The sequence below is a fragment of the Acinetobacter chinensis genome, from assembly GCF_002165375.2.
Taxonomy (GTDB): domain Bacteria; phylum Pseudomonadota; class Gammaproteobacteria; order Pseudomonadales; family Moraxellaceae; genus Acinetobacter; species Acinetobacter chinensis.
This window is the reverse complement of sequence record NZ_CP032134.1, coordinates 1-230,686: the sequence shown is the minus strand read 5'-3', so window position 1 is coordinate 230,686 and position 230,686 is coordinate 1. Positions and strand designations below refer to the sequence as shown.

General features: G+C 42.1%; 210 protein-coding genes, 6 tRNA genes, 6 rRNA genes and 4 pseudogenes. 94 read left to right on the top strand and 132 right to left on the bottom strand.

Translation table 11 applies throughout. The features are described 5' to 3' along the window. Positions 1-386: 386 nt before the first annotated feature. The 5 genes and pseudogenes from CDG60_RS01875 to CDG60_RS01855 form a co-directional block, all read right to left on the bottom strand. A complete protein-coding gene (locus CDG60_RS01875) occupies positions 387-833 on the bottom strand; it encodes a hypothetical protein (protein WP_087513549.1) in 447 nt (148 codons plus the stop codon). Positions 834-1,156: 323 nt separating this feature from the next. After that, positions 1,157-1,429 (bottom strand): annotated as a pseudogene (locus CDG60_RS01870) (PAAR domain-containing protein); the annotation flags it as partial. A 157-nt stretch (positions 1,430-1,586) separates the two neighbouring features. Beyond that, positions 1,587-2,906, bottom strand: coding sequence for a niacin transporter NiaP (gene niaP / locus CDG60_RS01865; protein WP_087513547.1), 1,320 nt, complete (start codon positions 2,904-2,906; stop codon positions 1,587-1,589). A gap of 168 nt (positions 2,907-3,074) precedes the next feature. Beyond that, a complete protein-coding gene (locus CDG60_RS01860) occupies positions 3,075-3,719 on the bottom strand; it encodes a trimeric intracellular cation channel family protein (protein WP_087513546.1) in 645 nt (214 codons plus the stop codon). 59 nt (positions 3,720-3,778) lie between these two features. After that, positions 3,779-4,258, bottom strand: coding sequence for a YchJ family protein (locus CDG60_RS01855; protein ID WP_087513609.1), 480 nt, complete (start codon positions 4,256-4,258; stop codon positions 3,779-3,781). Between the two features lie 134 nt (positions 4,259-4,392). On the opposite strand from CDG60_RS01855, the gene CDG60_RS01850 reads away from it, so the two are divergent. From CDG60_RS01850 to CDG60_RS01840, 3 genes are all read left to right on the top strand, one after another. Next, the gene (locus CDG60_RS01850; RefSeq protein WP_087513545.1) at positions 4,393-4,644 is read left to right on the top strand and encodes a hypothetical protein; all 252 of its coding nucleotides are present in this window, start codon (positions 4,393-4,395) and stop codon (positions 4,642-4,644) included. Between the two features lie 189 nt (positions 4,645-4,833). Beyond that, on the top strand, positions 4,834-5,217 hold the full coding sequence (locus CDG60_RS01845; protein WP_160116951.1) for a hypothetical protein: 384 nt from the start codon (positions 4,834-4,836) through the stop codon (positions 5,215-5,217). Between the two features lie 190 nt (positions 5,218-5,407). Next, a complete protein-coding gene (locus CDG60_RS01840; protein WP_087513543.1) occupies positions 5,408-5,947 on the top strand; it encodes a hypothetical protein in 540 nt (179 codons plus the stop codon). A gap of 183 nt (positions 5,948-6,130) precedes the next feature. On the opposite strand, the gene CDG60_RS01835 is transcribed toward CDG60_RS01840, so the two are convergent. Then, entirely contained in the window at positions 6,131-7,708 is a 1,578-nt protein-coding gene (locus CDG60_RS01835; RefSeq protein ID WP_087513542.1) for a TerC family protein, read from the bottom strand. A gap of 329 nt (positions 7,709-8,037) precedes the next feature. On the opposite strand from CDG60_RS01835, the gene CDG60_RS01830 reads away from it, so the two are divergent. After that, the gene (locus CDG60_RS01830) at positions 8,038-8,661 is read left to right on the top strand and encodes an LOG family protein (RefSeq protein WP_087513541.1); all 624 of its coding nucleotides are present in this window, start codon (positions 8,038-8,040) and stop codon (positions 8,659-8,661) included. An 81-nt stretch (positions 8,662-8,742) separates the two neighbouring features. On the opposite strand, the gene CDG60_RS01825 is transcribed toward CDG60_RS01830, so the two are convergent. Together CDG60_RS01825 and CDG60_RS01820 are read right to left on the bottom strand one after the other, a co-directional pair. Beyond that, positions 8,743-9,714, bottom strand: coding sequence for a hypothetical protein (locus CDG60_RS01825; RefSeq protein WP_087513540.1), 972 nt, complete (start codon positions 9,712-9,714; stop codon positions 8,743-8,745). Positions 9,715-9,876: 162 nt separating this feature from the next. Continuing rightward, positions 9,877-11,670, bottom strand: a complete 1,794-nt coding sequence (locus tag CDG60_RS01820) for a choice-of-anchor I family protein (protein ID WP_087513539.1) — start codon at positions 11,668-11,670, stop codon at positions 9,877-9,879. A 179-nt stretch (positions 11,671-11,849) separates the two neighbouring features. Between CDG60_RS01820 and CDG60_RS01815 the strand changes: the two genes are divergently transcribed. From CDG60_RS01815 to CDG60_RS01795, 5 genes are all read left to right on the top strand, one after another. Continuing rightward, positions 11,850-13,241, top strand: coding sequence for a multidrug transporter subunit MdtD (locus CDG60_RS01815; RefSeq protein ID WP_087513538.1), 1,392 nt, complete (start codon positions 11,850-11,852; stop codon positions 13,239-13,241). A gap of 77 nt (positions 13,242-13,318) precedes the next feature. After that, positions 13,319-14,101, top strand: coding sequence for a glycoside hydrolase family 25 protein (locus CDG60_RS01810; RefSeq protein ID WP_087513537.1), 783 nt, complete (start codon positions 13,319-13,321; stop codon positions 14,099-14,101). Positions 14,102-14,142: 41 nt separating this feature from the next. Continuing rightward, on the top strand, positions 14,143-15,159 hold the full coding sequence (locus CDG60_RS01805; protein WP_087513536.1) for an MBL fold metallo-hydrolase: 1,017 nt from the start codon (positions 14,143-14,145) through the stop codon (positions 15,157-15,159). Between the two features lie 72 nt (positions 15,160-15,231). Then, positions 15,232-16,287 (top strand): DNA polymerase IV, encoded by a 1,056-nt coding sequence (gene dinB, locus CDG60_RS01800; protein ID WP_087513535.1) that lies wholly within the window; start codon positions 15,232-15,234, stop codon positions 16,285-16,287. A gap of 460 nt (positions 16,288-16,747) precedes the next feature. After that, the gene (locus CDG60_RS01795) at positions 16,748-17,113 is read left to right on the top strand and encodes a RidA family protein (protein ID WP_087513534.1); all 366 of its coding nucleotides are present in this window, start codon (positions 16,748-16,750) and stop codon (positions 17,111-17,113) included. Between the two features lie 14 nt (positions 17,114-17,127). On the opposite strand, the gene CDG60_RS01790 is transcribed toward CDG60_RS01795, so the two are convergent. The 4 genes from CDG60_RS01790 to CDG60_RS01775 form a co-directional block, all read right to left on the bottom strand. After that, complete coding sequence (locus CDG60_RS01790; protein WP_087513608.1) at positions 17,128-17,664, bottom strand: DUF2726 domain-containing protein; 537 nt, start codon at positions 17,662-17,664, stop codon at positions 17,128-17,130. Positions 17,665-18,080: 416 nt separating this feature from the next. Beyond that, positions 18,081-20,495 (bottom strand): YgiQ family radical SAM protein, encoded by a 2,415-nt coding sequence (locus tag CDG60_RS01785; protein ID WP_087513533.1) that lies wholly within the window; start codon positions 20,493-20,495, stop codon positions 18,081-18,083. Between the two features lie 171 nt (positions 20,496-20,666). Beyond that, the gene (locus CDG60_RS01780; protein WP_087513532.1) at positions 20,667-21,317 is read right to left on the bottom strand and encodes a M48 family metallopeptidase; all 651 of its coding nucleotides are present in this window, start codon (positions 21,315-21,317) and stop codon (positions 20,667-20,669) included. 129 nt (positions 21,318-21,446) lie between these two features. Continuing rightward, positions 21,447-22,579 (bottom strand): IS3-like element ISAba14 family transposase gene (locus CDG60_RS01775; protein ID WP_223155595.1). Its coding sequence is split into 2 segments (ribosomal slippage): positions 21,447-22,327 and positions 22,327-22,579, totalling 1,134 coding nucleotides; the frame shifts between segments, so codons are not numbered across the junction. Between the two features lie 818 nt (positions 22,580-23,397). Here CDG60_RS01775 and CDG60_RS01765 point away from each other — a divergent pair. After that, positions 23,398-24,417 (top strand): alpha/beta hydrolase, encoded by a 1,020-nt coding sequence (locus CDG60_RS01765; protein ID WP_227542908.1) that lies wholly within the window; start codon positions 23,398-23,400, stop codon positions 24,415-24,417. On the opposite strand, the gene CDG60_RS01760 is transcribed toward CDG60_RS01765, so the two are convergent. The 3 genes and pseudogenes from CDG60_RS01760 to CDG60_RS01750 all read right to left on the bottom strand — a co-directional run. After that, on the bottom strand, positions 24,414-25,631 hold the full coding sequence (locus tag CDG60_RS01760) for an MFS transporter (protein WP_087514460.1): 1,218 nt from the start codon (positions 25,629-25,631) through the stop codon (positions 24,414-24,416). The genes CDG60_RS01765 and CDG60_RS01760 overlap by 4 nt on opposite strands. A 103-nt stretch (positions 25,632-25,734) precedes the next feature. Then, positions 25,735-26,985, bottom strand: coding sequence for an esterase-like activity of phytase family protein (locus tag CDG60_RS01755; protein ID WP_087514461.1), 1,251 nt, complete (start codon positions 26,983-26,985; stop codon positions 25,735-25,737). Between the two features lie 151 nt (positions 26,986-27,136). After that, positions 27,137-27,385: pseudogene (locus CDG60_RS01750) on the bottom strand (MerR family transcriptional regulator); the annotation flags it as partial. Between CDG60_RS01750 and CDG60_RS01745 the strand changes: the two are divergent. Continuing rightward, a pseudogene (locus CDG60_RS01745) lies at positions 27,363-27,677 on the top strand (flavodoxin family protein); the annotation flags it as partial. The pseudogenes CDG60_RS01750 and CDG60_RS01745 overlap by 23 nt on opposite strands. Positions 27,678-28,094: 417 nt before the next feature. On the opposite strand, the gene CDG60_RS01740 reads toward CDG60_RS01745, so the two are convergent. From CDG60_RS01740 to CDG60_RS01705, 7 genes are all read right to left on the bottom strand, one after another. Beyond that, positions 28,095-28,682 carry a DMP19 family protein gene (locus tag CDG60_RS01740; RefSeq protein WP_087514462.1) on the bottom strand — a complete coding sequence of 196 codons (588 nt, stop codon included), beginning with the start codon at positions 28,680-28,682 and terminating at the stop codon, positions 28,095-28,097. A gap of 121 nt (positions 28,683-28,803) precedes the next feature. Then, positions 28,804-28,918: ribosomal RNA gene (gene rrf / locus CDG60_RS01735) — 5S ribosomal RNA — on the bottom strand. A gap of 176 nt (positions 28,919-29,094) precedes the next feature. Further along, positions 29,095-31,988: ribosomal RNA gene (locus tag CDG60_RS01730) — 23S ribosomal RNA — on the bottom strand. Positions 31,989-32,371: 383 nt separating this feature from the next. Continuing rightward, positions 32,372-32,447, bottom strand: a tRNA-Ala gene (locus tag CDG60_RS01725). A 44-nt stretch (positions 32,448-32,491) separates the two neighbouring features. Beyond that, positions 32,492-32,568 (bottom strand) — tRNA-Ile (locus CDG60_RS01720). Positions 32,569-32,627: 59 nt separating this feature from the next. Further along, positions 32,628-34,164, bottom strand: a 16S ribosomal RNA gene (locus tag CDG60_RS01715). The 16S, 23S and 5S rRNA genes sit together here with 2 tRNA genes alongside, the layout of an rRNA operon. Positions 34,165-34,627: 463 nt before the next feature. Beyond that, complete coding sequence (locus tag CDG60_RS01705) at positions 34,628-35,224, bottom strand: TetR/AcrR family transcriptional regulator (protein ID WP_087514168.1); 597 nt, start codon at positions 35,222-35,224, stop codon at positions 34,628-34,630. An 86-nt stretch (positions 35,225-35,310) separates the two neighbouring features. Between CDG60_RS01705 and CDG60_RS01700 the strand changes: the two genes are divergently transcribed. After that, on the top strand, positions 35,311-36,522 hold the full coding sequence (locus CDG60_RS01700) for an oxygenase MpaB family protein (protein WP_087514169.1): 1,212 nt from the start codon (positions 35,311-35,313) through the stop codon (positions 36,520-36,522). Between the two features lie 122 nt (positions 36,523-36,644). On the opposite strand, the gene CDG60_RS18365 is transcribed toward CDG60_RS01700, so the two are convergent. The 4 genes from CDG60_RS18365 to def all read right to left on the bottom strand — a co-directional run bounded on the left by CDG60_RS18365 (position 36,645) and on the right by def (position 40,152). After that, positions 36,645-36,899 (bottom strand): hypothetical protein, encoded by a 255-nt coding sequence (locus CDG60_RS18365; RefSeq protein ID WP_087514170.1) that lies wholly within the window; start codon positions 36,897-36,899, stop codon positions 36,645-36,647. 29 nt (positions 36,900-36,928) lie between these two features. After that, complete coding sequence (locus CDG60_RS01690; protein ID WP_087514171.1) at positions 36,929-39,001, bottom strand: TonB-dependent copper receptor; 2,073 nt, start codon at positions 38,999-39,001, stop codon at positions 36,929-36,931. A 71-nt stretch (positions 39,002-39,072) separates the two neighbouring features. Beyond that, positions 39,073-39,531 (bottom strand): DUF2946 family protein, encoded by a 459-nt coding sequence (locus tag CDG60_RS01685; protein WP_087514172.1) that lies wholly within the window; start codon positions 39,529-39,531, stop codon positions 39,073-39,075. A 90-nt stretch (positions 39,532-39,621) separates the two neighbouring features. Next, positions 39,622-40,152, bottom strand: coding sequence for a peptide deformylase (def, locus tag CDG60_RS01680; RefSeq protein ID WP_087514173.1), 531 nt, complete (start codon positions 40,150-40,152; stop codon positions 39,622-39,624). A gap of 120 nt (positions 40,153-40,272) precedes the next feature. Between def and CDG60_RS01675 the strand changes: the two genes are divergently transcribed. Genes CDG60_RS01675 through tsaC form a run of 3 tightly spaced genes read left to right on the top strand, consistent with a single transcriptional unit; the run spans position 40,273 to position 43,189 of the window. Continuing rightward, a complete protein-coding gene (locus CDG60_RS01675; RefSeq protein ID WP_087514174.1) occupies positions 40,273-41,427 on the top strand; it encodes a LysM peptidoglycan-binding domain-containing protein in 1,155 nt (384 codons plus the stop codon). 19 nt (positions 41,428-41,446) lie between these two features. Beyond that, entirely contained in the window at positions 41,447-42,592 is a 1,146-nt protein-coding gene (dprA, locus tag CDG60_RS01670) for a DNA-processing protein DprA (protein WP_087514175.1), read from the top strand. A gap of 27 nt (positions 42,593-42,619) precedes the next feature. After that, the gene (tsaC, locus tag CDG60_RS01665; protein WP_087514176.1) at positions 42,620-43,189 is read left to right on the top strand and encodes an L-threonylcarbamoyladenylate synthase type 1 TsaC; all 570 of its coding nucleotides are present in this window, start codon (positions 42,620-42,622) and stop codon (positions 43,187-43,189) included. Between the two features lie 516 nt (positions 43,190-43,705). Here the strand turns inward: tsaC and CDG60_RS01660 are convergent. Beyond that, on the bottom strand, positions 43,706-44,590 hold the full coding sequence (locus CDG60_RS01660; RefSeq protein ID WP_087514177.1) for a DMT family transporter: 885 nt from the start codon (positions 44,588-44,590) through the stop codon (positions 43,706-43,708). 116 nt (positions 44,591-44,706) lie between these two features. Further along, entirely contained in the window at positions 44,707-45,354 is a 648-nt protein-coding gene (locus CDG60_RS01655) for a TetR/AcrR family transcriptional regulator (protein ID WP_087514178.1), read from the bottom strand. Positions 45,355-45,484: 130 nt separating this feature from the next. Here CDG60_RS01655 and CDG60_RS01650 point away from each other — a divergent pair, with 130 nt between their 5' ends. From CDG60_RS01650 to CDG60_RS01630, 5 genes are all read left to right on the top strand, one after another. Continuing rightward, positions 45,485-46,714: an MFS transporter gene (locus CDG60_RS01650; RefSeq protein ID WP_087514179.1), complete on the top strand. Its 1,230-nt coding sequence runs from the start codon at positions 45,485-45,487 to the stop codon at positions 46,712-46,714. 14 nt (positions 46,715-46,728) lie between these two features. Continuing rightward, positions 46,729-47,490 carry a helix-turn-helix transcriptional regulator gene (locus tag CDG60_RS01645; protein ID WP_087514180.1) on the top strand — a complete coding sequence of 254 codons (762 nt, stop codon included), beginning with the start codon at positions 46,729-46,731 and terminating at the stop codon, positions 47,488-47,490. Positions 47,491-47,632: 142 nt separating this feature from the next. Next, on the top strand, positions 47,633-48,178 hold the full coding sequence (locus CDG60_RS01640; RefSeq protein ID WP_087514181.1) for a glutathione peroxidase: 546 nt from the start codon (positions 47,633-47,635) through the stop codon (positions 48,176-48,178). A 173-nt stretch (positions 48,179-48,351) separates the two neighbouring features. Further along, complete coding sequence (locus CDG60_RS01635; protein WP_087514182.1) at positions 48,352-48,711, top strand: RcnB family protein; 360 nt, start codon at positions 48,352-48,354, stop codon at positions 48,709-48,711. 139 nt (positions 48,712-48,850) lie between these two features. Beyond that, complete coding sequence (locus CDG60_RS01630) at positions 48,851-49,438, top strand: PM1805 family lipoprotein (protein ID WP_087514183.1); 588 nt, start codon at positions 48,851-48,853, stop codon at positions 49,436-49,438. An 8-nt stretch (positions 49,439-49,446) separates the two neighbouring features. On the opposite strand, the gene CDG60_RS01625 is transcribed toward CDG60_RS01630, so the two are convergent. Both CDG60_RS01625 and CDG60_RS01620 read right to left on the bottom strand, forming a co-directional pair. Beyond that, positions 49,447-50,286, bottom strand: a complete 840-nt coding sequence (locus CDG60_RS01625; RefSeq protein WP_087514184.1) for an SDR family oxidoreductase — start codon at positions 50,284-50,286, stop codon at positions 49,447-49,449. 39 nt (positions 50,287-50,325) lie between these two features. Then, positions 50,326-51,813: a flavin-containing monooxygenase gene (locus tag CDG60_RS01620; protein WP_087514203.1), complete on the bottom strand. Its 1,488-nt coding sequence runs from the start codon at positions 51,811-51,813 to the stop codon at positions 50,326-50,328. A gap of 140 nt (positions 51,814-51,953) precedes the next feature. Here CDG60_RS01620 and CDG60_RS01615 point away from each other — a divergent pair, with 140 nt between their 5' ends. Both CDG60_RS01615 and CDG60_RS01610 read left to right on the top strand, forming a co-directional pair. Then, positions 51,954-52,583, top strand: a complete 630-nt coding sequence (locus tag CDG60_RS01615; RefSeq protein ID WP_087514185.1) for a TetR/AcrR family transcriptional regulator — start codon at positions 51,954-51,956, stop codon at positions 52,581-52,583. A gap of 145 nt (positions 52,584-52,728) precedes the next feature. Continuing rightward, on the top strand, positions 52,729-53,730 hold the full coding sequence (locus tag CDG60_RS01610; RefSeq protein ID WP_087514204.1) for a pirin family protein: 1,002 nt from the start codon (positions 52,729-52,731) through the stop codon (positions 53,728-53,730). Here the strand turns inward: CDG60_RS01610 and CDG60_RS01605 are convergent. Continuing rightward, positions 53,727-54,191, bottom strand: coding sequence for a hypothetical protein (locus tag CDG60_RS01605; protein WP_087514186.1), 465 nt, complete (start codon positions 54,189-54,191; stop codon positions 53,727-53,729). The two genes, CDG60_RS01610 and CDG60_RS01605, sit on opposite strands and share 4 nt — an antisense overlap. Positions 54,192-54,289: 98 nt before the next feature. On the opposite strand from CDG60_RS01605, the gene CDG60_RS01600 reads away from it, so the two are divergent. Further along, complete coding sequence (locus CDG60_RS01600) at positions 54,290-55,039, top strand: CatB-related O-acetyltransferase (protein WP_087514187.1); 750 nt, start codon at positions 54,290-54,292, stop codon at positions 55,037-55,039. A 10-nt stretch (positions 55,040-55,049) separates the two neighbouring features. On the opposite strand, the gene CDG60_RS01595 is transcribed toward CDG60_RS01600, so the two are convergent. From CDG60_RS01595 to CDG60_RS01545, 11 genes are all read right to left on the bottom strand, one after another. Beyond that, entirely contained in the window at positions 55,050-55,343 is a 294-nt protein-coding gene (locus CDG60_RS01595; RefSeq protein WP_087514188.1) for a hypothetical protein, read from the bottom strand. Positions 55,344-55,475: 132 nt separating this feature from the next. Next, the gene (locus CDG60_RS01590; protein ID WP_087514189.1) at positions 55,476-55,895 is read right to left on the bottom strand and encodes a F0F1 ATP synthase subunit epsilon; all 420 of its coding nucleotides are present in this window, start codon (positions 55,893-55,895) and stop codon (positions 55,476-55,478) included. Between the two features lie 27 nt (positions 55,896-55,922). Then, complete coding sequence (gene atpD, locus CDG60_RS01585) at positions 55,923-57,317, bottom strand: F0F1 ATP synthase subunit beta (RefSeq protein ID WP_004684425.1); 1,395 nt, start codon at positions 57,315-57,317, stop codon at positions 55,923-55,925. A gap of 26 nt (positions 57,318-57,343) precedes the next feature. Then, on the bottom strand, positions 57,344-58,213 hold the full coding sequence (atpG, locus tag CDG60_RS01580) for a F0F1 ATP synthase subunit gamma (RefSeq protein WP_087514190.1): 870 nt from the start codon (positions 58,211-58,213) through the stop codon (positions 57,344-57,346). An 89-nt stretch (positions 58,214-58,302) separates the two neighbouring features. Further along, positions 58,303-59,847 (bottom strand): F0F1 ATP synthase subunit alpha, encoded by a 1,545-nt coding sequence (gene atpA / locus CDG60_RS01575; RefSeq protein WP_087514191.1) that lies wholly within the window; start codon positions 59,845-59,847, stop codon positions 58,303-58,305. Positions 59,848-59,910: 63 nt separating this feature from the next. Beyond that, positions 59,911-60,447, bottom strand: a complete 537-nt coding sequence (locus CDG60_RS01570; protein ID WP_087514192.1) for a F0F1 ATP synthase subunit delta — start codon at positions 60,445-60,447, stop codon at positions 59,911-59,913. 12 nt (positions 60,448-60,459) lie between these two features. Further along, a complete protein-coding gene (locus CDG60_RS01565) occupies positions 60,460-60,930 on the bottom strand; it encodes a F0F1 ATP synthase subunit B (protein ID WP_086178663.1) in 471 nt (156 codons plus the stop codon). 38 nt (positions 60,931-60,968) lie between these two features. Then, positions 60,969-61,214, bottom strand: coding sequence for a F0F1 ATP synthase subunit C (atpE, locus tag CDG60_RS01560; RefSeq protein ID WP_016654735.1), 246 nt, complete (start codon positions 61,212-61,214; stop codon positions 60,969-60,971). A gap of 84 nt (positions 61,215-61,298) precedes the next feature. Next, complete coding sequence (gene atpB, locus CDG60_RS01555) at positions 61,299-62,174, bottom strand: F0F1 ATP synthase subunit A (RefSeq protein ID WP_087514193.1); 876 nt, start codon at positions 62,172-62,174, stop codon at positions 61,299-61,301. Between the two features lie 108 nt (positions 62,175-62,282). Next, entirely contained in the window at positions 62,283-62,675 is a 393-nt protein-coding gene (locus tag CDG60_RS01550; RefSeq protein ID WP_087514194.1) for an ATP synthase subunit I, read from the bottom strand. Positions 62,676-62,846: 171 nt separating this feature from the next. After that, entirely contained in the window at positions 62,847-63,686 is an 840-nt protein-coding gene (locus CDG60_RS01545) for a metal ABC transporter solute-binding protein, Zn/Mn family (protein ID WP_087514195.1), read from the bottom strand. Between the two features lie 141 nt (positions 63,687-63,827). On the opposite strand from CDG60_RS01545, the gene CDG60_RS01540 reads away from it, so the two are divergent. Genes CDG60_RS01540 through znuB form a run of 3 tightly spaced genes read left to right on the top strand, consistent with a single transcriptional unit; the run spans position 63,828 to position 65,893 of the window. Continuing rightward, positions 63,828-64,325 (top strand): transcriptional repressor, encoded by a 498-nt coding sequence (locus CDG60_RS01540; RefSeq protein WP_087514196.1) that lies wholly within the window; start codon positions 63,828-63,830, stop codon positions 64,323-64,325. After that, entirely contained in the window at positions 64,307-65,089 is a 783-nt protein-coding gene (znuC, locus tag CDG60_RS01535; protein ID WP_087514197.1) for a zinc ABC transporter ATP-binding protein ZnuC, read from the top strand. The genes CDG60_RS01540 and znuC overlap by 19 nt, the downstream gene beginning before the upstream one ends. Positions 65,090-65,092: 3 nt before the next feature. Continuing rightward, complete coding sequence (gene znuB, locus CDG60_RS01530) at positions 65,093-65,893, top strand: zinc ABC transporter permease subunit ZnuB (RefSeq protein WP_087514198.1); 801 nt, start codon at positions 65,093-65,095, stop codon at positions 65,891-65,893. A gap of 36 nt (positions 65,894-65,929) precedes the next feature. Here znuB and CDG60_RS01525 read toward each other — a convergent pair whose 3' ends face one another. Together CDG60_RS01525 and CDG60_RS01520 are read right to left on the bottom strand one after the other, a co-directional pair. Next, on the bottom strand, positions 65,930-66,700 hold the full coding sequence (locus CDG60_RS01525) for a sulfite exporter TauE/SafE family protein (RefSeq protein ID WP_087514199.1): 771 nt from the start codon (positions 66,698-66,700) through the stop codon (positions 65,930-65,932). Positions 66,701-66,790: 90 nt separating this feature from the next. After that, the gene (locus CDG60_RS01520; protein ID WP_087514200.1) at positions 66,791-67,411 is read right to left on the bottom strand and encodes a LysE family transporter; all 621 of its coding nucleotides are present in this window, start codon (positions 67,409-67,411) and stop codon (positions 66,791-66,793) included. A gap of 165 nt (positions 67,412-67,576) precedes the next feature. Here CDG60_RS01520 and CDG60_RS01515 point away from each other — a divergent pair, with 165 nt between their 5' ends. Further along, positions 67,577-68,494, top strand: coding sequence for a Dyp-type peroxidase (locus CDG60_RS01515; protein WP_087514201.1), 918 nt, complete (start codon positions 67,577-67,579; stop codon positions 68,492-68,494). A 76-nt stretch (positions 68,495-68,570) separates the two neighbouring features. Here CDG60_RS01515 and CDG60_RS01510 read toward each other — a convergent pair whose 3' ends face one another. From CDG60_RS01510 to CDG60_RS01480, 7 genes are all read right to left on the bottom strand, one after another. Beyond that, positions 68,571-69,218 carry a hypothetical protein gene (locus CDG60_RS01510; RefSeq protein ID WP_087514202.1) on the bottom strand — a complete coding sequence of 216 codons (648 nt, stop codon included), beginning with the start codon at positions 69,216-69,218 and terminating at the stop codon, positions 68,571-68,573. Between the two features lie 6 nt (positions 69,219-69,224). Beyond that, entirely contained in the window at positions 69,225-69,866 is a 642-nt protein-coding gene (locus tag CDG60_RS01505; RefSeq protein ID WP_227542906.1) for a hypothetical protein, read from the bottom strand. After that, the gene (locus CDG60_RS01500) at positions 69,859-70,884 is read right to left on the bottom strand and encodes an IS30-like element ISAba125 family transposase (RefSeq protein WP_005100823.1); all 1,026 of its coding nucleotides are present in this window, start codon (positions 70,882-70,884) and stop codon (positions 69,859-69,861) included. Before CDG60_RS01500 ends, CDG60_RS01505 begins: the two co-directional genes overlap by 8 nt. Positions 70,885-70,896: 12 nt before the next feature. Continuing rightward, a complete protein-coding gene (locus CDG60_RS01495; RefSeq protein WP_160116949.1) occupies positions 70,897-72,717 on the bottom strand; it encodes a hypothetical protein in 1,821 nt (606 codons plus the stop codon). Between the two features lie 4 nt (positions 72,718-72,721). Beyond that, a complete protein-coding gene (locus tag CDG60_RS01490) occupies positions 72,722-73,255 on the bottom strand; it encodes a hypothetical protein (RefSeq protein ID WP_087513006.1) in 534 nt (177 codons plus the stop codon). A gap of 2 nt (positions 73,256-73,257) precedes the next feature. Beyond that, complete coding sequence (locus tag CDG60_RS01485) at positions 73,258-76,632, bottom strand: type VI secretion system Vgr family protein (RefSeq protein WP_087513005.1); 3,375 nt, start codon at positions 76,630-76,632, stop codon at positions 73,258-73,260. A gap of 148 nt (positions 76,633-76,780) precedes the next feature. Then, positions 76,781-78,478, bottom strand: coding sequence for an NAD-dependent malic enzyme (locus CDG60_RS01480; RefSeq protein WP_087513011.1), 1,698 nt, complete (start codon positions 78,476-78,478; stop codon positions 76,781-76,783). 361 nt (positions 78,479-78,839) lie between these two features. On the opposite strand from CDG60_RS01480, the gene argS reads away from it, so the two are divergent. After that, positions 78,840-80,645: an arginine--tRNA ligase gene (gene argS, locus CDG60_RS01475; protein ID WP_087513004.1), complete on the top strand. Its 1,806-nt coding sequence runs from the start codon at positions 78,840-78,842 to the stop codon at positions 80,643-80,645. 27 nt (positions 80,646-80,672) lie between these two features. Beyond that, entirely contained in the window at positions 80,673-81,272 is a 600-nt protein-coding gene (locus CDG60_RS01470) for an SPOR domain-containing protein (protein ID WP_087513003.1), read from the top strand. An 89-nt stretch (positions 81,273-81,361) separates the two neighbouring features. Here CDG60_RS01470 and CDG60_RS01465 read toward each other — a convergent pair whose 3' ends face one another. Then, positions 81,362-82,261: a DMT family transporter gene (locus CDG60_RS01465; protein WP_087513002.1), complete on the bottom strand. Its 900-nt coding sequence runs from the start codon at positions 82,259-82,261 to the stop codon at positions 81,362-81,364. A gap of 170 nt (positions 82,262-82,431) precedes the next feature. On the opposite strand from CDG60_RS01465, the gene CDG60_RS01460 reads away from it, so the two are divergent. Next, on the top strand, positions 82,432-83,295 hold the full coding sequence (locus CDG60_RS01460) for a helix-turn-helix domain-containing protein (protein WP_087513001.1): 864 nt from the start codon (positions 82,432-82,434) through the stop codon (positions 83,293-83,295). On the opposite strand, the gene CDG60_RS01455 is transcribed toward CDG60_RS01460, so the two are convergent. From CDG60_RS01455 to CDG60_RS01410, 10 genes are all read right to left on the bottom strand, one after another. Next, positions 83,272-83,886, bottom strand: coding sequence for an alpha/beta fold hydrolase (locus CDG60_RS01455; RefSeq protein ID WP_087513000.1), 615 nt, complete (start codon positions 83,884-83,886; stop codon positions 83,272-83,274). The genes CDG60_RS01460 and CDG60_RS01455 overlap by 24 nt on opposite strands. Before the next feature lie 24 nt (positions 83,887-83,910). Next, positions 83,911-84,570 (bottom strand): glutathione S-transferase family protein, encoded by a 660-nt coding sequence (locus tag CDG60_RS01450; protein WP_087512999.1) that lies wholly within the window; start codon positions 84,568-84,570, stop codon positions 83,911-83,913. Positions 84,571-84,669: 99 nt separating this feature from the next. Continuing rightward, positions 84,670-85,068, bottom strand: a complete 399-nt coding sequence (locus tag CDG60_RS01445) for an OsmC family protein (protein ID WP_087512998.1) — start codon at positions 85,066-85,068, stop codon at positions 84,670-84,672. Positions 85,069-85,161: 93 nt separating this feature from the next. Continuing rightward, positions 85,162-86,109: a pirin family protein gene (locus CDG60_RS01440; protein ID WP_087512997.1), complete on the bottom strand. Its 948-nt coding sequence runs from the start codon at positions 86,107-86,109 to the stop codon at positions 85,162-85,164. 227 nt (positions 86,110-86,336) lie between these two features. Then, entirely contained in the window at positions 86,337-86,618 is a 282-nt protein-coding gene (locus tag CDG60_RS01435; protein WP_087512996.1) for a DUF2798 domain-containing protein, read from the bottom strand. Between the two features lie 32 nt (positions 86,619-86,650). Further along, positions 86,651-86,953 (bottom strand): DUF3861 domain-containing protein, encoded by a 303-nt coding sequence (locus CDG60_RS01430; protein WP_087512995.1) that lies wholly within the window; start codon positions 86,951-86,953, stop codon positions 86,651-86,653. A gap of 46 nt (positions 86,954-86,999) precedes the next feature. Next, the gene (locus tag CDG60_RS01425) at positions 87,000-87,491 is read right to left on the bottom strand and encodes a PadR family transcriptional regulator (RefSeq protein WP_087512994.1); all 492 of its coding nucleotides are present in this window, start codon (positions 87,489-87,491) and stop codon (positions 87,000-87,002) included. A 155-nt stretch (positions 87,492-87,646) separates the two neighbouring features. Beyond that, a complete protein-coding gene (locus tag CDG60_RS01420; RefSeq protein ID WP_087512993.1) occupies positions 87,647-88,579 on the bottom strand; it encodes a restriction endonuclease in 933 nt (310 codons plus the stop codon). A 311-nt stretch (positions 88,580-88,890) separates the two neighbouring features. Beyond that, entirely contained in the window at positions 88,891-90,459 is a 1,569-nt protein-coding gene (guaA, locus tag CDG60_RS01415) for a glutamine-hydrolyzing GMP synthase (RefSeq protein ID WP_087512992.1), read from the bottom strand. Positions 90,460-90,747: 288 nt separating this feature from the next. Further along, positions 90,748-91,167: a DoxX family protein gene (locus CDG60_RS01410; RefSeq protein WP_087512991.1), complete on the bottom strand. Its 420-nt coding sequence runs from the start codon at positions 91,165-91,167 to the stop codon at positions 90,748-90,750. 194 nt (positions 91,168-91,361) lie between these two features. On the opposite strand from CDG60_RS01410, the gene CDG60_RS01405 reads away from it, so the two are divergent. Continuing rightward, entirely contained in the window at positions 91,362-91,997 is a 636-nt protein-coding gene (locus CDG60_RS01405) for a DedA family protein (RefSeq protein WP_087512990.1), read from the top strand. A 12-nt stretch (positions 91,998-92,009) separates the two neighbouring features. Here the strand turns inward: CDG60_RS01405 and CDG60_RS01400 are convergent, their stop codons facing one another. The 5 genes from CDG60_RS01400 to CDG60_RS01380 form a co-directional block, all read right to left on the bottom strand. Further along, on the bottom strand, positions 92,010-92,600 hold the full coding sequence (locus tag CDG60_RS01400; protein WP_087512989.1) for a LysE family translocator: 591 nt from the start codon (positions 92,598-92,600) through the stop codon (positions 92,010-92,012). A 216-nt stretch (positions 92,601-92,816) separates the two neighbouring features. After that, on the bottom strand, positions 92,817-93,209 hold the full coding sequence (locus CDG60_RS01395) for a hypothetical protein (RefSeq protein ID WP_087512988.1): 393 nt from the start codon (positions 93,207-93,209) through the stop codon (positions 92,817-92,819). 15 nt (positions 93,210-93,224) lie between these two features. Further along, positions 93,225-94,061: a ParA family protein gene (locus CDG60_RS01390; protein ID WP_087512987.1), complete on the bottom strand. Its 837-nt coding sequence runs from the start codon at positions 94,059-94,061 to the stop codon at positions 93,225-93,227. An 85-nt stretch (positions 94,062-94,146) separates the two neighbouring features. Then, complete coding sequence (locus CDG60_RS01385) at positions 94,147-94,542, bottom strand: SirB2 family protein (protein WP_087512986.1); 396 nt, start codon at positions 94,540-94,542, stop codon at positions 94,147-94,149. A gap of 14 nt (positions 94,543-94,556) precedes the next feature. Further along, on the bottom strand, positions 94,557-94,868 hold the full coding sequence (locus CDG60_RS01380; RefSeq protein WP_087512985.1) for a BolA family protein: 312 nt from the start codon (positions 94,866-94,868) through the stop codon (positions 94,557-94,559). A 224-nt stretch (positions 94,869-95,092) separates the two neighbouring features. On the opposite strand from CDG60_RS01380, the gene CDG60_RS01375 reads away from it, so the two are divergent. The 17 genes from CDG60_RS01375 to CDG60_RS01300 all read left to right on the top strand — a co-directional run bounded on the left by CDG60_RS01375 (position 95,093) and on the right by CDG60_RS01300 (position 111,359). Then, positions 95,093-95,165, top strand: a tRNA-Gly gene (locus tag CDG60_RS01375). A 47-nt stretch (positions 95,166-95,212) separates the two neighbouring features. Continuing rightward, a tRNA-Gly gene (locus CDG60_RS01370) sits at positions 95,213-95,288 on the top strand. A gap of 390 nt (positions 95,289-95,678) precedes the next feature. After that, positions 95,679-96,800: a bifunctional 3,4-dihydroxy-2-butanone-4-phosphate synthase/GTP cyclohydrolase II gene (gene ribBA, locus CDG60_RS01365; RefSeq protein ID WP_087512984.1), complete on the top strand. Its 1,122-nt coding sequence runs from the start codon at positions 95,679-95,681 to the stop codon at positions 96,798-96,800. Positions 96,801-96,811: 11 nt separating this feature from the next. After that, entirely contained in the window at positions 96,812-97,282 is a 471-nt protein-coding gene (gene ribH / locus CDG60_RS01360) for a 6,7-dimethyl-8-ribityllumazine synthase (protein ID WP_087512983.1), read from the top strand. 3 nt (positions 97,283-97,285) lie between these two features. After that, on the top strand, positions 97,286-97,735 hold the full coding sequence (gene nusB, locus CDG60_RS01355) for a transcription antitermination factor NusB (protein ID WP_087512982.1): 450 nt from the start codon (positions 97,286-97,288) through the stop codon (positions 97,733-97,735). Between the two features lie 15 nt (positions 97,736-97,750). Continuing rightward, positions 97,751-98,668, top strand: coding sequence for a thiamine-phosphate kinase (gene thiL / locus CDG60_RS01350; RefSeq protein ID WP_087512981.1), 918 nt, complete (start codon positions 97,751-97,753; stop codon positions 98,666-98,668). Between the two features lie 22 nt (positions 98,669-98,690). Next, positions 98,691-99,167 (top strand): phosphatidylglycerophosphatase A family protein, encoded by a 477-nt coding sequence (locus CDG60_RS18335; protein WP_193853179.1) that lies wholly within the window; start codon positions 98,691-98,693, stop codon positions 99,165-99,167. 21 nt (positions 99,168-99,188) lie between these two features. Next, entirely contained in the window at positions 99,189-100,553 is a 1,365-nt protein-coding gene (gene glmU / locus CDG60_RS01345; RefSeq protein ID WP_193853163.1) for a bifunctional UDP-N-acetylglucosamine diphosphorylase/glucosamine-1-phosphate N-acetyltransferase GlmU, read from the top strand. A gap of 12 nt (positions 100,554-100,565) precedes the next feature. After that, positions 100,566-102,404, top strand: coding sequence for a glutamine--fructose-6-phosphate transaminase (isomerizing) (glmS, locus tag CDG60_RS01340; RefSeq protein ID WP_087512980.1), 1,839 nt, complete (start codon positions 100,566-100,568; stop codon positions 102,402-102,404). A 159-nt stretch (positions 102,405-102,563) separates the two neighbouring features. Further along, positions 102,564-103,385 (top strand): TnsA endonuclease N-terminal domain-containing protein, encoded by an 822-nt coding sequence (locus tag CDG60_RS01335; protein ID WP_087512979.1) that lies wholly within the window; start codon positions 102,564-102,566, stop codon positions 103,383-103,385. Further along, positions 103,369-105,441: a TnsB C-terminal domain-containing protein gene (locus CDG60_RS01330; RefSeq protein ID WP_087512978.1), complete on the top strand. Its 2,073-nt coding sequence runs from the start codon at positions 103,369-103,371 to the stop codon at positions 105,439-105,441. The genes CDG60_RS01335 and CDG60_RS01330 overlap by 17 nt, the downstream gene beginning before the upstream one ends. A gap of 6 nt (positions 105,442-105,447) precedes the next feature. After that, entirely contained in the window at positions 105,448-107,103 is a 1,656-nt protein-coding gene (locus CDG60_RS01325) for an AAA family ATPase (protein WP_087512977.1), read from the top strand. A gap of 399 nt (positions 107,104-107,502) precedes the next feature. Then, complete coding sequence (locus CDG60_RS01320; RefSeq protein WP_087512976.1) at positions 107,503-107,970, top strand: DUF2946 domain-containing protein; 468 nt, start codon at positions 107,503-107,505, stop codon at positions 107,968-107,970. Between the two features lie 152 nt (positions 107,971-108,122). Further along, entirely contained in the window at positions 108,123-109,556 is a 1,434-nt protein-coding gene (locus tag CDG60_RS01315) for a cytochrome ubiquinol oxidase subunit I (RefSeq protein WP_087513010.1), read from the top strand. Next, positions 109,553-110,557, top strand: a complete 1,005-nt coding sequence (cydB, locus tag CDG60_RS01310) for a cytochrome d ubiquinol oxidase subunit II (protein ID WP_087512975.1) — start codon at positions 109,553-109,555, stop codon at positions 110,555-110,557. Before CDG60_RS01315 ends, cydB begins: the two co-directional genes overlap by 4 nt. A gap of 143 nt (positions 110,558-110,700) precedes the next feature. Then, complete coding sequence (relB, locus tag CDG60_RS01305; protein ID WP_078192112.1) at positions 110,701-110,958, top strand: type II toxin-antitoxin system RelB family anti-toxin transcriptional regulator; 258 nt, start codon at positions 110,701-110,703, stop codon at positions 110,956-110,958. 92 nt (positions 110,959-111,050) lie between these two features. Further along, positions 111,051-111,359 (top strand): NifB/NifX family molybdenum-iron cluster-binding protein, encoded by a 309-nt coding sequence (locus CDG60_RS01300; protein ID WP_087512974.1) that lies wholly within the window; start codon positions 111,051-111,053, stop codon positions 111,357-111,359. A gap of 78 nt (positions 111,360-111,437) precedes the next feature. Here the strand turns inward: CDG60_RS01300 and CDG60_RS01295 are convergent, their stop codons facing one another. From CDG60_RS01295 to CDG60_RS01260, 8 genes are all read right to left on the bottom strand, one after another. Continuing rightward, entirely contained in the window at positions 111,438-112,184 is a 747-nt protein-coding gene (locus CDG60_RS01295; RefSeq protein WP_228212294.1) for an SDR family NAD(P)-dependent oxidoreductase, read from the bottom strand. A 62-nt stretch (positions 112,185-112,246) separates the two neighbouring features. Further along, positions 112,247-112,867: a methyltransferase domain-containing protein gene (locus CDG60_RS01290; protein WP_087512973.1), complete on the bottom strand. Its 621-nt coding sequence runs from the start codon at positions 112,865-112,867 to the stop codon at positions 112,247-112,249. Positions 112,868-112,891: 24 nt separating this feature from the next. After that, positions 112,892-113,227, bottom strand: a complete 336-nt coding sequence (locus CDG60_RS01285) for a carboxymuconolactone decarboxylase family protein (protein WP_004988488.1) — start codon at positions 113,225-113,227, stop codon at positions 112,892-112,894. A 55-nt stretch (positions 113,228-113,282) separates the two neighbouring features. Then, positions 113,283-113,678, bottom strand: coding sequence for a rhodanese-like domain-containing protein (locus tag CDG60_RS01280; RefSeq protein ID WP_004859470.1), 396 nt, complete (start codon positions 113,676-113,678; stop codon positions 113,283-113,285). Between the two features lie 100 nt (positions 113,679-113,778). Then, positions 113,779-114,561 carry a sulfite exporter TauE/SafE family protein gene (locus CDG60_RS01275; protein WP_087512972.1) on the bottom strand — a complete coding sequence of 261 codons (783 nt, stop codon included), beginning with the start codon at positions 114,559-114,561 and terminating at the stop codon, positions 113,779-113,781. A gap of 65 nt (positions 114,562-114,626) precedes the next feature. Continuing rightward, the gene (locus CDG60_RS01270) at positions 114,627-115,499 is read right to left on the bottom strand and encodes an MBL fold metallo-hydrolase (RefSeq protein WP_087512971.1); all 873 of its coding nucleotides are present in this window, start codon (positions 115,497-115,499) and stop codon (positions 114,627-114,629) included. A gap of 2 nt (positions 115,500-115,501) precedes the next feature. Next, positions 115,502-115,918: a YeeE/YedE family protein gene (locus CDG60_RS01265; protein WP_087512970.1), complete on the bottom strand. Its 417-nt coding sequence runs from the start codon at positions 115,916-115,918 to the stop codon at positions 115,502-115,504. After that, positions 115,919-116,335, bottom strand: a complete 417-nt coding sequence (locus tag CDG60_RS01260; protein WP_087512969.1) for a YeeE/YedE family protein — start codon at positions 116,333-116,335, stop codon at positions 115,919-115,921. A 111-nt stretch (positions 116,336-116,446) separates the two neighbouring features. Between CDG60_RS01260 and CDG60_RS01255 the strand changes: the two genes are divergently transcribed. Beyond that, the gene (locus CDG60_RS01255) at positions 116,447-116,773 is read left to right on the top strand and encodes an ArsR/SmtB family transcription factor (RefSeq protein WP_087512968.1); all 327 of its coding nucleotides are present in this window, start codon (positions 116,447-116,449) and stop codon (positions 116,771-116,773) included. Between the two features lie 92 nt (positions 116,774-116,865). Here CDG60_RS01255 and zigA read toward each other — a convergent pair whose 3' ends face one another. Genes zigA through CDG60_RS01240 form a run of 3 tightly spaced genes read right to left on the bottom strand, consistent with a single transcriptional unit; the run spans position 116,866 to position 119,261 of the window. Then, positions 116,866-118,098 carry a zinc metallochaperone GTPase ZigA gene (zigA, locus tag CDG60_RS01250; RefSeq protein ID WP_087512967.1) on the bottom strand — a complete coding sequence of 411 codons (1,233 nt, stop codon included), beginning with the start codon at positions 118,096-118,098 and terminating at the stop codon, positions 116,866-116,868. After that, positions 118,091-118,522, bottom strand: coding sequence for a Fur family transcriptional regulator (locus CDG60_RS01245; RefSeq protein ID WP_087512966.1), 432 nt, complete (start codon positions 118,520-118,522; stop codon positions 118,091-118,093). The genes zigA and CDG60_RS01245 overlap by 8 nt, the downstream gene beginning before the upstream one ends. Then, complete coding sequence (locus tag CDG60_RS01240; RefSeq protein WP_087512965.1) at positions 118,515-119,261, bottom strand: D-Ala-D-Ala carboxypeptidase family metallohydrolase; 747 nt, start codon at positions 119,259-119,261, stop codon at positions 118,515-118,517. The genes CDG60_RS01245 and CDG60_RS01240 overlap by 8 nt, the downstream gene beginning before the upstream one ends. 174 nt (positions 119,262-119,435) lie before the next feature. On the opposite strand from CDG60_RS01240, the gene cysS reads away from it, so the two are divergent. The 10 genes and pseudogenes from cysS (at position 119,436) to CDG60_RS01190 (ending at position 132,074) form a co-directional block, all read left to right on the top strand. Then, a complete protein-coding gene (gene cysS / locus CDG60_RS01235; RefSeq protein ID WP_078192123.1) occupies positions 119,436-120,869 on the top strand; it encodes a cysteine--tRNA ligase in 1,434 nt (477 codons plus the stop codon). 61 nt (positions 120,870-120,930) lie between these two features. After that, the gene (gene fur / locus CDG60_RS01230; RefSeq protein ID WP_087512964.1) at positions 120,931-121,347 is read left to right on the top strand and encodes a ferric iron uptake transcriptional regulator; all 417 of its coding nucleotides are present in this window, start codon (positions 120,931-120,933) and stop codon (positions 121,345-121,347) included. Positions 121,348-121,448: 101 nt separating this feature from the next. Continuing rightward, the gene (gene folE2 / locus CDG60_RS01225) at positions 121,449-122,354 is read left to right on the top strand and encodes a GTP cyclohydrolase FolE2 (RefSeq protein ID WP_087512963.1); all 906 of its coding nucleotides are present in this window, start codon (positions 121,449-121,451) and stop codon (positions 122,352-122,354) included. Next, the gene (gene hisI / locus CDG60_RS01220; RefSeq protein WP_078192126.1) at positions 122,348-122,764 is read left to right on the top strand and encodes a phosphoribosyl-AMP cyclohydrolase; all 417 of its coding nucleotides are present in this window, start codon (positions 122,348-122,350) and stop codon (positions 122,762-122,764) included. The genes folE2 and hisI overlap by 7 nt, the downstream gene beginning before the upstream one ends. Before the next feature lie 29 nt (positions 122,765-122,793). After that, complete coding sequence (locus CDG60_RS01215; protein WP_078192127.1) at positions 122,794-123,354, top strand: gamma carbonic anhydrase family protein; 561 nt, start codon at positions 122,794-122,796, stop codon at positions 123,352-123,354. Next, positions 123,344-124,699: a dihydroorotase gene (locus tag CDG60_RS01210; protein WP_087512962.1), complete on the top strand. Its 1,356-nt coding sequence runs from the start codon at positions 123,344-123,346 to the stop codon at positions 124,697-124,699. Before CDG60_RS01215 ends, CDG60_RS01210 begins: the two co-directional genes overlap by 11 nt. A gap of 36 nt (positions 124,700-124,735) precedes the next feature. Further along, positions 124,736-126,652 carry a threonine--tRNA ligase gene (thrS, locus tag CDG60_RS01205; protein WP_087512961.1) on the top strand — a complete coding sequence of 639 codons (1,917 nt, stop codon included), beginning with the start codon at positions 124,736-124,738 and terminating at the stop codon, positions 126,650-126,652. Positions 126,653-126,658: 6 nt separating this feature from the next. Beyond that, positions 126,659-128,482: pseudogene (mrdA, locus tag CDG60_RS01200) on the top strand (penicillin-binding protein 2); the annotation flags it as partial. A gap of 474 nt (positions 128,483-128,956) precedes the next feature. After that, positions 128,957-130,489, top strand: coding sequence for a TnsD family Tn7-like transposition protein (locus tag CDG60_RS01195; protein WP_160116947.1), 1,533 nt, complete (start codon positions 128,957-128,959; stop codon positions 130,487-130,489). Continuing rightward, a complete protein-coding gene (locus CDG60_RS01190; RefSeq protein WP_087512958.1) occupies positions 130,473-132,074 on the top strand; it encodes a Tn7-like element transposition protein TnsE in 1,602 nt (533 codons plus the stop codon). Before CDG60_RS01195 ends, CDG60_RS01190 begins: the two co-directional genes overlap by 17 nt. Before the next feature lie 61 nt (positions 132,075-132,135). Here the strand turns inward: CDG60_RS01190 and CDG60_RS01185 are convergent, their stop codons facing one another. Continuing rightward, positions 132,136-132,612 carry a hypothetical protein gene (locus CDG60_RS01185; RefSeq protein ID WP_038350079.1) on the bottom strand — a complete coding sequence of 159 codons (477 nt, stop codon included), beginning with the start codon at positions 132,610-132,612 and terminating at the stop codon, positions 132,136-132,138. A 188-nt stretch (positions 132,613-132,800) separates the two neighbouring features. Between CDG60_RS01185 and CDG60_RS01180 the strand changes: the two genes are divergently transcribed. The 6 genes from CDG60_RS01180 (at position 132,801) to CDG60_RS01155 (ending at position 138,931) form a co-directional block, all read left to right on the top strand. Further along, positions 132,801-134,336, top strand: a complete 1,536-nt coding sequence (locus CDG60_RS01180; RefSeq protein ID WP_087512957.1) for a phosphorylase family protein — start codon at positions 132,801-132,803, stop codon at positions 134,334-134,336. 19 nt (positions 134,337-134,355) lie between these two features. Next, positions 134,356-135,303, top strand: coding sequence for a CBASS oligonucleotide cyclase (locus tag CDG60_RS01175; RefSeq protein WP_087512956.1), 948 nt, complete (start codon positions 134,356-134,358; stop codon positions 135,301-135,303). 2 nt (positions 135,304-135,305) lie between these two features. Continuing rightward, complete coding sequence (locus CDG60_RS01170; RefSeq protein ID WP_087512955.1) at positions 135,306-135,803, top strand: HORMA-1 domain-containing protein; 498 nt, start codon at positions 135,306-135,308, stop codon at positions 135,801-135,803. Then, positions 135,800-136,696, top strand: a complete 897-nt coding sequence (locus CDG60_RS01165; RefSeq protein WP_087512954.1) for an AAA family ATPase — start codon at positions 135,800-135,802, stop codon at positions 136,694-136,696. Before CDG60_RS01170 ends, CDG60_RS01165 begins: the two co-directional genes overlap by 4 nt. A gap of 28 nt (positions 136,697-136,724) precedes the next feature. After that, on the top strand, positions 136,725-137,273 hold the full coding sequence (locus CDG60_RS01160) for a 3'-5' exonuclease (protein WP_264757129.1): 549 nt from the start codon (positions 136,725-136,727) through the stop codon (positions 137,271-137,273). Positions 137,274-137,560: 287 nt separating this feature from the next. Beyond that, on the top strand, positions 137,561-138,931 hold the full coding sequence (locus tag CDG60_RS01155; protein WP_087512952.1) for a phosphohexomutase domain-containing protein: 1,371 nt from the start codon (positions 137,561-137,563) through the stop codon (positions 138,929-138,931). Between the two features lie 66 nt (positions 138,932-138,997). On the opposite strand, the gene galE is transcribed toward CDG60_RS01155, so the two are convergent. The 17 genes from galE to tviB all read right to left on the bottom strand — a co-directional run bounded on the left by galE (position 138,998) and on the right by tviB (position 158,813). Then, the gene (gene galE / locus CDG60_RS01150; protein ID WP_087512951.1) at positions 138,998-140,020 is read right to left on the bottom strand and encodes a UDP-glucose 4-epimerase GalE; all 1,023 of its coding nucleotides are present in this window, start codon (positions 140,018-140,020) and stop codon (positions 138,998-139,000) included. Continuing rightward, positions 140,021-141,685 carry a glucose-6-phosphate isomerase gene (gene pgi / locus CDG60_RS01145; protein ID WP_087512950.1) on the bottom strand — a complete coding sequence of 555 codons (1,665 nt, stop codon included), beginning with the start codon at positions 141,683-141,685 and terminating at the stop codon, positions 140,021-140,023. Next, positions 141,685-142,941, bottom strand: coding sequence for a UDP binding domain-containing protein (locus CDG60_RS01140; protein WP_087512949.1), 1,257 nt, complete (start codon positions 142,939-142,941; stop codon positions 141,685-141,687). The genes pgi and CDG60_RS01140 overlap by 1 nt, the downstream gene beginning before the upstream one ends. 20 nt (positions 142,942-142,961) lie before the next feature. Beyond that, entirely contained in the window at positions 142,962-143,840 is an 879-nt protein-coding gene (gene galU, locus CDG60_RS01135; RefSeq protein ID WP_087512948.1) for a UTP--glucose-1-phosphate uridylyltransferase GalU, read from the bottom strand. A 30-nt stretch (positions 143,841-143,870) separates the two neighbouring features. After that, positions 143,871-145,745, bottom strand: a complete 1,875-nt coding sequence (locus CDG60_RS01130) for a polysaccharide biosynthesis protein (RefSeq protein WP_087512947.1) — start codon at positions 145,743-145,745, stop codon at positions 143,871-143,873. 139 nt (positions 145,746-145,884) lie between these two features. Further along, positions 145,885-147,054 (bottom strand): DegT/DnrJ/EryC1/StrS family aminotransferase, encoded by a 1,170-nt coding sequence (locus tag CDG60_RS01125; protein WP_087512946.1) that lies wholly within the window; start codon positions 147,052-147,054, stop codon positions 145,885-145,887. 34 nt (positions 147,055-147,088) lie between these two features. Further along, on the bottom strand, positions 147,089-147,742 hold the full coding sequence (locus tag CDG60_RS01120; RefSeq protein ID WP_087512945.1) for an acetyltransferase: 654 nt from the start codon (positions 147,740-147,742) through the stop codon (positions 147,089-147,091). Continuing rightward, complete coding sequence (locus tag CDG60_RS01115) at positions 147,732-148,346, bottom strand: sugar transferase (RefSeq protein WP_087512944.1); 615 nt, start codon at positions 148,344-148,346, stop codon at positions 147,732-147,734. The genes CDG60_RS01120 and CDG60_RS01115 overlap by 11 nt, the downstream gene beginning before the upstream one ends. A gap of 3 nt (positions 148,347-148,349) precedes the next feature. Next, positions 148,350-149,591, bottom strand: a complete 1,242-nt coding sequence (locus CDG60_RS01110) for a glycosyltransferase family 4 protein (RefSeq protein ID WP_087512943.1) — start codon at positions 149,589-149,591, stop codon at positions 148,350-148,352. Positions 149,592-149,749: 158 nt separating this feature from the next. Next, on the bottom strand, positions 149,750-150,877 hold the full coding sequence (locus CDG60_RS01105) for a glycosyltransferase family 4 protein (protein ID WP_087512942.1): 1,128 nt from the start codon (positions 150,875-150,877) through the stop codon (positions 149,750-149,752). A 91-nt stretch (positions 150,878-150,968) separates the two neighbouring features. Next, on the bottom strand, positions 150,969-152,135 hold the full coding sequence (locus CDG60_RS01100) for a glycosyltransferase (protein WP_087512941.1): 1,167 nt from the start codon (positions 152,133-152,135) through the stop codon (positions 150,969-150,971). A gap of 72 nt (positions 152,136-152,207) precedes the next feature. Further along, positions 152,208-153,527, bottom strand: a complete 1,320-nt coding sequence (locus CDG60_RS01095) for an O-antigen polymerase (protein WP_087512940.1) — start codon at positions 153,525-153,527, stop codon at positions 152,208-152,210. Between the two features lie 53 nt (positions 153,528-153,580). After that, the gene (locus tag CDG60_RS01090) at positions 153,581-154,852 is read right to left on the bottom strand and encodes a lipopolysaccharide biosynthesis protein (RefSeq protein WP_087512939.1); all 1,272 of its coding nucleotides are present in this window, start codon (positions 154,850-154,852) and stop codon (positions 153,581-153,583) included. A 3-nt stretch (positions 154,853-154,855) separates the two neighbouring features. Next, positions 154,856-155,938, bottom strand: a complete 1,083-nt coding sequence (locus CDG60_RS01085; protein WP_087512938.1) for a DegT/DnrJ/EryC1/StrS family aminotransferase — start codon at positions 155,936-155,938, stop codon at positions 154,856-154,858. Continuing rightward, positions 155,935-156,522 carry a UDP-2-acetamido-3-amino-2,3-dideoxy-D-glucuronate N-acetyltransferase gene (gene wbpD / locus CDG60_RS01080; RefSeq protein WP_087512937.1) on the bottom strand — a complete coding sequence of 196 codons (588 nt, stop codon included), beginning with the start codon at positions 156,520-156,522 and terminating at the stop codon, positions 155,935-155,937. Before wbpD ends, CDG60_RS01085 begins: the two co-directional genes overlap by 4 nt. A 16-nt stretch (positions 156,523-156,538) precedes the next feature. Further along, positions 156,539-157,483, bottom strand: coding sequence for a Gfo/Idh/MocA family protein (locus tag CDG60_RS01075; protein ID WP_087512936.1), 945 nt, complete (start codon positions 157,481-157,483; stop codon positions 156,539-156,541). Between the two features lie 31 nt (positions 157,484-157,514). Next, on the bottom strand, positions 157,515-158,813 hold the full coding sequence (tviB, locus tag CDG60_RS01070) for a Vi polysaccharide biosynthesis UDP-N-acetylglucosamine C-6 dehydrogenase TviB (RefSeq protein ID WP_087512935.1): 1,299 nt from the start codon (positions 158,811-158,813) through the stop codon (positions 157,515-157,517). A gap of 439 nt (positions 158,814-159,252) precedes the next feature. Here tviB and CDG60_RS01065 point away from each other — a divergent pair, with 439 nt between their 5' ends. Genes CDG60_RS01065 through CDG60_RS01055 form a run of 3 tightly spaced genes read left to right on the top strand, consistent with a single transcriptional unit; the run spans position 159,253 to position 162,994 of the window. Beyond that, a complete protein-coding gene (locus CDG60_RS01065) occupies positions 159,253-160,356 on the top strand; it encodes a polysaccharide biosynthesis/export family protein (RefSeq protein WP_087512934.1) in 1,104 nt (367 codons plus the stop codon). Further along, positions 160,356-160,784 (top strand): low molecular weight protein-tyrosine-phosphatase, encoded by a 429-nt coding sequence (locus CDG60_RS01060; protein ID WP_087512933.1) that lies wholly within the window; start codon positions 160,356-160,358, stop codon positions 160,782-160,784. The genes CDG60_RS01065 and CDG60_RS01060 overlap by 1 nt, the downstream gene beginning before the upstream one ends. Positions 160,785-160,801: 17 nt before the next feature. Next, a complete protein-coding gene (locus CDG60_RS01055) occupies positions 160,802-162,994 on the top strand; it encodes a polysaccharide biosynthesis tyrosine autokinase (RefSeq protein ID WP_087512932.1) in 2,193 nt (730 codons plus the stop codon). 57 nt (positions 162,995-163,051) lie between these two features. Here CDG60_RS01055 and CDG60_RS01050 read toward each other — a convergent pair whose 3' ends face one another. After that, positions 163,052-163,702, bottom strand: coding sequence for an START domain-containing protein (locus CDG60_RS01050; protein ID WP_087512931.1), 651 nt, complete (start codon positions 163,700-163,702; stop codon positions 163,052-163,054). A 54-nt stretch (positions 163,703-163,756) separates the two neighbouring features. Continuing rightward, positions 163,757-164,572, bottom strand: a complete 816-nt coding sequence (gene dapB / locus CDG60_RS01045) for a 4-hydroxy-tetrahydrodipicolinate reductase (RefSeq protein ID WP_087512930.1) — start codon at positions 164,570-164,572, stop codon at positions 163,757-163,759. A 260-nt stretch (positions 164,573-164,832) separates the two neighbouring features. Here dapB and CDG60_RS01040 point away from each other — a divergent pair, with 260 nt between their 5' ends. After that, the gene (locus CDG60_RS01040) at positions 164,833-165,066 is read left to right on the top strand and encodes a hypothetical protein (protein ID WP_087512929.1); all 234 of its coding nucleotides are present in this window, start codon (positions 164,833-164,835) and stop codon (positions 165,064-165,066) included. Between the two features lie 60 nt (positions 165,067-165,126). Here CDG60_RS01040 and dnaJ read toward each other — a convergent pair whose 3' ends face one another. From dnaJ to CDG60_RS01020, 4 genes are all read right to left on the bottom strand, one after another. Beyond that, positions 165,127-166,239 (bottom strand): molecular chaperone DnaJ, encoded by a 1,113-nt coding sequence (gene dnaJ, locus CDG60_RS01035; RefSeq protein ID WP_087512928.1) that lies wholly within the window; start codon positions 166,237-166,239, stop codon positions 165,127-165,129. A 105-nt stretch (positions 166,240-166,344) separates the two neighbouring features. After that, entirely contained in the window at positions 166,345-166,722 is a 378-nt protein-coding gene (locus tag CDG60_RS01030) for a hypothetical protein (protein WP_087512927.1), read from the bottom strand. A gap of 133 nt (positions 166,723-166,855) precedes the next feature. Next, positions 166,856-170,002 (bottom strand): efflux RND transporter permease subunit, encoded by a 3,147-nt coding sequence (locus tag CDG60_RS01025; RefSeq protein ID WP_087512926.1) that lies wholly within the window; start codon positions 170,000-170,002, stop codon positions 166,856-166,858. After that, a complete protein-coding gene (locus CDG60_RS01020) occupies positions 169,999-171,105 on the bottom strand; it encodes an efflux RND transporter periplasmic adaptor subunit (protein WP_087512925.1) in 1,107 nt (368 codons plus the stop codon). Before CDG60_RS01020 ends, CDG60_RS01025 begins: the two co-directional genes overlap by 4 nt. A gap of 150 nt (positions 171,106-171,255) precedes the next feature. Between CDG60_RS01020 and CDG60_RS01015 the strand changes: the two genes are divergently transcribed. Beyond that, positions 171,256-171,873, top strand: coding sequence for a TetR/AcrR family transcriptional regulator (locus tag CDG60_RS01015; RefSeq protein WP_087512924.1), 618 nt, complete (start codon positions 171,256-171,258; stop codon positions 171,871-171,873). Positions 171,874-171,963: 90 nt separating this feature from the next. Here CDG60_RS01015 and CDG60_RS01010 read toward each other — a convergent pair whose 3' ends face one another. Both CDG60_RS01010 and CDG60_RS01005 read right to left on the bottom strand, forming a co-directional pair. Beyond that, positions 171,964-173,103 carry a fatty acid desaturase family protein gene (locus CDG60_RS01010; RefSeq protein ID WP_087512923.1) on the bottom strand — a complete coding sequence of 380 codons (1,140 nt, stop codon included), beginning with the start codon at positions 173,101-173,103 and terminating at the stop codon, positions 171,964-171,966. Positions 173,104-173,239: 136 nt separating this feature from the next. Next, on the bottom strand, positions 173,240-174,262 hold the full coding sequence (locus tag CDG60_RS01005; RefSeq protein WP_087512922.1) for a ferredoxin reductase: 1,023 nt from the start codon (positions 174,260-174,262) through the stop codon (positions 173,240-173,242). Positions 174,263-174,437: 175 nt separating this feature from the next. Between CDG60_RS01005 and CDG60_RS01000 the strand changes: the two genes are divergently transcribed. After that, positions 174,438-175,085: a TetR family transcriptional regulator gene (locus CDG60_RS01000; protein WP_087512921.1), complete on the top strand. Its 648-nt coding sequence runs from the start codon at positions 174,438-174,440 to the stop codon at positions 175,083-175,085. Between the two features lie 64 nt (positions 175,086-175,149). On the opposite strand, the gene CDG60_RS00995 is transcribed toward CDG60_RS01000, so the two are convergent. Then, positions 175,150-175,767, bottom strand: coding sequence for a thiol:disulfide interchange protein DsbA/DsbL (locus tag CDG60_RS00995; protein WP_087512920.1), 618 nt, complete (start codon positions 175,765-175,767; stop codon positions 175,150-175,152). Positions 175,768-175,949: 182 nt separating this feature from the next. On the opposite strand from CDG60_RS00995, the gene ubiG reads away from it, so the two are divergent. The 14 genes from ubiG to CDG60_RS00930 all read left to right on the top strand — a co-directional run bounded on the left by ubiG (position 175,950) and on the right by CDG60_RS00930 (position 187,839). Continuing rightward, positions 175,950-176,666: a bifunctional 2-polyprenyl-6-hydroxyphenol methylase/3-demethylubiquinol 3-O-methyltransferase UbiG gene (gene ubiG, locus CDG60_RS00990; protein WP_087512919.1), complete on the top strand. Its 717-nt coding sequence runs from the start codon at positions 175,950-175,952 to the stop codon at positions 176,664-176,666. Continuing rightward, positions 176,663-177,349, top strand: a complete 687-nt coding sequence (locus CDG60_RS00985) for an HAD family hydrolase (protein ID WP_087512918.1) — start codon at positions 176,663-176,665, stop codon at positions 177,347-177,349. Before ubiG ends, CDG60_RS00985 begins: the two co-directional genes overlap by 4 nt. Before the next feature lie 43 nt (positions 177,350-177,392). Next, positions 177,393-178,139, top strand: coding sequence for a YciK family oxidoreductase (locus CDG60_RS00980; RefSeq protein WP_087512917.1), 747 nt, complete (start codon positions 177,393-177,395; stop codon positions 178,137-178,139). A 152-nt stretch (positions 178,140-178,291) separates the two neighbouring features. After that, positions 178,292-178,714 (top strand): hypothetical protein, encoded by a 423-nt coding sequence (locus tag CDG60_RS00975; RefSeq protein ID WP_087512916.1) that lies wholly within the window; start codon positions 178,292-178,294, stop codon positions 178,712-178,714. Between the two features lie 160 nt (positions 178,715-178,874). Further along, positions 178,875-179,030: a hypothetical protein gene (locus CDG60_RS18265; RefSeq protein WP_171405421.1), complete on the top strand. Its 156-nt coding sequence runs from the start codon at positions 178,875-178,877 to the stop codon at positions 179,028-179,030. 248 nt (positions 179,031-179,278) lie between these two features. After that, positions 179,279-179,668 (top strand): RcnB family protein, encoded by a 390-nt coding sequence (locus tag CDG60_RS00970; RefSeq protein WP_087512915.1) that lies wholly within the window; start codon positions 179,279-179,281, stop codon positions 179,666-179,668. Positions 179,669-179,885: 217 nt separating this feature from the next. Then, on the top strand, positions 179,886-180,245 hold the full coding sequence (locus CDG60_RS00965; RefSeq protein ID WP_087512914.1) for an RcnB family protein: 360 nt from the start codon (positions 179,886-179,888) through the stop codon (positions 180,243-180,245). 120 nt (positions 180,246-180,365) lie between these two features. Then, complete coding sequence (gene argA, locus CDG60_RS00960) at positions 180,366-181,718, top strand: amino-acid N-acetyltransferase (protein ID WP_087512913.1); 1,353 nt, start codon at positions 180,366-180,368, stop codon at positions 181,716-181,718. A gap of 327 nt (positions 181,719-182,045) precedes the next feature. Further along, positions 182,046-183,020 carry a sulfonate ABC transporter substrate-binding protein gene (locus CDG60_RS00955; RefSeq protein WP_087512912.1) on the top strand — a complete coding sequence of 325 codons (975 nt, stop codon included), beginning with the start codon at positions 182,046-182,048 and terminating at the stop codon, positions 183,018-183,020. Between the two features lie 93 nt (positions 183,021-183,113). Beyond that, complete coding sequence (locus CDG60_RS00950; protein WP_227542949.1) at positions 183,114-184,037, top strand: sulfonate ABC transporter substrate-binding protein; 924 nt, start codon at positions 183,114-183,116, stop codon at positions 184,035-184,037. Between the two features lie 30 nt (positions 184,038-184,067). Continuing rightward, positions 184,068-185,243 (top strand): FMNH2-dependent alkanesulfonate monooxygenase, encoded by a 1,176-nt coding sequence (gene ssuD, locus CDG60_RS00945; protein WP_087512910.1) that lies wholly within the window; start codon positions 184,068-184,070, stop codon positions 185,241-185,243. Beyond that, positions 185,240-186,049 carry an aliphatic sulfonate ABC transporter permease SsuC gene (gene ssuC / locus CDG60_RS00940; RefSeq protein WP_087512909.1) on the top strand — a complete coding sequence of 270 codons (810 nt, stop codon included), beginning with the start codon at positions 185,240-185,242 and terminating at the stop codon, positions 186,047-186,049. Before ssuD ends, ssuC begins: the two co-directional genes overlap by 4 nt. 9 nt (positions 186,050-186,058) lie before the next feature. Further along, positions 186,059-186,853 carry an ATP-binding cassette domain-containing protein gene (locus CDG60_RS00935; RefSeq protein WP_087512908.1) on the top strand — a complete coding sequence of 265 codons (795 nt, stop codon included), beginning with the start codon at positions 186,059-186,061 and terminating at the stop codon, positions 186,851-186,853. A gap of 365 nt (positions 186,854-187,218) precedes the next feature. Continuing rightward, positions 187,219-187,839: a TetR/AcrR family transcriptional regulator gene (locus CDG60_RS00930; protein WP_087513008.1), complete on the top strand. Its 621-nt coding sequence runs from the start codon at positions 187,219-187,221 to the stop codon at positions 187,837-187,839. Between the two features lie 55 nt (positions 187,840-187,894). Here CDG60_RS00930 and CDG60_RS00925 read toward each other — a convergent pair whose 3' ends face one another. Together CDG60_RS00925 and CDG60_RS00920 are read right to left on the bottom strand one after the other, a co-directional pair. Then, a complete protein-coding gene (locus CDG60_RS00925) occupies positions 187,895-188,458 on the bottom strand; it encodes a 5'-methylthioadenosine/S-adenosylhomocysteine nucleosidase family protein (protein WP_087512907.1) in 564 nt (187 codons plus the stop codon). Positions 188,459-188,546: 88 nt separating this feature from the next. Then, entirely contained in the window at positions 188,547-189,689 is a 1,143-nt protein-coding gene (locus tag CDG60_RS00920; protein WP_087512906.1) for a TDT family transporter, read from the bottom strand. 204 nt (positions 189,690-189,893) lie between these two features. Here CDG60_RS00920 and ribF point away from each other — a divergent pair, with 204 nt between their 5' ends. The 5 genes from ribF (at position 189,894) to CDG60_RS00895 (ending at position 195,490) form a co-directional block, all read left to right on the top strand. Beyond that, positions 189,894-190,895, top strand: a complete 1,002-nt coding sequence (gene ribF, locus CDG60_RS00915) for a riboflavin biosynthesis protein RibF (protein WP_087512905.1) — start codon at positions 189,894-189,896, stop codon at positions 190,893-190,895. Positions 190,896-190,956: 61 nt separating this feature from the next. Next, the gene (ileS, locus tag CDG60_RS00910) at positions 190,957-193,800 is read left to right on the top strand and encodes an isoleucine--tRNA ligase (protein ID WP_087512904.1); all 2,844 of its coding nucleotides are present in this window, start codon (positions 190,957-190,959) and stop codon (positions 193,798-193,800) included. After that, the gene (lspA, locus tag CDG60_RS00905) at positions 193,793-194,329 is read left to right on the top strand and encodes a signal peptidase II (protein ID WP_087512903.1); all 537 of its coding nucleotides are present in this window, start codon (positions 193,793-193,795) and stop codon (positions 194,327-194,329) included. The genes ileS and lspA overlap by 8 nt, the downstream gene beginning before the upstream one ends. Continuing rightward, positions 194,326-194,811: an FKBP-type peptidyl-prolyl cis-trans isomerase gene (locus CDG60_RS00900; RefSeq protein WP_087512902.1), complete on the top strand. Its 486-nt coding sequence runs from the start codon at positions 194,326-194,328 to the stop codon at positions 194,809-194,811. The genes lspA and CDG60_RS00900 overlap by 4 nt, the downstream gene beginning before the upstream one ends. Before the next feature lie 136 nt (positions 194,812-194,947). Then, complete coding sequence (locus tag CDG60_RS00895) at positions 194,948-195,490, top strand: NADPH-dependent FMN reductase (RefSeq protein ID WP_087512901.1); 543 nt, start codon at positions 194,948-194,950, stop codon at positions 195,488-195,490. A 231-nt stretch (positions 195,491-195,721) separates the two neighbouring features. Here the strand turns inward: CDG60_RS00895 and CDG60_RS00890 are convergent, their stop codons facing one another. The 10 genes from CDG60_RS00890 to CDG60_RS00840 form a co-directional block, all read right to left on the bottom strand. Then, a complete protein-coding gene (locus CDG60_RS00890) occupies positions 195,722-196,273 on the bottom strand; it encodes a DUF4256 domain-containing protein (RefSeq protein WP_087512900.1) in 552 nt (183 codons plus the stop codon). A gap of 267 nt (positions 196,274-196,540) precedes the next feature. After that, a complete protein-coding gene (locus CDG60_RS00885; protein WP_087512899.1) occupies positions 196,541-196,852 on the bottom strand; it encodes an ankyrin repeat domain-containing protein in 312 nt (103 codons plus the stop codon). Further along, positions 196,849-197,454 (bottom strand): hypothetical protein, encoded by a 606-nt coding sequence (locus CDG60_RS00880; RefSeq protein ID WP_087512898.1) that lies wholly within the window; start codon positions 197,452-197,454, stop codon positions 196,849-196,851. The genes CDG60_RS00885 and CDG60_RS00880 overlap by 4 nt, the downstream gene beginning before the upstream one ends. Before the next feature lie 83 nt (positions 197,455-197,537). After that, the gene (locus CDG60_RS00875) at positions 197,538-198,887 is read right to left on the bottom strand and encodes an aromatic acid/H+ symport family MFS transporter (protein ID WP_087512897.1); all 1,350 of its coding nucleotides are present in this window, start codon (positions 198,885-198,887) and stop codon (positions 197,538-197,540) included. Positions 198,888-199,294: 407 nt separating this feature from the next. Continuing rightward, a 5S ribosomal RNA gene (gene rrf / locus CDG60_RS00870) occupies positions 199,295-199,409 on the bottom strand. Between the two features lie 176 nt (positions 199,410-199,585). Then, positions 199,586-202,479: ribosomal RNA gene (locus tag CDG60_RS00865) — 23S ribosomal RNA — on the bottom strand. Between the two features lie 383 nt (positions 202,480-202,862). Then, positions 202,863-202,938: transfer RNA gene (locus tag CDG60_RS00860), tRNA-Ala, on the bottom strand. A gap of 44 nt (positions 202,939-202,982) precedes the next feature. Next, positions 202,983-203,059, bottom strand: a tRNA-Ile gene (locus tag CDG60_RS00855). 59 nt (positions 203,060-203,118) lie between these two features. Beyond that, positions 203,119-204,655: ribosomal RNA gene (locus CDG60_RS00850) — 16S ribosomal RNA — on the bottom strand. 508 nt (positions 204,656-205,163) lie between these two features. Further along, positions 205,164-207,056, bottom strand: a complete 1,893-nt coding sequence (locus tag CDG60_RS00840; RefSeq protein ID WP_087513948.1) for a 5'-nucleotidase C-terminal domain-containing protein — start codon at positions 207,054-207,056, stop codon at positions 205,164-205,166. 267 nt (positions 207,057-207,323) lie between these two features. On the opposite strand from CDG60_RS00840, the gene CDG60_RS00835 reads away from it, so the two are divergent. Beyond that, the gene (locus tag CDG60_RS00835) at positions 207,324-207,902 is read left to right on the top strand and encodes a YczE/YyaS/YitT family protein (protein WP_160116945.1); all 579 of its coding nucleotides are present in this window, start codon (positions 207,324-207,326) and stop codon (positions 207,900-207,902) included. A 422-nt stretch (positions 207,903-208,324) separates the two neighbouring features. Here CDG60_RS00835 and tauD read toward each other — a convergent pair whose 3' ends face one another. The 5 genes from tauD to tyrS all read right to left on the bottom strand — a co-directional run bounded on the left by tauD (position 208,325) and on the right by tyrS (position 213,683). Then, a complete protein-coding gene (tauD, locus tag CDG60_RS00830; protein ID WP_087513942.1) occupies positions 208,325-209,188 on the bottom strand; it encodes a taurine dioxygenase in 864 nt (287 codons plus the stop codon). A 103-nt stretch (positions 209,189-209,291) separates the two neighbouring features. Further along, on the bottom strand, positions 209,292-210,134 hold the full coding sequence (tauC, locus tag CDG60_RS00825) for a taurine ABC transporter permease TauC (protein WP_087513941.1): 843 nt from the start codon (positions 210,132-210,134) through the stop codon (positions 209,292-209,294). Between the two features lie 2 nt (positions 210,135-210,136). Continuing rightward, a complete protein-coding gene (gene tauB, locus CDG60_RS00820) occupies positions 210,137-210,943 on the bottom strand; it encodes a taurine ABC transporter ATP-binding subunit (RefSeq protein WP_087513940.1) in 807 nt (268 codons plus the stop codon). Positions 210,944-210,960: 17 nt separating this feature from the next. Continuing rightward, complete coding sequence (gene tauA / locus CDG60_RS00815) at positions 210,961-211,950, bottom strand: taurine ABC transporter substrate-binding protein (RefSeq protein WP_087513939.1); 990 nt, start codon at positions 211,948-211,950, stop codon at positions 210,961-210,963. 518 nt (positions 211,951-212,468) lie between these two features. After that, positions 212,469-213,683 carry a tyrosine--tRNA ligase gene (tyrS, locus tag CDG60_RS00810; protein ID WP_087513938.1) on the bottom strand — a complete coding sequence of 405 codons (1,215 nt, stop codon included), beginning with the start codon at positions 213,681-213,683 and terminating at the stop codon, positions 212,469-212,471. 80 nt (positions 213,684-213,763) lie between these two features. On the opposite strand from tyrS, the gene CDG60_RS00805 reads away from it, so the two are divergent. Further along, positions 213,764-214,891 carry an anhydro-N-acetylmuramic acid kinase gene (locus tag CDG60_RS00805; protein ID WP_087513937.1) on the top strand — a complete coding sequence of 376 codons (1,128 nt, stop codon included), beginning with the start codon at positions 213,764-213,766 and terminating at the stop codon, positions 214,889-214,891. Between the two features lie 132 nt (positions 214,892-215,023). Further along, positions 215,024-215,866, top strand: coding sequence for an alpha/beta fold hydrolase (locus CDG60_RS00800; RefSeq protein WP_087513936.1), 843 nt, complete (start codon positions 215,024-215,026; stop codon positions 215,864-215,866). A gap of 53 nt (positions 215,867-215,919) precedes the next feature. Here CDG60_RS00800 and erpA read toward each other — a convergent pair whose 3' ends face one another. The 5 genes from erpA to CDG60_RS00775 all read right to left on the bottom strand — a co-directional run bounded on the left by erpA (position 215,920) and on the right by CDG60_RS00775 (position 220,843). Next, positions 215,920-216,255: an iron-sulfur cluster insertion protein ErpA gene (gene erpA, locus CDG60_RS00795; RefSeq protein WP_087513935.1), complete on the bottom strand. Its 336-nt coding sequence runs from the start codon at positions 216,253-216,255 to the stop codon at positions 215,920-215,922. 121 nt (positions 216,256-216,376) lie between these two features. After that, entirely contained in the window at positions 216,377-217,384 is a 1,008-nt protein-coding gene (locus CDG60_RS00790; protein WP_087513934.1) for a putative solute-binding protein, read from the bottom strand. Positions 217,385-217,439: 55 nt separating this feature from the next. Further along, complete coding sequence (locus tag CDG60_RS00785; protein ID WP_087513933.1) at positions 217,440-218,435, bottom strand: putative solute-binding protein; 996 nt, start codon at positions 218,433-218,435, stop codon at positions 217,440-217,442. A gap of 134 nt (positions 218,436-218,569) precedes the next feature. Next, positions 218,570-219,580 carry a putative solute-binding protein gene (locus CDG60_RS00780; RefSeq protein ID WP_087513932.1) on the bottom strand — a complete coding sequence of 337 codons (1,011 nt, stop codon included), beginning with the start codon at positions 219,578-219,580 and terminating at the stop codon, positions 218,570-218,572. A 255-nt stretch (positions 219,581-219,835) separates the two neighbouring features. Beyond that, complete coding sequence (locus CDG60_RS00775) at positions 219,836-220,843, bottom strand: putative solute-binding protein (RefSeq protein ID WP_087513931.1); 1,008 nt, start codon at positions 220,841-220,843, stop codon at positions 219,836-219,838. Positions 220,844-221,079: 236 nt separating this feature from the next. Between CDG60_RS00775 and CDG60_RS00770 the strand changes: the two genes are divergently transcribed. Then, complete coding sequence (locus CDG60_RS00770) at positions 221,080-223,014, top strand: ATP-binding cassette domain-containing protein (protein WP_087513930.1); 1,935 nt, start codon at positions 221,080-221,082, stop codon at positions 223,012-223,014. Positions 223,015-223,872: 858 nt separating this feature from the next. Here the strand turns inward: CDG60_RS00770 and CDG60_RS00765 are convergent. The 5 genes from CDG60_RS00765 to dnaA form a co-directional block, all read right to left on the bottom strand. Further along, entirely contained in the window at positions 223,873-224,232 is a 360-nt protein-coding gene (locus CDG60_RS00765) for a hypothetical protein (RefSeq protein WP_087513929.1), read from the bottom strand. A gap of 187 nt (positions 224,233-224,419) precedes the next feature. Next, positions 224,420-226,888: a DNA topoisomerase (ATP-hydrolyzing) subunit B gene (gyrB, locus tag CDG60_RS00760; protein WP_087513928.1), complete on the bottom strand. Its 2,469-nt coding sequence runs from the start codon at positions 226,886-226,888 to the stop codon at positions 224,420-224,422. A 52-nt stretch (positions 226,889-226,940) separates the two neighbouring features. After that, positions 226,941-228,023 carry a DNA replication/repair protein RecF gene (gene recF / locus CDG60_RS00755; protein WP_087513927.1) on the bottom strand — a complete coding sequence of 361 codons (1,083 nt, stop codon included), beginning with the start codon at positions 228,021-228,023 and terminating at the stop codon, positions 226,941-226,943. A gap of 21 nt (positions 228,024-228,044) precedes the next feature. After that, positions 228,045-229,193: a DNA polymerase III subunit beta gene (dnaN, locus tag CDG60_RS00750; protein WP_087513926.1), complete on the bottom strand. Its 1,149-nt coding sequence runs from the start codon at positions 229,191-229,193 to the stop codon at positions 228,045-228,047. A 113-nt stretch (positions 229,194-229,306) separates the two neighbouring features. Continuing rightward, complete coding sequence (dnaA, locus tag CDG60_RS00745) at positions 229,307-230,686, bottom strand: chromosomal replication initiator protein DnaA (RefSeq protein ID WP_087513947.1); 1,380 nt, start codon at positions 230,684-230,686, stop codon at positions 229,307-229,309.

The window sequence follows — 230,686 nt, the reverse complement described above, 5'->3', positions numbered from 1 at the left end:
CAGATGTTCCTACTGCCGTAAAATTATCCATTTTTGATGAAATGAGCAACTGATAATTTTGATACCCGTCCAACGTGGTTTCAGATGCTACATCCGGACAGCAACAGATACGTTGATTCAGACATCATGGATGGCGATGTATTTAATATATAAGTCATGATTGGTATTTCAGCGTTTTGTTTATAAAAAACGTGATAAATACATCAATCCGCTTTTACAGAACCAGCCGTCCATTATTTTAGACAGGACACAGGGGCAACTCCTGAAGGAATAACTTAAATTCATGAAAAACCTTAACCTGAACAGGATACAGACGACTACTTTACAATACGGTAACGTAACAACCCTGAGTAAAAAAAGCTGATCAGATTTTTCTTTAATTCATTTTACTCCAATAAGTTACTTACAACTTTAACAACATTAGCTTTTTCGTCTCTGTCAAAAGTAATCATCTCTGAAGTAAGTGTATCCAGTCTTTTCTTTTTTAAGTTTATGGAATATGACGTCCTGATTTGATTTCCATTTAATGTAGAACCTGCAATCTCATTAATTGTTAATTTTCTGTTTTTTATAAAAAAACTAATGTCAGGTGAAATACTGGGAAAATACTTAAAAGAATAACAGCCATTCTTTTGAGTATCCGATAACCTCAGGATTAAATAATCTTCGTCTGGAATACTGAAATCTTCAGATTTACCTGAATCATCAGAAATTATCAGTTTATCAATATTCTGACACGCCTTTGAATCAGATAGTTTCTGTAATGGGATGGACGTACCTGCATGGCTTATACAGGAAACAAGTGTAGAAACCATTATAATAATTTTTTTCATTCTACTTCCTTAAGACTCACAGGATACATATTTTTAAGACCTGAGTTTTGATTGTATTTTGTCCATATCTGAGAACCAACTTTACTTTTACTTAAAACACCGGCTGAAGATGTTTGAAGACTAATATTTTTGATTATTGGATAAGTTATTTATAAAACAGTCCTTTAGTGAAAATATCTGATGAAAAAATTAATCTGAAATCTCCATGCTGATATTCTGTTGGCAGAAGCATTCTTTTTTTCTTCCATGCTTGCTACCAGACTATTGGTTAAATTCTGTTGAGAATTAACAGGCTTAAAATCAGAGAATGAATCACGTCAGCTGGAACCACCACTCTCTCCAACCACATGCACCTGTTTCGGTAAAATAGTTGCACCACAGCTGAGCTTATCGCCGACATAAGCAACGGCTTTACCATCAAAAATGACATGATCATGACTTTTGATAATCGTTGACCACTGACTGCACCGGGCACAGAAATAACCATCTCCTGCCACAAGAAATGGGATGCCCATCTGAGTTGCTTTCATTTGTGTTGCAGGAATAACCCCACCATGATCTGTCATGGAATGATGCACAGCAAAAGCCTTTGCCATATCTGAATCCTTATAATTTAAATTCTTTTATATTTTAAATATTTATTGTGTTTATTTTCTGTTCAGAAAATCCGGCAGGATTATATACCAGATCAGTTCTGCCAACATAGAAAAATAAATGCAGGCAGCGTGAAAGTAAGCACTGCCTGCATCAGTTTCAAAGCCCGATTTCTTCCAGGGTTCTTCCTTTTGTTTCTTCACCCAGTACCAGTATCACAGCTGCCACAGCCAGCAACACAGCGGTAAACATCATAAAGACTGCACTGAAACCATTGCTTGCAACCATCATATGGGTCACCACCAGTGGCGCTACGATGCCACCGATACGTCCGATTGCGGATGCCCAGCCAGAACCAAATGCACGGATATTGGTTGGGTACTGTTCTGGCGTATAGGTATAAAGCACACCCCATGCACCCAGGTTAAAGAAAGACATCAGGCAGCCCCAGAACATAATCATACTGACGGTCGCTGCCTGCCCAAAGAAGTAGGCAGACACCGCACACATGCCAATAAAGCCTGCCAGCGTTGCTTTTCGCCCCAGTTTTTCCACCAGCCACGCTGCAACCACATAACCTGGAAGCTGAGCCAGAATCATGCCCAGCACATATTCAAAAGACTGTACGATGGTATAGCCCTGTTTGACCAGCAGACTGGGTAACCAGGTGAAAATGCCATAATACGAAAAGACGATTCCGAACCAGATCAGCCACAGCATCAGGGTTCTTTTTGCAAATGGATCAGACCATAGCTGTGTAAAAGAAACTGTATTTTTTTCAGCGACGGGTTTGACTTCAATTGTTTCAATCACTTCCACGCCACACTGGCGTTCAAGCTTCTGCACCAGTGCATGTGCTTCCTCAATCCGCCCTTTATTGATGAGATACGGTACAGATTCTGGGACTTTTTTCAGAATCATGAAGACATAAATCGCAGGTAAGCCACCAATTAAAAAGGCAATATGCCAGCCATAATCTGGAATGACAAAATAAGAAATTAAAGCAGCCACCAGCCAGCCCAGTCCCCAGAAACTTTCCAGCAGCACAATAAAACGACCACGTACCTGTGCAGGGATATATTCACTGACCAGTGTCACAGCAACAGGCAGCTGTCCACCCAGCCCAAGTCCAACCACAAAACGGAAAACAAGTAACCAGGTCAGATTTGGAGCAAATGCACATAAGGCTGTTGCAATGCTGTAAGTCACCAGGGTAATGGCAAAAACCGTACGGCGACCAATTTTATCGGCAAGTCCGCCTGAAAACACCGCCCCAATAGCCATACCGACAAAACCAATCGACACCACCCAGCCTTTTTCCGCTGGCGTCATTTGCCACTCTTCTGCCATACGTGCCAGAATAAAGGAAATCAGCCCGGTGTCCATGGCATCGAACATCCAGCCCAGTCCAATGACCCACAGCAAGGTATAGTGAAATTTGCCTACAGGCAGGCGTTGTACTCGTGAGATTAAATCCATAACGATTCTCTGGCTTGAGGTGAAAGTGAGTCTTACTGCTTTCACAACAGGATTTTATTGTTCTGTTTATTCTTTTTAGAGGAATGAACCCACAGTTTAAACCCGCAGGTTCAGTTCATCATCTTTCAGATCTATTTTTTAACACAGCATAATTCTGCAGATACTGTATCAGGTTTCATCTTTGGAAGATGCAGACTGTTCATCATCATCTTTATAAATAAATTTCGGCATTTCAAGCCCAAAATAAATCGCAATACAGCGTAAAGAGAAACCAAAAACCAGCGTCGAAATAACGGTCAATTCCAGTGATAAACCAAAGTGGATACAGAACCAGTAAAAAATGACCGCAACAAAAGAAATAGAAGCATAAAGCTCACGGCGGAATACCAACGGAACATCATTACATAGAATATCCCGCAGAATACCACCGGATACACCCGTTAACACCCCTGCCACCGCACTGACAACAAAGCCATGTCCCATTTCCAGGGCAATCTGACAGCCAATAATGGTAAAGCCAATCAGACCTAAGGCATCCAGCAACAGGAAGATGGAATGTAAATGCTTCATCCATTTGGCAATAATGATCGTCACAAATGCGGCAACACAGGTCAGCACCAGATATTCAGGATGTTTCACCCAGGTCAGGGGATAATGCCCAAGCAGGACATCACGGACTGAACCGCCACCCAAAGCTGTTACACAGGCAATCAGCACCACACCAAACCAGTCCATACTACGCCGTCCGGCCGACAGCGCACCTGTCATGGCTTCTGCCGTAATTGCAATAATATAGATGACTAATAACAACATTGCCCTTCTTCCGCTGAGGGTTATCGATGCGCGTATTCTAAGTCAAAATGCATGAAAAGTTACAGATATTGCGCACAACACTGTTTAAATTTTTTAGCTGAACCACAAATACAGGGCTGTTTCATGGTAAGTGGCTGACCTGTGGTTGGATCAAGAAAATACCAGGTATCATCCTGCTTTACAAAATGTGAGACTTCATGATGAATCTGTACCTGTGAATCAGGACTGTTCTGTTCTGAATAATGTGCCTTGAACTCGACCTGAGCATGATTTTTACCCAGTTTTTCCTTCGTCTGCACAATTTCGAGCTTTAACCACTGGTTCGCTTGACTCCAGTCTGCAATGGCTTTGACATCCAGTGCCTGCTGTTGCCCCAGAGCAGTCGTCTGCACAATATAATCAGTTTCATGTTTTGCAAATGCACTGTAACGGGAGCGCATGAGCTGTTCAGATGTTTCAGCTTTTTTCTGACCTGCATGTAAAGGCTGGCAACACTCGCTGTAAAGTGGTGAACCACATGGGCAGGATAAATTTGACATGATAAAACCCTTCTGGAAACTCATGGAATTATAAGAACTTCTGATCATAAATGGCGTATTTAAATGAAGGATTCTTTTTAGCTGAAATTCCGCTATGATCTACTCATAAATTATTAAAATGAATCAGGTATTTTATGTCTGCTGGGGTGTGGGTACTTATTTATCTGGCGGTCAGCCTGATGTGTAAATGGATTCTTTCATGGGGTGGTGCAGACTGTATCAAAGGATGGAAAAGTATATTTTTCTTCAATGGTTCACCCGAAGAATGGAATACTGAACAACTCAGAGCAATGGCTTTATTTTTATGGATCGGTTTTACTGTCCTGTTTCTGATCGGTCTGATTTATCCTGAGTTCCGATGTTACCGACTGAAAAGCTGCTTATAAACTCCAAAACCTCAGGTTTGTTAACCACCAGCACTGTATTTCTGTTCTGATGTTAAATACAGAATTCAAAAAATACTTCAATATAAACAGGTTATGGAGTAAGAATATATTCACCCATATATCCTGACCATCGGTTCTTACACCGCAAAGTATCATTATTTCAACAAGCCAGCAGGGGTTTGAGTTGCTATGACAAAGATATCTGAACGTATACCCATGCTCAGCTTCTGGATTTCTGTCGGTATCAGTGTCATGAATATGATTGCCACTATAGCGGGCTTAAAATCAGCACTCAGCTGGTATACAGGCATGACCGTTTCTCCAGCTTTGACCATCCCCATTGCTTTAATCTCGATGGGGATTCTGGTAACCGTCTGGATAAATTCCCTGATGAGTAATTATGGCGGAATGCTGATCTACTGGATCAATCTGCTGATTGCTCCATTTGGTTATCAGGCTTTCGGTCTTCCCTTCTGGCTGGGCATAACTTTAGCCGCTGCACCCTTGCCATTTTATTTTGGTGTCATGTATTTTTCCTACTGGATTGATACACGTCAGAAAGAAAAAGCCTGATATTAAAATCATTTAAAATTTCAGACCCTTAAAGTTTCAATCATGATCACGGTTTGCCTGTCCATGACCATGTACCGCTTTAAAACATCCAGTATGACTTAAACCTAAGAGTCTGCCTCAGATATTTTACGCACACAAACTTGACAATACCAATTGTCAAAATTATCTTAATAAAAAGAGGAACTTTAAGATGCGTAAAAATAATGAAATCACCGCAGTTTCCCTGACGAAAATGAGCCACCAACAACTGCTCCATTTATTTAAAACACTGGATGCTCCATCAATCAATGAAATGCACGGTGAATATCGGGCCACCCTGTTAAAGCAACCTGGTTTTATTGCGACCTTGAGTGGCTATATCATCAATAATCCGATACTCAACTGGCAGACCAAATCGTTTCGCCCTGTCAGTGAAGATCAGGGACGCGGCTATAATACCTTTCTGCGCAAAAAGAAAATCATTCAAAAATTTCCCATGCAGACAGTGATCGCCAGCTCCAGATATGATGCAAAACCAGTCTATCAACTGATCTACAAAAGCTTTCATTCATTGTGTGCTGATATCAATATGGTGGATGAGGTCAGAAAAATTAATGAGCATTTATATTTAGGCATTGGAACATGGGGATTTTCAGAAAAGCAGCAGCATATTGCCTATCCATTTATGCTGGAAGGTCCCATTCATGCGTATAGAAAAGACATCGGGATCATGAGAACACCACTCAAATAATCCATCACGGAGCTATGTTTTAAATTTCAGTCTGACTCTGCGCTAAGATTAAGACTTCAGTGTTAATGCCTGAGTGTACAGAATAAATGAGCTGTCCCCAGATTTATCCATTCAATGGTCTGTGTGTTTTAAACCAATAAAAAAGCCAGTCTTTCGACCAGCTTTTCTGTATTTTATGAATTATCACTCATCATCGGACTGTTCCAGCGCCACGATATGGACTTTATCAATCTTATGTCCATCCATGGTCACCACTTCAAATATATAACCATCCGCAATCATTTTTTCACCATTCTGTGGCAAACGCCCCAGGTGAAACAGAATATAGCCTGACAGCGTCGAGTACTGCTCAGACTCATCCACAAGATCACGTCCAAGCAGCAGTGAAACATGACGGATGTCTGTAGAACCTTCCAGCATGAGCGAACCATCTTCCAGGCTTTCAGCAGCAGTGTCCATTTCATCTTCGTCGGGGAATTCACCAGCAATCGCTTCCAGTACATCAATCGGCGTTGCTATACCTTCGATGGAGCCGTACTCATTCAGCACGATTGCCATCTGCAAAGGTGCCTGACGCAACTGTTCCATGACCATCAGAACCTGAGCATTTTCATGCACAATCACAGGTTCACGCAGGTGTTTTTCAAAATCCAGCACACCTGTTTCAATGAACTCATTCATGACTTTATGCGTCAGTACAATGCCTGAAATATTGTCCAGTTCTCCACGTGCCACAATCAGTCTGGAATGCGTCATGCTGAGCAACTGCTCTTTCAATACCGCTTCGTCTTCATCCAGATCAACCCACTCCAGTTCTGGACGCGGTGTCATCACGGATTTGACCGGTCGTTCAGACAGTCCCAGGACACCCTGAACCATCACACTGTGATAAACGCTGTTTTCAGGATCGAATATTTCATCGGCCAGTGCCTGAGTTGCCAGCACATCATCTGCTTTATGGTTCTGTCCATCTGCCGATTTTCCGCCCAGCATTTTCAGAACAGCTGAAGCCGTCCGATAACGCAGGTCAGTCGTAGTCACTGTTTTTTCCTGGTTTTTACGCACCGTCTGGTTAAGGAACTCAATCAGGACAGAGAAACCAATGGCAGCATACAGATAGCCTTTCGGAATGTGGTAGCCAAAGCCTTCGACCAGCAAGGAGAAACCGATCATCATCAGGAAGCACAGACACAGAATGACAACGGTAGGATGTTTGTTGACAAAATCCATCAGTGGACGGGATGCCCACAGCATAATACCCACGGCGATAATCACCGCAATCATCATGACTGACAGCTCTTTGACCATACCCACAGCGGTAATCACACTGTCCAGCGAGAACACTGCATCGAGTACCACGATCTGCACAATGACCATCCAGAAGGTGGCATGCACGGGATTTTCTTCTTTAAGCTGAGCACCGCCTTCAAGCCGCTCTCGCAGCTCCATGGTGCCTTTGAACAGCAGGAAGACCCCACCGAACAACAGAATTAAATCCCGCCCTGAAAATGGATGATCAAAAATATGGAACAGTGGGTTGGTCAGTGTGACCACCCAGGCGATGGAAGCAAGCAGAATCAGCCGCATACCCAAAGCCAGCAACAGCCCGAGAATCCTGGCTTTACTGCGTTGTTCAGGTGGGAGTTTCTCTGCCAGAATGGCAATGAATACGAGGTTATCAATACCCAGTACAATTTCCAGTACGACCAGCGTCGCAAGCCCGACCCATGCAGCAGGATCAGACATCCACTCCAGGATCATGTGCGTATCTCCTGAATGATATGATCAGGCGCTGCCTGCATATTTTGCTGATAACTGAAAATGCCTGAGCAGGCTGGATAAATAATTATTAGTGAATAATTGATATGTTCGGAGCGATGACAACCACTACCCATGTCGGTTCATTTGTTGTGAAACAGATCATCAGTATAGGCAAGATCAGCGCGAAATTCATCTTTTTTATTTTCAGGCAAGATTTTACTCACAGCGAAAGTACGCAAATCTTCCTCTGTTCCCCCGACCCTGAACTGTCATATTTAAGACATAAACTAGAGCATCAAAGAATAAAGTGATAAGGTAAAAAAAATACCATGATCAGCAGTGTATTAAGAATGACAGAACAACTGAATAATCCATCTCCTGCAACAACACAGCCTCTCATTGCCCTGTACTGTGGCTCCCGCCCTGGTAATAACCCTGTTTACCGTGAAAAAGCCATCCGTCTGGCTCAAGGTATTGCAGATCATGGCTTTGGCATTGTCTATGGTGGTGCCAGTATTGGTCTGATGGGACAGGTCGCGGATACTGTAATTGAACACAATGGTGAAGTGGTCGGTGTGATTCCTGAATTTATGCTCGACTATGAAATTGCACATAACAAGCTGACCGAACTGCATATTGTTCAGAACATGCATGAACGTAAAGCAATGATGGCAGAACGTGCCAGTGCCTTTGTCGCTCTGCCTGGCGGATTTGGTACCTTTGAAGAAATCCTGGAAATTGCCACCTGGGGTCAGCTGAATCAGCACCAGAAACCCATGATGCTCTACAATGTCAACGGCTTCTACAATCACCTGATTGCGCAGCTGGATCATGCGGTACAGGAAGGCTTCATTCCCCCTCAGCACAGAGCTAAACTGATTGTCTGCGACCATGCGCATCAGATTTTCAATGCCATTAAAAATCTGGAATGTCCTAAAAAATTTGTGGTCTGACAGACCTGACATTAAAAAAGGGCAGATCTGCCCTTTTTTTGATTTATCCCTGAATTTATCAGACCGATGGCGTATTCGGCACTATCTGAATGACTCCACCCATGCATACAGCCACGGTAATGTCGTCGCCAGCAGAATACTCATCAATAAACCGATCAGCAGTTTAAAGGCATCTTTACTGACATTTCGTGAAGTACGGTGTTTACTGACACTGACCAGATGCATGGACATGGCAAATTCACGTCCCGCCAGCAGCCCCAGGAATACCCAGGTGGTACTCATTGGAATATTGCTCATTTCCTTGAAGACCAGCAGAATCAACGCATAAATGAAGTCAATAATCGTGGCTGAACGGACATCCTGCACCCCTGTTTTGGTATCAATGATATTCTGGATGGCTCCGCCACGCTGATAAAACACCACGCCCAGTAAAACGACAAAAACAGCAATGGCAAACAGCATGAACCAGAAAGGTACGGCACGTGGGACATAGACAAAAATATTCGCCAGATCCTGGATCAGCCACTGACTCCACAGAAAGCCAGTCGAAACCCACTGAATGCCGATCCAGGTGCTGGATGCTGGCTGATCACGGGTCTGACTGAAATAGATGGTCACTGTTTTAATGACAAAACGGTACACCAGTATGGCAACCACAAATGCCACGGCATAACCCAGCATGGACTTGGTCAGCATGGAGCTTAAACTGCTCGGAGAAAAAATGGTGAGCACTAAAAATGTGGTACTGACAGGAATACCGAACCGGGTCAGAAATAGCAGCAGTACGGGCGGCACAATATACAGCCAGGTCATGCCCTCTGCGGGAAACGGAATGGTTTCAAGCCGTCCGTAGGATGCATCACCTGTTCCTGAAACCCACCAGCCGTACATCAGAACCACGCTCAGAATTGTACTGGTGTACAGCCACAGCACCCACCACGGGCGGTGTGCATTGGACGAGATAAATGTCCCCAGAGTCTGAGGAACGTCATTCCCCACAATCGAATACGCTGCAAGACAGAACCCAACAATCATCAACAGTTCAATGCTCATCCCGCCATTCCCCGTATTTCAGACATAAAAAACGTTTTTCAACTTTAAAGTCTGCGAGGTTAAGCCACTTTTATCTATTTGCCTACCCTTTTTTGATTCGGGAACTGAAATGTAAAAAGGAGCAGACAGCTGCTCCTTTTTCTGAAACTGCGTGACTGAAATCTATTTCAGATTGATCTGGTACAGTGCGGTACTGCCACTGACTTCATTGCCGACAATCAGCATCGGCTTAGCATTAGGAGAGTCTTTAGCCGGAACAAAAACCAGTCCTTCCGGTCCCAGATCACCCTGTTTCAATGGATCCGCTGCTTTAAAATCACGGGTACTGAAATACTGAACAAAGGCAGGTTTCTGCGGATTGCTGATGTCATACACCATAATCCCGCTCTGACGTTCAAGCCCGATAAAGGCAAAGGTTTTTTTACCGATCGTCCCGACAGTCAGACCTTCAGGTTCTGGTCCTTTGTTGTCACTGCGGTCATCAAAAGCGGCTGCTTCATGATCACTGTTGAAGTAGTCAGGCACCAGTTCTGCAACCTTACGTTCAAACTCGCTGCCAGAATCCCATACCTGCTGTCCCTGCGTATTCCATATACTGAAAGAACGCGCTCCATAGGCATACAGTTTTTTATAGGTCAACAGACCATTGGCATCCAGTTTTGCAGAACCGTCAGCATGGGTTTCATAACCCATATTCCAGGCAATATTCAGACGTCCCAGCTGAGCATCATCACGGCATAAACCAGGATCCGTTGCCGTTGCACCGCAGTAGGCAAAAACAGCAGGGTCCAGTTTTGCACCTTTTACACCAACCGCAATCTGCTGTAAATGCGCAGGATAATCACCCTTTGTATTGAAACCTTTAACATTGAACAAATGCTTCATTCTGATGGCTTCAATGAAACCTTTAGTTGCATCTCCTGCAAGATAGGCATCTTCATCCGTGAACCATTCACGGCTGTCACCTTCGTTGGCGGTCACCAGATACGTTGCACCGTTGCTTTGATATTGCGCAATGCTGTCTGGCTGATACATCCCAACCAGTCCACTCCATGTCTGAATATTAATTTTCTTATCTTTATCGCTGACATCCAGCTCATTACCCGCCAGACCATGATCTTTATAGCCCAGTGCAAAAATATCCGTTACTTTCTGAGTGGTTAAATCAATTTTTGCCAGGGCATTATTTTCCTGTAGGGTTGCCCATGCAGTTTTGCCATCATCACTGATCGTGATGTATTCAGGTTCCAGATCCTGGGCAACGGTCGCTTTCGGCCCCGTGATACGGACACCGGACTGAATCAGTTCTGCTTTTTTACTGTTCCAGGCTTTAAAATCAGCAACAACGGCTGTCGGTTTCGTAATATCTGTGACATTGATAATACTGACTGAGCCTTCTGGATCTATGCTGTAGTCGTCATTAGGTTCAGCTTCATTGGCAACCACAACGGTTTTTCCATCAGGACTGAATGTCAGCATATCAGGCAAAGCCCCAACATCGACTTTGCTGATAAATTTAAGATCTTTAGCACTGTAAAATGCCACAATCCCGGTATCAGTTTTCACTTTTGCCTGAACAGCCAGTGCGACAATGCCATTTTTTACGGCAACCGAATTGACTTCTGAGTCTGCCAGTACATCACGTGCAGATAAGTCGCCAATATGTACAGGTGTTTCAGGTTTTGAAATATCAAGCACTTCCACCAGACCTTTTTTTGCATTGACCACAAATGCACGTTTTGTTGCCGCATCATAGGCAGGAATTTCAGCAGCACTTTCAGCAAATACACCCGTTTCATAACGTCCAAGCAGACTGAGTGAAATACTCTCAGGTGTGACTTCCTCAACGACCGGTGGTGTAATGGTGGCAGTATTGTTATTGCTCTCATCGCTGTCATTACATGCGCTTAAGCCCACCATCAGCATGGTGGCAAGCACCGTCATTTTTGCTTTCATTCTGTTTTTCCTGACAATTTTATAAATTATGAACAATTTATAAACATCTCATGTCATAGCCATGACGGTTTCATGTCAGTTCTGTTGCAGTTACAGCAGTATCTGATCTTAAAATTTTGCTACAGCATTCATCTGAGTGTTACTTTAAAATATTGATAAAACATGACCTTTTAACAGATATGAACACCACGCCCACACACCAGGCACTGCAACCTGAGTACCGACTGCTGGTTCTGCTTGTTTCTATTGGCTTTTTCATGCAGGCACTGGACACCACCATTGTCAATACTGCCATTCCTGCAATGGCAGCCAGCCTGAATGAAGACCCGTTACAGATGCACAGTGTTGTTGTGGCTTATGTTCTGTCTGTTGCAGCAAGCATTCCCCTCAGTGGCTGGCTGGCAGACCGCTTTGGTGTCCGGAACACCTATTTTGCATCCATTGTCATTTTTACTTTGGCATCATTAGGCTGTGCCTGGTCCAGCAGTCTGAATGAACTGCTGTTTTTCAGGGTCATACAGGGCATTGGTGGTGCGCTGCTGCTGCCTGTCGGTCGTCTCGCCATGCTGAAGCTGATTCCACGGACACAGTTCCTGTCTGCCATGAGCCTGATGAGCCTGGCAGGTCTGGTGGGTCCACTGATTGGACCGACACTTGGCGGATGGATGGTCGAGGTTGCCACCTGGCACTGGATCTTCCTGATCAATCTGCCTATGGGCATCCTCGGTTGTCTGATCACCTTTAAAGCCATGCCCAATGTCACTGAACCGACTGTTCCCCGTTTTGATTTCAGTGGTTTTCTGTTACTGCTGGTCGCCATGGTGGGGCTGTCACTGGGCATTGAAAACTTTGCCAGCACGCAGTATCCCCTCTGGGTCAGTGCCGCACTGTTCACCACAGGACTTTTGACCGCTGCACTGTATGCCTGGCATGCCCATACCCATCAGAATGCATTATTCCGCAGTAAACTGTTTAAAAATAAAATTTATGCGATTGGTATTTTAGGTAATTTCTTTGCCCGCTTTGGTGGCAATGCCATGCCGTTTCTGATGCCCCTGATGCTTCAGGTGGCTTTCGGATTTGAACCTTTTATTACCGGGTTAATGATGATACCCACCGTACTCGGCTCACTGGCATCCAAACCTGTCGTCCGCCCTCTGATTCAGTATTTTGGCTACCGTAAAGTCCTGCTGGTCAACACCTTGCTGGTCGGTGCCTGCATTGCCAGTTTTGCCCTGACCACGGCGGAAACTCCTGTATGGTTACGTGCGCTGCACTTCTTTATTTTTGGGGTGCTGAATTCACTGCAGTTTGTCTCCATGAACACCCTTACGCTAAAAGACCTGCCTCAGCAGGAGGCCAGCAGTGGCAACAGTTTCCTGTCCATGATCATGATGCTGTCCATGAGTATCGGAATTGCATTGGCAGGGACACTGATCAATATTTTCACGGCATATTTCGGCACTGAACAGATGACTACCGCTTTTCATGCAACGCTGATCTGCCTGGGCTGTATCAACCTGATCACTGTCATGATTTTCTGGCATATTCCCAAAGATACCGCTGTTTAAAATCGGCTTTCCTGAACGGTGTGGTCTGATAAACCGGTTCAGCGTATGATGAACAGCTCAGTGACGGAACGGTACATATGAAAAAAAAGGTCAACAGCCATAAAAAACATGCACTCTATGCGTCATGTATTGGTGCAGGTTTATGCTGTCTGGCGATTGTACTCTATGTTTTTGTTTTCTATCACAACCCTGCATCTGCACAGGAATATACTGTTAAAGGCTTTGATCTCTCACACCATCAGGGAGACATTCAATGGAAGAAAATTTCCCCGCAGCAATACCAATTTATTTACCTGAAAGCGACCGAAGGTGGCGACTTTAAAGACCGTAAATTTCAGGACAACTGGTTACAGGCCAGAGAAAATGGCTTTTTAGTCGGTGCTTATCATTTTTACCGTCTGTGTCGGGATGGTACTGTACAGGCACAGAACTTCATTGAAACCGTTCCCCGTAAGCCCGATGCCCTGCCACCGGTCATAGACCTCGAATATGACAGCAAATGTATCAACACCTATACCAGAGAGCAGTTGCTGCAGGAAATTCAGCTCATGCATGACCGACTGCATGCACACTATGGCAAACAGCCTGTTTTCTATATTTCAAAATCGTTTTACAACATTATCCTCGCAGGTGAATTTAAACAGACACCTTTATGGGTTCGTGAATATAACGGTCAACCTGACCTCAAAGGCAATCCCGCATGGACTTTCTGGCAGCATACCAGTCAGGGGAAAATAAACGGCATCAGCACCGATGTCGATCTCAATGTATTTTATGGTGATGAATACGAATGGCTGAGTTTTCTTGAAAAAAATGGGATCTACCCGATGAAAAGTCCGGTACAGCTTCCTGTAAAATAAAAACCGTACATAACAAAAATACTGTGTTGCATGGATGAACAATGAATCTGAAAAAAACCATTACCATCACGCTCAGCCTGCTGGTGTTCGGCCTGATTGCCATACTGACCTTTCTGCTGCAGCCATCCGGGCATGTACAGCAGTTCAAAGCATGGATGTATCAGCCCGACATCAAAACAGCTTCCAGAGCTCGATCATCTTCTGATCAGCTGACTGTCCGATTTTTTGGTGTATCGACACTGCTGTTTGATGATGGAAAAGATCAGCTGTTGATTGATGGATTTTTTACCCGCCCCTCTTTGTCACAGACACTGTTCAGACCTGTACGGAGTGATCCTGAACTGATTCAGCACATGATTAAAGACTATGATTTAAAACGCCTGAGTGCCGTCCTGATTTCACATTCACACTATGACCATGCACTGGATATTGCTGAACTGGGGACGCAGTTACCGGTCAGAATCGTCGGCTCGGAAAGCACCCTGAATATTGCCCGTGGTGCTCAGATTGCAGAGAATCAGTTGGTGTTGATTCAGCCCTTACACGCCATGCAGTTCGGAGATTTCCGTGTCACGGCGCTGCCTTCTCAGCATACCCCACCGACTGCGGTAAACAATGATCTGGGCGAAGTGATCAGCCACCCACTGCAACAGCCTGCCCGTTTTTCAGCGTTTAAGGAAGGTCACAGCTTTGATTATCTGATTGAGCATAAAGGAAAGAAAATACTGGTGAAAGCCAGTACAGGTATCATGCCCGATCAGCTGAAAAATATTAAAGTAGATACCCTGTTTTTAGGCATTGCTCAGCTCTCCAGGCAAAGTCCGGACTATCAGCAGCACTATCTGGAACAGACTATTGCCATGCTCAAACCTAAAGTAGTCATTCCTGTTCACTGGGATAACTTCTGGGAAGCACTGCCACTGAAGCAGCCTTTGGAGTTCCTGCCTTATGTGGCTGACAATACTTCAAAAAGCATGCAGACACTGATTGATTTTACTGAAAAACAGCATGCAAAAGCTGTCATCCTGACACAACCTGTCGCTTACCCTGTTCAGTAAATCCTGAAGGGGCATGAACTTCCCTGATAATCGGTTAGAATAATCACACAGCGTTAAAACACTGTGTGATTCATGAGAAAAATCATTCACATTGATATGGATGCATTCTTTGCATCTGTAGAGCTTCGGGAACGCCCCGACCTTCAGCATCTGCCTGTTGTGATTTCTTCACACCATCCACGGGCGGTGATTGCTGCGGCATCCTATCCTGCCCGTAAGTTCGGACTGCGTTCTGCCATGTCCATGTCACAGGCAAAAAAACTCTGTCCTCAAGTTGTGGTGATTGAACCTCATTTTGATAAATATCGTGCTGTTTCTCAGCAGATTCATGAAATTTTCCAGCAATATACTCCACTCATTGAACCCCTTTCGCTGGATGAAGCCTATCTGGATGTTACTGAAAATCTACAGAATATCCCCAGTGCCACAGAAGTTGCTCAGCGGATTCGTGCCGATATTTTCAAAATCACAGGGCTGACTGCATCAGCAGGTGTTGCACCCAACAAATTTCTTGCAAAAGTTGCTTCCGACTGGAACAAACCCAATGGCATCTGCATTATTAAACCCAGTCAGGTTCAGCATTTTATTCATGATCTGCCCCTGAAAAAAATTCCAGGTGTCGGCAAAGTCACTCAGGAAAAGCTGAAAAGCCTGAATCTGGAAACACTGGGTGACTTACAGCAGATAGAAGAAAATGTACTGATTCACCACTTTGGAAAATATGGCAAGCAACTCTTTTTATACGCTCAGGGGATAGATGAGCGTCCAGTGCAGGCTGAACGTCAGCGCCAGCAGATTTCCAAAGAAACCACCTTTGATGATGATCTGACTCTGATCCAGTGCGCTGTGTACTGGGAGGGTCTGATTGAACGTGTCTGGCAGAGTCTGGAAAAAAAGCAGATGCAGGCACGTGGCGTGACGGTCAAACTGAAACTGAAAAACTTCCAGGTTTTACAGCACAGTAAAAGTTTTAAACTGGCATTGAATTCACAGCAGGAAATGCAGGATGTCATTCATCAGTTACTGGATGAAATGCAGATTCCTGCCCATTTTCAGTTCCGCCTGGTCGGTGTTGGACTGTATCAACTGACTGAACAGCAGGATCAGCCTCAGCTTTGCCTATGGTAGTTTTCGGCATTTACCCCATAAAAGTCTATTTATTGATCAAAAGAACACAAAGACACCAAATTCTTCGCAAAGTGCTTAAAAAATAGCGTACTCTATTCCCCGCAATGCATTACCCATGCATTGACAGAGATGCTGAAAATCATCTTTACTTTCAGCATATTGTCCTGTGATTGGCGTGACGATCAAATCCGAAGATTGCAGGGCTCTCAGTAAAATAATAAACGGGTAAACCCTCAGTCCTGAATTTCACCTCATTCTGTCTTCATACAAAATCCATCAGAAATCCATTCGCCTGCATCCTGATATTTTGATTAAACTCCAGGTAATACGTTCATCTGTCCGCTCTGCACACTGGCGATAAAATAATAAAAACAGTGCACCAAAGCATAACAAACGGATTAGGCAGAATGCTTCTGATCACGTAAAATCAGACATTGTAAGTTTTATTTCAGGAACTCCCATGACTGTACAGCGTTTACATGTTGCGAAGCGTTTTTCAGAAATCGCTATTGCAGGCAATCTGGTTCACCTGGCTGGACAACTGGCTTCAGATCTCAGCCTGGATATTAAAGGACAGACCCAGCAGACACTGGACATCATTGATCAGTTTCTTGCAGATGCAGGAACCGATAAAAGCCACATTCTGTCTGTGACTATTTATTTAAAGGATATTGAGCAGGATTATGCAGCATTTAATGAGCTGTGGGATGCCTGGGTCGCTGACATTCAGGCTTTGCCCCGCACCTGTGTGGAAGCAAAAATGTACCTGCCTGATGTACTCGTGGAAATGACTGTTGTTGCAGTCCGTCCAGATCAGGAAGCCTGAGTGCTTCCTGTGTGTTAAACGATGACTCTGAGTTTACGGTCAACTTTTGGATAAAAATTGAATTTCTTCTGTTCTTCAGGCTGCTCAGTTCCGCTTAGACCATAATCCTGATTAAAATCCTGTCTGAGCTGTTGATATTCAGGCACATCGTCATAGCGGATCACCTGATAGCCTGCCATTCTGAGCAGATCATCCTCATACTGAACATCACGCATTTTTTTCAGTGCAGAAACATCGTCCACGGCAATCACGGAGACCACCTGAAGATTATCATCCACCACCACAAAATCAGCGATCATATGTCTGTATTTATCGCGTGTTCTTGGCAGTTTGGTGGTCAGTAAAGTATCAAAAGAAACATGCACAAGAATGGTGTATTTTTTCGGCATGATTTCCTGAAGACGGGTATAAGTCAGTTGTTGCTGTATATTAAAAAGAGCCCTTTGTTTCAGCACACTATCCTGCTGCTTATTACGGTTTGCGAGTCCTTTTACTGCCATAATCAGTACGATTCCCAGCAGCAAGACCCCCGTCAGTATGTAAATAGCCATTTCATAATCCTTTAAAAAATCCATATTCTTATAATCTTTTCGGTATCACACCGATGTTTTCCCCGATATACAGGCATTGTTCTTATAAGGGAGTCCTAACAAAAAACAGTCGTTTCAATTGACGAAATTATTATAAAAAGCCCAACAATCCTGTGCAAAATATACAGCTCAGAATGTCAATGTCACTGCTGCGTCAACTTCAGGTCAATAACATCAGTTTCAATTTATATTAAGCCTTATTCGGAATGCAATTAGATTTAAGCATAGTGTCGAACAATTCCGACGAATTGTAGGGTTTAAAATTCTCAAAATAAGACCGTGTGATTATTTTTTATTCAATTTCAACAACTTTATACCTGTCTGTTCTTTTTATGAAAAAAGGGCACCGCTGTGCCCTTTTTTATTTTCAGCCGTGTTTATGCACCAGATCTGGATTTTCCTTTAGGTTTTGAGCCACCCGATGACTTTTTACGGTCACCTGTTTCACGCGGTGGTAAACCTGTATGTTGTGTCAGAATCTGACCACGTTCAGGACGCTTTTTGGTATTCGACGGACGTGACTGAGCTTGTCCCGCTTTAGTACGATTGCCTTGCTCACCATTACGTTTTTGCGAATCACCATCTACCGTTGAGTTTTTCTTACGCGCAGATTGATATTGACCATCTGCACTGCCCGCAGGCTGATAAGTCGGAATCAGATGCTGTTTTGAGTTACCAATAAGATCCGCACGACCCATTTCTTTCAGGGTTTCACGCAACAAAGGCCAGTTGTTTGGATCATGATAACGCAGGAAGGCTTTATGAATACGACGACGCTTATCACCTTTCACGATGTCGACATTTTCAGTATAACGCGCCACTTTTGCCAGCGGGTTCTTACCTGTGTAATACATGGTCGTTGCCGTTGCCATTGGCGATGGATAGAAGGTCTGAACCTGATCGGCACGGAAACCATTCTTTTTCAGCCAGATCGCAAGGTTCATCATGTCGTATTCGGTCGTACCAGGATGCGCTGCGATAAAGTACGGAATTAAATACTGTTCTTTACCTGCTTCCTTACTGTAACGATCAAACATCTGTTTAAAGCGATCATAAGTCCCGATACCCGGTTTCATCATCTTCGACAATGGACCTTTTTCGGTATGTTCAGGGGCAATTTTTAAATAACCACCGACATGGTGCTGTACCAGTTCTTTGACATATTCAGGATTCAGTACCGCAAGGTCATAACGTAGACCTGAACCGATCAGAATCTTTTTAATACCTTTTAATGCACGTGCTTTACGATATAACTGAGTCAACGGCGCATGATCGGTATGCAAATTCTGGCACACACCTGGGAATACACAGGATGGTTTACGACAGTTCTTTTCAATCTCAGGATCTTTACACGCCAGACGGTACATATTTGCCGTTGGGCCACCCAAGTCCGAAATAATCCCTGTAAAGCCTGGTGCTGTATCACGGATTTTTTCCACTTCACGCAGAATCGATTCTTCCGAACGGTTCTGGATAATACGACCTTCATGCTCTGTAATCGAACAGAACGTACATCCGCCAAAACAACCACGCATGATATTCACAGAGAATTTAATCATGTCAAATGCAGGGAAACGTGCTTCACCATAAGCAGGATGTGGCAGACGTGCATAAGGCAGGTCAAACACATAATCCATTTCTTCAGTGGTCAATGGAATCGGTGGTGCATTCAACCACACATCACGCCCTGCATGGTTCTGCACCATTGCACGTGCATTACCAGGATTGGTTTCAAGATGAAGAATACGGTTCGCATGCGCATATAAAACAGGATCTTGCGATACCTCTTCAAAAGCAGGTAAACGAATGACCGCCAACTCACGTGGTGGCAATTTATGTTTAATCGCTTTCGATGCTGGTTGAAGCTGAACGATCTGGGTATTCTCATCCAGATTGTCACCTTCACGGACAATCGGATTGGCAACCAGTTCTTTCTGGAAATTTTGATACTGCGTTAAAGAATTGCCTTTACCTTGTTCAATTTCACAACCATCCAGATCTTCAGTCATCACATAGGGGTTGATAATGGGATCTACACGACCAATCGAATCAACATCATTCGATGCAATTTCAACGAAGTGTGCTTTTGAAGCACGGTTATTTTTATTAACAATAAAAGCTGTACCACGAACATCAGTGATTTCATGGATTTTTTGCCCTTTGGCAAGGCGATGCATCACTTCAACGATTGAGCGTTCACCATTTCCGTACATCAACAGATCGGCTTTAGAATCCATCAACACTGAACGGCGCACTTTGTCTGACCAGTAATCATAATGTGCAATACGGCGCAAAGATGCTTCAATCCCACCGAGTAATACAGGCACATCAGGGAATGCTTCACGACAACGTTGGCAATATACTGTTGCCGCACGGTCTGGGCGCTTATTTGGTTGATTATCTGGAGAATACGCATCATCAGAACGGATTTTACGGTCAGCCGTATAACGGTTGATCATCGAATCCATATTGCCCGCAGTGACACCCCATGCAATATTTGGCTTGCCTAAAACTTTGAATGCTTCAGCCGATGTCCAGTCTGGTTGCGCGATAATACCGACGCGGAAACCTTGCGCTTCCAAAGTACGACCGATGATGCCTGAACAGAATGACGGATGGTCAATATAAGCATCACCGCAGACTAAAATAAAGTCACAACTATCCCAACCGAGTAAATCCATTTCCTCGCGTGACATCGGCAAAAATGGCGCAGGTTCAAAACATGACGCCCAATATTTGTCGTAATCAAACAGTGCAATTGGCGCTGTCTGAGCAGTATAAGCTGTAGACATGGTTATTTATCTCGATTGGCAGATGGCGATCGGGAGAGATCTAAGATGAAAGCTGATCATTTTACCATGAATTCAATTCATCATGTCTGATTATAATTTATACAAAAAATAAAAAAAGAATATTCAATAAAAAAGCACCCTTTCAGGTGCTCATTTTTCATGGTTAAACTGCTATTTCACAATATTCTGTGTTGTCAGTGAAACGGAGGAATCCGCACCTGTGTTTTTAGCCTGGAGATATTTTTCCTGCATTACCGGTAAAAATTTACTGATATTCTCCATACGCTTGGTAAACAGTGTTTCACTCATCTGAGGAGAAACATTGTATTTTTTACGACGTTCTTCTTCCTGCTGATATTTTTTCCAAAAACTCAATGCTGCTTCTGGGTTATATCCCGCATTTGCCATGATTTCCAAACCCAGCACATCAGCTTCAGATTCCATGGTCCAGGCTTTAGGCACATAAGCGGTCTGAGAAGTGACTGTCGTTGCTACTGTAGCAAGCGCACCCAGACCAGCTGATGCCGACAGCATAGCAACATTACTTGCCACCATTAAGGATGCCTTTTCACGGTTATGATCACGTAAAGCATGTGCCATTTCATGCGCAACGACAAATGCCAGTTCATCTTCATTCAGACCCAGTCCCCAATACAGACCGGTATTGATCACGACTTTTCCACCCGGAAAACCATAAGCATTCAGCTCACCGTTCAGACTGGCATTAATTTCCCAGTTCCAGGCTTTGGAACCCGTTCTGAATGACTCAGCATGGGACTTCATGTTGTTTAACACTTTATCCAGTTTTGCATCAATAACCATAACCTGGCTATTTTTTGCTTTTTGTACGAACCGTTTATATGAACGTTCTGATTGAGCTTTCCATGCTTAGAGGTGGTCCCACTTGTTTGAACAACTAAAAGCGTATTTATAAGTGATATTCCGCTCTAGTTAAGCCACCTTGTTTTGTTGGGGTAGCTGATCATAGTAAAACTCATTTGGTGTCATTTTGTCTAGACTCGAATGAGGTCGTTTCAAATTATAAAACTCAAAATATGCACTTAATTGCTTTTTCGCATCTGTGACACTGCTATAAGCTTTGAGATACACCTCTTCATATTTAACGCTCCGCCATAATCGTTCAACCATCACATTATCTACCCATCGACCTTTACCATCCATACTGATTTGAATGCCATTTGATTTCAATACATCAATAAATGCATCACTGGTAAACTGGCTGCCTTGGTCTGTATTAAATATTTCAGGTCGACCATATTTTTCAATCGCTTCATTTAAAGCCGAAATACAAAAATCCACCTCCATACTAATCGATACCCTATGCGCAAGTACCTTGCGGCTATGCCAATCAATCACAGCACATAAATAAACAAAGCCTTTTGCCATAGGGATATACGTTATATCCGTAGACCACACTTGATTACTGCGCTGAATAGCCAACCCTTTGAGCAGATATGGATATTTACGGTGAGCTTGATTAGCCTGGCTTAAATTTGGTTTGCAATATAACGCCTGAATACCCATTTTCTTCATTAAAGTACGTGTATGACGTCGTCCTATATGATGTCCTTGACGATTCAACAAATCACGCATCATACGACTGCCTGCAAAAGGATATTGCATATGTAATTCATCAATACATCGCATCAGCTTCAGATCTGATGCACTCACAGGTTTTGGGCGATAGTAATAACAACCACGGGAGACTTTCAGCAGCTTAGCTTGCTTAGATACTGAAATCTGAAGTGAGTCGTCGATTAACTTTTGTGGTTGAAGCGGCCCAGTTTCTTCAACACACCTTCTAAAAAATCAATTTCTAATGCCTGCTCACCGATTTTTGCATGTAGTTTTTTTAGATCGATGGGTGGTTCTGTTGGAGCTTTTGATTGATCGAAAGCTTGCGAGGAAGCTGAGATCAATTGATTTTTCCAGTCAATAATTTGGTTTTGATGAACATCAAACTCAGCACTCAATTCAGCAAGTGTTTTTTCTGCTTTAATCGCAGCAAGTGCTACCTTAGCTTTAAAATCATTTGAATGATTTCTTCTTGGTCTACGTGCCATAAAATACTCCATATATTGATGTTTATAACATCATTTGAGGAGCAGAATATCACTTATAGGAGTTGTTCAAATTTACGGATCCATCTCTCTTTTTCAGGAATCACCATAAACTGCTTACGGTCTGCCCCAAAAGTTCCGGTTTTCGTTGTTGTCATACAACCAGAAAATAATAAACAGCCACATGCGATTATAAAAAATTTCATATTTTTCACAGTACACCTTGGCTATAAACTAAATTAACAAATTCATAATAAAAAGAAACAAAAATAAAAAGCAAATCCGTTTATCGGAAGTTTAAAAATCTCCTAATAATTCAATTTTTTATATAATAATCAATTACTTAAAATTTAAACACAAGTTAGATTCAATTCATAATATTTTATCTTTTGTTATATAAAATCAAAGTTATCTTTATAAAATATGCTTCATATCACATAAAAAATACACTGTGATCACTCATTAAACAAAGTTCTCAATTAATGCTGTTCACTCCCCTCTGTCAGAGCTTAATGATAAATACACCCTGTTCAATAAGCCCTGGATTTTTAATCATTTTCAATATTCAGCACAGCAACTCAACTGTTTCACTTGAGCATCACTCAATAAATATTGATCGTATTAAAGGTCCTTTCTCCCCTTATCCTTCACAACACACCATCCGTTCAGAAAGCTTCTATTTTAATAAATTGATATCATTAATTTTTTATTATCAATTATACAGTGTTGACCCTTAAATCCTGATCTTCATTATTTCAGTCATTCCAGATTCATATTTTGCGATTTAAATTAGATTAAATAATAAAACAGAGAAATACATCATGCTTATAAAACGTATGCTGATGGCATTTATGGTCTGTCTCAACACTTCAGGATGGGCTGCCGTTTCTAAAGAAAATTTCTATACAGAACAGAATGCCTGGAAAAACCTCCAGAAACGTATGCCTGCTTCATATCAACTGAATGAAAACAATGTTCCACAGGAATCTTTCTGGAGCTGGAAAGACTACAGAATTCATGTCGATGCTTATCTGAATCCAGAGGCAAAAGCTAAAATCATACTTCTGCATGGAGTCGGAACAAATGGTCGTCAGATGAGTCTAGTACTGGGGCATCCATTGGCTCAGGCAGGCTATGAAACGATGGCACTGGATTTACCTGGTTATGGTTTAAGTACCTATCCTTCCAAAAGTGCCATTCGCTATGAGGACTGGATACAGGTGGTCAGTGATTTTGTTGATGCTGAAGCCGAGAAGGACCAGCGCCCCATTTTCCTCTATGGTTTATCTGCTGGTGGTATGCTGACACTGCACGTTGCCATGCGGAATAAAAATATCAAAGGCATGATTGGCATGACCTTTCTGGATCAGCAGCAACTGAAAGTAAAAAAAGGAACCATGCGCTTCAGTGGATTCAGTCCGATCCTGCTCCCAGGTATGAAACTGGGTGCAACCCTGCCCGTCATTAACCGCACACCATTACCAATGTCGCTGGTCTCAAAAATGTCCAGACTGACCAATGATCCTGAAGCCTTAAACATCATGCTGAAGGATAAAACATCTGCGGGCAATGCCATGTCCATTGGTTTTCTGAGCAGTTATATGAATTACAAACCTGAAATGTCGATTGCTGCTTTTACACAATGTCCCGTTTTACTGACTCAGCCAGCCGAAGATCACTGGACTCCGCTTGAACTGAGCCAGCCTGTCATGGCACATCTGTCTGTGCCACATCAGATCGTGATGTTGCCACGTGGCGGGCATTATCCAGTGGAAAAAGAAGCTTTGGATCAGCTTCGTAACAGCAGTATTGCTTTTATTCAGCAATACACAACGCCTTAAGCAGTTGGATTTTTTAAATTCAGCAGTCTTAAACGGTATGCGATGAGAAATCCCACGCATAAAATTATACTGATCGTGATGGTCAGTCCCAGCCAGCCATATGCTTCCCAGACCAGTCCACTGCTGCTACCCAGGAAGCTGGAGCCCAGATAATAGCAAAATAAATATAACGATGAACCTACGGCACGGTATTGCAGTGACTGTACTGAAACCCAGCTGCTTGCGGTCGAATGCGCTGCAAAAAATGAAAATGTGAAAATCAGTAAGCCTGTTAAAATTGCCCATAAAGATGGAATCAGCATAATCCATAAGCCTGAAATCATACTGCCGAACATAGCCATCAGGACTTTCCCCCGACCAAAAGATCGACTCCACCCTGCTGCTTTAGGTGAACTGTAAATACCCGATAAATATGCAATGGATATCAACCCAATCCAGGTTTGTGACAGTGCAAATTCAGGTTCAAGCAGGTGATAACTCATATAGTTAAAGACCGTCACAAAACAGCCCATGAGAATGAAACCTTCAGCAAACAATAACCGAAGCTTATGATCTGCCAGATTTTTTTTAAAAGATTCAATGAAACGTTTGAACTGAATCGGGTAAGCGACAAAATGTTTAGATGCGGGCAAGGCTATATAAAAAATTACAGCAATACATAAGTTTAAAAGACCAATGATCATGGTCGCAGTCTGCCATGAAATATAATCCAGCAGTACCCCCGCAATCAGGCGTCCACTCATACCTCCAATAGCCGTGCCTGAAATATATAATCCCATGGCAAAACCGACATCTTTTCTGGCAATTTCCTCGCCAATATAAGTCATTGCCACTGAGGCAACGCCACTGACTGCAAGTCCCACCATCATTCGGGTGGCTAAGAAAAACTCCCAGTAAGGTAAAAAGGAACTGAGCAACAATAGACCTGAAGTGCCAAACAGTGAAATAACCATGATCTGTTTACGGCCATAGCGATCTGAAATCAAGCCGGCGAACAGCAGCCCCAGCGCCAGTGCAATGGTGGAAAAAGACAAAGGAAAACTACTGTGAGTGGGTGTGACATCAAAGAATTTTGCCAGAAAAGGCATCATTGGCTGTACACAGTACAAGGATGAAAATACCGCGAAACCTGCCAGGAACAAGGATAATAAAACAGCCTGAAATGATCGGCTTCCGTATTCAATATAAGCTGCTGTTTCGGCTGATTCAGACATAATGACTCCCTGTATCTGATCATTATACGCCTGTTTCTCACATCGTGAAAAAGATCAGCCAGTAAAACCCGCTGATCTTATCCTGTTTAGACTTCTATCAACTTCAGAACAATGCTTTGGGTAATTTAATCTGAATCATTTCATTATCATCGGCACGTTCAGCATTGCGTCCAGATGATCCTGGAAAATTATTGTCATTCAACACGGTTAAAGTGTGATTATTTTCAATAATGACGTCTTCAATTGTTTCAAACGGGAAGGCAAATATCTTTCCTGTACCAGTATCACCTTTACGTGGTGTTCCAGAAAGATGATGCGGATTGGCAATATTCATTAAGTCGACCAGATCTTCGCGCCTGACAACTGTTCCTGGCTCACCCAGTTCAACTTTAATCAGTTTTTTATAGCCATCCAGCCTGTTTTGTGTCGCATCGCGTTCGATAATAATACCTCTTTTATCATCAAACAGCTGGAAATCACCAATATTACTGGCTTTGGGATTCAACTGAAAATACCAGAATTTTCCTGTATAGGATTTTGTCTGTAAATCAAACTGAAATATCAGTAATTTTTTTTCAGTCTCATGCCCTTTTAAAGGTTTTTCCAGTAAAGGGTACAGATATAAGCCATTTTTACTCAGAGCCATACCTTCAAAGCCACCGCTTTGTTGCGTCAAAGGTTCTGTATAATTTATATCGGCTTTATTGAACTGATTCTGTGGTGAACGCAGTTCCGCACCCTTTTTAAATGGATCAGGCAATGGAAAAGGTGCATCCAACAACACACCATCTTTATCAAAATGCAGTAAATATGGACCAAATTCATCACCGATCCAATAGCTTCCATCATCTGTTCTCTGAATGGATTCAGGATCAAAGTCTGAACCGGTCAGCAACCTATCCACTGTATTCTGATTAAAAATGGTGAATGGAATTAATCCATTAGGATCACGTAACTGGATAAAGTCCATCACCTGAACTTTTGCTGAACCTGTTGATTCAGTACGAAAATCAGGCTTGATCTGATAGATACGTAATAAAAAATCAGATGAATTATCTTGCGTACCAAAACCATTGTCCGCCATCGCCATGTACGTCCCGTCACCATTTTTCAAAGCACCTGAAAAACCCTGGATCGGTTGACCTTTAAAGGGTGGGAAAATACCATTTGCCCCTTTCACTGCTGCACCTGAATTCGGTCCTGCAGCATAGGTTTCAACGTCAAGCTTAGCAAAAGAAACTAAAGTAGGCACTATAACCGATGATTCAGGCGAGAAATCATCCTCATTGTCATTACATGCTGTTAACCCCAAAGCACTACAACAAAATAGAGTCAATAAAGTTTTCCTGTTCATGGTCTTTATACATTTGATCAAAATTGATTCAAATATAAACAGTTTTTTATGACGCTTTTACTGCACCGGAATGAAGTCTTTATGGCGAAAAGATGACAATGCAACGCAACACGTTATGAACTGAATAAAAATAACGTGCATCGACTCAGTATTACTCAAGTTTAGTCGGTTGATATTCGCCCTCAATTGCTGCTTTTAAAAACTTTTGAAAGGTCGGACATTGCATATGATTTTCCGCAGGGCACACCGCAGCATGTCTCAGTCCCTCACTGATAAAATGTAAACGTCGGGTCATCTGTTCCAGTTGCTCAGCTTTCTGGTTTAACATTTCTCGATCTAATTCAGGCTGTCCCTCCTGGCTAAACATCTGCGTAATTTCAGTTAAGGAAAAACCTGCCGCAGGGTTTACCGTTTCCTCGTTACCTGCTGGGGATAAGCAATCGACCCTGATTTCGCTTTTCACCTTTTCAATGCAGCACGGTATGGTATGGGTCGGCAACCCTATTTTACCTGAGCAACATCAAGGTGTTCCATATACCCAAGCAGCCAATCGTCTCGGGTCATGGTCTGGTCTTATGGCACAAGCCGAACATGCCAGTCCGGCAGATGCTTTTGATGCTGGCGATATTAAAACCGCTCAGTTATTTGGACAAAACTTTGCATTTCGCTTAAATGCTTATCAAGGAACATGATCGAATAAAAGGAGCCAGTCTTTAATTTTCATATGTTTTTAATCTCGGGGATTACTACATTAAAAACATTGGGTGTTATCAATAGTTTCTTTTCTATGTGAATGTCAGCATGGATTGGCGAATATATCTAATGTGATCAATTCACTAAAATATAAATCATAAAAAGACAGGAAGTGGGTAATATAAGAGTTTACCTAACGAACCAATACGAAAAAATCCCGTCAGGATGATGGGGTTTTCTTTTATTTAGACAATAATTCCAAATCTATTCAACGCCCGCGTAACATTTTCGTTCGTATTCAAAAGGAATTTACCTTCTTTATCTTTCTCAATTATAAACGAAAGTTTTTCTGATTTTGCAATTACACCAACATCTAGTAATCCCATTATTTTGAAGAATTATTTATAATTCTGAATTCACTCAAATAGTTTAAACAATTTTTTTAATTGAGCAAATTGAAGTATTTTTTGATCAAGTTGATCTGGAAATTCCCAAAAACTCCTGTCTAATTGATCTAATTCGATATTTTCTACATCTCCTTTGCTATTTAATATGTCAAATCTTAACCCTCGATCACTTGGAACATCCAGACTACCAAATAATATTACTTTTGCACTTTCCAATAATTCTAAACTTTTAAAAGCTTTTAATTCATTTAAGGCTTGTAGTGTTTCAGCATAATAATTTCCTGAACTATTATGGAAATACTGATCAAATCCACCATTAAATACTTCTCCAATCAACACATTTATAACAAAATAGACTTGTTCTTCAAAAGCTAAGTTTCTTAAATCAGCTACACAAGATACCTTTTGTAATAAATTTACCCAATATCTATATTCTTCTGAGTCTCTATATTTTTTATCATCTTGATAACGTTTTTTAGATTCTTCTATTTGTTTCCTATAACCTTTTGCACAAGGTACACATAGACCTTTATTTTTTGTTGCTGTATCAATCAAAATCAAAGCATTACATTCTGAACAAGCTACTTTTCCTTCCATTTATAGCACCTTATATTTTTATATAAACTAATGTATATCTTTAATTATTTTAAATCTATTTAATTTTTCAACCAATAAAAAACACCCTCAATCAAATGATTGAGGGTGTTTAGGAATAATGAGCTGGCGATGACTTACTCTCACATGGGTAACCCCACACTACCATCAGCGCAAAGAGGTTTCACTTCTGAGTTCGGGAAGGGATCAGGTGGTTCACTCTTGCTATTGTCGCCAGCACAACTGTTTATGGATACTTGCTTTGGTCTTATTTAGATGCCAATGCTTTTTCCAAATGAGTTATTAACAGCTCTATCTGAGTTGGAACATTGTCATACTGTTGCGATTCTGAATCAAGTCATTCTGATGAATATCGAATCAACTGAGCTTTATACAACAACTGTTTGGGTGTTGTATAGTCAAGCCTCACGAGCAATTAGTACTGGTCAGCTTCACACGTCACCGTGCTTCCACATCCAGCCTATCAACGTCGTAGTCTTCAACGGCTCTTTAGAGGACATAAAGTCCTAGGGAAATCTTATCTTGAGGTAGGCTTCCCGCTTAGATGCTTTCAGCGGTTATCCCTTCCGAACATAGCTACCCGGCGATGCGACTGGCGTCACAACCGGTACACCAGAGGTTCGTCCACTCTGGTCCTCTCGTACTAGGAGCAGATCCTCTCAAATTTCCAGCGCCCACGGTAGATAGGGACCGAACTGTCTCACGACGTTCTAAACCCAGCTCGCGTACCTCTTTAAATGGCGAACAGCCATACCCTTGGGACCTGCTTCAGCCCCAGGATGAGATGAGCCGACATCGAGGTGCCAAACACCGCCGTCGATATGAACTCTTGGGCGGTATCAGCCTGTTATCCCCAGAGTACCTTTTATCCGTTGAGCGATGGCCCTTCCATACAGAACCACCGGATCACTAAGACCTACTTTCGTACCTGCTCGACTTGTGGGTCTCGCAGTTAAGCGCGCTTTTGCCTTTATACTCTACGCGTGATTTCCGACCACGCTGAGCGCACCTTCGTACTCCTCCGTTACTCTTTAGGAGGAGACCGCCCCAGTCAAACTACCCACCAGACATGGTCCTCGTCCCGGATAACGGGACAGAGTTAGAACCTCAATATTACCAGGGTGGTATTTCAAGGATGGCTCCATAGCAACTGGCGTCACTACTTCAAAGCCTCCCACCTATCCTACACAGGTAAGATCAAAGTTCAATGTCAAGCTGCAGTAAAGGTTCACGGGGTCTTTCCGTCTAGCCGCGGGTACACCGCATCTTCACGGCGAATTCGATTTCACTGAGCCTCTGCTGGAGACAGCGCCCCCATCATTATGCCATTCGTGCAGGTCGGAACTTACCCGACAAGGAATTTCGCTACCTTAGGACCGTTATAGTTACGGCCGCCGTTTACTGGGGCTTCGATCAAGAGCTTCGCTTACGCTAACCCCATCAATTAACCTTCCAGCACCGGGCAGGCATCACACCCTATACGTCCACTTTCGTGTTTGCAGAGTGCTATGTTTTTAATAAACAGTTGCAGGGGCCTGGTTTCTGTGGCTGCTGGCCGCTCATTCCGCAAGGGAAATCACCGCCGGCAGCGTACCTTCTCCCGAAGTTACGGTACCATTTTGCCTAGTTCCTTCAGCAGAGTTCTCTCAAGCGCTTTGGTCTACTCGACCTGACCACCTGTGTCGGTTTCGGGTACGATTCCTGTGTAACTGAAGCTTAGAGACTTTTCCTGGAAGTATGGTATCAGCCACTTCACTGTACAAGTACAGCTTGCTATCAGATCTCAGCATAGAGTACCCCGGATTTGCCTAAGATACATGCCTACATCCTTCCACCTGGACAACCAACGCCAGGCTGACTTAACCTTCTCCGTCCTCTCATCGCATTACACACAAGTACTGGAATATTAACCAGTTTCCCATCGACTACGCCTCTCGGCCTCGCCTTAGGGGTCGACTCACCCAGCCCCGATTAACGTTGGACTGGAACCCTTGGTCTTTCAGCGAACGGGTTTTTCACCCGTTTTGTCGTTACTCACGTCAGCATTCGCACTTCTGATACCTCCAGCAGACTTCTCAATCCACCTTCATCGGCTTACAGAACGCTCCCCTACCACTTGCAATAAATTGCAAATCCGCAGCTTCGGCATATAGTTTTAGCCCCGTTACATCTTCCGCGCAGGCCGACTCGACTAGTGAGCTATTACGCTTTCTTTAAAGGGTGGCTGCTTCTAAGCCAACCTCCTAGCTGTCTATGCCTTCCCACATCGTTTCCCACTTAACTATAATTTTGGGGCCTTAGCTGGCGGTCTGGATTGTTTTCCTCTTGACTACGGACGTTAGCACCCGCAGTCTGTCTCCCGGATAGTACTCATTGGTATTCGGAGTTTGCATCGGTTTGGTAAGTCGGGATGACCCCCTAGCCGAAACAGTGCTCTACCCCCAATGGTATTCGTCCGAGGCGCTACCTAAATAGCTTTCGGGGAGAACCAGCTATCACCGAGTTTGATTAGCCTTTCACCCCTATCCACAAGTCATCCCCTGGCTTTTCAACGACAGTGGGTTCGGTCCTCCAGTTAGTGTTACCCAACCTTCAACCTGCTCATGGATAGATCACCCGGTTTCGGGTCTATACCCAGCAACTGAACGCCCTATTAAGACTCGGTTTCCCTACGGCTCCCCTATACGGTTAACCTTGCTACTGAATATAAGTCGCTGACCCATTATACAAAAGGTACGCAGTCACCGAACAAGTCGGCTCCCACTGCTTGTATGCATGCGGTTTCAGGATCTGTTTCACTCCCCTCACAGGGGTTCTTTTCGCCTTTCCCTCACGGTACTGGTTCACTATCGGTCAGTCAGGAGTATTTAGCCTTGGAGGATGGTCCCCCCATATTCAGACAAGGTTTCACGTGCCTCGCCCTACTCGACATCATCATATAAGCCCTTTCGCGTACAGGACTATCACCTACTATGGTTGCACTTCCCAGAGCATTCCACTAAAGCTTATATGACTTAATGGGCTGTTCCCCGTTCGCTCGCCGCTACTGAGGGAATCTCAATTGATTTCTTTTCCTAAGGGTACTGAGATGTTTCACTTCCCCTCGTTCGCCTCGTAACACTATGTATTCATGTTACGATACCTGCCTTATAGCAGGTGGGTTTCCCCATTCAGAAATCTCCGGATCAAAGGATATTTGCCGCCTCCCCGGAGCTTATCGCAGGCTATTACGTCTTTCATCGCCTCTGACTGCCAAGGCATCCACCACATGCACTTAATTACTTGACTATACAACCCCAAACAGTCGTTCATCCCTACAAGTAGGATGAGCAACAGATCGCGACGATTTCTCATCACTCTCATACAGTTGGCGTCTGTGAAATTAATCACTGTACAGCTTCAATTAGATTCATATACCAAAACGCTTGATTCAGTTTAATCGCTAGTTTCTCATTTCCTTCATTTTCACATCACAGTAATAAATTACTGTCAGTGTTAATGTCGGTCATGAGTATGAACAATTTATTTCAACTCAAATATATGCTGTTAATGATTAACTACCGCCTCGTCAGCAGGTAGCAAACTGTGATAAATCACAGAACTTAATAAACTGAGATCAGATGATCGTCATATTCACTAAATTCTATAATTCAGAACTTCACTTAATGTGATGGTGGAGACTAGGAGAGTCGAACTCCTGACCTCCTGCGTGCAAAGCAGGCGCTCTACCAACTAAGCTAAGTCCCCAGTTAAGATCCCGATATATCTGTTTCTGTGCTGATTCGTCAGAATGGTGGGTCTGACAAGACTTGAACTTGTGACCCCACGCTTATCAAGCGTGTGCTCTAACCAACTGAGCTACAGACCCTCAGATACATCAATGAAGAACAACTTGTTGTGGATTCTTACCAATCGTCAATCTTTCGTTAAGGAGGTGATCCAGCCGCAGGTTCCCCTACGGCTACCTTGTTACGACTTCACCCCAGTCGTCGGCCACACCGTGGTAAGCGTCCTCCTTACGGTTAGACTACCTACTTCTGGTGCAACAAACTCCCATGGTGTGACGGGCGGTGTGTACAAGGCCCGGGAACGTATTCACCGCGGCATTCTGATCCGCGATTACTAGCGATTCCGACTTCATGGAGTCGAGTTGCAGACTCCAATCCGGACTACGATCGGCTTTTTGAGATTAGCATCCTATCGCTAGGTAGCAACCCTTTGTACCGACCATTGTAGCACGTGTGTAGCCCTGGTCGTAAGGGCCATGATGACTTGACGTCGTCCCCGCCTTCCTCCAGTTTGTCACTGGCAGTATCCTTAAAGTTCCCACCCGAAGTGCTGGCAAATAAGGAAAAGGGTTGCGCTCGTTGCGGGACTTAACCCAACATCTCACGACACGAGCTGACGACAGCCATGCAGCACCTGTATGTAAGTTCCCGAAGGCACCAATCCATCTCTGGAAAGTTCTTACTATGTCAAGACCAGGTAAGGTTCTTCGCGTTGCATCGAATTAAACCACATGCTCCACCGCTTGTGCGGGCCCCCGTCAATTCATTTGAGTTTTAGTCTTGCGACCGTACTCCCCAGGCGGTCTACTTATCGCGTTAGCTGCGCCACTAAAGCCTCAAAGGCCCCAACGGCTAGTAGACATCGTTTACGGCATGGACTACCAGGGTATCTAATCCTGTTTGCTCCCCATGCTTTCGTACCTCAGCGTCAGTATTAGGCCAGATGGCTGCCTTCGCCATCGGTATTCCTCCAGATCTCTACGCATTTCACCGCTACACCTGGAATTCTACCATCCTCTCCCATACTCTAGCTTCCCAGTATCGAATGCAATTCCTAAGTTAAGCTCAGGGATTTCACATCCGACTTAAAAAGCCGCCTACGTACGCTTTACGCCCAGTAAATCCGATTAACGCTCGCACCCTCTGTATTACCGCGGCTGCTGGCACAGAGTTAGCCGGTGCTTATTCTGCGAGTAACGTCCACTATCTCCAGGTATTAACCAGAGTAGCCTCCTCCTCGCTTAAAGTGCTTTACAACCAAAAGGCCTTCTTCACACACGCGGCATGGCTGGATCAGGGTTCCCCCCATTGTCCAATATTCCCCACTGCTGCCTCCCGTAGGAGTCTGGGCCGTGTCTCAGTCCCAGTGTGGCGGATCATCCTCTCAGACCCGCTACAGATCGTCGCCTTGGTAGGCCTTTACCCCACCAACTAGCTAATCCGACTTAGGCTCATCTATTAGCGCAAGGTCTAATGATCCCCTGCTTTCCCCCGTAGGGCGTATGCGGTATTAGCATTCCTTTCGGAATGTTGTCCCCCACTAATAGGCAGATTCCTAAGCATTACTCACCCGTCCGCCGCTAAGATCAGTAGCAAGCTACCTCTCTCCGCTCGACTTGCATGTGTTAAGCCTGCCGCCAGCGTTCAATCTGAGCCATGATCAAACTCTTCAGTTTAATACTTGCTAGCACCTTAAAGGGTGCCAATCTTGGCTCATCAATTTTCTGACAAATTCTCTCAAATAAACTTCGAGTAATTTAAACCATTCAATCAATGAAAATAATTTCGATCGATCAATCAGTAAAAATCCACACAAGTTGTTCTTCATATTCTCTTAATGATCTTCTCAATGCTTCGTCAGCATCAAGCTAGGTCGGCTATATTACTCTGAATCTCTTCAAAGTCAACATGTAATGTAAATTATTTTAAACTTTCTTTCTAAAACCCAACTTAACCATTCTATGCTAAGCTACTGTTTTATCAGAAGTTTTAATCTTCATCACCGCCGATGGATGTGCATTCTACAGTATTTCAGAGCAGACACAACCCTATTTTTAAAATATTTAAAACGGGTGTTTATATTTCAAACCACAAAATAACTAAACAACTGTTTTACAATGTATTTTTATTTAAAAATATTTAATCCTGACTTAAATACGCCAGAATCATTAATGTTAATTCTTTCTTAAGTTGTTGTTCTGAAATAAGAAAACTATTGTTTGAGACATATCTCATCATAGTGAAAAGTGTGCTGTTGATAATCACAAAGGATTTATTCTTTAAAGTTTCGAAGTTCCAGTGCTGAAAAAATCGGTTAAAAACATATAAACCAACCTCAAAAAAGTGTTTTTCCAGAATCTGAGCTGCTTCAGAGTTGTTATAACCATGCCAGTGTTTCAGGATTTCTATAAAGAAACCATCATCTGCTTTCATCATGTCAAATCCGAACTGAATACTAAGTGGAATGATTTCTTCAAGCTTCAGCTGCTCCTGAGCCGTTGCCAGCTGTTTCAGAGCCAGCCCAAGATTTTCACTTTTACGGCGCAGGAGTTCCTGAACGATTTCTTCTTTATTTTCGAAGTACTGATAAATAGAGCCAACACTGACACCTGATTTTTCAGCAATTTTGGGTGTGGTTACCTGTAACAACCCATGTTCTGCAATACAGAGCTGTGTTGCTTCAAGGATATTGTCCACGATCAGTCGTGCCCGCTTCTGTTGTGGCTGTTTTCTCATGGTTATGCCTGTTGTGATATGCGAATTGAATGCGAATAAATATTCATATTAAAGTCTGATCAAACAATAATCAGGAATTGATCACAATGCAAACATTAAACAGACCCAGCCGACTGGCTGCATTTGAAGACATCCCTCAGTTCAGTCTGAAATCAAAAATTTTAAGCTATATGGCTGATCAGGAAGTTTCTCCCAGTTTTGAAGAATATCAGGCATTGAACCGCGCTCTGCAAAGTGGTGATGATGCTATGGATACTGTCATGCAATGGGTCGTTCAGAATCCAAAAGAGCATCGGCAGTATTTTGAAACGGCGCTGTATAAGGGTTTGGATCAGTTACCTCATGAAATGCCGGTACTGACTGATTTTTTCAGAAAAGTTGAACAGAAACCGGAATGGTACGATCAGCAGAAAATTGATGATGCTCTCAGGTTTACTTACCGACTCGGGGTCAATAATGGTTTCATTCTGCGTGATCTGTCCCTGATGACAGGCTATATGTATCCAGGATTCAACCAGCCACTGGTGCTGACCGGGGCACTGAAAAAGCAGGCCGGCACACGGCTTGCCGAAACCACAAAATGGTGGATTGATATCACTGAAGAAAAAGGTTTTGAGCGTTTCAACAAAGGCTTTACATCCACCATCTATGTCCGGTTTATTCATTCACTGGTGCGCTACCATCTTGGAAAGTCTGAAAAATGGGATGCCGACACCTGGGGCATTCCTATTAATCAGTTTGATCAGGCCATGACCAATATTGCTTTCAGTGGTGTGGTGCTGATTGGAATTCGGGCACTTGGCATTTTTCCTTCAAAGCAGGAAGTCGACAGTTTTCTGCATTTCTGGAAATATGCAGGCTGGTTAATGGGTATTGATGAAAAATGGCTGGTGAATAAAGAGTCTGATGGATGGAAGCTCATTTACTGGATGCATTTCGCCCACCCCAAGTCTGATGAATCAAGTGTTTCACTGGGATCGAGTCTTTCCAAAGAACCTTTTGAACGGCAATACCGCTATATGCGACCGTTGCAGCAGAAACTGGCTTACAGACAGCACCTGGAAGTGACTCAGTTTTTTATTGGACGTAAAAAAATGCGCCAGCTGGGTTTAAAACAACGCCCTGCTGCATGGTTTGCATACTATCTGATCGCCCGTAATCTGCTGCTTTATACAGGTGCGCGCCACTCAAGCAAAATAGATGATTTTTTACTGAGGAACGGGCGTAATGTTCAGAAGTTAGGACTGGCTCTGTACAGCAGTAAAGCCAAACAACTTGCAAGCATGCACCAGCACTGATCCACAGATTAATTTTTACAGTTCCACTGAAAATTTCAGTCACCGATCCTGATGATTTTTATTATTCCACCCATAAAAAAAGGAAACCCGCAGGTTTCCTTTTTTCAGATCAGAAGGATAGTTCAGGGATGGTGTGATGCATGAGCTTCTGAAGAAGCCTGTTCCTGATGAGCCTGTTCTGTCTGCTTCATGACAGGTGCATTTTTAAAACTCTGCTGCGTATATTGCTGTTTATGACTTGGCATATATTCCGGATCATTGGTGATTGCCAGCCAGAAAAAACCCATAAAGATACAGCTCAGAATAATGGCAACGATGAGCAGTTTCCAGCCCCATCCCGATTTTTCAGGGGATAACTTATTACTTGAATGACTCATATTTAAACTCCTGTTCAGTCTGTATCAACTTAGAATTTCATGCTGATTCTTGCCCAGTAGTTACGACCGGTATTGTTGAACTGTTCATTGCTGGCAAAGCCAAAACCTGAACTGCCTGCTTTATTTAAGTGCTCGGTATAGGTTTTATCCAGCAGATTATCTATACCAACCGCAAGATTAAGATCTTTCTGAATGTTATAGCCTGCATTAATGGAAAGTGTGCTGAATCCTGCACTTTCTTTCATGTCATAACCAACAATCGTACCCTGATTCAGACTGATACGATCCTGTTTTGCCACCGCACGCCATAACAGCCCCAGCGAGTATTTATCCTGAACATAACGTAAATTCAGACGTCCTTCCAAAGGAGCGATCTGTGGCAATGGATCATTTGTTTCGCTGTTTTCACCCCAGGCATACATGGCACTGATATCTGCCTGAACTGCATCTGTAAACTGATAGCCCACACCTGCTTCAGCACCGGCAATCACAGCATCCACATTTTTTGCTCCTGCACTGAATGTAGAACCATGACTGTGCCCCATACCCGTCGAATGATCGTGATAACTCATCAGAATATAGTCATTGATCAGACCTGCATAAGCCGACACCCATGAATTGAACGCACCGTGTTCATGCTGATAACCCATATCAAGCTGTAAGGTTTTTTCAGTATCCAGGTCATTGAATGCCGGTTCTGGCATTCCGCTGTTGCCATGTGCTGTACTGAACAGCTCCCAGTAATCAGGCACCCGCTCTACATAACCCAGACCGATATATGTTTTTGCATCGTGATGGGGATGCTGATTTTCCAGACGGATAAAAGCACTCGGTAAGGTTTCCTTACGCTCATCATTCAGTTTCAGCGCATCAATTTTGACCTGATCTATACGAGCCCCAGATACCAGTCTGTAATTTTCAGACAGCTGATAGCCCAGGTCTGCAAAAGCACCATAGGAATGGTATTTCATATTGGTACTGAGCGGCATATTCATCGCATGCGAAGTCATACTGCCGGCATGATGATTCTGTTGTGAATCCACACCAGTGATCAAATCCACTCCATTCCACTCAGTCGTCATCGCCAAGCGTGAGTTCAGTGTACGGCGTGTCACCTGCATGGAAGACTTATCCAGATACATGGTATGCAGAGTATGGTCATGCTTCATTTCTGGCTGACGCAAACTGAAATTATCCATCACATGATCATTAAAACTGTAGTTGACCTGTGCTTCAATTTTCTGAATCGTTTCAGTAATATTTTTCTTTTCAAAACGCAGTCCCAGACTTTCACGGGCAAACTGTGAACCATCCATGGAACGCCCTGCATACAGTGCCTCACCATCACCCTTACCGCCTGTCAGCTCTACCCAGGTGTTATCATCAGGTGTCCAGCCCACTGCAAGATCTGTATTCCAGCGTTCCCATGCCGATGGGACTGTTTTCCCATCACCATCCTGATAACTGTCCGACTCCGAATGGTTTGCATTCAGACGGATGTATTTCTGGTCATCTCCTGCCAGTACTTCCACGTTGTGGTCCAGTCGCCCGAATGATCCGAGCAGTACACTGGCTTGCCCCTGTACAGGCTGATGTTCTTTAAATTCAGGCTTCTGACGTTCAAAAATAACCGTGGCAGCAGAACCCGTACCAGCGTACTGCACCGTCTGAGGACCTTTGATGACTGAAATACGGTCAAAACTTTCTGGCTGAATATAAGAAGTCGGTGCATCCATCCGGCTTGGGCAGGCACCCAGACTCTCCGAACCATCCGTCAGAATTTTTATACGGGAACCGAACATGCCGCGAAACGTAACATCACCGTTGGTTCCACCATTTTTCACTGCACTGAAACCCACAATACTCTGCAGATAATCTGCACCATCCGTTGCTGGAACCGGCTGAATCGGCTTTTTCGGATCAGCACGGACAATCAGCCCACTGGCATCATTTCCCTGCTGAGCAGTGGTGACAATAGGTGCCAGGCTGGCAACCGCCCTGTGGGACTGATCATTTTCAGCATCAGCAAATGCCACACCTGAATGACAGGCAATAAGAACTGCAGCCGTCAGTGGCTGTAAAAGGAATACTGGCTTAGCCATATCAATTTCTCTCAATACATAAATACAACGGGACAGGAGTCATTCAAGACCCTGAAAAACAACAACCGGATTTATGCAGAAAGAGGTGGTGCCCTACCCTGAGGAAGCAGAAACAGCCGTTGCAGCACGAACCAGACATGACTGAATGTTTTCTGAAATGCAAGCAGACGCACCTGAATGCGATCAAGCACTTCTTTGACTTCAAGCTCTGGTGGCAGTACAAGGTTTCCGTAAACAGTACAGTACTGACACTGATGCCCTGCATCATGATGATGGTGTTCAGAAGCAGCTTCAGACTCATGCTGTACAGAAAGATCAGCATGATCACGGGTTGAAGACACAGCAGAATGAGCTGCATGATGGGAATGCGAAACAGAAGAATGACTGTCAGGTTTCAGTAAAAGTGCACGCGTAATGGTTTCACAGACCGGAGCAACCTGATATTGCTTCGGCAGCAAAGGCTGTAAAAATACAGCAATCTGTAAAAATACTGCTGCAAATGACAGCAGTAAACCACTACGTAACAGCAAAATAACAGTCCTGCAATTTGCGCAGCGCAAGTATAGCAAAGCCCAGACAGATCTGGGCTTTTGCACTTACAAATTTGTAAATTTTACTGCTCAGCGTTTCACAGCAACTTTTTCTTTCTGACGCTGACGAATAACTTTTTCGACCTTTTCACGGGCACGCTGACGTTTTAAAGGCGACAAATAATCGACAAACAGTTTGCCGTTTAAGTGATCCATTTCATGCTGGATGCAAACAGCGAGAAGTCCGTCTGATTCCATCTCAAATGATTGACCTTCAAGGTTAATTGCCTCAATTTTTACACGTGACGGGCGCGCAACTTTATCGTATATTTGAGGCACTGATAAACAGCCTTCTTCGTAAGGCTGTGTTTCTTCAGTCAATGGGGTAATTCTGGGGTTAATGAACACCATGGGCTGGTCTTTATTTTCAGACAGGTCCATGACGATAAGCTGAATATGCTGATCAACCTGTGTAGCGGCTAAACCGATGCCTGGCGCTTCATACATGGTTTCAAACATATCTGCAGCAAGCTGACGGATTTCATCAGTAACTTCTTCGACAGGTTTTGCAATGGTACGAAGACGGGGATCAGGAAAACTTAAAATAGGTAATAAGGCCATACTGCATCCTCACTTATGCCATTGATCAAAAAACCAGAATGAAGGAATGCTTCATCAAAAAAATGTGTGTAAGATCGTTATTATAACGCATCTGCATACATAATTTTAGGAATTATGATAATGAAAAAGGTTTTGAAGGGCATGCCATCTTTTAATGCTCTGGGGTTAAAAAAACAATTATTAGCGCTTGCCGTCTGCGTCAGCGTTGGAGCTGGCATGGTCAGCGTTGCTGAAGCTGCGCCAGCCAGGAACGTCAATCCACCCGCATTGAAAGCAGGAGCACCACAGGTTTATGTGGTGAAAAAAGGCGATACGCTGTGGGATATCTCGAAGCGGTTTTTAAAAAATCCTGTTCGCTGGCCTGAAATCTGGGCAAGTAACAAACATGTAAAAAACCCACACTGGATTTTTCCTGGCGACCGCCTGCTGATGTGTACCTATAACGGCAAACCGATTATCGGTAAAGATGAAGGTGATGGCTGTGAAGGTATTATCCGTCGCTATACCGGTGGTACCAAACTGCAGCCACAGGTTCGCATTGAATCACTGAACAATGCCATTCCAGTTATTCCACTTGAATACATCAAACAGTGGCTGGAGCGCAGTACCATTATTCCTCAGAGTGCCATTGAAGGAACACCATACATTCTGGGTACCAGTGATCAGCGTGTAATGGCTGCCAAAGGTCAAACTGTCTACGCACGTGGCAACGGTCTTGTTGCAGGTCAGCGTTACTCCGTTTACCGTGAAGGCGAACCGTACATGTTCACTGACGCAAAAGGTAAAAAATACAATGCAGGTCTGGAACTGACTCAGGTTGCATCAGGTATTGCCATCCGTGGTGAAAATGACATCACCACCATTGAACTGACCGATACCTATAATGGTGAAGTCCGTCGTGGTGACCGTGTACTGCCTGAATACGACCCAATGCTGCCGACCCTGTTCTATCCAACGCATGCTGAAGATATTGCCGCTGGTGGTCAGATTGTCCGTGTGATGGGTTCTATTGGAACCGCTGCGAAAAACAGTGTTGTAACCATTGACCGTGGTACTTTACAGGGCGTTCAGGTTGGACATGTGCTTGCCGTTTCCCAGAAAGGCGAAACTGTCACAGATCCAAAAACACATGAACGTGTTCAACTGCCAGGACAGCGCATTGGTAACATCATGGTTTTCAAAGCCTTTGATAATCTGAGCTATGCATACGTACTGGACAGCGAATTACCGATCAAAGTCGGGGCAGGTATCCAGCCACCGCTGATGGACGAATAACCTTTCGGAAGTCATAAACATGCTGAACCCTTTATCACAAGCGCAGATTGAAACAATTACCTTGTGGTATCTGGTTCAGCATTCTCTTTCTGCTTTTTATAAACTGAAACAGCATTTTGGCAGTGTCCACCTAGCGACCACCCCCAAGGGTCTTGCGCAGTGGTCCCAGCTGAATCTGCATAAAAATCACATACAGCGTGTACAGGAATTTCAGACTGACGCTGGACAACAGAAATTTGCAGAACTGCTGCAGAATATTCAATCCCATACAGATTTTGTTCTGATCCCTGAATCCACCGACTATCCTGCTCAGCTTCTTCCTTATACCAACCCTCCGCCCATTCTGTTTGGACAGGGAAATGCTCAGGCCTTGCTGCAACCTCAGATTGCAATCGTCGGCAGTCGCAAACCCAGTCCTCATGGACGTCAGATTGCCTATGATTTTGCCTTTTATCTGAGCGAAAAGGGTTTTTATATCAACAGTGGACTGGCTCAGGGTATTGATGAAGCTGCCCACAAAGGCGGGTTGCAGCACCAGCGAACCATTGCGGTCATGGGGACAGGACTGGATCAGACTTATCCAACAGCACATACCCTGCTCAGACAGCAGATTACTGAACAGCGTGGTGCGGTCATCACAGAGTTTTTACCTGGCACACTTCCACTTCAGCAGCATTTTCCACGGCGTAACCGCATTGTCAGTGGACTAAGCCTGGGCGTCATCGTGGCAGAAGCCAGTCTGAACAGTGGCTCACTGATCACAGCTCAACTTGCCGCTGAACAGGGCAAAACCGTATTTGCCATACCTGGACATATTTACAGCGAATTTCATCAGGGATGTCATCAGCTGATCCGTGAAGGTGCAATCCTGATTGACCATCCTGAACAGGTGATTGAGGACCTGGCACTGCCTACCCAGTGGATGGTGCAGCAAAAGAAAGAGACCAGCACGGTTCCAGAAACACCTGTCCTGCCTGAGCATCTGATTGCTTTATACCAAACCCTGGACTGGAACGGACTGAACATGGATCAGCTGGCAAACAAACTCAGTATGGATATTTCAACACTGACTGGTCAGCTGATGGAACTGGAGCTTCAGGGGATGTGCATTCAACAGAGTGGATTATATCTGCGTTGTCGTCAGGGTCATTTAGGTTCACAATAGTCCTTTATTTTTTTAAGGCAAGATCCCATGATCACCACCTCTGTTGTTGAAGCTGCTCAATGTCTGCATAAAGGACAGGTTCTGGCATATCCTACAGAGGCTGTATGGGGACTGGGCTGTGACCCTTTCAATGAACAGGCATTTCACGAGATTCTTCGTCTTAAACAGCGTCCCATTGAAAAAGGCGTCATTCTGCTTGCTGCACAGATTGCACAGGTAGAACCTTTGCTGAAAGATCTTTCTCCTGAAATGTACGAACAGGTGATCAACAGCTGGAGCAACCGTAAACCGAATGAGCGTGCCACCACCTGGCTGTTGCCCGCAGGTGAGCATATTCCTGCATGGATTAAAGGCAATCACTCAAAGGTTGCTGTACGCGTCACTACACATTCGCTCTGTGTCGCGCTCTGTAATGCCTTTAATGGATTTATTGTTTCGACCAGTGCAAATCCTGCCGGACTTGAACCTGCACGCTCCCTTCAGGAAGCCAGCCGCTACTTTTCAGGCGATATGAATTATCTGAACGGTGATCTGGGGCTGAGCCGAGAACCCAGCAGGATTATTGATGCTGAAACAGGTGAGGTGATCCGCGCATAATACGGATTATTCCAGTACATACATGAGCAGTCAGATGAATTTCATCGACTGCAAGCCACTTCCGAAACATGCTGTTCAAGAAATAAAAAATAATCAAAAGAAGCAGCTGTAATTTACAGTACAAATATTCAGGCAAAAAAAAACTCAACCATAGAAGACTGGTTGAGCGTTAAAAAGGATGTGCAAAAAACACATCCAGAGGGTCTTTAAATCCACCAGACAATAAGCTGATTAGTTAAGAAAAACTTAATCATTGCCTGTACGGACATTATGTAACAAATGCTTTCTTTATACAAATACAATATTTATGTAATTCACTTAAAAAATTAGACAGACTGTCATCATTAAAATTTAACAATTAAATATATATCACTATTTTATTAAATTATTTTATCTATATTCAGTTTTATAAAATGCCAGTATGCACATTAAATCACCAGACTCAAAATAATGTAATTTTCAATCAATTGTTCATCAATTATACAACTACTGTTCGCTCTACCCAGCCTAGAGACATCAGTGTCGTTTCTGGGCGAGTAAAATCCCTGCAACAATCACGATTCCACCCACAGTGTGATAGACCGTCCATGCTTCTTTCAGCCAGAAAAAAGCAATAATCGCAGTGAAAACCGGCATCATGTTCATAAAGATACTGGTCCGGTTCGGTCCGATCCATTGCACAGCGAGCATCCATAACAACGGCGCAATCAATGATGGAAAAATACCGGCATAAATCACACTGGGAGCATTCTCTGCATTGACCGTATCCAGCCCCATCCATAACACGAAAGGCAGGTGGTACAGCAGTGCAAATCCAATCTGTACATACAGACTCTGCATCAGAGGAATTTTCAGCTGCCACTTTTTCAGAAATACGCCATAAAATGCATAAAAGAAAACAGCAGCAATCATCAGCACATCACCCAGATGCCCGCCTGACTGAACCAGTGCCGTAATATCACCCTGCCCCATAACATAAATCAGACCTGCAAAAGAAATCAGACTGCCCACAACTGCATAACGGTTTGGAATATCTTTTAAGATCAGCATGGACACAAAAATGGTAAATACAGGAATAAAGGCATTGATAATGCCCATATTGGTTGCAGTCGTATAATGTGCTGCTGTATATGCCACGCCCTGATACATTACCATTCCGAATGCGCTCAGAACAGCAAGCTGTTTCAGATGTGGACGGATATCTGCCCACTCCTGAATCACCCGAAACAGCATAAAAGGCGTAAGAATCAGAAAAGCCACCAGCCAGCGGTAAAAACTGATACTGACAGGAGAAATATAGTCTGTTACATAGCGGGTCACAGCAATGTTCAAAGACCAGATCAAAACGGCGAGCAGCGGTAAGGCGATCATCCACCAGGCTGTTTTAATAGGTTGCGTCATGTTCGTTCCTGTCATTTTCAGTCATGCTATTTTCCCTCAGGTCTGAGATGTTTGAAATATGGTATTTCAGACATCTCTACTGCAAATACGACACATGCATAACTGAAAATCTGTCATCAGATAAATGTATCCCAGCTTTTCATGGCATGCTCAGCCACCCGATTCAGCTGTTCAATCGTGGCCCCATCTCTTGCCTGTAAGGTCATGCCCTGAATGATCGTGGTATAAAAATCTGCCATAGCCTCTATTGGGCTGTTCGGACTTAAATCCTGATCCTGTATGCCCTGTTGCAGACGTTCATAAATACGCTGTTTGACCCAGTGCCGTTTCTGTAACAGCTGCTCCTGAATCTGATGGTTCTGCTCGGAGCAGTTCATGGTTGCCACCACAAGCATGCATCCTGCCGGTTTATGTTCCTGCACCATCTTTTTAATATTTTCATGCAGATAGATTTCAATGGCGATTCTAGCAGTTCGGGCTTCCTGGAAAATCCTTTCAATCGGACAGGCTTCAGTGGTCAGATAATAGTCCAGGCAGCGGTAGAACAGCTGACTTTTATCCCCAAAACTGCCATACAGACTGGGCGCGGTAATGTTCAATGCCTGAGTCAGATCACTGATACTGGTTGACTCATAACCATATTCCCAGAACAGCAGCATGGCTTTGTGCAGTGCCTCCTGCTCATCAAAACATCTGGGTCTGCCACGACCACGGCGAACAACAGGATCGGTATGTCCTGAAACAACTTTGTCTGATTCTGTCATAAACATCACACATATTTTTATAACAATTACTATTAAATTAATTGACACGGATGAAATGATCAAATATTTTATTTTTATAATGATCGCTATTTAATTATTCAAACAAAATACCTGAATATGGAACCTGATTATGCCAATCTCTCCCAACAGTCAGAACAGCGAAATACGCTCTGAAGCTCCCCCCACCACAAAGGGCAGCTGGTATGCCCTGCTTTCTGTCGCCATTACCGCTTTTGCCCTGGTCACCAGTGAGTTTCTACCGATTGGTGTACTGAACAGCATTGCCTCAGATCTGCATATTTCAGCAGGAACGGCGGGTCTGGTGATTACGCTACCTGGCATTATGGCAGCCCTTGCCGCCCCCCTGTTACCCGTGTGGATCAAAGAACTTGACCGTAAATATCTGCTGATCGGACTGACTGTCATTATGGTGATCGCCAATCTGATGACTGCTTTTTCCACGAGTCTGTCCATGCTTCTGTTCAGCCGTTTTATACTCGGTATCGCCATTGGTGGTTTCTGGGCAACCGCCATTGCTCTGAGTGGAAAACTGGGACCACAGCATCTGCCGATTGCTAAAGCCACTGCCATTGTCATGGCGGGTGTTACGCTTGCAACAGTACTCGGTGTTCCTCTGGGGACCTGGTTAAGTGAATATTTTGGCTGGAGGAATGCCTTTCTGCTGACAGCCATTATTGGTGCTGTGGTCCTGTTGCTGGAACTGATTTTCCTGCCTGCACTGAAACCGGATTCAGCCATCCATTTCCGTGATCTGCCTGCCTTACTGAAAAATAAAAAAGCCCGTAAAGGATTGATTATTATTATTCTGGTCGGACTGGCACACTTTTCATCCTTCAGTTATCTGGCTCCATTTTTTAAAAATACTGCAGGGTTTGACAGCTCCACCATCAGCAGTCTTCTACTCCTGTACGGTGTTGCAGGTATTTTCGGTAACGCTTTTGCCGGCTACAGTGGCAACCTGAATGTCCGTTATACCTTTGCCTTTATCTGCCTGCTCTTTGCCATTGTATTTTTCAGCTTCCCTGTGTTTGCCGTTTATCTGCCCGGTGCACTCATACTGACCGCACTGTGGGGTTTTGCATTCGGTGCATTCCCAACAACAGCCAATATCTGGATGTTTGTGCATGCGCCTGATGCCGTTGAAAAAGGGATGCCGCTGTTTGTCGGTTTCTTCCAGGTCATGATTGCCACAGGGTCATTACTGGGCGGCTATGTCGTGGATCATTTCAATGCAAGCATCCTGCTCTACAGCGTGCTCAGTTTTATTCTGATCGCAGTACTTTCAATATTTACATGGTCACGTGGTCTGAATAATCCTAAAATGGAATGCACCTCATAGCCGATCAGTCCGCCATGCAGAATAATGTTGTGCTTAAAGATCTGATGGAAATTGAAGAATTTCATTTTCACAAAGATGAAACCATCACCCCACACAGCTGTCTGTGGGGCGATTTCAATTTCAGTCTGAATGGTCTGCTCGAGTTTTCAATCGGATCTCAGGTCTTTATGTCGCCACCCAGTTATGGCATCTGGATTCCACCCCGGACAGAACACTGCAGCATTGCCGTGGATACCCAGCTGACCCATTACATCTGTATCCGTCTACATGCCTCGCTGTGTCATTTATTCAGCCAGGACAGCAAAACCCTGAGCATTACCCCCTTCTTAAGACATACCGTGATGGAACTGCTGGCTCAGAAAAAAGCAGGTTATCCTGTTGCACACTACCAGCAGCATCTGCTTCAGGTGCTGATGGATCAGCTGCAACTGGCACCCTGTCATCATCAGTATTTACCACAAAGCAGTCATGCAGTGCTTGAACCCATACTGAAACTGCTGTCCGATCCTGAAAAGTTTAATCTCAGCCTGCAGCAGTTACTGGGTACTTTTCCTTTGAGCGAACGACATATTTTAAGACTCAGCCAGCAGGAGCTGCAGATTCCGATTTCTGAATGGCGCAACCGGGCAAAAATTATTTATGCCATCGGACAGCTGCGTAAAGGCATCAGCATCAAGAAAACGGCCTATGAACTCGGTTATCAGCACAGTTCGAGTTTTATTGAATTTTTTAAACGGCACACGGGGCAGACTCCCTCTCAGCTTCACGAAAACTGATGACAGCACGGTTATGAAAATCTGAATCTGCCATATTCACATACAAAATTCTTCTGAAAGTTCCGCAGGAATCACTTGCCCATCGTGATAATTCCCGATACAACTTGCATGCTGAAATAACAATTTAAATCAGGACAATACTATGAGCACTTCGGTTTACAATATTCCGGTAAAGACGATTCAGGGCAATGACGTCACGCTGAACCAGTACGAAGGAAAAGTACTGCTGATCGTAAATGTGGCATCTAAATGTGGACTGACCCCTCAGTATGAAGGGCTTGAAAAACTGTACACAGAGAAAAAAGCTGAAGGTCTGGAAATTCTGGGCTTTCCTGCCAATAACTTCCTGGCACAGGAACCGGGTTCTGATGCAGAAATTCAGGAATTCTGTTCACTGAATTATCAGGTGGATTTTCCGCTTTTTTCAAAAATTTCTGTCGCAGGTGATGACAAGCATCCTCTGTATACAACCCTGACTCAGGCTGTTCCAGTCCGTACCGGTGAAGGACCGTGGTGGAAAGACCTGGTGGATTATGGACTGACTCCAAATGAGCCACCTGAGGTGCTGTGGAACTTTGAAAAATTCCTGATCAATAAACAGGGAGAAGTCGTTGCCCGTTTTGCACCTGATATCAAAGCAGATGATGCCCGCATCGTTGATGCCATCAATGCTGAACTGGCAAAATAAATCCTGACTGATTAAATAATTCTCATGAGGTGATAATAATCACCTCATTTTTTACATATACATTCTATTTTTATTCATTATTTAAATCATAAGACAACATTCCCTCCTTTCTGCATCAAAAATTCAGGCATTTAATGACGCTTATAGAGCAATATCCTGATAAGAGTCCGATCATGAATACATTTACCAAATCGCTGATCCTGTCCATTTCTGCTGCACTGATTTCCGTTTCTGCATCTGCAGCACCTCAGAGTCATCCGTCTGAACAGCATCATCAGGTTCAGCACAGCACACAGAGTAATCAACACAATCAGCACGGTCAGACTCAGAAAAAATCAGTCCATCCTTCCCATGACTGGAAAGCAGGACAGAAAGTCCCAGCCCAGTATCGTGGACAAGGCTATAAAGTTGATCACAGCAAATACAGAAAACTCAGTAAACCTGGTCATCAGCAGCAGTGGATCAAGGTCAATGGAGATTATGTGTTAACCAGTACCTTAACCCATACCATTATCCGTATCATTGCGGGCTAAACCGTTCATGAACGAAAAAGAGTACACTAAGTGCTCTTTTTATTTATGTTTGTTATGACTTTGCAACTTTAACATTTATCTCCACATTTTAATTCTATAGTCAGTACACAGCAGAGCAACGTTATAAAAGCAGAGAAAGATGAAAAAACTGATTCAGGGTGCATTACTTCCATTTGCGATTTTTACAGCAGGGGTTCTTTTAATTGGCTGTGAACAGGCACGTGAAGCACCTGTCCAGGAAAATACAACAGCTGAACAGTCCGTTTCAGAGCAAACCATGGAGACACAAAAACAGCTGCCAAGTGGCAATATGCTCTATATGATTCGTGACACAGCCGACCTGCAAATGAAAGCAGGACAATATATGCAGCAGCTGCAGCAGACTCAGTCTGATCTTCAGACAGCTGTTCAGAATAAAGACCAGCAGTTACTGTCCACCTCAGCCAGCGAGCTGAAACAGCAGTTAACCGGTTTCAATACTGCACTGGAAAGTCTGAATCTGAAAAGCCAGGAAGTGGAATCCATCCGTCAGCAGATGCTGCATGCCAGTCAGCAGTTACTGAGCAGTTCTTTTTTAAATGGTGATCTTGATTTCAGCAAAATCAACTTTGCCCAGATTCAGCAGCAGATTGGAAGCGTACAGTCAGAAATGCTGAAACTTGCGACCATGCTGCTGCCGCAGGAAAAGAATACTGAGCAGGAAAATACAGCTTCAGCAGAGCAGTAAAGCTGTATTTATTTCCCAGTCAGTCGGCTGATACGGTCTGCATAACCTGCATGTGCAGCCTTATCCAGTTTTTCAAGAATTCTGCGGTCACCCAGCAGTCGGCGCCCCTTGTCCTGTACCCAGGCAGGCAGCAGATGATAGGCACTGTGCGCCACCTGTAAATAATCCGGAACCGCCACCAGCAGTCGGGGTTTAACCAGTACGCCGACAACAGCCTGCGCCACCTGCTCAGGCGTTACCGCAGGAATACCCTGATCTGCGCCATCCGTACCTGAAGACAGTTCAGTCAGGACTTTGGATGGCATAATGGCTGAAAAATAAACTCCGCTATCTCTGTAATCGGCTGCAACAGCTTCAGTCATGCCGACCACAGCAAACTTTGTTCCGGTATAAACTGCTGCACCAGGGATCGCAAAGCGTCCTGCCAGCGATGCGATATTGACAATATGACCCTGTCCCTGTGCCAGCAGGACAGGTAATGCCTGCTGCATGCCATACACCACACCACGGAAGTTAATGTCGATCTGGGCATCAGCCAGTGCAGGATCTTCCTCAAGAAATGCACCCATAGGCATAATGCCTGCGTTATTGACCAGTGCATACAGCTCGCCATAGTAAGCAATCGTCTGTTCAATAAATGCTGCAAACGAAGCCCTGTCTCGGACATCCAGTTCAAAGGCAACTGCACCCAGCTTTTCTGCTGCCTGTTTTGCCAATTGGATATCGACATCACCAATACTCACTTTTGCACCCTGAGCAACCAGGGCCGTGGCTATAGCAAACCCGATTCCTCTTGCACCACCTGTGACTGCGACCACCTTACCTTTCAGTTTTTGTTTTCCTGACATTTTATTATCCTTTTAAACTCTTTTATTTTTACAGTTCTGTCATACAGATACTGATTCCTGTTGCTCTGATGCATGATTCAGGCGATATTCCGCCAGATTAAAAGCACTCAACTGCTCTCTCAGCTTAAATGTCGTCCACGGCCAGGCCACACTGTTACGACCATTCCGATCCAGAAAATAACTCTGACAGCCACCTTTATTCCATACAGTCGACTGTAAGGCAGCCTGAATTTTTTCATTATAAACAGCTGTTTTTTCAGGATCAGGCTCGATGGTCTGAATATCCAGCTCAATCGCCTGCCGCAGCGCATCCATAATGTGGGTCAGCTGTGCTTCAATAATGATGAATGCGGATGAACTCACTGCCACATTTGGACCAAACATCAGAAAACCATTGGGACAGTCGGCGACCATAGTGCCTTTGTATCCTTCCGGACTCCCTTGCCAGACCTCTGCCATGGACTGACCAAAACGGTTAAACACCCGTTTGGCTATCGGTGGTTCTGCGATTTCAAATCCTGTTCCCAGAATAATAATATCTGCCTCACACTGACTGCCATCCGAAGCAATCAGGGTATTTCCTTCCACTTTGGCAAGACCGCTGGCAATGACCCTGACATTAGGCTGTGCCAGTGCTGGATACCAGTTATTGGACTGAAGAATCCGCTTACAGCCAATAATAAAGTCAGGCGTCAGTTTCCGTCTCAGCTCAGGATCTTTAATGGTCAGCTGCAGATGCAGTTTTGCCAGACGCTGAAACTGCTTCATTGCTGTCGGACTCTGGATACCACCATTAATGGTTTCAAAAATGCCATATACGCCACCACGCATCAGTTGCTGAGTCAGCGGCAATAACTTAAACAAAGCCTGAACCGGTTTCGGCAGGTTCATATCTGATTTCGGCAAAATCCATTGCGCTGTACGCTGAAAAACCGTCAGCTGACTGACCTGAGGCTGAATCTGAGGAACAAACTGAATCGCAGATGCTCCCGTACCAATCACGGCAACACGCTTACCCGTCAGGTCAATATCATGACGCCAGCGGGATGAATGAAAAATCTCTCCTGCAAAGTTCTCAATACCACTGACCGCAGGCAATACAGGTTCATGCATAGGACCACATGCCATGATGGAAAACTGTGCTCTGAATTCGCCCTGATTGGTCTGTATAATCCAGCAACCGTCCTGATCTGACCAGGTGGCACTCAGCGCTTCATGCCCCAGACGGACAAAAGGCATGATCTGATGTTTTGCAGCAACATCCTGTAAATAGGTTTTAATTTCTGCCTGGGGTGCGAAAACCCTGCTCCATTTCGGATTGGGTTCAAATGAATAGGAATACAGTGCAGACGGTACATCGCAGGCACAGCCAGGATAGGTATTTTCACGCCATACACCTCCGAGCTCATCTCCTTTTTCAAGCAGAATAAAATCCTCTATTCCCTGCTCTTTCATTTTGATCGCTGCGCCCAGTCCTGCAAAGCCGCCACCAATAATGATCACTTTATGGAATTCTGACGTATTCATTTTATTTTTCTGATCATCCATCTCAGTCAATCCGATCACATAATATACAGTTGGAACAGACTGTCAAAAACGGAATGGATTGTCAATGTACATAATTGTCGTTATATTGAGTCAGAAATGTCTATTTTATTTTCTTGATCATGTCAGATTTATCGTCACTCAGTCGTGCAGAACGTCAGAAAATTCAACTGCAGCAGGACATTATTCAGGCTGCTTTCCTTGAGTTCTCTGAACGTGGCTATCATCAGACCGCTATTGCAGATATTGCAACACGGCTGGGCATTGGTCATGGGACGTTTTATCGTCATTTTCAGAACAAAAGAGATATCCTGGAAAAAGTCATCATTGATACTGTGACAAAAATCAACAGTCTGCTGACCGGTGAAAATGCTCCTGCTGCGGTCAGTACGCTGGCAGCTTATCAGGAACAGTGTGAACGTATTGCAGAACGTCTGATTGCATTTGCACAGGAAAATCCACTGGCACTGAAACTGATTCTGCTCGAAGCAACATCCATAGATGCGGAAATGACTCAGTATGTTCAGAGCATGATTCAGATGTCAGCCACCATCACTGCCCATTATCTGCAAAATGGCGTGGAACAGGGCTTTTTACGTCAGGATCTGGATACCGAAGCCACAGCACATGCCATTATTGGCATGATTACCAACGGAGCCTTACGCTTTCTGACAGCTCCTGATGATCTGACTGCGCTTGAGAACTATGCAGTCTCTGTTATTCAGCTGATTGTGCAGGGAATGAAAAACTGAATATCTGCATAGCCCTGATTTCTATAACCTTTAAAAATTCATAAGTTTACAAATTACTGCTGAACTCTGTCCGGTTTCTGGCTTACATTAAAATCAGAAGCTGTCCGTGACTGCGACAGAAAAAAAGCAGATGAGACGTAAAAATATGAACAATAATATAATTTATGAACTGACACCGATTGAATTCAGGCTCGATCTTAAAGATCCGTTCCTTTTTACTGCACATCACATTGATCATTTCCCTGCTGGAAATGCGCAACTGGGGCCTGTCTCCCCTGCTCAGAATCATGAATACAACATGTACTACGGAGAAACTGTCCCAGGTTTCCCCGAACATCCACATACCGGTTTTGAAACCATTACCCTGGTGGAACAGGGCTTTGTTGATCATTTTGATTCACTTGGAAATGGCGGACGTTATGCTGCAGGGGATGTGCAGTGGCTCAGCACAGGAAATGGCGTTGAACACTGTGAAATGTTTCCCCTGATTCATCAGGATAAAAGCAATCCTTTTGAACTCTTTCAGATCTGGTTCAACTCATCGGCAGAACAGAAGAAACAGGATGCCGCCTATAAAATGATGTGGCGTGAACAGATTCCACATGTATTTGAAACGGATCAGGAGTCCAGAAAATCGGATATTCGTGTCATCTCTGGGCACTATAAAGAGACTGAAGCCATCAGCAGACCGCCTCACTCATGGGCTGCGGACAGTCGTAACAAAGTCAATATTTATCTGCTGACCCTGGAACCCTATGCAGAACTGACCATTCCGGCCACCTCACCCACCTCCAGCCGTTTTGCCTATTTTTACCAGGGCAACACGCTTAAGATTGAAGACCAGGCGGTTCAGCATAAATACCTGGCAGAACTGAAACCCGATACAGAAATTCATTTAAAAGCAGGCGGGCTTGAAGCCCGTATATTGTGGCTGGAAGGTGAACCGATTGGTGAACCTGTTGCCATGCGGGGACCTTTTGTACTGAACAGTGCCCAGGAACTGGACGATGCTTTTCGTCGTTACAGAGCAACCCATTTCGGTGAATGGCCATGGGACAGTCCAGCTCCTGTATTTAACCGTGAACAACCCCGCTTTGCCAGTTATGAGGGAGGTCAGCGTAAAGAATTTCCAGAATCTGAACTTTAACTTTTCAGATGATACGGGTAGTGATTGCACAGTGCATCCTTCCCATGCGCCCACCTTAAATCCTGTTTAAATCTTTGCTGAGCAAATCTGAACTTTGCAGGCAGAAACAGCGTAATCCGTGTTTTTTCAGGTGCAAGCGCTTCTACTGTGGTTTTTTGCAGATATGCTCCCCCTTCAGTTCGTGCAAACAATGTTCCCATCTCCAGATGCTGTTCCAGGCGGTTATCTGTAAATACAAAATCTTTTTCTGCTGAAAATGCAATACAGCACTGATAAGCCTGTTTCAGATTCATATATGCCTGCACATAGGGAATGTCCAGTTCGGCACTTAAACCATTGTCCACGGCATCAGCAACAAGACTGGCTTCTGTTGGTGAGTTTGGTGTTGTAACAAACTGAGACTGACAAGCTGAAAATAAAAAGCAGAACACAGCAATATGTAGTTTTTTATTATTCTTCATAGAGTTTTTCCAGAACTTCTGATTATATTAAAGTCAGTTCATCATTTGAATATGCTTCAGACAACATATAAAAGCGATAATAACTTAGAGTAAAGACCATGCTTTATCAGAATATAAAAGATATTTTACAGGAAAAACGGATATTTTTTTCAGGTAACGGAACATCCAGACATCATGATGATGACGTACTTAAATTTTTCCCAGATTTAAAAATGGAACCTTATTCTGCCATTTTAAGAGGCAATATTCTCTGGAGTATTGGCAGTTTTTCATATTCCTTCAGTATTCTGCCTGCCAATACCAAAATGGGACGTTATTGTTCCATTGCCAAAGGTATTTCTGTCCTGGGGGTAAGGCATCCGCTGGAATGGTTAACCACCAGCAGTTCAACTTATGACCCTAAGTTCCATATTTTCAGCAAATTTCTGCAGGATCACAATTCAGATATTACAGCCATGAATGTGCGACGCCGACCCAGTGCAATGAGAGAGCATGGTCTGATCATTGGGCATGATGTATGGATTGGGGCAAATGCGGTTTTAAAAAATGATCTGATTATTGGCAATGGAGCGGTGATTGCTGCCAATGCGGTCGTGACCAAAGATGTCCCTGCTTATGCCGTTGTTGGAGGAAATCCTGCCAAAGTGATCAAATACCGTTTCAGTGAAGAACAGATACAGAAACTGCTGGAATCAGAATGGTGGAATTACGAATTTCCAGACATCCAGCAACTGGATATCGAAAATATTGACGAATTTCTTGAACAGTTTGCTCGGATTAAAGCCAGCCTACAACCTTTCAAACCTGAACCACTCACAGTGAATGATTTCAGATCGGTCGTAAAATAACAGTCCACTGTCATCCTTTTTTCCACAGCATAAAGGCCTGCTGCATTGCCTGTTTGTCCTCAGGTGATGCTGAAAACTGTTCCAGCAGACTGAAATCCCCGCAATAAGATTCTTTTACGATACGGTCTGCAAGTTCCTCAATCGCTATCCGTCCCTTATTTTTATAATGTTCAGCAACATCATCCTTCAGTCTTATATCCCAGCAGGACACCACGGAACTCATATCCACAGCGATACTGAGATAATATTGATCGTGGTTCTGATAAAGCTCCCAGAAATGAGGCTGTTGTTCGATCAGATTCATAACATGTCAAAAATTCATTGATATTTTCAAGATTATGCTGAAAACAGATCCAGGTAAAATAGACTTTAGCTTATTTTATTTACCCATAAAAAAACCACCCTTTCGGGTGGTTCTTCAATCTCCAACTGCGTCTTACTGAGCGCGGTTTTTGATTTTGCGGATGGTTTCCAGCTGAGCAGCAGTTTCTGCAAGAGCAGCCAAAGCAGCAGCAGCGTCCAGATCGCTCTTCTGATTTGCAAGCAAAGTTTCAGCATTTTTACGTGCTTCAATAATTGCCGCTTCATCAAGACTTTCCGCACGTACAGCTGTATCTGCAAGAACAGTTACAACATGCGGCTGAACTTCAAGTACACCACCTGATACATAGATTAACTCTTCTGTACCATTCTCAAGCTGAACGCGGATTGCGCCCGGCTTAAGTAAAGTGACTAACGGAGCGTGACCAGGCATGATACCCAATTCACCGCCAGCACCTTTTGCGATAAGCATTGTTACAGTGCCAGAGTACAAAGACTCTTTAACACTTACAACGTCACATTGCATAGTCGACATGTGAATCTCCTAAATGAGAGTTGCTAATTAAAGCTTCTCGGCTTTAGCGATCACTTCGTCAATACCACCAACCATATAGAACGCCTGTTCTGGAATGTGGTCGTATTCACCAGCTAGAAGACCTTTAAAGCCACGAATCGTTTCTTTAAGCGGTACAAGTTTACCAGGAGCACCAGTAAACACTTCAGCTACGTGGAACGGTTGGGAGAAGAAACGCTGGATCTTACGTGCACGGTATACAGTAAGTTTGTCTTCTTCTGCCAGTTCGTCCATACCAAGAATTGCGATAATGTCTTTCAGTTCTTTATAACGCTGAAGAACGTTTTGAACTGAACGAGCGATTTCGTAATGCTCAGCACCTACTACAAGTGGATCCAACTGACGTGAAGTTGAGTCAAGTGGATCGATCGCTGGATAAATACCAGAAGATGCGATGTCACGGCTCAATACAACAGTCGCGTCCAGGTGAGCGAACGTAGTTGCAGGCGATGGATCTGTTAAGTCATCGGCAGGTACGTATACCGCTTGGATTGACGTAATAGAACCAGACTTAGTCGATGTAATACGTTCCTGAAGAACACCCATCTCTTCTGCAAGTGTAGGCTGGTAACCTACAGCAGATGGCATACGACCTAACAGTGCTGATACTTCAGTACCTGCTAGTGTATAACGGTAGATGTTATCTACGAACAATAGAACGTCACGGCCTTTACCGTTTTCGTCTTTCTCGTCACGGAAATATTCAGCCATAGTCAGACCAGTCAACGCTACGCGTAAACGGTTACCTGGTGGCTCATTCATCTGACCGTAGACCATTGCTACTTTGTCAAGAACGTTGGAATCTTTCATCTCGTGATAGAAGTCGTTACCTTCACGAGTACGCTCACCAACACCAGCAAACACAGATAAACCTGAGTGAGCTTTCGCGATGTTGTTGATCAGTTCCATCATGTTTACGGTTTTACCAACACCCGCACCACCGAATAAACCAACTTTACCACCTTTAGCAAACGGGCAAAGTAAGTCGATGACTTTAATACCAGTTTCTAAAAGGTCAGTAGAAGCAGCCTGTTCAGCATAAGAAGGTGCCTGACGGTGAATCGGTAAACGCGCTTCAGTTGCAACTGGACCAGCTTCGTCGATTGGGCGACCAAGAACGTCCATAATACGACCAAGAGTCGCTGTACCAACTGGTACAGAGATAGGCGCGTTAGTGTTAGTTACGTTCAGACCACGCTTAAGGCCTTCAGTAGAACCCATTGCAATAGTACGAACTACGCCATCACCAAGTTGTTGCTGAACTTCAAGTGTAGTTTCAGTGCCATCAACGTGGAGAGCGTCATAGATCTTAGGAACGCTGTTACGTTCAAACTCGACGTCGATAACCGCGCCGATGATCTGAATGATACGACCGCTACTCATTGCTGTCTCCTCAATTCAAAATAATGTTAAACGGCAGCGGCACCACCAACGATCTCAGAAATTTCCTGAGTAATCGCGGCTTGACGCAGCTTGTTATAAATAAGTTGCAGGCTCTTGATCAAATCACCAGCGTTGTCAGTTGCAGCTTTCATTGCAACCATACGAGCTGACTGCTCACACGCGATGTTTTCGATCACACCTTGATATACCACAGACTCGATATAACGAACCAGTAAGCCATTTAAAAGCTCTTCAGCTTCAGGCTCATAGATATAGTCCCAACCGTACTGACGGTTAAGAGTCTTGTCATCTTCAGCAGCTGCTAAAGGAACAAGCTGTTCAATCTTCTGATCTTGAGTCATGGCATTGACAAAGCCGTTTGACACTAAATAAATACGATCTAACTCGCCTTTATCAAACGCGTCCAACATCACCTGTACAGAACCAGATAACTGTTCAAGACTTGGTGTATCACCGACGTTTGTCGTTGCACCAAGTACTTTACCGCCGTAGTTTTTAAAAAACGAAACCGCTTTTTGACCAATCAAAGCAAACTGAACTTCAATTGACTGCTCTTGTTGCTGTTGTACGTGTTTGACCACTTTTTTGAACAGGTTAATGTTCAAACCACCAGCAAGGCCGCGATCTGAAGAAACAATGATATAGCCAACGCGCTTCACAGGGCGTTCAACCATATAACGGTGTTTATATTCAGGATTCGCCTGGACCAGATGAGCAATTACACGGTGCATATTTTCGGCATACGGACGGCCCTGAGCCATGCGCTCTTGCGCACGACGCATCTTAGAAGCCGCTACCATTTGCATCGCGCGAGTAATTTTCTGCGTGCTCTTGATACTGGCTACTTTGGCGCGAATTTCTTTTAAATTTGCCATACGCTTAACCTAGTATTCGAAAGCCCTTTCGAGCTTTCGAAGGTTGATTCCGTGAACCAAACCTTAACTATGCTTCAACAGGTTGAAACTTAGTAAGTTTGAGTCGCTTTAAAGCTTTCAATACCAGCTTTGAATGCTGCTTCGATATCTTTATCCCAAGCACCAGTCTCGTCAATTTTTTGCATTAACGCAGCTTGTTCTGAACGGAAGTAAGAAACCAGCGCAGCATCAAATGCAACGATTTTCTTCACTTCAACGTCAGCCATGTAGCCTTCGTTTGATGCATAAATTGAAACAGCCTGATCAGCGATTGAATATGGAGCATACTGTTTCTGCTTCATTAATTCAGTTACGCGCTGACCGTGTTCAAGTTGCTTACGGGTTGCTTCATCAAGGTCAGAAGCAAACTGAGCAAATGCTGCAAGTTCACGATATTGAGCCAAAGCGGTACGGATACCACCAGACAATTTTTTGATGACCTTAGTCTGAGCAGAACCACCAACACGTGATACAGAAATACCCGCGTTCACAGCAGGACGGATACCTGCGTTGAATAATGATGTTTCAAGGAAGATCTGACCATCAGTAATCGAAATTACGTTCGTTGGTACGAATGCAGATACGTCACCCGCTTGAGTTTCAATGATTGGTAATGCAGTTAATGAACCAGTCTGGCCTTTAACTTCACCATTCGTGAATTTCTCAACATAGTCAGCAGAAACGCGCGAAGCACGTTCAAGAAGACGGGAGTGAAGATAGAATACGTCACCTGGATACGCTTCACGACCTGGTGGACGACGTAACAGTAATGAAATCTGACGGTAAGCAACTGCTTGCTTAGACAGATCATCATAAATGATCAGAGCGTCTTCACCGCGGTCACGGAAGTATTCACCCATTGTACAGCCAGAATATGGAGCCAGGTACAGCATTGCTGCTGGATCGGCTGCAGCTGCTGCTACAACAGTTGTATACGCCATAGCGCCAGTTTCTTCCAGCTTGCGCACAACGTTAGCGATAGTCGACTGTTTCTGACCAATAGCTACGTATACACATTTAATGCCAGAGTTTTTCTGAGCGATGATCGCATCGATCGCCATTGCTGTTTTACCAGTCTGACGGTCACCAATGATCAGCTCACGCTGACCACGGCCTACAGGGATCATTGTATCTACTGATTTATAACCAGTCTGTACAGGTTGATCCACTGATTGACGCCAGATTACGCCTGGTGCTACTTTTTCAACAGCATCAGTTAATTTAGCATCAATTGGGCCTTTACCATCAATCGGGTTACCCAAAGCATCTACTACACGGCCTAAAAGTTCTGGACCAACCGGAACTTCCAATACACGACCTGTGCAACGAGCTTTCTGGCCTTCCTGAAGGCTTAAGTAGTTACCTAAAACAACGACGCCCACTGAATCCTGTTCTAGGTTCAGTGCCATACCGTATAAGCCGCCGTCGAATTCGATCATTTCACCGTACATTGCATCAGCAAGGCCGTGAATACGCACAATACCGTCGGAAACCATAACAATGGTCCCTTCGTTCTTAGCGGTCGCGCTGGTGTCCAGATCGCCGATACGCTGTTTAATGAGCGCACTGATCTCGGATGGATTCAGTTGTTGCATTGCGCTATACCTCAATCTTTTATAAGTTCAGTCTTCTTCTATGCAGTAATTTTTATTCAAAAATTACGCAAGAAGACGAGTCCGCATTTTTTCCAGCTTGTTAAGCGCAGAATCATCTATCACTTGGTCGCCTGCACGAATAACCACACCAGCAATAAGCGCTGGTTTAACTTCAACAGAAACGTTTACAGCAGCTTCAAATTTTTTCTCTAAAGCATGTGTAAGCAGTTGTTCCTGTACAGAAGTCAATGGGAATGCCGATTCAATCACGACATCCACAGTATTGTTATTCTGTGATTTGAGCTGTTCGTATTCAGCAGAAATTTCAGGAAGAAGCGCCAAACGGTTGTTTTCAGCAAGCAATGTCAAAAAGTTTGACACAGCTGCAGTTTGGTCTTCGCCTAATACTTTTGCAAAAAGACTTACCTGCTCAGCAGGAGTAAGCTCAGGGCGATTTAAGAAAGCTGAAAATGCATCGTCTTGCACCGCAGCACTGAGCAGTTCAAGTGCTTTTGACCATGAGTCAGTTGCACTTTGCTCAGAAGCGTAAGCAAATGCTGCTTTAGCGTATGGGCGTGCCAACGTCAAGAGTTCAGCCATAATCCGCCCCTCTTAAAGTTTAGCAGCCAGCTGAGTCAGCATGGCATTGTGAGCTTCTGCATCAACTTGCTGGCTGAGAATTTTCTCAGCACCAGTCACTGCAAGAGCAGCAACCTGTTGACGTAATTCTTCACGGGCAGCATTGATTTCAGTATCAACAGCTTCTTTAGCCTGTTGACGGATACGCTCACCTTCAGCAGATGCCTGAGTACGCGCTTCTTCTACCAGTTGTGCACCGCGGCGGTTCGCTTGTTCAATCAATTGAGCCGCTTGCGCTTTAGCTGCATCCAGTTCAGCTTTAACCTGAGCTTGCGCATCGGCAAGGTCAGCTTTCGCTTTCTCGGCTGCATTTAAGCCATCAGCGATTTTACGCTGACGCTCACTAATCGCATTGATTAGTGGTGGCCATACAAACTTCATACAGAATGCGACGAAAATCGCAAATGCAATCGCTTGGCCAATCAATGTGAGGTTGATATTCATTGCTATTCCTCAATAGTTTAATTTAGGAATTAAGCTGATTAACCTACAAATGGATTAGCGAAGATGAAGAACAAGCCAATACCAACACCGATCATAGGCACAGCATCAAGAAGACCCGCGATTAAGAACATACGAGTTTGAAGTTGTGGAGCCAATTCTGGTTGACGAGCAACAGCTTCAAGGAAGCGACCGCCTAAAAGACCAAAACCAATCGCAGTACCTAAAGCACCAAAAGCGATCAAAATAGCAGCTGCAATCGCAACAAGACCAAGACCTAGTTCCATGATAATTCCTCAGAGGTTAGGTTTTATACCAAATTAAATTAAAAAAATTATACCCAACCATCCGTTGACAGTCAGGCAATACCATTAATGCTTTTCGCTTGCCATGCTTAGATAAACGATGGTCAGCATCATAAAAATAAATGCTTGCAGGGTGATAATCAAAATATGGAAAATCGCCCATGGCACAGACAATGCCCACTGGATCCAGAACGGTAATAATGCAATAAGAATGAAGATTAATTCACCCGCATACATGTTACCAAATAATCGTAGAGCCAAAGAGATTGGACGTGCAAGGAAAGTTACCAATTCCAAAAGTAAGTTAAATGGAATTAAAAGCGCTTTAGCAATTGGATTACTTGGGTTAAATGGGTTCAGTGCCAGTTCACCTACAAAACCACTCACACCTTTTTCACGGATACTGTAGAAAATGATAAGAGCAAATACAGATAAAGACATACCAAGGGTAACGTTAGGATCTGTAGTAGGTACAATTTTGAAATACACACTGTGCGGATCCATACCGAACACGTTGCTACCGATAACAGTTGCAAGATGTGGAATGAAGTCCACTGGCACTAAATCCATTAAGTTCATGAGGAAAATCCACACGAAAATAGTGAGTGCCAACGGTGCAATCAAACGAGACTTCCCGTGGAAAGTATCACGAACACTTGAGTCCACAAACTCGATAATCATTTCGATTGCAGACTGGAACTTGGTTGGAACACCAGAGTTTGCAGCTTTCGCCACACACCAGAACAGCAAACAGAAAATCAGACCCAGTCCGATAGACCAACCCATTGAATCCAAGTGAATAGCAGTGAACCCCATCTGTTGAGCTTCAGCACCACTTTCAGCCAATTTCCATGTACCGTCTGGCATTTTGCCATAGGTCATATTGGTCAAGTGATGCTTGATATACTCGGTCGAAGTAAGGGCATGTTCTTCAGCAGCCATAAATCACACCTGGTCAATGTAAAAACTAATAGAATCAGACGAATATCGCGTGCTGCCTGATATCTCGCCTGCTCCTGAAAACCTTTTCAATTTTTGCTGTGTTTATACTCATTTTTGTAAACGGGTTGCCCAGAAAGGCGCAATCCACGTCATTGCTTGTACAAGTATAAAACCACAAAACAATGCCACCGGGGATAACGGTTTCACATTGCTTAAAATTAAAATGAATCCAACAATCACGATCGTAAACTTACCCATCATGCCTCGATACATGTTCGAAAGAACCTGTTTAGATGCTCGCGCGCCTGCTGCTCGAAATGACTGCCAGGAAAAATAACAACTGGCAAGCCAACATATACATGCACCGAGTGCTGCACTGAGAGCCGCAGTCGAGTCTTTCAGGACCCATCCTATCAAGGCTGAAACAGGAATCATTAAGGCTTGCAGGAAGACCAAAGCTTTTGCTAATCGTCGGTCAATCAAGCGACTGGCTCGGCTCATTTATTATCTACTCACAGCATTAATGCTTGACAAGTTTAGCTGGTGATCGTTTTTAATCGCGAGCATTATAGAGTTACCCCCCTGAACATGCAATCTTTTCCCGACCTTAGTCGCGTTTTTTTCGATGTACAGGCTGGTTTTGATATAATCAGTTTCTGTTCATTTTTTGCATTATTTTCGTGCATTCAGTACACACCCCTGCACATGGTCTGCCAGGGTTTTCCATGCTGAAATGAATTCAGTTGATCCGCTCATATTTTCATCCACCACCTGAAAAACCACCGGTGCCAGCTTACCATACTGATTTTTACCAGCATGCCCTTCGGCAAGCAGACACATACGTGGCATCGGGCGGCTGTCATTCAGATACTTGATCTGAGCAATTGAAGGTGCAACATGTGGATCTTCAGTCAGCGCACCTGCAAATTTCAGATTCAGCACACGTTCCAGATACTGATACGCATCATGATATGACCAGTAAGGCTTCGCTGTTGCAGTTGTGCTGTGTTTTTGTGCTGCCTGAAGCAGGTTGCCTGAAAATGCCCTTGCATTAGACCAGTATTTTTCTTTATTTTCAGGCATTTGCTGTGATCTAAGTGCTGCAATAAAGAACGCAATCCGGACAGCATTGTTGGGATCAAGCCATACATGGGTATCCACTGTGTTTTTCAGTGCAGTACCACGCGCACTGCGCTGAGGTAAAGCAGTCATAATGCCCGAATCAAGCAAGGCAACGGCTTTCTGGTTATCACCCAGCACCTTTTCAAGTGGCGCTTCATGCGCTTTTCCCAGCCAGATCACCAGTGAAGCATCCATGATGGCTTTACGGTGCGCAGGTGTCAGTGTGACATCATGTCCCGTCTGATCTTTCAGTAACAGTACCGGCTCTTCCACACCTTTTGTCACTTCCTGTGCAATCAGAAATACAGGATGAGTGGATACCACCAGACTTTGTGCCGATGCAGCCATGCTGAAAAGGATAAGCATACTCAATGCTAAAAAACGAGACATGAAAATAGATCACTGATTAAACAATAGGTGTTATAATATAACAAATCGCTAAAAATACCTATGCCTGATCGAAACTCTGATGGCTTCGTGTTAAAGTTATGGGCTGCATAAAATTCAAATATTCTGTTTTAGAGGTCGTTTATGAGTTCCTGTTCGCACGAACATCACAATGCACTGCATGGCGTACATGACCATCATAATACTGAAAGTCGCCTGACTGAAGCAGAAGCCCTGTGTGCCAGTACCGGTGCCCGCCTTACACCTTTGCGTAAGGAAGTGCTGGAACTTATCCTGAATGCATCAGGTCCTATGGGCGCATATGACCTGCTGGCGAAAATAAAAAGTGAATCTGATCGTCCAGCTGCGCCACCTACAGTCTATCGAACACTGGACTTTTTACTTGAAAAGGGTCTGATTCATCGACTGACTTCCATCAATGCCTATATTCCCTGCTGCCATCCCCGTGAAGGACATCAGGCTGCATTCCTGATCTGTACAGAATGCCGTAGGGTCAAGGAGGCATCTGCACAGGGACTTTTACAACAGATTGATGAAATTGCAACATCAGATCAGTTCAGTGCCCATCACAGTATTATTGAAATTTCAGGAATCTGTCAGCAGTGTCGCAGCAAGCAATAAGCCCCTCCCCTCTGATCAGTCTATCTCAAATCAGTGTCAGAATTGATGAGCGGGACATTCTGAAAAATGTCGATTTTTCACTGTATCCAAAAGAAATTGTGACGCTGATCGGTCCCAATGGTGCAGGCAAATCCACACTGATCAAAGTGCTGCTTGGCATTGTCAAACCTGTTTCAGGTCAGATTCAAAGCACACAGAAACTGAAATATTCCTATGTTCCGCAGAAGTTCAATCCCTCTCACAGCCTGCCACTCAGAGTCTCTGATCTGCTTGAACTTGAACCTTGTGATGCAACCATAAAAGAAGAAATTATCCGGGATACCGGTATTTCCAGATTAATGCAGTCCAAAGTTCAGCAGTTGTCCGGTGGGGAACGTCAGCGTGTCCTGCTGGCACGTGCACTTTTACGACATCCGGACATTCTGGTACTGGATGAACCTATGCAGGGACTGGATATTCAGTCTGAAGCTGAACTGTATGATTATGTGCGCAGTCTGCCTGAAAAATATGGCTGTGCCATTCTGATGGTGTCTCACGATCTGCAATGGGTTATGCAGGGGACTCACCGTGTGGTCTGTCTGAACAAACATATCTGTTGCAGCGGCTCACCTGAAAATATTCAGCAGCATCCAGAGTATCAGGCAATATTTGGCACAAACCGGGTGTTTTATCAGCATCATCATGATCACTGTGCGCATGGTGACAGCGCAACCCCCTGCCAGCATGATACCCGTCCACATATTCACCCAGAACCGGAAGCCTGAGCCATGATGGAATGGTTACAACTGTTACTGCCTGCATGGATTATGGGAACGCTGCTGGTTTTCCTGACCGCCCCTTTAGGTTGCCTGATGCTGTGGCGACGCATGTCTTTTTTTGCCGACACCATGGCACATGGGACACTATTGGGCGTTGCAATTGCAGGCGCACTCAGTCTGCCCCTCTGGACCGGTGTAACGCTGCTGGCACTGCTGCTGGTGGGTGTACTGTGGGTTCTTCATGACCCCCGACTGCCAAATGATGCCTTACTGGCTCTGTGCTCTGCCACCCTGCTCTGCTCAGGGCTGCTCTTTATTCAGCATATTCCGAGTCTGCGTCCAGAACTGCTCAGCTACCTGTTTGGAGATCTGCTGACTATTTCCTGGTCGGATTTACCGATGTTTGCCGGAGTGATCACCGTTGCACTGCTGATCCTTTACAGACACTGGAAAGCACAGATTCAGATTGCTATTGATCCTGATATTGCCATCAGCGAAGGTATCAATACCAAGTTGCAAAGACTGATTTTCATGCTTTTACTGGCGATGTTTACCGTACTTGCCTTACGGGCAGTCGGCTCACTGCTTATGGGAGCTTTACTGGTGATTCCTGCGCTGACGGCAAGACTGCTGGCGCACTCACCAAGACAAATGGTGATCTGGGCATTCATCATTGCACAACTGGGGGTTACCGCTGGTTTATGGTCCAGTGCCGGACTGAACACTTCTACAGGTTTAACCATTGTCCTGACCATGGCAGTTCTGTTCGCTGCTATTTTCACTGTGCAGAAATTTAAAAAGCTGTCCTGAAACTGTTCAGACAGCTTGATCCAGGAAGCGACCAGCTCAGGGAATAAAAATGGACATTCCCATCCGACCGATCAGAAAAACCAGCAGGATCAGGAAAAATATCCGGATAAAACCACTACCATAGCGTAGTGCCAGTGCCGCACCAGTCAACCCGCCGAGCATATTACAGACCGCCAGAATCAGCCCTGCCTGCAATATAATATGACCCGCTGGAACAAAATATAACAGAGCAGCGCACATCGTGCCTAAATTCACCAGTTTTGCGGATGCCGATGCATTCAGAAAATCAAATGCAAATACCTTAATGAACAGGAAAATAAGAAAACTGCCCGTTCCAGGACCAAAGATTCCATCATAGAACCCAATCAGTCCACCCAACAGTACGCCCAGCGCAATTTCTTTTTTACCACACTGCAAAACAGTATGAACCCTGCCAAAATCTTTCTTTTTAAAGGTATAAATCGCGATAAAAATCAACAAAAAGAAAATAATGTAGCGCATCTGATCTTTAGGAATGTAATCCACCAGCATCGCACCACAAAAAGCACAGATAAAGGCTGAAATCATCGTGGGAAGCATCAGCACCCAGACAATTTTTATTTTTCTGACATAGCCAAATACGGAAGAAAACGTGCCCGCAAAAGCAACCATCTTATTGGTTCCAAAGACAGTGGCCAGGCTTGCATTGGGAAAGGCATGCAATAAAGCAGGCAACTGAATCAGTCCCCCTCCTCCGACGGCTGCATCAATCAGACCACCGCAGAATGCAAAAAAACCTAAGCTGAACAGAAGCGTATCCCATTCCATGATCTACACTCATTCTATTTTTACCCCCATTTTCAGGGTTTCTTCAGCAAAATAATAATGAATTTGAGTAAAGTTCAATGGAACTTTATTTTATTGGTGCACCAGACTCAGCAGTCCTGCAGCACAACTGAACAGAACTGCAAATGTCCGGTTCATATACTTCTGCTGCTTTGGAGATTTCAGCAGTCTCAGCACCTTTGCTGCAAGCCCTGTATATCCTGCCATAACAATCAGATCAATAGTCACCATCGTGGCAGCCATAATTACATACTGAATCCATTGCGGTCTGGAAAGATCAATAAACTGTGGTAAAACCGCAAGTAAAAATACAATCGCTTTCGGATTGCTCATATTGACAATAAAACCATTGCCTATCAGCCTGATAATGGATTTCGACTTCTGTTCCTGCTGGATCTGAATATTCTGAACAGGCGCACGCCATTGCATCCAGGCAAGGTACAGCAGATAAAATACGCCGAACCATTTGATCGCCTGAAAAGCCAGAGGCGTAGTCGCAAAGAGCACACCGACTCCCGCAGCAACAATGCTGATCTGGACCAGCAAAGCCAGCTGTAACCCTATCACCGTCCAGTAACCGCGACGAAAACCATAGTTCAGTCCACTGGACATGGACGCAATAGCCCCTGCCCCAGGTGAAACACTGATTACCCAGCATGCCAGCATATACGCCAGCCAGATCTGAAAAGACATAAAAATCGAAGAAAGAACAGGGATTGAAATATTATTATATGACTTTTCATGTTTATGATGTAAAAACTTAGCTCACTGAAAAACGCCATTGGGCTGTTCACTCAGATGATCATAAGGCACAATACAGACAGCCACTCATTTTATATAAGAATTCAGGAGCCATGAATGACAGCTCAAACCGTAATTTTACCGTTACCTTCAAATCATGCCCGTTTTATTGTTTTAAATTTAAAAAATCTGTCAATTGATGGTTTAAAAGAACAGCTCAATGCACTGTTGAGCACCCGTGACCGTTTAATCACTCAGCATCCCGATGCTGAAATTAAAACGTCTATCGCGTTCGGTCCTGAACTCTGGAGCAAACTGCACCAACAGTCACCAGAAGGATTTAAACAGCTCAGCCCCGTTCATGGTTCCTTTGAAATGCCTGTGGTTCCAGCAGATGTACTGATTCATATTGCATCTACCCGCTCTGATCTGTGCTTTGCGATGAGCCAGTCTTTCTTTGACGGTATTCAGGATCAGGTTGATGTGCTGGATGAACGTGTTTGCTTCCGCTATCTGGATGGACGGGATCTGACAGGTTTTATTGATGGAACGGAGAATCCTCAATTCCCAGATGATCGTGGTGAAACTGCCCTTTTAGGTGAAGATGCCGGAATTTTTGCAGATGGCTCCTTTGTTTTCGCACAACGCTACGTGCATGATCTGGAAAAATGGAAAAAATTAAAGGTTGATGCTCAGGAACATGTCATTGGTCGTACAAAACTCGAAAGTATTGAACTTGATGATAATGTTAAGCCTGAAAATTCACATATTGCCCGCGCAGTGATTGAAGATGATGAAGGTGAAGAGCTTGAAATTTTACGTCATTCTTTACCTTATGGTGATGGTAAAGGTGAACAGGGCCTGTTCTTTATTGCTTACACCAAAGATTTAACCCGTATTGATAAGATGTTAGTGCGTATGTTTGGTACCAGTGGTGATGGTATTCATGACCGTTTATTGCATTTTGTTACTGCGGTAGATGGCGCTTATTTCTTTGCGCCGAATGAAGATTTGTTGGAAGAGATTTTGGAATAATGATGTGTGCTATTAAAAAGTAGCTGTTGAATAACAGCTACTTTTTAATACTACAATAGATTGGATCACAACAAACTTAATTTTGGATTTCATCATATCCCAATTGTTCAGTATTAAATTTAAAACTTTTTTCCTGTATATCAGAATCTTTTCCTACACATTCCATAACCTCTTTTTTACTTAAATCTTGGTTAAGCACGAATGATTTGATGCAATAGTTTTTTAAAGTCGAATCATTAATACTATTGAATTTCACAATATCATCTAACATCGGAAACTTCCCCCCCATGCTAATAAAAAGAGTATTTTCATAATTACTTTTTTTATTTTCACCACCAGATAAAAATATTACTTGTGCAGGTCCACCACCTTCATAATCATTAAAATTAACGACTATTAAACTCAACAAATATTCTACATTCCCTATCTTTTTCACAGCTGTCATCAATATTCTTACTGGCTCCTCCCCAGAATAAAATAGTTTGATATCATTTTGGTTATGTGGATAATTATTCAAATTGAGAAACCTATTATTTCCATATAAAACTTTAGAATAAAATGGTAGCACCATTTTTGTATATTCATCTTTTAAAAGATTAAGGTTTGGACTTACCTTTAATTCACTTTGTTCTTGGCTATCTGAGCTTAATACTTTATTTTCTACACTATAGCAGGCAACAAGTGACAAAAAAAATATGATAATACTAATTTTTTTAATGTACATAATAATTTATATATCCTGAATATTTGGTTGATAACCTTGAAGATGCAAATGATTATCATGATCGCTATTTGTAAATGTTACATGAGGCAATTCTCTATCAGGAACTCCTTTTCTCTTCATCACTTGCGAACCAAAAGATTTATAACCAAATAAATATAGAGCATTAACAAACTTAACATTGGCATCCCAATCAAATCTACTTACTTGACTAACAAGCACTGGTCCACCCTTATGACATCCATTTAGTCCCAAATACCTAAAATCACCATTAATACCATTATAATGTGATGAACTTCCTACTGATCTACCAGCCTTATCACTAAATCCCGAACCATGGTAATAACCATAACCAAGAGAACACATTGCACCAATGACTGCTGCAAAAGCATCACCTTTTAAATAGTATCGTTCCCTATTCTCTAAATAAATATCCCATTCATATCCTACTTTACCATCTCTGCTTTTATATGACTTCAACTGACGTTGATCAACTAAATATACGTTTCCACCAACCAATGCATTACCTGATTGCCGCTTTGGAGCTACGATAAACGCTGTTTTTCCAATATTATGAACTTGTCCATTTTTATCATAATAAATATATTCCGCATAACCCGTCGCCGATTTATTCTCGGCGAATTCAAACATGAGGTGCGACAGTTTGAAAAGTCTTATGATAATCAACAAGCTGAGCAAATTTCTCTAATGGTGTAAGCCAATCTAACGCTTTTCTAGGACGAGTATTCAGTGACATGGCAACTTGATTTAAATAATGCTGATCTGCCTGATTTAAATCAATCCCTTTAGGTAAATATTGCCTAATTAAACCATTCATATTTTCGCATGTGCCTTTTTGCCAGGGTGAATGTGGGTCACAGAAATATACATCTATGCCTAAATCTTCTTCAAGTATTTTATGTTCTGCCATCTCGCGTCCACGGTCATAGGTCAACGTTTTACGCAGTTCTGCAGGTAAATATTTCAGAGCTTCAGTTAAAGCCTTGCGCACTGATTCTGCCTTTGCATCAGGTAATGTTGCCAAGATACAGAGCCGTGTATTTCGTTCAATAAGTGTTGCTATCGAACTTTTATTGTCTTTACCTTTAATTAAATCAGCTTCCCAATGACCCGGTATTTTTCTTTCTTGAACTTCGGCTGGGCGCTCATGAATAGTTTTAATATCCTGTAATATAGAATCTTTTTTAGGTTCACCGTTAGCTTTTCGCTTTTTATTTTCATGACGCAGACAGGATAATAAGTCTTTTTTCAACTCACCCTTTGGTAATGCTCGTATCGTTGAATAAATCGTTGTATGGCTTACATTCATTGTTTGATCCAAATCAGGAAATGTCTTTAAACGTTTTGCTATTTGCTGAGGAGACCATAAACAACGGATCGCTTCAACAATAAATTTCCAGAGGATTGAATCGATTTTGAGTTTTCTGTGACCACGTCTACGTCTAGCGAAGGTGTTATCAGAAGCATATTGAGCTTGATAAACGTCATTGATGCTATTTCTTTTAAGCTCACGATAGATCGTACTAGGATGTCTTTTAATGAGTTCAGCAAATTTTCTGGCTGAAAAGCCTTCTTTTCTTGACTCAAGCATTAATGCAGTACGATCTTCAAAGTTAAGATGATGGTATGACAATTTTATATACTCCATAAACCCTTTAAATTAATTAGGTGGTTTATGTCGCACTTCAAGTTTTACTCTGCCCTCTCTCTTTATTTTTCCATCTGAATAGATGTGATATCTAGTTGTATCACTAGTAGCTGGTGCTTGATTAGACACTGTAGTTAAAGGTCGTCCTCCTGTTTCAGTATGCGTATTCTGCTGAGATAATTCAGGAACTTCCTTTTTTGCTTCAGTAGGATTTTGTGGTGGAACTTTTGACTGACTCGTATTATTTTGTGGTGGTATCGTAGTTTTCTTTTGTAAATCCAACTGTTTAGATTCTTTAACGAACCCACTATTTACATTAAAAATAATTGATGACTTTACTTTTACTACGCGAGCTCTAGCTAACTCTTTCTGACCTACTCCAAATCCATAAACAAAACCAACCAACATTTTTAAATTTATGACCCCAGAATTGTTTGTCTTTTTTATGATTTTCCGTGTTCTATAAAAAACTGTAGTTGTTGTATTTGGAACAACTTTACCATCTTTTTTAACAAATAATTGAAAACTATGCACTGGTAGCTTTACTTTCAATGTCTGATTATTTAATGATTCTTCTACTTTAAAGTGATGAATTTTTTGTTTTCTACCATCACCTGAAACGGTTATTTCTATATCCTGACCTATTTCAGCTCTTATATTCTGTTTAACTCCATTACCATCAGCAGTATGCTTTTTTATATTTTCTTTATATGTTAAAAAAAACCCCATATTTGAAATTGGCTTCCCAGTATCACCTTCAACAATTTGTATATTAAAAATCACATCTTTTTTTTCATCAGCAATATTTTTTTTGTCATTCTCTGAACTGGATTGCTCAACTCTAACTTCCTGAGGTGTCTTTGTCGGCTGGGGTCTCGGTTGAGGTGCACTATCTTTACCTAAAGTCGCAGGAATCTTAGAAATTTCAAAATCTTTAAGCGTTGCATTTTGTATTTCTTTTGCCTTTTGAATTATTGTATTTGACTCTTTTCCATCAGCAACTATTTTTATTTCCGTATCAGGATGCCTTACAATTACTGGCAAGTTTCCATTTTCATCACTTTTAACTTTAACTTTTGTTTCACCAGTTACATGCTTACCACTGTACTTGGATACAATAAAAACTTCATTGTTTATCAGTGGATTATCATATTTATCAATTAAACTTATATTAATTTTTCTTGGGCAACAAATTTCCAAATTAAATCCGTTAAACATTTTAATATATTCTTTTACATGCACCCCATTTCCATCTGTTTGCTTTGCATTTTTATACTTTGATATTCCTAAAAATGCACCTAACCCACCGTGTCCCACTAAATGCATTCCAGCAATTGCACCTGATTCCGTTATTTCAACTCCTTGAATTGTTCTTCCAAAAAATTCATTCATATACATATTTCGTAATTGATTACATAATTTAGCAATCCATTCTTTTATTACTTCATATTGTATTTGTGGGCTGTTCAAAAAGTCATTTTTTGATTTTACTCCCCTTTTTCCGGACCACTTCCCGACCCAGTTATTTGAATCAAATTGACTTTTCCAACTTTTATAAATAGGCGTTTCCTTGCCTTCACCTTTAATATCTTCATATGATATTCCACGATCACCTAAGTAATATCCCAAGTCATATAAAGCTTCTTCTCCAAACTGAAATAAACCCATATATCCTAGTTTATTTATAATTCCAGCAGCCCGAATATTAATAGGATGATTAAGCGATAACGATAAATCTGATGTGGACTCCTGGAAACTTACTGCCTCAATAAATCCAGATAAATTAGCATCAAATGTTTTTGTTGCTTTTTTAAATTTAACTGTATTTTTCATTTTCTTATTTTTCCTTATACCAATCATTCAACTTATAAAAATTTAAATTTACAGAAGTTTGCTTCTTGAGATAACTATTCAAAATATATTTAATTTTTTCATTTTTTCCAATTTTTGCACACTTTAAATCCACATCAAACCCATCATTTACTGGGATTTTAACTTCCCTAAAATAAGCATATGCTTCTGAATTATTGTATATCATCCAAATATCACTTTTTTCTTCTTTTAAATACGCATTATAAATCATATAATTTTGGTTATTATATTTCACTTCAGCACATGTTCCTGTTGACATCCACTGGCTATTATTTTCCTTTAAATTCATACTCTTCAACAAACTTAATCTATTTTTACTACCAGTATCCTTACCTAACTCCCAAATATTTAAACAGGATTTATCACCCAATAACTTCACATTCAAAATTGGATAACTCCAACCACCAAAGCATCCTTCACTATTTCCCGCAAAAACATTAATACTTACAGTTAAAAATATAACACCAAGTAATAATCTTAAAAAAGTTATAAATTTCATATTTAATTTCCAAAGCTTTTATAATCTTCATCTAAATTTTCATTTTCAAATAATTCTTCATTTGATAATAAATCGTCATATTCATCTGCTCCACAACAATTTTCATCCGAACTATGGCTTTCCATTATCTTTTCCTCTATCAATAATAATTTATCGACACTGTCATCAGATTTACCTAACAGAAGAATTTCAACATTATCAGGGGTATCACTAAACACCCTTTCTGTGCGTGCATTCTCATCCAAGAAACCAATATATTCTGTTTTTTTAGAATGATTTATTACTTTATATTTAAATCCGTCTTTCAATAGCTCAGTAGAAATAAGGTCTTTGAAATCAAAACGTCTACTAAAAATTCCACTCTCAGGCATCTTCGGTAACTGCGCATTGACAGTCTCCCCACCGACAAAACTATGCTGCCCAGCCTTCGCCTCAAATTTCCCACCGGTCGTAACAAAAACACCTTCTTTATTGATTTTTAATTGTGAACCTCCTGCCGTCAGGACTATTTCCTTTGGACTGATGATTTCAATCTTATCTTCCGTAGAAATCAGCTTGATCACCTTGCGAGCAATCATCTCAATGGCATCATCCTGTGCCTGTAACTCAACTTTGCCTTTTGCTGCAAATGCACTGAATCCTTTTTGCGCTGCGAACAGACTGATTCTGTCCTGGGCATGATGCACAATATTTTTTTGCGCGCTGATATTGACCGACCCCTGAGCGCTTTCTGCAATATCCTGCGATGCCTGTAAAACAATGTCTTCGGGTGTGGTTAATGCAATTCCGGCAGGAGAGGCCAGTAGCATTAAAGCCTGACGGAAAATTTTGCCCTGTTCTATCTTTTTATCATCGTTACTGTTTTCAAGCCCCTGGGTATAACCCTCCATAAACCCCTGTAAGGTGCCAAGAGCCTGCGCAGGATTGACATTCAGCTGACTGCCTTTACTGAAGGTTCCACAGGTACTTTGAAGATCAAAGTCCTTCATTTCGATATTGGCAAGCGCCTTTCCGATATTCTTCAGTGCATTCAGCGGATCTGAATCCAGCTGATCTTTCAGACTACTCAGCTTGCCCTGAATAATGTCAGCTCCATGATCTTCAATATTTTCAATAAAGCTCTTCAGGTTTTCTACAGCACCCTGAGCATTACTGAAACAGTCCAGAACATCCTGGGCTATATCTTTGGAATCTTTTCCAAATTTCTGTATATCTTCGATAAAACTGCCACTGTTTTTCAGTGCTGAAAGTGGATCACTGCTGACTGCATTTTTAAACAACTCCACTGTCATCTGTAATGCATGATCTGTACTTTTCATTTCGAGGGACTGAATCAGTTTCGGCAGCCGATTGATCACACTCAACGCATCTGTCTGCTGCTGGACAGCCAGGCTGCTTAACATTTTCATCTGTTCAGTTCCCTGATTCAGTAAAGACTGAGCCTGTGCTGCTTCGAGGTGATCAGCAACTGCCTGATCCTGAGCATAGGTACTGATAAGCATGCCTTTACCTGCCCTCATTGCTCCAAATGCATCAGTTCTAAGCTCAAAACCTTCCCCTCGCCCATTGCTTATTTCTTTATCTTTTGGATGGCTCAGATTGCCAAGATTCAGCTGTGTTGCAGCATGACTGCTTTGCAACTGTGCGCTGATCTGACCTGCTGTATCATCAAATCTAAGCTGATTGAAACCTGAACCTCCGACTTCAGAAGAGCGGATTCCACTAAGTTTTTTACTGTCAGGCAGCTGCCCCTTGAGGTCAAACATGGTGTGGTGACGTTCAGCTTCATGTATCCGACCCACCACAAATGGACGGTCAACGTTTCCATCAAAAAAGTCGATCACCACCAGCTCACCAATACGGGGATGAAACCGGGCACCATAACCATCACCAGCCCACGGCGTCAGTACATCGACCCATGCCGAATCTGTGTCATTGTCATTTGTTCCTGCTCCGCCATCATGCTGATGATCATCTGCACGGGTAAACATAAAGCGGACTTTGATACGTCCCCAGGCATCCACATAAATGCTCTCCCCCTCGGGTCCAACTACACGGGCACGCTGGGGATGTGCTGATGGTCTGTGAATTAAAGGGTTATATTCCGGAACAACTGAAATACTGCGACGGATCAGTTTCAGTTCACATGCCTGCCGCTGTTCAGCTTTGATATTCCAGTGGCTGACCTCCAGTAATGCAGAGAGTTGTGCGGTGAGATCTTTGGGCAGGTTATTCTGATTAAAAAACTGTTTTCCAAGAATCAGGAATTCACGGTCTACGCTCTCATGCTGATCAATTTCGGAATGACCTGTCAACTCAAACCAGTAGCCAGGCTGCGCATCACGCACACTACTGACCGCAGTAAAATAACGTGACTGTAAATCATAATAATCTGACCATTGCCGATTCAGTTTATCCAGCTGCTGGCGACCTGATTGCGATGCCTGATCATCACCCTTTAAATCTGCTGTCCATGCAGGACTGAGTGTCCATGCCTGTTCCAGATTCAGGCTCTCATTTGCCTGTGAATCACTGTGTAAATGATGACTCAGCAAACCATCAGACTGATCTCGTGTCAGCTGTTCCGACTGCCACCGCTGTGCCTGAACGGAGGAGGACTGTAAACTTCGATGCCCTGTAAAAGACGAGACTGTGTCAGAATTTTCAGCAGCATGACTCCGATGAAAGCGGATATGCCCCCGCTCCAGCGCTGAGTAAGCATTGTTATGATTGAGCAGTCTCAATTTTTGGGGCTGTATCGGAACAGCTGACCGAACCACTTTATGCTGTGCTTCATCCACCAGCCACGAAATCCCTTCACTACGCCATAAACGGGTCAGAAATTCATAATCCGTTTCATTGGACTGCATCACAAATGGACGGATTTCATCTGTATTTTCAAGACCTTCAGTGTCCAGGCTCAGAGCAGCTGCAAATAATGGACTTTTACTCTGCCATTCACTGAACAGTGTTTCACTGATCTCACGGATACTTTTATTCATGAAAACGCGGCTGTTACGACGCTTATGCCAAAGCGAAGTGGCATCTTCCAGGGTCAGTTTGTACAGGGTCAAAGCCCCATCACTCTGCCCCTGACTGACGGCAGTGATAATTCCAGTGGTACGGAACAACTCACCACTGTCTGTGACCTGATCTACAGCAGCCTGCACTGCAATAAAACTTTTTAAGGGGATATGAGCATGGGTGGACAGACAGATAATTTCGGCTTTCAGCCCCTGATTAATAAAATGCTGTCCTTCGATACGCTGTATAAAGACCTGGGCGTTTAAAGTGTCACTGGAAAAAGTCAGATGTAGTGCACGTCTTTGCGCACCAAGCCCCATGCTTTCCAGCATGTTATGAATTGTATTTATCATAGAGTTTTATTGTTGTAAGTAAATCTAATAATTATGGCTGCATTCTATGCAATGTTTTTTAGGTCGTCTAGATATAAATGAATGATTTTAAAACATAAAAAAGAGGAGTATTTCACTCCTCTTTTTTAATTCTGTGATTCAGTTCCAGTTAGAAAGGAACACGTTTGTAATTTCTGTAAGCCGGTTTCCAGAAATTATCTTCAATTGCCTTATGTAACTGCTCATCTGAAATCTGTACTGCGACACCATCTGCCATGGCTGCTTTTGCCACTTTAAATGCAATGATTCTGGAAACTGCCTGCAGTTCATTCAGATCCGGTAATAAGTCTGCCTCAGGATTGTTCAGTTTTGGAGAACAGTCCGCCAGGGCAGTGCTTGATACCATCAGCATATTGTCTGTCACACGGGTCGCACCGGCAGCCACAACCCCCAGACCAATGCCTGGGAAAATATACGAGTTATTACACTGCGAAATATTATGGGTTTCCCCCTGATAATTGACCGGTGTAAAAGGGCTTCCTGTCGCAATCAGTGCTCTGCCTTCTGTCCATTGCAGAATATCAGATGGTATTGCTTCTACCTGAGATGTCGGGTTGGACAATGGCAGGATCACCGGATATTCACAGTGTGCTGCCATCATTTTAATAATTTCTTCGGTAAATAATCCTGGCTGACCTGACACACCAATCAGCACTGTTGGCTTGGCATTTTTCACAACATCGAGTAGTGAAATGTTGCCTTCAACACTTGCCCAGTCCGCAACAGCATCCACTTTCTGAACCAGGCGCGCCTGGAAATTCAGCAGATTGGGCTGGTTTTCTGTCAATAAACCAAAACGATCCACCATATACACACGTGCACGAGCTTCTGCATCCGTCAGCCCTTCTGCCACCATCTGTGCAATGATCTGTTCAGCGATACCACAACCTGCCGAACCTGCCCCCAGGAAAGTAATGGTCTGATCTTTCAACTGCTTACCGGCCGCACGGCTCGCTGCGATCAACGTACCGACAGAAACAGCAGCCGTTCCCTGAATATCATCATTGAAACAGCAGATCTGGTCACGGTATTTTTCCAGCAAAGGCATGGCATTTTTCTGAGCAAAATCTTCAAACTGAACCAGTGCTTTTGGCCAGCGGCGTTTAACTGCTGCAAGCACTTCGTCCACAAAGGCATAGTATTCATCACCACTGATCCGTGGCTGCGCCCAGCCCATATACAGTGGATCATCAAGCAACTGCTGATTATTGGTTCCTACATCCAGTGTGATCGGTAATGTATAGGCAGGACTGATACCACCACAGGCGGTATACAGCGACAGTTTCCCAATTGGGATTCCCATACCTCCTATCCCCTGATCACCCAATCCCAGAATCCGCTCACCATCTGTAATCACAATCACTTTCACGTTTTTACGGTTAATATTATGAATGATTTCATCAATGTGCTTACGGTCAGGATAGGAAACAAATACCCCACGGTGACGACGGTAAATATCTGAAAAACGCTGACATGCCTCACCCACAGTTGGCGTGTAGATAATTGGCATCATTTCACTAAGATGATTTTCAATCAGGTGATAAAACAGCGTTTCGTTGGTGTCCTGGATATTCCGTAAATAAATATGCTTATTGATCGCTTCATTGAAAGAACAGTACTGCTGCCATGAACGCTCGCTCTGTTCTTCAATACTTTCCGTCACATGAGGAATCAGTCCATGCAGATTAAAATTGGTACGTTCCTGCTCTGTAAATGCAGAGCCTTTGTTCAGCAGAGGAAGTTCCAGCAGTGCATTGCCGGCATAATGAATATATAAAGGGTGTTTATTTAAATTTTCGGTCGTCATTTCCATTCTCAGTTCAGTGGACAATGGTTACTGCTTTATTCCACTTTAGTCTTAGACTAGCTTAAGCCTATTTGCAGGCTTACTGGCATTTAGATACGTGATAATGATATGTGCAGTATTTTACACAATGATAACTTCATTGTTCCACAATGCTCAAAAATAACGCTGCCTATATTTTTCAAAGAAAATACCTATGACTCAAAGCCATCAGATCCGGTCTTTTTTCATGGCATCTGACTAACAGAACTGTTTTTTCAATGTTATGCAGAATAAATATTATCCTGTACAAATGCATTCCCCTAAACAGCCCGAAATTTGTTATATTTAGCGTTTTTCTGCGACATTTATTTTTCGACTGATTATGAATACGGCAATCCAAGCAGCTCTCGATCATGCGGTGCAATCCCTTCAGGCTGAAGGTGTACTTCCATCCGACTGGAACAATACAAGTACTTTGACACGTACCAAAGACCGAAGTCACGGCGACTTTGCGTCCAATATCGCAATGATCGGCTCCAAAGCTGCTGCGATGAAGCCTCGTGATCTGGCGGAAAAAATCCTGTCCAGCCTTCCTGAAGTTGCTGATATTTCCAAAGCAGAAATTGCAGGTCCCGGTTTTATCAACTTCTTTTTAAATGCAGACCAGCGTTTTGCTGTACTGAATCAGATTCAGGCACAAAAAGACAGCTTTGGTAAAACTCAGGCAAATGCTGCTAAACGCATTCAGGTTGAATTTGTTTCAGCCAACCCGACGTCAAGTCTGCACGTGGGTCATGGACGTGGTGCTGCCTATGGTATGACCGTTGCCAATCTGCTTGAAGCAACTGGCGCAACAGTTGACCGCGAATATTATGTCAATGATGCAGGCCGTCAGATGGACATCCTTGCGACCTCTACATACCTGCGTTATTTAGAGCTTACAGGTCAGGAACTTGTATTCCCTAAAAATGCCTATCAGGGTAACTATGTTAAGGAAATCGCACAGAGCATCATTGATAAAGATGGCGATGCCTATGTACGCCCTGTTGCTGACGTGTACAAAGATGTCCCTGAAGATGTTCAGTATGCTGAAGAACTGGATGCCGATGGCAACAAAGTTGTCCTTTCAGGCGATAAAGAAAAACATATTGATGGTCTGATTCACAATTCTCAGAATCTGACCGGTGAAGGTTATCGTGTTTTCCATCAGGCAGCACTGCATGCCATTCTGGATGACATTAAAGATGACCTGGGCGAGTTTGGCGTAAGTTTTGACAAATGGTTCAGTGAAGCATCATTAACTGAAAAAATTGATGAAGCTCTGCAGACCCTGGATCAACGTGGTTTCCTCTATGAAAAAGATGGAAATATCTGGTTCAAATCAACTGAATTTGGCGATGAAAAAGACCGTGTAGTGAAACGCCGTAACGGTCAGACTACTTATTTTGCGTCTGACATTGCCTATCATTTAAATAAACTGCAACGTGGTTATACCGATATCATTGATATCTGGGGTTCTGACCACCACGGTTATATTGCCCGCGTAAAAGCTGCCATTGATGCAATGGGTTATGACTCGAAAAAACTGACTGTTCTGCTGGTTCAGTTCGTGAGCCTGTGGCGTGGCGGTGAAATGGTTCAGATGTCTTCCCGTTCAGGTCAGTTCGTGACTTTACGTGACCTGCGTAAAGAAGTCGGTAATGATGCCGCACGTTTCTATTATGTGATGCGTAAATCAGAACAGCACATTGACTTTGACTTAGACCTTGCAGTTTCACAAAGTAAAGATAATGCCGTGTATTACATTCAGTATGCACATGCCCGTGTCAACCGTATGGTCGATCTGAAAGCACCTGAGAAAGGCATTGCTTTTGACCGTAATTCGCCTGATGCCTACGATGTTTCATTACTGAGTCTTGAAGCTGAAACAGAAATTCTGGCGAAACTGGCTGCCTATCCTGAAATTGTCGTGCGTGCTGCCAACAGCTATGAACCTCATCAGGTTGGTAACTACCTGAAGGAACTTGCTGCACTGTTCCATGGCTGGTACAACCTGGATGATGCCAAAGTGCTGGATGAGCAGAATATTGCTTTATCTCAGGCGCGTCTGCTGTTATCAATAAATGTACAACAAGTGCTGAAAAATGGTTTAACATTACTCGGTGTTTCAGCACCTTATGAAATGTAAACCATAAAAAAACCAGAGGAAATCCCAGTGTTTGGAAAAACGCAACGTGGTGTATCAGAACGACCAAACAAACCTAAAAAGCCATTGATTCCTGCATGGTTAGGTACACTTGTCGTCATTCTGATCGTGATGTGTTTTGCAGTTGCACTGATGCTCTGGAAGCCCTGGGAACCTGTAAAGCCGAAGACCAATGAAGTCACATCGACTCATTATCAGGAAGAAACCAACAAGGATTATCGCTTCTATGACCTGTTGCCACAGCAACAGGTGACACCGATTCCTGACCAGGCGATTCCTGAAACGAAAGACAGAGGTGCTGTCGTGATTGTCGAAGCTCCGGACAATACCACTGAAGAAATAACCGCTGAGGGTGATGACACAGCTGCACCTGCACACCAGACCAGTTATATTCTTCAGGTTCGCAGTTATCCTGATCCAGACAGTGCAGATGCCCGTCGTGCGGAAATTATCTTAAATGGTCTGTCAGCTGATGTGATGAAAACAACAGAAGGCGGACAGACCTGGTACCGTGTGATTTCAGGACCATACGAATCCCAGGAAGCAGCCGTACTTGCACAGCAAACCCTGCAACACAGTGGAATCGATTCGATTGTGGTCAAACGCTGATTTTTAATGATCAGAACAGATTTTCAGAACTGAAAAAGCAATCCGAATGGATTGCTTTTTTATTGCGCTTTCATCAATGCTCTTTTAATTCAAGACCTTCTTCCTGCTAAAGCAACGACCCATTTCGGCTGTTTAAAAAGAATATAATTCCCCAGTAAAATACAGGCAACACCCACAACTGCACCAGCATGCCACTGATAATTTTCCCAGACCGTCGAAATACTTAAAGCAACCAGTGGAAACAGCAAGGTACTGTATGCTGCCTTACCCGCACCTATCCGACCAATAAGCACAAAATAAGCAGCGAAGCCAATAATTGAACCAAACACAGCCAAATAACCTAGTGCCACCAGTGCCTGTACCGAAACTTCAGGCAAAAATTCCTGCCCCATCAACGCCGCAATAATCCCCATGAAACCTGCACCGTACAGCATGCCGTAAGCATTGGTACTCGCCACATCCAGCTGTTGTTTCTGATGACGGATACTGATCATATTGCCCAGTGAAAATCCATAAGTACCCAGCATACACAGCGCAATACCAAGCAATGTATGCCATTGTAACCGGGTCGTGATAAGGTCATGCCAGAAAATAGCCACGATGCCGACCAGCCCACACACAGCAGCAGGAACAAAATAAATAGACACTTTCTGTTTAAAGAAAATTCGGTTATTGATGGCATTAAACAGCACGGCCATGGAAAAAATCACCGACTCCAGGCCGCTGTTGATATAAGCCACGGCGCTGTAGAAACAGATAAAATTAAAGCCAAAAACGCACAGCCCCTGTAAAAAACAGTACAGATGATCGGTGCTGGACAGACGTCTTAACCTCCCTGTAAGACATAAAAAGGACATGAGCAAAACTGCCGCAATGGCAAAACGCCAGAACACTCCGACCACGGGACTGAACTGACCATGCTGGGCCGTAATGGCAATCCATGTGGTTCCCCAGATCAGCACCACCAGTAAATACAGTCCTGTATTCATCACTTCATCTCATTTGAACATCTGTCCTAAGTTTGCCCTGTCCGGCTGAATGATGATTTTTCATTTCTGTGCTGACTTATATATTCTTGCGATTTTCTACAGCTATTTTTTGTCTAATCTGATCAATATCGCTAAACTGAATTTTTATGGCTCACTTTCTATACACATCCATGCCGTACCAGACCATTTCACAGTTGCAACAGCATAAAACACAACTGATGGATACCATCCAGATTGGATCAGGTATGCAGATGGCAGTGTGGAATAATCATCATGATCGGGTGCGGGTGTGCAGTGATCATCATACTTTAAGTCTTTATATTCAGGATGGTTACGAAAGTTACCGTAAAACACATTCGGGGTGGAAGAATGGCGGAGGTCCTGACCGTTTTTGCCTGATGCCAGAAGGACAGGATTCCACCTGGGATATTCGGGGCAATCTGACCTTTGCACATCTGTACTACACCGATCAACATTTACGCGATATTGCACAGAAAATATGGGACAAAGAACCTGCCCATATTGAACTGTATGAGCAGGATTTTGGACAGGATGCTTTAATCAGTACAGGCTATCGACAGTTTCTACTGAACTGTGACTGGCAGGACCCAGCCAACCAATTGCAGTTAAGCAGTGCATCTACCTTATTGCTCAATCATTTACTGCAGAATTACAGCAATGTGCAATGGAAATTACCGCGTGTCACAGGTGGACTGGCACCTTTTATATTAAAACGTGTACTGGAATGGATTGATCAGCATTTACAGACAGCGATTACCATTGCCAGCCTTGCTCAACAGGCAGATTTAAGTGAATACCATTTTGCCCATATGTTTAAACAGTCTATGGGCTTACCACCGCATCAGTATGTATTACAACGGCGGTTAGACAAAGCTCATCGGCTGATTTTAAACAGTCGGGATGAACTGACTGATATTGCACTGTTCTGTGGTTTCAGTTCAGCCAGCCATTTCAGTGTGCGTTTTAAACAGCATTATGGTTACAGCCCATCACAGCTCAGAAAAGGGTTTTAATTTATCCAGAAAATTCTGCATCAGATCTGCGACCTTATCTGCATATACAAAAGCCAGATCATGCTGACCATTTTTAATGATCTGCAATTCAGAACTGCTGATTTTTGTATTTAAATACTCACCCACAGCAACAGGGCTGATCGGATCGGCATCACCCCAGATGAGCAATACCGGACAGTCTATTGTATACAGCAGCTCATCCTGCTGTGACTGATGACTGACAAACCAGTCAGGTACCGAAAACGTCTGCTGATAATCCTGACGCCAGTCGGCAACCTCAAATGAACTTAAATCTATCCCTCCTGAAGTGGCAACCAGTACCAGTCCCTTAACCAGCTCAGGCTTCTGCAACGCCGCCTGCACAGCAAAGATACCACCCATGGACTGCGCAATAATCACTGAAGGTGACTGAATCTGATTTAAAACATAACGCTCCAGATCTGCAAAGTTCTGAACATCGACATGTGCAGCATGTCCACCAAACTCAGGGTAGGCAATGACCGTTTTCCCAGCATCAACCGACAGACGCTCCATCACAGGTTGCCAGAAAGCTGTATTTCCCGATGCTCCGGGTAAAAAGATGAAATTCATAGGCTGTGTTATGTTCCACAGGTGTCAGCTGATATCAAAGCTATAACCACTGAGCTTTTGTGCTTTCTGAAAACCAGGAAACTGTCTGATACGGTCTGAGTACGCTTTCAAATGTGTATATTTTCCCTGAAAGCGTTCCTGCATAGCAATCACAGGAAAACTCATCTGAATATCTGCAAAGGAAAACTGATCTCCAGCCGCAAATGTATGTCTGGAAAAATAATCTTCCAGGAACACTATATGTTCTTTTAATCGTGGATTGATAAAACCACCCCGTACACCCTCTGTTATTTTTTTCGCCACAGGTCGAATAATAAATGGAACATGCTTTGGCACATTGCTCATCACCAGTGTCATAACCAGATAGGGCATAAGTGAACCTTCTGCATAGTGCATCCAGTAACTGTACTGCATGGCATCTGCAGGGTTCTGTGGCTTAAATTGATGATCTTTATCATAAGTACTTTGCAGGTATTCAAGAATGACCGCAGACTCGGCAATAGTCAGGTCATCATCTGTCAGTACTGGAGATTTACCCAGGGGATGCACCTGTTTTAACTCAGGTGGTGCAGCAAAAGTCGGCAGACGCTGATAATGTTTAATCTGATATTCAACGCCAAGTTCTTCAAGTGCCCAGATAATACGCAGGGAACGGGACTGTTCCAGATGGTGCAGTGTAATCATTGTTTCTGCCTTGTTTTTTTATCATCTGACTATACCGAATTCAGATAAAAAAGACACTTTGTTGAGAACAAAATGTCTTTTTTATTGCATCAGCATATTTTAAACAACCGTGGTGTTAATTTCCACGCTGCGCAACAGAGTCTTCGTCACCGGCGTTTTCTGGCAGATATCCAGGACTTTCTGATTCAGCTCATCACTTAAAGGATGAAGAAATGAGACACGACGGTCTATCCATTCCTGCCCTTCTTTATTTGCACTGAAGTCCGCCTCCACTGTAAATTCACCCAGTTCAATGCCCTTATGCTGAGCATACATCCGCAAAGTAATCATGGTACAGGAAATCAGTGCTGAACAGAGTAAATCATAGGGTGCAAGCCCTTTGTCCTGACCACCAAAAGATTCAGGTTTATCCGTCATCAGCTGATGTTTCCCACTGTGAATTTCACCTGACCACGGTTCAGGAAGGGTCTGAACCTTCGCATTTGCAATCATCGCCATGATATTTTCCTTATTTTTAACCCGCTGTTTTTCTGTTATTTTCTCTTATGAGGTCAGCAGACTCACCGTTGCTGACCTCATACTGCAATACCGTTATTTTGAAGGACGCATTTTGTCTGGGAATGCCGGTGCTTCAAGACGATCACCCTGATAGTCCGGAATCCGACCAAACCGGGCATCTCCCTTAATCCATTGCTCACGGGCAATGCGAAGTTCGTCCTGAGTCCGTCCAACAAAATTCCACCACAGCAATACTGGAGATTCGAAAGGTTCACCACCCAGCATCAGCACCCGACTGCCAGCATGAATCTGAATTTCTATTTCTTTCAGACCTGGTTCAAGCACAACCAGATTATCTGCATCGAGTTCATGCCCATTAATCACAGCAGTGCCTTCCAGTGCCATAAAACCATATTCATATAATGGGTTCAGTGGAATACGGGCAGTGGTTTCCTGAGCGGCAGTCATGTCCACACCCAGCAGTTCACTGTGTACTTTGACCGGTGAACGGGTTTTCAAATACTCCCCCACCAGCACTGTAAATTCTATATTGTCCTGCTCAACCACTGGCAGTTCTGGATAATGATCGAACTGAGGTGCCATATTGATTTTGTCATCAGGCAATGCAATCCATAACTGTGCAGCATGCATTTTTGTTTCGCTGTCAGGTGCAACCTCAGTATGAGAAATACCATGACCCGCTGTCATTAAATTGACCTGTTTAGGACGGATCAGCTGTTTTGAGCCAATACTGTCCGTATGCATCATCGTCCCTTCAATCATCCAGGTGAAAGTCTGCAAACCGATATGTGGATGTGGTCCAACATCAAGCCCATCCCCTGCCGGAAAACTCACCGGTCCTGCATGATCCAGAAAACACCATGCGCCAATCATACGCTTCTGACGGCTGGGCAAAGCACGTTTGATCACAGTCCCTTTGCCTATTTCTGCCGAACGGATGGTAAAGTCCTGAATAAACTGATTCGCGTATTTCGTGCAGTCATCAGAGCTGGAAATTTCGGTAAAATCTGTATTGGTCATATTGTTATCCTGTGAAATGTCTAAGCTGGCGTTTCAGGCTGGCATGATCACCTGTTTTAAATTCAGTGTAATGATTCAATTTTCATTGACCTATACCTGATTTAATACACTGAATTTCAACTATGGGACAATCAGAGTTTTGTTTTTGTTGTATATGTTCTTTTCAGCGGCAACATACATGATCGCAAATCACTTCTGATCATAACGATCATGCAGTCGCAGGCAAATTATTTTGCTGTGGGAGGTGCAGTATCAATAATCAGGCTCATCAATCTGCGAACCAGTGGCAGGAAAATCAGAACAACAGGATATGCCATTAACCAGGAAATCATCCAGGTCGAAAACCACCGGCTTAAAAAGCCATCAATCCAGCCCAGATTCATCAGCATATTGGCAAATGAAATGGTTCCACTCATCAGACATGACAGTACCAGTGGCATTAACCAGGCCATATATTTCATGGGTAACTTTGGCACAGAACCAAAAATCATTGCACGCTCAGGTTGCATAAAATACTCTTTTAATCATCAGGGTAAATCGTTCAGCTTTCTTTTTTGACCTGCTGTTTCAGGTGTTTCATAAACTGACCAAACTGTGGAAGAAAGTCCTGAAACAGTTCGTGATTTTTATTTTCCAGCATGACTTCACTGAACAGTTTCAATCCAACTGCAAAGGATTGCGTGGTTCGCTCATCAAACAGTTCTGCCTGCTGTAGTTTTTGCAGCACAACAAAAATATCGTCATGGTTGCCGGTGTTAAATTCAAGTTTTTCGGTATAGGTGGATGGATTACCCTGAGCATCTGCAAGGTGTTGTACGGTCACATGGTACTGATGTTGTTTCATGATTTTTACTCTTATAAATCAATGTTCTTTAACAAAGCTTTAAGATTCAAAGCCTGCCAATCTCAACCGCTGCCTGATCAATTTTTTCAGCAATCTGCTGGATCTGTTCAGGATTGACCTGACTGGATTTCAGTTTTAAACGCAAGGCTGTTTTTAAGTTTTCCATAGCTCGATAGATATCGAGCAGCTCATCTTTTTCATGAATATCACGGCGCATCTGCAGTTTTTCCAGCAAAGTCTGAAGTACTTTTTGCTGCTGTTGCAGATGCGTTTCTCCTGCCAGAGTGATGCTGTACTGTTTACGCTCCGCATCTGTCTGCTGTACCGTGACAAACTGCATATCTTCCAGCCAGTTCAGTGTTGGATAAATTGTTCCTGCACTTGGACTGTATCCATCACCAACCAGTTCACTGATTTCTTTAATGATTTCATAGCCATGTTTAGGGGACTGTGCGATCAGGTGCAAAACCAGCAGTTTCATACGCCCTGCTTCGAACAAGCGTCCACGGCGTTCACCATGCTGTTGTTTTTCAATCATGCATTTCTTCAAGTTACAGAATGACCATTAAGATATATCTTAATATATCTTTTGTAAAGTTTTCCTTTCCAATCGAAACTCAAAATTTTGTTTTATATTGAATATTATTTTCATTCTTAAAAGTTAAGATATAAAAAAAGAGCGTTTAGACGCTCTTAAAAATTATCTTCGTCAAAGCGATCCTGGTCTATTTTATAAATATGGAAGCTTCTTTCAATTTGTACACCTAAACCAAATTCAATCATTAAAGATGTTAATTTATCACCATCAATTAAAACAATTCCTGATTTTTTAGCTGATTCAATAGCCTCTTTACTAAAACTGGAAGTTGTAATAAATACACCCTTCTTTGCAACCTGATCAGCTAAAGCGCCTTTGAATTGTTGAATATCGGGACGCCCAACTGTATTTTCCCAACGCTTCGCCTGAATATATATTTTATCCAAACCCAAACGATCTTCACTAATGATACCGTCTATTCCACCATCGTTGGTTTTACCAATGGCTTGAGCAGCATCTTGGTGTGAACCGCCGTAACCCATAGCTACTAAAAGATCGACAACGAGTTGTTCAAAAAAAATGGGGGTATTTGATTTAATTTTTTCTAATAATTCATCTTTAATCGATTGATTAAGTTCTTTGGAAGCTATTTCAATACTTTCTTCCGGTGTTTGTATTGATCGATAATGTTCCAAATTATCAATATTTTCCAAATTTTGAGCACTGATACTATCTTCTTGTTTTTTTCCAAACTTAAAGTCATTAAATCCATCAAATTGAGATAAAAATTCATTAGTAATGATATTCAATTTTAACAAATCAATTGTTTTACCTAAATCGCTAATTTCACAATATGCTCTTTTAGGTTGATAAATCAAACCTGCTTTTACAAGATATGTTTTAGCCCAGGATACTCTATCCTTAAATATATTCTTTCCACTTGCTAGAGTCTTATTTAGTTCAGCCTCTGGTAACTCTGATCTCTCTGCTAAGATATTTGCTGCCTCAGAGATTTTTATCGGCCTATCTAACTCTGATAATAACTTCATTAATGGAAGCATCAACTGATCATATGTAGGCAAAGACATTTAACCCGCTCTTTTTTAAATAATATTTTTATTGAGTATAAACAAAAAAAGAGCGCCTAAGCGCTCTTTTTTATAAATAATTCTCTTAGCTGCCGCGAGCATCTTGCACAAAATTCAAAAGCAGTGCTTTGAATTTTGCGCATGGCGTAAAACTAGCTAAAAGCTATTTGCTTTTATAAATTTCAGCTGCCGCGGGCACAGCCCTTGGCGTAAAATCAGCAAAATGCGTTGCATTTTGAAAGCCCGTACTGCCGCGAGCATAGCCTTTGCCGTAAAACTAGCATGAAGCGATGCTTCATGAAAGCCCAGTTTTACTCCCATTCAATCGTAGCAGGTGGTTTAGACGAAACGTCATAAACAACACGGGATACATCAGCAATTTCATTCATGATACGTGTTGAGATTTTATCAACAAGATCATAAGGAAGATGTGCAAAACGAGCTGTCATAAAGTCAACCGTTTCAACCGCACGAAGTGCAATCACCCATGCATAACGACGACCATCACCCACTACACCTACTGACTTAACAGGCTGGAATACAGCAAAGGCTTGAGCAGTTTTGTCATACCAGCCGCTTGCACGAAGCTCCTGCATAAAGATGTCATCTGCAAGACGAAGAATATCAGCATATTCTTTTTTCACTTCACCAAGAATACGAACACCAAGACCAGGACCAGGGAACGGATGACGGTAAAGCATTTCAAATGGTAAACCTAAAGTTGTACCTAAACGACGTACTTCATCTTTGAACAAATCACGGATTGGCTCAACCAGTTCAAATGCTAAATCTTCCGGTAAACCACCTACGTTATGATGTGATTTGATCACATGCGCTTTACCATTTTTTGTCGCAGCAGATTCGATCACGTCAGGATAAATCGTACCCTGCGCAAGGAAGTTTACACCATCAAGCTTACGTGCTTCTTCAGCAAAAACTTCGATGAACTCACGACCAATAATTTTACGTTTTTTCTCAGGATCAACTTCACCCGCAAGCGCAGTCAAGAAACGCTCTTCAGCATCAGCACGAATCACACGGATACCCATGTTTTTCGCAAACATGTCCATCACTTGCTCGCCTTCGTTCAAACGAAGTAAACCATTGTCTACAAATACACACGTCAATTGATCGCCAATCGCTTTATGTAAAAGCGCAGCAACAACAGATGAATCCACACCACCTGAAAGACCTAAAAGAACTTTTTGATCGCCGATTTGCTCACGTAATTGTTCAACACGTAAATCAATGATATTTTCAGAATTCCATAAATTACGGCAACCACAGATTCCATGAACGAAGTTAGATAAGATCTCAGCACCTTTTGCAGTGTGCGTTACTTCTGGGTGGAACTGGATACCATAGAAACGACGTGCTTCGTCAGATACCATTGCAAATGGGCAACTTGGCGTGCTTGCAGTAACTTGGAAACCTTCAGGAATGCGCGTTACTTTGTCACCGTGGCTCATCCACACTTTTAGTTGGTCTTTGTTATCTTCAAGATCACCGATCAATTTATCACGAACTTGAATATTAACTTCTGCATAACCAAACTCATGCACATCACCTGGCTCAACCTTACCGCCAAGCTGTTCAGACATGGTTTGCAGACCATAACAGATACCCAGTACAGGTACACCCAAGTTGAACACAACTTCTGGCGCACGTGGACTGCCTTCTTCATGCACACTTTCTGGACCACCGGAAAGGATGATCCCGTTTGGGTTAAATGCACGAATGTCTTCTTCAGACATATCAAATGCATACATTTCAGAATAAACACCAGCTTCACGTACACGACGTGCAATCAACTGGCTATATTGAGAACCGAAATCCAGAATCAGGATGCGATCTTCAGTAATTTGGGTATTGGTCGTCATGATATACAACTATGCAGGCAAACGAATATAAGCGCGACATTTTAACATTTTTCTGGGCAGGACGCACTTTATTCAGTCGGGTGATGTTTCACTTTATAAGTGATTTTATAAACTGATTGAAAATAAAAAATTTATTGCTGTATTTTCACCGCGATCAATTCATCCAGAGTCAGCGTCTGAAATACATGGTTCAGATGTTCTGTTCTTTCATTATGAATCATTGTTTTAATCCGGCTGTTCCATAAAACAGCAAAAGCCAGGCAGATGCCTGGCTTTACTCATCGGTGATCAGTTATTTTCAATCATATGATCAAGACTGAATTTACCTGCACCATGCAGCATCAGGAAGAACAGACCACCGGTCATGGCTAAGTTTTTCATGAAGTTGATTGCATCATCCGCGCCACCATGAAATAAAAATGCGGTGATTAAGCTGAATACAGCCAGACCCAGTGCTGCAAAGCGTGCCTGAAAACCAAACAGCAATGCCAGACCACCACCCAGTTCCACTAGAATCGTCACTGGCAGCAATGCAGCGGGAACACCCATCGATTCCATATAACCTGCTGTCGCGGTATAGGCAGTAATTTTCCCCCAGCCCGCGACAATAAAGATATATGCCATCAGGATACGGGCAACCAGGCTGATCACAGCATTGATTTGAGGTTGTTCACTCAGATTTTTAACAACAACATTTGGATTTAACATGTTCGGACCTTTTTTGAATATTGTTCAGAAGATGTGCACAGATTAAGTCGTTTCTTATTGGTGTTAAATATGGTTTTTTAATACCCATCATTCCATTTTTGCAACAGACTGCCGATAAATTAATTACGTTTTAATACTGACTTTAAAAGCACAGACTGATAGCATCTGAGCACTATTTTATGCACTCAAGACTCATGGAACTGATTGATTTTATCTTACATGTTGATGACCATCTGCTCGAATTTATTCGTAATTATGGCATTTGGATTTATGCAATTCTGTTCCTGATTATTTTTGTCGAAACAGGTCTGGTGGTCATGCCATTTCTGCCTGGCGACAGCCTGCTTTTTGCAGCAGGCGCACTTGCAGCGTCCACTGGTGCAATGGATCCCGTCATACTGATTATTCTGCTGTTTATTGCTGCTGTCCTTGGGGATACGCTCAATTACCATATCGGGAAATATATTGGTCCACGGGTGTTTGAAATTGAATCCCGCTTTATCAATAAGCAGCATTTAATCAAAACCTCACAGTTCTTTGAAAAACACGGCGGAAAAACCATTATTTTTGCCCGTTTTATTCCCTTTGCCCGCACCTTCGCCCCTTTTGTCGCTGGCGCAGGCAGCATGAACTACAAATATTTTCTGACTTATAATGTGGTAGGCGCAATCTGCTGGGTCGGCTCTTTCATTATTCTGGGTTATATGTTTGGTAATATGCCTATTGTGAAAGACAATTTCACTCATTTAATTTTCGGTATTATTATTTTAAGTGTGCTGCCAGGCGTGATTGGTTTTCTGCGTCAGAAATTTTCTAAAAAATCGACCTGAGTAGAACAGGTCTCAGAAAAAACGGAACATCACCGGTAACATACAGATGATCAGTAACAGTGCCGACCCTTTATACAGCAGGTCGGCATTTTTTTGCTGGTATTTTCCTGCAAGTATCGCCTGTCCAAACAGCATCCAGAAAATTGCTGTCGGTAACAGCACCATACAGAAAACACCCAGTACCAGTAACGTAACAGCTGGAGAGTCCCAGGCGGTCTGAGGAAAAATCCCTGCTGCAAACAACAAAGATTTCGGATTTTTCATGGTTGCGAAAAACAGCTGCTTTGGACGTATCGCAGTATATTTCTGATTATGGTGCTGTAACTGTGATTCTTTCCATAAATGAAAAGCCAGCCAGATAACGTAAGCAGCACTCAGTACATGTAAAAGTGTAATAAAGTGAGGCCAGATAGGTGCTGTCAGGTGAATAACCAGTGCCCACAGACTGATGGAATACAGATAACCCATCATTTCAGCAGGAATAAACAGACTGGTGCGGGCAATACCCTGTTGATGTGCAGAACTTGCAAGTAAGGCATTGGTCGGACCTGGAATCATCAGAACCGCGAAAACAGCCAGTACAAAAAGCCAGTTCTCAATCATAGACACCTGTTTTACCAAAGGAAAAGAGTGACACACCTTATACGAAAAAGATAAATTCTGCCAAATAATTCAAAGTCCAAAGATGACCTGCTGCGCCATTATTGAGACTTTATTTTTTATAATTCTTTATTATTTAAATATTTTTTTTGAAACATTTTGCTAAAATTTCATTCAGTCATAACCGCTGAAAAACCGCAGTCATGACTGAAAACTGACTCATGAAGCCTGCTTAATCCGGACAATAATTGGGCAACCTTTAAATTTTGCTGCCTGAACCACCGCTTCCTGTTCACCCAGCAAACGTGCTTTTTCAGTGTTTTTCGTGTTGGATGACTGTCCCATATTGACCGAAATACTTGGACCGATCCCCCAGCCACCACGACTGCCCCAACCACCACCAAGCCCGACACCTAGACCGACTCCAGTACGTTTAGGAGGCTGAACCCCATTATCCAGATGCTGCTGAATACGGTTATATTCACTTTGCAGCTGCGAACAGTTCAGTGCCTGATACTGTGTCGGTGACACATAAGTCGGTTTAACCGTTGTTGCGCAGGCACCGAGCAATAGTGTGCTGCCAGCCAGCAGACTGAGGTAAATTGTTTTCATACTCTTATTCCAGCTTTATTTCTGTTCTATCTCATTGAACAATGACTGATAGGCCTGCGTCAATTTATGATCTGTTGCAAGATGAATGAGCGGTAGATTTTTATGATGAGATTCTTTCATCAGTACTGACGGCGGCAACATATGATTCAGTACCGGTAGACCTTCATCCTTTAACTGCTGTACCACCTCACGCGGCAGTTTTGCCTGTCCCTGGAACTGATTGACCACAATCCCTTCAATTTCAAGGCGGTCATTATGATCATCCTGGGTTTCCAGTACATTCTGAATCAGAGTCTGCAGTGCACGTTTAGAGAACACATCACAGTCAAAAGGAATCAGCACCCGATCTGAAGCAATCAGTGCGGACAGTGTGAAAAAGTTGAATGCTGGCGGAGTATCAATAAAGACACGGTCATATTTACCTGCCAGCTGTTGTAAAGCATCCCGCAGTTTATAAATCTTATGTTTGGACTCGAGTGCATGTGCAAGTGATCCGAGATCCGGACTGGCAGGAATTACATCCAGGTTTTTAAAAGGTGACTGATGCACATAATCCTCAAGACCACGGGATCTGTTTTTCAGAATCGAACCAATCGCATTGCCCAGCAGCCCCTTGCTCTGTCCTGTGCCCAGCACTTCTTCAAAATAATTCTGAATATTCGGTTCCAGTGCAGGCTTGTCCACATTGTAAGTGGCATCATCACCCAGCAGGTACTGACTTGAGTTTGCCTGTGGATCAAGATCAATCACCAGGGTTTTCAGCCCCTGAAAAGCGCTGATCGCAGCCAGATTAACTGTAATGCTCGACTTACCTACTCCACCTTTCTGGTTGAAAACCACGCGTGTAAGCATTGGAACCCCTTATTTCAATTATATTTATATGCGAAAAAGCAGTTTAACGCAGAACTGCTCCATACTCGAAAAAAATGTCTGACAATTAACCAAAATTTGGTTTAATCATCACCAGTCCAATAATTCCCAGCATAGCCACAGCAGCAAGAAACAGCCCTGCTCTGCGCTGTGCCAGAAAAACCGTATCTGTTTTACGGTATGCCTTACTTAAAGAAGACAATAACACTGCAAACAGAATAAGTTTGGCATAGAACCAGCTCTGGACTTCAAAATTTTTCAGATAAAGCAACACAATCCCTGTCAGGACAAGGACGGTCATGGATGCATGCTGAAGTGCAACAAAAAGCTTACGTCCTGCCGGATTAGGCAAATGCCCCTGCGTGCCTTTAAATAAAGTCAGTGCCCGTGCAGCAATAACTATACAGACCACAACCACAGCAAACAGGTGAATGGACTGAAGCGTCAACTGATAATTTTCCATCTGTCAGCTACCTGTTACGCTTTTGGCGCATGTGCGCAGTCTGGGCTGGATGTATCCTGTCCCTGCCATTCGGCAGGTAAAAATGCATGAATAGCCAGTGCATGTATCAGCCCTGCTCCAAGCAGACCTTCAGCTGCTGCATAGACTTTCTGGTGTCTCTGTACCAGACGCAGTCCATTGAAAGCATCACTGACCACAACCACTTTAAAATGTGATTCCTTTCCAGGGAAATATCCACCGTGACCTGATGATTCATTCACTACTTCCAGATGTACCGGAGAAAATGAAGATTGCAGACGTTCTGTCAGTTGCTGTTGCAGACTCATGGCAAAGTCTCCTGAAAGTTAAAACTGAACTGATTATACCTGTTCTGCTCTGTCTTTTTGCTGTTTAAAATTAAATCATTAGCGTAACAACAGAGTACCTCCATGCCAAAAACAGCTCAAAAACTCTCATTTTTCAGCATAAGTGTTTTTATTTTATTCAATTGATCCAAGTTTTTTCATAAAGTTATTGACCCTGTTTTTACATAATGTATTATACACCGCATGCGGGAATAGCTCAGTTGGTAGAGCATAACCTTGCCAAGGTTGGGGTCGGGAGTTCGAGTCTCCTTTCCCGCTCAAAATTTTTTCATTTGGTTTTTTATTTAAAAAACTGAACAGACTCCGCGGGAATAGCTCAGTTGGTAGAGCATAACCTTGCCAAGGTTGGGGTCGGGAGTTCGAGTCTCCTTTCCCGCTCCAGATTCTAAAAAAGCCCTGATCGAAAGATCGGGGCTTTTTTTATGGTTGATCTGAACGGTCTTTTTGAAAAAATTGTCGATAATATGTTTTTTCAGATCAATCCTGACCGCTTTATCTATCTTTGAGCCCTGCCTGAATCATGCAGTAAAGTCGCCTCTGTATCATCTTTCTGATGATAAGATCATCATCCTGTGATCAGCTGCCTGTTTATTGGACAGCTTTCTCTGTTTTAAAATTTACACCCCTTTTCAAGTTTTAACGGGGTGTGTATAACAATGAACCAATAGAGAAAACCAAGAAGCATAGGAAAATTTCGTAAAAACACGTTAAACTATGCGCCAGTCAATGCAGTTAATATGTCGCTTGAGACAGATAAAAAGGTGAAAATTGATGCCGCTCAATACAGTTGAAGAACTTGTAGCAGACATCCGTGCAGGGAAAATGGTCATCCTGATGGATGATGAAGACCGTGAAAATGAAGGCGATCTTGTGATTGCTGCTACGCATGTCCGCCCTGAAGACATCAATTTCATGATCACTCATGCACGTGGACTGGTTTGTCTGACTTTAAGCCGTGAACGCTGCCAGCAACTGAACCTGCCTTTAATGGTCGACGCCAACGGCGCACAGCATGGTACAAATTTCACGCTTTCCATTGAAGCAGCAAACGGCATTTCTACAGGCATTTCACCTGCTGAACGTGCTCATACCATTCAGACCGCTGTAGCGGCACATGCTAAACCGGCTGATATTGTACAGCCTGGACATATTTTTCCATTGATGGCACAGCCTGGTGGTGTACTGCACCGTGCAGGACATACCGAAGCCGGTTGTGATTTATCACGCCTGGCTGGACTTGAACCTGCTTCAGTGATCTGCGAAATCATCAATGAAGATGGTACAATGGCACGTCGTCCAGACTTGGAAGTTTTTGCTGAAAAACATGGTCTGAAAATTGGTACCATTGCAGATCTGATTCATTACCGCATGACCAATGAACAGACTGTGGAACGTATTGATCAGCAAAGTATTGACACAGAATATGGTGCATTTGAACTGTACCGTTACCGCGAAGTCGGTAACCCGGACATTCACCTGGCACTCGTGAAAGGCGAACCGAAAGAAGGCATCACCACTGTACGCGTTCATGGCTTCAGCCCTGCACGTGACCTGTTAAAACTGAATAAACAGGAAGGTGAACCGGCCTGGAATCTGGACCGTGCACTGAAAACTGTTGCTGCAAGCGACCGTGGTGTGCTGGTATGGATTGGTCAGCGTCATCTTCAGGACCTGGGTCCTGCACTGGACAGTCTGACTGCACCGAAGAAAACCAAATCGAGTGCGGCACTGTCTCAGCAGTATCAGACCATTGGTGTTGGCGCACAGATTTTACGTGATTTAGGTGTTGAAAAGATGAAGCTGCTCAGCTCACCTTTACGCTTCAACGCTCTATCTGGATTTAACCTGGAAGTGGTGGAATATGTCACCGCTCATCAAACATCTGAAAAATAATCGAGGTTGCTATGGCGATTCGCCGAATTGAAGGTTTATTACATCTCGCGAGCGAAGGCCGTTACGCGATCCTGGTTGGTCGTTTCAACAGTTTTGTTGTTGAACACCTGCTTGAAGGTGCAATTGATACACTGAAACGTCATGGTGTGTCAGAAGATAATATTGAAGTTGTTCATGCACCAGGTGCATGGGAACTTCCTGTTGTCGCTAAAAAACTCGCAGCTGCGGGTCGTTTTGACGCAGTGATTGCATTAGGTGCAGTCATTCGTGGCAGTACGCCGCACTTCGACTTTGTTGCCGGTGAATGTGCCAAAGGTCTGGGCGTTGTTGGGCTGGACACTGGCTTACCGGTAATTAATGGCGTATTGACTACGGACAGTATTGAACAGGCGATTGAACGCTCAGGTACAAAAGCAGGTAATAAAGGCAGCGAAGCTGCACTTACTGCTATTGAAATGGTTAACTTGTTAAAGGCTATCTAAAGCATGTCGCAAACACTCCAGGCAACCTATGCAGCAAAACGGAAAGCACGCCGTTTTGCCGTACAGGGCATTTATGAATGGCAAATGAGCCACAATCCTGTACATGAAATTGAAGCCCGTACCCGTGCTGAAAATGCCATGCACAAAGTGGATCTTGGCTATTATCATGAACTGCTGACCCAGGTGGTTGCCAGCACTGAAGAACTGGATGCTCTGCTTGTTCCTGTTCTTGACCGTGAAGTTACAGCACTGGATGGCGTTGAACTTGCAACGCTCCGTCTGGGTGCTTACGAACTGAAAGAACATCTGGAAATTCCATACCGTGTGGTACTGGATGAATCCATTGAACTGGCGAAACACTTCGGTGGTGCAGACAGTCATAAATACATCAATGGTGTACTTGACCGCCTTGCAACATCACTGCGTGCAGCAGAAAAACAGCAATCCAACTGATCCGAAAGATTGCTGATGGCTGAGTTTTCAATTATAGACACCTACTTTAAACAACATCACAACAGTGGTGCTGATCTTGGTGTCGGTGATGACTCAGCCCTGCTCACACCACCTGCAGGACAACAGCTGGTGATCTGTGCAGATACACTGGTTGCCGGTCGGCATTTCCCTCTCGATACTTCCGCACACGCCATTGGCTGGAAATCTGTTGCTGTCAATTTATCTGATATTGCCGCAATGGGTGCAAAACCACACAGCATTTTACTGGCACTGAGCTTAGACCATATTGATCACGAATGGCTGAAAGGTTTCAGCCAGGGTCTTTACGACTGCTGTAATCAATATGGTGTAAGCTTAATCGGTGGAGACACTACCCAAAGCCCTCATCTGACCATTTCTGTCACTGCCCTCGGCTGGATTCAGCAAGGTCGTGCTGTACGGCGTTCCGGTGCAAAGCCTGGCGATCTGATCTGTGTCAGTGGCACACTTGGTGATGCGGCATTTGGATTACAGCATCTGGGGCATCCACTGCAGCAGCGGCTGGATTATCCAACTCCTCGCTGTCAACTGGGCTTTCAGCTTCAGGGACTTGCCTCCAGCATGATTGATGTCTCTGATGGTCTGGCTCAGGATCTGGGGCATATTTTAAAAGCATCCGCATGTGGTGCAGTGCTGGAACTGACCCAGTTACCTGTTCACACGGAAATAAAAAAATTACAACACGAAAAGCAGTGGCAATATGCGTTGGCGGGTGGCGATGACTATGAGTTATGCTTTACAATCAACCCGCAGAATTATGAAAAACTTTTGCAACAACAATTAGATGTCAATATTACGATAATTGGACAAATTACCAGTAAATTGGGATTAACTTATCAGCAGAATGGCATAGATTACTCCATTCAATTTCAAGGGTATCAGCACTTTGCATAAACCACCCATCAACTTCCGCAGTATGAACTGGTTCGACCGCTGTGTCGTATTCAGTGGTGTCGGTTTTGGTTCTGGTCTTGCTCCAAAAGCACCGGGTACCTTTGGTTCAGCTTTTGCCCTGCTGTTTATTCCTTTATGGCTTGCTTCCGGATTTAAACTCAGCGTACTGCTGATGATCCTGATGTCCTTTAGTGGTATTTACATTTGTGACCGAACCGCTAAAGTCATGGGCGTTCATGATGATGGCCGAATTGTCTGGGATGAATTTGCAGGACAGTCCATCACATTTTTACCCCTGATTTACATGGGAATAATGAACTGGATGTGGGTACTGGTAGGATTTATTCTGTTCAGACTGTTTGATATCTGGAAACCCTGGCCTATCCGTGTAGCTGACCAGCAGGTCGGTGGCGGTTTTGGCATCATGCTTGATGACATCATCGCGGGTATATGGGCTGCACTGTGTATCTGCATTTACTTATATTTTACTATTGCTTAAACGTTGTACCTGGAAAAATACATGTCAACTAACGTTATTATTCTTGCCGCTGGTAAGGGAACGCGAATGCGCTCCAGCTTACCCAAAGTATTACAACCACTGGCGGGTCGCCCTTTACTTGGTCATGTGATCGAAACTGCAAAAAAACTGAACGCAGATAATATTATTACGATTTTTGGACATGGCGGTGAGCTGGTACAACAAGCCTTTGCCACAGAAAATGTACAATGGGTTGAACAGGCAGAACAGCTGGGTACAGGTCATGCTGTTAAAGTGACTTTACCGGTCTTACCTGCAGATGGCATTTCTCTGATTCTGTCTGGAGATGTTCCATGTATTACCCAGGACACGCTTAAAAAACTGCTGGATGCCTCCACCTCTACAGGTATTGGTCTCGTGACCCTGACGGTCGCAGATGCAACTGGCTATGGTCGTATTGTACGTGAAAACGGCAAAATCCAGGCTATTGTCGAACATAAAGACGCGTCTGAAGAACAGCGTAAAATCAAAGAATTCAATACCGGAATCTATGCGGTCAGTAATGCAAAACTGCACTCATGGCTGCCGCAGCTGTCCAACGACAATGCTCAGGGCGAATATTACCTGACTGATATTGTCGCTATGGCGATTGCTGACGGGTTGGAAGTGGCTTCTGTAGAACCAGAACGCGCTTTTGAAGTTGAAGGTGTAAACGACCGGATTCAGCTTGCCGCTCTGGAACGCGAATTTCAGCAGTATCAGGCAAAGCTATTAATGCAGCAGGGCGTGCATTTAATTGACCCTTCACGTTTTGATCTACGTGGCAAACTGAATGCAGGTTCAGATGTCCGTATTGATATCAATGTGATTATTGAGGGTGAATGTACCTTTGGCAACAATGTTGAAATTGGTGCTGGCTGTATCATTAAAAATACAGACATTGCAGCAGGAACAAAAGTTCAGCCATACAGTGTCTTTGAAAATGCCGTGATCGGCAGCGATGTGCAGATCGGACCATTTGCCCGTCTTCGCCCGGGTGCGAAACTTGCTGACGAGGTTCATATCGGTAATTTTGTCGAAGTTAAAAACACACATATCGGTACAGGTTCAAAAGCCAATCACTTTGCCTATCTGGGCGATGCAGAAATTGGTGCAGGTTCAAATATTGGGGCAGGAACCATCACCTGTAACTATGATGGGGCAAATAAACATAAAACCATTATTGGCGACAATGTGTTTATTGGCACCAACAACTCACTTGTGGCACCTGTCAGAATTGGCAATGGTGCAACCACGGGTGCAGGCTCTACAATTACACGCGATGTTGCAGATCACAGTTTAGCTGTCGAACGTTCAAAACAGTTCGAAAAAGAGAACTATCAACGTCCCCAGAAGATTAAGAAATAAGAGGATTCACCTATGTGCGGTATTGTTGGCGGCGTTGCTGAACGCAGTATTACCAATATTCTGATTGAAGGTCTGAAACGCCTTGAATATCGTGGCTATGACTCTGCTGGACTTGCACTGATCAATCAGGGGCAGGTACTGCGTGAACGTAAGGTGGGTAAAGTTGCCAACCTTGAGCAGGCTGTTTCAGAAGCAGATCTTTCAGGTGCACTCGGTATTGCCCATACCCGCTGGGCGACACACGGCAAACCGACTGAAAATAATGCCCATCCTCATATTTCTGGTAATGTTGCCGTTGTTCATAACGGTATTATTGAAAATTATCAGGAACTGAAAGATGACCTGGAAGCGCTGGGTTATGTATTCACTTCACAGACTGATACCGAAGTCGTTGCCCATCTGGTCAATGATGCCCTGAAATCCACACCAAGTCTGCTTGAAGCAGTACGCCAGGTCGTTCCTCAGCTGAAAGGTGCTTATGCACTTGGAATTGTTCACACAGATCACCCTAATGAGCTGATTACTGTCCGTGAAGGCTCTCCGCTTGTCATTGGTGTCGGTATCGGTGAAAATTTCATCAGCTCTGACCAGCTGGCTCTGCTGCCGGTGACCAACCGTTTCATCTACCTCGAAGAAGGTGATATTGCACGCCTGACCCGTAGCAGTATTGAAATTTTTGTTGACGGTAAACGTGTTGAACGTCCTGTAAAAGAACTGGATGCGACTATAAGCAACGCATCTAAGGGCGAATATAAGCACTACATGCTCAAAGAAATTTATGAGCAGCCAGAAGCAATTCAGCAGACAATTTCTCAGGCACTGAACGGCAATGCATTACGCTCAGATTTCCTGAAAAATGCAGAAACAGACTTCAGCAATATTCAACAGGTGCAGATTATTGCCTGTGGTACCAGTTACCATGCAGGAATGATTGCAAAATACTGGTTTGAACAGCTGATCAATCTACCATGTCAGGTCGAAATTGCGAGTGAATTCCGCTACCGCACACCTGTGATTGTTGGTCAGACCCTGTATGTGTGTATTTCACAGTCTGGTGAAACCGCAGATACTTTAGCTGCTCTGCGTGATACGCAAAAACGCGCTGCTGCTAAAGAGCTGAACATCACCACCATGACCATCTGTAATGTCGCTACATCATCCATGGTCCGTGAAACCAATCACAGCCTGCTGACTTTAGCGGGTCCTGAAATTGGTGTTGCATCGACCAAAGCATTTACGACTCAGCTGGCTGCACTGATGCTGCTTGTACTGAAAATCGGTCAGGTCAAACAGTCCATCACTGAACAGCAGGTTACAGACATCACTACAGATCTGTGGCATACACCAAAAGTGATTCTGGATACTTTACAGAATGACAAAGAAATTCTGCGTCTGTCTGAACTGTTCAAAGAAAAACAGCACTGTCTGTTCCTGGGACGTGGTACAGAATTCCCAATTGCGCTGGAAGGTGCACTGAAGCTGAAAGAAATTTCCTACATTCATGCTGAAGGTTATGCTGCAGGTGAACTGAAGCATGGACCACTGGCACTCGTGGATAACGATATGCCTGTAGTGATCCTGGCGCCGAAAGATGATATGCTGGATAAATTAAAATCCAACATGGAAGAAGTTCAGGCCCGTGGTGGTGAACTTTTTGTATTTGCTGATGAAAACAGCGGTATTAAAGGCAAAGACCGCCAGCATGTTGTGCATGTTCCATCTATCAATCCGATTCTGGCACCGATTGTGTACAGTATTCCGGTACAGCTGTTGTCCTATCATGTCGCGGTCTTACGCGGTACGGATGTAGACCAGCCACGGAACCTGGCAAAATCAGTCACCGTCGAATAATCCTGATCAAGAGGGCTGAAATTTCCATGGTCAGACAAAATAGTTATTAACTACACAAAATAGTTGTTAACTGAGACATTAAAGTTATTAATTTAACAAAATAGTTGTTAACTATAAAAAGCCCAGATATACTGAATAAAAAGTATACTGGGCTTTTTAATGGCTAAACCTCAGAATAGCTTAACCGAAATACAGATTGCTAAACGAATCAAAGAAGGACGTGGTCAAGGTTCAGGTTCGACCTATAAGCCTTGGTTACGGATTCATGAAGTTCCATCTCAAGGTCTATCTCATCGTATTTATTCATTTAAAACTAGACGTACTCATCATCTGCTATCCAACCTAGAGCTTGGCGTCTTTCTAACTTTAGACTGGATGGGTCATGTCCAAGATATCCGCGAGCAATACCCTCTACAACGAGATGAAACCATTGAGATTGCTTCTAATAATGGCATTAAACATCCTAATATTCGTGGCATCAATCAGGTAATGACTTCGGACTTTTTAGTAGATAGCACATCCCATAAACAATTTGTTATTCAGGTCAAACCTTTATCCGAACTCAAAAATCCTAGAACTATTGAGAAACTAGAAATCGAAAGGCGTTATTGGGCGAGTAAGGAAATTCCTTGGTACATCATTACAGAAAAAGAGCTGAATCCAACTGTACTTGATAATATCAAATGGCTTTATTCATCTCAGACAGATATGCACGATTATGACCAACTGCTTAATGCCTTGAGTAATTTTGAATTTTTCTGCCAACAACACCTACAAATGAAACTATCTGATGTCTGTAAATCTATTGATCGAGAATATCAACAAGACCCTGGTCAATCCTTGGCTGACCTAAAACAACTTATGGCCCATCGCCTAATCAAATTTGATATTACCCAGAAATTCAAAGAATTAAGAGTAAAAGATATCAAATTCTATCAACATCAACTTGTAGAAGGATTCCTCAATGTGGCAAATCAATGAGGTTCTTAAATTTGATGATCAACTTTACCGTATTCTTTTTATTGATTTTGGAGATATATTCTGGATTCAGATCAATAAAAAGAATGCTTTACCTGAAGTAGTGAGAGAAGAAGCTCTTTCTGAATACTTAGATAATGAACGCTTAACACGCGCTAAAGACCCTTTTGTCAATTTGATTTTAGAAGAACCGGCTTTAGACTCTGTTGCCTTTATCAAAAGAGACAAGGCTTTCAATCTTATAAGAGAAATTATCCAAGAACCGAACCACTATGAACCATCAATTCGGGCAACTTTAATTCATAAAATTGAGTCTTCTGGTTTGGTGTCTAAACCAACGATTTATAAATATCTGCGAAAATATTGGCAAAGAGGACAAATTCCCAACGCACTATTGCCAGATTATAAAAATAGTGGTGCCCCCGGTAAAACTCGGACAGAAATTAACACCAAGAAAAATGGACGTAAACGTCAATTTGGTGATGGTGAAGGTTGTCAAATTACCCTTGAAATAGAAAGACTATTTAGATTGACGATCTCTAAATATCTACTCGTAAATAGTCCACTCAAAACAACAGAAGCTTTTCAAAAGTTCCAAAGCTTATATGAACAGTACTACCCCAAAGAAGATAGCAAGAATTATCCAACTTTAAGACAATTCCGGTATTTTTATCATCGAGAATACACAAAACCCCAACTTATCGAAGCTCAAACAAATTCTACTGATTTTAAAAAAGATAAGCGTCCATTATCTGCAACAAGCACTTCAAGTGTACTTGGACCTGGTAGCCGTTATGAAATTGATGCAACGATTGCTGATATTTATTTAGTTGCAGATGATGATCGTACAAAGATTATAGGTAGACCGACCTTTTATAGCATAAGTGATGTTTTCAGCCGCATGATCACTGGTTTTTATGTCGGTGTTGATAACCCTTCATATGCAATTGCTATGCAAACTGTGTCCGTTGCCTGTAGTAGTAAAGTTATTCTTTGCAAAGAGTTTGATATCGAAATATCTGAAGATGAGTGGCCGACTATTGGTTTACCAAGTGCAATTCTTGCTGACCGAGCAGAAATGTTGAGTGAACAAGCTGAAACTCTGACCAACGGCTATAATGTTCGTTTGGAAACAGCTCCACCAAGACGAGGAGATGCCAAAGCAGTTGTTGAAAGCTGCTTTCGTACCATTCAAGCTGAATTTAAACCCTATGCTCCTGGTATTGTTCAAGGTCATCGGATTAAGAAACATGGCGAATCTGATTATAGACTTGAAGCAGCACTTACCTTAAAAGAATTCACTCAAATTATTATTCAGGCGATTCTATTTCGTAACAATCATCATGTTCTCGAAAAATATGATCGAGATGAGGACATCCCTGAAGATATCCCTTCTATTCCACTACACCTTTGGAATTGGGGAATTCAAAACCGTATGGGCAAGCTTCGTACAGTTGATGCTGAACAATTTCGAGTTTCTTTGTTGCCACGGATCAAAGTTTCAATCTCCCCACTAGGAATCAATGCATGGGGATTGTATTACAATAGTAGTGAAATCTTACGAGAAGGCTGGTTACACCGTAGTAAGGAAATACAACGTCCTCAGAACCTAAAAGCAGCATATGATCCTCACAACACAAATAAAATCTATCTTTTCCCAAATTCTGCCAGCCAATCCTATTGGACTTGTTCCTTAAATATTCGGAGCCGTGCTTATGCCAATATGAGTTTTTGGGAGGTTTGGGACAAGCAATATCTTGAGAAATATGCGCAAGCGAATACTAAACATGCAGAAACTCCACACAGTATCGCTTTTAAAAGATCAGTTCAAGCAATCATTGATAATGCAAAAAAGCAAACACCTAAATCAACTCAATCAAACCGTGAAAGAATTAGCCAAATTCGAACCAATAAAAAGGAACAGAGGCAAAAAACTAATTTAGCTCCTTTACCAGAAAGTCAACAAATGGCTAATATTATAAAGTTTAATAAATCAGTAGATGATGATGACTATAGTCTCCCATTCTCTCCTGGACTATTCAGTGATGATGAGGAGTAAATTTTCATGCATCCATTAAAGGTTCAAGCTGTTTACCAAGATACAGGCGTCCCCGCCTATAAGGACAACCCATTCATTGAAGCTTTACCGCCTTTACTGGAAGCTTACACTCAGACACGTCATTTAAGATCTAGTTCAGATCCTTCACTTCAAGATCTCAATGCCCCACGAGTCATACGCTCACATTCAATTGCTCGTCTTAGTGATGAGTTCTTCCAACCACTTAATAACCACATCCTTTTAACAGAAAGAATCTCGTTGATGATTCGTGGAGGGTATGTCGGAAGGAATCCACGTACAGGTGATCTTCAAAAACACCTACAAAACGGATACGAGCGTATACAGAAAGGTGATCTTAAAGCTTTTAGATTTGAAAGTGTGAAATCAACAGCTCAAAGTATGGTTCTGATTGGCTGTTCTGGATATGGAAAAACGACGTCATTAATTAGAACTCTTTCAACCTATCCTCAAGTTATTTACCACCCTGATCTAAATATTGAGCAAGTCGTTTACCTAAAAATTGATTGTTCACATAATGGTTCCTTAAAAGAAATTTGTTTAAATTTCTTCCGAGCATTAGATCAAGTCCTTGATACTCAATATGAAAAGCAATATGGGCTAAAACGCTACAACATTCAGGCATTACTCACTAAAATGTCACAACTAGCGAATGCTCATGCATTAGGGCTATTGGTCATTGATGAGATCCAGCATTTAAGTCGCTCAAAATCTGGTGGTCCTCAAGAGATGTTAAATTTCTTTGTCACAATGGTAAATACTATTGGTGTACCTATCATGTTAATTGGTACACCTAAAGCCAGAGAAATTTTTGAGGCTGATTTTCGCTCAGCACGTAGAGGAGCTGGTTTTGGGGCCATTTTCTGGGAGCCATTACAAGAATATATTGATAATCAGCTTAACCCTGAATGGATAGCTTTTACAGATAAACTTTGGAAACAGCAATTACTCAACCAAAGGGATGAATTTTTATCAGATGATATTCGACATCTTTGGTATGACTTGAGCCAAGGGATTATTGATATTGTAGTGAAATTATTTGTTCTTGCTCAACTAAGGGCTATCGCAACAAATAAAGAGAGAATTACATCCAAGTTATTACAACAAATTTATAATGAAGAATTGAAACCAGTACATCCAATGCTTGATGCTTTACGATCAGGAAATATTGAAAAAATTTCACGCTATTCTGATTTAGTTATCCCTGATATGGATCGTAAAATTTATGATCTTCAACAAAAAATTAAAAGTATACCTGCTGATAAATCATCAGAAGACCTTTTTAAACAATTGATTACTGAAGATGAGCGTCGTATTTATACTATGTTCAAATATGAGTATGAACCACAACACCTGATTGAATGTATCAAGATTGCATATCAAGAGCAGCCAACAGCTCCACGCCAACAGATTATTCCAATTATTTTTAACTTATTATCTACTGATAGCTATCCATCAAGCGATATTGTTAAATTAATACCCCAAAAATCAGAATACTTAAAGCCTAATCAATGGGATACATTATCTCAAGATGATTTACGCTTTATTCATTCTCAATTTCTCACAGAAAAAGATTTACATAAATCACTTTTAGAAAAAAATTTGATTTTAGAGATAGAAAAAGTTTTATTAAAGACTGGATAATTATTGGACGTTATTTTAAGCATCCGATGACCCCACTTAAGCTTCTAAAAGACTTTTACATGAAGTAAAGATTGTTGAGTTTATTGACGTGCACACAAAATTCCATCTTCCTTAATAGGTAAGTTAATAAATTTCCCTACAATGTAGGGAAAATATTCTCACCCACTTTACTTTATAAATTTTAATCATTATTTTTTAGAGCAAAATTAATCATGCACGATTTCAATCTGAATTAATTCAGATTGAAATCAATTATTTGTATTTTTACTTTATCCTAAAAATTATTACACTAGATTAAAATCAAAACTATTAAATTAATATCGTTTATACTTTTAATAAATAGTAGTTCTGCTACAATCTAACGATCTTACTTGGATAATTGAGACCATCTAAGTGATCATGGTTTTAGGAAGATTGCTCGCATTCTCAGCAATTTTGTTACAGATTGCTGTTTTTATACAGCCTTTACTTCCAGAGAAATATCAAATTTCTCCTGTCTGTGACACTATTGTCCATGCACTTCAATTAGATACTTCTCACCATGAGCATAGATCAGAACATTCTTCGCATACTCACTCTGATCAAGATTTGAGTTTAGCTAATTATGATACTGAAAAGCTAAATCATGAACATCCCAAACAAAAAACTTCATCTAGCCATCATCACGATGCAAATCATCAATGTCAGTACTGTGTAGTTTACGCACATGTCGTTCCACTACCAGACATGGGTGTTAAAGAAGTAGTCGTGAGAATTCAAGTTCGGTTATTAGCTTTTAAAGAAGCTTTCTTTCATATCTTCTTTCTTTTAAAACAATTATTTCTGATCCCTCAAGGTCGAGCACCTCCTGTCTCTTTTGCTGTGTAAATTTATTGGCAATTCCTTATTGTTTTGAAATTTAATTAGTTGAAGAGACTAATCGCTATGTTTTTACTTTTAAAAAATGCACGTATCTGTGTAGGCACACTCATATCAGAGCATATGCAATCTAGAGCATGCTTCGGATGTGGAGAGTTGCTATGACCTTAGGTTTTACGGCACTTGAGTTAGCACGTATTCAGTTTGCATTCACGGTGTCATTTCATATTATTTTCCCTGCGATTTCTATTGGGCTGGCAAGTTTTCTTGCTGTTTTGGAATGGCGATGGCTTAGAACAAACGACTCTATTTATCATGATTTATTCAAATTCTGGGTGAAAGTATTTGCATTGTCATTCGGCATGGGTGTCGTTTCTGGTGTCGTAATGAGCTATCAGTTTGGAACAAACTGGAGTGAATTTTCTCGATTTGCAGGAGGCATTACAGGCCCCTTACTAAGTTATGAAGTTCTAAGTGCCTTCTTCTTAGAGGCTGGATTTTTAGGCATCATGCTTTTTGGATGGGGTCGAGTCGGCAAAAAAGCACACTTTTTTGCCACATTGATGGTCGCCATCGGTACATGTATTTCAATGTTCTGGATTTTGTCTTCAAACAGTTGGATGCAGACACCTCAAGGCTTCACCATTGAAAATGGAATTGTAGTACCTCAAGATTGGTTTGCTATTGTTTTTAACCCGTCCTTTATCTATCGCTTATTCCATATGGCACTTGCAGCCTTTTTAGTGGCAGCTCTTCTTGTTGCTGCTACTGCTGCTTGGCACTTACTCAAAGGCCGTAGAGATGCATTAGTCAAAACATCATTTTCTATGGCACTTTGGTTAATCCTCATTTTAGCTCCCCTCCAAGTTTTTATAGGTGATGCCCATGGTTTAAATACCCTAAAACATCAACCAGCCAAACTTGCTGCTATGGAAGGCCATTGGGAAACGAACCATGATCATGGGATGCCCTTATATTTATTTGGTATTCCTGATATGCAAGAAGAACGCACGAAATATGCGATTGCAATTCCACATTTAGGAAGCTTAATTCTGACCCACTCCATGAATGGGACGGTGAAAGGATTAAAAGACTTTGCGCCTGAAGATCGCCCAAATTCAACAATAGTATTTTGGAGTTTCCGTATCATGGTTGGGCTAGGTATGCTTATGCTCTTCCTTGCAGTCACTGCCCTATGGCTCAGAAAAAAAGGCAGCCTCTATGAGAGTAAGTGGTTTCATCGCTTTGCAATCCTGATGGGCCCTTCAGGCTTCATCGCCTTACTCGCAGGTTGGTTCACCACAGAAGTAGGACGTCAGCCATGGATTATCTATGGCGTTATGAGGACAAAAGATGCCCTTTCTCCTGTTTCGGCGGAACAAGTTGGATTAACTCTGATTATTTTTGTGATCGTGTATTTCATTGTCTTTGGTGTGGGCATTTATTACATGCTCAAACTCATGCATAAAGGACCAGAGTTTTTAAATAACGCACCAGAAGAAATTGGAGGCGTTGGCCATTTCAAAACACCAATGCGACCTCTGAGTGCCATTGATGAAAAAATTGATGATCAGGATCAAGGAGCATCTTTATGATTGATTTATCTTTAATCTGGATTGTCATTATTGCAGTTGGTGTTTTTATTTACGTTGTACTTGATGGCTTTGATTTAGGTATCGGGATTTTATTCCCTTTTATTAAAAACCAGCAAGAACGTGATGTCATGATGAACACCGTTGCCCCCGTTTGGGATGGTAATGAGACATGGATGGTTTTAGGTGGTGCTGGTCTTTTTGCGGCTTTCCCTATTGTCTATTCAGCGGTTCTGTCAGCCTTATATTTACCTATCATCTTGATGGTAATAGCTTTGATTTTTAGAGGCGTGGCTTTTGAGTTTCGTTTCAAAGCTACTCGAACAAAGTACATTTGGGATAATGCATTTATTTGGGGCTCTATTGTTGCCAGTTTCTTACAAGGTGTAATCTTAGGAGCTTATATTCAGGGTATTGATATTGTTGATAATCGTTACGCTGGTGGTGGCTTTGACTGGTTAACACCTTTTTCATTATTTACAGGTTTGGGTGTTGTAGTCGTTTATGCAGCATTGGGATGTGGTTGGCTCATCATGAAGACTGATGACGTACTACAAAAGCATATGTATAAATTAATGCCCAAGCTTTTGATTAGCTTATTGGTTATTTTCATTGCTGTCAGTATCTATACGCCAATCGCACATCCACAAATTGCTGAGCGCTGGTTTAATCCCACTCAATTGATTTATTTTAGCCCAGTCCCTTTGCTTGTTCTAGTTTGTACCGTTTTAGCGGTACGCTCATGTATTAAGCAAAACCAAGCTATGCCCTTTTTATATACCTTAGGACTCGTATTTCTGGCTTACACAGGATTCTGTATAAGTATTTTTCCTTACATTATCCCACCTTCAATTACCATTTGGGATGCTGCTGCACCTGCCAATAGCCAACTATTTGCACTGATTGGCGCACTGATCTTAATTCCAATCATACTTGTCTATACCGCCCTATCATACTGGGTATTCAGAGATAAAGTTCGTGTTGGGGATGAAGGTTATCATTAAAGGAATTTCTAATGAAATTATCTAAATTCCAATGGTTCATCTTGTTATGGCTAGTCGGTTTCTTAAGTTTATTGGTGATTGCCATGAGCTTTAGATTCTTACTTCAACTTGCTTATTAGGTTCTTAGAAAGAAGAGGATATTTATGCATCTACTTCAACAGCACCATGTAAATTTTAATCATGATTTCCCATATATCGTTAATTTAACATTGGCTCAGGAAATTATAAGAGCACGTAAAAAAATGAATATTTCTCAACAACAGCTGGCCTCAAAACTTGGCATATCCCCAAGAACGCTGGAAAGTTGGGAAAGAGGTGTTCGTCATCCATCAAGTTCAGCACAGGCTTTAATCAAACTGTTTATTAAGTCACCTCAGTTTGTATTGGAAAATCTTTCCTGAAGAGCCTGAGCCATATTTTGAGTGATTTAAAAATCATTAAGGACCGATACGAACCTGCAAAAAGATAACCGTATCGGTTTGGGGAAATTTTCATGTTTATTGTGATTACATCTCAGAACCGGCGTCATATTACGCCCCATGCGGGAAAATGTCGGAAATTCTGGAAATATGAATTAAAAGATGGAAAAGTGACTGACAAACAACTTATTGAAGTTGAAAAGGAGCAATCCTTTTCCCAGTCTGGAAAGGTACTCGAAAAACTGCTGCCTATGGATATATTCGTAACTACGGGAATGGGCGATCGATTACGAGAAAAACTCAGAAATATTGGTGTTCATGTCATGGTAACGGCAGAAATTGAACCAGAACAATTTATCTGCAGTTTAATTTCAGCCAAATAAAATTCTGGATTGAAGCTGTAATTTATCATGAACAAAATAAGAAAACCCTGCATCTGCAGGGTTTTCTTATTTAATTTATTATTGTGAAGTATAAGAACCATCAACAGTATATTGACTGCCGGTCACAAATGAAGCTTCATCAGACAATAGAAAAGCCACTACTTGAGCAACTTCTTCTGGTTTACCCAATCGGCCAACTGGATGAAGTTTCACTAATTCTGATTCCTCAAACTCTCCAATTAATGGGGTTTGGATATAACCAGGGTGAACTGAATTAATGCGTATACCTTGATCAGCATACTCCAATGATGCAGTCTTTGTCAGACCAGTCACACCATGTTTCGCCGCAACATATCCTGAAATGTTCTTTGTCCCGACTAAACCTAAGATTGATGCGGTGTTAACAATCGCTCCACCACCTGACTTAAGTATTGCTGGAATCTGATAATGCAGCCCATAGAAAACAGCATTCAAATTAATATCGATGACTCTACGCCAAGCCTCTATACTCAACTCAGCAATCGGATTGACGTCACCTAAGATACCCGCATTATTAAAGGCTAAATGAAGAGCCCCAAAGCTTTCCACGGCAAACTCAACAGCTTGCTTCATTTCCTCAGGATGAGATGTATCTGTTTTATTCGCAACAGCATGACCGCCAGCAGTCATAATTTCAGCTGCAACTTTCTCAGCTGCATCAAGATTAATATCTGAAACAACAACTTTTGCCCCTTGCTTAGCAAGAAGCAATGCTGTGCTTCGCCCAATACCCGAACCCGCACCTGTAACTAAAGCCACTTTATTATTAAAACGTGTTGACATCATAAACCTCTCTTTTTTATAAAATGAACATGTGAGCCATGCTCGTGCTTGAACCGTTTTACGCTCTATTTCTTCACTTGAATTGCAAATTGAACTACATGACATTTTCCGTTATGTAACTTGCCTTCATGACGTTCCTGCTCACCCACATAAAAATGATAAAGATGATCATTTTTAAATACCGAAAGAAACGACATTGGATCGTACAAATAGTTAATATCTTTCGGACCACCGGTTTGATAATCAATCTGCTCTTTAGAATAAAGCTCTCCAATAAACCAGCCATTGTTTGTCAATGCTTGACGAATCCCAGTGAGAACATTGAATTGAGTATTTTCGTCAAAATGCCCATACACACACATCACATTTTGATAACACTCTCTTGGCCATTCGACATCATTAAGATCAATATTTCTCAGTGTGAAGTCAAAACCAGCTTGTTGGGCTTTTGCAGATAAGTGCTGCAAAGCAACTTTTGAGTAATCCCATATTTCTGCCGAAAATGAATCATTTTGCTGTTTCGCTTTATCAGCCAGATAAAGGATATTCCTCCCCTCACCCTCTGCTATAGCAAGAGTTTTTCCCACAACTGGAACCTGATCTGCTATCTGTTGAATAAAATGATTGGGCGAAATGCCGTACAGATCCTGTGTTTGCGAATAAAGATTATCCCAATGCTGATTCATATCGTTTCCCAATGATTGAAAAAATTAAGCTGTAAACTCTTTAAATGCTTCCAATGCATTAGCGGCATACATCAATGAAGGCCCGCCTCCCATATACACTGCAACCCCAAGCACTTCTTCCAACTCTTGTAATGTCATCCCCATTTTGACTAGAGTTCTGACATGAAAACCGATACAGCCATCACATCGTGCTGCAACACCAATCGCTAAGGCAATCAGTTCTTTGGTTTTAGGATCAATAACACCATCTCGCATTGCAACTTGTGACAATTGATTAAAACTTTTCATTAAATCAGGAGAATCCTGCGCTAATGTCTTTAAACTGCCTGAAATATTTTGAGTTAATTCTTTGTACTTCATGATTTTCTCACTTGAATGTCCATAAACTTAAGTTAGACTTAAAATAGAAATCTGGTTATTTCTCTACTGGATAACCCTGCTCTAGCCATGCTTGGAATCCCCCCTGAACAGATTTCACCTGAGTAAATCCCATATTCTGTAAAGTATCTGTAGCCAGAGCTGATCGGCCACCCGTCCCACAAATCAAATAAATCGGCTGATCTTTAAGATGTTCTAGTGCTTGCAAGGTATCGCAATGATGGCTCGCCACAGGATGCTGGTGAATTCTCATTTCTAAAACACCACGAGGATAATTCACGGCTCGGTCTATCGCTGCCGCCTGAAATTCATCTGGTTCCCGAACATCAATCAGAATGGTTTTATGGTTTTTCATAGCTTCAAGTAAGTCTGCGACCGTCACTTCTTGAATTCGGTTTTTTGCCATTGAAATTAATTGTTCTGCTGTTTTCATTACTCTTTACCTCTTCCGATCTTTAGAAATCTGGTCTCTGATTAAATATTCATGTCTTTAAAATGCAGTTTTTAAATTTGGCTCTAATCTCTTGCTTGTATTAAGTTATGATGACTGTAGAAATTAAATAAAATGCTACGCTTATGACAGTTATGGCAAAAACCTTTTGGATTTGACTATTCTTAACTAAAGGCATCAAACTTCGACCAATCAACATCCCAGCCATGCAAGCTAAAACGAAAGTCAGCGTGACCGAAACGGGGTATTGAAAACCATCTAAAATATGAGCTGAAATGCTGACACCACCTATCAGGAAAATAATCATCAACGAGGTCGCAACAATACTGCGCATATCAAGATCAGTTACTTTACTCAGTGCTGGAACAATCACGAATCCCCCACCTACCCCAAGCAAACCAGTCAATAAACCTGCCACGACACCAATGGCGCCGAGAGACAATGCAGTTTTCATGTTCCAAATCAGACGACCAGTTGTTTGGTTAACTTTACACAGCACCCCTGTATGGTCATTCACTTTTTTAAAAAAAATCCGGTAAGCAACCACGAGCATGACTAAACTGAATGCCAAGGTAAGCCATACAGGAGAAATTATTCCTCCCAGATGCACACCATAACGTGCTGAAGGAATGCTGATCAGTGCAATCCAAAGCGCAGCGCGATAGCGTACTATTTTCTTAAATAAGCCTTCAAATGTTCCAACCAAGGCAGATAAAGTGACTGCAAGCAAGCCAACAGGTGCAGCTTGTGCGACCGTCCATCCTTGACTTGCCATCAGTGCGGGTACAGCCAGAATGCCACCACCGGCACCTGTTAACCCTAGCAAACCACCGATGACTAAACCTTCAAGTATTAGCATCCACATCACTACTGTCACCCCCTCTTACCAAACCAATTAAACAAAACTTGTTGTTTAATCTTAAAATTTGCCTATTTGAAGTAATTAAGCGGAAGCTTTAAATAAGAAACACCATTCTCTTCTGGTTCAGGGAATTGTCCTGCTTTCATGTTGATCTGTATCGAAGGTAAAATCAGTTTGGGCATACTTAAACCTGCATCACGCTTATTTCGCATTTCGACAAAATCATCTTTGGTCGTGCTATCGTGAATATGGATGTTCTGATTTTTTTGAGTCTGAATATCCGTTTCACACATATAGGTATCGCGCTTTTCAGGCAAATAATCATGACAAAGAAATACGCGTGTTTTCTCAGGCAATTGATATAAGCTTTGTACTGAATCAAAAAGAATTGATGCGCTTCCTCTTGGGAAATCACAGCGTGCCGTACCATAATCCGGCATAAACAAGGTATCACCCACAAACACGGCATCACCGATGACATAACTCAAGCAGGCTGGCGTATGTCCAGGAGTAGGGATGTTATATGCTTCGATTGAACCAATTAGGAATTGCTCATGATCATCAAACAAATAATCAAATAATTGTTGGGTATTCCACTGTTTGATATCCAAATGATAAATCGCAGCAAAGATCTCTTGTACCACAGCAATCCTCTGACTCATGGCGATTTTTCCGCCTAATTCGGTTTTGAGATATTGTGCAGCAGTTAAATGATCGGCATGAACATGGGTTTCTAAAATCCACCCGACTGTTAAACCCTGTGCTTTGATATAGGTAATAATCTGATCGGCATGTGTGGTAAAAGTTGTGGCTGATGCAGCATCATAGTCCAGCACACTGTCAATAATTGCACATGAATTGGTAGCTGGATCACTCACCACGTAACTGAAAGTGTTCGTATCTTCATGAAAAAAATCTTTTACAACAGGGAAGTTTGACATGATTAAGCTCCTGTCCACTTACGGTGAAGCAAGACGCCTGCAAGCATCGCGACAATAAAATACAGAACCTGATAATGCCCAAGACCAATCAAGGTAAAACTGGGTGCAGGACATATCCCGGCAATCCCCCAACCAATACCAAATAAAAGACTGCCCGAGATCAATTTAGGATCAATTTTATGATTGCCTGGTAATTCAATTGGTTCATTTAATACGGTTTTGGGTGCTTTACTTCGTACTGCTTTTTGAAAAGGAATAATTGCAACCATAATCGCTCCAATCATTACGAAAGCCAGACTCGCATCCCAATCACCGAACAAATCTAAGAAGTTTAAAACTTTTTCTGGATTGGACATCCCTGAAAGGATCAAACCTATAGAAAATAAACCGCCGAAAATGAAAGCAAGAAAATTCTTCATTTAGAAAGCTCCTGTGACATGGCGAATCATGTAAACCGTAACAAATCCAGCGAACATAAAACTCATGGTGGCTAGAATAGAACGTTTAGATAAGCGACTGATCCCACAAATGCCATGACCGCTGGTACAGCCTGAACCTAAGCGTGTCCCAAAACCCACCAATAGCCCAGCAATGATCATCATCAACGGACTGGCATTCAATTCAATTTCTGGCTGAACAAATCGCCCATAAATGAAGGGGATAATGACCAAACCTGACATAAACCAAATAGCAGGTGTCTTAAATATCGTTTGAGGGTTTAGAATTTGTGCAACTAATCCACTAATTCCAGCAATACGACCATGTACATATAGGTAGCCAACTACAGCGGCACCTAGCAATAATCCACCGATAAAGGAAATCAAATAGTCAGACATACAATTCAAATCATGACAAACAATATACTTATTAATATTATATAATTAAATAATATACAAGTATTACTTTATTTTTTTGTATAATAATAAAATGATTTTTAGGATACGCTTATGAAAACCAATGAATTACAAATGAAAATAGATCTTTCAAAAGTCGATCTTGTCACTGACTGCCTAAAGGTCTTATCGAATCCTGATCGTCTTAAAATTTTATGTGTCTTAATTGATGGTGAGCTGAATGTTCAACAAATTGAAAAAAACGCTCAGGTATACCAACCAACATTGTCACAACAACTAACGATACTCAGAAAAAGTAAAATGGTATCAACACGCCGCGAAGGCAAACAAATCTTTTATCAATTTAGTGATATGAGAATATTACAAATCATGCAGACCCTATACGGCTTATATTGTATGAATAACATGGACTCGGACTAGAAATGTTAACTCCCTAAAAATATTTCACATTTGGAATAACAGACTCTTCTGCTCACTTTTCAAGCAAAAAAAGTCTGTTACTTTTTTTCAAATCAATTATCTGACGATTGCTCTAAGTTCTCCCACTCAGGAAATGGATTAACCATAAGCTTCCACTGCTCAGGTCCTCCGGCCATTTCCACATCCGTCAGTAAACATTGGTCAAACTGTTGGATTAAACCCTGTTCATCCATATCCATTCCAATCATTACAATTTCCTGTCGTGCATCCCCAGTACGTTCATCCCAATTTCTGATGATTTCATCACGGCTTTGCTGATCCTCTGGCCAATGCTCGTCAGGAACCGTTGCCCACCAATAGCCGGCAACACCATGTCTAGCCATTGCACCCGCTTGTGACCAAGAAGCAGCAAACTCAGGGTTTGAAGCCAACCAAAAATAGCCTTTCGAACGAACCACACCTTTCCATTCGGAATTGATGAAATCATAAAAGCGTTGTGGATGAAATGGACGTCTTGCGCGATACACAAAACTTTTAATCCCATATTCTTCTGTTTCAGGTGTGTGTTCACCACGCAATTCTTTCAACCAACCTGGAGCTTGAGATGCTTCGTTAAAATCAAAAAGCCCCGTATTTAAAACTTTATCTAAATTGACTTTACCAAATTCAGAAATTTCAATTTTTGCTCGTGGATTAAGTTTATTTAGAATTGCAAATAAACGTTGTTTATCATCCTCATTGATCAGATCTACTTTATTTAAGATGATGACATCACAAAACTCAATCTGATCAATCAACAGGTCAACCACAGTACGCTCATCTTGTTCACCCAATGACTCTCCGCGTTGTTGCAAACTATCATACGAGCTGTAATCTTTTAAAAAATTAAAGGCATCTACAACCGTCACCATGGTATCAAGTCGTGCAAACTCATTCAGTGATACACCATTTTCATCTTCAAAAGTAAAAGTTTCTGCTACGGGTAATGGCTCAGAAATTCCCGTCGACTCAATGACTAATTGATCAAAACGATACTCTTGAGCAAGGCGACGAACTTCTACCAGTAAATCTTCCCGCAAAGTACAGCAGATACAGCCATTACTCATTTCTACTAGTTTTTCATCAGTACGGGAAAGTTCTGCACCACCATCTCGTACTAAAGCAGCATCAATATTTACCTCCGACATATCATTAACAATGACCGCGATACGACGACCTTCGCGGTTATTTAAAATATGATTGAGTAACGTCGTCTTACCTGCACCGAGGAATCCCGACAGCACAGTTACAGGTAATTTGGCTGGAGTGGCTAAAGAATTATCCATTGGCTTTCTCACTTATCTTAATAAAAGGCTTGTTACGTTTGGAAAAACATAAAGCACATTGACCTAATAGTTCTAAACAATGATGCTTAGGGCTAAAATCCTGATGAACAAGTGACTGTTCAACTACTTGAGTAAACTGAGGTGAATCAATAACTTGAACTGTCTGACAATCTGTACAAATTGTGATGAGTAAGTAATTTTGTTTATTTTTCAATTCATACGCTAAATATTTATTCAATGTATCAAGTCTAAGTATTAAGCCATAGCCTGACAGTTTTTTTAAAATACGGTAAATTTGTACTGGAGATTGCAAGCCGTAAGGTTTTACCTTTTCTAATAAAGCATAAGCACTTATTGCTTTCTGCTCATTTTGCAAAATTGTTAATACCCTTTGCTGTATCGCACTCAGTTTTAATTCACTCATCTACATTTCCTTTATCATTTCGATTAGACAAAAGCTGAGTGATACAGGGAGATGAGGTACTTCTATGATCCGGTCCCCATGTGCGATATCCAGCACTATCAATATGAATTTGACCAGAAGCATAGACTCCGAGTCCCATATTCAAGCGATCACCATTTTTGACCCAAAATTGACACAAATTTATTTTTGTTTGCTGAATCGTTATAAGTTCTTCTGGTATTGGCTGTTCTGGACCAATCCTAAAATCGAGTGCAGCATTAAAAACATGTCTGGAAGAATCTGCTCCTTTCGCACAGCGATTTAGGGCAGAGTTACGGTAAACAGAAGTGACTGTAAAATCATCAATCACATTGTCATTAATTAATTCCTTCAAAATATTTAAAGTCGGTACGATATTGTTCCAAATTTCTTGCGGTGGAATTTCATATTCAGATGCATGGCAGTTTTGCCAATCTCGCGCTGTTTGAAATAGTTCAAATTCAGGCACTACATTCTGCAAGTCTTGATTTTTTAAAAAAGATTGATAACGATGAACTTGATTTTTATTAAAAGGTTGAGATAACCAGTTCTGATAAGAAGCAGGTGTAATTTTCTGAAGTGTTGGACGAGACTGCACAGATTTATGTTTGAATGTGTCATCTTCTTCCGAAGAGTAGGGTTGCGAAACCAAATGCCGTATTGGTTTTTGACTACATGCGATAAGACAAAAAAGTACCCCGAAAATTAAAAAATGTTTCATTACTCATTTATACCCTAATATCACAGCTCTCAATCTTATTGAGATTGCCTCAATATTTGTTATGTTATAACATAACAAATATATTTAAAAGCTGTTCTTCTTAACTTAAGTAGGCGGAATGAGATTTTATTTAATAATTTTTTGCAATTTATAGAGGGTTAATAAGGAAAAATAATGTCTGATTTGTATGTTTATAACGCTGAAACTCGCTCAAAAGAGCACTTTGAGCCCATCGTAGCAAACGAGATCAAGCTCTATGTCTGTGGAATCACCGTTTATGACTACTGTCATATTGGACATGCCAGAACAATGATTGCATTTGATTTAATTGTGCGTTTTTTAAGATCACAGGGCTGGAAAGTAAAATACATTCGTAATATTACGGATATCGATGACAAGATTATTCAAAAAGCACAAGACAACCACGAATCCATCGGCGAATTGACGGATCGCTTTATTCAAGCAATGCATAAAGATTTTCAGACTTTAGGCTGCCTCTCTCCTGATGCAGAACCTAAAGCAACTGATTCTATTCAATATATTCAAACTATTATCCAAACCTTATTCCAAAAAAAATACGCCTATCAAACATCAAATGGTGATATTTATTTTTCCATTGAAAGCTATCCTGACTATGGACGATTATCTGGCCGAAAATTAGCAGATATGCAAGCAGGCGCTAGCCAACGCATCAACATAGAAACTGAAAAGCGTCACCCTTTTGATTTTGTACTCTGGAAAGCTTCAAAACCCAATGAACCTTTTTGGCAATCGCCTTGGGGAAATGGGCGACCAGGTTGGCATATTGAATGTTCGGCAATGTCAATGTGTCATCTTGGCAACCATTTTGATATTCATGGCGGTGGGGGTGATTTAATTTTCCCACATCATGAAAATGAAATTGCGCAGAGTGAAGCTGCAACTGGAGAAAAATATGTGAATTACTGGTTGCATACAGGCTTCATCAATGTCAATGGAGAAAAAATGTCGAAATCATTAGGTAATTTTCTCACCATCCGCGATGCATTCAAGTCTTATCATCCTGAAGTCATTCGCTTATTAATGATTAGTTCTCATTATCGGAGTCCTATTGATTTCTCTGATCATATTTTAAAAGATACACAAAAAGTATTGTCTCGATTCTATCAAGCAATTTACCACGCACAACCCTTTATCACATCAAAAGATGATGCTATTAAAATAGAACTAAACAGTAATCCTTTTATACAAAAATTTAACCAAGCCATGAATGATGACTTTAACACCCCTGAAGCACTCGTCATTTGTTTTGACTTATTGAAGCAGTTAAACATAGCCTTAAAAGAAGAGAACCAAGAAAACGTTATTAAGAATTATCAGTTACTTCTTTGGATCGGCAATATTCTAAATATTTTTCAGTATGATCCTGAGAAAATATTAAAGCACTCAGCTAGTGAACAAGATTCACCCCTTTCCGAGCAGGAAATCCAAGAAGCGATTCTGGCAAGAAATACAGCACGAAGCAATAAACAATATGCTTTAGCAGATCAAATTCGACAGAAATTGCTTAAAAGTGGCATCCTTTTAGAAGATACCCAGACACAAACAATTTGGAGACTCAATCAATAATGAATGATGTTTACTTATTAAGATTCATCCTTCCCACCTTTATCAAATACGGATTACATATATGGCAATTAGCAATCAAGACCTGAGAAAAGCAGGACTAAAAGTCACTCTTCCGCGAATAAAAATTTTAGAAATATTGGAAAACTCAATTCCTCACCATCTGAGTGCCGAGGATATTTATAAAAAACTATTGGAGCAAGATGAGGATGTTGGACTGGCAACGGTCTATAGAGTCTTAACTCAATTTGAAATGGCAGGTATTATTCAACGCCATAACTTTGATCACAATCATGCTGTATTTGAGATAAAGCAAAATACTTCGCACGATCATCTTGTCTGTCAAGAAACAAACCAAATCATTGAGTTTAAGAATGAAGAAATTGAAAAATTGCTTCTAGATATTGCAACAACGCATGATTTTCAACTCACAGGACATTCTCTGATCTTATTTGGATATTGTAGAAATTCAACTCAGTAAAATAAAAATCGACTATTTATAAGTTCTTATCACAAGCATACTAGAAATAACACCTGTTAAATGTTATGTTATAACATAACATTTAACACTTACTTTCAATTATGAATGCCTTGCAGCTCCCAGATGTCTCATCTGAACCTTTTCTGAATATGCATGCCTATAGTCTCGATTGGGTCGGAATGGAGAATATCGCCTTACCTATTCAAATTCAAAATACACTGTGCGCAAGTAAAGTGAATGCCTATGTCAGCTTAGATGATCCTCAGGCTAAAGGTATTCATATGTCTAGACTGTATACTCGACTGCTGGAACTCCATGCCTTACCTGACCTAACTTTAAGTAAAATTTATCAAGCGCTTCAAGATTTTTTAGCGAGCCATACTGAGCTCTCTCAACAAGCCCGCCTTGATATTCAAGCGGAGTTTAATTTAGAACAACCTGCTTTAGTCAGCGCACTATCGGGCTGGAAAAGTTATCCATTTAGCTTATCCTGTAAGTTAAGTGAGCATACTTTTGAAGCAGAATTAGCAATAGAAATCACCTATTCCTCAACCTGTCCTTGTTCTGCTGCTTTAGCACGTGACCTCATTCAAAAAAGCTTTCAAGATGCCATTGATACAAAAAAAATAAATCCACAAAACACCGATGAAATTATGGCGTGGTTAGGTACAACAGATGCGATTGTAGCAACTCCACACAGCCAAAGAAGTTTTGCTCAGCTACGTTTTAAATTAGATCCTTGTTTACCGTCCATTCCAATTCGGCAATTCATTTCACATGCAGAACAAGCCTTGACAACACCTGTTCAGACAGCTGTCAAACGCGTAGATGAGCAAGCATTCGCATTAGCAAATGGTCAAAATTTAATGTTCTGTGAAGATGCTTTACGCCGCTTATACCACGCATTTGTCAACTACTCAGGTATTTCAGGATTTAACTTCAAAGTCATCCATGCTGAAAGTTTACATGCTCACGATGCAGTCGCTCAGGGATCATGGCAATGGTAGGTTCAACAGCTTTTCTAGACATTGAACACGGAAAGATGGGGCAATGTTATGAACTGAAAAGCATTATTGATGCTATTCCCTGGAACAAGGATGGACTAATCACTGCCATTGCCCAAGATGGACAAAGTAAAGATGTCTTAATGCTTGCTTGGATTAACCGTGATGCACTACTTGAAACCCTAAATACAAGACAGGTTTGCTATTGGTCTCGCTCGCGGAAGTGCTTATGGCGAAAAGGCGAAAGTTCAGGACATCGTCAAAAACTCATTGAAGCCAGACTTGATTGTGACGGTGACAGCATCCTTTTTTTGGTCGAGCAAACTGGACCAGCCTGCCACACTAATCGTCCCAATTGTTTTTATCTTGGACTAAACACACAACACGCCACAATTTTAACTCAGCCCATTTAGCTAATTTATATAACATTGAAGGCACTACGATGATTCGTAAAAATCCAACTGGTCACCTCCCTGTCATAGATCAATCTGCTTATATTGATCAAACCGCAATTATTTGTGGAAAAGTCATTATTGAAGCGAACGTATTTGTCGGTCCTTATGCAGTGATCCGTGCAGATGAAGTGGATGAAAATGGTGATATGCAACCCATCATCATTGGTGAAAATTCAAATATTCAAGATGGTGTTGTCATTCACTCAAAAGCAGGTGCACAAGTCACGATTGGAAAAAACTCATCCATCGCCCATCGTTCGATTATTCATGGTCCATGTGTGGTTGGTAACCGCGTATTTGTCGGCTTTAACAGTGTCTTATTCAACTGTAAAGTCGGTGATCATAGTGCCATCCGTCATAATGCAGTTGTCGATGGTCGCGATTTGCCTGAATCATTTTATGTCCCTGCGATGAGCTATATCAATGCCCGAACCGACTTAAGCCAGTACCCACCGATCGATATTTCTATCAGTGAATTTTCTGAAAGTGTGGTGAGCACCAATATTGAGTTAGTACAAGGTTATAAGGCATTACAAAATGAATTTTAGACAACTCCCAAATCTCATCATACGTAATGCGAATATGGTTAATGAGGGGCAACAACAAATCGGTGATGTCCTTATTCAGCAAGGCCGTATTCGTAAAATACAATCTAATATAACGGGTATCCACAATGCCAAGAGCATCGAGGCTGATGGTGCATGGTTACTCCCAGGCATGATTGATGATCAAGTCCACTTCCGCGACCCAGGCTCACCACAAAAAGGGAGTTTTGCCTCAGAATCTTTGGCAGCTGCGATTGGTGGAATTACCAGCTTTATGGATATGCCGAATACCAATCCTGCTACATTGGACTTAACTGCACTACACGATAAAAAAGCAATTGCAGCTCAACATAGCATAGCCAATTATGCATTTCACTTTGGGGTAAGTGCACAAAATTTAGATATTGTTGAAGCACTTGATCCTAAATTGGTTAGCGGCGTGAAAGTTTTTATGGGAGCATCAACGGGTAATATGTTGGTTGATGATCCAAAAATTTTAGAGCGCTTATTTGCGAATGTACCCACTATTTTATTAACACATTGTGAATCCACGCCACGGATCAAACAACTGGAAGAGTTTTATCGTGATCAATATGGCGAAGACCTTCCAGCAAACATACACCCTAAAATTAGGGATAAACAAGCCTGTTTTGAAAGCTCTCGATTAGCAGTATCACTTGCTGAAGAATTTGGTACACAACTACATGTGTTGCATCTGACAACAGCAAAAGAGCTTTGCTTATTTAAAAATTTACCATTGGATAAAAAGCATATTACTGCTGAAGTATGTATACATCACTTAACTTTTGATGAGTCTGATTATGCAGATTTAGGACATTTAATTAAATGTAATCCAGCAATAAAAACTGCCAGTGACAAGCATACCCTCATTGAAGCCGTCGCCAATAGTGAGCGTTTAGATATTATTGGCACAGACCATGCGCCGCATACTTGGCAAGAAAAACAGCAAACTTATTTTAAAGCCCCTTCAGGATTACCGCTAGTTCAGCATGCCTTACCCGCATTATTAGAATTAGTGGCAGATCAAAAACTATCAATTGAAACGCTGGTAAGAAAAACTTCTCATCAAGTTGCCGATTTATTCCGTATTAAAGATCGAGGCTATATCCGCGAAGGCTATTGGGCTGATTTAGTCCTCATCCGCGAAAATCAAAAAAAACAATCAGTAGCTGAACAGACTAATTTTATGCGTTGCGGCTGGACACCCTTCCAAGAGAAAACGTTCCGCTATCTGGTGGATACAACCATCATTTCTGGTCAACTCGCATGGCACCAACAGCAACCTTATCTTAACTGTCAGGGTCAAGCCTTAGAAATTGACCGCTAATCTGCAATAACCCAACCTGTATCTAGACGACTCTACATGAATATCCAGCTTAATTTCCTTGGTTCAACACAGCATCTTCAACTTGAGCAACCAATGTCGATTTTTGAAACCTTGTCCCATTTCAAAATTCAAGGCTATAAAAAAGCTTTTCTCGCCAAAGTTGATGCTCATTTCGTTGATTTGCATCATGTCATCCAACATGACTGTCACATCGAACTTTTCAGTCTGAACGATGACAATAATTTAAATCTACTACGACACTCCTATGCTTATTTATTGGCACAGGCTGTCCATCAGTTATACCCTGCTGCTCAACCTGTAGAATATCAAATTACCAATCAAGGTATTTATTATGATTTCGCCGATACGCCGCATTTTAATCAGGATGATTTACAACACATTGAACTGAAAATGCATGAGTGGGTACAACAACATTTAGATATTCGCACTGAAAAGATTACAGCCGATCAAGCAGCTAATTTTTTTAAACAGCAAGATTTAGATTTTAAGTATCAATACTTAAAAAATACGAGTAACTCAAGCGACTTATTTTTCCATAAAAACCGTGATTTTTCTGACGTTTACTTATATCCACTTGTTCCAAATACTGAATTTTTAGAATGTTTTAAAGTGACTCATGTTTCTGGTGCATATTGGCAAGGCGACGCTACACAACCGATGTTACAGCGGATTTATGTCACATGTTGGGCTGACCAAAAACAATTAAAAAAACATTTAAAGCAAGTTGAAGAAGCCGCAAAACGAGATCATCGTAAATTAGCACAACAACTTGATTTACTACATTTTGATGATAAAGCGCCAGGTGCCGTGTTCTGGCACGCGAAAGGATGGAAACTCTTTCAGTTATTATCAGATTATTTACGCCAGCAACAAGATGATGCGGGTTATATCGAAGTTAATACTCCCGATGTCATGGATCGTGAACTTTGGGAAATTTCAGGCCATTGGCAAAACTATCAGCAGCATATGTTTACCACCGTCACTGAAGATCAGCGAAGTTATGCACTTAAGCCTATGAGTTGTCCTGGCGCAGTTTGTCTATATGCACATGAATTAAGAAGTTATCGTGACTTACCATTACGTATGGCGGAATTTGGTAAAGTTCATCGCTATGAGCCATCTGGATCTTTACATGGATTAATGCGTGTTCGTCATTTCACCCAAGATGACGCCCATATTTTTTGTACTGATAACCAGCTTTTATCTGAATGTAAAGATACTATTGCCCTCATTTATAAAATTTATGAGCAATTTGGCTTCAATGAAATTTCGCTTAAATTATCTACAAGGCCTAATCATCGTGTCGGCACAGAAGAAATCTGGGATTTCTTAGAAAATACACTAAAACAATCTCTCGAACAGCTTAATATTCCTTATAGCTTAAATATCGGTGAAGGTGCATTTTATGGTCCTAAACTTGAATTTACGTTAAAAGATGCCATTGGTCGTGAATGGCAATGCGGAACAATTCAGGTTGATTTAAATTTACCAGAACGTTTTGATATTCATTACATTAATGAAAATAATGAAAAACAACGGCCTGTGATGTTACACCGTGCTTTATTTGGATCTCTTGAGCGCTTTATTGGTATTTTAATTGAACACTATATAGGACATTTCCCATTTTGGCTTGCACCAGTTCAAATCGTAATTTTACCGATTACAGATGCACAACATGATTATGCCAAACAAGTTCAAGAATCACTTAAACAATATGGCTTTAGAGCAACATTAGATTTAAGTCAATCAAAATTGAACTATAAAATCCGTGAACACACACTACAAAAAATACCTTATCTGATCATTGTTGGGGAGCAAGAAAAGCAACAATCATCTGTTCGAATACGTGCACAAAATGGGCAGGATTTTGGGGATATCCTGACTACAGATCTGCATGATTTCTTTATGCCTCAAGCACATTTTGTGAATTGATTACTTATGTGGCATCAAACACATAATCAGGTTAAAAATTTACAGCAGGAAAAGAAGATTTTTAACCTGAGAATCTATTTTGCAATGGTTCTAATGGGAATTTTTTTTGCTGTCTTGATCATTAGATATGGATATTTGCAACTCTATCAGCATCAACATTTTAAAACTATTTCAGAATCTAACAGAATTCGTTTACAGTCAATTCCACCTGCAAGAGGAAATATTTACGATCGTAATGGAATATTACTCGCTCATAATTATCCTATTTTTTCAATTACTGTAAATAAAGCTCAATATTCAAAAATTGACAATTTAATCAATAGGTTGAAGCCAATATTGAATTTATCAGCAGAAGATATTAGACAAATTCAAAAACGTTTTAAAGATGCACGAAAAACTGATCAAGTCACCATTAAATTCCATCTTACTGATGAAGATATCGCACGATTTAGTGAAGTTAAATATCAATTTCCTAATGTTGAAATTGCAACCCAAATGACACGAATTTATCCTTATGATGATTTATTTGCTCATTTAATTGGCTATGTGGGACGAATTAATGATAAAGATCTAAAAGTTATTGATAAAGATAAATATGCAGGTACAAACCTGATTGGTAAAATCGGCATAGAAAAATTTTATGAACAACTTTTACATGGGCAAAAGGGTCATGAATCTGTTGAAGTCGATGTACATGGGACAGTCCTAAAACATTTAGACCATCAACCTGCAATTCGTGGCAATGATCTCTATCTTTCACTTGACTTTCATTTACAGAAGTTTGCATCGAAACAACTTGCACAGAAACGTGGAGCGATTATCGCCTTGGATCCTCGTAATGGTGAAGTACTGGCAATGGTATCTAGCCCAAGTTTTAATCCGAATTTATTTGTGACGGGTATTAGCCATAAAGATTATAACAATCTCAATGAGAATCTTGATCAACCATTATATAACCGAGCATTACAGGGGACTTATCCACCAGCATCAACAATTAAACCTATGGCAGGATTGGGCGGTATTCATTATGGCTATATTGACTGGAATACCAAAATTTTTGATCCTGGCTATTTCCAAATCCCTGGTGATAGTCATAAATTTCGTGATTGGAAAAAATCTGGCCATGGTATTGTCGGTTTACATAAAGCGATCACACAGTCTAGTGATACCTATTTTTATATATTGTCTTATCAAATGGGTATCGACAATATGTACAAATGGATGACCCAGTTTGGCTTTGGTGAAAAAACAGGAATTGACTTACCTTATGAAGGTTCGGGATTATATCCATCACCCGAATGGAAAATGCAAACCCGTGGGACAAAATGGTTAATGGGTGAAACGATTTCCGTAAGTATTGGTCAAGGGGCATTTACCGCTACACCATTACAATTAGCCCTTTCGACAGCAATCGTTGCCAATTCTGGTAAGCATATTACCCCTCATTTACTTAAAGAAAGTAAAGGTTCAACACCCTACCCAATCCACCATGATACAGATGGTAAAATTCTCTTTAATGGCACCCCTAACGATTGGGTAAAAATGCATCACGCCATGATTGATGTGATTCAGTCTGGTACAGGTCAAGGTATCAAGTCGGGACTACAATATCAAATTGCAGGAAAAACAGGTACAGCCCAAGTTAAAAGTATTGCACAGGGCAAACACTACAATGAAGCCTTACTCAGTGAACGGCATTACGATCATGCTCTATTTATTGGCTTTGCTCCTGCGGATAACCCTCAAATTGTTCTTGCCATTATTTTAGAGAATGGACGCAGTGGTAGTGCTGCTGCCAAAGTTGCTCGTCCAATTTTTGATTATTGGTTGAAAGAAAGTACTCCCTAACACATATCTGAAATGTAATTTACTTATGAGCTTATAATATGACATTTATTGAAAAAACAAGCCTATGCGTTATCAATTCCAAATCCTCTTTTAAGTAAAAAATAGGGTTTTATAATCTTTTTTTAATTAAATATCAATATCTTAAAACACACGAGAGACAGTGGGATCTTACTTATCAGTACTGACCCTTGCTATAGAGGTGTTCTTGAAGTATCGCTCTAACTTTATTGTGATGGATCATAGTTTGGTAGTAATTTTGCTGAAGGATACCCAATGAGTCATTTTATAATCGAATTTGAAAGCTTTTTAAACGGTATTTACACAGATTTTTAAAAAGTCCATTTTGTGAATGCTTAATGTCATGTAAATTAATTTGGGGGTTTAGGAAGCTAAAGAAATAAGCCTATTCCTGTTAAAACGCTATTTGAAAAATAAGCTGATACAATCATGATATATATGCATAACTTTCCATTACCACACCCCGATGAACTCCTATACAGCTCAATAGCACGGGCAGGTGTGTATCATGGCATTACCAGTCCTAAACAACTGTTAGATGAAGTTTTTGGTACTAGAACTGTTATAGCAACACTAGATTTACCCAGCCATGTCTCTAAAATTGCATATTTATTAAGAAAAACAAAACAATATTCAACTAATGATTTAATAAACCAAAATACTTTATTTCCACTGTATGCCCCATTTGTTCCACAAAAAATACGTAATAAAGCCATTAAACTGATGCAAGGTAAAACCAATGGTGCTCTACATACAATGTTTGGAGTTTCTGCATCAAGAATAAAGGCAATTCAGAATTTCCAAGTTTGTCCAAAATGTATTGAAATCCAAATACAGACTTATGGTGAGGCTTTTTGGAAAAGAAATTGGTTTATTCCTAACCTACCAATCTGTTTGGATCACGGACCATTAACTATTTATAAAGAAAAACCATCGGACTCTAGACATCATTTCCAACCCTTAATTGAATCAAATTTTTCAATAGAATCATTCAGCTCAGTCTTCCCTCAAGACTTCATTATGTCTTACCAAGTGCAAAAATTGTTTAAGCTATCATCCTATCCATCTATTTCTTTTGAGCAATGGAGTCATTTTTACCATGGATTAGCACATGACTTTGGTTACACACGAGGAAAGCATATTAAACATGATGAAATTTTATCCTTAGTTTTACAACACTGGGGCAAAGAATATCTTCAAACTAAAAATTTACTCTGCCACCAAGGTGAAGAAAACTCTTGGTTAAAAAACATATTCCGTAAGCATCGAAAAAGTTTTAGCTTCTTTGAACATCTATTGATTCATCAAACCTTTACACCAAAGGAAAAATTAGAAGATATTTTTCATTACGTCCAAAATATTCAACCAGTTTATATTGTTAAAACTAAACCTAACGAAGATACCCTAGATATAATTAAACGTGAACAACATAGAGAACAATGGCAACTGTTAGTTCTAGAAAATGGTATAAAAGCAAGTCGTTCCATACGAAATGGAGGCGCTATCTATGCATGGTTGTATCGCCATGATTATCAGTGGCTCCAAAGCTTTAACTCAGAACATCAAATAATCCAACAAGCACCTAAAACCCGCGTGGAATGGCCTCAACGTGATCGGATGTACGTAAAACTACTACTACGAATTGTACATCAATCTAAAGATGATCTAAGTACTCCGAGACATTCTTCAAACTGGTATCTTATGCAATTACCACAGCATTCAACAATAGAACATAATCTTAACAAGCTCCCATTAGTTAAACAATTTTTAGTGGAATATGTTGAAAGCATCACTGAATATCAATTACGAAGAGTCTGTGTAGCTGTTGAATCATTATCGTTAGATAATCAACAATTACACTTATGGCGAGTCTTTCGTTTAGCAGGGCTCAGTAAAGAAAGAATAACTCCCGACGCCTCAAGAATTTTAGAACTATCTGGATTTTTTAAAACTGATGACAGCAAGAATTAATAATTTTGATCACAATGTAACAGTTACTCATATTGGCGGACTTTTCAAAGGCTCAAGATCGAAGATATGGAGTATCAATCTTCAATGTTCACCAAAGCAGGAGAAAAAATTTACAAATTTCAGTAATTCTGCCATGTTAATCCGAGGTAAAAAGATAAATTGTAGTGAACGGCAATTATCTCAACCAAACCTAGCCATTACATTGACCAATCAAGATGTCCTTACCCCATCATACTTAAAAGACTTTGACGAATTATCAACTGATTCAAAACTTGCATATTTTGAAGGAATACAAACTAGCTTTGTCATTGAAAGACCGAATCAAACCACAATTCATCTTCCGCAGTTTGAACTGGCGCGAACACTTTTTCTCATTAATTCTTATTTTTGTCGAGCGAGTCTCTCTACCACCACGATCCAACATGAATTTGAAGTCATTCAAAATGATAAGGAAAACTTAATTGTTTTTCTAGAAAATAATACGATGCCTTTAAAATTAGTAAATCAGAAAGGAACCCAAAGCCTACTTGCTTGGTTGCTACTTGATCCAAATGCAAAACAATCATTTGAAAGTATTTCGCGTTACTTTAACACTCAACTAAAAGATGAGAATGGGTGGAAAAAATGGATTTTCCAGTTTGACCCACCATCAATGAAAGGTTGGACATTACATTTCCGAGGACGATATAACACATCACGAGATGCTTTTCTTGTAGAAGAGATTGTTGGCATCGAAATTGATACTGATATTCCAACAAACATTACTTTTTCACATCCATCTTTCATTCAAATCAAGACTGAAGGACAACAATCAGGGCAAGGTTATAAACCAGAATATAGTGACTCCCTTGGCTCTACCATTGAGGATGATGCAACAGCTTCTATAGAACAAGGAATTCGAGTTTTAAATGCTAATGAATCTTGGGTAAGCTTCATTAAGCCATTAGAAATAACTAAGAAAGGTAAAATCAAACTTACTGGACAGAGAGCAAAAGATGATAGTAATGATGATGAGTCTGGCTCTGGGAATTTAGTCAGTACAGACGAGGCAAATAGTGCTGGAGATCTACCTGCTGCCGATGTTGGAGGCAAAAAAGATTACACAAATTATGATCAGAAATATGCTCAACGTTATAATGACTTAAATTCGTTGATTGAAATACTCCAGTCTGAGCATCAGTGCACACTATATGAGTCCATGACTCATGAGCTCATAAAAGTAGGACGTTCAGAATGTCATAAAATTGGTGACAATATGCGACGAACAATTAAGTTTGTACATCTTGTTCAGAAAGGAAAAGATTTTCTACTTATCGAGTTAGATACATCAGATGGAATCAAGAGTATCTCAACCAAACTTATTCATCTCACAACCGATGATTGGAAATTTTATCTGGATGATATTAAAAAACACTTAGTTGCAAAATCATTGTCTTGGCCAAATGAACTATTTAATGATGTGTTTGGAGAAAATTCCCATACATATATTATCCACCCACGATTTTCATTACAAGAAAACTGCTCAAGAGAATCAGTTAATAATTGGGCTATGAGAATCATGAATGGATTAAGAGATTTGGCCTAAAAAAACTTAATTTAAATTAAAATGTTATTTAAAAAATATTAAACAATTAAATTAATGAAGATTATAGTACGATATAACCTATAATCTTCATGTAAAAAATTAAAACCCCTATGACACCAACCAATCCAGTGATAAAGAAAGTTGATCTAAACAATAAACCATACGTAATAATTTGATTAACAAAAGCTTTATTCTTATTGGCTCTTTCTAAATTAGCATCCTCATTACAGAATATCCCAATATCAATTGAAGAATTTCTTTCTAGTTTTTTAAAAACTTGCTCAGATTGCTTAATAAGAAAAGAGGTTCTTTGATCGAGCTTCCAAAAAACCACAGATACAACAATGATAAATATACTAATGAAAATACCAACATATGAAAATTTGTTTGAAGATTGAAGAATTACTCCAACAGCTGTACCCAAACCTGCCATAATAAAAAGAAAATAATTAAATAAGGTTATTCTCTGATTAGAATGTAATTCAAAATATTTCCAAGCATGCTCTACAGCCTGCTCAGAACTAATATTACTTGCCATAATTAATCAACCCCTCAGAAAAATCGAATAAAATTTTACCACCACCCTTGCAATTAGAAACAGTCATCCCAACTAAAAAATTAGTTATATAAGTATGTAATAAACTCTTATATCAAACTACTAAACTTAATAATAATGATTACTCAAAAATAGTACTCATTGCATCAATAGAAATAACTGGGCTTAAAATGAACGACTCTCATATGCTTTCTGATAGCTGCATTCTACTGGCAGGGAGTATTTCTAATGCTACAAATGATGACCAAATTGATAAGGCACATGCATTTGTTGAAACTCTTGTTACAGAAATAATTAATTCAGGTGGAAGTTTTGTTGGCTATTTTTCAGCTGAACCAGTTAATGAAAATCAAAAACCTTTACTGTTTGATTGGACTATTGCAAGAAAGATCAATGAATTAACCAAAGAAAATAATAACGATGTACGTCTAAAGATTGTTGCATCAAATGATCGGTTACAAAATAAAACAAACGTTGAACAGCGTCAGCTTTTGAATAGCATGATAGCTCGTGGTATTGCTGAGCATATCTGTATCGATGATGAGATCCTAACTGGAAGCAATGTCGGCGAAGAACAAATAGAGCATGCTACAGCAATGATAGCTCTAGGTGGTGGTAAAGGTGTATTAGATAGAGCCCACAAAATGGCAAAGAAATCACTACCTGTTTTACCCCTTGATCTTCAACTGGGAGCAAATAAAGAAGATGGAAAGGGTGCATTAGGTGTCCTTCAGAAATTTCGTGAAGCTCCTTTAACTTACATGCAAAATACTGGTTTGTCGGTAGTAAAAAGTATTTCAGCTATTACTCTAGAAGAGCCTGTATTAGATTTCTCACAAATATCAAAGAGAATTATCACAATCTTTCATGAAGAAGAACAAGCTCGATTAGCGGCTCTTCCACCAGATGTATTAGTCTTAACAGCTTTACCAGTTGAGCTATCAGCAGCAAGACAGGCATTAAATATTAGTGAAGATACTCAGCCCTTTATTACTAGTATCGGGCTTCATGTTTGGAAGACAGTAATTATTCGAAATAATGGAGTGCGTGCAAATTGTGCAATAGCATCTTTTGCAGGTCCAGGAAATGTAGATGCATCTTCAATTACATCTACATTACTAAGCGAATTACAACCCAAGAATGTAATCATGTTAGGTATTGCTGCGGGAATGCGAGAAAAATGTTCTTTAGGTGAAGTAGTCTTATCTGAACGGGTTGTTGCGTATGAGGGAGCTGCTCTAATTGAAGGCGGGGTTACGGAACACCGCTCTAGAAGTACAGAGTTAGATTTAAAAGTTAGGCAGGAAGTTAATACATATTTATCTAATAAAAGTTCTGTAGAAAATCGTTTAATTCAAAGCTATGAGGCCTTAGAAATCAATTTTCCAGAGAACATTGAAATTGGACCAGTCGCTAAAAGTGTTATGCCTAAGACAGCCACAATTGGAAGTGGTGAGAAGCTTCTTCGCGATCCAGAAAAATTTAGAGCTTTGAAAGAGCTTAATGGAAAAATAGAAGTCGCTGAGATGGAAGGTGCAGGAGTATTTGCAGCTTGTGCTAACCACAAAAAGCCTGTGTTGATGATTAGGGGAATTAGCGACTTTGGGGACTCCACAAAAGACAATCGCTTTCATGATTTAGCAGCAAAAGCTGCGGCAGCAGTAACAGCAGATTATATTGCTTATGGATTAACTCTTAATAACTAACTTTGGGAAACCTATCAGAATGTCACTTAAAAATTCAGATCTCCAATACTATGATGGCAATATTTTGCGTTTATCTTCTGAAAAACGTAAAGAATATCATGCACAAGTTGATAATTTGATTGCTGAACTGCGTAAACATATAACAGTAAACTCTGACTTAAAAGTAAAAAAGGTAGTCAAAGCTGGCTCGTTTGCTAAGTTCACAATTCTAAAAAAAACAGCAGAGGATGATATCGATGTTGACGTTGTGTTCTATATAGATGGTAAAAATATTGATGATACAACTTTAGATAATCTTAATGATCTAATTTACTCGTTACTAACAAAAATTTATCCTACTAAGGCAGTTGAAGACTTTGAAATCCAACGAAGAGCTGCGACAGTAACCTTTGTCAAAAGTGGTATCAGTGTTGATATCGTTCCTGTTATTCAAGATGAATCAGATCCAAATCATGGCTGGCAATATGATCTTAAGTCCAAAGAAAGAAATTTGACTTGTGCCCCTTGTCATATTCAATTTATCCAAGATAGAAAAAATTCAGATAAACACTATCGAACTTTAGTACGTATGGCAAAGCGGTGGAAAAATTTTGCGTGTCCTCCTGGACTCAAGTCTTTTCATATCGAGTTGATTTTAGCTTATTTACAAGATCGTGACGGGCCGACTCAAAATATTGAGCAACGTTTTAGAGAATTCTTGGGGTTTATAGCACAAAGTGAACTAAATAAACGTATCGATTTTCCTGAGAACTCAGCAAAGACAGAGAAATATTTTTCTGATCCAGTTGTAATTATTGATCCTGCGAATCATGAAAATAATGTGGCCTCGCGAATAACTCCAAACGAAAAAGAGCAAATTGTCAATATAGCCTTAAAAGCATGGGAAACCGCAAATTATGCTTCAGTAGAAGACGATATTGATATTTGGAAAGAAGTTTTTGGTAATAAATTCAAAATTAAGGATTAAAAATGAGTTCGTCTAATTCCAGCACCTATACCACTAGTTATACTTTTGCTGATGTTGAAAAAGTTGTACGTAGCATCAAAGCAGATTTAGTTATGATCGCAAGTAGTACAAAGGCAATAACTGAGTCTGAAGCTAAAGAATATGCTCATGATATTGAGCTGTTAGCAAAAAATGACTATTTATCTAAAGTTGATGTGACCTTAATAAATTCCTATGGCTCAGAAATCAGAGCTATTCAATATACATTTCAAACTGAAAATGCATCAGGTTCAGAAAGACCAGGTGGAGTAATGTGGCCTCACACACCAGATGGCCGAGTTAGAATTATATTGTCACATACAGATAAATATCGTAGTGAATCAGATAAAGTTTCTAAATTACCATTTGAAATAACTTGGGTATCAACAACAGAAAGTACAAATCATAGTAGCCTCTCAGCAGTTGGGGAACGTGGCTACAGCAGTAATGGTTATGGTGCAAATAGGAGCGATTATTCATGAGCAAATCAACAGTTTTTGAAATTAAAGCAGATTTACCAATTAAACAATTTGATGATTTAGCTAATAAATTACTTGGTTTTGAATCAAGATATGCTCGTATCAAAAAGCAAGTACAGCTCTTACTGCAAGTTGATGAGTTAGAGCTCTGGAGCAAACAGAAGCATGGTAAGAAAATTGCATTAATTGATCTTCTTGCTGATCAATATCCATTAGCTATTTTCCATGGTGATGTTGGTACTGGTAAAACTGCAAATGCTGAGGCAATTGTCAATCGATTAGCCCGTGATGCTAAAATTGAAGATGCTCTACTATTTAAATTAAGTAATAAAGTTAGAGGAACTGGTAAAGTTGGTGAAATGGGTACTCTAATTTCACAAGCATTCGATGAGATCACTAGATCGATTGGCAGTGGGAATGGTCGAGCATTTCTTATTATTGATGAAGGTGATTCACTTGGAGCATCTCGAAGCCAAGAAAATAGCCATCATGAAGATAAAGTCGGTGTTAATACTTTAATTCAGGCTATTGATGATTTGAGAAAACATGGTGGACGGATATTTGCGATCTTATGTACCAATAGATTAGCTGCCCTAGATGCTGCTGTCTTGCGTAGAGCCTCAATTGTAGAAGAATTTGTTCGCCCATCAAATGAAGAGCGACATGAGCTTTTTACCAAAGACTTATCAGATATCAACTTTTCAGAGAATGATATTGCAGAATTAGTAAGTGTGACAGCCCCTCATGGTGAAGAACCAGGTTGGACATATTCAGATATTCGTACTCGTTTATATCCAACAGCAGTTGCGTTAGCATTTCCTGAATCAGAATTAACAATTTCACATTTTCATCAAGCGCTTAGTAAACTTAAACCCTCACCTATAATGGCTGGATAAAGAAATCTTAGTTGGAAGGAGCATAATAATGGGCAAGAAAGAAATCTTTATTTCTGTTGATATTGAAACAGCTGGTCCTATTGTTGGTGAACACAGTATGCTGACAATAGGAGCATGTTTTGTATATAATCCTGCGGTTGAATTTACAATAATGCTCCAACCAATTAGTGATAAAGCAATTGAAGAAGCCCTAAAAGTCTCAGGCATAACTTTAGAACATGCAAGTAAAGCAGGACTCCCACCAAAAGAGGCTATGTCTCAATTTGAAAATTGGCTGATTCAAAATATGCCTGAGAATGCTGCTCCTGTTTTTGTAGGGCTTAATGCCCCATTCGATTGGTCCTTTATAAATTTTTATTTTTTGAAATATTTGAATAGAAATCCTTTCGGCATTTCAGCCATAGATATCAAAGCTCTTTTTATGGGCGCTACAAAATGTAGTTGGCACGATACAAAATCAAGCTCAATAGATAAATATGTACATCCGACCTTACAAGGTGATCATAATGCTTTGCATGATGCAAAATACCAAGCAGAACTATTCAGATTAGTTTATGAGTTAAATTGCTCAAAATAAATAATATTTTGAGTCCTGAAATCATGTTTTAGCATCTCAATTAATTTAGATGCTAAAATAAACTGAATCAAAGAGAAAAGGCTGGTAACTTCAGTAGTCAGTTAACAACTATTTTGTTAATTTTATTTTTTTGAATAATAATTGACATGCGATGGTTAATAACTTTTTTGTAATAAATGACAATTTAATTACAACTAACCTATTGATTTATAATAATCATGAGTTAATAACTATTTTGTCTGACTACAATTTCAGCCCTTTTTTCACTGTATTTTAAGAGAAAAAAGATGTCTGAACTCACCTGTTTTAAAGCTTATGATATCCGCGGTAAACTCGGCTCAGAACTAAATGAAGATATCGCCTACAAAATAGGACGTGCCTACGGTCAGATTTATCAGCCCCGCACCATCGTGATTGGCAGTGATGTCCGCCTGACCAGCGAAAGCCTGAAGCAGGCAACCATTCAGGGTCTGAATGATGCTGGGGTCAATGTACTTGATCTGGGCATGACGGGAACAGAAGAAGTCTATTTTGGTGCTTTTCACCTGGATGTTCAGGGTGGCATTGAAGTGACCGCCAGTCATAATCCAATGGATTATAACGGGATGAAGCTTGTCCGTGAAAACTCACGACCAATCAGTGCAGATACAGGGCTGAAAGATATTCAGAAACTTGCTGAAAGTGCTGAATTTAAAGAAGTAACAATTAAAGGCAGCACTCAGAAATACAATATTCTGCCTGAATTTACTGAACATCTGATGAACTATATTGACCCTGCCAGAATCCAGCCATTAAAACTGGTGGTCAATGCTGGTAATGGTGCAGCAGGTCATGTTATTGATGCCATTGAAGAAAAATTTAAGGCATTACAGATTCCTGTTGAATTTATTAAAATTCATCATGATCCTGATGGTACATTCCCAAATGGTATTCCCAACCCGATTCTGATTGAAAACCGTGGCAGTACATCTGTTGCTGTACTGGAACATAAAGCAGATATGGGCATTGCCTGGGATGGCGACTTTGACCGCTGTTTCCTGTTTGATGAAAAAGGACAGTTTATTGAAGGCTATTACATTGTCGGTCTTCTGGCTCAGGCTTTCCTGCTGAAACAGGCAGATGAAAAAATTGTGCATGATCCACGACTGGTGTGGAATACCCTGGATATTACTGAGCAGTATCAAGGCATCGCGGTACAGTCCAAATCAGGACATGCTTTTATTAAAGATGTAATGCGTGAACACAATGCTGTTTATGGCGGTGAAATGAGTGCGCATCATTATTTCCGTGACTTTGCATATTGTGACAGCGGCATGATTCCATGGTTACTCGCGGTATCGGTTCTTTCTGAAAAAAGACAGACTTTGTCATCCCTGGTTGAAGATATGATTCAGAAATTCCCATGCAGTGGTGAAATCAATTTCAAAGTCCAGGATACTCAGCAGACCATTCAGAAAATTTTCGATTACTTTGCCGATCAGCAACCTGCCATTGACCGTACTGATGGAGTCAGTCTGGACTTTGGCGCATGGCGCCTGAATGTACGTGCATCCAATACTGAACCGTTATTACGTCTGAATATTGAAAGCCGTCGTGATCAGAATCCTCAGCCAATGCAGCATTATATTGATTTGCTGACCAGTCTGATTCAGGGCTGATCAACAAAAAAATAAGGAGTCATTAAGACTCCTTATTTTTTCTTCAGGTCACAATAAAATCAGATACTAATCGTTACGATAACCTTGAGGATTTTTCTTCTGCCAGTTCCAGCTGTCTCTGACCATATCTTCAAGACTAAGTTCTGCTTGCCAGTTTAACTCTTTTTTTGCTCTTGTGCTGTCTGCATAAAAACTTGCAAGGTCACCCGCCCGTCTTTGCACAAATTTAAAAGGAACTTTCACCCCATTTACACGCTCAAAAGTATGAATCAGATTTAAAACTGAAACAGGCTGACCCATTCCAATATTCCATGCACGACAACCTGTCTCACTCAGTCTGTTCTGTACAGCCAATACATGAGCTTTTGCAAGATCAACAACATGGATAAAATCCCGTTCACAGGTACCATCTTCTGTTGGATAATCCTGCCCAAAAACTGCCAGTTCATTCCGCTTTCCAATCGCTACCTGAGTCACAAAAGGCATCAGATTATTTGGTATACCCAATGGATCTTCACCAATTTCACCACTTTGATGTGCCCCTACCGGATTGAAATAACGTAACAGTGCAATTGACCAGCGTTCATCAGTAACCGAGGTTTTTTCTAAAAGTTGTTCAACAATCAGCTTTGTATAACCATAATTATTATTTGGCATGCTTAAGGGCATATCTTCCTGATAAGGTGACGGATTGGACTCACCGTAAACCGTTGCAGAAGAACTGAATACCAATGAAAAAACGTCTGCCCGCTGCATTGCCTGTACAAGCTGAATGGAGCCTGCGATATTGTGGTCAAAATAATTGAGTGGTTTCTGCTGGCTTTCACCAACTGCTTTCAAACCAGCAAAATGGATTACCGCATCAATCACAAACTGACTGAAAATCCGAGTCAGGCACGCTGTATCACGAATATCCCCCTGAATAAAATCAACTTTTCTACCAGTTAAAGTTTCAACACGGTGAATGGATTCCTTCGAACTGTTACTGAGGTTATCCAGTACAATAACCTGATAACCCGCGTTCAACAGTTCAATACAGGTATGCGATCCAATATAACCTGCACCACCAGTCACCAGTATATTAGACATTTATTGTTCCAATAAAATTTTCAGCAACCCCTGGGTAGAGGCATCGAGTGCGGAAAGATCCTGCTGCTCCCTGTTCAGTATCGGTAGCAGCTGATTAGCGATTTCCTTCCCTTTTTCCACACCCCATTGGTCAAAAGGATTGATATCCCACAACACCGACTGAACAAAAACTTTATGCTCATATAACGCAATCAGCATACCTAAGCTATGTGGATTCAGCTCTTTTAACAAAAAAGTACTGCTGGGCTGATTCCCTGAATATTGCTTATATTTTTCCAGCTGACTCAGTTCTGACGGATCAAGTGCCTCATTGCCAAATGCCAGCAGTCTGGATTGAGCCAGACAGTTGGAAAGTGCCAGATGATGCTGCTCAATCAATGCATCCGCATTTTCCGCATACGTAAACTGATTGGCATTGTAGCGTTGAACCGGTGCAATAAAATCACAGCTGACTGCATGAGTTCCCTGATGCAGCAACTGATAAAATGCATGCTGCGCATTAGGTCCAACCTCGCCCCAGACAATTGGACAGGTGTCCATACTGACCCGTACATTGTTTCGCTGAATCGATTTCCCGTTGGATTCCATTTCCAGCTGCTGTAAATAGGACGCAAAATATTTCAGTCGACCATCGTAGGGCAAAACAGCATGTGTCTGAATATTCAGAAAATTATTATTCCAGACGCCCAGTAAGCCCATCAGCACAGGAATATTTTTTTCAAATGGCGCAGACTGAAAATGCTGATCAACTTCATATGCCCCAGCCAGCAACTGTCTGAATCCATCCATACCAATACTGAGTGCTATCGGCAGTCCAATACACGACCACAGCGAGTATCTTCCTCCCACCCAGTCCCATAACTTCAGCTGGTTTTCAGGAGCAATTCCCCATGCTGTCATTTTTTCAGGCTTGGTCGAAATCCCAATAAAATGATGCTTCAGAATCTGAGGCTGATGTCCCAATGCTTTTTCAAGCCACAATCTGACCGTCTGCGCATTGGACAATGTATCAATGGTACCAAATGACTTGGAAGAGATAATAAACAGTGTTGTTTCAGGGCGAAGTCTATGCAGCAGTTCTGATAACTGACTGCCATCCATAGTGGATACAAAATGTACATCCAGTGGCTTAACCGTCGGTTTCTTAAAATCAGACAGTGCCTGGGTCACCATCAGAGGTCCAAGGTCAGATCCACCGACCCCAATATTCACCACGTCCTGAATGACTTCACCTGTGGAACCACGACGCTGACCTGTATGTATCTGTTCAACCAGAACAGCCATACGCTCCAGTTGTGTATACACCTCGCTTGCCAGTTCTGGACAGTTCTGATCATGCGCTGGCAATCTTAAAGCCCAGTGCATAGCCGCACGCTGTTCGGTATAGTTAATTTTTTCCTGTGAAAACAGTCGTCGGATCCAGCCTGACAGATCCCGCTCTGCAGCAAAACCGATCAGTCCATCCATCACCTTTTTATCAATCCGATGCTTGCTGAAATCAAAACATACCTGATTCAAGCGTTCAGAAAAATATTCAAACCGCAATGGATCCTGTGCAAACAACTCATTCAGATGACGGGTTTCAAAGGCAGTTTTCAGTTGATTCAGTTCGGACAGACCCAATGAAGACGGTTTAGAGATATCTGTCTCAGAATGTGCAGTCATCAACGGCCAACCCCCATATAAGCAAATCCTTGAGATTTCACATATTCAGGATCATAAATATTACGTCCATCCAGTAACAGCGGATGTATCATTCTTTTTAACAGTTCTGTGTAATCCAGGCTGAAATACTGTTTCCATGCAGTCAGTACGCATAGGCCATGTGCACCATCCACTGCCTGATACTGATTTTCACACAAAATCAGATCAGGACGTTCACCATAGATCTGCCTGATCTCGTTTAATGCCTGAGGATCATGCAATGCCACTGTCACCCCCTGCGCCCATAATGCTTTTAACATCACATGGATCGGGGAATGCTGTACTCTTGTGGTGTTTTCCTTAAATGATGCACCCCAGATGGCAAGACGTTTACCCTGAAGATCACCCTGATAATAATTCCAGAATTTCTGAAACATCAGTTCTTTCTGTTGTTCATTAATTTCCCAGACCTGAGAAAGTAATCTGCTTTTTACACCTGTATTGGTCACAGTATTAGCGAGCGTCTGAATATCATGAGTAAAATTCTCACCACCAAAGCCTGCCCCTGGATACAGATAAGACGCCCCTATTCGACTGTCGGCTGCCATTCCCTGACGCACATGGGAAATATCAATCCCCAGCTTTTCTGCAACCACAGCCAGGTCATTGATGTAACTGATCCTGGTTGCCAGCATACCAGAGATACTCAACTTGGTAAATTCAGCATCCAGAACAGGCATGAACAGAAAATTCTGTTTGAGCGGAAATAACGGTCTCAGCATCTCTTTCAGGCGAATCTGTGCTACAGGATCTGTACAACCGACCGTCAGCTGCTTCGCCTGAGTCAGACTGCGTAAAGCATTACCTTCCTGAATGGTATCCGGTAAATAAATCCACTGATCATCAGGTAAAATTCTGCTGAAACGGTCAGTACCATTCAACCCTAGTGTTGAAGCATTGATCATCAGTTTAGGATGAATAATCGGTCTGTGCTGCAGCTGGGTCAACAGCTCAAATGCAAGACTTTCTTCAGCTGGGCTGAAGCTGAAAATATAAGCATCCACAGTCAGTGGCAGTTCTGAAAACTCACAGAATTTCAGCCGCTCTTCCTGACGCTGCTGCTCCAGCAGTTGAGTAACAGACTCATCCTGAAAATGATAGTTTTCGGCATCAGATGAGCTGAAAATATTACACCAGTAGACGTCATGCCCACATTCAGCAAGTAAGGCTGACATAACACCTGAATAAAGTGTTTTACCAAAAACAGCAATCTTCATCGCAAAAATCCTGTGCTTTCTTAGAGCGGAAGTTCCTGAATCAGTGCCTTGAACTCGTTGCCTAATTTAGGATGCTCAATTCCATAATGCAGTACTGCTTTCAGATACCCCAGTTTACTGCCACAGTCAAAAGTCTGACCTTTCATACGATAGGCATCAACAGACTGTTCAAGCTGTAAGGCAGCAATCGCATCAGTCAACTGAATTTCATTCCCCGCACCTTTAGGAGTATTTTCAAGCAGTTCCATAATGCGGGCTGGCAAAATATAACGCCCAACCACTGAAAGAGTAGATGGTGCAGTTCCTACAGCTGGCTTTTCCACGATCCCCTGCATGACAACACTTTCACCTTCAACAGGTGCTGTAGCCACATCGACAATTCCGTACTGATCAACCATGTGATCAGGTACTGCTTCAACCATAATCTGTGCATGCTTGCGCTGTGAAAAATGATCAATCATCAATGTCAGGTCATTGGTGTTGTCCTTCGACTTGACCAATACATCCGGCAACAGAACTGCAAAATCCTCCTGACCAATCACTTCTTTTGCACAGAGAACCGCGTGTCCGAGACCTAAAGGTTGCGGCTGGCGGACACTGATCACACTGACATGTTCAGGTAAAATTTCGGTAATTTCTTTCAGCAGATCAAACTTTTTTTTCTGCTCAAGCGTAGTCTCAAGTTCAAAATTACGATCAAAATAATTTTCAATCGAAGCTTTGGAAGAATGTGTCACCAGAATAATCTGTTCAATTCCCGCTTCAACAGCTTCTTTGACAACATATTCAATTGCAGGACGGTCAACAACTGTCACCATTTCTTTGGGAATGGATTTACTGGCAGGTAAAAAACGGGTACCCAGACCAGCGACAGGGAGTATGGCTTTTCTGATTGTCATGCAATTTCCTGAATGTACAAATGAACAGGCTTAGTTTACCTGAATTTCTTTACCACGTTGATAGCCATCCACATAGTGTTCAAGCTGCGATAAAGCCCAGTCAATATCCTGCTGTGTCGCGGTCAGCTCGTTGATCCGTTCAAAAACTTTCATCAGCTCATCCAGCGGATAATGTTTTTCAAATGACCTTAAAATCCGGCTGTGATCAGTAACCGCGGTATCTTCCTGGTCAATCAGCAGTTCTTCATACAGTTTCTCACCTGGACGTAGACCGGAATATTTAATTTCAATATCACCATCAGATGAACCTTCTTCACGTACACGCAGTCCACTCAGGGAGATCATCTGTCTTGCCAGATCCTGAATACGCACAGGCTCGCCCATATCCAGCAGGAATACATCACCACCCTGCCCCAGTGCACCGGCCTGAATCACCAGCTGTGATGCTTCTGGGATCGTCATAAAATATCGAGTGACATCGGGATGTGTCACAGTTATTGGACCACCTTTAGCTATCTGCTGTTTAAACAAGGGTACCACTGAACCTGATGAACCCAGTACATTACCAAATCGAACAATACTAATTTGTGTCTGATCTTGAGCTTCAGCCATTGCCTGACAATAAAGTTCAGCCATCCGTTTCGACGCGCCCATAACATTGGTCGGTCGTACAGCTTTATCCGTCGAAATTAGAACAAAGGTTTCAACTGCATTTTTTACAGCAGCATTCAGGCTGAATGCGGTGCCAAGAGCATTATTCTTCAGACCAGAAATCGGATTGCACTCGACCAGTGGAACATGTTTATAGGCCGCTGCGTGATATACCGTCTGTACGCTGTACTGCTGAATAATACGTTCGAGCTTCGGCTGATCCAACACCGTTCCAAGAATAGGAATAATTTCAATCTGAGTTTTTAAACGCAGTTCCTTATCTATACTGTACAGGGCAAACTCAGTCAGTTCAAAAATAATCAGTTTCTTCGGCTGATTTTTCACAATCTGTCGGCATAATTCAGACCCGATAGACCCCCCTGCGCCTGTGACCATCACTACTTTATTTTTAATATTCTTTGCCAGTAATTCTGCAATAGGTGGAACAGGATCTCGTCCTAACAGATCGATAATATCCACTTCCTGAATATCTGAAACGTGAATATCACCATCAACAAGCTTTGTCAGACCAGGAATTTCTGTAATTTTTAAATGTACAGGTTCAAGAAATTTAATGATTTCACTTTTTCTGACCCGCCCTACAGAAGGCAAAGCAATCAGAATTTCATCAATCTGTTGTTTTTTCAGCTGTTTAAGACTGTTTCCTGCATCAAAAACCCGTAACCCACCAATAATCTGACCGGATAAAGAAGTATCGTCATCAATGAAAAAAACCGGTAAATGCTCATCCGAACGGTACAGCGTTGCAGCGACCTGTTGACCTGCATAACCTGCGCCATAAATAGCTACTCTTTTACGCGGCACATCAGATGACAAATGGGACTTGACCAGCATACGGATCGCAGCCCGACTGAACCAGATCCATGAAAACATCATGAAACCGAACATAATCGGAATGGAAGTCGGAATGAATGCGTGTGTCAGATAGGCAAGTAGATACAAGCCAGCAACAGTAACAAAAGTCGCCAAACCTAACTTAAAAATAAACGCTTCATTGAATGTACGGACAATGAAACGGTAAACCCCACAAATAATCAATGCAACTGTAGTGATCAGACTCACCCAGACCGCACCAAAATCAAGACGAGGAACAACCTCCGCACCTAAATTAAATTCGCGGATGGCATAACACAACCAGATCAGTGCAGGAAACACACAAAAATCTATAAGAATTAAAAAAGCCTGTTTTGCCAGTCTGGGCGCAGCAGCCAATGAGATAATAATTGATTTCACAGAAAACTTCTTTTCGGCCTGACGTTCTTATCCATTTTTAATGCAGTACATACATTAATTGATGGATACCCTCACAATATCGTTATTTTTAATATACAGATACATTAAATATGTATCTGTATAGACTGATTTTTTCCTGTTAAAGCTGACCAATAACCTGCTGAATTACTGTAACAGTTTTATTCAGGCTGGCTTCACTCAGCGTTGGATGAACCAGAAACATCAGACTGGTTTCACCCAGCTGCTGCGCATTCTCAAGACGCTTTTCCGGTCGCCATGGTGTATTGTCAAAAGCATGCTCAAGATAGACTTCCGAACATGATCCACTGAAACATGGAACACCCTGTGCATTGATTTCCTGCATAATCCGGTCACGTGACCACCCTTCAGGTAATGCATCTATATTGACCTGAACATAACATTTATAACAGGCATGTACATAATCCTGCGATGGACGGTGTACTGTAAAAAATGGACTGTCATCAAATGAAGTCAGAATCTGATTCATGTTCTGAGTTCGTTTTGCTGTCCACTCAGGCATACGGGTCAGCTGAATTCGACCAAGTACTGCCTGCATTTCCATCATTCGCCAGTTTGTACCGAATGAGTCATGTAACCAGCGGAACCCTGGCGGATGCTGTTTGTTGTAGACACTGTCATAATTTTTACCATGGTCTTTGTATGACCACATTTTTTTCCACAACGTTTCATCATTGGTTGTGACCATTCCACCTTCACCGCCAGTCGTCATGATTTTATCCTGACAGAAAGACCATGCTGAGATATGTCCAATTGAACCTGCAGATTTACCTTTATACTTAGCCCCATGCGCCTGTGCACAATCCTCGATGACATACAGACCTTTTTCTTCAGCCAACTGCATGATTGGGTCCATATCACACATCCACCCTGCAAGGTGAACACAGATGATGGCTTTAGTTTTTGTACTGAATACAGCATCTATAGTGCGACGGGAAATATTCTGCGAATCAAGCTCAACATCTGCAAATACAGGCGTTGCACCTGCTGTAATAATTGAGCTGACTGAAGCGAGAAAGGTTCTGGAGGTCACAATCACTTCATCGCCAGGACCGATGTTTAATGCTTTCAGCGCAACATCAAGTGCTACGGTACCGTTGGCAAGTGCAACTGCATACTCAGATTCTGCGAACTGTGCAAATTCTTTTTCAAATTCACGGCATTCCTGACCCGTCCAGTAATTCACCTTATTTGAAAGTAATACTTGAGATACAGCATCCGCCTCTTCCTGAGTGAAACTTGGCCACGGTTCAAATGCAGTGTTTAACATATTATCTGTCCTGATTTCTGAGCGGTTTAAACTCTTATTTCTTCTCTAAAATTCGTGCCGGGTTACCGACAACAGTCACGCCTGGTGGTACGCTTTTCGTTACAACAGCCCCCATTCCCACCACCGCCCCTTTACCAATCACTAAAGGCTTATCCGGCGTACCCTGCTTAATAACTGCGCCTGTTCCGATATAGGCATGGTCTTCGATATGAATATTACCATTACATTTTACACTCGGTGCAAAAGTAACATAATCGCCAATCACACAATCATGCGCAACATAACTATAAATATTGGCATGGAAAAACTTGCCAATTTTTATATTTGAAGTCAGACATGTAAATGGGCAGAGTAAACTGCCTTCACCAATTTCCACTTCATCCAGAATTACTGTATTCTCAGCTTTCACTTCCAGATGCTGAATGCTGTCTTCATTTAAACGTAATACAAGTTTTTCACGAACGATGCTGTTTGCAATAGCAATTGTAACTGATTTTGAAACTGCTTTATGTGATTTGAAATCATGATAACTTAGTATTGGATATCCATTCAGATCTGTTCCTGCTTGCCCATCATCAATAAAAACAAAGCATTCTTTTTCTATATGAGGGAATTGTTGGCGCACCAAAGGCATTACTTCTTTACCAAAACCGCTGGCACCATACACTCCATACAATTCAACTGTCATTCTGTTTTTCCTTTTCATGTGTACCAGTAAAACGAGTCATCGTTGCTTCGCCCTCTGCACTGATATCGTCTTTTGCAATCACTTTATGTACGGTTTTAAACATAATTTTAAAATCAAGCAAGGTGGATCGGTTCTCTACATACCAGGTATCCAGCTTAAATTTTTCTTCCCAGCCAATCGCATTACGTCCATTCACCTGGGCATGACCCGTCATGCCTGGGCGCACATTATGGCGTTTTGCCTGTTCTTCATTATATAAAGGTAAATACTCCATAAGTAATGGTCGAGGACCAACAATACTCATATCACCTTTAATTACATTCCACAGTTCCGGCATTTCATCCAGACTGGTTGAGCGCAGCATTTTACCAAAAGGCGTTAATCGCTCACTATCGGGTAAAGGATTACCTTGTGCATCCACCCCATCTTTCATGGTGCGGAATTTAATCATTTCAAAAGGTTTGCCGTTCAGACCTGGACGTACCTGACGAAACAGAACAGGAGATCCCAGATTCTTTTTTACTTTACGTGCCACGATAAAATACAAGGGTGACAGCAAAATCAGAGCAATAGAGGCGATGATGATATCGAGTATTCTTTTCATTAATCAGTCCTCATCGTTCAAAACAACATTTACAAGTTTTTCTGCAATCTTTGTATAATCCAAATTCTGAATAACATAATTTTTACCATTATCCCCCATCTCATGACGCTCACTGTCACTTAAACTGTATAACTGTATAACTGCGTCAACAATAAGTTCGGGATCTTCTGCCTCAATTCTGATACCAGCATTTGCAAGTTCTACCACATCCCCTTTACCGGAAAATGCATGAATAATAGGTTTTGCAGAAAAAAGGTATTCCGGTAATTTATTCGGAGCAATCCCAAATCTATAAAGAGAATTCTTCTGCCACCCTATATAACAAACATCAAAATAAGCCAACATAGACTGAATCTGCTTTTTAGGTATCGCATCAATAAAAGTAACATTACTTAAGCCTAAGGATTTAACTTTATTGACCAGATCTTCTTTTTCTTTACCCGCACCTACTAATACAAAATGAATATCTTTTTGTTGCTTCGACAGTGATTTTGCAGCTTCAATTAAATCATCAATTGCATTCGCAACTCCTATAGTCCCAGTATAGCCCACAATGAATTTATCATTTGGAATTTGATTAATAATATCAATATTCAATGGTTCTCTATGTGTCACTTCTTCCAAAGAAATCCCATTGGGAATCCAATGAAACTTAGCTCTGTCAAGACCTCTTGTTTGCATATGCTCTACGGCATTAAACAGATTGGAAAACACAAAATCAGCTTTTTTATAAGCTCTGTCTTCTATCCATTGCATAAAACGCACAAAAGGATGTTGAGGAGAGTGACCACCTAGCTCAATCCATGTTAGAGGCCAGATATCCCGTACTTCAAAAATAAATTTTGCTTTAAATTTATTAGAGAGATATTTTGCCCCAAGATAGCCAACAAGTGATGGCGATGAATAAAGAACAATATCTGGTTGATGTTCCATTAAAGGCGGTAATTTTTTTAATGCCCATGAAAATCTAAACCAGTTAATGACTCGCTGCTTACTGTGAGCTTCCTCATATTTTGGTAAATTTATCCATACGAATGAAAAGTTTGGTGCAATAGCCTCCAAGAGATAGGGAGATTTAAATTGTTTAGGTTTTCGTAATAAATGACTGTACCCACCTGCAATGACATAAACCTGATGCCCCATTTTAGCTAATTCAGAGGCAATATAATAATGTCGTCCACCCATTGCAGTCTCAGGAGTAGAACTGTATTGATTAACAATCCAAAAAGTTTTCTTAGTATTCATACGCTACACACTAATCAAAATAACAGCACACTTAATGCTGTTTGTAAATAACAATTTCAGCATATTATGATTTAAATTATTAATACAAAAATCCTCATTCAAAAATTAACAACTCATTTTCTTTCATCAAAAACATCTGCATGAATTTTATAAAAATATTACGAATCCTCACAATAAAAAGAAGAATAATCATTGATTACATTTTCAGAAATAAAAGGAAGTAAAAGTTTCTTTAACTCAAAATCAGATATTTTTATATCTTTATCCAATAAATTGTTTAATGCCTCTGAAATACTAATACAATCACATGGGTCAACGGTATAAAGAATATTTTCATTACTGAACAAACCATCTATTCCTTGATTTTTTGAACATATGGCAATACAACCTTGACTGATAGCCTCAATATAGACCATACCAAAAGTCTCTAAAAAGGATGGTACCAATAATATATTAGAAGAACGATACTTCAACAAAAGCTCTTCTTTAGGAATTTTATCTAAAACAGACACCCAATCAGGTATTGAATTAATCTGACAGATCTTTTTAAAATCTGTCACACTACCCCCAATAAATTCAAGCTGAAAATCCCCTCTTAAGTTATAAAGAGCAGAGCAAGAATTAAAAACTGCCATAATATTCTTATTAAGATCAAAACTGCCTACAAACAAAATCTTTTTGTTATTAATGCTTAAATTATCAAAATAATAAATATTATCAACCCAGTAATCATTTATCGGATTTGGTATAAATTTAAACTTATTTGAATTTTTTTCTAAAAATAGTGTTTTTTCACCATTTTTCATTAACACTAAGCTAGGAAAATAAATATATTTAGACTTACTTGCTATCAATCTGAAAAACAATCTTAAATGATAGCCATATTTAAAAAATATAGACACATCAGTAGTTCTTACAAAAGTACTAAATACTGTTCCAAAAATAAAATAAAGATACAAACACAATACACCATCAGACCCAAAAGTATAAGACAAAGCTTTGCTTTCCTTCATATCTATCTTATAAAATTTTATTTTGGAAATAATCATAAAAATAATTATTAGTGATTTTATTATTGGAAAAAATTTCATGTACTTATTAACATAAAAATATTCAACAATAATATTATTTTTACTAATATTATTTCTACCAATAAGCCCCCTATTGCTACAAGGTACAAAAATATAATGATTAATATTGCTGTATTTTCTTGATAATTTTAAAATAACTTCACTATGAACCTTATTTCCAGTGAAATTATTACAAATATAAATATAAGATTTCATGCACACCTTCAATCATATATATTCTTTATTTAAAACCTTCATAAAAACGATGCCTTACATGAAGGTGACTCCCCACCATACTATTTATATATCATTTATTTTTTAGATCAAAAATATCATGATTCTCCAATAATTTACGATAGGAAAATATCATCTTCTGCTCCTGAACCTCCCAAGAGTTTTCGCATGCCACATCATAAGCATTTTTCTTCATAGACACCAAATCTCTAGTCAAAAAATCATCAACCGCTTGATTAATACCTTTTGAAGAAAAATCACTAATTACTACCCCCATATTATTCTTAACTACTAATTCAGACATATCTTTCATATTAGAGACCAAAACAGGTAAACCCGCCATAGAATATTCGAATAGTTTATTAGGCATACAATAATAGTAAGATAAACAAGTATTTTCGATTAAAGAAATACCTAAGTCAGCTGATGAAGTATATTCCAGCACAACCTGTGGTGATACTGCTGGGAAAAAGAAAATATTATTATAATTTTTAGCTAAATCAGTTATATCTTTCTCTAATTCACCATATCCCATAAAAACAACCACAACTTTGTCATCTTTTCTATCTCTAAATGCATCTAAAATTAAATGAATACCTCTACCATAAAATAAACCACCTTGATAAATTAATATGATTTGATCTTCGCGAATATCCAACTGCTCCCTGAAATGGTTATTTTTTTTCATTTCTCTTTTATTTGGTGCATTTAAAACAACAGGAGGACGTTTGATGTCATATTCTTTTTGATACCAATCAGCAATACTTTCACTAACAACTATTGTCATATCAACATGTTTTATCAACTTTGACTCAAAAAATCTGCTTATTTTCTTCCTTACTCCTTTTAAGCCATTACGCTCCACCTCAAGCTCGTGGGTGTCATAAATTAATATTGCTTGAAAGCAATATTTTAAAAAAAGTCCAAATGGAAGCATACTCAAAGAATGAATGTTTATCATTTTTATATTTTTATCTTTATAATAATTATAAATTGAAAAACAAAACTCTATATACTTTATGACTTGCATAAAAAGACTTTTATTTAAACTTCTACTCCTTAAAGAAAACCTTTTCAACTCTCTCTTATTGTCATAATTAAATTCACTATCCAACCCTTCCTTGTATAAAGCTGCAATATATAGCTTATCCACAATACCAGAATCAACTAAGCTTTTAGTCTGCTTCAAAACACGACTTGCATTTGTGAATTCATTCAAACTTATATGAAGATTTCTCATAATCACTTACTCACACATTATCAATTAATTGGAAATAAGAATATTTCATTGCACATTACTTCCATAAAAGCTTTATCTGACATAACTTAACTTCAATTTTTTCATTGAAATAAAAACAAAAACTAACGTGATTATAATAAGAGTAATATTTAATATAAAATTAGAAAAACTTGTAACTGACAACGATCTAAAATACAAAATCACCCACACATAGTAACCTGCTCCGATAGGAAGCTCTCTAAATTTCAAAATAATGCTATCTAGAATTCTTAAAACAAAACCTATAAAAAATGAAAATGGTGCAATAAAAATTGGGCCGAAATTAGCGTAAATCTCTGCCCAATAAACTGTTGGCATAGTTCCAACAATTCCTAATTGTTCTAACTGAGGGTTTACCCAATTCATAACCAATACGGTTAGCCTAACAGGCTCATATGGAAATATTCCCTTTGGATTAGGAAAACTTTTCCCATAAAGAAAATCATAATGTTCAGGAAATAATTCCAAATAAAAATATGCTGGTGTAATACTTCCTGTAAAAGTTCTAGATAATACTGAGTTAAAAGCATCCGACACCGACAAACTTTTCATAAAAAACATATACATACATATTAATATAGAAAATATTGGAATTGAAATTTTGAATATTGATTTAATAGGAATTAAACCCTTCCTACAAATAATCGTATTTACTAAAAACATTCCTACAATTAACCAAATTAAAGGGGCTTTTTCTGTAGCCATTAATGCAATAAATCCATTAACTACAAACAAGAATAAGACAACATATAAATCTTTTTTATTATGAAAAACCAACCATTGTGCATAGAAAGAGAATAATAGAAATTTTAAAATATCTTCCATAAAAATACTGTATAAAAAATATGAACCTTCAAAATTATTCCCCATATCACTTCTTAAGCTTTGTATTCCACTTTTACTTTCAAAAGAAAAAATATTAAAAATAGCAATTTCAGGAACAGCTTTAATATAGAGATAAAGAAAAACAATCCCGATAACAATGAATATGTATGATTTTAATCTTTGAATATTATTAATTTTTTTTATTCTTTCAATAGAAAAATGTGAATCAGCTAAAGATAAAGTTTTTTTAGCAACCCCTCCTCCTAGCATTATAAAAAAAATTGATAGTGAGGAAAAAAACCAAACCAAGAATATAGTTTCCCTATCAATGACTCCATTTGAAACTCTCAACGGATCCATATGGAAAAATAAAAATATTATCCCTATATATGCAAAGACAAAAATGCTAATTAAAAGAAAATTTAAAATTCCAACCTTAAGAATACTTTCTTTAAATATATATTTATACACATATAGTGCTAAAACCGGGAATAGAAAAAAAAGAATTACGAACAAAAATTCAAACATTTGATTCTCTTCCAATTTTCAAATTAAATATATATTTAAACAATATCACTCTATTAAATACCTCTTTTTTTTACAGCCCAAATCACAACAAGCATATAAATAAAATAAAATAAAAAACCTGAGAAAATATAATAATCAATAACAAATTCACTCCCAATCCATGCTAAAGCAAATAAAACACCGACACGAATTAGAAAACCAAAAACTTGTAAAATTAAAGCAATTTTTTGAAAGCCAACGATATGCAACGCCATTGAAATGGGTGATGATAAAATTTGCATAAAATACCACGGTATCATTATTAAAATATACTTACCCAAACCCGCCCACTCAATCCCAAAAATAAAATCAAATATAAAAGAACTAATTAAAGCCAATAAAACAAAAGGGATAATGATAATTTTAAATATTTTAATTAGAATAGAAATTGTATAATCATATAATCCTCCATTTATATAATAATGTGGAGCTTGCGACAAATAAACCTGTGACATTGAACTTCCAATTAATGTCATAGGCACACCCAAAAGCTTCATTGCCATCATTAAATAACCAACCTCAGAGCCAGCTAAAAAACCTGCTATAACTATCAATGGCAACTGAATTGCACTTGAGTTTGCTAATGCTTCAAAAGTTGAATATTTAGGAAATTTACTATATTTATGAAAAGTCTTTTTTATTGATGCACTCTTCACTTTTCTTAAATCTTTCTTAGCATCGGCTGCCAATTTAAATATTCCGCCAGAAAAGTTTAAAATTTGCCCTAATATTAAACCCCAAAATCCCCCCCAAACCAACCCAGTTGAAAGGCTTACCCCATTACCCAAAACTGCTTGAGTCATTCGTGTTTGAGAAATATCTTTAAATCTTTTATGACGTGTTGTCCAATATTGTAATGCAGAATATAACCCTGAAACAAAAACACCAAGTGGAATCAACCAAATCCAGTAAGATAATTGATCAATTATTTTATATTTTTGAATATATGGATGACTTATTATAAGAAATATATAAAGAATAATGGTGAGAATAATATTACTAAGTAATGATAATAATAATAAAGCTTTCCCGTCACTTTCATTTTCCGGTATTGGAATAGCAATATCAAACCTTAAACATGAAATTACGGCAAAAATTGAAACAATAGCAACATATACACCCAAGACAGAATAGTCTTCAGGAGTATACAAACGTGTCAAAATTGGTAAGCACAAAAATCCTATCAATTGGGCAAATGCTGTACCACCAACCAACACAGATACAGCCTTTAAAAAGCCCCCTTGCGCATTTAACTTTGCATTAACTTTTTCAAGAAGGCTTTTCACTACTTATTTACTCAAAAGTGCTGCAACAATTTTTTCTTGAGCTTCTACAGTCAAGTAAGGATGCATCGGCAAACTCATCACACGTTCAGCAATTGCATCACCAACAGGTAAAACAGCATCATTTGCAACAGCAGGCTGTTTATTCAGTGGAATTGGATAATGTACCGCTGTAGGAATACCCTGCTCTTTTAACTTTGCTTGTACATCATCACGATTTTCCACTTGAATGGTATATTGCGCCCAAGCACTTTGGTTATATTCTTCAATAAATGGGGTGGTTAAAATACCTGCCTCATTAAAAAGTTTTGTATAGGTTTCCGCAACACGTTGACGTGCCTGCATTTCATCATCCAGAATTTCTAATTTTGGAAGTAAAATTGCAGCCTGCAAAGTATCTAAACGACTGTTCATTCCTACACGAACATGATGATAACGACGATCCTGCCCATGGCGTGCGATCTGACGAATAATTTTTGCCAATTCATCGTCATTGGTAAAAATTGCGCCACCATCACCATAACAACCCAAAGGCTTACTTGGGAAAAAGCTTGTACATGCTACCGTACTTAAATTACAACTTTTACGGCCTTTATAGGTTGCACCAAAACTTTGCGCAGCATCTTCGATTACGGGTAAATTATACTTAGCCGCAATTGCATTAATGGCATCAAAGTCAGCACACTGACCATATAAACTAACAGGAATAATCGCTTTAGTACGTGGCGTAATCGCTGCTTCCAGCTTTTCAATATCCAGGTTATATGTTTTTGGGTTTACATCTACATAAACAGGGGTTGCACCTAACACAGCAACCGTTTCAGCTGTTGCAATATAGGTAAATCCTGGGGTAATCACTTCATCGCCAGAACCGATTCCAAATGCCATCTGCACAATTTGTAATGCATCAGTACCATTTGCACAGCTGATACAATGCTTTGCACCTACATAGGCTGCGAGTTTTCCTTCCAACTCTTTAACTTCAGGTCCAAGAATATACTGACCATGGCTCAATACATTCTGAATCCCCGCTTCAATTTTATCTTTTAAGCGTTCCTGCTGTGCTTTTAAATCAATAAATTCAATCATTTTTGTGCCTGTTGTTTTGTTACATTCTGACCATCCAAACGGTAAATTGCACCTGTATGTGAGCAAGTGGTTTCTGCTTGACCAGCCACAGGTAAATCAAGCTGCTCACCAAACTCACTCATCCAGCCAATCTGTTTCGCAGGAACTCCAACCATTAAGGCATAGGCTGGTACATCCTTATTAACTACTGCACCTGCACCTACAAATGAATATTCACCAATAGTCACACCGCAAACAATCGTACAGTTTGCCCCCAAAGTCGCACCTTTTTTCACCAGGGTATTGCGATATTGATCTTTGCGTTCAATTAAAGAACGTGGATTGTAGACGTTTGTGAACACCATACTTGGACCACAAAAAACACCTTCTTCCAAAGTCACATTGTCATAAACAGAAACATTATTCTGTACTTTACAATGATCGCCAATCACAACTTTGTTACCGACAAAGACGTTTTGCCCCAAGGAAACGCCTTGTCCAATTCTGGCACCACCGCACACATGTACAAAATGCCAGACACGAGAGTTCTCACCAATCTGAGCACCCTCGTCAACAATTGCACTTTCATGTTGATAAAAACTCATCGTGTTTCCCCTTTTATTATTTTACTTTTGCTAACAACGGATGCGGATTACCTGGATTTTCAACAATCGGAGCAATACGAATCACTTCTACTGTTTCAATAGCAGCACGGTTTTCTTCAACACCGTAGCCTTTACCAGCAAGAATACGCTCATAACTTTGCGTATGAAGATCCGTAAAACCACCTGAAAATTCAAGCTCTTCATTCTCAATTGTAATACTGCGATAAGTCAGTTTTTCACCTTTCACCGCATTTGATGGCAAATTGTTTGCATCAATAGACAAGAACCAGCGTACACGTGCACGCTCATATTCCAGATAACCTGAAGCTGTCTTTTCATCACGGAAATGCACTTCATTTTTTACGATATCACCAAAGATGAAATGCAACATGTCATAAAAATGCACACCAATATTGGTTGCAACACCACCAGACTTGTTATCTACACCTTTCCATGATTTTAAGTACCATTTACCACGAGAAGTCAGATAAGTTAAATCAACATCGAAAATTTTTCCTTCAGGTGCTGCCTGCACTTTGTCACGCAATGCAATAATTGAAGGATGTAAGCGTAACTGCAAAATTGAGTTTACTTTTGCACCATACTGTTTCTCATATTGAGATAGCATGTTGAGGTCTTCTGAATTTAAAACCAATGGTTTCTCACAAATCACTTCAATACCATTTTTGAGTGCATATTTCATGTGAGGTGCATGTAGATAGTTCGGTGAACAGATCGCAACGTAATCGAGTTTTTCACCTTTTAATTTCTGATCTTCCACATACGCTTCAAATTCTTCAAATTCAGTAAAAAATTCAGCTTCAGGGAAGTGGCTATCCATAATCCCGACAGAATCATTAATATCCATTGCAACAGCTAAAGTATTACCTGTTTCTTTAATCGCCTTTAAATGACGTGGAGCGATATAACCAGCAGCACCAATAAGAGCAAACTTTTTCATAATTCAATACTTTATAAATTGATTTTTAAAATTACAGACGGAAAACAGTAAAACCTTCAGCTGCAAGCTCATTACGGTCGAACAGGCTTTTTACATCAGCAATAACTGGCTTATCGCAACGCACATATGATTTCAGCTGTGCAGGTGTCAATATCCGGAACTCTTCATGACCAACAGCAACCACCAGACTGTCCACCTGATTTTCAGCATTCACAGTTCCAAGTTCAACGCCATACTCATGTCTGACTTCCTCAGCGTCCGCCCATGGATCAGCAACAATCACCTGAGCCCCCCACAGTTCAAACTCCCTGATCAGATCTGAAACTTTACTGTTTCGGATATCCGGACAGTTTTCTTTGAATGTCACGCCAAGTATACCAATACGGGCACGAGGAACATCCACACCATTTTTCAGCATATGCTTAATCGTGTTGCGAGCCACGTAACGCGCCATATTATCGTTAATCCGTCGACCCGCAAGAATCACCTGCGGATGATAACCAACTTCTTCTGCCTTATGGGTCAGATAATAAGGGTCCACACCAATACAGTGGCCACCGACAAGACCGGGACGGAATGGAAGAAAATTCCACTTACTACCCGCAGCTTCAAGCACATCCACCGTATCAATACCGATACGCTCAAAAATGACTGAAAGCTCATTAACGAGTGCGATGTTAAGATCACGCTGAGTGTTCTCAATTACCTTGGCTGCCTCAGCAACTTTTATACTTGATGCTTTGTGTGTCCCTGCTGTAATAATGCTTGCATAAACACCATCCACCAGGTCTGCAGTTTCAGGTGTACTACCGCTGGTAATTTTTTTAATTTTAGTCAGTGTGTTTACCTTATCACCTGGATTAATACGCTCCGGGCTGTAACCTGCAAAGAAATCCTGATTGAACTTCAGTCCTGAAACACTTTCCAGAACAGGAATACAGACTTCTTCTGTTGCACCTGGATATACAGTTGACTCATAGACAACAACATCCCCCTTCGAAATCACCTTACCTAATGTCTCACTTGCTTTTTTAAGTGGAGTCAGATCAGGACGATTAACGTGGTCAACAGGTGTAGGAACAGTAACAATAAAAAAATTGCAGCTTTTTAAATCTTCCAGATTTGCTGAATAAGTTAACTGCGCTGCCCTAGCCAGCTCTTCAGAAGATACTTCCAACGTATGATCTGTACCACCCTTCAACTCATCAATTCTTTTCTGATGAATATCAAAGCCCACTACCGGGTGTTTTTTACCAAATTCCACTGCGAGCGGAAGACCGACATATCCTAATCCGATAACCGCAATTCTTAGTTCCGAGATCTGTAACATTCCAGAGCCTTATCTTGTATATTTATGTATATAATAAAACAGCTTTTAAGCACAGCATAATATAACAGACTTTTTTTATTCCAGTTATTAAAATCAGAAAATAAATACGAATAAAGCCATTTTTTGTTCTGAAAACAAAAAACAAATTCAAGAAAATATAATAAATAAAAACAATGATATAGAAATAAAATCAATGGCAATATTTATCATTACTTACCAAAAGCATATTGAAACCATCAAAAAATACACATTAACTCGACATGAATTTATTTTTAAATTTAATTCAGTGCACACAATAATAATCGAATAATACTACCGCTATACCAGCTTCCTGGTATAAAATACCAATTACAATTTGTTATATTTTTTTTTATATTGAATTGGGTACAATACCAACTATTTTAATTATCTAACATTATTTTTATAAGCGGGATTGCGAGTGAGACAACTACCATTATCATTACTGCTGGCTTTTGGTCTGACGGGTTCAGGTTGCGCCATTACATCGGGCCTGCAAACCTATGACTTACCTGTTGAAGGGGTTTATCAGACGGATCTTGGTACATCAGTAAATGTGGTTCAGTTAACCCAGGAATCCCTGCCCGCTGTTCAACCCGCACAGATCAATATCCGTCAGGACTACGCTCATCTGTTTAACCGCTCACATAAAAACTACCTTTTAAGCCCTGGCGATATTTTATCCATTTATCTATGGGCTTATCCCGAAATTACCCCACCGACAAATACCATAAATAATGAACAGGCAGTACAGTCCAACGGTTACCAGATAGACCAGAATGGATATATTCAGTTTCCTGTGATTGGTCGTTATAAAGCAGCAGGAAAATCCTTAAACCAGGTCAACCAGGAACTGAGAAGTCAGTTATCCCGCTTTTTAAAAACACCTGATGTTGTTGCACGCGTCCTGTCTTATCAGGGACAAAGATTCTCCGTCCAGGGTAACGTCATGAAAGGTGGCCAGTTTGCACTCAGTGATCAGCCTGTCAGTCTTTATACAGCACTGGGGATGGCTGGTGGCATCAACACTCAGAATGGTGACAATACAGCAATCACCCTTGTTCGACAGGGTAGAACATACAGTTTAAACAGCATTGAGCTCGAAAAATCAGGTTATTCGCTGCATAACCTGTTGATCCAGCCCAATGATACTATTTATGTCAATTCACGTGAAAATCAGAAAATTTATGTGATGGGTGAGTCTGGGAAAAATCAGTCTTTAGCCATGCGTGACCAGGGAATGAGCCTGAGTGATGTACTGGGCGAAAGCCTTGGACTGAACCCGTTGTCTGCCAGCCGAAGTAAAATTTATGTGGTCCGCAGCAATCCAAATGATTTCAGTACTGAAGTTTACCATCTGAATTTAACCAGTATCGGTGACTTTGGACTGGCAAACCAGTTTAAAATGCGCAGCAATGATATTGTTTATGTGGATGCTTCAGGACTTGCCCGTTGGCAACGTGTTGTCAACCAGGTTATTCCTTTCTCCAACATGATTTATAACGTTGACCGTATGGGACAGTAATGAAGATCCAGAATATCCTCGTTGTCTGTGTGGGTAATATCTGCAGAAGCCCAATGGCAGAGTATTTACTGAAACATGAATATCCTGACCTGCATATTGAATCAGCAGGCATTTCTGGTCTGATTGGTCATTCTGCTGATGACAAAGCAGATCTTTGCATGCAAAAATTAGGCATTGATATGTCGCCTCATAAAGCACGTAAGCTGAATGGTGATCTGATTAAAAAAGCCGATCTGATTCTGGTCATGAGCAGTAATCAACAGAAGCACCTTGAACAGACCTGGCCATTTTCCAAAGGGAAAACATACCGATTAGGACACTGGCAAGGAAAGAATGTCTCTGATCCCTACCGCCATGACCAGGCTGTATTTGATGAAACCTGTCTACTGATTCAGCATTGTGTCGCAGACTGGAAAAAACATATTTAACTTTTGATACCAGGATTATGAGCCAAAATACTAATACAGAAGATACAATTGACCTGAAGGAACTGTTCTTCTCTCTCATTGCTCAATGGAAACTGATTGCGCTGTGCATCATTTTAAGTATGGTCTGTGCTTTACTTTATCTGAGAACAACACCTGATACTTATTCAGTGGATGCACTCGTTCAGGTTGAGGAAAATAAAGGAGCTTCGGCGGCACTGCTGGGTGATCTGTCCAGTATGGTGGAACAGAAACAACCCGCTCAGGCTGAAATAGAGATTCTAAAATCCCGTTTAGTATTAGGCTCTGTCATTCATGGGCTGAACTTAAATATTAAGGTTTCAGGTACACAGGATACATTCTGGAACCGCTTGCTGAACAAACACGAATATGATGCCGAATATTATGGGAAGTCAGTTGTATTCTATGATGATGCAAAATCCTTTGAAATCCGTCAGTTTGATATTCCTGCAAATTTTCTCGACAAAAGTCTTTTGCTCAGCTTCAAAGACAATACTTTCTCTCTGATCAATGAAGCAACTGAACAGACTGTATTTTCCGCACCTATCAATCAACTGACTCAAAAGCAGTCTGAATATGGCGCATGGAAAGTTGCTATCTTTACTAAAGATCACTTAAAAGCCACATACAACATCCGCAAACAGACTTTACCTGCTGCTATGAAAGCATTAACCAACAATTACTCTGTTGCTGAAAAAGGTAAAATGACGGGGATACTGGGGCTGAATTATCAGGGAACCGATAAAGAGCACATCACCAAGGTACTGAATGCAATCCTTGTTGCTTATAGCCAGCAGAACATTGAACGCCGTTCCGCTGAAACTGCACAGACTTTAAAGTTTCTGGATGAACAACTGCCTGATCTGAAAAAACAGCTCGATGTAGCTGAACGTGAATTCAATAAATTCCGTCAGCAGTTCAATACAGTTGATGTGACCAAAGAATCTGAGCTCTATCTGACCCAAAGTATCACTTTGGAAACACAGAAAGCCCAGCTGGAACAGAAACAGGCTGAGCTTTCAGCAAAATATACGCAGGAACATCCTGCCATGCATGAAATCAATGCTCAACTTGGTGCAATCAATAAAAAAATTGCAGAACTGGATGGCACGCTGAAACGTCTTCCAGATCTGCAACGTCAGTATTTACAGCTGTATCGTGAAGTTGAGGTGAAGCAGCAGCTGTATACTGCACTGTTAAACTCTTATCAGCAGTTGCGTATTGCAAAAGCAGGTGAAATTGGTAACGTTCGTGTCGTCGATACCGCAGTTGAACCGATTGAACCGATTAAACCAAAGAAATTGCAGATCCTTGTACTGTCCATATTCTTAGGTGGATTCCTTGGGACTTTACTGGCATTACTGCGTAACATGTTACGTTCAGGGATCAAAGACTCAAGTCAGATTGAAAATGAACTGGATTTGCCTGTCTATGCAACTGTACCACGTTCACCTGTTCAGGAAAGCCGGATTAAACTGCTGAAAAAGAAAAAATCCATTCCTGTGCTTGCGGTTAAAAACAGTGATGATATTGCCATTGAGAGTCTGCGCAGCATGCGTACCGCAATTCACTTTGCGCTCAGCAACGCGAAAAATAATATTATTATGATTTCAGGACCTGCACCCGAGGTTGGTAAGTCATTTATTTCAACCAACCTTGCGGCTATTCTTGCACAAAGTGACAAGCGTGTTCTGATCATTGATGGTGATATGCGTCGTGGTTATCTGCATAAATATTTTGACCAGGAAAACAAAAATGGTCTGTCTGAATATCTGAATGGTCAGTTAAATCTGCAACAGGCGATTCATCAGTTATCCATTCAGAATCTGTCCATTATTCCTCGTGGTAAAAGCCCGACGAATCCTTCTGAGTTATTGAGTTCTGCAAAATTTGCTGCAATGCTTGAAGAAGTGTCCGCGCTGTTTGATCATGTGATTATTGATACCCCACCAGTACTGGCAGTAACCGATGGTATTATTATTTCACAATATACCGGTGTGAACCTGGTGATTGCCCGCTATGCGAAGTCTCAGATCAGAGAACTCGAACTGACGGTCAACCGTTTCGATCAGGCTGGAGTCAAAGTGAATGGCTTTATTCTGAATGATATTCAGCGTGGCACGGGTGGTTATGGTTATGGCTATGGCTACAACTATGCTTATGGTTATAAAGCCTCACAGGATAATGACTGATTTCATAAAGTAAAAAAGCCCGCGAAATGCGGGCTTTTTTACTGACCGAACGGGCATTCAGCGTAAGAATTCTGGTAAAGGCTGATAGCTACTGTTTTTGGCAAGTTCAGTCTTCATTCTTTGCAACATCTGATAGGGCTGTTGCTCAACCAGCAGATTAGTCACACTGGCCGGAATAGCCCCTTCAGGATTTGCATGCCCCGTTGTTGTGACTTTAACCCGCCCATCTGCCTGCTGCTGAAAAACCCAGTCACCAGAATAATCACTGATCCGGATATAACCTGGGTTTACAGGTTTAACCTTTGAAACAGCCGTGTTTTTTATACTGATCACGCCACTGGCATCTTTATACATTTTACCTTTTACAACCATATCACGGTCTTTTAAAGGAAATGGAAAGTCCAGCACCATATACAGGGTAAATTCACCTTTGGCATCGTCACGACTCAGTACTTCTGCCTTGGCGACATTGGGTACCCATCGGGTACTGTTCCGGACATCAAGAATTAAGGCAACCGCCCTTTCTATAGACACATCCAGCACTGTTTCTGCTTTATAAGACAGCACTGACTGTCCTGTATTCTGATAAGTCCAGACCTTCACATTGTTTTTATTCAGGCTGAGTCTGGCATTGGTGGGAACAGCTGCCTGTGTGGTCAGACTGATTGCAGCGACCACACAGCTAAGAAACATCGCTTTTTTTTTCATTTTAGGATCAGTTTTATTTAATACTGCTACAGTTTAAACAAAGCTGCATCCCGCTTAAATGTCATTTAAGCCTAAAACATCCTTCATATCGTATTTTTTTGCATCTTTGCCGACAACCCATACTGCAGCTCTGACTGCACCTGATGCAAAATTCATTCGACTGGTGGCTTTATGTGTCACTTCCACACGCTCACCTTCACCAATGAACATTACGGTATGTTCACCTACAATATCTCCGCCACGGATCGTTTCAAAACCGATTGTTTCACGCTCACGTGGACCCGTATGTCCTTCACGGCCATAAACCGCAACTTTTTTAAGATCACGACCCAGTGTATCAGCAACTGCTTCACCCATCATCAGTGCTGTACCTGATGGTGCATCCACTTTATGGCGGTGATGAGCTTCAATAATTTCAATATCCACTGTATCGCCAAACACTTTCGCAGCAAGCTCCAGCAGTTTAATGGAAACATTGACACCCACTGAATAATTGGCAGCATAAACAATCGGGGTCTGAGCAGCAGACTGATTTAACAGTTCTTTCTGTTCATCAGAAAAACCCGTTGTACCAATCACCATTGCAACACCTGCTTCAGCACATAATTTCAGATTATGCGCAGTCGCAACAGGTGCAGTAAAATCAATCACCACATCCACATCTTTCAGAATTTCTTCCAGACTGCCTGCAATCTTCACCCCAACGGCACCAATCCCGGCAAGCTCGCCTGCATCTGCTCCAATCAAAGAACTTTCAGGGCGTTCCACTGCTGCCGCAAGCTGATAACCCGCAAGCTGCACAGCCTGAATCAACGTACGGCCCATACGACCGCCTGCACCTAAAATACCAATACGTGGAGCTGTAGACATGATCTATTCCAAACTGACTTTTAATTGTGCTTACTATAACAAAACTCCCTGCTTAGACTAAGTTTTCAGACTAAAAATAAAGTAAATCCGTGCGGCTGTATGATCGCTCAGATCTATTCCAGTATTTACAGTCATGCTTTCAGGCTGGAAGGAATTTAAAAATATTTTCAGACACTTGCCCATTTTCACAATTCTGAAAACTTGCCCATGCAGACTCACCTGTACGAATGATCACAATACAAGTAAATAAGGAGATGAAAATGCATTCGGTGAAAAAGCTGCTTGTGGGTTTACTGGGGATGATGATGGCTGCTGCCTGGGCTGAACCTGCTGTACAGCCTGGAGATACCCTCGAAAGTCTGGCTCAGGCAAAAATCAGTGTCACGGTTCGCGACCAGGTTCAGTCTGAAAAAACAACTGAACAGGCGGCTGAAGAACAAAGTACAGGATCAGAGGTACGGGTTGAAGATATTGATGCTCCAGTACTGGAATAAACTCTGTTTTGAACAGATATAAAAAAAGGCGATATCACTATCGCCTTTTTTTAAGAACGGTCAGTCAAACAGCCGATCAAAGAATGATTTCTTTTTTGGAGATGATTTATTGTCATCGCCATCCATTGTTTCCTGCAGCTCTTTCAGCAGTTCACGCTGGCGGGAAGTCAGATTGACCGGTGTTTCCACCACAATACGGCAAAGCAGATCGCCCTGCATACTGGTCCGTACCGGTTTCACACCTTTGCCGCGTAAGCGGAATAATTTACCGGTCTGTGTTCCTTCTGGAATTTTGAGACTGACACGACCTTCGAGAGTCGGGATTTCAATTTCTTTACCCAGAGCTGCATCAGCAATGCTCACAGGCACATCCATATACAGGTCTGCACCATCACGCTGGAAGATTTCATGCTCACGAACCACGACCTCAACATAAAGATCGCCGGACTGACCATCACGGATTGCTTCACCTTTACCACTCAGACGGACACGGTCACCGTTGTCCACACCTGCGGGAATTGTAACTTCAAGCGTCTGCTGACGGTCTGAAACACCTGAACCATGACAGGTATTACATGGGTTTTTAATAATTTTACCCTGACCACGACAGGTACTACAGGTCTGTTGTACAGAAAAGAAGCCCTGCTGCATACGAACCTGACCGTGTCCATGACAGGTTTTACAGGTTTCAACATCTTTCGGGTTTTTGGAACCTTTACCGTCACATGTTTCACACGGCGCTGGCGCCGTAAATGTAATGGTCTTTTTCACGCCTTTGACCGCTTCTTCAAGCGTCAGTTCCATTACATAGCGCAGATCCGAACCACGACTGGCACGTTGCTGACGTCCACCGCCACCAAATGCACCACCGAAAATATCGCCAAACTGACTGAAAATATCTTCTGCGTTAAAACCGCCACCAAAGCCACCGCCGCCGCCCATACCACCTTCAAAGGCACGGTGCCCCATACGGTCATACATACTGCGCTTTTCACTGTCAGATAAAATTTCATAAGCTTCAGCAGCTTCTTTAAATTTTTCTTCAGCCTCTGCGTTGTCAGGGTTACGGTCAGGGTGATACTTCATCGCCAGCTTACGGTAGGCTTTTTTAATTTCATCATCACCAGCGGATCTGGCAACACCCAGAACCTCATAATAATCACGTTTAGCCATGTTTGGCGAAGCTCCTCACGGAATTTTGTTTAATACTTAACTGTGGTCTGAAATTGGGGGTCAAACCGAATATTACAAGGGCAGGACTGAAAAAATTTATGAGAATCAGAAAACAGCTTTGTTCTGGAAGAATTTTGCCACGCCTTTAATCCAGGCATTCAGCAAAAACAGGAAACCGATCAGGGCAAAAGAAACGCCTGCAACTGTGCAGCCAGTCACCCAGAGATAACTGTCCCAGTAAAAGAAAAATAAAGGAATGAACCAGAGTGCAGCAAAAGCCGTAATAATAAAATAAATCAGAATATTCCGCATGACCCAGAGTGCCTGTGCCTGTAACCAGACTTCGGTATCGACGGCCTGAGAAACTTTACGAGCAAAGAGGTAAGCAAAAATTCCACTGATCACGGTAAAAAGTGTCAAAAACATGAAGACATAAGAGATCGCAACAGAGCGGCGATACCTGGATAAATTGTCTTGCTTCATGTGCTTTCCAACCTTATTTACTGCATGTTTGATTTTGTAATATGCAGTAAAAAATAGCTTTTCAGAATTAGTAAAATATAAGGTGCTACTATATTGAAATTTTCAATTTTTCACACCCCATATTGTCATAAAATTAAGCAGTATTGTTATTTTTTTTTACTTTAAACCACTGTGCATACAATGCTGGTAAAAAGAACAGCGTCAACAGCGTTGCAATAATCAGCCCCCCCATAATCGCAACAGCCATTGGACCAAAGAAAATACTGCGTGACAGTGGAATCATCGCCAGTACCGCAGCCAGTGCTGTCAGGATAATCGGACGGAAACGGCGTACCGTTGCATCCAGAATTGCATCCCACTGATTCTGCCCTGCCAGTATGTCCTGCTCAATCTGATCAATCAGAATCAGCGAGTTCCGCATGATCATTCCCGACAGTGCAATGGTCCCGAGCATGGCTACAAAACCGAAAGGTTTGTTGAACAGCAACAGGAACAGCACAACACCAATCAGTCCGAGTGGTGCGGTCAGAAACACAATGAATGAACGGGAAATACTTTTCAGCTGAATCATCAGTAAAGTAAAGACCACCGCGAGAAATAAAGGCATACCCGCATTTACAGAGTTCTGACCTTTGGCTGACTCTTCCACGGTTCCACCCACTTCAACCAGATAACCATTCGGTAACTGAGCACGCATTTCATCCATCTTTTCAGTCAGCTGCCCAACCACCGTTGCAGGCTGTAAATGGGTACGGATATCTGCGCGGACGGTGATGGTCGGCAGACGGTTCCGGTGCCAGATCAGACCATCTTCAAACTTATAGTCGATTTTTGCAATCTGAGCGAGTGGTACTGTAGTTCCATTACTGGTCGGTACAGCAAGACTGGACAATGATTCCACACCAATCCGTTCGTTCTGATCGCCACGGATACGGATATCAATCAGCTCACGTTTTTCACGGTACTGATTGATGATAATGCCTGAAATGGAACTGTTCAGGAAATTCGCCAGATCCTGAGAGCTGACACCCATCTGACGGGCACGGTCCTGATCAATATTCAGAGAAATAATTTTACTTGGTTCACCCCAGTCCAGATGAACATTGGTGGTGTTTGGATTTTCTCCAATGATTTTTGCAAGCTGCTGCGCCTGCTGACGCACTGTTGCAATATCCTCACCTGAAACACGGAACTGTAATGGATAACCCACAGGTGGACCATTTTCCAGTAATGACACACGGGTTCTGACCTGTGGTAGTAATGCACGGATCTGAGTATCCAGGGACTTACGGATTTCATCACGGTCATCCAGCGAACTCGCCAGTACCACAAACTGAGCAAAACTTGCCTGCGGCATCTGCTGATCAAGCGGTAAATAAAAACGTGGTGAGCCTGTTCCTACATAAGCAACATAGTTGTCGATACCCTTTTGCTTCGCCAGGAACTGCTCTACTTTTTTCACGGCATTTTCAGTGGCTTTCAGTGATGCGCCTTCTTCCAGTTTTAAATCCACCAGAATTTCGGCGCGGTTCGACGGTGGGAAAAACTGCTGAGGTACAACCTTAAACATCGCAACAGACAGTACAAAGATACCTACCGTAACTGCAATCACCGTCTTACGGTAAGTCACACACCAGTTCACCAGTTGACGGAAACGCTGATAAAACCCGGTCTGGTAAGGATCAAAATGCTCACCTGCATGATGCACCACAGGCTCAGGTTCTGGCTGTTTGCGTAAACGGGCAATCAGACGCTGATACCACGGCGCTCTTTGTGGCGCATTATTAAAATCAGGCAACAGTTTGTCACCCAGATAAGGAACAAATAAAACTGCAGCCACCCAGGACACGATTAAAGCAATGGTCACCACCTGGAAGATGGAGCGGGTATATTCACCTGTACTGGAGGCAGCGGTTGCAATCGGTAAAAAACCTGCTGCTGTAATCAGTGTTCCGGTCAGCATTGGAAATGCGGTACTGGTCCAGGCATAGCCTGCTGCTTTCATCCGGCTGTAGCCCTGCTCCATTTTGATAGCCATCATTTCCACAGCAATAATGGCATCGTCCACCAGCAAGCCTAAAGCCAGGATTAATGCCCCCAGGGAAATTTTATGTAATCCGACATCAAACAGGTTCATTCCTGCAAAAGTCATTGCCAGTACCAGCGGAATGGAAAATGCCACCACAAGTCCAGTACGGAACCCTAAGGAAAAGAAGCTGACCAGTAATACAATAATAACGGCTTCAGCCAGAACCTTAATAAACTCCTGAATGGAGCGTTGCACTGCCACCGGCTGATCAGATACTTTTTTCAGCTCCATGCCCAATGGCAAAGTCTTCTGTAAATGCTGAAATTCAGTTTCAAGATTTTTACCCAGCGCAATAATATCGCCACCTTTACGCATGGAAACAGCAAGCCCAATACCATTTTCACCCATAAAACGCATACGTGGCTGAGCAGGGTCACTGAATCCCCGGTAAATTTCGGCAACATCTCCCAGCTGAATGGTTTTATCTCCCACTAGCAAAGGCATTTTTTTCAGATCATCGACATTTTTAATCGCCCCACTGACCCGAACCTGAATCCGGTCTGAACCTGTTTCAAAGAAACCGGCACTGGTGATGGCATTCTGCTTAGATAATGCATCCTGAATCGCTGTGACAGGAACACCCAACTGTGCGGCTTTGGTATTGGACAGTTCAATCCAGATTTTCTGATCCTGCAATCCAACCAGATCAACTTTGCTGACATCTTTGACCCGCTGTAACTGAAGCTGTAAACGGTCGGCATATTCTTTTAAGGTTGCATAATCATAGTCGTTACCTGTCAGTACATAGATGTTGCCAAAGGTGTCACCAAACTCATCATTGAAGAACGGTCCCTGTACGCCACTGGGTAACTGCCCTTTGATATCGCCGACTTTTTTACGCACCTGATACCAGACATCCGGTATCTGCGCAGATTTCAGTGAGTCTTTAGCCATGAACATCACCATGGATTCACCAGGTCGTGAATACGCCATGATTTTGTCGTACAGTCCTGTACTCATCAGCTCTTTTTCAATTTTATCCGTGACCTGTAAGGACACTTCTTCAGCAGTGGCACCAGGCCAGTACGTCTGCACCACCATCACTTTAAAGGTAAAAGGTGGATCTTCACTCTGTGACAGTTTTGAATAGGAAAAAAAGCCAACGATGCCCATGAGAATCATGAAATAAAGGACCAGTCCTTTATTTCTGAGTGCCCATTCAGACAGGTTGAACCGGGAAAAGTTACTCATGCAGCTGCTCCTTTCTGAACAGTGACAGCACGGTTTTCACGGTCTACAGGTTTAATTTTCTGTTTTTCATGCAACAGGTGTACGCCCCCAACCACAACCCATTCACCAGGTTTCAGCCCTGAAAGGACAGGGACACTGTCCCGACCATAAGCACCCAGCGTGACATTCACTTTACGGATGGTCTGATCTGGATTGACCACCCAGACATAAGCCTGATTACTGGTTGCCGATACACTGGATAGCGGTACACTTAAAACATTCTGTACATTCTGCGAAAAAAACACGCGGGCACTCTGACCCAGCTGAATCGCCGACTGTCCTTCCCTTAAAGCCACTTTCACACTGAATGTTCTGGACTGATCAGCAGCCGGAGAGATTTCCCGTACATAAGCTGCAAATTTATCTTCAGGTCTGGACCACAGGGTAATCCATGCATCCTGACCATCTTTTATGCTGGACACAGCCTGCTCAGGAACACCGATCACCACTTCACGGTCACCATCCATTGCCAGCTGATAGGCTGCCTGCCCTGCGGAAACCACCTGCCCCACTTCAATATTGCGCTGTGTGATCACACCGTTTTTATTTGCCACCAGCTGGTTATAACCGGTCTGATTAGCCGAAACATCATAATTGGACTGCGCCTGCTTCAGGGATGCCTGTGCTGCATCGTACTGATTTTTCACTGCATCATACTGTGAACGGCTGACAGCATTGATCGGTAAAAGCTGCTGAAAACGTTTGAACTCATCACCCGCCACTTTGGCAGCTGACTGCGCACTTTCCAGCTGTGCGCGTGCTGAGTTCAGCTGAAGCTGTGCATCTTTGACATCCAGCTTTGCCAGTACCTGCCCCACTTTAACTCTGTCCCCAACATCAACCAGACGCTCTGTAATCTGCCCTCCAACACGGAATGCCAGTGCTGTCTGCTGACGGGCCTGAACCTCACCCGCATAACTTTTCTGATCCAGATGTGAGGTTGCAGGCTGTGCAACCATGACAAATGGAATCTGCTCTGCAGCAGGCTGTTCCTTACTGCACCCCCACAGCGTGACACAGCATACAATGATCAGACTGCTGACCGATGTTTTCAGAATATTCATAGCTAAAGGCTCTTATTCAAATACTTTTTTTCAGGCAAAATACTGACAGGATATTAATTTGATCAATTTTTAATTAATATACTGCATGGTACACTAATTGTGAATCCTGTAAAAAGTAAATGACCGATTCTTTTTTTTCTGGAATATATTGTGCAAATCACTGTAGGACGCCCGAAAGATCTTGAAAAAAGACAGCAGATTTTACAGGCTGCCAAAGACCTGTTTTTAAGATGCGGCTATCACGGTTCCAGCATGAACCAGATTGCTAAAGAAGCCCGTGTGACCAAACTGACGGTTTATAACCATTTTCAGGACAAAGAAAACCTGTTCTGCTGTGCGATTGCAGAAACCTGTGAAGAATCCATCAGTGCCCGTAAGTTTCTGCTGAGCCCTGACTGTGACTTTAAAGCTGAACTGTCCAAAGCCTGTCAGCTTGCACTGGATGTGATTTATTTACCTGAAGCCATTAAACTGGACATTTTACTGGTGGAACTGGCTGCAGAAAAAAGCCCGCTCGCTCAGCGTTTTTATGATGCCTCACATCTGCGCATGTGCCGTGTGTGGGAAGACCTGTTCAGCCAGGCGATTGAGCTTGGATTTATTTCTGAAGATGATGTGCTGAAACAGACTCAGCTGATCCTTTCACTGTTACTGGGAATGCGCCACCACGAAGTTCTGCTGGGCATTGCCACTGCACCTACGGCACAGGAAAAACAGCAGATCATTACGGAAAGCATTGAGCTGTTTATGCTGAAATATCACGTTTAAAAAATAAACAGGACTGAACGGTTAAGACTCAGTCCTGTTTTTTAAATATCAGCCCTGCCCATTTAAAACAGAGCTTAACAATCATTCAAATCAGGCAAAAATACCTTTCACTTTCTGCAATGACTGGGTAATAGAGGCAGTCCACTGGTTAGGCAGAGAACATTTTGCTAAACGCACCCAGACACTCCAGAACTGCTGAAAGAAGTTGGCTTCGTTATAATTGATGCCATATTCAGCGCACAGTGCCTTAATTTTGGGTGCGACTTCTGCATAGCGGTTTGCAGGCATATCTGGAAATAAATGATGCTCAATCTGATGGCTTAAATTACCACTTAAAATATGCAGCCATTCTGCGCCGCTAAAGTTACTTGAACCTCGGATCTGACGTAAATACCACTCTGCACGGCTTTCATTTTCAGTATTGTCCGCCTCAAAAGTTTCAGCATCTTCGGTAAAATGACCATTAAAAATAACCGCTGAAGCCCATAAACTGCGGATGATATTGGCAATGGCATTTCCTGCTAAAACAGGCAGTGCATTCGGTCCTGCAATCACCGGAAAAAATACATAATCTTTGAGTATCTGACGGCGGGCTTTTTTACGGAATTTGGTTGCATCTGCCCAGACCTGTTTCCAGGTTTTGGTTTTATAGACAGCAGCGTCTTCAAGATGCAGATTCTGCACCCCGACATACCACTCGAAAAACACCATCAACTGAATCGCTAGAGGAATATTCAGCAGAAAACGTGGCTCCCATTTCTGTGACTCACTGACACGCAGTAGGCCATAGCCAACATCATGATCTTTACCGACAATATTGGTATAGGTGTGATGGATATAGTTATGGGTATATTTCCAGTCATCACCAGTTGCCATCGTGTCCCAGTCATAGCTGGCGCCATTCAGGCTCGGATCATTCAGCCAGTCAAACTGACCATGCATAACATTATGACCCAGTTCCATATTTTCCACGATTTTGGAAATCCCGAGTAAACCTGTACCGATCACCCACACCGGTGGAATCCAGCCTCCGAACATCAGCATACCGCGTGAAGCAATCTCACTGTAACGTACAAAATTACGGATTTTATAAATATATTTCGCATCCTGTTCACCAATGTTCTCCATCACTTCACGACGGATTTCATCGACACGGCGACCAAATTCAGCCACCTGTTCAGGGTTCAGATGCTTTGATTTCGAGTTCGGAAAACTGACTGACATATTCATATTTTTTCTCCTGAGTGCTGTTGTTTTCAGTCACTCTGCAAATTCTGGATGCAACTGTCCTGAACCGGATAAATTCCCAGTTTCTGAATTGCATATTTTTTAAATCGGTTAAATATCTGGACTGATCTTGTTCAATCTACAGATTAATGGTGACCGGACTGACCGCCTGGCTGATGCACAGCTTGATCTGGGTATTGGCATCATGACTGATTTCACCGGTCAGCATATTTTTGGTTGAACCACTGACTTTGGTACAGGTACAGGTGTTGCACATGCCCATACGGCAACCATGAGTCGGTCTTAAACCTGCCTGTTCTGCGCTTTCCAGCAGACTGCCTTTTGCACTGAATTCCTGCTGTGCTCTTAAAAAAGTCACAGACTGTGTCTCCAGACTTTCATCAGCGGTCATCTGAAAATATTCCTGCTTCAGCTGCGAAGAAATTCCCTGTGCTGCAAAAATTTCTTTCAGGCTCTGCATCATGGACTGAGCACCACAGGCATAGGTCAACCCTTGCTGATAATCAGGAACCAGCCGTTCCAGTAAAGCCAGATCCAGATGCTGTTTATGCTGTGCTGTATTTACGGCATGAAACTGAAAATTCAGATGCTGCTGAAACAGCATTTCCAGTTCGGACTGAAATGCCTGATCACGACTGAAGTAAATCAGGTCAATATGACGTTCAGGCGTCTTTAATGCTTCCATTAACAGTGAATAAATCGCCGTAATCCCGCTGCCCGATGCAATCAACAGCAGTGGCGTTACTGTATCCTGAAGGACAAACTCACCCTGAGGCTGAGACAGTTCTACAAGACTGCCTGCATTCAGACGGGTTAAATGCTCAGACACCATGCCCTGACGTTTTACGCCCAGTAAAATGTCGCCGTTTGACAACAGGCGGATGACTGAATAACTGCGCTGCTGACGCACACCTGCAATCTCCACAGTCACCAGCACACTTTGTCCTGCTTTAAACTGCTGATGCTTAAAATTGCGGTTCGGTCGCAACTGAATCTGATAAAAATCATGGCTCAGGGTGCGGCTTTTCACCACACTGGCTTTGACTTTTTTCCATGCCCATAACGGATTGATCTTTGCAGCGATAAAATCGACAAAGTCTTCCCGAACCCACTCAGGACTGTATTCAACTGTACTACTCATTTTGCGTTCCTCTTTGTGCTTGCTATTTATTGAGTGAACAAATGTTCTTTTAGTGAACATGTGTACACTATACGCAAAATCCATATTCAGTCAACACCTGTACACTGACATTCGTCGTTTAATTTTGATAAATATTTGATAGACTCATGGCACTTTATTTTTCTCAGGTTCAACAATGTCGATTCGTGATGAACGCAAACAGCAAAGTCGTCAGGCTTTACTTGATGCTGCTTTAACTTTAAGCACATCAGGTCGTTCATTTTCGAGTATCAGCCTGCGTGAAGTTGCCCGCGAAGTCGGACTTGTACCTACGGCTTTTTATCGGCATTTCCAGGATATGGATGAACTGGGCAAGGAACTGGTCGATCAGGTTGCGCTTTATCTGAAAAATGTCATGCATCAGCTGGGACAGGGAATGGCACTGCCTGAAGCAAAAACCAGATCCAGTATGGAGCTGTTTTTTGGCACCGTGGACAGTAACCCGCATCAGTGGATTTTCATGATTGCAGAACGCTGGGGTGGTTCCGAAGTTGTGCGCCATGCGATCGCCCGTGAAATTGACTTTCTGATGGACGATCTGATCAACAGTCTGAAAAAGTTTGAAATTGTGCAGCAGCTGCATGATGAAAATGATCTGAAAGTCCTGTCCAATATTCTGATTAACCTGTCTTTTACCTGGGCAATGTCCTGGCTCAGTCTGAGCCGTCAGTACAGTGGTCTGGAACTGGAACTGCGTAAAGCCGTTGTCAAAAAACAGGCCATCACTCAGGTCAAACTGATCTTCAGAGGCGTTTCAGGCATGCAGGTGAAAAGTTCAGACTGAACTTCTCCATATTACAGACATAAAAAAACCGCAGTTGATGCGGTTTTTTTACAGCACTCAGGACTTATTTTGCCTGACGCTCTTTTTCCACCAGGTAAGTGACGACTTCAGTAACTTTTGCATCTTCGCCCTGAACCACGTATTTACCGTTCACCACCACAGCTGGAACACCCGTCAGCTGATACTGTTTGGACAGCTGGTTCGCCTGTGACACTTTGGATGTAATGGCAAAAGAGTTGAATATACTGTTGAATTTAGCTTCAGGAATGCCGTATTTCGTAAAGAATTTTGCCTGAGATGCCTGATCAAAAATCTGCTGTCCCTGAACATGAATGGCATTAAGCAGTGGAATATGGGTTTTCTTGCGGACACCCAGCGCCTCAGAAACATAATAACCACGTGCGCCCTGTTCCCATACAGGATTCATTGCCGCAGGAGTACGTACAAAATATACGTCTTTTGGCATTTTTTTCAGCCATGCCTGCATATGCGGTTCAAGTTTGAAACAATGCGGACACCCGTACCAGAAGAACTCACGTACTTCAATTTTACCTGGCAGTTCTGACTTCCCCGGATTGGCAATCACCGTGTAATCCTTACCCGCTTCAAAACTGGCTGCCATCGCGCTGCCAGAAAATGCAATCACTGCTGTGGCAAGACTGCCCAAAAGGAATTTTTTCATTGACCTTGTCTGTCCTCTTCATCGTTATGATTAGCTTATTCGAACACTATAAAACATTTACACTGATTTCGTTTTCATTCTGTGAACTTTTTTACGGGTTTTATCGCTTTTTCCAGAATAATCGCTACACTAGCATCGCATAGACCTTTTTAAATTCTAATGACTTGATCGAGGTGACCCCCATGTCGCAACTGAATGTTGATCCGCAGGAAATTGCAAAATTTGAAGCCTTTGCGGCCATCTGGTGGGATCAGCATTCCGAGTTCAGACCTCTGCACCAGATCAACCCGCTGCGCCTGAACTGGATTGATGAATTTTCCGGTGGCATTCAGGGTAAAAAAGTCCTCGATGTCGGCTGTGGTGGCGGTATTCTGTCGGAAAGCATGGCACGTCGTGGTGCAACTGTTCTGGGGATTGATATGGGTGAAGCACCTCTGAATGTCGCCCGTATTCATGCGGAACAGGAAGGTGTGGCAAATATTGAGTACCGTCAGATTCCTGTGGAACAGCTCGCTGAAGAACAGCCGGGACAGTACGATGTTGTGACCTGTATGGAAATGCTGGAACATGTACCGAACCCTGCCTCGATTATTCAAGCCTGCCATAAACTGGTAAAACCAGGCGGTCATGTATTCTTTTCCACGATCAACCGCAATCCTAAGTCCTATCTGTTTGCCATCATTGGTGCTGAATATGTACTGCGCATGCTGGCTAAAGGTACACATGACTATCATAAATTCATTAAACCATCAGAACTGGCACATGATATCCGTGGTGCAGGACTGCAACTGAAAAATATGACCGGTCTGCATTTCAACCCGATTACTAAACACTACTGGCTTGCGCCAAATGTCGATGTCAATTACATGGTTCACACCACAAAAGCAGGTGAAGCATGAAAGCCGTTCTGTTTGATCTGGATGGAACACTGATTGATACCGCAGCTGATTTTATCCGTATCATCCAGGAAATGTGCCGTCAGGAAGGCAAAGCTGTGGTGGATGCTGAGCTGATCCGTACTCAGGTGTCCGAAGGCGCACGTGCAATGGTCAAACTGGTCTACCCTGAACTTGAGGTTGAAGATCCTGTGTTCCTGGCGCACCGTCAGCGTTTTCTGAATCTGTATGGTCAGGATATTGCGGTGGATACCGACCTGTTTACAGGCATGTATCCTTTGCTTGAAACACTGGAACAGCATCAGATTCCCTGGGGGATTGTGACCAATAAACCCCGTGCTCTGAGTGAATCTCTGCTGGAAGCCCTGAACCTGACTGAACGCTGTGCTGTATTGGTCTGTCCAGAAGATGTCAGCAGAACCAAACCTGACCCTGAGCCGATGTACCTGGCAGCAGAACAGATTCAGATCATAGCCAAAGACTGTATCTATGTCGGTGATCATCCACGTGACATTGATGCAGGACGCAATGCAGGGATGTATACCATTCTGGCTGCTTACGGTTATTTACCATTAGCGCACAAAGATGATCTGAACGCATGGCAGGCGGACTGTATAGTCAACGATGTCGCTGAACTGCAACAGATCATTTATAAACTGGTGGATATTCAGCCGGCTTCAGCGTAATTTAGTGAAATGCAAACATTATAAAAACTGAAGGAGGTCTCCCATGAAATACTCAGAATACCAGCCTCGTCCTGATCTGCTGAAGGATAAAATTATCCTGATTACCGGTGCCGGTGACGGGATTGGTCGTGCAGCAGCACTCAGCTATGCCCTGCATGGCGCAACTGTTGTTCTGCATGGCCGTACACTCAATAAACTTGAAGTTATTTATGATGAAATTGAGGCTTTAGGTGCGCCTCAGCCTGCAATTTTACCTTTACAGCTGTCCACAGCAACATCGCATGACTATGAACTGCTGGTCAGTACCCTGGAACAGCAGTTTGGCCGTCTGGACGGGATTCTGCACAATGCTGGCATACTCGGTGAACGTGTAGAACTGGCACATTATCCAGAGGAAGTCTGGGATGATGTCATGGCAGTCAATCTTCGTGCACCCTTTGTCCTGACTCAGGAGCTGCTGCCTTTACTGCAGAAATCAGAGCATGCGTCTGTGGTCTTTGCGAGCTCAGGCGTTGGACGCGAAGCACGTGCCCTCTGGGGTGCTTACTCGGTCTCAAAAATTGCCATTGAAGCGGTCAGCCAGATTTTTGCCAAAGAAAATACATATTCCAATATCCGCTACAACTGCATTAACCCAGGTGGAACACGGACTGCGATGCGTGCCAAGGCTTATCCTGAAGAAGATCCAAAAACACTGCCGACACCTGAAGCCATCATGCCTGCCTATTTATATCTGATGGGCGAAGACAGCCGTCATTTAAATGGTGAAAGTATTGATGCACAGGACTGATGCAGTCTGAAACATTCAAAAATGGAGGTTTTGATTCCTCCATTTTTTATATCTGAACAATAGTCTATACAGCGCCTTAAAACAGTTGAATCTGTTTCTGATTCACTTATATTGGACGGCATTCATTCTTCCATTCAAACATCGGGGTTTATATGTCTGATTTTAGCAATATTACAGTGACTGAAAATGAGGATGGTCAACTGAGCCTGTCCGTTGCCGGAAAACCCATTTCTGAAAAATATGGCGTGACCTTTGAGCCTGGTATTGTTGACGAACTGAAAGCCCTGGTATCCGGTCAAAGCCTGAAACTGTTTGATCAGTTTATCTTTTCACATACCGATCTGAATTTTGAACACAGCTACCGCTACGTCACCAGCATGATCAGAGAAGAAGATGAGAACTACAGGGTAGCCACCAGTTTTGTTTACCGCATCACCGCTGAATCTCAGGAACCTTTTGAGCATGTCATTACCCGTCAGGGACAACCGATGTCACCTCAGGATATCCATGAGTTTATCCAGGCACATATGTTAAAGTCACTGAACGATTATACGGACCTTGCATACGCCTATTGATTCAGACCTGCTGATCAGGGCAAATCCTGCCCTGATTAATCACACCCGTTTTATAAATCGCATTTTCAAATCAATTACATAATATTATTCGGTTTTACAGTTTACATATTCTTTCCTATGCTTGTTTTCAGAGTCCTCTGCACAGCCACTGAGAAGCAAAATGAAAGATCCTGTCCGCAAATCTGATGCGATCCGCTCCATCAAAAACCTTCAGCTGTCTGACAGTTTAATTGTCGCAATGGATGATGCCCATCAGGCACAATGCGTGATTGAAGCGCTTGATTCTTTAAAAGATCTGATTGAACACTGGAACTGAAACAGCTTTCAGAATGCCCTTCTGAACAGCTACCCTGAGAAAAAGACAAAAGCTGGAATTTAAACAGAAGAAACTGCTATTCTGTGAATTGTTTCGCAATAAGTGGGATTTTCATTTTTAATGCTTTCACGCATAATATCCTGACTATATCCGCTTTTTTTAAAAAATTACTGATTTATCTTCACAGTTTCTCTGCATTTTTTGCGTACAGTAGATCCAGTAAACAAACGGTCCTATGAGGGTTCAACATGAAAAAGATTTTGGCTGCTTTAGCTATTTCTTTAAGTGCATTGACTGCAAGCAGCCTGACCTCTGCTGCGCCTCACTTTGATGATGACAGTTATGACAATCCACGCGGTTTCAGTAAAGGCCGTGACTATCGCAATTCAGATGATGATGACGATATTCAGGGTAAACGCCGTATGCGTGAAGAACGTGGTGTCCGTCGACTGCAGCAGCACAAATGGCAAACAGGTTATGTCATGCCTCAGCACTATCGTGGCAATGGCTATAAAGTGGAATTCAAAAATCATAATCTCCCAAAACCAGGGCGGAACCAGCAATGGTATAAAATCAATAATGATTACATTCTGGTGGATTCAGATTCCAACAGCATTGTCCGTATTCAGGGCATGTAAATAAATGCGTCATTAAGACCTGGATTTTTCCAGGTTTTTTTATGCGCTGTTTTTATACCGAAAAGTTAATTGCTGATGTTTAAAGCCTTTATTTTCACCACTTCTCCGTTATTTCTTCATGAAGTTCACAATTGCACTATAGTTCCGTCATTCTTTATCTCCACTTGAACGCTATGTTTAAGTTATCGAAATACAGTTCTTTACTGTGGTGAAAAAAATGAAAAAGTTAATTTCAGTACTGGCGCTTTCCCTGGGTGTTCTTTCTGCAACTTCAGCGATGGCTGGTTCTCAGTACAGCCATTATGATGAGCATCGCTATCATTCACAGGACAGTCACCGCTGGAACAATAATCAATGGAATGACCGTTATCAGCAGCAGAAACGGGTCAACCCAAGCCGTGACTGGCGTGCTGGACAGAAATTTCCCCGTGCTTTTGACAATAACCGATATGAAATCAGTCACCGCGATTCAAACCGTTTAAACCGACCCGGACGTTATCAGCAATGGTACAAAATCAATGGTGACTATGTACTGGTCAATGAACGCAGCAACCGGATCATCCGTATTGTAGGCTGATCATTGCTTTCCCTTTCAGACACCTGAACCCGTTTCAGGTGTTTTTTTATATTCGCTGTTCCACTCACATCATTTTGAATTAGAATCATCTTAAGAAAATATCTCTGATTCAGATCCGTCATGCACAATTATCCGGCAGAAACATCCCAAAGTACCACCCAGCAGTACGTGCACTGGTTCCGACATTCGGCACCCTACATCAATGCACACCGCGGGAAAACCTTTGTCCTGATGTTTGGTGGGGAAGCTGTACAGCATGAAAATTTTCAGCACATTATTCATGATATCGCGCTGTTGCACTCACTCGGTATCCGCCTGATTCTGGTTCACGGCGCACGTCCTCAGATCAATGAAAACCTCAAAGAAAAACAGATTAAAAGCCCGATCCATATCAACCGTCGTGTAACAACACGCGAAGCTCTGGGCTGTGTGATGAATGCTGTCGGCTCCATACGTCTACAGATTGAAGCCCTGCTGTCGATGGGGCTTGCCAATTCACCGATGTTTGGCGCACGTATCGATGTAATATCAGGCAATTTTATTACTGCCAAACCTTTTGGTATTCGTGATGGGGTGGATTTTCAACTGACCGGTGAGGTTCGCAGTGTGGATACTGCTGCGGTTCAACGGCATCTGGACAACCATAATATTGTGCTGCTTGGACCCACCGGATATTCAACAACCGGTGAGGTGTTCAACTTACTTGCAGAAGAAGTTGCGACCAAAACAGCAATTCAGATTCAGGCGGATAAACTGATTTTCCTGGGCAACCAGCAAGGACTGTTTGATGAACATGGTCATTTACTGCGGGAAATCACACCACATCAGCTTGATCAGCACATTGCCAAGTTTCAGGATTCCAATTTTGAAATTGCCCTGCATCTGCACAACGCCAAAGAAGCCTCATTAAATGGTGTTCATCGGGTGCATCTACTGTCCTATGCACATGATGGTGCACTGATTGAAGAACTGCTGACCCGTGACGGACACGGCACCATGATTACCGATGCACATTATGAAGAAGTCCGTATGGCAGGTATTCAGGATGTCGGCGGTCTGATCAATCTGTTGCGCCCGCTCGAGGAAGAAGGGATTCTGGTTTACCGCTCCAGGGAACGCCTTGAAAGTGAAATTGAACAGTTTGCGGTCATTGAACGGGACGGAACCATTCTGGCCTGTGCCGCACTGTATCCTTTACCGGTTACAGGGAATGAACTGAAGTCTGCCGAGATTGCCTGTGTAGCCGTTCATCCTGGTTATCGTAAATCCAACCGTGGCAGCCAGATTCTGCATTACCTGGAAGAAAAAGCCCGCAGCCGGGGTATTCAACAGCTTTTCATTCTGACCACACGCACAGCACACTGGTTTCTGGAACAGGGTTTTGAAAAAGTCTCTGTCGATGATTTACCCGATGCCCGACAGGCGCTTTATAACTATCAGCGCAATTCAATTGTCTGCAAAAAGCCACTCTGATGTGGCTTTTTCATTATTTGTTATATCTTTATTTCTGAAATATTTATCACAAGCACAGATAGCCTGACAGACAGATTCTTAGCTTTTTCTTTTATAAGCATATCCGCACTTTAAAAATCATTAAATTCCCATTGAAAAACAATCAGCTGAATCATTGTAAATTTATAATTTATGTATTTATAAAATCATTTTTCTGCATAAGCTCTGCATATTTTTATTTATATTTTTTTTAGATTTTAAATCCCTGATTATTTATTTTTTTAGAAATAGATATTTCTTTAGCGTATGCCTGATCAAACATTCTAATTTTTTTCAGGAGTACAGCTCATGTCACATCAACCTGCATTTTTTCAGACCAGAATACTGCTTCTGACTGCTCTCAGTGCAGGAATGATGTTTATCTCAGGCTGTGCTCAACAGAAAAAAGAACAGACCACCCTGAATATCGGGTTTCAGAAATACGGTGTGCTTCCTATTGTAAAAGCACGTGGTGTCCTCGAAACCGCACTGAAAAACCAGGGTGTGCAGGTGAAATGGGTTGAGTTTCCAGCCGGTCCCCAACTGCTCGAAGGTCTGAATGTCGGCAGCGTATCCTTCGGTGAAGTCGGTGAAGCGCCTCCTGTTTTTGCACAGGTTGCCAACCCTGACCTGGTGTATATCGCCAATCAGCCTGGTGCTCCGCTTGCTGAAGCATTGATTGTTCCTCATCACTCTGCCATCAGAACGGTTAAAGATTTAAAAGGCAAACGGGTGGTGCTGAATAAAGGTTCCAATGTTCACTACCTGCTGCTGAAAGTCCTTGAGTCCAATGGTCTGGCACTGAACGATATTGAGGTGGTGTATTTGCCTCCTTCGGATGCCAGAGCCGCTTTTGAAAAAGGTGCGGTGGATGCCTGGGTCATCTGGGACCCGTTCTATGCCGCAGCAGAACAGCAGCTCAATGCCCGGACCATTGCCACAGGTCAGAACCTGGTCAAAAACCATCAGTTTTATCTGGCTGACCGCAAGTTTGCTGAACAATATCCTGATGTCCTGAAAACCGTGGTCAATGAACTGAATACAACCACCCAATGGGTATCTCAGCATCAGCCTGAAGCCGTAAAGCTGCTGGAAAAACCCACAGGCTTACCAACTGATGTATTAAAAACATCCATCGCCCGCATGAGTTTCGGTGTCAGCCCAATTTCTGGCGAGGTTGCCAAAGAACAACAATACGTTGCTGATGCTTTTTATCAGCAAAAACTGATCCCCAATAAAATCAATATTCAGGCAGCTGTTTTAGCGGACAGTTCGTCCCGTTAAGCACGCCATACAGAGGAAAATTCAATGACTCAGTCTACTGCACAGTTTCAGATCACTTCATGGTTAAAAAGCGTGTCTCATGGCATCTCTGCCATGGCAGTCTGCTGTGCAATGCTGGGAGCTTCCTCTGCCTGGGCGGTTGATCCCAGCGTCAAGGAATTGCGTATCGGTTTTCAAAAAAGTGCCATTAACTTTGCCATTGTGAAGCAACAGAAACTCTATGAAAAAGAATTTCCTAATGCAAAAATCACATGGAATGAGTTTCCTGCAGGTCCGCAGATTTTAGAAGCTCTCGCGGTTGGTTCACTCGATATTGGTGTCACAGGTGACACTCCTCCTGTTTATGCACAGGCTGCGAAAAAACCACTGTATTACATTGCCTACGAAGCAGCTAAACCGCTTGCTTCCGCCATACTTGTACCTGAAGGCTCAACCCTGACTCAGCTCAGTCAGCTCAAAGGAAAGCGTATTGCGGTACAGAAAGGCTCCAGTGCCCATTACCTGCTGGTCCAGGCTGTCCGTAAAGCAGGTCTGAAATGGACAGATATCCAGCCCATCTGGCTGTCACCTGCCGATGCCCGTGCAGCATTTCAGAAAGGTGCCGTCGATGCCTGGGCTATCTGGGATCCTTATTTTGCCTCTGCACAGCTCGAAGATCAGGCACGGATTCTGGCATCAGGCAAAGGCTTAAGTCCTAACTATACTTTTTATCTGGCATCTCCAGATTTTGTGAAAAAACACCCCAAAGCAGTCAAAGGCATCATTCAGCAGATTAATGCAGCTGACCGCTGGGTACAGAAAAACCGGGTCGAAACCGCACAACTGATTGGCAAAAGTACCGGTCTGAAAAGCAATGTCAGCCAGACCTTTATAGACCGTCGCCCACGCCCTTCAGGTGCAGCACCACTGTCGCCAAAAGTGGTTGCCGATCAGCAGCAGCTCGCAAACAGATTCAGTGAATTAAAAATTATTCCCGGCACCATCAGGATTCAACAAGCTGTCTGGACAGCAAAATAATCTGACATTTTAAATTTAAGGACAATATTCATGAAAATTTTCTGGTTCATTCCCACTCATGGTGACAGTCGATATTTAGGTACCAATAAAGGTGCCCGCCAGGTCGATCATGCCTATATGAAGCAGATTGCAGTGGCAGTAGACAACTTAGGTTATGAAGGCGTGCTGATTCCAACTGGACGCTCCTGTGAAGATCCGTGGATCACAGCAGCCAGCCTGATTGATGCGACAAAAAATTTAAAATTCCTGGTTGCATTACGCCCTGGCGTGACCACACCTGCACTGGCTGCACGTATGGCAGCAACTTTTGACCGTTTATCCAACGGTCGTGTATTGCTGAACCTGGTCACAGGCGGCGATGAAGAAGAACTCAAAGGTGATGGCGTCTATGAAGATCATGCCACACGCTATAAAACGGCAGCAGAATACACCACCATCTGGCGTGAAATTTTAACCCGTTCCCATACAGGTGAACCGTACTCTTTTCACGGTGAACGTCTGAGTGTGGATCATGCGAAACTGCTTTATCCACCTGTTCAGCAACCTTATCCTCCACTCTGGTTTGGCGGTTCTTCTGATGATGCTGTTGAGCTTGCAACGGATCAGGTCGATACCTATTTGACCTGGGGCGAACCTCCTGCTGCGGTTAAAGACAAAATTGAAAATGTCCGTGCCAAAGCGACTGCCAAAGGACGGACTTTAAATTATGGAATCCGTCTGCATGTGATTGTCCGTGAGACAACGGAACAGGCATGGCAGGCAGCTCATGAACTGATCCAGTATGTTGATGATTCAACCATTGCCGCGGCACAGAAAAAGTTTAAGCAGATGGATTCTGTCGGGCAGCGCCGTATGGCTGAACTGCACAATGGTGACCGTTCAAAACTGGAGGTTTCCCCTAACCTGTGGGCAGGTGTTGGACTGGTTCGTGGCGGTGCAGGCACGGCGCTGGTCGGAGATCCTCAAACCGTTGCAGACCGTATTCAGGAATATGCTGAACTGGGCATTGATACTTTTATTTTCTCAGGTTATCCGCACCTGGAAGAATCCATCCGTTTTGCAGAACTGGTATTCCCTCTGCTTCCGCTTGAAACACAGAAAAAACTGACGCAGCCCAATTTAACCGGTCCTTTCGGTGAAATCGTTGCCAATAATTTTGCTCCTGAAGCGGCGAAAGATCCTCAGTCGTTAAAGGAGTCTGCATGAGTGCTTTGACTGAGAAAAAACCTTCTCTCGTTTCACGTGGAACAAAACAGCTGGGGCAGCGTCTGCTGCCCTGGATTGTCCCGATAGGCTTAATCCTGATCTGGCAGATTGCCTCTCGGACAGGATTGCTGGAAAGCCGGATTTTACCGGCTCCAACTGCTGTCGTTTCAGCGTTCTGGACACTGCTGATCAGTGGTGAACTGTGGCAACATGTCAAAGTCAGTGCCGGTCGTGCCTTACTGGGATTACTGGTGGGTGGTGGACTTGGACTGATTTTAGGACTGCTGAATGGTTCATCCAGAATTGCGTCCAATTTACTGGATACAACCTTGCAGATGATTCGGAATATCCCTGCACTGGCGTTAATTCCACTGGTGATCCTTTGGTTCGGTATTGATGAATCCGCAAAGCTGTTTCTGGTCGCTGTAGGCGTGTTTTTCCCTGTTTATATCAATACTTATCATGGCATCCGTTCGGTAGATCCACAACTGATTGAAATGGGTAAAAGTTATGGTCTGAACAGATGGCAGCTGTATAAAGAAATCATTTTACCTGGTGCTATGCCCTCCATACTGGTGGGACTGCGTTTCGCACTTGGACTCGTCTGGGTACTGCTGATTGTGGCTGAAACCATTTCGGCACAGTCCGGCATTGGCTATATGACCATGAATGCACGTGAATTTTTACAGACCGATATCGTTCTGGTCGGTATTTTACTGTATGCCCTGCTGGGCAAACTGGCCGATGTTCTGGCGCAATTCTTAGAAAAATATTTACTGCGCTGGCATGCAGGCTATCAAAAATAGGAGCGTATCATGACCGACTTAAGCATAGGACAATATGCAGATCTACGTATTATCAATGAACCTGAAGTTACACCTGAACCAAAAACAGGCGCAGAAATTTCCATAGAACAGCTGCATAAATTCTATGGTCAGGTCAAAGTACTGGAAGATCTGGATCTCCACATTCAGGCAGGTGAGTTTGTTGCCATTGTTGGACGCAGTGGCTGTGGTAAAAGTACCTTACTCCGTTTAATTGCAGATCTTGAACAGCCCAGCTATGGTGAAATCAAATTCAGATCTTTACTGAATTTCCGTGAAGGAATTACCTCGGATGACATCAGGGTCATGTTCCAGGACCCCCGTCTGCTTCCCTGGAAAAGTATTTTGCACAACACCCAGCTGGGACTGAAAAAACATGATTTTGCCAAAGCTGAGCAACTGCTGGAAAAAGTAGGGCTGAAAGAGAAAGCGGCACTGTGGCCTTCCCAGCTTTCCGGAGGTCAACGGCAGCGTACAGCCCTTGCCCGCGCACTTTCACATACCCCACGCATTTTGTTGCTGGATGAACCTTTAGGTGCACTGGATGCACTGACACGACTTGAAATGCAGAGTCTGATTGAAAGACTATGGCTGGAACAGGGTTTTACCACTATTTTAGTCACACATGATGTCAGTGAAGCCGTTCAGCTGGCTGATCGGGTGATTCTGCTCGATAAAGGTCATATCGCCAGTGAAGTCAGCATTGATCTCCCCCGCCCACGTATTAAAAATGCCGATTTTGCCAGACTGGAACAGCAGATTCTGCATGCCGTTCTTGCGACATAAATCTGTCTCCCTGGAAGCTCTGACAGCGACAGCCATATTCAGAATTCCAGGGGGGATATATTATAATTTGTTAATATGATTTTTTAATTTATTTAAAGACTGAAAAAACACTATTCCACTATTATTTTGATCACATTTTATGATGAATATCATAAACTTTTTGAAATATCTTATAAAATTCTGAACACTCATCCTGGAGTGAAAGTTAAGATTATTTTCCTATTATTCTTTTTTATGCAAAACAGACAGCGAATCTACAGAATTAATTATCAATATTCATCAAATTGCAATTTTAGAGCATGCACAAATCTGATGATTTGCCGTACAATTCAGCTTCCCCCCTTTTCATTGCTTTAAGTGTGCAGATGGAACAAAAGAAGAGTACTCAAAAACGGAATCAGCTGCTGAACGCAGCACTGGATGTATTTTCACTGTATGGATTTACCGGGGCCAGTCTGGATGAGATTGCCCAGATTGCAGAAATGCATAAATCCAATATTTTCTATTATTATGAAAATAAAGAAGCGTTGTATGTTGAAGTTTTAACTACCGTTCTACAGAAATGGTTAGCGCCACTGCAGACACTGGAGTCAGAACTGGAACCAGCTGAAGCGATCACCAATTATCTGTTGACGAAAATTGAAGTGTCGCGTACTCAGCCGAAAGCTTCACGCCTGTTTGCACTTGAGGTGATTCAGGGTGCTCCGCATATTCTGGAGATTCTGAAAGGACCACTGAAAAAACTGGTGAAACGCAAAGCGAAAGTCATCACCATGTGGCAGGAACAGGGAAAAATTTCAGCTGAAATTGATCCTGAACTGCTCATCCTGAATATCTGGGCGATTACTCAGAACTATGCTGACTTCGCTGTTCAGATGGAAATGGTGACAGGAAAAACACTGCGTAACCGCAGTATGCAGCAGCGCATTATTCAGCATACCGTACATATGATGCTGTACGGTATTTTACCTCGCGACGAAAAATAAACTGGCTCAGGCATACGACCATAGAAATCTATGGTCGCCAGAAATTACAGGTCACTTACAGGCTTTGATATAATTTTAATAATTTCTGTGCTCCCAGCAACAGATTCTCTTCCCAGTCGAGATGGGCAGTATCATCTGCACCATCAGTAATATATTTTACGGAAATTAAGCGCACACCGAGTTTTTTACAGACTTTTGCCAGTGCATAACCTTCCATATCCACCAACTGACATGCAACCTTAGGTCTGCCGGTTTCAAAACTGTCACCTGTACCACAGATTCCTTTAGGCAAATCTGCAAAACTGCATTCCAGCGAAATCTCCGCAGGAAAATCAGTATCCATAGGCGTCTCACCCACCTGAAAGCCCAGTGGAGAAACATCCATATCACGCTGCACAAAAGTATGCACTTCCACCAGTTCGTGTGCCTGAAAATGCGTACTGCCTGCTGTACCCAGATTCAGTAATGTTTTACAGCCTGTTTTCTGGATCACTTCAAAGGCTTTAAACGCTGCATTGACTTTACCAATCCCACTGTAATGTACATCTATACCTGCCTGTTCAAACAGACCTTTGGATTCACTGGGCAAAGCCATGATCAGAGCAAAATCAGTTTTCATAACACCGCACACGATTAAATTTGTGCGTTATTAAAAGACAAAAACCGCACTGGTGCAATGTTGCATCGGTGCGGCTGATTGATTCGGTTCAGAGTCCTTTCTGCTCACGTTCCAGCAGGCTTTTCAGACAGGGTGAAAAGAACAGATGCCCCTGATACATTCCTCTCACTGTTTTCGCCATGACCATGACCCACAGCAGCATCAGAATGGCAGCAAAGCCCAGTCCCGTATCCACAATAAACTCAAGCTTCAGCTGATGACCTAAATTAAGAACAGCCAGTGTAAATACACCCAATGGGAAGGTCAGCCCCCACCAGCCCAGGTTAAACGGTAACTCATTCACAGCATGTTTCAGTGTGGTCAGAACCGCTATCGCAAACCACCAGATACCAAAACCCAGCAGGATAAAACTTGCAACGATGCCTGCCTGCTGGAAGAACACACCCAGCTGCTGCATCTGAATAAATGCCAGAACCTGTGGTGCCTGTGCACCTAAAACCAGCAATGCCAATGCCCCTGTTCCAATCGGTCCCAGTGCCAGCCAGCCACTGATGGCCAGTTCTTTACCAGGCAGTTTATGCAAAGCCAGGCGCAACATCAGAATGGTCAGTACCGCAAATGCCGGTAATACAGACATCCCCCACAGCACATAACCTGCAAATAAAATCCCAACCGCTTCCTGCCCCGCAGGTAAATGTACCACCAGTAAACCGCCTGACGTTGCTGCAACCTCACAGGCTACAATCGGCAGTAACCACATCGCTGTCATGGTCTGTAGCTCATGCTGCTGATGGTTGAACATGCAGAACGGTACAATGATGCCAATCGCAACAGCCAGCACAACATCGGTATACCAGAGCACTTGGGCAATCTGAACCGCGACATCACCATACAGAGGCAATCCAAACTTCAGAAAGCCGTTCAGCACCGTTGCGAGTCCCATTGGGATTGTGCCTAAAAACAGTGCCATGCTTGAGTGGGAAAAAATCTGCCGTGCTTCATGAGGATAGATCAACCATCGCAATAAATATAAAATACTGAATACGCTGAACAATACGGTATTGATTTGCCATAACAGGGTCGCAATACGCAGCAGCAGTTCGTGTGCAAATAGAAATTCAGGTAAAATCAATGCCACCACACCTGTCCCCATAGTGACGGTAAACCAGTTTGGCGTAAACTGACGGATCACTTCTCTGGGATGGTGTAACTGATAAAATGGCTTTTGCATGGTTTTTTCCTCAATTCAGCAGATAAATTGATCATACCAATGCCACATAATAAATAAAATTGATTAATATTCATAAAATGAATCAATTTTTCTTATATAAAACTGTAAATCTCATAATTTTCTGAGTAAAAACACAACAACAGGACGAAATTGTGAGAATATGGCAAAATATATCCTTTCAAATTTTATGCTTATTTTGAAATCATGAAGCTGTTACGTCTAAATGCCTTAGCACCGAATTTGCAATTGCCACCGACCGCTGTGACGATCGGCAATTTTGATGGTGTCCATCTTGGGCATCAGGCGATGATTGCCCAGCTGAAAGACATTGCTCAGCAGCAGCATCTAAAAACACTGGTCATGATTTTTGAACCACAGCCCCTGGAATTTTTTAAAGGCTATGAAGCACCACCTCGCATCAGTTCACTCAGAGAAAAAGTAGAATATTTAACTGAACTGGGTGTCGACTATATTGCGATTGCCAAATTTGATAATCAGTTCCGCAGTTTAAGTGCTCAAAGCTTTGCAGATCTGCTTAAATTTAAACTCAATACCAAAAGCCTGGTTTTAGGCGAAGATCATCATTTTGGTAAAGACCGCCAGGGCAACAGCGAATTTTTAAAACAATACGGCTTTAATGTTACCAATTTAAATAATGTGGATTGCGACGGTGAGCGTGTCAGTTCCACCCGTATCCGCCAGGTACTGCAGGCAGGTAATTTAGCCCTTGCTGCAAAATTACTGGGTCGCCCATATAGCATGACGGGTCGTGTACAATATGGCGACCAGATTGGGCGGACGCTGAATTTCCCGACCATTAATGTACGCATGGGACGTCATCGTCCATGTCTCAATGGTATTTATGGCGTGGATGTGGTCTGTGAAACCATGCCATTGACCGACAAAGTCAAAGCAGATAATCCTGCTAAACCGGGCGTTCAGGGTTACCAGGCAAATGCGCTTTATGGTGCAGGTCATGTCGGTACACGCCCAGCCATCAAACAGGAACATCCTGAATGGCGATTAGAAGTACATTTTCCTGATGTTTCTGCTAATCTGTACGGTCTGTTAATGCGGGTCACTTTCCTCGACTATTTACATGGTGAATTAAATTACCCATCTCTTGAAGCGCTACAGGCGGGAATAGATGATGATGTCGAGCGACTGCTTGAGTTTCGTAAAAACACCCCCAAATTTCCTTTTTAAACCAGATTTTTATTGTAAAACGCGTCAGCAATGGTGCTGATAATATTGGAAGACAACTTGCATGAGCGATAAGCAAACTCCTGAAAATGCTGTGGATTACAAAGCCACGCTGAATCTACCAGGTACTGAATTTGCGATGAAAGCAAATCTCGCAGTACGTGAAGCGAAATGGTTGGAAGAGTGGTATGCCGACAACATTTATCAGCAGATTCGTGCATCGCGTATTGGCAAGAAAAAATATGTGCTTCATGACGGCCCTCCGTATGCAAACGGTCAGATCCATTTGGGTCATGCAGTCAATAAAGTTTTAAAAGACATCATCATTAAAAGCCGTGTCATGGACGGTTTTGACGCGCCTTATGTACCAGGTTGGGATTGCCACGGTCTGCCAATCGAACTTAAGGTCGAAGAAAAAGTCGGTAAAGTGGGCGTTAAAGTCGATGCCTCTACTTTCCGTAAAGCATGCCGTGAATATGCCAACACGCAAATCGAATTACAAAAAAAAGATTTCGTGCGTATGGGTGTGTTTGGTGACTGGGACAAGCCTTATCTGACCATGAACTTCAAACAGGAAGCGGACATCGTTCGCTCACTGGGTGAAATTGCTAAAGCGGGTCATATCGAACCAGGTCTGAAACCAGTCAACTGGTGTCTGGACTGTGGTTCTTCGCTTGCAGAAGCAGAAGTCGACTATAAAGACAAAAAATCCGATGCGATTGATGTCGGTTTCGGTGTGATTGATCTTGCTGATCTATCTGAAAAAGTCGGTGTAACTGTATCAAACCCTACAGACATCGTGATCTGGACAACTACGCCTTGGACACTGCCTGCGAACCAGGCGGTTGCCTTGCATGCTGAAATTGAATACCAACTGGTTGAAGTCCAAACTGAACGTGGTACACAAAACTTAATCTTAGCCAAAGATTTAGTTGAGTCGGCATGTGAACGTTACAAACTTGAAAATCCAAAAGTATTGGCGGACTTTGTTGGTGCCAAACTTGAGAATTTAAAACTGCAACACCCATTGCTTGCAGAGCGTCAAGTGCCTGTGATTTTGGGTGAACACGTCATTGCAACAAGTGGTACAGGTGCGGTACATACTGCGCCTGGTCATGGTGTGGACGATTATAAAGTTGGCTTACAGTACAACTTAAAAGTGGATAATCCTGTAGGCGGTAATGGTGTGTATTTACCGACTGCACCGATTTTTGCAGGCGAGCACATCTATAAAGCCAATCCACAAATCATTGCAGCATTGAGCGAAAGCAACAAGCTTTGGGCGCATGTGCCAATCATGCACAGCTACCCTCACTGCTGGCGTCATAAAACCCCAATTATTTTCCGTGCGACACCACAATGGTTTATCAGCATGGACAATAAAGGCTTACGTCAGGATGCTTTGAATGCCATTGAAAATGAGATCGGTTTTGTCCCAGACTGGGGTAAAAACCGTATCCAGTCGATGATCGAAGGTCGTCCAGACTGGTGTATCTCACGTCAACGTACCTGGGGTGTGCCAATCCCATTCTTCGTGCATAAAGACACCAATGAATTGCACCCACGTACCCCTGAACTGATCGAAGAAGTTGCGAAGCTGATCGAACAGGAAGGGATTGATGGTTGGTATAACCGTGATGCTGCTGAATTTATTGGTGCAGACGCAGAGCAGTACAATGCTGTGCGCGATACCTTAGATGTATGGTTCGACTCAGGTACAACACATTATGCCGTGCTTCGTGAACGTGAAGAACTGACTGATCCTGCTGATTTGTATCTTGAAGGTTCTGACCAGCATCGTGGTTGGTTCCAGTCTTCATTGTTGACGTCAATTGCAATCAACAAACGTGCGCCATACAAAGCCCTTCTTACTCACGGTTTCGTGGTGGATGAGAAAGGTCGTAAGATGTCGAAATCAATTGGGAACATCATCACCCCGCAAGACATCATCAAAGATATGGGTGCAGATGGTTTACGTTTCTGGATTGCTTCTGCGGACTACCGTTATGAAATGACTGCAGGTAAAGAAATCTTCAGTCGTGCGTCTGATGGTTATCGTCGTATTCGTAATACATTGCGTTTCTTGTTGGCAAACTTAAATGGCTTCAAACCATCAACAGATGCGTTGCCAGTCGATCAATTGATCGCGCTTGATCAATACATCCTGCAACGTGCGGCTGATGTACAGAAAACCATTCAACAAGCTTATGAAGATATGAACTTCCATATCGTGACCAATGCTTTGACCAATTTCTGTATCAATGACTTGGGTGGTTTCTACTTAGACATCATCAAAGACCGTCAGTACACCACCAAAGCAGATTCGCAAGCACGTCATTCTGCACAAACTGCGCTGTATCATCTGGTACAGGCATTTGTACGCTGGATGTCACCAATCCTGAGCTTCACAGCACAGGAAGCATGGCCATTGATCCCAGAGCAGTCTGAAAAATATGTATTTACTGCGGAATGGTATGACATTCCAGTGTCATCGACTGCGAACCTGATCTCAGAAGCAGACTGGCAAACCTTGATCACGGTTAAATCAGCCGTGAATAAACAGATCGAAGCGGCACGTAATGCCAAACTGATCGGTTCAAACCTGTCGGCAAAAGTTGAGCTTTGGGCAAACCCTGAGTTGAAAGCGGTACTGGATCAACTGGGTGATGAATTACGTTTTGTCCTGATCACATCCACTGTGATTGTGAAAGATTTTGATGCTTCACAAGGTGAAGCGACTGATCTTGAAGGTTTACGTGTTCAGGTGTCTGCGGCTGAAGGTGAGAAATGTGCGCGTTGCTGGCATGTGCTTCCAGATGTGAATACACATCTTGAACATCCAGGACTGTGTGCTCGTTGTATTATCAACCTTCCTACAGGTCAAGGCGAAGAGAGAAAATATGCCTAATCCACAGAATAAAAAGGGTTTATTTGAGTTTTATCCGCACAATTTAATGTGGCTTGGACTTTCTGTCCTCGCCATCATTATTGATCAGTGGACGAAAAACATCGCAAGTACGCATCTGACTTATGCAGATCCTGTACCTGTACTGCCCTTTTTAAACTGGACATTGCTGCACAATTACGGCGCAGCATTCAGCTTTCTGTCCGATGCAGGTGGATGGCAACATTATTTATTTACGGGTCTGGCAGGCATTGTGTCGATCATCTTTATTTTTTGGCTGATGCGTATGCCGAAAAGTACGGTGGTTTTACCCATGGCCATTGCTTTGATTCTTGGTGGTGCGATCGGTAATCTGATTGATCGTATCAGCCTGGGTTATGTGGTCGATTTTATTCATGTGTTTTACCAGAACAATCACTTCCCTGCATTCAATATTGCAGACAGTGCGATCACTTTAGGCACCATTTTATTGTTAATTGATACCTTCTTTTTAGAAAAGAAACGTATTCAAAATGCGGAAAGCGCAAAATGACTGAAGAAATTATTAATCCCAATGAAGAAACCCGCGTTGCAGATGGCTCAAAAGTAGATCTCCATTTCTCTGTTGCGATTGAAAATGGCGTTGAAATTGACAATACCCGTAGCCGTGAAGAGCCTGTGAGCTTAGTCATGGGCGATGGCAGTTTATTGCCAGGTTTTGAAAAAGCGTTATTTGGTCTTCGTGCAGGCGACCGTCGTACCGTTAGTCTTCCTCCTGAAGATGCTTTTGGTCCCTGGAATCCTGAGAATGTGCAGAAATTTGACACTGTGAAGTTTGAACAGCGTCCTGTTGAAGGTCACATGATCGAATTTGAAGACAAAGCAAAACAAAGCCTGTTTGGTGTGGTTAAAACCGTTGGTGAAGACATCACTGAAGTGGATTTCAACCATCCATTGGCTGGTAAAAACATTACCTTTGAAGTGGAAATTTTCAAAGTTACCCCTGCGGGTCAGCAAGGCGTGAAATTGATGTAAATCATCACTTTAATAGAAAAGCTCCTGAGGGAGCTTTTTTTATGACTGATTCTGCTATAAATCACTACATAATCCTCCTGTTCAATCAGGATTTTTCATCATAATTTAAGAACATAACAACAGATCAGGACAGAACATGAATATTTTTATTATTGTAGGCAGCATTCGTGAAGGTCGTGTTGCTATTAAAGTTGCCGACTGGTTAGCTGCAGAAATTAACAAACTGGAATTCAGTACCCTCAATGTAGAAACTGTAGATTTAAAAGAATGGGATCTGCCTTTTTTTGCAGGGAAAAATTCTCCTGCGACAGGTATTTATGATCAGCCAAAACAACAGGAATGGGGCAATAAAATTGCATCTGGAGATGCATTCATTTTTATTACACCCGAATATAATCACGGCTACAGCCCTGTACTGAAAAATGCCATCGACTATGTTTATAAAGAATGGCAGGGAAAACCATCCGCCTTTGTCAGCTATGGTGGAACCAATGGCTCACGCTCCATTGATCAGCTGAAGCAGGTCTGCGGATTTATGGGCATGATAGATTCCAATGCTGTCATAGAACTTCGTGATATTTTCAACAGAACCAGAACAGAAATTTTTGAGCCAAATGAATTTGACACAAAAGCAGTTAAATCTGTGGTCAATAAACTGATTCAGTATGCAAATGTCTGACTCGACACTGATGTAAGCGAATACGTACATCATTTACTGCCATTTTCATCTGTTCAGCCCCTGGGAATCGGTCTATTTTTAAATCACAGGAAACAGGAAGTTTCCCCATAAAAATAATGATAAAAGTAAAAACACATGGATGCTCAGTAGTAAACAGGATGTTTATTACCCGAACCAATACCGGAAAGCCCTGTCAGGATGATGGGGCTTTCTTTTTAATTTTAAGTCAGTTCAGAGACTCAGATATGCTCTGAACCCCCTGGATGAATAATAGGATTCTGCTCCATTGTGATATGTAAATACCCGACCGTATCGAAGATCACAAAAAATTGCCCCACCCTGCCTACGGATGTCTTCAGGCGTGCAAACCCAGCTTGAACTTTTTAAATCAAACGGAAATACACGCTGCAGATCATGATAAAGATTTTCTGTAAGCAGATTCACGCCCATTTCAACTGCCCGACCGACGACATGATGTTCAGGTGGGTTTGCTTTACGGCTTTTTAAAGCCTCCAGATCATAGCAATGGCTTCGACGTCCTTTCGGAGATTCTGTACAACAGTCATAAAAAGTTAAGTTCTGTGCAGAATTGAGCACGACTAAATCAGGTTCACCACCCGTGCGTTCCATTTCATTTAATGACCACAGTTTTTCAGGCAGATGCTGTAACTGTTCTTTCAGTTCACTCCAACGGATATCAGGATGACGGAACATATTCTTTTCAAATCTGTTTTTCAGTATATCCAGCAGTTGCTGTTCAGTTTGTGCAGACAGTTTTTTCATTTTCAGCTGTTCTTCATTTTTTATTACTGTATCACAGCATTTTCATATCTGATCGCTGTACGCTATGGCTTACACAGTGTGACGTATTTTGCATATTTTCATAAACCATTCTGAACGCTATTCTACAGTCATAGGGAACAGGAACTTCCCCGGACATAAAACAACTATAAATGGTCTGTACATCAGGAACGTGAAGTAAGACAGGAGTCATACTTAGCAAACCGATATGAAAGAAAGCCCTGTCAGGATGACAGGGCTTTCTTTTATTTACTGCTTTTTCAGATAATCAACAACATCGCTATGACCTGCCATTTCTGCAAGCTCAAGGGCTGTATATTGTGTTTTATGCCCTACGTCAGCACCTTTGCTGATAAGCAGCTTCACCACGTCCAGATAACCATTTTCTGCAGCAGCATGCAGTGCGCTATAGCCTTCCTCATCAGCCGAGTTCACATCTGTGCCACTGGCTAAAGATTTTTCAACTTCTGCAAGTTCACCAAGCGCTGACCAGTAAACAAGTTCAGGAAGATGAAGTTCTTCATCATCTTCAGGAATTGGGGAGAATGAGTTGAATTTCATAAATTTACCTGATTGATTGAAGTCTTTAACTGTGTACAGAGTAATTCTAACGCTTTTTTTGATTTTTCGCTCAACTCACCATGACGTTCAAGCTCTTCCAGATAAGAACTATATTTCCACAATGCAAAATCAATGATTCGGAAATTATCCTGATTGATATAAAAACAACATGCATCTTCAAATTCAACATTCAACGGACGCAATTTTTCAGAAATTTCCAACCGTATCGGTTGTACAGCAATCTTCTGAGTTTGAGATAACGCGTTAAATTTGATATCAGTACCGAATTGTTCCTTCTTAATTTTTTCAATTATGAATCCTGCATCCTGAATATAAGCAGTTTCATCAATTAAAGCAGGATTATAAGTACCGTAAAAATGTGGAATGTACCGACTCAGCTCTTTATCCTCATGAAGAATCTGATAGGCTTTCATTTCAGTAAAACATACTGCCTTTAAGATCAGTTCGCGATCTTTACAAGGGATATATTCCATTCCCTCAAACATTTTATTATCTCTTTTAAATGCCTTTAAAACCTTTTTTCCATCATCAATCTCTATAATTTCAGAGAACACCCCACTACCAATTATTTTATATTTCATCTTCATCGCAGTATAAATATTCAGATTTTTCTCATTGTATAAAAAAAGCCCTCACAATGCTGAGGGCTTTTTTTATTTAAAATTTATGCTTTTGCAGCCGAAGCTTCTTTAATGTCAATTTTATCGCTGTCATTGTCATGAACAATCAATGCAACTGCTATCGCAGTAATCAGTACAGGTAAACCGACTGCCATAAAGTTGAAGTGTGCAGGTAAATTCATACCCAGTAAACCACCAATCAGAATCGGTCCTACAATTGCACCCATACGGCCGATTGCCGAAGACCAGCCAATCCCTGTCGAACGTACTGCTAGTGGATAAAACTGCGCCACGTAGCTATATAACAGCATCTGTGAACCGATTGATGCTGCACCAGCCAGAAATACAAGTATATACAGCAGGAACTGATTGGACTGAAAGCCCATCAGACTCATCACAAGCGCACCCATCATACCTAAAACCATCAACACTGGTTTCAGGTGGAAACGGTCAGCCAGAATACCACCACCAACAATTCCGACCACAGCACCAACATTCATCACCATCATGAACATTAAGCTGTTATCCATGGAATAACCTGCTGCCATCATCAGTTTTGGCAACCAGCTGCTCAAAGCATACATGGTCAGCAAACAGGTAAAGAAAGCCAGCCAGAACAGCAGTGTATTTCCTGCACGTCCTCTGCGGAACAGGCTCACTACATTCGCCGCTTCTGGAATGTTTTCCTGAGGTATGCTGAACACAGTTTCATCTGTCACTTTTGCATCTGGTGCAAGCTGTCTCACAATACTGCGGGCTTTTTCCTGTTTATTTTCTTTCACAATAAAAGCCAGAGATTCAGGAAGAAACTTCCAAATCACAGGTAAAAGAAATAATGGAATACCTGCAATAAAGAACATGATCTGCCAACCAAAATCCGGCGTAAACCATGAACCCAGTAAAGCTGCCATCACGCCACCAACCGCATAACCACTGAACATGGTTGTGACCAGTGTACTGCGCATTTTCTGAGGAGCGTATTCAGAGGTTAATGCCACCAGGTTTGGCATCACCCCACCTATTCCTAAACCTGCAAGAAAGCGCAGAACAGCAAACTCTGTGGGATTGGATGCAAAGCCACCCGCAAAAGTTAGACCACTGAACAGCACAATACAGATCATAATGACTTTTTTTCGACCAATTTTGTCGGCCAGAGAGCCAAAAAACATGGCTCCAAACATCATGCCTGCCAAAGCAGTACTCGCAAGCATACCTGCCTGCATTGCTGACAGCCCCCAATCCTGCATTAACAGTGGTAAAACCACACCATTAATTGCCAGATCGTAGCCATCAAACAAAATAATCAATAAACACCAAGCCACTACATTGAAGTGAAACGAGGTAAATTTTGCCTTATCAACGACAGAATTTATATTCAGATTTTCCGTTGTCATCGTTCTCATCTCCCATGAGTACTTGTCCAAATTTTCACATGAATTTTTAAGCAAAATTCAACGATGGCGAAATATACGCAGGTCGTGTTTCATGGGCAATTAGACGAAAGAATAAGATGAACAAAACAGGGGTTAATAATAGTAATCACATGATTTTATATACTTTATTAACATTTATATTTTCTCAGATGATGAGTTTTATCAGCTTTTTAAAATTCAAAATTTCACCTTTTTTTTATGTGTATTTGCAATTTTTCTAAACATTTATTTTTAAATTAAAACAGGGGCTCTACAGAAATAAATCTGATGGTCTTCAGATGACCCGTCTGAAACAGCTTTGACTTTTCCTTTCACTGGACAATAAAAAACACCCTCAATCAAATGATTGAGGGTGTTTAGGAATAATGAGCTGGCGATGACTTACTCTCACATGGGTAACCCCACACTACCATCAGCGCAAAGAGGTTTCACTTCTGAGTTCGGGAAGGGATCAGGTGGTTCACTCTTGCTATTGTCGCCAGCACAACTGTTTATGGATACTTGCTTTGGTCTTATTTAGATGCCAATGCTTTTTCCAAATGAGTTATTAACAGCTCTATCTGAGTTGGAACATTGTCATACTGTTGCGATTCTGAATCAAGTCATTCTGATGAATATCGAATCAACTGAGCTTTATACAACAACTGTTTGGGTGTTGTATAGTCAAGCCTCACGAGCAATTAGTACTGGTCAGCTTCACACGTCACCGTGCTTCCACATCCAGCCTATCAACGTCGTAGTCTTCAACGGCTCTTTAGAGGACATAAAGTCCTAGGGAAATCTTATCTTGAGGTAGGCTTCCCGCTTAGATGCTTTCAGCGGTTATCCCTTCCGAACATAGCTACCCGGCGATGCGACTGGCGTCACAACCGGTACACCAGAGGTTCGTCCACTCTGGTCCTCTCGTACTAGGAGCAGATCCTCTCAAATTTCCAGCGCCCACGGTAGATAGGGACCGAACTGTCTCACGACGTTCTAAACCCAGCTCGCGTACCTCTTTAAATGGCGAACAGCCATACCCTTGGGACCTGCTTCAGCCCCAGGATGAGATGAGCCGACATCGAGGTGCCAAACACCGCCGTCGATATGAACTCTTGGGCGGTATCAGCCTGTTATCCCCAGAGTACCTTTTATCCGTTGAGCGATGGCCCTTCCATACAGAACCACCGGATCACTAAGACCTACTTTCGTACCTGCTCGACTTGTGGGTCTCGCAGTTAAGCGCGCTTTTGCCTTTATACTCTACGCGTGATTTCCGACCACGCTGAGCGCACCTTCGTACTCCTCCGTTACTCTTTAGGAGGAGACCGCCCCAGTCAAACTACCCACCAGACATGGTCCTCGTCCCGGATAACGGGACAGAGTTAGAACCTCAATATTACCAGGGTGGTATTTCAAGGATGGCTCCATAGCAACTGGCGTCACTACTTCAAAGCCTCCCACCTATCCTACACAGGTAAGATCAAAGTTCAATGTCAAGCTGCAGTAAAGGTTCACGGGGTCTTTCCGTCTAGCCGCGGGTACACCGCATCTTCACGGCGAATTCGATTTCACTGAGCCTCTGCTGGAGACAGCGCCCCCATCATTATGCCATTCGTGCAGGTCGGAACTTACCCGACAAGGAATTTCGCTACCTTAGGACCGTTATAGTTACGGCCGCCGTTTACTGGGGCTTCGATCAAGAGCTTCGCTTACGCTAACCCCATCAATTAACCTTCCAGCACCGGGCAGGCATCACACCCTATACGTCCACTTTCGTGTTTGCAGAGTGCTATGTTTTTAATAAACAGTTGCAGGGGCCTGGTTTCTGTGGCTGCTGGCCGCTCATTCCGCAAGGGAAATCACCGCCGGCAGCGTACCTTCTCCCGAAGTTACGGTACCATTTTGCCTAGTTCCTTCAGCAGAGTTCTCTCAAGCGCTTTGGTCTACTCGACCTGACCACCTGTGTCGGTTTCGGGTACGATTCCTGTGTAACTGAAGCTTAGAGACTTTTCCTGGAAGTATGGTATCAGCCACTTCACTGTACAAGTACAGCTTGCTATCAGATCTCAGCATAGAGTACCCCGGATTTGCCTAAGATACATGCCTACATCCTTCCACCTGGACAACCAACGCCAGGCTGACTTAACCTTCTCCGTCCTCTCATCGCATTACACACAAGTACTGGAATATTAACCAGTTTCCCATCGACTACGCCTCTCGGCCTCGCCTTAGGGGTCGACTCACCCAGCCCCGATTAACGTTGGACTGGAACCCTTGGTCTTTCAGCGAACGGGTTTTTCACCCGTTTTGTCGTTACTCACGTCAGCATTCGCACTTCTGATACCTCCAGCAGACTTCTCAATCCACCTTCATCGGCTTACAGAACGCTCCCCTACCACTTGCAATAAATTGCAAATCCGCAGCTTCGGCATATAGTTTTAGCCCCGTTACATCTTCCGCGCAGGCCGACTCGACTAGTGAGCTATTACGCTTTCTTTAAAGGGTGGCTGCTTCTAAGCCAACCTCCTAGCTGTCTATGCCTTCCCACATCGTTTCCCACTTAACTATAATTTTGGGGCCTTAGCTGGCGGTCTGGATTGTTTTCCTCTTGACTACGGACGTTAGCACCCGCAGTCTGTCTCCCGGATAGTACTCATTGGTATTCGGAGTTTGCATCGGTTTGGTAAGTCGGGATGACCCCCTAGCCGAAACAGTGCTCTACCCCCAATGGTATTCGTCCGAGGCGCTACCTAAATAGCTTTCGGGGAGAACCAGCTATCACCGAGTTTGATTAGCCTTTCACCCCTATCCACAAGTCATCCCCTGGCTTTTCAACGACAGTGGGTTCGGTCCTCCAGTTAGTGTTACCCAACCTTCAACCTGCTCATGGATAGATCACCCGGTTTCGGGTCTATACCCAGCAACTGAACGCCCTATTAAGACTCGGTTTCCCTACGGCTCCCCTATACGGTTAACCTTGCTACTGAATATAAGTCGCTGACCCATTATACAAAAGGTACGCAGTCACCGAACAAGTCGGCTCCCACTGCTTGTATGCATGCGGTTTCAGGATCTGTTTCACTCCCCTCACAGGGGTTCTTTTCGCCTTTCCCTCACGGTACTGGTTCACTATCGGTCAGTCAGGAGTATTTAGCCTTGGAGGATGGTCCCCCCATATTCAGACAAGGTTTCACGTGCCTCGCCCTACTCGACATCATCATATAAGCCCTTTCGCGTACAGGACTATCACCTACTATGGTTGCACTTCCCAGAGCATTCCACTAAAGCTTATATGACTTAATGGGCTGTTCCCCGTTCGCTCGCCGCTACTGAGGGAATCTCAATTGATTTCTTTTCCTAAGGGTACTGAGATGTTTCACTTCCCCTCGTTCGCCTCGTAACACTATGTATTCATGTTACGATACCTGCCTTATAGCAGGTGGGTTTCCCCATTCAGAAATCTCCGGATCAAAGGATATTTGCCGCCTCCCCGGAGCTTATCGCAGGCTATTACGTCTTTCATCGCCTCTGACTGCCAAGGCATCCACCACATGCACTTAATTACTTGACTATACAACCCCAAACAGTCGTTCATCCCTACAAGTAGGATGAGCAACAGATCGCGACGATTTCTCATCACTCTCATACAGTTGGCGTCTGTGAAATTAATCACTGTACAGCTTCAATTAGATTCATATACCAAAACGCTTGATTCAGTTTAATCGCTAGTTTCTCATTTCCTTCATTTTCACATCACAGTAATAAATTACTGTCAGTGTTAATGTCGGTCATGAGTATGAACAATTTATTTCAACTCAAATATATGCTGTTAATGATTAACTACCGCCTCGTCAGCAGGTAGCAAACTGTGATAAATCACAGAACTTAATAAACTGAGATCAGATGATCGTCATATTCACTAAATTCTATAATTCAGAACTTCACTTAATGTGATGGTGGAGACTAGGAGAGTCGAACTCCTGACCTCCTGCGTGCAAAGCAGGCGCTCTACCAACTAAGCTAAGTCCCCAGTTAAGATCCCGATATATCTGTTTCTGTGCTGATTCGTCAGAATGGTGGGTCTGACAAGACTTGAACTTGTGACCCCACGCTTATCAAGCGTGTGCTCTAACCAACTGAGCTACAGACCCTCAGATACATCAATGAAGAACAACTTGTTGTGGATTCTTACCAATCGTCAATCTTTCGTTAAGGAGGTGATCCAGCCGCAGGTTCCCCTACGGCTACCTTGTTACGACTTCACCCCAGTCGTCGGCCACACCGTGGTAAGCGTCCTCCTTACGGTTAGACTACCTACTTCTGGTGCAACAAACTCCCATGGTGTGACGGGCGGTGTGTACAAGGCCCGGGAACGTATTCACCGCGGCATTCTGATCCGCGATTACTAGCGATTCCGACTTCATGGAGTCGAGTTGCAGACTCCAATCCGGACTACGATCGGCTTTTTGAGATTAGCATCCTATCGCTAGGTAGCAACCCTTTGTACCGACCATTGTAGCACGTGTGTAGCCCTGGTCGTAAGGGCCATGATGACTTGACGTCGTCCCCGCCTTCCTCCAGTTTGTCACTGGCAGTATCCTTAAAGTTCCCACCCGAAGTGCTGGCAAATAAGGAAAAGGGTTGCGCTCGTTGCGGGACTTAACCCAACATCTCACGACACGAGCTGACGACAGCCATGCAGCACCTGTATGTAAGTTCCCGAAGGCACCAATCCATCTCTGGAAAGTTCTTACTATGTCAAGACCAGGTAAGGTTCTTCGCGTTGCATCGAATTAAACCACATGCTCCACCGCTTGTGCGGGCCCCCGTCAATTCATTTGAGTTTTAGTCTTGCGACCGTACTCCCCAGGCGGTCTACTTATCGCGTTAGCTGCGCCACTAAAGCCTCAAAGGCCCCAACGGCTAGTAGACATCGTTTACGGCATGGACTACCAGGGTATCTAATCCTGTTTGCTCCCCATGCTTTCGTACCTCAGCGTCAGTATTAGGCCAGATGGCTGCCTTCGCCATCGGTATTCCTCCAGATCTCTACGCATTTCACCGCTACACCTGGAATTCTACCATCCTCTCCCATACTCTAGCTTCCCAGTATCGAATGCAATTCCTAAGTTAAGCTCAGGGATTTCACATCCGACTTAAAAAGCCGCCTACGTACGCTTTACGCCCAGTAAATCCGATTAACGCTCGCACCCTCTGTATTACCGCGGCTGCTGGCACAGAGTTAGCCGGTGCTTATTCTGCGAGTAACGTCCACTATCTCCAGGTATTAACCAGAGTAGCCTCCTCCTCGCTTAAAGTGCTTTACAACCAAAAGGCCTTCTTCACACACGCGGCATGGCTGGATCAGGGTTCCCCCCATTGTCCAATATTCCCCACTGCTGCCTCCCGTAGGAGTCTGGGCCGTGTCTCAGTCCCAGTGTGGCGGATCATCCTCTCAGACCCGCTACAGATCGTCGCCTTGGTAGGCCTTTACCCCACCAACTAGCTAATCCGACTTAGGCTCATCTATTAGCGCAAGGTCTAATGATCCCCTGCTTTCCCCCGTAGGGCGTATGCGGTATTAGCATTCCTTTCGGAATGTTGTCCCCCACTAATAGGCAGATTCCTAAGCATTACTCACCCGTCCGCCGCTAAGATCAGTAGCAAGCTACCTCTCTCCGCTCGACTTGCATGTGTTAAGCCTGCCGCCAGCGTTCAATCTGAGCCATGATCAAACTCTTCAGTTTAATACTTGCTAGCACCTTAAAGGGTGCCAATCTTGGCTCATCAATTTTCTGACAAATTCTCTCAAATAAACTTCGAGTAATTTAAACCATTCAATCAATGAAAATAATTTCGATCGATCAATCAGTAAAAATCCACACAAGTTGTTCTTCATATTCTCTTAATGATCTTCTCAATGCTTCGTCAGCATCAAGCTAGGTCGGCTATATTACTCTGAATCTCTTCAAAGTCAACATGTAATGTAAATTATTTTAAACTTTCTTTCTAAAACCCAACTTAACCATTCTATGCTAAGCTACTGTTTTATCAGAAGTTTTAATCTTCATCACCGCCGATGGATGTGCATTCTACAGCATTTCAGAACCGGTGCAACCCCTTTTTCAAGGGTTTTTAATCGTGTGGACATTTTTTCTACCAAATTCGTGAAAAAATCGTTTTTTTATCTATTTTTTGAGCATTTTTATAAAAAAATCCCGCCGAAGCGGGATTTTTTGCATTTATTTATTCATCTTATTTGGCTTTGTCGATAAACAACTGAGTGCTGTACTCCGTTGTTGCCAGTTTATTGATCTTCTTCTGACCAATCTGTCCTGGAAGCGCCTGTGCGTACTTTAAAAAGGCTTCTGCATAATCTAAACCAACATTGACACGGCGTTCACCTGTAATGGTTTTCAGTGTTGTGTAGTAGTCACCACCATTTGCAAGGAAATCAATCGTGATCACTTTATAGGTTCTATTCAGATCCAGATTTTCATATTGACCTGCATCATTACGTACTTGAATCTGACTGAGACGTTGACCTTTGTTCTGAGTGAAGTCGACATTCCAACGTAACCCACCTGTATATGGATAACTGCCTGTATTGTTCTGTGCGATCACACCATCTATTGCATCTTCCAGCGTCGCTTTCACTTCTGCGCCCGTCATATCCAGACGCAATAGGGTATTTTTAAATGGTAGGACATTATAGATTTTACCGACGCTGACATCACCTAAGGCAACATCTTCACGTACACCACCACCATTCTGGAAAGAGATATCTGCATTGAAGAATGTCTTACCTTGCTGTAAAAATGCCTCAGCAATGATTTGCTGGATATCACCCCCATGCTGATCTACATGCGGGTTTTTATTACAGACATCACCTAAAGATGAACGTCCCACATCACGTTGCGTTCCCGGTACACGGCGCGAACATAGATTATCGGTTGCTTGTCCTACGATGGTTTGGGCAAAACTCTTTTTCTGATCCTGATATGGTTTTAAGACATCTAATGTTTTCTGTAATGGTATAACCACTTTAAATGGAACATTATCCGTCTTGAATTGATTAAGAATGGCTTGCTTCTCAGTTTCAGTTACAGCTTTGGCATCTTTTGCGGTACGTGCAAACGTATTTCCAATTAACACATTCGGTGTGCCACTACAGCTTTCAATATTGCCATTCTTATCAAACTTCACATTTAATTCACCGACAATATAGCTATATTGCCAAGCCTGAGCCACACAAACTAAGTTTCCATCTTTATTCTTCAGTTGTGATGGGTAAGCACCCTCTGGGGTCATATTATATTTTTTCAGGCTATCTGGCCCCAGTAATGTATGTGAATCGCCACCAACTATGACATCGACATCGGTCAGTGATTTAGCAAGTTGCTGATCCAGGTCGTAGCCTACATGAGTTTGCAGGATAATATTTTTAATGCCTTGTGCTTTATATTGATCAATTTCTTTTTGTGCTGTGACGATCTCATCTTCAAATAGCGTGTCTGCATTCGGTTGCGATGAGTTCTTGGTTTTCTTCGCCACAGTTAAACCAATAATGGCAAATTTCACCCCATCTTTTTCGAAGACTTGTGATTTTTGAATACGATTGGTTTTATATAAAGGAGATGAAGCGCCAAAAGTAACATTGGCAGTCAGTATTTTGGTTTTGTCTTTACATGCGCCTTGATCAAGGAAATCTATAAATTTCTTCAACCCATCATCTTTGGCATCAAACTCATGGTTCCCAGGTGTAAATGTGTCAAAACAAACGGTATTCATTGCGTCTGCATCTGCTTTTCCATCAGTTAAGTTGTAGTACAGATCCCCTGTTACTGCATCACCTGCATGAATTTTTAGAGCATTCTTCTTTTCCGCTGCCAGCTGATTGATCAAACTCGCAACTCGTGCAAAGCCCCCACTTGTAACAGAGAACTCTTCCTCACCTGTCCCTACATTGGCTTTAAACTTAATGCTTTCTTCATCCAGATGTGAATGGTGATCATTGATATGTAAAATATTAAGTTCCAGTGGTTTTGCTTCAACCTTTACAGCCGTATCATTATCATCATTACAGGCTGTCAAAAGTATCGAGATAACCGACAATGCCAGTATTTGTTTTTTATTATTAATCAACATGATATTTCCAATCATCAATATAAACTGGCTTTTATTCTGTCGGTTTTTTATTTAATTCTGATGAATAATTGAGCACACGGAAGTTTTTTTACTTTTTCAATCATCATTAAAAATGATCATTCTATAAAACTGGGGCATTTTCTTTGCTTTCGCCTTATAGATCGTACAGGGACAAAGGCATACACTTTTTTATTTACGCTTTTATCCAGTCCAATGCCAAAACACTTTCTGCTTCGTATACTCACCTTATTTTGTGGCTTAAGTTTATTGTCCTTTGGCGTTGCACTTTCAATCCGTTCCAATTTAGGAACATCACCGATTTCTTCCGTGCCTTATGTGTTCAGTTATATTTTTCCATTAAGTGTCGGCGTACTGACTATTATCCTGCATGCTGTTTTTATTCTGATGCAAATGGCAATTTTAGGTAAACAGTTTCAGATGATTCAATGGCTGCAACTTGTGGTAGGCATTGTATTTGGTGTGTTTATTGATGTCGCGCTCTGGCTGACGCAGTTTATGAACATTCAACAATACGTTTATCAGATGTCGGTGTCATTGATCAGTTGTGTGATCACGGCGGTTGGTGTCATTTTACAGGTTAAAGCACGTTTAATTTATCTGGCAGGTGAAGGGGTTTATCAGGCTTTTGCGATTCGTTTTCACAAAAATTATGGCTCAGTCAAAACCTATGGCGATGTGATTCTTGTGGCTTTTGCAGCGATCAGCTCTTATCTGGTGTTGCATCAACTGATCGGAATTCGGGAAGGGACGATTATTTCTGCTTTTTTAATTGGAACGCTGATACGTACGATGATGCCTAAATTCAGTTTTTTAGATTTTAAATAAGCTGTTATACCAATCTGTTAAATTAACTTTATATAAATTAGCCTCTTTTGCTTTTCTACACTAATTGCTTTAAACGTGGTGATGCTATCGTGAGGCGACATGGATGTCGCTGTTGGACATGAGGAGTATACTCCGAAGATAGGAGATCTTGCGAAGCCTCGCTTCTCATGTCCAACAAAGGGTTTTTGTCACTTTTGACCCTTCAAAAGTGAGGCATCGACTACGCAAAGCAATTTAAACTTTTCAACATATTTCGAGTCTGTGTAAACCTTTAATTTATATTATCTAACTTTAATCAAGTGGTATTTATTTCTTATATGACTCATCAATAAAAAAATCCATGTGAATTTACTGAAACTCACATGGATCAAATCATTAAAATCATACTCTCAAAACAGTACTTTCAAACCAATACGTTCAAATCAATCCGCCTGATAGAACGGTTTATCGCCCATCAATGTCGCACGGTTCATCACACGATGCGCAGGACGATAATCATCTACGGCATAATGGAAAGTACAACGGTTATCCCAGAAAGCCACATCATTGGCTTGCCATGACCAGCGCACCACAAACTCTGGTTTTTGAATATGTTCAAACAACATTTTCAATACTGCATCGCTTTCCTTTGCTTCCAGTTCGTTAATTCGAGTGGTGAATCCTTCACTGACAAATAAGGCTTTACGACCTGTCACTGGATGTGTACGGATCACAGGATGGCTGATCGGTGGATGCTTTTTCTTAGCTGCTTCCAGTTTTTCCAGTTCAGCAGAATCACCGCCAAAACGATCTACAGGGAATGAACGTGCAATATCATGCGTTGCAGTTAAGCCACTCAACATCTCCTGCATCGGTTTAGACAATGCTTCAAAAGCCGCTGTACCACTTGACCATAAGGTATCACCACCCCACGCAGGTACTTTCTTGGCACTGAGAATTGCACCCATCGCGGGTTCTTCAAGAAAGGTCACATCGGTATGCCAAAGTGCATTATCACGTAAGTCATTCAGTTCAGTATCCAGCACCATAATTTCAGGTTGTTCTGGAATGTTTGGATAGATTGGATGGACATGCAACTGACCAAACTGACAAGCAAATGCCGCATGTTGCTGTGGTGTCATTTGCTGATTTCTAAAGAAAATCACCTGATATTTCAGTAAAGCCGCTTCAATCGAAGCCTTTTCCTCAGGTGTTAAGGGTTGATTAAAATTAACACCTTCAATTAAAGCACCAATCGTTGGATTCAATGGGGTCACTTTAAAAGTACTTGAAACAACAGCGTTCATTTCTTCCTCGATCATCTCATGATGTTTGAAAAGATTTAAATAACTAAAGAATAAATATAATTGGACAATCTGCTTCCTAACAGAAGCTCAAGCTTGATCAAACTTACAAAGATTGCTTATCCCAAGGCACTAATTTTCGCTGCAAACGGCGCAGACCAATCTCCAGAATAAAAGCGATCACCGCAATAATTAAGATACCCACGATCACCACATCTGTCGCTAAAAGCTGTGAAGAGGATTGCACCATAAAGCCTAAACCTTCAGATGCACCCACCAGTTCAGCGGCAACCAGTGTAGACCAACCCACACCTAAGCCAATACGGATACCTGTCAGAATATTGGGCAATGAGCTCGGTAAAATCACGTGTTTGATAATCTGCATCTGGCTTGCACCCAAAGACTGTGCTGCACGGATTTTAGCTTGATCGACTGAACGTACACCTGTTGCAGTTGCAATCACAATCGGTGCAAAAATCGCTAAATAAATCAGTAAAACTTTGGATAATTCACCGATACCACACCAGATCACGATTAATGGTAAATAAGCCAAAGGCGGAATCGGACGGTAAAACTCAATAATTGGGTCTAATACACCACGGACAATTTTATTGCGTCCAATCGCAATCCCTAAAGGAATCGCTGTAATCACCGCTGCAATCAAAGCTGTTCCGATACGTCCCAGACTCGCACCGATATGACTCCATAAGCTGATGCTCATATAGCCATTGGCAACTAAATCCTGAAAACGATCTATCACTGCAACTGGCGATGGTAAAAATAAAGCATCAATCCAGCCCAATGTAGTCACCAACCACCACACCGCAATGAGCGCAATAATCGTAATCGTGCTGATCAAAGTGATACTGGTTTCACGTGGAACTTTTGCGGAAGCCGACTGAGGTGCAGTACCTTGAGCAACCAATTCAGGATCTAAATGTGCTGTCATGATTACACCTGCTCGACGTGTTGGTTTTGATTATTGAGTTGACCATTTTGAATAAAAACACGATTCAACACATATTCACGCATTTCAATAAACTTCGGATCTGATTTAATACTGCGCGCAGACTCACCATTGGCATAACGCTTTGCAAAATCCAGTTCCAGTTTTTCAACAATACGTCCAGGATTTGGCGCAAGAATAATCAGGTCTGTGGCAAGGAAAACAGCTTCCTCAATATCATGGGTAATCAAGAACGTCGGTTTAGCTGTGCTTTTCCAAACGTCTAATAATAGACATTGCATTTGCTCACGGATAAATGCATCCAAAGCACCAAACGGTTCATCCATCAGCAGGATTTTAGGGTCAGATGCTAAAGCACGTGCCAAACCTACACGTTGACGTTGCCCACCTGAAAGTTCCCAGATATGACGTTGACCAAAACCGTCCAAATTGACCAGGTTTAATAATTCCTGTGCTTTGCTTAATCTGGTTGATTTATCAATACCTGCAAGTTCTAAACCAAAGGCGATATTGTCCTGTACATTTTGCCACGGCAATAACACATCATCCTGAAACACCACGCCACGGTCACGACTCGGTGCAAGCACTTCTTCACCGTCCAGTTTGATCGAACCGAGTTGTGGATGAGTAAAGCCTGCAATCAGGTTTAATAATGTCGTCTTACCACTGCCTGAAGCGCCCAACGCCACCATTAACTGCTCAGAACCCAACTGGAAAGATACATCCTGAAGTACAGGGTGTTGAGCGCCAGCATACTGCGCTTGTACATGTTCTACCGTCAATACAGCCATGATGAACCCTTCCGATCTTATTTAGACCCGCTGATATAGCGTGTCGTAATAAATTGTTGATAATCTGGAGATACTTTTTTAACCAGACCCTGCGCTTTTAGAAAATTCACTGAATTGGCGATATTCTGCGTGGTACGTCCACCTAGATACTGCTGACTCAGTTGTACCTGGCGATCTGGATATTCCGCACCTGCAAGCAAAGTCGGTACATCCTGCGCATCTACACCTGTAATCTTGGCAATCTTTTTGACCGCAGGAGAATCTGCCGTCCACTGTTTCTTATTACGGTTATAACTGTCGTAATAATTCAAAGTCACCGTAGAAAATTTGCTTAAAACCTCAGGATGCTTTTTGGCAAAATCTTTGCGTGCCACCCAGACTTCAAACGTTGGAGAACCCCATTGACCCACCTGCCCTGCATCGGTCATGACCTTGCCGGTTTTTTGAATATTGGCGAGTGCAGGAGACCATACAAAAGCTGCATCAATATCACCACGACGCCAAGCCGCATTGATTTCCGCAGGTTTTAAATTCAGTAAACGAATCTGATTGGTTTTGATATTCCAGTGTTTCAAAGCACCCAATAAACTGTAATGCGCTGTAGAGGCAAATGGCGTTGCGACTTTTTTACCGATTAAATCTTTCGGGCTATGAATCCCTGAACCATTGCGTACTACCAGTGCTTCTGCACTTTTCAGATCAGTTGAAATCAGGAACACTTCAATCGGTAGATTATTTGCAACTGCTGCACCCAATGGACTTGAACCAATCAATGCAATATCCACAGAACCTGAAGCCAAAGCGGTCAACACCTCTGCCCCACTGTTAAATAAACGCCAGTCCAGCTTTTGCCCAATCGCTTTGTCATAGACACCATCTGCCTGCGCCACTTTGGCAGGTTCGATATTGGTCTGATAACCAATCACTATAGGACGTGCATTTGTCAGCCCACTCATGCCCAGTAAGACAGTGAATGAACTCAACAAAATCAATTGCTGAAGTTTCATGAGTGATTATAAAATGTGCCAGGAGAAAAGATTAAAATTCATGTTAATGGTAAGGTTTTCGTATATTAATAAAAAATATGTTTTTCAGATTTGCTTATCTTTTTTATTAATTTAGAAAGTATGCAGAGTATGCTGTGATGGTTGGAGTGGTTTGAATTTTCAGACAAAAAAAAGAAAGAGATCTCTCCCAAAACCTCTCCCTCAGAATTAGATCCTTTAACGATCCATCATGTCATTATTATAGTTATTCCCTTAAAGCAAATTAAAAAGAGTCTCTTGGGGAAGAGACCTATAAACTGTGGAGCCTGCCTGTGCTTTTCAGGTCTGAACAGAATATTTATACATCTGTTCATTATGAGTAAATAATATACATAGATCCAGACAAAATCAATAATTATGGAAAAATTTAACCTTTGTTTTAATACGTTTTTTTTGAATTTTGTTATTGAGATAACTTATAAGCAAAAAAAAAACAGGAATGGGCGAAACCCCATTCCTGTCTCTGTTCTGGCAGTATATCAGTCAGTAAACGTTACTTTTGCAATCGCTTTTTTACTTGCCTGAATAATCAGCGTACCGTTTTCTTTCACCATGTAGCTTGCATCCACAACATTCCAGTCCACTTTTACTGCACCACGACCAACAGCATCTTTAGACTGTGCCGAGTTTTTGGTTAAACCCGCTGCACGTAAAATCGAAATAATGGAAACTTCACCACCGAACTCACCACGTGAAATGGTCACTTCCGGTGTATCTTCCGGTAATTCGCCTTCAGTGATCAGATTACCCGCACCTTTATGAGCATGTTCAGCAGCTTCCGCACCGTGGAAACGTTCCACCAGTTCAAGTGCAAGAATTTTCTTCACTTCCTGCGGATTACGCCCTTCTTCAATCTCTTTCAGCAAGGCTGCAATTTCATCCAGCGATTTAAAGCTGAGTAAATCAAAATAACGTTCAATCAGGCTGTCTGGCATGGACAGGACTTTCTGGTACATCGCGCCTGGAGCATCAAATACACCAATATAGTTGCCCAGTGATTTGGACATTTTATTGACGCCATCCAGACCTTCCAGGATAGGAACGGTAATACAGACCTGAGCTTCCTGATCATAACGACCCTGAAGTGTACGACCCATCAACAGGTTAAAGGTCTGATCCGTACCGCCCAATTCCACATCTGCTTCCAGTGCAATTGAGTCATATCCCTGAACCAGCGGATATAAAAATTCATGAATCGCAATAGGCTGATGACTGTTATAACGCTTGGTAAAGTCATCACGCTCAAGCATACGGGCAACCGTCTGCTGTGAAGCCAGCTGAATCAAGTCCGCAGCAGTCCGGTTGGCAAACCATTCTGAGTTAAAGCGCACTTTGGTTTTTTCAGGGTCCAGAATTTTAAATACCTGTTCCTGATAGGTTTTGGCATTTTCCAGCACCTGCTCACGGGACAGCGGCGGGCGCGTTGCACTTTTACCCGTTGGGTCGCCAATCATGGCTGTATAGTCACCAATCAGAAAAGTGACTTCATGTCCCAGATCCTGAAAGGTTTTCAGTTTGTTGATCAGTACCGTATGCCCCAGATGTAAATCAGGTGCAGTCGGGTCGAAACCCGCTTTAATTTTTAAAGGACGGTTTTCCTTGAGTTTCTTTAAAAGATCCTCTTCAGAAATAATTTCGTGGGTGCCTCGTTGGATGAGGGCAAGTTGTTCTTCCGCCGGCAGGAAATTTGACATCACAAAATCCAATACATCAGTTATCTCATTTGTGAGATATACTAACACTTTTTCAGCACATTGCAGGCTTAAGAATCACCATGACAGCGATCTATATTGGCGTAATGACGGGCACCAGCATGGATGGTGTGGATATTGTCGCTGCTTCTTTTGATCCACTGCAGTTACATGCATCCCTGACACTGGCTTTTGATCCCGACCTTCGGGATGAGCTGATGGCGCTGACATTACCTGGTGATAATGAAATAGACCGTATGGGTAAGGCAGATGTCAGTCTGGCAAAGATGATCGGTCATGGCATCAATACCCTGATCGAAGAAAACCAGCTGGACAGATCACTGATTAAAGCCATTGGTTCACACGGGCAGACCATCCGTCACCGTCCTGAACATGGCTTTACCCTTCAGATTGGCGACCCCAATATCATTACCGAAATTACTCAGATTCCTGTTGTTTCAGACTTCCGTCGTCGTGATATGGCGGCTGGCGGTCAGGGTGCTCCTCTGGTTCCGGCTTTTCATCAGGCACTGTTTCAGCACCCGACCATCCACCGTGTCATTCTGAATTTAGGTGGAATCGCCAATGTTTCCATGTTGCCCGCTGGCAATCCGGATGATGTGTATGGATTTGACACCGGTCCTGCCAATATCCTGATGGATGCCTGGTGTCATCGTTACACCGGTCAGCCTTATGATGAAAATGGCAACTGGGCAACTTACGGTCAGCCCGTCAGAAGCCTACTGGAACGTCTGCAGTCACATGAGTATTTTTCTAAAGAACCACCCAAAAGTACAGGACGTGAAGATTTCAATCTGGAATGGCTGGATGAGCAGATTGCAGACTGGAAAAATGATCTGGAATATGACGAACTGGAAGACACTCCTGAAAATGTTCAGGCAACCTTAATGAAACTGACCACCCGCGCTATTAAAAAAGCCATTTACCGCTCACCACTCGATACAGGTGAAGTCTATGTCTGTGGTGGTGGTGCTTATAACTCACATCTGCTTGAACAGCTGCGCTGGCGTTTACGTAAACATAACTGGTCTGTACAGAGTACTTCAGCACTTGGGCTGGCGCCAACCTGGGTCGAAGCTACAGCATTTGCGTGGCTTGCCATGCGCTTTGACCAGCAACTCAGTGGCAATCTTCCTGCTGTCACAGGTGCAAAAGGTGACCGGATTCTGGGAACCGTCACGGTCGTCTGAGACCTGACTTCTGCAGCAGCGGAAATTGTTTAACAATTTTCGACCTGATATGCCTGAGACCTGTCCTTTTCTGCTTTTCCACAAAAAGTGGAATCTGTCAGCATGGACAGAAACTGTACAGAGCTATTTCTCATGACTGTAAACACTCAACGGATTACACAATTCCAGCGGGACCAGCTGACCTTTGATGTCCTGGATACAGGTCCTTTAGATGGTCAGCCTTTTGTCCTGTTACATGGCTTTCCTGAAACCAACAAAAGCTGGCAACAGACAGCTGACATTCTGAATGCTCAGGGCTTCAGAACCTATGCAGTCAATCAACGCGGATACAGCCTGGGTGCCCGTCCCAGAAACCGCAGGGATTATCGAAGTTCTGCACTGGTGGAAGATGTCCACACGCTGCTGAAGCTGATCGGACAGCCCGTGTATCTGGTCGGTCATGACTGGGGTGCGGTCATTGCCTGGGATATTGCCCAGCGTTATCCAGAAAAAATTAAGCACTTAATTTCAGTATCTGTTCCTCACAAAGCTGCATTTATGCGTTCCATGCTCAGCAGTACACAACTGTTTAAATCTTATTATATGGGACTGTTTCAGTTACCTGAAATTCCAGAACTGTTTTTTACCCGACTCTCAAAAATAGGACTGGGGCTGCTCAAAAACTCAGGTATGACTGAACAGCAGCTCAAAGACTTTCAGCAGGAAATTGTAGAAGAAAAAAGACTCAGCACGGCGCTGAATTGGTACCGTGGTATTCCTTTCAGTTCAAATAAATATCTGACTCAACCCGTCAAAGTCCCGACACTTTTCATATGGGGCAAACATGATTCAGCTATTGGTGAAAAGTCCGTTCAGCTAAACAGGCAGTATGTTGATGCGCCTTATACAGAAGTGATTATGGATGCAACGCACTGGATTCCTGTACAGAATGCGAAGCAACTGAGTGAACATATTCTTCAGGCAATTGCTGCCTGAAAGTATGCACCGTAAAAAAAGCCCTCCATTGAGGGCTTTTTTTTACGGTGCAATTAAATGGAGAAAGATGAACCACAGCCACAGGTGGTGGTTGCATTCGGGTTCTCCACGATAAAACGTGAACCTTCCAGACCTTCGATATAATCCACTTTAGAACCGACCAGATATTGATAGCTCAGCGAATCAACCAGCATTTTTACATCGCCATTGACAAATTCAGCATCATCTTCATTCATGCTTTCTGCAAAATTAAAGCCATAAGAAAAACCTGAACAGCCGCCACCTGTTACGTAAACACGTAACATCAGTTCCTGATTGCCTTCGCTGTCACGCAGCTGGCGAACTTTCTTTGCAGCATTATCAGTCATCTCAAGCGCTGGTGCATTCATGATGGGTCTTCCTCAAACAATTTGGATGGCTTAAAAACAAAAACCATATATTCAGTATAACATACTCAATATATGGTCAGTGTGTGAACTTTAAAGTTTATTCAGAGTAAAAAACTCAGAATTATTTATAGTTCTCGTCCTGCATGGAACATTCGAAGTTCTTTGGATCCTGTTTACAGCGGAATTGCCATAACAGTTTCATCATACGCTTATCGTAAACACCACGTTTGGTCAGATCAACACGCGATTCACGCATCATCTTCTGGTAACCCGGTTTATCTGCTGCAGGAACTTCCATCCAGTATTTTGCAGGAATATCAGACTTCATTTTTCCCAGAATCGTAAATGCACGCGGTAACTGTGTTTTCACCCAGTCACGTGACTTCTGCCCATAACCTGCAGGGAATTTTTCTGGACGGATAATAAGATTGCCTGTGACCTGAAGAATTGGATAATTGACGATCGCTCCCTTCGTGCCCAGACCTTTATGTAATTCCAAAGGTTTGAACACAGCTGCTGGCGCACCAATAATGTCGACCTGACCATTGTTGAATTTTGCACCGAAATTGGTGACATCTGCACTCACAGCCTGCGCACCAATCTGCTGAACCATGATTTTCTGTGCCTGGTCATAATCCAGTACTGCAATTTTCTTACCTGCCGCTTTAGCAACGGTATTGATACTGCGGTCATTAACCATCAGGAATGCATCACCTACAGGAATGACACCTGCGACTTCATACTTTCCATTGACCATGTATTTTGCAAATGTTGGACTCGCAAGTCCCTGCATCACTTTAACCGCAAGGTTCAGATCTGGAATCGCACCAATGGCATCCAGCGAACCTGTAAATTCATTGAACTGACGGCCACGCATCCCTGTTACACTGATGGCATCACACTTGCCCGCTTTAAAGTCTTCAGCAATCACGGCTTCATTCTGACCAACGCGCAGTTCAATATCTGCACCCCAGTTTTTTGCTGCCAGCTGATAATCTTTCATAAGCGTATAAACGTCACCGCTTTTACCGACCAGGTCAAATACACACATCACCTGTTTAGCCTGAACTGCACCTGCTGCTGTCATCAGACCTGCACCAAGCATCAAAACTTTAGACCATTGTTTCATTTTTTATTTCCTTGTCATTGTTTTTTGTTATTCAGTCACACTGAATTATTAGGGTTTATTCATCATTCAGCGGACACTCAAAAGACTGAGGGTCTTCACTGCAACGAATTTTTTTCATCAGTCCAAGCACACGCTTATCAAAGCGTCCTGATTTCATCAGATCAATACGGGCTTCCCGCATCAGTTTAATATAACCAAGATGATCTTCTTTCGGCACATTCAGCCAGTATTTTGCAGGAATATCCTTTTCAAGTTTACCAATAATCTGTGTTGCACGTGGCAGCTGAGAAGCCACATATAATCGACTCTTCTGCCCATAACCTTCAGGGAAGCGGTCTTTGTGAATGATCAGATTTCCTGTGATCTGTGCCAGTGGAAAACGGTAAATCGCACCTTTCGTACCCAGCCCCCGATACAGTTCAAGCGGTTTAAAAGCCACTGCCGGTGCTGCAATAATATCCACCTGACCGTTATTGAATTTTGGTCCAGCACTTAAAATATCAGTGGTCACAGGCTGTGCACCCATTTTCTGTACCATTTCTTTCTGAGACTGATCAAAATCCAGAACCGCAATTTTCTTGCCTGCGGCTTTAGCAACAGTATTGATACTGCGGTCATTCACAAAAATATATGCTGCTCCAATCGGAATCAGACCAACAACTTCATAATCATTGCGGATCATCTCTTTTGCAAACTGTGGACGAGACAGAAACTGTAAAAATTTAATGGCACTGCTCAGAGACGGTAATGCGCCTGGCGCATCAATAGAACCTGTAAATGAGTTGAACTGACGTCCACGTAAACCACTGATGGCAACACCATCACAGCGCTTCGCCTTAAAGTCTTCTGTCGCCACACGCTCATCGTTATAGACTTTGACATCCAGATCAGCACCCCATTTTTTTGCTTCGAGGGCATAATCTTTCATCAGCGCATAGGCATCGCCTGCCTTACCTGCGACATCAAAAACACAGAATGTCTGTTTTGCCTGTACATTAAGGGCAAATAAAAGACCTGCTGCCAGTACAAATCCTTTTTTTTGTAGTTTCATTTTCATCCTGAAAATTTTATTTATTCTGTGATCAGATTAATCTTTTTTTAAAGTCTTGCGAATGGCACAAATGACACAACTGCTGAAAGCAAAAAACCTGGATCAAATCCAGGTTTTTTGCTTATAAATCAGAATTATTCACCACCAAGTGAACACTCGAAGTTTGCTTTATCGACAGAACAGCGTGCTTTTTTCAGTACGCTCATCATGCCTGCATCATAAATACCCGATTTCGTTAATTCCAGACGACCATCACGCATCAGTTTCTGATATTTCAGTTTGTCTTCTGCAGTCAGGTTCATTTTATACTTCGCAGGAATACCACTTTCCAGACGGTTGATCATGGCAAAGCTTTTCGGCAGATTCTTCACAAAATAATCACGCGATTTCTGACCAAAGCCTGCAGGGAACTGTTCGGGACGGATAATAAAGTCAGCTGTTACCTGTAACACAGGGAAGTTAAACATTGCACCGTTTGTTCCCAGACCTTTATAGATTTCCAGCGGCTTATACGCATAGGCTGGCGCACCAACCATATCCACCTGACCATTGTTGAATTTTGCAACAAAGTTTGACACATCAGACGCAACAGCCTGAGCACCGACACGCTGTACTAAGATTTTCTGCGCATTGTCATAGCTTAAAACGGCAAACTTTTTACCTGCTGCTTTTTCAATGGAGTTGATGCTTTTATCACGCACAAAAATAAATGCTGAACCTAAAGGTGCAATACCTGCAACTTCATATTTTTTTCCGCTGAGATTAGTCGTCATTTTTGCAGCATTACGGCTGTCCAGGGCAAAAGTAATTGCTTTCTGTGCAATTGCATTGCTTGGTACACCACCAATTGAATCAATTGATCCTACAAATTTATTATACTGACGTGCACGCATGGCAGTCATAAAGACGCCATCACATTTACCCGCTTTAAAATCGTTATCAGCAACTGCTTCATCCTGACGTGGGATCAGATTCACATCTGCTCCCCATCCTTTTGCAGCCAGTGCCCATTCCTGAGCCATCTGATAAGACTCACCGGATTTGCCCAGTAAATCAAATACACAGACATCCACTTTTTCAGCCTGAGCTGTCGTTGTGATACCTACCGCTGTAAAAGCAGCCAATGCAAGGAGGGTTTTTTTCATTGTATTTTTTCCTTTAAGAATCTTGTTGTCACATAAGTGTCCATACACCAGATAATTTTAAGCAAGTTCCCGATAAAAAAATAGAGCATTTACTCCATTTTTTTTGATTATTTCTTACTTTTTTAACAACATATGAACCAGGTATCATTTTATAAATATAAAAATACAATTTTTTCATATAGTTATATTTTTATAAGATTTATGCCTGATTTACATTGCAAACTTTTTTTTACAATGTCACTAAAAACGGCCTACCTATTCGCCACCCAGTGAACATTCAAAATTGGTCCGTTCAACCGTACAGCGTGCTTTTTTCAGTACAGTCATCATGGTTGCATCATAAACACCCTGTTTAGTCAGATCCATACGCCCTTCTCTTAACAGCTTCTGATACTTTTCCTGATCTTCTTTTTCCAGATTCATTTTATATTTTGCCGGTATTTCGGCTTCCATACGTTTCACCTGCGCAAAACTTTTCGGCAGCTGTCTGACAAACCAGCTTCTGGACTGTACAGCAAAATTATCTTCGAACTTTCCAGGTCGGATAATCAGATCAGCTGTGACATTGACCACAGGAAAATTAAACATTGCTCCTTTCGTACCGAGACCTTTGTACATCTCAAGTGGCTTAAATGCGTAAGCCGGTGCAGCGACAATATCCACTTCACCTGAATTGAATTTTTTAATAAAGTTCGAAATATCAGACATGACCGGCACAGCACCAAAACGCTCCACCATCATTTTCTGTGCCTGGTCATAATGCAGGACAGCAAATTTTTTCCCTTTACCTTTTTCAAGAGTATTGATGGAACGGTCACGGACAAATATATATGCTGTTCCAATCTGGCCAATGCCTGCAACTTCAAACTGTTCCTTGCCGATTGTGCTGACCAGTCTTTTATTGTTTCTCTTATCCAGGACATAAGCGATTGCTTTCTGGGCAATACTGTTACTGGGAACACCGCCCAGTGCATCAATTGAACCTGCAAATTTGTTATATGAACGGGCGCGCATGGAGGTCATATAAAAAGCATCACATTCACCGGCTTTAAAATCACTCTCAACTTTAGCTTCATCCTGATAGGCAATCAGGTTGATATCGCCACCCCAGCTTTTTGCAGCCAGTGCCCATTCCTCAAGTAATTTATAGGATTCTCCTGCTTTTCCCAGCAGGTCGAACACACAGACATTTTCCTTTGCTTCTGCCACACTGGAAGCCCCTAGAACTGTCAGTGCAGACAATAACAAAATTCCTTTTTTCATTATCCTTCCTCATTATTCTTTTCTGGTTTTCATGCTCTTTGACTATAACGCTGTTCTTTTTCCAAAAATAGAGTAATTACTCCATTTCCGACAAAATGCAGATTTCCTGAATAAAATCACAACTTTCCATCAACCAGTAGACATATTCTGCTGCTTGTCTTTTCTTCGCATTATTTTTTCATTTCCAGGCGGCTTCCTTTAGAATATGCCCAACTTTTGCTTCGTTTGATAATTCAATGATTCAGCTCGACCAGCTCTCTATACGCCGCAATGGACGCATATTATTTCAAAAAGCATCCATGCAACTTCATCCAGGCTGGAAAATTGGCTTAACCGGGGTCAATGGTGCGGGCAAATCCACCCTTTTTTCTGCTTTACTCGGTGGCATGGAATCTGACAGTGGTTCTCTGACCCGTCCTGCGGTATGGACAGTGGCGCACATGGCTCAGGAAATTAAAGCACTGGATATGAAAGCCATTGATTTTGTGCTGTCAGGCGATGAAGAATACTGGAGTATTCAGCATAAACTGGAACATCCGGATCAACTGAGTGACGAAGAGATTGCTCATCTTTATGGCCGTTTTGACGAAATTCACGGCTATACCGCCCCATCCAAAGCTGCACAGCTGATGGCTGGACTTGGATTTTTTGAACATCAGTCAGAACTGCTGGTTTCAAGTTTCTCAGGTGGATGGCGGATGCGCCTGAATCTAGCACGTACCCTGATGAGCCGTTCGGATCTCCTGCTGCTGGATGAACCGACCAACCATCTCGATTTAGACGCTATTTTATGGCTGGAAGACTGGTTAAAAGCCTATGAAGGTACTCTGATTCTGATTTCACATGACCGTGATTTCCTGGATGCCATTACTGACCATATTCTGCATATTGAAAATCAGGAACTGACGCTTTATACGGGTAATTATTCAACCTTTGAGCGTACCCGTGCAGAGCGCCTTGCACAACAGCAACAGGCTTATGAAAAACAGCTGGAAACCCGTGCGCATTTACAGAAATATATTGACCGTTTTAAAGCTCAGGCAACCAAAGCCAAACAGGCACAGAGCCGGATCAAACAGCTGGAACGTATGCAGGAACTGTCTGCAGCTCATGTAGACACCCCTTTTACGTTCAGTTTCCGTGAACCGAGTAAAATGAGTTCACCATTGTTGCAACTGGAGCATGCTGATATTGGTTATGGCGATAAACTGATTGTCACCAATGTCAGTTTGCAGATTACGCCGAACAGCCGTATTGGTTTACTGGGAATGAATGGTGCGGGTAAATCCACCTTAATCAAATCACTGGTGGGTGATCTTCCTCTGATCCAGGGGCACCGAAAAGCCTCTGAATTACTCAATATCGGTTATTTTGCCCAGCATCAGATGGATGCCCTGGATGGTCATGCCAGCCCAATGCTGCAACTGTCACGTATTGCTGATAAAAAAATCAGTGAAGCGTCGTTACGTTCATTTCTGGGAAGTTTCGGCTTCAGTGGTGAGCGCATGGATACCCCGAGTGAAAGTTTCTCTGGTGGTGAACGTGCCCGTCTAGCTTTGGCTTTAATTGTATGGCAACGCCCGAATGTACTGATTCTGGACGAACCAACCAACCACCTGGACCTGGATATGCGTCATGCCCTGACTATGGCACTTCAGGACTTTGAAGGTGCGGTAGTACTGGTTTCACATGAACGCCAGCTGATTTCTGCTGTGTGTGATGAACTGATCCTGGTGCATGGTGGTCAGAGCCGTGAATTTGAAGGTGATTTAACTGCTTATGCAGACTGGTTACGCCAGGCACGCATCGACATGATCAAAAATGGTCAGAAACCTGCAGCACCTGTTCAGTCGCAGGTCGTTGAAAAAACTGTTATTTCAAAACTGGATAAAGAAGGTCAGCGTAAGGAAGCCGCCCGTCAGCGTGAACTCAGCCGACCGATACGTAAAAATATTGAAAAAAATGAAGCTCAGATTGAGAAAATTCAGCCACGTCTGGCACAGATTGAAGAACTGCTTGCAGATACATCCCTTTATGAAGCCAGCAGAAAGGATGATTTACTGAAACTGATGAATGAACAGACTGAACTGAAAGGAAAACTGGAACAGATTGAAGAACAGATGCTTGAACTGATGATGCAGCTGGAAGAACTGGAAAGTTCTTTCGAATAAGTCATTCCAGTCAGTCTATTCCACTTAAAAAGCCGTTATTTAACGGCTTTTTTTGGGTCTGTAGAAAAATAATGAAGTCTTCAGCAAGACCTGATTGTCAGCAAACCGCTGGGGTATCTCTCGACGTTGAAATATAAAAACAATTAACTTATTGATTTAATTATACTTATTTTAATTAATAACTTTTATTTATATATTTCCGTGGAACATTTTTAGTTATTCTTAATATTAATTAGTCTGACTTAAGAGTATCATTTATTAAATAAATACAGTATCAATCCATATCCCTGTGACCCTGAGTCAGACATTTAACCTGAAAGACTGTTAACCCAGTTACCAATCAGATCAATACCCGCTGAAACTCAGATTTCATTCATATTTTTAAATTCATAACGCAGGGATTAAAACCAGCAAACAACTTGTGGATAAATAAAAACGGTATCCTGTCTGTCACTCTCAACGGATTATCAGATCTGATACTGAAATTTCGAGATTTGATGTGGATAATTTTTTATTCAACCCGTTTAAATTTTCTTATTGACTGTATTTTCAGAGCCTTAAACTAAGTTATCCACAGTATTTACTGGTGCTATTTTATCCTGGTTTTGTATAAAACATCGTCAATTCTGACGAATGACAAGTGATTATTTTCATTTTAAACAGGGACAGGAGTGGCTATTTTTGATTCAAAATAACCACCCTGAATAAACTTTTTACGGAGAAAAATTTTATATTTTGATTATGTTGAATATTTTTATCTGCATTTACTGTATAAAATGCATCTGAGAAGATGTTCTCAGAAGGCTGATCTGCTCAATTTAACTCAAATATGACACCATTCACGATGTCATTTCATGTCTAAGACAATTTTCTGGATTTACAGAAACGCAGTTCCACCACTTTCCATTCATCATAAAAAACCCATGATTCCTGTATCACAGTGGGTTCATTTTCCAGTTCCAGGGTAACCCGGCACTCAGTCAGATCGCGGTTAAATTCAAACTCCTCACTCATAATCTCTGGTTTCTGAGGCTTCCATACACCATTTTTAACCGCATGAGCAATTTTTTCATAACGGGTGTAATTACTCTCCGTCACGCCTTCCTTTTCATACACAACGCGAAAGGATTCATCTTCATATTGCGCAAGCACATCATAATTTCCTGTAAAAAATGCATTTACCCAGATATCACGGATATGTTCAAGTTGGTTATCCATCTCACAGCCTCTTGTTTTATATCTGATTTGTCGAATAATCCGATAGTCGCATAAAAATAAGACAGTTTGATAAAATTTAGATGACGTTACAGAGATACATCATAAAGATGTCAGCTGATACACCATTATTTTTCACAAAAAAAACCCTGAACAGCGAACTGTTCAGGGTTTTATGTGTTTAATTCAGTTAAGCATCAATATCAGCATTTAACGCATTTTCTTCAATAAAGGCTCTGCGTGGTTCCACATCATCGCCCATTAAGCAGGCAAACATACGGTCAGCTTCAATCGCATCCTGAATTGTAACCTGAAGCATATTGCGGTTTTCTGGGTCCATCGTTGTTTCCCAAAGCTGCTCAGCATTCATCTCACCCAGACCTTTATAACGCTGAATCATCATGCCACGGCGTGAATCGGACAGAATCTGCTGCCATACCTGATGGAAAGTGGATACCTGAATTTTACGCTCACCTTTCTGCAAATAAGCACCTGCTTCGAGTAAAGTAAACCAGCTTTTCGAATTCTGCAGTAAACGCTTATATTCACTCGATGCAAGCAGACCCTGATCTAGCAGATAATGATGCGGTAAATTATGCACATATACGGTCACACGCGGCCAGTACTGCATCACTTTCGCACCATCTACGAGTTCTTTTTCAAAGGATTCAAGCGTAATTTCTGGACGTAAACCCGGTTGCTGTGCCTCAATAGCAGCACGTAACTGTTCTGCCCATTGTTTCACATAGTTTTCATCCTGGTTCTGATCCAGTTTAAATGCTTCCAGTCCAAGCAGACCATCCAGCAGACTTGCAGGATAACGCACAGTTAAACGCTGTAAGCTTTTTTGTGAAGTCTGATAATCAGAAATCACTTTTTCCAGTGCTTCGCCACGAATAGCCGGTGCTTCTGCACTGATATGCAGTTCCAGCTCATCAATCGCATTGGAAATCAGATAAGTTTCCAGTGCATCATTATCTTTAATGTACTGTTCCTGTTTGCCTTTTTTCAGCTTATAAAGTGGCGGCTGGGCAATATAGATATAACCACGTTCCACAAGTTCCGGCATCTGACGGAAGAAGAAAGTCAGTAACAGTGTACGGATGTGTGAACCGTCCACGTCAGCATCGGTCATGATGATGATTTTATGGTAACGCAATTTATCTGGATTATATTCTTCACGACCAATACCACAACCCAGTGCGGTAATCAGCGTACCCACTTCCTGAGAAGAAATCATTTTGTCAAAACGGGCACGTTCCACGTTCAGAATTTTACCTTTTAACGGTAAAATCGCCTGCATTTTACGGTTACGGCCCTGTTTTGCTGAACCACCCGCAGAGTCACCCTCGACCAGGTAAAGTTCAGACAGTGCTGGATCTTTTTCCTGACAGTCCGCCAGTTTCCCTGGTAAACCTGCAATATCCAACGCACTCTTACGGCGTGTCATTTCACGGGCTTTACGTGCTGCATCACGCGCACGTGCTGCATCAATAATTTTACCGGCAATGGACTTGGCAGCCTGTGGGTTTTCCAGCAGATATTCAGAGAATGATTTATTCATGGCCTGCTCAACTGCAGGTTTAACTTCACTGGACACCAGTTTTTCTTTGGTCTGCGAAGAGAATTTTGGATCAGGCACTTTCACTGAAACAATGGCAGTCAGACCTTCACGGGCATCATCACCCGATACAGCAACTTTCTCTTTTTTCAGTAAGTTTTCGCTTTCCATATAGCTGTTCAGACCACGGGTCAGTGCAGCACGGAAACCAGCCAGGTGTGTACCACCATCTTTCTGTGGAATGTTATTGGTAAAGCAACGTACATTTTCCTGATACGTGTCATTCCATTGCAGTGCCACTTCCACAGCAATGCCATTTTCAGCCTGTGTGGTGAAATGGAAAATCTCATTCAGATGTGTTTTGCCCTGGTTGATGTATTTAACAAACTCAGACAGACCACCTTCGTAGTCATAAATATGTTCCAGTGCCACACGCTCATCACGCAGTACAATGCGTACACCTGCGTTCAGGAATGACAGTTCACGTAAACGGCGTGCCAGAATATCCACGTTAAAAATGGTCTGACTGAAGGTTTCAGCACTTGGCCAAAAGCGGACAACTGTTCCCGATGTGGTGGTGTCACCGATCACTTGCAGCGGATAAACCGGATCGCCGTGTTTATATTCCTGCTGATGAATATGACCTGCACGATGAATGGTCAGCTCCAGTTTACTGGAGAGTGCATTCACCACTGACACGCCTACGCCGTGCAGACCACCAGATACTTTATAGCTGTTGTCATCAAACTTACCGCCTGCATGCAGGATGGTCAGAATCACTTCAGCAGCTGACACCCCTTCCTCAGGGTGAATATCGGTAGGAATACCACGGCCATTATCGGATACACTGACCGATTCATCTTCATGAATGGTTACAATGATCTCATCACAGTGTCCTGCCAGTGCTTCATCAATCGCATTATCCACGACTTCAAAGACCATATGATGCAGACCTGAACCATCATCTGTATCACCAATATACATGCCTGGACGTTTACGTACCGCATCCAGTCCACGTAATACTTTAATACTGGAGGAGTCATAAGCCTTTTCAGTGGTTAGTTCTGTTTGAGAAGCTGCTTGATCTTCTGAACTCATGGTTTCTCCCTGATAAATAATGGGTCTGTCCAAAACTGGCGAAAATATAAAATCATGGCCCAGCAACCTGAACCTGTCCCTGCTCCACATGGAACAACCGGTAACAGATAGATAAATCATGTAAATGTTTTTTTACTGATTGCTGGTCCAGCGTGGTGATAAAAACCTGACTGCCTAACTGGCTCAGACGTTCAATTAATCGCTGTTGTGCAGTTAAATCTAATTCTGCTGTCACATCATCCAATAATACCACAGTTTCCTTATTACAGGCATGTAACATGGCAATTTGCGACAGTTTCAGCGCCATGATCAGCAGTTTTTTCTGCCCTCTGGACAGAACTGTATCAGCATCGCCCAATGGGGTTTTAAAACGCAGATCTGCACGGTGCGGACCGTATTCGGTATAACGTCTGTCCACATCTTTCTGGTGATACTGAATCAGATCACTGGCCAGTCCATGTTCCACATGGAACCCTGCGCTGTATTCCATCTGAATATCCAGATCAGGCAATAACTGAGCCAGATCCTGCTGCAGATACTGTTTCCACTGCTCCACTATTTCCATGCGCTGTGAATGCAGAATTTCCCCATAATCACTGAGCATTTTATTCCAGGGTTCAAGTTCTGACAGGGAAATATTGCGCTGTGACTTCAGCAGACTGTTGCGCTGTTTCAATGCACGTGAGTAATACTGCCATGCATGATAAAACTCTGGTTCCACGTGAAACATAAGCCAGTCGAGCAGCTGTCTTCTGGGTTTTGCACCATGATCAATAATGTCTGTACTTTGTGGGTCAATCAGCTGTAACGGCAGTATGCGGGCAAGCTGCCCCTGTGTGGCAATGGAATCACCATTGACCTTAATCAGCTGCTCTCCACTCTGCAGTTTCTGCATGCCTATTTTTTCAGAGGCAGACTGGGCAAAGACCACGGCATCGGCAGTATCATGCTGAATATAGTTTTTAGGAATATGGGTACGGAAAGAACGCCCTGTTGCCAGCAGATGAATGGCTTCCAGAACGGAGGTTTTACCGGAACCATTCTGCCCATAAAAAACATTAAACGGCTGCAACTCATGGAGTGCAACCGCTTTCAGATTTCGGACACGTTGTATATTTAAACGCGTAATATGCATGGTTTTTAAAAAGCAGACTGTTTAAACACGCATCGGCATGACCACATAGGTCTGATTCTGCTGGGTCGGATCCTGTACCAGTACAGACTGATTAGCTTCAGTCATGGTCATGGCAACATCATCGCCATCCAGCACGCTTAAAACGTCAAGAATATACTGTGCATTGAAAGACATTTCCATTGGCGTATCTGCATACTGAATCGCCAGATCTTCAACAGCTTCGTCCTGTTCTGGGTTATTGGCACGTAACTGTAAAGAATCAGCACCAAAATTCAGAAATACACCGCGTAATTTTTCATTACTTAAAATCGAAACACGCTGTAAAGACTGCTTGAACACATCATGCGCGATCACCACTTTTTTGTCGCCACCACGAGGAATAACGCGGCGATAGTCCGGGAATTTCCCATCAATCAGTTTGGTGGTGAAACGGACCGTAATATCACCCTGCTCTTTATCACGGCTTGGAGTGCTGATAGTGACATTCAGCAGTTCACGACCGATCAGCAAGGTTAACTGTTCATCTTCAATACTGAGCAGACGCTGTAATTCACCCACGGCTTTACGTGGCACAATAGCCTGAACCAACTGACCCGCATTGGAAGACGCCAGTGTTTCACACAATGCCAGACGGTGACCATCTGTGGTGACTGCACGCAACTGACTGTCATCAATTTCAAGCAGAGTACCAGTCAGATAAAAACGGACATCCTGAACCGCCATTGCAAACGCTGTTTTTTCAAACAGACGTTTCAGCTCACGTTCAGTCACCTGAACCTGAGTACCCTGAGTGTTTTCAGTGGTCAGTAATGGATAGTCTTCAGCAGGCAAAGTCCCCAGCACAAAACGGCTTGCACCCGATTTTAAAATACAGCGCTGATCTTCAGTGATCTGCAGATCCACAATCGCAGCAGCAGGTAAAGATTTACAGATATCCATCAGTTTACGGGCAGGAACCGTCGTTTCACCTGGCTGCAGACAAGCACCCTCAGCAAGTGTGGTACTGGCCACCAGCTCAACTTCCAGGTCAGAACCTGTAATGGTTAAAGCCTGTTGATTTGCCTGAATTTTTACGTTTGAAAGAATATTTAAAGTATGGCGACGTTCAACGGCTCCGACCACATGTGACAACACATTGACTAAGCTTTCTTTCGCGATTTTCAAACGCACGATGGATTCCTCTAAATCTGGATAACGGTAAATAATCTGGGTAAATTTATTTTTTAGCTATGTACTATGCGGCAGAATATGCCGCATTGCAAGAACAGAATATGATCAAAAAATCAGCTTTGTAACAGACGCTGCAGATTCTTATAATCTTCATTAAAGATTGGATCTTCATCCCTTAAACTCAGGACTTTTTCACAGGCATGCATCACGGTACTGTGATCACGACCACCAAATGCCATACCGATTTCAGGGAAACTGTCTCCGGTCAGTTCACGTGCAAGCCCCATGGCCAGCTGGCGTGGACGCGCATAAATACGGGTACGCTTGGGTCCCATCAGCTCTTTTAATGGAATCCGGAAATATTCACTGACCACACGCTGAATATTCTCAGTACTGATGGTTCTTGCACGTATCGCCAGAACATCCTTCAAAGATTCACGGACAACATCAAGATCAATCACCGTACCTTTAAAGCGTGAAATGGCAACAACTTTGTTCAGTGCACCTTCCAGTTCACGAACGTTTGCCACCACCTGCTGCGCAATAAACAGAGCACAGTTACGCGGCAGTTCAACACCACTGCTTTCAGCTTTTTTTAATAAAATCTCAATCCGGGTTTCAATATCAGGTGGCTCAACACCCACAGAAAGCCCCCATGAAAAACGGGACACCAGACGTGCATCCAGCTCAGTCAACTCTTTGGGATAACGGTCTGATGTTAAAATAATCTGCTTGGATTCATCCAGTAAGGCATTGAATGTATAGAAAAACTCTACAAGACTGGCTTCTTTGCCTGCCAGGAGATGGATATCATCCACAAGCAACAGATCGAGAGAGCGGCAGTTCTTTTTAAATTCTTCCACTTTCCCCTGCTGCAGCGAGCTGACAAAATCCTGTACAAAACTTTCTGCAGTCATGTACATCACACGTGCATTCGGTTTTGCCTGAAGTAAGGCATTACCGACAGCCTGCATCAGGTGGGTTTTACCCAGACCTGTAGGACCATATAAAAACAGTGGATTATGCTGTGAAGCCCCCAGCTGTGTCAGAACTTTACGGCAGGTCTCTGCTGCCATCTGGTTGGAACGGCCTTCAACAAAAAGAGAAAAAGTAAACAGTGGATTCAGCTGACGCTTTCGACTGTTTTTAAGATTTCCCTCATCTTTTTCTTTTTTAGGCTTCGTTACAGGAACAGGCACTGATTCCAGCGCAGCAGTTGTGGTTGCCGGTTGTTCAGCAGCTGACAGGATTGCTCCAGGACGTGAATCTACCTGGATTTCAACTTTACGGACCCGACCTTCGGACAACTGTTCCGCAAGGATCGTGATCAGCTCAAGATGGTGCTCCTGAATATAACGCGTCCAGTAAGGATTAGGCGCATACAGACGGAGTGTATCCCCTTGATCCTCAGCGACCAAAGGTCTTATCCACATCGTAAAGACATTACCTGATAACTCTTGACGCAAACGGGTCAAGCAGTCTGTCCAAAGCAT

Coding starts and splice junctions, on each gene's coding strand:
- CDG60_RS01875 (WP_087513549.1), bottom strand. CDS start 833: ATGAAAAAAATTATTATAATGGTTTCTACACTTGTTTCCTGTATAAGC.
- niaP (WP_087513547.1), bottom strand. CDS start 2,906: ATGGATTTAATCTCACGAGTACAACGCCTGCCTGTAGGCAAATTTCAC.
- CDG60_RS01860 (WP_087513546.1), bottom strand. CDS start 3,719: ATGTTGTTATTAGTCATCTATATTATTGCAATTACGGCAGAAGCCATG.
- CDG60_RS01855 (WP_087513609.1), bottom strand. CDS start 4,258: ATGTCAAATTTATCCTGCCCATGTGGTTCACCACTTTACAGCGAGTGT.
- CDG60_RS01850 (WP_087513545.1), top strand. CDS start 4,393: ATGTCTGCTGGGGTGTGGGTACTTATTTATCTGGCGGTCAGCCTGATG.
- CDG60_RS01845 (WP_160116951.1), top strand. CDS start 4,834: ATGACAAAGATATCTGAACGTATACCCATGCTCAGCTTCTGGATTTCT.
- CDG60_RS01840 (WP_087513543.1), top strand. CDS start 5,408: ATGCGTAAAAATAATGAAATCACCGCAGTTTCCCTGACGAAAATGAGC.
- CDG60_RS01835 (WP_087513542.1), bottom strand. CDS start 7,708: ATGATCCTGGAGTGGATGTCTGATCCTGCTGCATGGGTCGGGCTTGCG.
- CDG60_RS01830 (WP_087513541.1), top strand. CDS start 8,038: ATGATCAGCAGTGTATTAAGAATGACAGAACAACTGAATAATCCATCT.
- CDG60_RS01825 (WP_087513540.1), bottom strand. CDS start 9,714: ATGAGCATTGAACTGTTGATGATTGTTGGGTTCTGTCTTGCAGCGTAT.
- CDG60_RS01820 (WP_087513539.1), bottom strand. CDS start 11,670: ATGAAAGCAAAAATGACGGTGCTTGCCACCATGCTGATGGTGGGCTTA.
- CDG60_RS01815 (WP_087513538.1), top strand. CDS start 11,850: ATGAACACCACGCCCACACACCAGGCACTGCAACCTGAGTACCGACTG.
- CDG60_RS01810 (WP_087513537.1), top strand. CDS start 13,319: ATGAAAAAAAAGGTCAACAGCCATAAAAAACATGCACTCTATGCGTCA.
- CDG60_RS01805 (WP_087513536.1), top strand. CDS start 14,143: ATGAATCTGAAAAAAACCATTACCATCACGCTCAGCCTGCTGGTGTTC.
- dinB (WP_087513535.1), top strand. CDS start 15,232: ATGAGAAAAATCATTCACATTGATATGGATGCATTCTTTGCATCTGTA.
- CDG60_RS01795 (WP_087513534.1), top strand. CDS start 16,748: ATGACTGTACAGCGTTTACATGTTGCGAAGCGTTTTTCAGAAATCGCT.
- CDG60_RS01790 (WP_087513608.1), bottom strand. CDS start 17,664: ATGGCTATTTACATACTGACGGGGGTCTTGCTGCTGGGAATCGTACTG.
- CDG60_RS01785 (WP_087513533.1), bottom strand. CDS start 20,495: ATGTCTACAGCTTATACTGCTCAGACAGCGCCAATTGCACTGTTTGAT.
- CDG60_RS01780 (WP_087513532.1), bottom strand. CDS start 21,317: ATGGTTATTGATGCAAAACTGGATAAAGTGTTAAACAACATGAAGTCC.
- CDG60_RS01765 (WP_227542908.1), top strand. CDS start 23,398: ATGCTTATAAAACGTATGCTGATGGCATTTATGGTCTGTCTCAACACT.
- CDG60_RS01760 (WP_087514460.1), bottom strand. CDS start 25,631: ATGTCTGAATCAGCCGAAACAGCAGCTTATATTGAATACGGAAGCCGA.
- CDG60_RS01755 (WP_087514461.1), bottom strand. CDS start 26,985: ATGAACAGGAAAACTTTATTGACTCTATTTTGTTGTAGTGCTTTGGGG.
- CDG60_RS01740 (WP_087514462.1), bottom strand. CDS start 28,682: ATGGAAGGAAAAGTAGCTTGTTCAGAATGTAATGCTTTGATTTTGATT.
- CDG60_RS01705 (WP_087514168.1), bottom strand. CDS start 35,224: ATGAGAAAACAGCCACAACAGAAGCGGGCACGACTGATCGTGGACAAT.
- CDG60_RS01700 (WP_087514169.1), top strand. CDS start 35,311: ATGCAAACATTAAACAGACCCAGCCGACTGGCTGCATTTGAAGACATC.
- CDG60_RS18365 (WP_087514170.1), bottom strand. CDS start 36,899: ATGAGTCATTCAAGTAATAAGTTATCCCCTGAAAAATCGGGATGGGGC.
- CDG60_RS01690 (WP_087514171.1), bottom strand. CDS start 39,001: ATGGCTAAGCCAGTATTCCTTTTACAGCCACTGACGGCTGCAGTTCTT.
- def (WP_087514173.1), bottom strand. CDS start 40,152: ATGGCCTTATTACCTATTTTAAGTTTTCCTGATCCCCGTCTTCGTACC.
- CDG60_RS01675 (WP_087514174.1), top strand. CDS start 40,273: ATGAAAAAGGTTTTGAAGGGCATGCCATCTTTTAATGCTCTGGGGTTA.
- dprA (WP_087514175.1), top strand. CDS start 41,447: ATGCTGAACCCTTTATCACAAGCGCAGATTGAAACAATTACCTTGTGG.
- tsaC (WP_087514176.1), top strand. CDS start 42,620: ATGATCACCACCTCTGTTGTTGAAGCTGCTCAATGTCTGCATAAAGGA.
- CDG60_RS01660 (WP_087514177.1), bottom strand. CDS start 44,590: ATGACGCAACCTATTAAAACAGCCTGGTGGATGATCGCCTTACCGCTG.
- CDG60_RS01655 (WP_087514178.1), bottom strand. CDS start 45,354: ATGACAGAATCAGACAAAGTTGTTTCAGGACATACCGATCCTGTTGTT.
- CDG60_RS01650 (WP_087514179.1), top strand. CDS start 45,485: ATGCCAATCTCTCCCAACAGTCAGAACAGCGAAATACGCTCTGAAGCT.
- CDG60_RS01645 (WP_087514180.1), top strand. CDS start 46,729: ATGCAGAATAATGTTGTGCTTAAAGATCTGATGGAAATTGAAGAATTT.
- CDG60_RS01640 (WP_087514181.1), top strand. CDS start 47,633: ATGAGCACTTCGGTTTACAATATTCCGGTAAAGACGATTCAGGGCAAT.
- CDG60_RS01635 (WP_087514182.1), top strand. CDS start 48,352: ATGAATACATTTACCAAATCGCTGATCCTGTCCATTTCTGCTGCACTG.
- CDG60_RS01630 (WP_087514183.1), top strand. CDS start 48,851: ATGAAAAAACTGATTCAGGGTGCATTACTTCCATTTGCGATTTTTACA.
- CDG60_RS01625 (WP_087514184.1), bottom strand. CDS start 50,286: ATGTCAGGAAAACAAAAACTGAAAGGTAAGGTGGTCGCAGTCACAGGT.
- CDG60_RS01620 (WP_087514203.1), bottom strand. CDS start 51,813: ATGAATACGTCAGAATTCCATAAAGTGATCATTATTGGTGGCGGCTTT.
- CDG60_RS01615 (WP_087514185.1), top strand. CDS start 51,954: ATGTCAGATTTATCGTCACTCAGTCGTGCAGAACGTCAGAAAATTCAA.
- CDG60_RS01610 (WP_087514204.1), top strand. CDS start 52,729: ATGAACAATAATATAATTTATGAACTGACACCGATTGAATTCAGGCTC.
- CDG60_RS01605 (WP_087514186.1), bottom strand. CDS start 54,191: ATGAAGAATAATAAAAAACTACATATTGCTGTGTTCTGCTTTTTATTT.
- CDG60_RS01600 (WP_087514187.1), top strand. CDS start 54,290: ATGCTTTATCAGAATATAAAAGATATTTTACAGGAAAAACGGATATTT.
- CDG60_RS01595 (WP_087514188.1), bottom strand. CDS start 55,343: ATGAATCTGATCGAACAACAGCCTCATTTCTGGGAGCTTTATCAGAAC.
- CDG60_RS01590 (WP_087514189.1), bottom strand. CDS start 55,895: ATGTCGACTATGCAATGTGACGTTGTAAGTGTTAAAGAGTCTTTGTAC.
- atpD (WP_004684425.1), bottom strand. CDS start 57,317: ATGAGTAGCGGTCGTATCATTCAGATCATCGGCGCGGTTATCGACGTC.
- atpG (WP_087514190.1), bottom strand. CDS start 58,213: ATGGCAAATTTAAAAGAAATTCGCGCCAAAGTAGCCAGTATCAAGAGC.
- atpA (WP_087514191.1), bottom strand. CDS start 59,847: ATGCAACAACTGAATCCATCCGAGATCAGTGCGCTCATTAAACAGCGT.
- CDG60_RS01570 (WP_087514192.1), bottom strand. CDS start 60,447: ATGGCTGAACTCTTGACGTTGGCACGCCCATACGCTAAAGCAGCATTT.
- CDG60_RS01565 (WP_086178663.1), bottom strand. CDS start 60,930: ATGAATATCAACCTCACATTGATTGGCCAAGCGATTGCATTTGCGATT.
- atpE (WP_016654735.1), bottom strand. CDS start 61,214: ATGGAACTAGGTCTTGGTCTTGTTGCGATTGCAGCTGCTATTTTGATC.
- atpB (WP_087514193.1), bottom strand. CDS start 62,174: ATGGCTGCTGAAGAACATGCCCTTACTTCGACCGAGTATATCAAGCAT.
- CDG60_RS01550 (WP_087514194.1), bottom strand. CDS start 62,675: ATGAGCCGAGCCAGTCGCTTGATTGACCGACGATTAGCAAAAGCTTTG.
- CDG60_RS01545 (WP_087514195.1), bottom strand. CDS start 63,686: ATGTCTCGTTTTTTAGCATTGAGTATGCTTATCCTTTTCAGCATGGCT.
- CDG60_RS01540 (WP_087514196.1), top strand. CDS start 63,828: ATGAGTTCCTGTTCGCACGAACATCACAATGCACTGCATGGCGTACAT.
- znuB (WP_087514198.1), top strand. CDS start 65,093: ATGATGGAATGGTTACAACTGTTACTGCCTGCATGGATTATGGGAACG.
- CDG60_RS01525 (WP_087514199.1), bottom strand. CDS start 66,700: ATGGAATGGGATACGCTTCTGTTCAGCTTAGGTTTTTTTGCATTCTGC.
- CDG60_RS01520 (WP_087514200.1), bottom strand. CDS start 67,411: ATGTCTTTTCAGATCTGGCTGGCGTATATGCTGGCATGCTGGGTAATC.
- CDG60_RS01515 (WP_087514201.1), top strand. CDS start 67,577: ATGACAGCTCAAACCGTAATTTTACCGTTACCTTCAAATCATGCCCGT.
- CDG60_RS01510 (WP_087514202.1), bottom strand. CDS start 69,218: ATGTACATTAAAAAAATTAGTATTATCATATTTTTTTTGTCACTTGTT.
- CDG60_RS01505 (WP_227542906.1), bottom strand. CDS start 69,866: ATGTTTGAATTCGCCGAGAATAAATCGGCGACGGGTTATGCGGAATAT.
- CDG60_RS01500 (WP_005100823.1), bottom strand. CDS start 70,884: ATGGAGTATATAAAATTGTCATACCATCATCTTAACTTTGAAGATCGT.
- CDG60_RS01495 (WP_160116949.1), bottom strand. CDS start 72,717: ATGAAAAATACAGTTAAATTTAAAAAAGCAACAAAAACATTTGATGCT.
- CDG60_RS01490 (WP_087513006.1), bottom strand. CDS start 73,255: ATGAAATTTATAACTTTTTTAAGATTATTACTTGGTGTTATATTTTTA.
- CDG60_RS01485 (WP_087513005.1), bottom strand. CDS start 76,632: ATGATAAATACAATTCATAACATGCTGGAAAGCATGGGGCTTGGTGCG.
- CDG60_RS01480 (WP_087513011.1), bottom strand. CDS start 78,478: ATGACGACCGAAAATTTAAATAAACACCCTTTATATATTCATTATGCC.
- argS (WP_087513004.1), top strand. CDS start 78,840: ATGAATACGGCAATCCAAGCAGCTCTCGATCATGCGGTGCAATCCCTT.
- CDG60_RS01465 (WP_087513002.1), bottom strand. CDS start 82,261: ATGAATACAGGACTGTATTTACTGGTGGTGCTGATCTGGGGAACCACA.
- CDG60_RS01460 (WP_087513001.1), top strand. CDS start 82,432: ATGCCGTACCAGACCATTTCACAGTTGCAACAGCATAAAACACAACTG.
- CDG60_RS01455 (WP_087513000.1), bottom strand. CDS start 83,886: ATGAATTTCATCTTTTTACCCGGAGCATCGGGAAATACAGCTTTCTGG.
- CDG60_RS01450 (WP_087512999.1), bottom strand. CDS start 84,570: ATGATTACACTGCACCATCTGGAACAGTCCCGTTCCCTGCGTATTATC.
- CDG60_RS01445 (WP_087512998.1), bottom strand. CDS start 85,068: ATGGCGATGATTGCAAATGCGAAGGTTCAGACCCTTCCTGAACCGTGG.
- CDG60_RS01440 (WP_087512997.1), bottom strand. CDS start 86,109: ATGACCAATACAGATTTTACCGAAATTTCCAGCTCTGATGACTGCACG.
- CDG60_RS01435 (WP_087512996.1), bottom strand. CDS start 86,618: ATGCAACCTGAGCGTGCAATGATTTTTGGTTCTGTGCCAAAGTTACCC.
- CDG60_RS01430 (WP_087512995.1), bottom strand. CDS start 86,953: ATGAAACAACATCAGTACCATGTGACCGTACAACACCTTGCAGATGCT.
- CDG60_RS01425 (WP_087512994.1), bottom strand. CDS start 87,491: ATGATTGAAAAACAACAGCATGGTGAACGCCGTGGACGCTTGTTCGAA.
- CDG60_RS01420 (WP_087512993.1), bottom strand. CDS start 88,579: ATGTCTTTGCCTACATATGATCAGTTGATGCTTCCATTAATGAAGTTA.
- guaA (WP_087512992.1), bottom strand. CDS start 90,459: ATGACGACCAATACCCAAATTACTGAAGATCGCATCCTGATTCTGGAT.
- CDG60_RS01410 (WP_087512991.1), bottom strand. CDS start 91,167: ATGTTAAATCCAAATGTTGTTGTTAAAAATCTGAGTGAACAACCTCAA.
- CDG60_RS01405 (WP_087512990.1), top strand. CDS start 91,362: ATGGAACTGATTGATTTTATCTTACATGTTGATGACCATCTGCTCGAA.
- CDG60_RS01400 (WP_087512989.1), bottom strand. CDS start 92,600: ATGATTGAGAACTGGCTTTTTGTACTGGCTGTTTTCGCGGTTCTGATG.
- CDG60_RS01395 (WP_087512988.1), bottom strand. CDS start 93,209: ATGAAAACAATTTACCTCAGTCTGCTGGCTGGCAGCACACTATTGCTC.
- CDG60_RS01390 (WP_087512987.1), bottom strand. CDS start 94,061: ATGCTTACACGCGTGGTTTTCAACCAGAAAGGTGGAGTAGGTAAGTCG.
- CDG60_RS01385 (WP_087512986.1), bottom strand. CDS start 94,542: ATGGAAAATTATCAGTTGACGCTTCAGTCCATTCACCTGTTTGCTGTG.
- CDG60_RS01380 (WP_087512985.1), bottom strand. CDS start 94,868: ATGAGTCTGCAACAGCAACTGACAGAACGTCTGCAATCTTCATTTTCT.
- ribBA (WP_087512984.1), top strand. CDS start 95,679: ATGCCGCTCAATACAGTTGAAGAACTTGTAGCAGACATCCGTGCAGGG.
- ribH (WP_087512983.1), top strand. CDS start 96,812: ATGGCGATTCGCCGAATTGAAGGTTTATTACATCTCGCGAGCGAAGGC.
- nusB (WP_087512982.1), top strand. CDS start 97,286: ATGTCGCAAACACTCCAGGCAACCTATGCAGCAAAACGGAAAGCACGC.
- thiL (WP_087512981.1), top strand. CDS start 97,751: ATGGCTGAGTTTTCAATTATAGACACCTACTTTAAACAACATCACAAC.
- CDG60_RS18335 (WP_193853179.1), top strand. CDS start 98,691: ATGAACTGGTTCGACCGCTGTGTCGTATTCAGTGGTGTCGGTTTTGGT.
- glmU (WP_193853163.1), top strand. CDS start 99,189: ATGTCAACTAACGTTATTATTCTTGCCGCTGGTAAGGGAACGCGAATG.
- glmS (WP_087512980.1), top strand. CDS start 100,566: ATGTGCGGTATTGTTGGCGGCGTTGCTGAACGCAGTATTACCAATATT.
- CDG60_RS01335 (WP_087512979.1), top strand. CDS start 102,564: ATGGCTAAACCTCAGAATAGCTTAACCGAAATACAGATTGCTAAACGA.
- CDG60_RS01330 (WP_087512978.1), top strand. CDS start 103,369: ATGTGGCAAATCAATGAGGTTCTTAAATTTGATGATCAACTTTACCGT.
- CDG60_RS01325 (WP_087512977.1), top strand. CDS start 105,448: ATGCATCCATTAAAGGTTCAAGCTGTTTACCAAGATACAGGCGTCCCC.
- CDG60_RS01320 (WP_087512976.1), top strand. CDS start 107,503: ATGGTTTTAGGAAGATTGCTCGCATTCTCAGCAATTTTGTTACAGATT.
- CDG60_RS01315 (WP_087513010.1), top strand. CDS start 108,123: ATGACCTTAGGTTTTACGGCACTTGAGTTAGCACGTATTCAGTTTGCA.
- cydB (WP_087512975.1), top strand. CDS start 109,553: ATGATTGATTTATCTTTAATCTGGATTGTCATTATTGCAGTTGGTGTT.
- relB (WP_078192112.1), top strand. CDS start 110,701: ATGCATCTACTTCAACAGCACCATGTAAATTTTAATCATGATTTCCCA.
- CDG60_RS01300 (WP_087512974.1), top strand. CDS start 111,051: ATGTTTATTGTGATTACATCTCAGAACCGGCGTCATATTACGCCCCAT.
- CDG60_RS01295 (WP_228212294.1), bottom strand. CDS start 112,184: ATGATGTCAACACGTTTTAATAATAAAGTGGCTTTAGTTACAGGTGCG.
- CDG60_RS01290 (WP_087512973.1), bottom strand. CDS start 112,867: ATGAATCAGCATTGGGATAATCTTTATTCGCAAACACAGGATCTGTAC.
- CDG60_RS01285 (WP_004988488.1), bottom strand. CDS start 113,227: ATGAAGTACAAAGAATTAACTCAAAATATTTCAGGCAGTTTAAAGACA.
- CDG60_RS01280 (WP_004859470.1), bottom strand. CDS start 113,678: ATGAAAACAGCAGAACAATTAATTTCAATGGCAAAAAACCGAATTCAA.
- CDG60_RS01275 (WP_087512972.1), bottom strand. CDS start 114,561: ATGTGGATGCTAATACTTGAAGGTTTAGTCATCGGTGGTTTGCTAGGG.
- CDG60_RS01270 (WP_087512971.1), bottom strand. CDS start 115,499: ATGTCAAACTTCCCTGTTGTAAAAGATTTTTTTCATGAAGATACGAAC.
- CDG60_RS01265 (WP_087512970.1), bottom strand. CDS start 115,918: ATGAAGAATTTTCTTGCTTTCATTTTCGGCGGTTTATTTTCTATAGGT.
- CDG60_RS01260 (WP_087512969.1), bottom strand. CDS start 116,335: ATGTCTGACTATTTGATTTCCTTTATCGGTGGATTATTGCTAGGTGCC.
- CDG60_RS01255 (WP_087512968.1), top strand. CDS start 116,447: ATGAAAACCAATGAATTACAAATGAAAATAGATCTTTCAAAAGTCGAT.
- zigA (WP_087512967.1), bottom strand. CDS start 118,098: ATGGATAATTCTTTAGCCACTCCAGCCAAATTACCTGTAACTGTGCTG.
- CDG60_RS01245 (WP_087512966.1), bottom strand. CDS start 118,522: ATGAGTGAATTAAAACTGAGTGCGATACAGCAAAGGGTATTAACAATT.
- CDG60_RS01240 (WP_087512965.1), bottom strand. CDS start 119,261: ATGAAACATTTTTTAATTTTCGGGGTACTTTTTTGTCTTATCGCATGT.
- cysS (WP_078192123.1), top strand. CDS start 119,436: ATGTCTGATTTGTATGTTTATAACGCTGAAACTCGCTCAAAAGAGCAC.
- fur (WP_087512964.1), top strand. CDS start 120,931: ATGGCAATTAGCAATCAAGACCTGAGAAAAGCAGGACTAAAAGTCACT.
- folE2 (WP_087512963.1), top strand. CDS start 121,449: ATGAATGCCTTGCAGCTCCCAGATGTCTCATCTGAACCTTTTCTGAAT.
- hisI (WP_078192126.1), top strand. CDS start 122,348: ATGGTAGGTTCAACAGCTTTTCTAGACATTGAACACGGAAAGATGGGG.
- CDG60_RS01215 (WP_078192127.1), top strand. CDS start 122,794: ATGATTCGTAAAAATCCAACTGGTCACCTCCCTGTCATAGATCAATCT.
- CDG60_RS01210 (WP_087512962.1), top strand. CDS start 123,344: ATGAATTTTAGACAACTCCCAAATCTCATCATACGTAATGCGAATATG.
- thrS (WP_087512961.1), top strand. CDS start 124,736: ATGAATATCCAGCTTAATTTCCTTGGTTCAACACAGCATCTTCAACTT.
- CDG60_RS01195 (WP_160116947.1), top strand. CDS start 128,957: ATGCATAACTTTCCATTACCACACCCCGATGAACTCCTATACAGCTCA.
- CDG60_RS01190 (WP_087512958.1), top strand. CDS start 130,473: ATGACAGCAAGAATTAATAATTTTGATCACAATGTAACAGTTACTCAT.
- CDG60_RS01185 (WP_038350079.1), bottom strand. CDS start 132,612: ATGGCAAGTAATATTAGTTCTGAGCAGGCTGTAGAGCATGCTTGGAAA.
- CDG60_RS01180 (WP_087512957.1), top strand. CDS start 132,801: ATGAACGACTCTCATATGCTTTCTGATAGCTGCATTCTACTGGCAGGG.
- CDG60_RS01175 (WP_087512956.1), top strand. CDS start 134,356: ATGTCACTTAAAAATTCAGATCTCCAATACTATGATGGCAATATTTTG.
- CDG60_RS01170 (WP_087512955.1), top strand. CDS start 135,306: ATGAGTTCGTCTAATTCCAGCACCTATACCACTAGTTATACTTTTGCT.
- CDG60_RS01165 (WP_087512954.1), top strand. CDS start 135,800: ATGAGCAAATCAACAGTTTTTGAAATTAAAGCAGATTTACCAATTAAA.
- CDG60_RS01160 (WP_264757129.1), top strand. CDS start 136,725: ATGGGCAAGAAAGAAATCTTTATTTCTGTTGATATTGAAACAGCTGGT.
- CDG60_RS01155 (WP_087512952.1), top strand. CDS start 137,561: ATGTCTGAACTCACCTGTTTTAAAGCTTATGATATCCGCGGTAAACTC.
- galE (WP_087512951.1), bottom strand. CDS start 140,020: ATGTCTAATATACTGGTGACTGGTGGTGCAGGTTATATTGGATCGCAT.
- pgi (WP_087512950.1), bottom strand. CDS start 141,685: ATGACTGCACATTCTGAGACAGATATCTCTAAACCGTCTTCATTGGGT.
- CDG60_RS01140 (WP_087512949.1), bottom strand. CDS start 142,941: ATGAAGATTGCTGTTTTTGGTAAAACACTTTATTCAGGTGTTATGTCA.
- galU (WP_087512948.1), bottom strand. CDS start 143,840: ATGACAATCAGAAAAGCCATACTCCCTGTCGCTGGTCTGGGTACCCGT.
- CDG60_RS01125 (WP_087512946.1), bottom strand. CDS start 147,054: ATGTTAAACACTGCATTTGAACCGTGGCCAAGTTTCACTCAGGAAGAG.
- CDG60_RS01120 (WP_087512945.1), bottom strand. CDS start 147,742: ATGACAGTTGAATTGTATGGAGTGTATGGTGCCAGCGGTTTTGGTAAA.
- CDG60_RS01115 (WP_087512944.1), bottom strand. CDS start 148,346: ATGAAAAGAATACTCGATATCATCATCGCCTCTATTGCTCTGATTTTG.
- CDG60_RS01110 (WP_087512943.1), bottom strand. CDS start 149,591: ATGAATACTAAGAAAACTTTTTGGATTGTTAATCAATACAGTTCTACT.
- CDG60_RS01105 (WP_087512942.1), bottom strand. CDS start 150,877: ATGAAATCTTATATTTATATTTGTAATAATTTCACTGGAAATAAGGTT.
- CDG60_RS01100 (WP_087512941.1), bottom strand. CDS start 152,135: ATGAGAAATCTTCATATAAGTTTGAATGAATTCACAAATGCAAGTCGT.
- CDG60_RS01095 (WP_087512940.1), bottom strand. CDS start 153,527: ATGTTTGAATTTTTGTTCGTAATTCTTTTTTTTCTATTCCCGGTTTTA.
- CDG60_RS01085 (WP_087512938.1), bottom strand. CDS start 155,938: ATGATTGAATTTATTGATTTAAAAGCACAGCAGGAACGCTTAAAAGAT.
- wbpD (WP_087512937.1), bottom strand. CDS start 156,522: ATGAGTTTTTATCAACATGAAAGTGCAATTGTTGACGAGGGTGCTCAG.
- CDG60_RS01075 (WP_087512936.1), bottom strand. CDS start 157,483: ATGAAAAAGTTTGCTCTTATTGGTGCTGCTGGTTATATCGCTCCACGT.
- tviB (WP_087512935.1), bottom strand. CDS start 158,813: ATGTTACAGATCTCGGAACTAAGAATTGCGGTTATCGGATTAGGATAT.
- CDG60_RS01060 (WP_087512933.1), top strand. CDS start 160,356: ATGAAGATCCAGAATATCCTCGTTGTCTGTGTGGGTAATATCTGCAGA.
- CDG60_RS01055 (WP_087512932.1), top strand. CDS start 160,802: ATGAGCCAAAATACTAATACAGAAGATACAATTGACCTGAAGGAACTG.
- CDG60_RS01050 (WP_087512931.1), bottom strand. CDS start 163,702: ATGAAAAAAAAAGCGATGTTTCTTAGCTGTGTGGTCGCTGCAATCAGT.
- dapB (WP_087512930.1), bottom strand. CDS start 164,572: ATGTCTACAGCTCCACGTATTGGTATTTTAGGTGCAGGCGGTCGTATG.
- CDG60_RS01040 (WP_087512929.1), top strand. CDS start 164,833: ATGCATTCGGTGAAAAAGCTGCTTGTGGGTTTACTGGGGATGATGATG.
- dnaJ (WP_087512928.1), bottom strand. CDS start 166,239: ATGGCTAAACGTGATTATTATGAGGTTCTGGGTGTTGCCAGATCCGCT.
- CDG60_RS01030 (WP_087512927.1), bottom strand. CDS start 166,722: ATGAAGCAAGACAATTTATCCAGGTATCGCCGCTCTGTTGCGATCTCT.
- CDG60_RS01025 (WP_087512926.1), bottom strand. CDS start 170,002: ATGAGTAACTTTTCCCGGTTCAACCTGTCTGAATGGGCACTCAGAAAT.
- CDG60_RS01020 (WP_087512925.1), bottom strand. CDS start 171,105: ATGAATATTCTGAAAACATCGGTCAGCAGTCTGATCATTGTATGCTGT.
- CDG60_RS01010 (WP_087512923.1), bottom strand. CDS start 173,103: ATGAATATGTCAGTCAGTTTTCCGAACTCGAAATCAAAGCATCTGAAC.
- CDG60_RS01005 (WP_087512922.1), bottom strand. CDS start 174,262: ATGAGTAGTACAGTTGAATACAGTCCTGAGTGGGTTCGGGAAGACTTT.
- CDG60_RS01000 (WP_087512921.1), top strand. CDS start 174,438: ATGTCGATTCGTGATGAACGCAAACAGCAAAGTCGTCAGGCTTTACTT.
- CDG60_RS00995 (WP_087512920.1), bottom strand. CDS start 175,767: ATGAAAAAATTCCTTTTGGGCAGTCTTGCCACAGCAGTGATTGCATTT.
- ubiG (WP_087512919.1), top strand. CDS start 175,950: ATGTCGCAACTGAATGTTGATCCGCAGGAAATTGCAAAATTTGAAGCC.
- CDG60_RS00985 (WP_087512918.1), top strand. CDS start 176,663: ATGAAAGCCGTTCTGTTTGATCTGGATGGAACACTGATTGATACCGCA.
- CDG60_RS00980 (WP_087512917.1), top strand. CDS start 177,393: ATGAAATACTCAGAATACCAGCCTCGTCCTGATCTGCTGAAGGATAAA.
- CDG60_RS00975 (WP_087512916.1), top strand. CDS start 178,292: ATGTCTGATTTTAGCAATATTACAGTGACTGAAAATGAGGATGGTCAA.
- CDG60_RS18265 (WP_171405421.1), top strand. CDS start 178,875: ATGAAAGATCCTGTCCGCAAATCTGATGCGATCCGCTCCATCAAAAAC.
- CDG60_RS00970 (WP_087512915.1), top strand. CDS start 179,279: ATGAAAAAGATTTTGGCTGCTTTAGCTATTTCTTTAAGTGCATTGACT.
- CDG60_RS00965 (WP_087512914.1), top strand. CDS start 179,886: ATGAAAAAGTTAATTTCAGTACTGGCGCTTTCCCTGGGTGTTCTTTCT.
- argA (WP_087512913.1), top strand. CDS start 180,366: ATGCACAATTATCCGGCAGAAACATCCCAAAGTACCACCCAGCAGTAC.
- CDG60_RS00955 (WP_087512912.1), top strand. CDS start 182,046: ATGTCACATCAACCTGCATTTTTTCAGACCAGAATACTGCTTCTGACT.
- CDG60_RS00950 (WP_227542949.1), top strand. CDS start 183,114: ATGGCAGTCTGCTGTGCAATGCTGGGAGCTTCCTCTGCCTGGGCGGTT.
- ssuD (WP_087512910.1), top strand. CDS start 184,068: ATGAAAATTTTCTGGTTCATTCCCACTCATGGTGACAGTCGATATTTA.
- ssuC (WP_087512909.1), top strand. CDS start 185,240: ATGAGTGCTTTGACTGAGAAAAAACCTTCTCTCGTTTCACGTGGAACA.
- CDG60_RS00935 (WP_087512908.1), top strand. CDS start 186,059: ATGACCGACTTAAGCATAGGACAATATGCAGATCTACGTATTATCAAT.
- CDG60_RS00930 (WP_087513008.1), top strand. CDS start 187,219: ATGGAACAAAAGAAGAGTACTCAAAAACGGAATCAGCTGCTGAACGCA.
- CDG60_RS00925 (WP_087512907.1), bottom strand. CDS start 188,458: ATGAAAACTGATTTTGCTCTGATCATGGCTTTGCCCAGTGAATCCAAA.
- CDG60_RS00920 (WP_087512906.1), bottom strand. CDS start 189,689: ATGCAAAAGCCATTTTATCAGTTACACCATCCCAGAGAAGTGATCCGT.
- ribF (WP_087512905.1), top strand. CDS start 189,894: ATGAAGCTGTTACGTCTAAATGCCTTAGCACCGAATTTGCAATTGCCA.
- ileS (WP_087512904.1), top strand. CDS start 190,957: ATGAGCGATAAGCAAACTCCTGAAAATGCTGTGGATTACAAAGCCACG.
- lspA (WP_087512903.1), top strand. CDS start 193,793: ATGCCTAATCCACAGAATAAAAAGGGTTTATTTGAGTTTTATCCGCAC.
- CDG60_RS00900 (WP_087512902.1), top strand. CDS start 194,326: ATGACTGAAGAAATTATTAATCCCAATGAAGAAACCCGCGTTGCAGAT.
- CDG60_RS00895 (WP_087512901.1), top strand. CDS start 194,948: ATGAATATTTTTATTATTGTAGGCAGCATTCGTGAAGGTCGTGTTGCT.
- CDG60_RS00890 (WP_087512900.1), bottom strand. CDS start 196,273: ATGAAAAAACTGTCTGCACAAACTGAACAGCAACTGCTGGATATACTG.
- CDG60_RS00885 (WP_087512899.1), bottom strand. CDS start 196,852: ATGAAATTCAACTCATTCTCCCCAATTCCTGAAGATGATGAAGAACTT.
- CDG60_RS00880 (WP_087512898.1), bottom strand. CDS start 197,454: ATGAAATATAAAATAATTGGTAGTGGGGTGTTCTCTGAAATTATAGAG.
- CDG60_RS00875 (WP_087512897.1), bottom strand. CDS start 198,887: ATGACAACGGAAAATCTGAATATAAATTCTGTCGTTGATAAGGCAAAA.
- CDG60_RS00840 (WP_087513948.1), bottom strand. CDS start 207,056: ATGTTGATTAATAATAAAAAACAAATACTGGCATTGTCGGTTATCTCG.
- tauD (WP_087513942.1), bottom strand. CDS start 209,188: ATGAACGCTGTTGTTTCAAGTACTTTTAAAGTGACCCCATTGAATCCA.
- tauC (WP_087513941.1), bottom strand. CDS start 210,134: ATGACAGCACATTTAGATCCTGAATTGGTTGCTCAAGGTACTGCACCT.
- tauB (WP_087513940.1), bottom strand. CDS start 210,943: ATGGCTGTATTGACGGTAGAACATGTACAAGCGCAGTATGCTGGCGCT.
- tauA (WP_087513939.1), bottom strand. CDS start 211,950: ATGAAACTTCAGCAATTGATTTTGTTGAGTTCATTCACTGTCTTACTG.
- tyrS (WP_087513938.1), bottom strand. CDS start 213,683: ATGTCAAATTTCCTGCCGGCGGAAGAACAACTTGCCCTCATCCAACGA.
- CDG60_RS00805 (WP_087513937.1), top strand. CDS start 213,764: ATGACAGCGATCTATATTGGCGTAATGACGGGCACCAGCATGGATGGT.
- CDG60_RS00800 (WP_087513936.1), top strand. CDS start 215,024: ATGACTGTAAACACTCAACGGATTACACAATTCCAGCGGGACCAGCTG.
- erpA (WP_087513935.1), bottom strand. CDS start 216,255: ATGAATGCACCAGCGCTTGAGATGACTGATAATGCTGCAAAGAAAGTT.
- CDG60_RS00790 (WP_087513934.1), bottom strand. CDS start 217,384: ATGAAACAATGGTCTAAAGTTTTGATGCTTGGTGCAGGTCTGATGACA.
- CDG60_RS00785 (WP_087513933.1), bottom strand. CDS start 218,435: ATGAAACTACAAAAAAAAGGATTTGTACTGGCAGCAGGTCTTTTATTT.
- CDG60_RS00780 (WP_087513932.1), bottom strand. CDS start 219,580: ATGAAAAAAACCCTCCTTGCATTGGCTGCTTTTACAGCGGTAGGTATC.
- CDG60_RS00775 (WP_087513931.1), bottom strand. CDS start 220,843: ATGAAAAAAGGAATTTTGTTATTGTCTGCACTGACAGTTCTAGGGGCT.
- CDG60_RS00770 (WP_087513930.1), top strand. CDS start 221,080: ATGATTCAGCTCGACCAGCTCTCTATACGCCGCAATGGACGCATATTA.
- CDG60_RS00765 (WP_087513929.1), bottom strand. CDS start 224,232: ATGGATAACCAACTTGAACATATCCGTGATATCTGGGTAAATGCATTT.
- gyrB (WP_087513928.1), bottom strand. CDS start 226,888: ATGAGTTCAGAAGATCAAGCAGCTTCTCAAACAGAACTAACCACTGAA.
- recF (WP_087513927.1), bottom strand. CDS start 228,023: ATGCATATTACGCGTTTAAATATACAACGTGTCCGAAATCTGAAAGCG.
- dnaA (WP_087513947.1), bottom strand. CDS start 230,686: ATGCTTTGGACAGACTGCTTGACCCGTTTGCGTCAAGAGTTATCAGGT.